239 protein-coding genes, 1 tRNA gene, 1 other RNA gene, 2 pseudogenes, 3 riboswitches and 2 other annotated features (2 of these 248 running past the window's edge) are annotated in these 230,686 nt (G+C 47.9%); of the genes and pseudogenes, 55 read left to right on the forward strand and 188 right to left on the reverse strand.

The window, feature by feature from the left end; genetic code table 11:
* The 3 genes from Q7C19_RS08440 to Q7C19_RS08450 form a co-directional block, all read left to right on the forward strand.
* Positions 1-414, forward strand: partial view of an acetoin utilization AcuB family protein gene (locus Q7C19_RS08440; RefSeq protein ID WP_035406212.1) — the 3' portion only. 219 nt of this gene lie to the left of the window's left edge; only the last 414 of its 633 coding nucleotides appear in the window; its start codon lies beyond the left edge, outside the window; it ends in the stop codon at positions 412-414.
* Positions 411-1,604 (forward strand): acetoin utilization protein AcuC, encoded by a 1,194-nt coding sequence (locus Q7C19_RS08445; protein WP_056062706.1) that lies wholly within the window; start codon positions 411-413, stop codon positions 1,602-1,604. The genes Q7C19_RS08440 and Q7C19_RS08445 overlap by 4 nt, the downstream gene beginning before the upstream one ends.
* Before the next feature lie 102 nt (positions 1,605-1,706).
* Positions 1,707-2,450, forward strand: a complete 744-nt coding sequence (locus tag Q7C19_RS08450) for a FixH family protein (protein ID WP_155960138.1) — start codon at positions 1,707-1,709, stop codon at positions 2,448-2,450.
* Positions 2,451-2,503: 53 nt separating this feature from the next.
* On the opposite strand, the gene ccpA is transcribed toward Q7C19_RS08450, so the two are convergent.
* From ccpA to Q7C19_RS08470, 4 genes are all read right to left on the reverse strand, one after another.
* Positions 2,504-3,514 (reverse strand): catabolite control protein A, encoded by a 1,011-nt coding sequence (gene ccpA / locus Q7C19_RS08455; protein ID WP_035406207.1) that lies wholly within the window; start codon positions 3,512-3,514, stop codon positions 2,504-2,506.
* A 158-nt stretch (positions 3,515-3,672) separates the two neighbouring features.
* Entirely contained in the window at positions 3,673-4,758 is a 1,086-nt protein-coding gene (locus Q7C19_RS08460; protein ID WP_290752076.1) for a bifunctional 3-deoxy-7-phosphoheptulonate synthase/chorismate mutase, read from the reverse strand.
* Positions 4,759-4,958: 200 nt separating this feature from the next.
* On the reverse strand, positions 4,959-5,495 hold the full coding sequence (locus Q7C19_RS08465; protein WP_035406201.1) for a YtxH domain-containing protein: 537 nt from the start codon (positions 5,493-5,495) through the stop codon (positions 4,959-4,961).
* A complete protein-coding gene (locus tag Q7C19_RS08470; protein ID WP_035406198.1) occupies positions 5,492-6,061 on the reverse strand; it encodes a DUF948 domain-containing protein in 570 nt (189 codons plus the stop codon). Before Q7C19_RS08470 ends, Q7C19_RS08465 begins: the two co-directional genes overlap by 4 nt.
* 138 nt (positions 6,062-6,199) lie before the next feature.
* Here Q7C19_RS08470 and Q7C19_RS08475 point away from each other — a divergent pair, with 138 nt between their 5' ends.
* Positions 6,200-7,312, forward strand: a complete 1,113-nt coding sequence (locus Q7C19_RS08475; RefSeq protein WP_035406195.1) for an aminopeptidase — start codon at positions 6,200-6,202, stop codon at positions 7,310-7,312.
* A 53-nt stretch (positions 7,313-7,365) separates the two neighbouring features.
* On the opposite strand, the gene Q7C19_RS08480 is transcribed toward Q7C19_RS08475, so the two are convergent.
* From Q7C19_RS08480 to Q7C19_RS08510, 7 genes are all read right to left on the reverse strand, one after another.
* Positions 7,366-7,806: a Dps family protein gene (locus tag Q7C19_RS08480; protein ID WP_023469073.1), complete on the reverse strand. Its 441-nt coding sequence runs from the start codon at positions 7,804-7,806 to the stop codon at positions 7,366-7,368.
* A gap of 92 nt (positions 7,807-7,898) precedes the next feature.
* Complete coding sequence (locus Q7C19_RS08485) at positions 7,899-8,414, reverse strand: DUF2179 domain-containing protein (RefSeq protein WP_035406192.1); 516 nt, start codon at positions 8,412-8,414, stop codon at positions 7,899-7,901.
* A 170-nt stretch (positions 8,415-8,584) separates the two neighbouring features.
* The gene (murC, locus tag Q7C19_RS08490) at positions 8,585-9,880 is read right to left on the reverse strand and encodes a UDP-N-acetylmuramate--L-alanine ligase (RefSeq protein WP_035406189.1); all 1,296 of its coding nucleotides are present in this window, start codon (positions 9,878-9,880) and stop codon (positions 8,585-8,587) included.
* A gap of 78 nt (positions 9,881-9,958) precedes the next feature.
* Positions 9,959-10,696, reverse strand: a complete 738-nt coding sequence (locus Q7C19_RS08495) for a hypothetical protein (RefSeq protein ID WP_290752088.1) — start codon at positions 10,694-10,696, stop codon at positions 9,959-9,961.
* Positions 10,697-10,733: 37 nt separating this feature from the next.
* Positions 10,734-11,342, reverse strand: coding sequence for a YtpR family tRNA-binding protein (ytpR, locus tag Q7C19_RS08500; protein WP_035406183.1), 609 nt, complete (start codon positions 11,340-11,342; stop codon positions 10,734-10,736).
* Positions 11,343-11,395: 53 nt separating this feature from the next.
* Entirely contained in the window at positions 11,396-12,193 is a 798-nt protein-coding gene (locus Q7C19_RS08505) for a DUF1444 domain-containing protein (RefSeq protein WP_056062718.1), read from the reverse strand.
* 53 nt (positions 12,194-12,246) lie between these two features.
* Positions 12,247-12,555 (reverse strand): thioredoxin family protein, encoded by a 309-nt coding sequence (locus Q7C19_RS08510; RefSeq protein ID WP_035406177.1) that lies wholly within the window; start codon positions 12,553-12,555, stop codon positions 12,247-12,249.
* Positions 12,556-12,681: 126 nt separating this feature from the next.
* Here Q7C19_RS08510 and Q7C19_RS08515 point away from each other — a divergent pair, with 126 nt between their 5' ends.
* Positions 12,682-12,972 (forward strand): hypothetical protein, encoded by a 291-nt coding sequence (locus tag Q7C19_RS08515; RefSeq protein ID WP_056062721.1) that lies wholly within the window; start codon positions 12,682-12,684, stop codon positions 12,970-12,972.
* Between the two features lie 88 nt (positions 12,973-13,060).
* On the opposite strand, the gene Q7C19_RS08520 is transcribed toward Q7C19_RS08515, so the two are convergent.
* Positions 13,061-14,074 carry a PTS sugar transporter subunit IIC gene (locus tag Q7C19_RS08520; RefSeq protein ID WP_214852777.1) on the reverse strand — a complete coding sequence of 338 codons (1,014 nt, stop codon included), beginning with the start codon at positions 14,072-14,074 and terminating at the stop codon, positions 13,061-13,063.
* A 179-nt stretch (positions 14,075-14,253) separates the two neighbouring features.
* Complete coding sequence (locus Q7C19_RS08525) at positions 14,254-15,324, reverse strand: M42 family metallopeptidase (RefSeq protein ID WP_056062727.1); 1,071 nt, start codon at positions 15,322-15,324, stop codon at positions 14,254-14,256.
* Positions 15,325-15,443: 119 nt separating this feature from the next.
* Here Q7C19_RS08525 and Q7C19_RS08530 point away from each other — a divergent pair, with 119 nt between their 5' ends.
* Complete coding sequence (locus Q7C19_RS08530; RefSeq protein ID WP_012371126.1) at positions 15,444-15,746, forward strand: PepSY domain-containing protein; 303 nt, start codon at positions 15,444-15,446, stop codon at positions 15,744-15,746.
* A 69-nt stretch (positions 15,747-15,815) separates the two neighbouring features.
* Positions 15,816-16,172 (forward strand): DUF1304 domain-containing protein, encoded by a 357-nt coding sequence (locus Q7C19_RS08535; protein WP_035406166.1) that lies wholly within the window; start codon positions 15,816-15,818, stop codon positions 16,170-16,172.
* A gap of 38 nt (positions 16,173-16,210) precedes the next feature.
* On the opposite strand, the gene Q7C19_RS08540 is transcribed toward Q7C19_RS08535, so the two are convergent.
* Both Q7C19_RS08540 and trmB read right to left on the reverse strand, forming a co-directional pair.
* On the reverse strand, positions 16,211-16,726 hold the full coding sequence (locus Q7C19_RS08540; protein ID WP_035406163.1) for a hypothetical protein: 516 nt from the start codon (positions 16,724-16,726) through the stop codon (positions 16,211-16,213).
* A 116-nt stretch (positions 16,727-16,842) separates the two neighbouring features.
* The gene (gene trmB / locus Q7C19_RS08545; protein ID WP_035406161.1) at positions 16,843-17,484 is read right to left on the reverse strand and encodes a tRNA (guanosine(46)-N7)-methyltransferase TrmB; all 642 of its coding nucleotides are present in this window, start codon (positions 17,482-17,484) and stop codon (positions 16,843-16,845) included.
* Between the two features lie 176 nt (positions 17,485-17,660).
* Between trmB and Q7C19_RS15655 the strand changes: the two genes are divergently transcribed.
* The 3 genes from Q7C19_RS15655 (at position 17,661) to budA (ending at position 20,342) form a co-directional block, all read left to right on the forward strand.
* The gene (locus Q7C19_RS15655; protein WP_414651135.1) at positions 17,661-17,762 is read left to right on the forward strand and encodes a cytochrome bd oxidase small subunit CydS family protein; all 102 of its coding nucleotides are present in this window, start codon (positions 17,661-17,663) and stop codon (positions 17,760-17,762) included.
* A gap of 163 nt (positions 17,763-17,925) precedes the next feature.
* A complete protein-coding gene (alsS, locus tag Q7C19_RS08550; RefSeq protein ID WP_056062730.1) occupies positions 17,926-19,617 on the forward strand; it encodes an acetolactate synthase AlsS in 1,692 nt (563 codons plus the stop codon).
* Positions 19,618-19,628: 11 nt separating this feature from the next.
* Positions 19,629-20,342: an acetolactate decarboxylase gene (budA, locus tag Q7C19_RS08555; protein WP_214852765.1), complete on the forward strand. Its 714-nt coding sequence runs from the start codon at positions 19,629-19,631 to the stop codon at positions 20,340-20,342.
* A gap of 40 nt (positions 20,343-20,382) precedes the next feature.
* On the opposite strand, the gene Q7C19_RS08560 is transcribed toward budA, so the two are convergent.
* Genes Q7C19_RS08560 through pepV form a run of 6 tightly spaced genes read right to left on the reverse strand, consistent with a single transcriptional unit; the run spans position 20,383 to position 27,420 of the window.
* Entirely contained in the window at positions 20,383-21,183 is an 801-nt protein-coding gene (locus tag Q7C19_RS08560; protein ID WP_056062733.1) for a phosphotransferase family protein, read from the reverse strand.
* A gap of 51 nt (positions 21,184-21,234) precedes the next feature.
* On the reverse strand, positions 21,235-23,376 hold the full coding sequence (pulA, locus tag Q7C19_RS08565) for a type I pullulanase (RefSeq protein WP_375091947.1): 2,142 nt from the start codon (positions 23,374-23,376) through the stop codon (positions 21,235-21,237).
* Between the two features lie 34 nt (positions 23,377-23,410).
* Positions 23,411-24,265 carry a hypothetical protein gene (locus Q7C19_RS08570; protein WP_375091948.1) on the reverse strand — a complete coding sequence of 285 codons (855 nt, stop codon included), beginning with the start codon at positions 24,263-24,265 and terminating at the stop codon, positions 23,411-23,413.
* A gap of 22 nt (positions 24,266-24,287) precedes the next feature.
* Positions 24,288-24,806 (reverse strand): RNA 2',3'-cyclic phosphodiesterase, encoded by a 519-nt coding sequence (gene thpR, locus Q7C19_RS08575; RefSeq protein ID WP_375091949.1) that lies wholly within the window; start codon positions 24,804-24,806, stop codon positions 24,288-24,290.
* 7 nt (positions 24,807-24,813) lie between these two features.
* Positions 24,814-25,962, reverse strand: a complete 1,149-nt coding sequence (locus Q7C19_RS08580) for an MFS transporter (protein WP_056062742.1) — start codon at positions 25,960-25,962, stop codon at positions 24,814-24,816.
* A gap of 60 nt (positions 25,963-26,022) precedes the next feature.
* Positions 26,023-27,420, reverse strand: a complete 1,398-nt coding sequence (gene pepV / locus Q7C19_RS08585) for a dipeptidase PepV (RefSeq protein ID WP_056062745.1) — start codon at positions 27,418-27,420, stop codon at positions 26,023-26,025.
* 319 nt (positions 27,421-27,739) lie between these two features.
* Here pepV and Q7C19_RS08590 point away from each other — a divergent pair, with 319 nt between their 5' ends.
* On the forward strand, positions 27,740-27,958 hold the full coding sequence (locus tag Q7C19_RS08590; RefSeq protein ID WP_023469095.1) for a DeoR family transcriptional regulator: 219 nt from the start codon (positions 27,740-27,742) through the stop codon (positions 27,956-27,958).
* A 108-nt stretch (positions 27,959-28,066) separates the two neighbouring features.
* Entirely contained in the window at positions 28,067-28,699 is a 633-nt protein-coding gene (locus tag Q7C19_RS08595; RefSeq protein WP_035406145.1) for an SDR family oxidoreductase, read from the forward strand.
* A gap of 60 nt (positions 28,700-28,759) precedes the next feature.
* On the opposite strand, the gene Q7C19_RS08600 is transcribed toward Q7C19_RS08595, so the two are convergent.
* On the reverse strand, positions 28,760-29,479 hold the full coding sequence (locus Q7C19_RS08600; RefSeq protein ID WP_375091950.1) for a pseudouridine synthase: 720 nt from the start codon (positions 29,477-29,479) through the stop codon (positions 28,760-28,762).
* Positions 29,466-31,130, reverse strand: a complete 1,665-nt coding sequence (locus Q7C19_RS08605) for a putative polysaccharide biosynthesis protein (RefSeq protein WP_290752128.1) — start codon at positions 31,128-31,130, stop codon at positions 29,466-29,468. Before Q7C19_RS08605 ends, Q7C19_RS08600 begins: the two co-directional genes overlap by 14 nt.
* 191 nt (positions 31,131-31,321) lie before the next feature.
* Here Q7C19_RS08605 and Q7C19_RS08610 point away from each other — a divergent pair, with 191 nt between their 5' ends.
* Positions 31,322-32,593: a BaiN/RdsA family NAD(P)/FAD-dependent oxidoreductase gene (locus Q7C19_RS08610; RefSeq protein ID WP_035406136.1), complete on the forward strand. Its 1,272-nt coding sequence runs from the start codon at positions 31,322-31,324 to the stop codon at positions 32,591-32,593.
* Positions 32,594-32,650: 57 nt separating this feature from the next.
* Here the strand turns inward: Q7C19_RS08610 and Q7C19_RS08615 are convergent, their stop codons facing one another.
* From Q7C19_RS08615 to Q7C19_RS08635, 5 genes are all read right to left on the reverse strand, one after another.
* Positions 32,651-33,628 (reverse strand): hypothetical protein, encoded by a 978-nt coding sequence (locus Q7C19_RS08615; RefSeq protein WP_035406133.1) that lies wholly within the window; start codon positions 33,626-33,628, stop codon positions 32,651-32,653.
* A 131-nt stretch (positions 33,629-33,759) separates the two neighbouring features.
* Entirely contained in the window at positions 33,760-36,165 is a 2,406-nt protein-coding gene (leuS, locus tag Q7C19_RS08620) for a leucine--tRNA ligase (RefSeq protein WP_035406130.1), read from the reverse strand.
* A gap of 47 nt (positions 36,166-36,212) precedes the next feature.
* Positions 36,213-36,435 (reverse strand) — a binding site (T-box leader).
* Between the two features lie 38 nt (positions 36,436-36,473).
* Positions 36,474-37,118, reverse strand: coding sequence for an HAD family hydrolase (locus Q7C19_RS08625; RefSeq protein WP_035406128.1), 645 nt, complete (start codon positions 37,116-37,118; stop codon positions 36,474-36,476).
* Positions 37,119-37,208: 90 nt separating this feature from the next.
* A complete protein-coding gene (locus tag Q7C19_RS08630; RefSeq protein ID WP_375091951.1) occupies positions 37,209-38,243 on the reverse strand; it encodes a peptidoglycan bridge formation glycyltransferase FemA/FemB family protein in 1,035 nt (344 codons plus the stop codon).
* A 183-nt stretch (positions 38,244-38,426) separates the two neighbouring features.
* Positions 38,427-39,605, reverse strand: coding sequence for an MDR family MFS transporter (locus Q7C19_RS08635; protein ID WP_056062761.1), 1,179 nt, complete (start codon positions 39,603-39,605; stop codon positions 38,427-38,429).
* Between the two features lie 156 nt (positions 39,606-39,761).
* Here Q7C19_RS08635 and mnmM point away from each other — a divergent pair, with 156 nt between their 5' ends.
* Complete coding sequence (gene mnmM / locus Q7C19_RS08640) at positions 39,762-40,358, forward strand: tRNA 5-(aminomethyl)-2-thiouridylate-methyltransferase MnmM (protein ID WP_375092151.1); 597 nt, start codon at positions 39,762-39,764, stop codon at positions 40,356-40,358.
* A 50-nt stretch (positions 40,359-40,408) separates the two neighbouring features.
* Here the strand turns inward: mnmM and Q7C19_RS08645 are convergent, their stop codons facing one another.
* From Q7C19_RS08645 to metK, 3 genes are all read right to left on the reverse strand, one after another.
* On the reverse strand, positions 40,409-41,113 hold the full coding sequence (locus tag Q7C19_RS08645; protein ID WP_035406117.1) for a serine aminopeptidase domain-containing protein: 705 nt from the start codon (positions 41,111-41,113) through the stop codon (positions 40,409-40,411).
* A gap of 78 nt (positions 41,114-41,191) precedes the next feature.
* Positions 41,192-41,680: a GNAT family N-acetyltransferase gene (locus Q7C19_RS08650; RefSeq protein WP_035406114.1), complete on the reverse strand. Its 489-nt coding sequence runs from the start codon at positions 41,678-41,680 to the stop codon at positions 41,192-41,194.
* A gap of 137 nt (positions 41,681-41,817) precedes the next feature.
* Positions 41,818-43,026, reverse strand: a complete 1,209-nt coding sequence (gene metK, locus Q7C19_RS08655; protein WP_023469108.1) for a methionine adenosyltransferase — start codon at positions 43,024-43,026, stop codon at positions 41,818-41,820.
* A 128-nt stretch (positions 43,027-43,154) separates the two neighbouring features.
* Positions 43,155-43,281, reverse strand: a riboswitch (SAM riboswitch).
* 234 nt (positions 43,282-43,515) lie between these two features.
* On the opposite strand from metK, the gene pckA reads away from it, so the two are divergent.
* Positions 43,516-45,084 (forward strand): phosphoenolpyruvate carboxykinase (ATP), encoded by a 1,569-nt coding sequence (pckA, locus tag Q7C19_RS08660; protein ID WP_375091952.1) that lies wholly within the window; start codon positions 43,516-43,518, stop codon positions 45,082-45,084.
* A 26-nt stretch (positions 45,085-45,110) separates the two neighbouring features.
* Here the strand turns inward: pckA and Q7C19_RS08665 are convergent, their stop codons facing one another.
* The 9 genes from Q7C19_RS08665 to Q7C19_RS08705 form a co-directional block, all read right to left on the reverse strand.
* Entirely contained in the window at positions 45,111-46,364 is a 1,254-nt protein-coding gene (locus Q7C19_RS08665) for an EAL and HDOD domain-containing protein (RefSeq protein ID WP_290752142.1), read from the reverse strand.
* A 166-nt stretch (positions 46,365-46,530) separates the two neighbouring features.
* On the reverse strand, positions 46,531-47,295 hold the full coding sequence (locus Q7C19_RS08670) for an alpha/beta hydrolase family protein (RefSeq protein WP_368914629.1): 765 nt from the start codon (positions 47,293-47,295) through the stop codon (positions 46,531-46,533).
* A complete protein-coding gene (ytkD, locus tag Q7C19_RS08675) occupies positions 47,267-47,740 on the reverse strand; it encodes an RNA deprotection pyrophosphohydrolase (protein WP_375091953.1) in 474 nt (157 codons plus the stop codon). Before ytkD ends, Q7C19_RS08670 begins: the two co-directional genes overlap by 29 nt.
* A gap of 172 nt (positions 47,741-47,912) precedes the next feature.
* The gene (locus Q7C19_RS08680) at positions 47,913-49,262 is read right to left on the reverse strand and encodes a glucose-6-phosphate isomerase (protein ID WP_035406105.1); all 1,350 of its coding nucleotides are present in this window, start codon (positions 49,260-49,262) and stop codon (positions 47,913-47,915) included.
* Positions 49,263-49,375: 113 nt separating this feature from the next.
* Entirely contained in the window at positions 49,376-50,542 is a 1,167-nt protein-coding gene (locus tag Q7C19_RS08685) for an iron-containing alcohol dehydrogenase (RefSeq protein WP_056062767.1), read from the reverse strand.
* Positions 50,543-50,677: 135 nt separating this feature from the next.
* On the reverse strand, positions 50,678-51,070 hold the full coding sequence (gene yugI, locus Q7C19_RS08690; protein WP_012371159.1) for a S1 domain-containing post-transcriptional regulator GSP13: 393 nt from the start codon (positions 51,068-51,070) through the stop codon (positions 50,678-50,680).
* Between the two features lie 407 nt (positions 51,071-51,477).
* Complete coding sequence (locus tag Q7C19_RS08695) at positions 51,478-52,521, reverse strand: ribonucleotide-diphosphate reductase subunit beta (RefSeq protein WP_035406099.1); 1,044 nt, start codon at positions 52,519-52,521, stop codon at positions 51,478-51,480.
* The gene (locus Q7C19_RS08700; RefSeq protein WP_375091954.1) at positions 52,490-52,978 is read right to left on the reverse strand and encodes a flavodoxin domain-containing protein; all 489 of its coding nucleotides are present in this window, start codon (positions 52,976-52,978) and stop codon (positions 52,490-52,492) included. The genes Q7C19_RS08695 and Q7C19_RS08700 overlap by 32 nt, the downstream gene beginning before the upstream one ends.
* A gap of 18 nt (positions 52,979-52,996) precedes the next feature.
* Complete coding sequence (locus Q7C19_RS08705) at positions 52,997-55,264, reverse strand: ribonucleoside-diphosphate reductase subunit alpha (protein ID WP_056062774.1); 2,268 nt, start codon at positions 55,262-55,264, stop codon at positions 52,997-52,999.
* Positions 55,265-55,725: 461 nt separating this feature from the next.
* Between Q7C19_RS08705 and Q7C19_RS08710 the strand changes: the two genes are divergently transcribed.
* The 4 genes from Q7C19_RS08710 to Q7C19_RS08725 are packed head-to-tail and all read left to right on the forward strand — an operon-like array spanning position 55,726 to position 58,506.
* Positions 55,726-55,965: a NifU N-terminal domain-containing protein gene (locus Q7C19_RS08710; protein WP_035406091.1), complete on the forward strand. Its 240-nt coding sequence runs from the start codon at positions 55,726-55,728 to the stop codon at positions 55,963-55,965.
* Between the two features lie 57 nt (positions 55,966-56,022).
* Positions 56,023-56,817: a glycosyltransferase family 2 protein gene (locus tag Q7C19_RS08715; RefSeq protein ID WP_035406088.1), complete on the forward strand. Its 795-nt coding sequence runs from the start codon at positions 56,023-56,025 to the stop codon at positions 56,815-56,817.
* 4 nt (positions 56,818-56,821) lie between these two features.
* Positions 56,822-57,319, forward strand: coding sequence for an Lrp/AsnC family transcriptional regulator (locus Q7C19_RS08720; protein WP_035406085.1), 498 nt, complete (start codon positions 56,822-56,824; stop codon positions 57,317-57,319).
* Positions 57,316-58,506, forward strand: a complete 1,191-nt coding sequence (locus Q7C19_RS08725) for an aminotransferase (protein WP_290752166.1) — start codon at positions 57,316-57,318, stop codon at positions 58,504-58,506. Before Q7C19_RS08720 ends, Q7C19_RS08725 begins: the two co-directional genes overlap by 4 nt.
* A gap of 39 nt (positions 58,507-58,545) precedes the next feature.
* Here the strand turns inward: Q7C19_RS08725 and Q7C19_RS08730 are convergent, their stop codons facing one another.
* Positions 58,546-59,433 (reverse strand): MazG nucleotide pyrophosphohydrolase domain-containing protein, encoded by an 888-nt coding sequence (locus Q7C19_RS08730; protein WP_375091955.1) that lies wholly within the window; start codon positions 59,431-59,433, stop codon positions 58,546-58,548.
* Entirely contained in the window at positions 59,399-59,584 is a 186-nt protein-coding gene (locus Q7C19_RS08735) for a hypothetical protein (protein WP_056062777.1), read from the reverse strand. The genes Q7C19_RS08730 and Q7C19_RS08735 overlap by 35 nt, the downstream gene beginning before the upstream one ends.
* 89 nt (positions 59,585-59,673) lie before the next feature.
* On the opposite strand from Q7C19_RS08735, the gene ytvI reads away from it, so the two are divergent.
* Complete coding sequence (gene ytvI / locus Q7C19_RS08740; protein ID WP_056062778.1) at positions 59,674-60,798, forward strand: sporulation integral membrane protein YtvI; 1,125 nt, start codon at positions 59,674-59,676, stop codon at positions 60,796-60,798.
* Here the strand turns inward: ytvI and Q7C19_RS08745 are convergent.
* From Q7C19_RS08745 to Q7C19_RS08755, 3 genes are read right to left on the reverse strand one after another with little or no spacing between them, the layout of a single operon-like run.
* Positions 60,778-61,446 carry a DUF429 domain-containing protein gene (locus Q7C19_RS08745; protein ID WP_368914623.1) on the reverse strand — a complete coding sequence of 223 codons (669 nt, stop codon included), beginning with the start codon at positions 61,444-61,446 and terminating at the stop codon, positions 60,778-60,780. The two genes, ytvI and Q7C19_RS08745, sit on opposite strands and share 21 nt — an antisense overlap.
* A complete protein-coding gene (locus Q7C19_RS08750) occupies positions 61,427-61,597 on the reverse strand; it encodes a hypothetical protein (RefSeq protein WP_156358998.1) in 171 nt (56 codons plus the stop codon). Before Q7C19_RS08750 ends, Q7C19_RS08745 begins: the two co-directional genes overlap by 20 nt.
* Positions 61,594-63,006 (reverse strand): leucyl aminopeptidase, encoded by a 1,413-nt coding sequence (locus tag Q7C19_RS08755; protein ID WP_035406065.1) that lies wholly within the window; start codon positions 63,004-63,006, stop codon positions 61,594-61,596. The genes Q7C19_RS08750 and Q7C19_RS08755 overlap by 4 nt, the downstream gene beginning before the upstream one ends.
* Positions 63,007-63,358: 352 nt before the next feature.
* Here Q7C19_RS08755 and ptsP point away from each other — a divergent pair, with 352 nt between their 5' ends.
* The gene (gene ptsP, locus Q7C19_RS08760; protein ID WP_290752179.1) at positions 63,359-65,083 is read left to right on the forward strand and encodes a phosphoenolpyruvate--protein phosphotransferase; all 1,725 of its coding nucleotides are present in this window, start codon (positions 63,359-63,361) and stop codon (positions 65,081-65,083) included.
* Positions 65,084-65,190: 107 nt separating this feature from the next.
* Here the strand turns inward: ptsP and Q7C19_RS08765 are convergent, their stop codons facing one another.
* The 6 genes from Q7C19_RS08765 to Q7C19_RS08790 form a co-directional block, all read right to left on the reverse strand.
* Positions 65,191-66,708 (reverse strand): MDR family MFS transporter, encoded by a 1,518-nt coding sequence (locus Q7C19_RS08765; protein ID WP_290785420.1) that lies wholly within the window; start codon positions 66,706-66,708, stop codon positions 65,191-65,193.
* A 152-nt stretch (positions 66,709-66,860) separates the two neighbouring features.
* Complete coding sequence (gene ptsG, locus Q7C19_RS08770) at positions 66,861-68,972, reverse strand: glucose-specific PTS transporter subunit IIBC (protein ID WP_290774126.1); 2,112 nt, start codon at positions 68,970-68,972, stop codon at positions 66,861-66,863.
* Between the two features lie 129 nt (positions 68,973-69,101).
* A complete protein-coding gene (ptsG, locus tag Q7C19_RS08775; protein ID WP_290752189.1) occupies positions 69,102-70,625 on the reverse strand; it encodes a glucose-specific PTS transporter subunit IIBC in 1,524 nt (507 codons plus the stop codon).
* 217 nt (positions 70,626-70,842) lie between these two features.
* Complete coding sequence (gene glcT, locus Q7C19_RS08780) at positions 70,843-71,700, reverse strand: glucose PTS transporter transcription antiterminator GlcT (RefSeq protein WP_035406051.1); 858 nt, start codon at positions 71,698-71,700, stop codon at positions 70,843-70,845.
* 101 nt (positions 71,701-71,801) lie between these two features.
* Complete coding sequence (locus Q7C19_RS08785; RefSeq protein ID WP_035406048.1) at positions 71,802-72,119, reverse strand: YuiB family protein; 318 nt, start codon at positions 72,117-72,119, stop codon at positions 71,802-71,804.
* 81 nt (positions 72,120-72,200) lie between these two features.
* The gene (locus tag Q7C19_RS08790) at positions 72,201-73,412 is read right to left on the reverse strand and encodes an NAD(P)/FAD-dependent oxidoreductase (RefSeq protein ID WP_023469134.1); all 1,212 of its coding nucleotides are present in this window, start codon (positions 73,410-73,412) and stop codon (positions 72,201-72,203) included.
* Between the two features lie 243 nt (positions 73,413-73,655).
* Here Q7C19_RS08790 and Q7C19_RS08795 point away from each other — a divergent pair, with 243 nt between their 5' ends.
* Positions 73,656-74,654 (forward strand): NAD(P)/FAD-dependent oxidoreductase, encoded by a 999-nt coding sequence (locus tag Q7C19_RS08795; RefSeq protein ID WP_035406045.1) that lies wholly within the window; start codon positions 73,656-73,658, stop codon positions 74,652-74,654.
* Between the two features lie 241 nt (positions 74,655-74,895).
* On the opposite strand, the gene Q7C19_RS08800 is transcribed toward Q7C19_RS08795, so the two are convergent.
* From Q7C19_RS08800 to Q7C19_RS08815, 4 genes are all read right to left on the reverse strand, one after another.
* Entirely contained in the window at positions 74,896-75,387 is a 492-nt protein-coding gene (locus Q7C19_RS08800) for a GNAT family N-acetyltransferase (RefSeq protein ID WP_308101867.1), read from the reverse strand.
* Positions 75,384-75,875, reverse strand: coding sequence for a GNAT family N-acetyltransferase (locus Q7C19_RS08805; RefSeq protein WP_375091956.1), 492 nt, complete (start codon positions 75,873-75,875; stop codon positions 75,384-75,386). Before Q7C19_RS08805 ends, Q7C19_RS08800 begins: the two co-directional genes overlap by 4 nt.
* Before the next feature lie 8 nt (positions 75,876-75,883).
* On the reverse strand, positions 75,884-76,750 hold the full coding sequence (locus Q7C19_RS08810; RefSeq protein ID WP_290774118.1) for an NAD-dependent epimerase/dehydratase family protein: 867 nt from the start codon (positions 76,748-76,750) through the stop codon (positions 75,884-75,886).
* Between the two features lie 118 nt (positions 76,751-76,868).
* Positions 76,869-77,219 carry a HesB/IscA family protein gene (locus tag Q7C19_RS08815; protein WP_375091957.1) on the reverse strand — a complete coding sequence of 117 codons (351 nt, stop codon included), beginning with the start codon at positions 77,217-77,219 and terminating at the stop codon, positions 76,869-76,871.
* Positions 77,220-77,330: 111 nt separating this feature from the next.
* A riboswitch (FMN riboswitch) is annotated at positions 77,331-77,473 on the forward strand.
* Positions 77,474-77,627: 154 nt separating this feature from the next.
* Between Q7C19_RS08815 and Q7C19_RS08820 the strand changes: the two genes are divergently transcribed.
* Complete coding sequence (locus Q7C19_RS08820) at positions 77,628-78,194, forward strand: ECF transporter S component (RefSeq protein ID WP_029342415.1); 567 nt, start codon at positions 77,628-77,630, stop codon at positions 78,192-78,194.
* A gap of 76 nt (positions 78,195-78,270) precedes the next feature.
* Here Q7C19_RS08820 and Q7C19_RS08825 read toward each other — a convergent pair whose 3' ends face one another.
* Positions 78,271-78,504 (reverse strand): YuzB family protein, encoded by a 234-nt coding sequence (locus Q7C19_RS08825; RefSeq protein ID WP_023469141.1) that lies wholly within the window; start codon positions 78,502-78,504, stop codon positions 78,271-78,273.
* Between the two features lie 92 nt (positions 78,505-78,596).
* Between Q7C19_RS08825 and Q7C19_RS08830 the strand changes: the two genes are divergently transcribed.
* Positions 78,597-79,649 carry an NAD(P)/FAD-dependent oxidoreductase gene (locus Q7C19_RS08830; protein ID WP_290752211.1) on the forward strand — a complete coding sequence of 351 codons (1,053 nt, stop codon included), beginning with the start codon at positions 78,597-78,599 and terminating at the stop codon, positions 79,647-79,649.
* A gap of 41 nt (positions 79,650-79,690) precedes the next feature.
* Here Q7C19_RS08830 and Q7C19_RS08835 read toward each other — a convergent pair whose 3' ends face one another.
* The gene (locus tag Q7C19_RS08835; RefSeq protein WP_035406035.1) at positions 79,691-79,987 is read right to left on the reverse strand and encodes a DUF1462 family protein; all 297 of its coding nucleotides are present in this window, start codon (positions 79,985-79,987) and stop codon (positions 79,691-79,693) included.
* Between the two features lie 109 nt (positions 79,988-80,096).
* Between Q7C19_RS08835 and Q7C19_RS08840 the strand changes: the two genes are divergently transcribed.
* The gene (locus tag Q7C19_RS08840; RefSeq protein WP_012371190.1) at positions 80,097-80,324 is read left to right on the forward strand and encodes a NifU family protein; all 228 of its coding nucleotides are present in this window, start codon (positions 80,097-80,099) and stop codon (positions 80,322-80,324) included.
* A 42-nt stretch (positions 80,325-80,366) separates the two neighbouring features.
* Here Q7C19_RS08840 and Q7C19_RS08845 read toward each other — a convergent pair whose 3' ends face one another.
* Positions 80,367-81,131: a TIGR01457 family HAD-type hydrolase gene (locus tag Q7C19_RS08845; RefSeq protein WP_023469144.1), complete on the reverse strand. Its 765-nt coding sequence runs from the start codon at positions 81,129-81,131 to the stop codon at positions 80,367-80,369.
* A 6-nt stretch (positions 81,132-81,137) separates the two neighbouring features.
* Positions 81,138-81,581, reverse strand: a complete 444-nt coding sequence (locus tag Q7C19_RS08850) for a DUF86 domain-containing protein (protein ID WP_290752216.1) — start codon at positions 81,579-81,581, stop codon at positions 81,138-81,140.
* A 151-nt stretch (positions 81,582-81,732) separates the two neighbouring features.
* Here Q7C19_RS08850 and glpX point away from each other — a divergent pair, with 151 nt between their 5' ends.
* Positions 81,733-82,713 carry a class II fructose-bisphosphatase gene (gene glpX, locus Q7C19_RS08855; protein ID WP_035406031.1) on the forward strand — a complete coding sequence of 327 codons (981 nt, stop codon included), beginning with the start codon at positions 81,733-81,735 and terminating at the stop codon, positions 82,711-82,713.
* A gap of 35 nt (positions 82,714-82,748) precedes the next feature.
* Positions 82,749-83,024, forward strand: coding sequence for a DUF3055 domain-containing protein (locus tag Q7C19_RS08860; RefSeq protein WP_023469147.1), 276 nt, complete (start codon positions 82,749-82,751; stop codon positions 83,022-83,024).
* Positions 83,025-83,059: 35 nt separating this feature from the next.
* Here Q7C19_RS08860 and Q7C19_RS08865 read toward each other — a convergent pair whose 3' ends face one another.
* The 27 genes from Q7C19_RS08865 to Q7C19_RS08995 form a co-directional block, all read right to left on the reverse strand.
* Positions 83,060-83,506: a general stress protein gene (locus tag Q7C19_RS08865; protein ID WP_214727844.1), complete on the reverse strand. Its 447-nt coding sequence runs from the start codon at positions 83,504-83,506 to the stop codon at positions 83,060-83,062.
* A gap of 85 nt (positions 83,507-83,591) precedes the next feature.
* On the reverse strand, positions 83,592-83,969 hold the full coding sequence (locus Q7C19_RS08870) for a YutD family protein (RefSeq protein ID WP_375091958.1): 378 nt from the start codon (positions 83,967-83,969) through the stop codon (positions 83,592-83,594).
* Between the two features lie 95 nt (positions 83,970-84,064).
* Complete coding sequence (gene lipA, locus Q7C19_RS08875; protein WP_035406024.1) at positions 84,065-84,964, reverse strand: lipoyl synthase; 900 nt, start codon at positions 84,962-84,964, stop codon at positions 84,065-84,067.
* Positions 84,965-85,026: 62 nt separating this feature from the next.
* A complete protein-coding gene (locus Q7C19_RS08880; RefSeq protein ID WP_375091959.1) occupies positions 85,027-86,328 on the reverse strand; it encodes a bifunctional metallophosphatase/5'-nucleotidase in 1,302 nt (433 codons plus the stop codon).
* Between the two features lie 21 nt (positions 86,329-86,349).
* Positions 86,350-87,192, reverse strand: coding sequence for a DUF72 domain-containing protein (locus Q7C19_RS08885; RefSeq protein WP_035406019.1), 843 nt, complete (start codon positions 87,190-87,192; stop codon positions 86,350-86,352).
* A 167-nt stretch (positions 87,193-87,359) separates the two neighbouring features.
* A complete protein-coding gene (locus Q7C19_RS08890; protein WP_035406017.1) occupies positions 87,360-88,433 on the reverse strand; it encodes an acyltransferase in 1,074 nt (357 codons plus the stop codon).
* A gap of 145 nt (positions 88,434-88,578) precedes the next feature.
* Positions 88,579-89,130, reverse strand: a complete 552-nt coding sequence (locus Q7C19_RS08895; protein ID WP_375091960.1) for a dihydrofolate reductase family protein — start codon at positions 89,128-89,130, stop codon at positions 88,579-88,581.
* Positions 89,131-89,215: 85 nt separating this feature from the next.
* Entirely contained in the window at positions 89,216-90,613 is a 1,398-nt protein-coding gene (sufB, locus tag Q7C19_RS08900; RefSeq protein WP_023469154.1) for a Fe-S cluster assembly protein SufB, read from the reverse strand.
* 36 nt (positions 90,614-90,649) lie between these two features.
* Complete coding sequence (gene sufU, locus Q7C19_RS08905) at positions 90,650-91,084, reverse strand: Fe-S cluster assembly sulfur transfer protein SufU (protein ID WP_023469155.1); 435 nt, start codon at positions 91,082-91,084, stop codon at positions 90,650-90,652.
* On the reverse strand, positions 91,074-92,297 hold the full coding sequence (locus Q7C19_RS08910) for a cysteine desulfurase (RefSeq protein WP_035396382.1): 1,224 nt from the start codon (positions 92,295-92,297) through the stop codon (positions 91,074-91,076). Before Q7C19_RS08910 ends, sufU begins: the two co-directional genes overlap by 11 nt.
* A gap of 1 nt (position 92,298) precedes the next feature.
* Positions 92,299-93,576 carry a Fe-S cluster assembly protein SufD gene (gene sufD / locus Q7C19_RS08915; protein ID WP_023469157.1) on the reverse strand — a complete coding sequence of 426 codons (1,278 nt, stop codon included), beginning with the start codon at positions 93,574-93,576 and terminating at the stop codon, positions 92,299-92,301.
* 18 nt (positions 93,577-93,594) lie between these two features.
* Positions 93,595-94,380: a Fe-S cluster assembly ATPase SufC gene (sufC, locus tag Q7C19_RS08920; RefSeq protein WP_023469158.1), complete on the reverse strand. Its 786-nt coding sequence runs from the start codon at positions 94,378-94,380 to the stop codon at positions 93,595-93,597.
* Positions 94,381-94,513: 133 nt separating this feature from the next.
* A complete protein-coding gene (locus tag Q7C19_RS08925; protein ID WP_375091961.1) occupies positions 94,514-95,764 on the reverse strand; it encodes an MDR family MFS transporter in 1,251 nt (416 codons plus the stop codon).
* Between the two features lie 79 nt (positions 95,765-95,843).
* Positions 95,844-96,671 (reverse strand): MetQ/NlpA family ABC transporter substrate-binding protein, encoded by an 828-nt coding sequence (locus Q7C19_RS08930; RefSeq protein WP_290752247.1) that lies wholly within the window; start codon positions 96,669-96,671, stop codon positions 95,844-95,846.
* Positions 96,672-96,703: 32 nt separating this feature from the next.
* Entirely contained in the window at positions 96,704-97,369 is a 666-nt protein-coding gene (locus Q7C19_RS08935) for a methionine ABC transporter permease (protein WP_035406001.1), read from the reverse strand.
* Positions 97,366-98,388, reverse strand: coding sequence for a methionine ABC transporter ATP-binding protein (locus Q7C19_RS08940; protein ID WP_029342433.1), 1,023 nt, complete (start codon positions 98,386-98,388; stop codon positions 97,366-97,368). Before Q7C19_RS08940 ends, Q7C19_RS08935 begins: the two co-directional genes overlap by 4 nt.
* A 78-nt stretch (positions 98,389-98,466) precedes the next feature.
* A riboswitch (SAM riboswitch) is annotated at positions 98,467-98,571 on the reverse strand.
* A gap of 57 nt (positions 98,572-98,628) precedes the next feature.
* The gene (locus Q7C19_RS08945; protein WP_290752251.1) at positions 98,629-99,795 is read right to left on the reverse strand and encodes a bifunctional cystathionine gamma-lyase/homocysteine desulfhydrase; all 1,167 of its coding nucleotides are present in this window, start codon (positions 99,793-99,795) and stop codon (positions 98,629-98,631) included.
* On the reverse strand, positions 99,788-100,711 hold the full coding sequence (locus Q7C19_RS08950) for a PLP-dependent cysteine synthase family protein (protein WP_035405994.1): 924 nt from the start codon (positions 100,709-100,711) through the stop codon (positions 99,788-99,790). The genes Q7C19_RS08945 and Q7C19_RS08950 overlap by 8 nt, the downstream gene beginning before the upstream one ends.
* On the reverse strand, positions 100,708-101,172 hold the full coding sequence (locus Q7C19_RS08955) for an S-ribosylhomocysteine lyase (RefSeq protein WP_375091962.1): 465 nt from the start codon (positions 101,170-101,172) through the stop codon (positions 100,708-100,710). The genes Q7C19_RS08950 and Q7C19_RS08955 overlap by 4 nt, the downstream gene beginning before the upstream one ends.
* 3 nt (positions 101,173-101,175) lie before the next feature.
* Entirely contained in the window at positions 101,176-101,814 is a 639-nt protein-coding gene (locus Q7C19_RS08960) for a class I SAM-dependent methyltransferase (protein ID WP_290774097.1), read from the reverse strand.
* Positions 101,815-102,353: 539 nt separating this feature from the next.
* Positions 102,354-102,635: a thioredoxin family protein gene (locus Q7C19_RS08965; protein ID WP_375091963.1), complete on the reverse strand. Its 282-nt coding sequence runs from the start codon at positions 102,633-102,635 to the stop codon at positions 102,354-102,356.
* Positions 102,636-102,733: 98 nt separating this feature from the next.
* Positions 102,734-103,117, reverse strand: coding sequence for a glycine cleavage system protein GcvH (gcvH, locus tag Q7C19_RS08970; RefSeq protein WP_029342437.1), 384 nt, complete (start codon positions 103,115-103,117; stop codon positions 102,734-102,736).
* 64 nt (positions 103,118-103,181) lie between these two features.
* Complete coding sequence (locus Q7C19_RS08975; protein ID WP_375091964.1) at positions 103,182-103,544, reverse strand: arsenate reductase family protein; 363 nt, start codon at positions 103,542-103,544, stop codon at positions 103,182-103,184.
* Between the two features lie 34 nt (positions 103,545-103,578).
* On the reverse strand, positions 103,579-104,031 hold the full coding sequence (locus Q7C19_RS08980; protein WP_308101877.1) for a DinB family protein: 453 nt from the start codon (positions 104,029-104,031) through the stop codon (positions 103,579-103,581).
* A gap of 75 nt (positions 104,032-104,106) precedes the next feature.
* Entirely contained in the window at positions 104,107-105,891 is a 1,785-nt protein-coding gene (locus Q7C19_RS08985) for an acyl-CoA dehydrogenase family protein (RefSeq protein ID WP_375091965.1), read from the reverse strand.
* Positions 105,888-107,078, reverse strand: a complete 1,191-nt coding sequence (locus tag Q7C19_RS08990; protein ID WP_047393392.1) for an acetyl-CoA C-acetyltransferase — start codon at positions 107,076-107,078, stop codon at positions 105,888-105,890. Before Q7C19_RS08990 ends, Q7C19_RS08985 begins: the two co-directional genes overlap by 4 nt.
* Positions 107,079-107,095: 17 nt before the next feature.
* Positions 107,096-109,513: a 3-hydroxyacyl-CoA dehydrogenase/enoyl-CoA hydratase family protein gene (locus Q7C19_RS08995; RefSeq protein ID WP_375091966.1), complete on the reverse strand. Its 2,418-nt coding sequence runs from the start codon at positions 109,511-109,513 to the stop codon at positions 107,096-107,098.
* A 183-nt stretch (positions 109,514-109,696) separates the two neighbouring features.
* On the opposite strand from Q7C19_RS08995, the gene Q7C19_RS09000 reads away from it, so the two are divergent.
* Positions 109,697-110,344 carry a class I SAM-dependent methyltransferase gene (locus Q7C19_RS09000; protein WP_375091967.1) on the forward strand — a complete coding sequence of 216 codons (648 nt, stop codon included), beginning with the start codon at positions 109,697-109,699 and terminating at the stop codon, positions 110,342-110,344.
* Positions 110,345-111,079: 735 nt separating this feature from the next.
* On the opposite strand, the gene Q7C19_RS09005 is transcribed toward Q7C19_RS09000, so the two are convergent.
* The 12 genes and pseudogenes from Q7C19_RS09005 to Q7C19_RS09060 all read right to left on the reverse strand — a co-directional run bounded on the left by Q7C19_RS09005 (position 111,080) and on the right by Q7C19_RS09060 (position 120,419).
* The gene (locus Q7C19_RS09005) at positions 111,080-111,997 is read right to left on the reverse strand and encodes a proline dehydrogenase (protein ID WP_290783288.1); all 918 of its coding nucleotides are present in this window, start codon (positions 111,995-111,997) and stop codon (positions 111,080-111,082) included.
* Positions 111,998-112,081: 84 nt separating this feature from the next.
* On the reverse strand, positions 112,082-112,756 hold the full coding sequence (locus tag Q7C19_RS09010; protein WP_290779020.1) for a TVP38/TMEM64 family protein: 675 nt from the start codon (positions 112,754-112,756) through the stop codon (positions 112,082-112,084).
* Entirely contained in the window at positions 112,753-113,412 is a 660-nt protein-coding gene (gene trhA / locus Q7C19_RS09015; protein WP_035396436.1) for a PAQR family membrane homeostasis protein TrhA, read from the reverse strand. Before trhA ends, Q7C19_RS09010 begins: the two co-directional genes overlap by 4 nt.
* Positions 113,413-113,630: 218 nt before the next feature.
* Positions 113,631-114,246: pseudogene (gene hisIE / locus Q7C19_RS09020) on the reverse strand (bifunctional phosphoribosyl-AMP cyclohydrolase/phosphoribosyl-ATP diphosphatase HisIE).
* A complete protein-coding gene (gene hisF / locus Q7C19_RS09025; RefSeq protein WP_023469183.1) occupies positions 114,243-114,992 on the reverse strand; it encodes an imidazole glycerol phosphate synthase subunit HisF in 750 nt (249 codons plus the stop codon). The pseudogene hisIE and the gene hisF overlap by 4 nt, the downstream one beginning before the upstream one ends.
* Complete coding sequence (gene hisA / locus Q7C19_RS09030) at positions 114,986-115,690, reverse strand: 1-(5-phosphoribosyl)-5-[(5-phosphoribosylamino)methylideneamino]imidazole-4-carboxamide isomerase (protein ID WP_035396350.1); 705 nt, start codon at positions 115,688-115,690, stop codon at positions 114,986-114,988. The genes hisF and hisA overlap by 7 nt, the downstream gene beginning before the upstream one ends.
* A complete protein-coding gene (gene hisH, locus Q7C19_RS09035) occupies positions 115,663-116,250 on the reverse strand; it encodes an imidazole glycerol phosphate synthase subunit HisH (protein ID WP_029342451.1) in 588 nt (195 codons plus the stop codon). Before hisH ends, hisA begins: the two co-directional genes overlap by 28 nt.
* Entirely contained in the window at positions 116,247-116,828 is a 582-nt protein-coding gene (hisB, locus tag Q7C19_RS09040) for an imidazoleglycerol-phosphate dehydratase HisB (protein ID WP_035396348.1), read from the reverse strand. The genes hisH and hisB overlap by 4 nt, the downstream gene beginning before the upstream one ends.
* Entirely contained in the window at positions 116,801-117,772 is a 972-nt protein-coding gene (locus Q7C19_RS09045) for a pyridoxal phosphate-dependent aminotransferase (RefSeq protein WP_375091968.1), read from the reverse strand. The genes hisB and Q7C19_RS09045 overlap by 28 nt, the downstream gene beginning before the upstream one ends.
* Positions 117,772-118,989 (reverse strand): histidinol dehydrogenase, encoded by a 1,218-nt coding sequence (gene hisD / locus Q7C19_RS09050; RefSeq protein ID WP_375091969.1) that lies wholly within the window; start codon positions 118,987-118,989, stop codon positions 117,772-117,774. The genes Q7C19_RS09045 and hisD overlap by 1 nt, the downstream gene beginning before the upstream one ends.
* Positions 118,986-119,597 carry an ATP phosphoribosyltransferase gene (gene hisG / locus Q7C19_RS09055; RefSeq protein ID WP_375091970.1) on the reverse strand — a complete coding sequence of 204 codons (612 nt, stop codon included), beginning with the start codon at positions 119,595-119,597 and terminating at the stop codon, positions 118,986-118,988. The genes hisD and hisG overlap by 4 nt, the downstream gene beginning before the upstream one ends.
* Positions 119,598-120,419 (reverse strand): ATP phosphoribosyltransferase regulatory subunit, encoded by an 822-nt coding sequence (locus tag Q7C19_RS09060; protein ID WP_375091971.1) that lies wholly within the window; start codon positions 120,417-120,419, stop codon positions 119,598-119,600.
* Between the two features lie 122 nt (positions 120,420-120,541).
* On the opposite strand from Q7C19_RS09060, the gene hisJ reads away from it, so the two are divergent.
* A complete protein-coding gene (gene hisJ / locus Q7C19_RS09065) occupies positions 120,542-121,336 on the forward strand; it encodes a histidinol-phosphatase HisJ (RefSeq protein ID WP_255997625.1) in 795 nt (264 codons plus the stop codon).
* A 39-nt stretch (positions 121,337-121,375) separates the two neighbouring features.
* Here the strand turns inward: hisJ and Q7C19_RS09070 are convergent, their stop codons facing one another.
* The 3 genes from Q7C19_RS09070 to hxlA all read right to left on the reverse strand — a co-directional run bounded on the left by Q7C19_RS09070 (position 121,376) and on the right by hxlA (position 123,521).
* Complete coding sequence (locus Q7C19_RS09070) at positions 121,376-122,146, reverse strand: hypothetical protein (RefSeq protein WP_375091972.1); 771 nt, start codon at positions 122,144-122,146, stop codon at positions 121,376-121,378.
* 190 nt (positions 122,147-122,336) lie between these two features.
* A complete protein-coding gene (gene hxlB, locus Q7C19_RS09075; protein ID WP_375091973.1) occupies positions 122,337-122,885 on the reverse strand; it encodes a 6-phospho-3-hexuloisomerase in 549 nt (182 codons plus the stop codon).
* Positions 122,886-123,521: a 3-hexulose-6-phosphate synthase gene (hxlA, locus tag Q7C19_RS09080; protein WP_023469194.1), complete on the reverse strand. Its 636-nt coding sequence runs from the start codon at positions 123,519-123,521 to the stop codon at positions 122,886-122,888. It abuts the gene before it with no gap.
* Positions 123,522-123,725: 204 nt separating this feature from the next.
* Between hxlA and hxlR the strand changes: the two genes are divergently transcribed.
* Positions 123,726-124,091, forward strand: coding sequence for a transcriptional activator HxlR (hxlR, locus tag Q7C19_RS09085; protein ID WP_195864548.1), 366 nt, complete (start codon positions 123,726-123,728; stop codon positions 124,089-124,091).
* Positions 124,092-124,147: 56 nt separating this feature from the next.
* On the opposite strand, the gene Q7C19_RS09090 is transcribed toward hxlR, so the two are convergent.
* The 3 genes from Q7C19_RS09090 to Q7C19_RS09100 form a co-directional block, all read right to left on the reverse strand.
* Entirely contained in the window at positions 124,148-124,657 is a 510-nt protein-coding gene (locus Q7C19_RS09090) for a GNAT family N-acetyltransferase (protein WP_375091974.1), read from the reverse strand.
* A gap of 71 nt (positions 124,658-124,728) precedes the next feature.
* Entirely contained in the window at positions 124,729-125,568 is an 840-nt protein-coding gene (locus tag Q7C19_RS09095) for a GIY-YIG nuclease family protein (protein WP_375091975.1), read from the reverse strand.
* A gap of 106 nt (positions 125,569-125,674) precedes the next feature.
* Positions 125,675-126,589 (reverse strand): endonuclease NucS domain-containing protein, encoded by a 915-nt coding sequence (locus tag Q7C19_RS09100; RefSeq protein WP_375091976.1) that lies wholly within the window; start codon positions 126,587-126,589, stop codon positions 125,675-125,677.
* 267 nt (positions 126,590-126,856) lie between these two features.
* On the opposite strand from Q7C19_RS09100, the gene Q7C19_RS09105 reads away from it, so the two are divergent.
* Positions 126,857-128,245: a hypothetical protein gene (locus Q7C19_RS09105; RefSeq protein WP_375091977.1), complete on the forward strand. Its 1,389-nt coding sequence runs from the start codon at positions 126,857-126,859 to the stop codon at positions 128,243-128,245.
* Positions 128,246-128,554: 309 nt separating this feature from the next.
* On the opposite strand, the gene ssrA is transcribed toward Q7C19_RS09105, so the two are convergent.
* From ssrA to Q7C19_RS09170, 13 genes are all read right to left on the reverse strand, one after another.
* Positions 128,555-128,913, reverse strand: a transfer-messenger RNA (tmRNA) gene (gene ssrA / locus Q7C19_RS09110).
* Between the two features lie 58 nt (positions 128,914-128,971).
* Positions 128,972-129,442, reverse strand: coding sequence for an SsrA-binding protein SmpB (gene smpB, locus Q7C19_RS09115; RefSeq protein WP_023469198.1), 471 nt, complete (start codon positions 129,440-129,442; stop codon positions 128,972-128,974).
* Positions 129,443-129,474: 32 nt separating this feature from the next.
* On the reverse strand, positions 129,475-131,829 hold the full coding sequence (gene rnr, locus Q7C19_RS09120; RefSeq protein WP_375091978.1) for a ribonuclease R: 2,355 nt from the start codon (positions 131,827-131,829) through the stop codon (positions 129,475-129,477).
* Between the two features lie 14 nt (positions 131,830-131,843).
* A complete protein-coding gene (locus Q7C19_RS09125; protein ID WP_375091979.1) occupies positions 131,844-132,584 on the reverse strand; it encodes an alpha/beta hydrolase in 741 nt (246 codons plus the stop codon).
* A gap of 101 nt (positions 132,585-132,685) precedes the next feature.
* On the reverse strand, positions 132,686-132,919 hold the full coding sequence (gene secG / locus Q7C19_RS09130) for a preprotein translocase subunit SecG (RefSeq protein WP_023469201.1): 234 nt from the start codon (positions 132,917-132,919) through the stop codon (positions 132,686-132,688).
* Between the two features lie 137 nt (positions 132,920-133,056).
* Positions 133,057-133,974, reverse strand: coding sequence for a ribose ABC transporter substrate-binding protein RbsB (gene rbsB / locus Q7C19_RS09135; protein WP_133207679.1), 918 nt, complete (start codon positions 133,972-133,974; stop codon positions 133,057-133,059).
* A gap of 27 nt (positions 133,975-134,001) precedes the next feature.
* Complete coding sequence (gene rbsC, locus Q7C19_RS09140) at positions 134,002-134,970, reverse strand: ribose ABC transporter permease (protein ID WP_050678685.1); 969 nt, start codon at positions 134,968-134,970, stop codon at positions 134,002-134,004.
* A 1-nt stretch (position 134,971) separates the two neighbouring features.
* Positions 134,972-136,450 (reverse strand): sugar ABC transporter ATP-binding protein, encoded by a 1,479-nt coding sequence (locus Q7C19_RS09145; RefSeq protein ID WP_313586960.1) that lies wholly within the window; start codon positions 136,448-136,450, stop codon positions 134,972-134,974.
* A 12-nt stretch (positions 136,451-136,462) separates the two neighbouring features.
* On the reverse strand, positions 136,463-136,852 hold the full coding sequence (rbsD, locus tag Q7C19_RS09150; protein WP_214805368.1) for a D-ribose pyranase: 390 nt from the start codon (positions 136,850-136,852) through the stop codon (positions 136,463-136,465).
* On the reverse strand, positions 136,849-137,727 hold the full coding sequence (gene rbsK, locus Q7C19_RS09155) for a ribokinase (protein ID WP_214805370.1): 879 nt from the start codon (positions 137,725-137,727) through the stop codon (positions 136,849-136,851). Before rbsK ends, rbsD begins: the two co-directional genes overlap by 4 nt.
* Positions 137,724-138,704, reverse strand: coding sequence for a LacI family DNA-binding transcriptional regulator (locus tag Q7C19_RS09160; RefSeq protein ID WP_375091980.1), 981 nt, complete (start codon positions 138,702-138,704; stop codon positions 137,724-137,726). Before Q7C19_RS09160 ends, rbsK begins: the two co-directional genes overlap by 4 nt.
* Before the next feature lie 198 nt (positions 138,705-138,902).
* Positions 138,903-139,142, reverse strand: coding sequence for a hypothetical protein (locus Q7C19_RS09165; protein ID WP_290772977.1), 240 nt, complete (start codon positions 139,140-139,142; stop codon positions 138,903-138,905).
* Between the two features lie 357 nt (positions 139,143-139,499).
* A complete protein-coding gene (locus Q7C19_RS09170) occupies positions 139,500-139,844 on the reverse strand; it encodes a hypothetical protein (RefSeq protein ID WP_290752343.1) in 345 nt (114 codons plus the stop codon).
* 135 nt (positions 139,845-139,979) lie between these two features.
* Between Q7C19_RS09170 and Q7C19_RS09175 the strand changes: the two genes are divergently transcribed.
* Complete coding sequence (locus Q7C19_RS09175) at positions 139,980-140,300, forward strand: hypothetical protein (RefSeq protein WP_023469210.1); 321 nt, start codon at positions 139,980-139,982, stop codon at positions 140,298-140,300.
* A 138-nt stretch (positions 140,301-140,438) separates the two neighbouring features.
* Here Q7C19_RS09175 and Q7C19_RS09180 read toward each other — a convergent pair whose 3' ends face one another.
* From Q7C19_RS09180 to Q7C19_RS09225, 10 genes are all read right to left on the reverse strand, one after another.
* Entirely contained in the window at positions 140,439-140,687 is a 249-nt protein-coding gene (locus Q7C19_RS09180) for a hypothetical protein (RefSeq protein WP_230088506.1), read from the reverse strand.
* Between the two features lie 12 nt (positions 140,688-140,699).
* A complete protein-coding gene (locus tag Q7C19_RS09185) occupies positions 140,700-141,611 on the reverse strand; it encodes an acyl-ACP desaturase (RefSeq protein WP_375091981.1) in 912 nt (303 codons plus the stop codon).
* A gap of 267 nt (positions 141,612-141,878) precedes the next feature.
* Positions 141,879-143,171 (reverse strand): phosphopyruvate hydratase, encoded by a 1,293-nt coding sequence (gene eno / locus Q7C19_RS09190; RefSeq protein WP_087681330.1) that lies wholly within the window; start codon positions 143,169-143,171, stop codon positions 141,879-141,881.
* Between the two features lie 59 nt (positions 143,172-143,230).
* A complete protein-coding gene (gene gpmI / locus Q7C19_RS09195) occupies positions 143,231-144,778 on the reverse strand; it encodes a 2,3-bisphosphoglycerate-independent phosphoglycerate mutase (RefSeq protein WP_064299425.1) in 1,548 nt (515 codons plus the stop codon).
* A complete protein-coding gene (gene tpiA, locus Q7C19_RS09200) occupies positions 144,779-145,531 on the reverse strand; it encodes a triose-phosphate isomerase (RefSeq protein WP_023469215.1) in 753 nt (250 codons plus the stop codon).
* A 27-nt stretch (positions 145,532-145,558) separates the two neighbouring features.
* Positions 145,559-146,743 carry a phosphoglycerate kinase gene (locus tag Q7C19_RS09205; RefSeq protein ID WP_290772986.1) on the reverse strand — a complete coding sequence of 395 codons (1,185 nt, stop codon included), beginning with the start codon at positions 146,741-146,743 and terminating at the stop codon, positions 145,559-145,561.
* Positions 146,744-146,864: 121 nt separating this feature from the next.
* Positions 146,865-147,872: a type I glyceraldehyde-3-phosphate dehydrogenase gene (gene gap, locus Q7C19_RS09210; RefSeq protein ID WP_035409970.1), complete on the reverse strand. Its 1,008-nt coding sequence runs from the start codon at positions 147,870-147,872 to the stop codon at positions 146,865-146,867.
* A gap of 53 nt (positions 147,873-147,925) precedes the next feature.
* A complete protein-coding gene (locus Q7C19_RS09215; RefSeq protein ID WP_023469218.1) occupies positions 147,926-148,954 on the reverse strand; it encodes a sugar-binding transcriptional regulator in 1,029 nt (342 codons plus the stop codon).
* A 115-nt stretch (positions 148,955-149,069) separates the two neighbouring features.
* Positions 149,070-149,330: a glutaredoxin family protein gene (locus tag Q7C19_RS09220; protein ID WP_035409973.1), complete on the reverse strand. Its 261-nt coding sequence runs from the start codon at positions 149,328-149,330 to the stop codon at positions 149,070-149,072.
* A complete protein-coding gene (locus Q7C19_RS09225; RefSeq protein WP_375091982.1) occupies positions 149,321-150,463 on the reverse strand; it encodes an RNA polymerase factor sigma-54 in 1,143 nt (380 codons plus the stop codon). Before Q7C19_RS09225 ends, Q7C19_RS09220 begins: the two co-directional genes overlap by 10 nt.
* 154 nt (positions 150,464-150,617) lie before the next feature.
* Here Q7C19_RS09225 and Q7C19_RS09230 point away from each other — a divergent pair.
* Positions 150,618-150,693: transfer RNA gene (locus Q7C19_RS09230), tRNA-Arg, on the forward strand.
* Between the two features lie 182 nt (positions 150,694-150,875).
* Positions 150,876-151,460: pseudogene (clpP, locus tag Q7C19_RS09235) on the forward strand (ATP-dependent Clp endopeptidase proteolytic subunit ClpP); the annotation flags it as partial.
* Positions 151,461-151,580: 120 nt separating this feature from the next.
* Here the strand turns inward: clpP and Q7C19_RS09240 are convergent.
* From Q7C19_RS09240 to hprK, 11 genes are all read right to left on the reverse strand, one after another.
* Positions 151,581-151,817, reverse strand: a complete 237-nt coding sequence (locus tag Q7C19_RS09240; protein WP_035409978.1) for a hypothetical protein — start codon at positions 151,815-151,817, stop codon at positions 151,581-151,583.
* An 82-nt stretch (positions 151,818-151,899) separates the two neighbouring features.
* A complete protein-coding gene (gene whiA / locus Q7C19_RS09245; RefSeq protein ID WP_035409981.1) occupies positions 151,900-152,856 on the reverse strand; it encodes a DNA-binding protein WhiA in 957 nt (318 codons plus the stop codon).
* The gene (locus Q7C19_RS09250; RefSeq protein WP_035409984.1) at positions 152,853-153,851 is read right to left on the reverse strand and encodes a gluconeogenesis factor YvcK family protein; all 999 of its coding nucleotides are present in this window, start codon (positions 153,849-153,851) and stop codon (positions 152,853-152,855) included. The genes whiA and Q7C19_RS09250 overlap by 4 nt, the downstream gene beginning before the upstream one ends.
* Positions 153,851-154,720: an RNase adapter RapZ gene (rapZ, locus tag Q7C19_RS09255; RefSeq protein ID WP_035409987.1), complete on the reverse strand. Its 870-nt coding sequence runs from the start codon at positions 154,718-154,720 to the stop codon at positions 153,851-153,853. Before rapZ ends, Q7C19_RS09250 begins: the two co-directional genes overlap by 1 nt.
* Before the next feature lie 112 nt (positions 154,721-154,832).
* The gene (trxB, locus tag Q7C19_RS09260) at positions 154,833-155,795 is read right to left on the reverse strand and encodes a thioredoxin-disulfide reductase (RefSeq protein ID WP_023469225.1); all 963 of its coding nucleotides are present in this window, start codon (positions 155,793-155,795) and stop codon (positions 154,833-154,835) included.
* 61 nt (positions 155,796-155,856) lie between these two features.
* Entirely contained in the window at positions 155,857-157,341 is a 1,485-nt protein-coding gene (locus Q7C19_RS09265) for a tetratricopeptide repeat protein (protein WP_047393317.1), read from the reverse strand.
* Positions 157,342-157,437: 96 nt separating this feature from the next.
* A complete protein-coding gene (kapB, locus tag Q7C19_RS09270; RefSeq protein ID WP_023469227.1) occupies positions 157,438-157,818 on the reverse strand; it encodes a sporulation phosphorelay system protein KapB in 381 nt (126 codons plus the stop codon).
* A gap of 30 nt (positions 157,819-157,848) precedes the next feature.
* Positions 157,849-158,331 (reverse strand): acyltransferase, encoded by a 483-nt coding sequence (locus Q7C19_RS09275; protein WP_056062966.1) that lies wholly within the window; start codon positions 158,329-158,331, stop codon positions 157,849-157,851.
* Entirely contained in the window at positions 158,315-158,971 is a 657-nt protein-coding gene (ppaX, locus tag Q7C19_RS09280; RefSeq protein ID WP_035409995.1) for a pyrophosphatase PpaX, read from the reverse strand. Before ppaX ends, Q7C19_RS09275 begins: the two co-directional genes overlap by 17 nt.
* Positions 158,972-158,974: 3 nt before the next feature.
* Entirely contained in the window at positions 158,975-159,805 is an 831-nt protein-coding gene (gene lgt, locus Q7C19_RS09285) for a prolipoprotein diacylglyceryl transferase (protein WP_035409997.1), read from the reverse strand.
* On the reverse strand, positions 159,805-160,740 hold the full coding sequence (hprK, locus tag Q7C19_RS09290) for an HPr(Ser) kinase/phosphatase (protein WP_035396292.1): 936 nt from the start codon (positions 160,738-160,740) through the stop codon (positions 159,805-159,807). The genes lgt and hprK overlap by 1 nt, the downstream gene beginning before the upstream one ends.
* Positions 160,741-160,863: 123 nt before the next feature.
* Here hprK and Q7C19_RS09295 point away from each other — a divergent pair, with 123 nt between their 5' ends.
* Positions 160,864-161,250, forward strand: a complete 387-nt coding sequence (locus tag Q7C19_RS09295; protein WP_290773001.1) for a hypothetical protein — start codon at positions 160,864-160,866, stop codon at positions 161,248-161,250.
* 246 nt (positions 161,251-161,496) lie between these two features.
* On the opposite strand, the gene Q7C19_RS09300 is transcribed toward Q7C19_RS09295, so the two are convergent.
* The 16 genes from Q7C19_RS09300 to Q7C19_RS09375 all read right to left on the reverse strand — a co-directional run bounded on the left by Q7C19_RS09300 (position 161,497) and on the right by Q7C19_RS09375 (position 180,740).
* Complete coding sequence (locus Q7C19_RS09300; RefSeq protein ID WP_149427770.1) at positions 161,497-162,606, reverse strand: DUF4097 family beta strand repeat-containing protein; 1,110 nt, start codon at positions 162,604-162,606, stop codon at positions 161,497-161,499.
* A gap of 100 nt (positions 162,607-162,706) precedes the next feature.
* Complete coding sequence (uvrA, locus tag Q7C19_RS09305; protein ID WP_375091983.1) at positions 162,707-165,562, reverse strand: excinuclease ABC subunit UvrA; 2,856 nt, start codon at positions 165,560-165,562, stop codon at positions 162,707-162,709.
* A 1-nt stretch (position 165,563) separates the two neighbouring features.
* A complete protein-coding gene (uvrB, locus tag Q7C19_RS09310) occupies positions 165,564-167,531 on the reverse strand; it encodes an excinuclease ABC subunit UvrB (RefSeq protein ID WP_023469235.1) in 1,968 nt (655 codons plus the stop codon).
* Positions 167,532-167,737: 206 nt separating this feature from the next.
* Entirely contained in the window at positions 167,738-168,901 is a 1,164-nt protein-coding gene (locus tag Q7C19_RS09315; RefSeq protein ID WP_375091984.1) for a PDZ domain-containing protein, read from the reverse strand.
* A gap of 22 nt (positions 168,902-168,923) precedes the next feature.
* A complete protein-coding gene (locus Q7C19_RS09320) occupies positions 168,924-170,348 on the reverse strand; it encodes a S41 family peptidase (protein WP_375091985.1) in 1,425 nt (474 codons plus the stop codon).
* 93 nt (positions 170,349-170,441) lie between these two features.
* Positions 170,442-171,818: a murein hydrolase activator EnvC family protein gene (locus tag Q7C19_RS09325; protein WP_375091986.1), complete on the reverse strand. Its 1,377-nt coding sequence runs from the start codon at positions 171,816-171,818 to the stop codon at positions 170,442-170,444.
* A gap of 40 nt (positions 171,819-171,858) precedes the next feature.
* Entirely contained in the window at positions 171,859-172,758 is a 900-nt protein-coding gene (gene ftsX, locus Q7C19_RS09330; protein ID WP_375091987.1) for a permease-like cell division protein FtsX, read from the reverse strand.
* Positions 172,748-173,434, reverse strand: a complete 687-nt coding sequence (ftsE, locus tag Q7C19_RS09335) for a cell division ATP-binding protein FtsE (RefSeq protein WP_029342495.1) — start codon at positions 173,432-173,434, stop codon at positions 172,748-172,750. Before ftsE ends, ftsX begins: the two co-directional genes overlap by 11 nt.
* 194 nt (positions 173,435-173,628) lie before the next feature.
* A complete protein-coding gene (gene cccB, locus Q7C19_RS09340; protein ID WP_056062994.1) occupies positions 173,629-174,003 on the reverse strand; it encodes a cytochrome c551 in 375 nt (124 codons plus the stop codon).
* A gap of 115 nt (positions 174,004-174,118) precedes the next feature.
* Complete coding sequence (locus tag Q7C19_RS09345; RefSeq protein WP_023469242.1) at positions 174,119-174,988, reverse strand: YitT family protein; 870 nt, start codon at positions 174,986-174,988, stop codon at positions 174,119-174,121.
* Between the two features lie 97 nt (positions 174,989-175,085).
* On the reverse strand, positions 175,086-175,589 hold the full coding sequence (locus Q7C19_RS09350; RefSeq protein WP_290752400.1) for a GNAT family N-acetyltransferase: 504 nt from the start codon (positions 175,587-175,589) through the stop codon (positions 175,086-175,088).
* Complete coding sequence (locus tag Q7C19_RS09355; RefSeq protein ID WP_375091988.1) at positions 175,576-175,731, reverse strand: hypothetical protein; 156 nt, start codon at positions 175,729-175,731, stop codon at positions 175,576-175,578. Before Q7C19_RS09355 ends, Q7C19_RS09350 begins: the two co-directional genes overlap by 14 nt.
* A 60-nt stretch (positions 175,732-175,791) precedes the next feature.
* Positions 175,792-176,892 (reverse strand): peptide chain release factor 2, encoded by a 1,101-nt coding sequence (gene prfB / locus Q7C19_RS09360; RefSeq protein WP_023469245.1) that lies wholly within the window; start codon positions 176,890-176,892, stop codon positions 175,792-175,794.
* Positions 176,893-176,960: 68 nt separating this feature from the next.
* A complete protein-coding gene (gene secA, locus Q7C19_RS09365) occupies positions 176,961-179,480 on the reverse strand; it encodes a preprotein translocase subunit SecA (RefSeq protein ID WP_035410032.1) in 2,520 nt (839 codons plus the stop codon).
* A 216-nt stretch (positions 179,481-179,696) separates the two neighbouring features.
* Entirely contained in the window at positions 179,697-180,260 is a 564-nt protein-coding gene (gene hpf / locus Q7C19_RS09370) for a ribosome hibernation-promoting factor, HPF/YfiA family (protein ID WP_035410035.1), read from the reverse strand.
* A 279-nt stretch (positions 180,261-180,539) separates the two neighbouring features.
* Entirely contained in the window at positions 180,540-180,740 is a 201-nt protein-coding gene (locus Q7C19_RS09375; RefSeq protein ID WP_023469248.1) for a cold shock domain-containing protein, read from the reverse strand.
* 251 nt (positions 180,741-180,991) lie between these two features.
* Between Q7C19_RS09375 and Q7C19_RS09380 the strand changes: the two genes are divergently transcribed.
* From Q7C19_RS09380 to Q7C19_RS09410, 7 genes are all read left to right on the forward strand, one after another.
* The gene (locus Q7C19_RS09380; protein ID WP_375091989.1) at positions 180,992-181,498 is read left to right on the forward strand and encodes a competence protein ComK; all 507 of its coding nucleotides are present in this window, start codon (positions 180,992-180,994) and stop codon (positions 181,496-181,498) included.
* Positions 181,499-181,606: 108 nt separating this feature from the next.
* The gene (locus Q7C19_RS09385; protein WP_375091990.1) at positions 181,607-183,460 is read left to right on the forward strand and encodes a hypothetical protein; all 1,854 of its coding nucleotides are present in this window, start codon (positions 181,607-181,609) and stop codon (positions 183,458-183,460) included.
* Between the two features lie 14 nt (positions 183,461-183,474).
* A complete protein-coding gene (locus Q7C19_RS09390; RefSeq protein ID WP_375091991.1) occupies positions 183,475-183,765 on the forward strand; it encodes an EscU/YscU/HrcU family type III secretion system export apparatus switch protein in 291 nt (96 codons plus the stop codon).
* Entirely contained in the window at positions 183,762-184,154 is a 393-nt protein-coding gene (locus tag Q7C19_RS09395; protein ID WP_375091992.1) for a flagellar export chaperone FliS, read from the forward strand. The genes Q7C19_RS09390 and Q7C19_RS09395 overlap by 4 nt, the downstream gene beginning before the upstream one ends.
* Entirely contained in the window at positions 184,151-185,041 is an 891-nt protein-coding gene (locus Q7C19_RS09400; protein ID WP_375091993.1) for a flagellin N-terminal helical domain-containing protein, read from the forward strand. The genes Q7C19_RS09395 and Q7C19_RS09400 overlap by 4 nt, the downstream gene beginning before the upstream one ends.
* 13 nt (positions 185,042-185,054) lie before the next feature.
* A complete protein-coding gene (locus Q7C19_RS09405; protein WP_058705025.1) occupies positions 185,055-185,495 on the forward strand; it encodes a YaaR family protein in 441 nt (146 codons plus the stop codon).
* Positions 185,496-185,520: 25 nt separating this feature from the next.
* On the forward strand, positions 185,521-186,183 hold the full coding sequence (locus Q7C19_RS09410) for a DUF2225 domain-containing protein (protein ID WP_375091994.1): 663 nt from the start codon (positions 185,521-185,523) through the stop codon (positions 186,181-186,183).
* A gap of 78 nt (positions 186,184-186,261) precedes the next feature.
* Here the strand turns inward: Q7C19_RS09410 and Q7C19_RS09415 are convergent, their stop codons facing one another.
* The 11 genes from Q7C19_RS09415 to Q7C19_RS09465 all read right to left on the reverse strand — a co-directional run bounded on the left by Q7C19_RS09415 (position 186,262) and on the right by Q7C19_RS09465 (position 196,350).
* Positions 186,262-186,438, reverse strand: a complete 177-nt coding sequence (locus Q7C19_RS09415) for a hypothetical protein (RefSeq protein ID WP_375091995.1) — start codon at positions 186,436-186,438, stop codon at positions 186,262-186,264.
* A gap of 27 nt (positions 186,439-186,465) precedes the next feature.
* Positions 186,466-186,819: a hypothetical protein gene (locus Q7C19_RS09420; protein ID WP_375091996.1), complete on the reverse strand. Its 354-nt coding sequence runs from the start codon at positions 186,817-186,819 to the stop codon at positions 186,466-186,468.
* Positions 186,816-187,184, reverse strand: a complete 369-nt coding sequence (gene fliS, locus Q7C19_RS09425) for a flagellar export chaperone FliS (RefSeq protein ID WP_035410054.1) — start codon at positions 187,182-187,184, stop codon at positions 186,816-186,818. Before fliS ends, Q7C19_RS09420 begins: the two co-directional genes overlap by 4 nt.
* A 15-nt stretch (positions 187,185-187,199) precedes the next feature.
* Positions 187,200-188,771: a flagellar filament capping protein FliD gene (fliD, locus tag Q7C19_RS09430; RefSeq protein WP_375091997.1), complete on the reverse strand. Its 1,572-nt coding sequence runs from the start codon at positions 188,769-188,771 to the stop codon at positions 187,200-187,202.
* A 17-nt stretch (positions 188,772-188,788) separates the two neighbouring features.
* Positions 188,789-189,145, reverse strand: coding sequence for a flagellar protein FlaG (locus Q7C19_RS09435; protein WP_375091998.1), 357 nt, complete (start codon positions 189,143-189,145; stop codon positions 188,789-188,791).
* A 505-nt stretch (positions 189,146-189,650) separates the two neighbouring features.
* Complete coding sequence (locus Q7C19_RS09440; RefSeq protein ID WP_375091999.1) at positions 189,651-190,733, reverse strand: flagellin N-terminal helical domain-containing protein; 1,083 nt, start codon at positions 190,731-190,733, stop codon at positions 189,651-189,653.
* 215 nt (positions 190,734-190,948) lie between these two features.
* Positions 190,949-192,232: a methyl-accepting chemotaxis protein gene (locus Q7C19_RS09445; protein ID WP_375092000.1), complete on the reverse strand. Its 1,284-nt coding sequence runs from the start codon at positions 192,230-192,232 to the stop codon at positions 190,949-190,951.
* Between the two features lie 164 nt (positions 192,233-192,396).
* Complete coding sequence (locus tag Q7C19_RS09450; protein ID WP_375092001.1) at positions 192,397-193,905, reverse strand: peptide ABC transporter substrate-binding protein; 1,509 nt, start codon at positions 193,903-193,905, stop codon at positions 192,397-192,399.
* 95 nt (positions 193,906-194,000) lie between these two features.
* Positions 194,001-194,238: a binding site (T-box leader), on the reverse strand.
* Between the two features lie 62 nt (positions 194,239-194,300).
* Positions 194,301-194,693, reverse strand: a complete 393-nt coding sequence (locus tag Q7C19_RS09455) for a hypothetical protein (RefSeq protein WP_035410070.1) — start codon at positions 194,691-194,693, stop codon at positions 194,301-194,303.
* Positions 194,694-194,973: 280 nt separating this feature from the next.
* Positions 194,974-195,804, reverse strand: coding sequence for a GNAT family N-acetyltransferase (locus Q7C19_RS09460; RefSeq protein ID WP_375092002.1), 831 nt, complete (start codon positions 195,802-195,804; stop codon positions 194,974-194,976).
* A gap of 63 nt (positions 195,805-195,867) precedes the next feature.
* A complete protein-coding gene (locus Q7C19_RS09465) occupies positions 195,868-196,350 on the reverse strand; it encodes a hypothetical protein (protein ID WP_035410076.1) in 483 nt (160 codons plus the stop codon).
* A 137-nt stretch (positions 196,351-196,487) separates the two neighbouring features.
* On the opposite strand from Q7C19_RS09465, the gene Q7C19_RS09470 reads away from it, so the two are divergent.
* On the forward strand, positions 196,488-196,991 hold the full coding sequence (locus tag Q7C19_RS09470) for a hypothetical protein (protein WP_029342519.1): 504 nt from the start codon (positions 196,488-196,490) through the stop codon (positions 196,989-196,991).
* Between the two features lie 83 nt (positions 196,992-197,074).
* Here the strand turns inward: Q7C19_RS09470 and Q7C19_RS09475 are convergent, their stop codons facing one another.
* Both Q7C19_RS09475 and Q7C19_RS09480 read right to left on the reverse strand, forming a co-directional pair.
* The gene (locus Q7C19_RS09475) at positions 197,075-198,340 is read right to left on the reverse strand and encodes a HAMP domain-containing sensor histidine kinase (RefSeq protein ID WP_375092003.1); all 1,266 of its coding nucleotides are present in this window, start codon (positions 198,338-198,340) and stop codon (positions 197,075-197,077) included.
* Positions 198,337-198,993 carry a response regulator transcription factor gene (locus Q7C19_RS09480; RefSeq protein ID WP_290785608.1) on the reverse strand — a complete coding sequence of 219 codons (657 nt, stop codon included), beginning with the start codon at positions 198,991-198,993 and terminating at the stop codon, positions 198,337-198,339. Before Q7C19_RS09480 ends, Q7C19_RS09475 begins: the two co-directional genes overlap by 4 nt.
* Before the next feature lie 130 nt (positions 198,994-199,123).
* Here Q7C19_RS09480 and Q7C19_RS09485 point away from each other — a divergent pair, with 130 nt between their 5' ends.
* The 5 genes from Q7C19_RS09485 (at position 199,124) to Q7C19_RS09505 (ending at position 205,369) form a co-directional block, all read left to right on the forward strand.
* A complete protein-coding gene (locus Q7C19_RS09485; RefSeq protein WP_375092004.1) occupies positions 199,124-200,275 on the forward strand; it encodes a hypothetical protein in 1,152 nt (383 codons plus the stop codon).
* 197 nt (positions 200,276-200,472) lie between these two features.
* A complete protein-coding gene (locus Q7C19_RS09490) occupies positions 200,473-203,298 on the forward strand; it encodes a sensor domain-containing protein (RefSeq protein WP_375092005.1) in 2,826 nt (941 codons plus the stop codon).
* An 86-nt stretch (positions 203,299-203,384) separates the two neighbouring features.
* Complete coding sequence (locus Q7C19_RS09495; RefSeq protein ID WP_035410093.1) at positions 203,385-204,266, forward strand: YitT family protein; 882 nt, start codon at positions 203,385-203,387, stop codon at positions 204,264-204,266.
* 23 nt (positions 204,267-204,289) lie between these two features.
* Positions 204,290-205,186 carry an alpha/beta hydrolase gene (locus tag Q7C19_RS09500; protein WP_375092006.1) on the forward strand — a complete coding sequence of 299 codons (897 nt, stop codon included), beginning with the start codon at positions 204,290-204,292 and terminating at the stop codon, positions 205,184-205,186.
* Positions 205,187-205,201: 15 nt separating this feature from the next.
* Entirely contained in the window at positions 205,202-205,369 is a 168-nt protein-coding gene (locus Q7C19_RS09505; protein WP_368914556.1) for a hypothetical protein, read from the forward strand.
* Between the two features lie 49 nt (positions 205,370-205,418).
* On the opposite strand, the gene Q7C19_RS09510 is transcribed toward Q7C19_RS09505, so the two are convergent.
* The 14 genes from Q7C19_RS09510 to Q7C19_RS09575 all read right to left on the reverse strand — a co-directional run bounded on the left by Q7C19_RS09510 (position 205,419) and on the right by Q7C19_RS09575 (position 216,333).
* Positions 205,419-206,243 carry a squalene/phytoene synthase family protein gene (locus Q7C19_RS09510; protein WP_035410098.1) on the reverse strand — a complete coding sequence of 275 codons (825 nt, stop codon included), beginning with the start codon at positions 206,241-206,243 and terminating at the stop codon, positions 205,419-205,421.
* Positions 206,244-206,437: 194 nt separating this feature from the next.
* Complete coding sequence (csrA, locus tag Q7C19_RS09515) at positions 206,438-206,662, reverse strand: carbon storage regulator CsrA (protein WP_035410102.1); 225 nt, start codon at positions 206,660-206,662, stop codon at positions 206,438-206,440.
* Positions 206,662-207,132 (reverse strand): flagellar assembly protein FliW, encoded by a 471-nt coding sequence (gene fliW / locus Q7C19_RS09520; RefSeq protein WP_375092007.1) that lies wholly within the window; start codon positions 207,130-207,132, stop codon positions 206,662-206,664. The genes csrA and fliW overlap by 1 nt, the downstream gene beginning before the upstream one ends.
* Positions 207,107-207,685 (reverse strand): DUF6470 family protein, encoded by a 579-nt coding sequence (locus Q7C19_RS09525; protein ID WP_375092008.1) that lies wholly within the window; start codon positions 207,683-207,685, stop codon positions 207,107-207,109. The genes fliW and Q7C19_RS09525 overlap by 26 nt, the downstream gene beginning before the upstream one ends.
* Before the next feature lie 13 nt (positions 207,686-207,698).
* Entirely contained in the window at positions 207,699-208,637 is a 939-nt protein-coding gene (gene flgL, locus Q7C19_RS09530; protein ID WP_214852452.1) for a flagellar hook-associated protein FlgL, read from the reverse strand.
* A 7-nt stretch (positions 208,638-208,644) separates the two neighbouring features.
* On the reverse strand, positions 208,645-210,171 hold the full coding sequence (gene flgK / locus Q7C19_RS09535) for a flagellar hook-associated protein FlgK (RefSeq protein ID WP_375092009.1): 1,527 nt from the start codon (positions 210,169-210,171) through the stop codon (positions 208,645-208,647).
* Positions 210,172-210,183: 12 nt separating this feature from the next.
* On the reverse strand, positions 210,184-210,591 hold the full coding sequence (locus Q7C19_RS09540; RefSeq protein WP_375092010.1) for a flagellar protein FlgN: 408 nt from the start codon (positions 210,589-210,591) through the stop codon (positions 210,184-210,186).
* 96 nt (positions 210,592-210,687) lie between these two features.
* Positions 210,688-210,936, reverse strand: a complete 249-nt coding sequence (flgM, locus tag Q7C19_RS09545; protein ID WP_035410118.1) for a flagellar biosynthesis anti-sigma factor FlgM — start codon at positions 210,934-210,936, stop codon at positions 210,688-210,690.
* 36 nt (positions 210,937-210,972) lie between these two features.
* The gene (locus tag Q7C19_RS09550) at positions 210,973-211,251 is read right to left on the reverse strand and encodes a hypothetical protein (protein WP_155960182.1); all 279 of its coding nucleotides are present in this window, start codon (positions 211,249-211,251) and stop codon (positions 210,973-210,975) included.
* 144 nt (positions 211,252-211,395) lie between these two features.
* Positions 211,396-211,800 carry a ComF family protein gene (locus tag Q7C19_RS09555; protein WP_375092011.1) on the reverse strand — a complete coding sequence of 135 codons (405 nt, stop codon included), beginning with the start codon at positions 211,798-211,800 and terminating at the stop codon, positions 211,396-211,398.
* Positions 211,801-212,033: 233 nt separating this feature from the next.
* The gene (locus tag Q7C19_RS09560) at positions 212,034-213,245 is read right to left on the reverse strand and encodes a helicase-related protein (protein WP_375092012.1); all 1,212 of its coding nucleotides are present in this window, start codon (positions 213,243-213,245) and stop codon (positions 212,034-212,036) included.
* 243 nt (positions 213,246-213,488) lie between these two features.
* Positions 213,489-214,337: a DegV family protein gene (locus Q7C19_RS09565; protein ID WP_290752500.1), complete on the reverse strand. Its 849-nt coding sequence runs from the start codon at positions 214,335-214,337 to the stop codon at positions 213,489-213,491.
* Positions 214,338-214,471: 134 nt separating this feature from the next.
* On the reverse strand, positions 214,472-215,164 hold the full coding sequence (locus tag Q7C19_RS09570; RefSeq protein WP_029342537.1) for a response regulator: 693 nt from the start codon (positions 215,162-215,164) through the stop codon (positions 214,472-214,474).
* A complete protein-coding gene (locus Q7C19_RS09575; protein ID WP_035410131.1) occupies positions 215,161-216,333 on the reverse strand; it encodes a sensor histidine kinase in 1,173 nt (390 codons plus the stop codon). Before Q7C19_RS09575 ends, Q7C19_RS09570 begins: the two co-directional genes overlap by 4 nt.
* Before the next feature lie 99 nt (positions 216,334-216,432).
* Between Q7C19_RS09575 and Q7C19_RS09580 the strand changes: the two genes are divergently transcribed.
* The 3 genes from Q7C19_RS09580 to Q7C19_RS09590 all read left to right on the forward strand — a co-directional run bounded on the left by Q7C19_RS09580 (position 216,433) and on the right by Q7C19_RS09590 (position 218,566).
* Entirely contained in the window at positions 216,433-217,074 is a 642-nt protein-coding gene (locus Q7C19_RS09580; RefSeq protein ID WP_035410134.1) for a YigZ family protein, read from the forward strand.
* A gap of 135 nt (positions 217,075-217,209) precedes the next feature.
* Positions 217,210-218,175 carry an LCP family protein gene (locus Q7C19_RS09585; RefSeq protein ID WP_375092013.1) on the forward strand — a complete coding sequence of 322 codons (966 nt, stop codon included), beginning with the start codon at positions 217,210-217,212 and terminating at the stop codon, positions 218,173-218,175.
* Complete coding sequence (locus Q7C19_RS09590) at positions 218,150-218,566, forward strand: GNAT family N-acetyltransferase (protein ID WP_035410139.1); 417 nt, start codon at positions 218,150-218,152, stop codon at positions 218,564-218,566. The genes Q7C19_RS09585 and Q7C19_RS09590 overlap by 26 nt, the downstream gene beginning before the upstream one ends.
* Before the next feature lie 63 nt (positions 218,567-218,629).
* Here the strand turns inward: Q7C19_RS09590 and chrA are convergent, their stop codons facing one another.
* The 4 genes from chrA to Q7C19_RS09610 all read right to left on the reverse strand — a co-directional run bounded on the left by chrA (position 218,630) and on the right by Q7C19_RS09610 (position 222,500).
* Entirely contained in the window at positions 218,630-219,781 is a 1,152-nt protein-coding gene (gene chrA / locus Q7C19_RS09595) for a chromate efflux transporter (RefSeq protein ID WP_035410141.1), read from the reverse strand.
* A 52-nt stretch (positions 219,782-219,833) separates the two neighbouring features.
* The gene (locus Q7C19_RS09600; RefSeq protein WP_375092014.1) at positions 219,834-220,925 is read right to left on the reverse strand and encodes a DUF418 domain-containing protein; all 1,092 of its coding nucleotides are present in this window, start codon (positions 220,923-220,925) and stop codon (positions 219,834-219,836) included.
* Between the two features lie 70 nt (positions 220,926-220,995).
* Complete coding sequence (locus tag Q7C19_RS09605; protein WP_035410148.1) at positions 220,996-222,039, reverse strand: glycosyltransferase family 4 protein; 1,044 nt, start codon at positions 222,037-222,039, stop codon at positions 220,996-220,998.
* Positions 222,040-222,098: 59 nt separating this feature from the next.
* Positions 222,099-222,500, reverse strand: coding sequence for a Rok-like winged helix domain-containing protein (locus Q7C19_RS09610; protein WP_375092015.1), 402 nt, complete (start codon positions 222,498-222,500; stop codon positions 222,099-222,101).
* Between the two features lie 293 nt (positions 222,501-222,793).
* On the opposite strand from Q7C19_RS09610, the gene Q7C19_RS09615 reads away from it, so the two are divergent.
* Positions 222,794-224,278 (forward strand): N-acetylmuramoyl-L-alanine amidase family protein, encoded by a 1,485-nt coding sequence (locus Q7C19_RS09615; protein ID WP_375092016.1) that lies wholly within the window; start codon positions 222,794-222,796, stop codon positions 224,276-224,278.
* Between the two features lie 91 nt (positions 224,279-224,369).
* On the opposite strand, the gene pgmB is transcribed toward Q7C19_RS09615, so the two are convergent.
* Entirely contained in the window at positions 224,370-225,041 is a 672-nt protein-coding gene (pgmB, locus tag Q7C19_RS09620; RefSeq protein ID WP_035410155.1) for a beta-phosphoglucomutase, read from the reverse strand.
* 278 nt (positions 225,042-225,319) lie between these two features.
* Between pgmB and secA2 the strand changes: the two genes are divergently transcribed.
* Positions 225,320-227,683, forward strand: coding sequence for an accessory Sec system translocase SecA2 (gene secA2 / locus Q7C19_RS09625; protein WP_375092017.1), 2,364 nt, complete (start codon positions 225,320-225,322; stop codon positions 227,681-227,683).
* On the forward strand, positions 227,667-228,428 hold the full coding sequence (locus tag Q7C19_RS09630; RefSeq protein ID WP_375092018.1) for an SLAP domain-containing protein: 762 nt from the start codon (positions 227,667-227,669) through the stop codon (positions 228,426-228,428). The genes secA2 and Q7C19_RS09630 overlap by 17 nt, the downstream gene beginning before the upstream one ends.
* Before the next feature lie 38 nt (positions 228,429-228,466).
* Here Q7C19_RS09630 and Q7C19_RS09635 read toward each other — a convergent pair whose 3' ends face one another.
* Together Q7C19_RS09635 and Q7C19_RS09640 are read right to left on the reverse strand one after the other, a co-directional pair.
* Positions 228,467-228,799, reverse strand: a complete 333-nt coding sequence (locus Q7C19_RS09635; RefSeq protein WP_029342549.1) for an Asp23/Gls24 family envelope stress response protein — start codon at positions 228,797-228,799, stop codon at positions 228,467-228,469.
* Between the two features lie 56 nt (positions 228,800-228,855).
* A complete protein-coding gene (locus tag Q7C19_RS09640; RefSeq protein ID WP_035410164.1) occupies positions 228,856-229,917 on the reverse strand; it encodes an acyltransferase family protein in 1,062 nt (353 codons plus the stop codon).
* Between the two features lie 42 nt (positions 229,918-229,959).
* On the opposite strand from Q7C19_RS09640, the gene Q7C19_RS09645 reads away from it, so the two are divergent.
* Positions 229,960-230,686, forward strand: the 5' portion of a protein-coding gene (locus tag Q7C19_RS09645) for an SGNH/GDSL hydrolase family protein (protein ID WP_035410166.1). 14 nt of this gene lie beyond the right edge of the window; 727 of the gene's 741 nt are visible here — the first part of the coding sequence; its start codon is at positions 229,960-229,962; its stop codon lies off the right edge, out of view.

Consider the following 230,686-nt stretch of genomic DNA (forward strand, 5'->3'; position numbering starts at 1 on the left):
TCAAGCATTATGATCGAAAGCCCTGTCACGGCCCATCCGCTTGATTTTCTAGAAGATGCGGCTGTGCTGTTTTATGAATATCGCTTATCCTGCTTGCCAATCGTCCGCGGTCGACGTCTTGTCGGTATCGTCACGGAAACGGATCTGTTACGGACATTCGTTCAGTTGACGGGTGCACTCGAACCAAGTTCCCAAATCGAGATCCGTGTCGAGAATACAGCAGGTACATTAGCGAAGATTTCCGCACTGCTTGCTAAAACGAATATTAATATTTTAAATGTACTCGTGTATCCAACAGACGATCCGTATGTCCGGATTGTTGCGTTTCGTGTTCAGACGATGAATCCAATTCGGATCATCGAGAAGTTACGCAAAGAAGGATTCGATGTACTTGGACCGGATGTGAGCAGATGAAGGATTTTGCTTATCTGTATAGTCCTGAAGAAGCAACCTATCGATTTTCCGAGACCCACCCATTTAACCCAATCCGTCTCGAATTAACCGTTTCCTTGCTTGAATCGATGCATCAATTAGATGACATCCCTTGTATCGCCCCACGTCATGCGACCGATGAAGAATTGGCACTCGTTCATGATCAGGATTATATTGCTGCTGTCAAAGCAGCCGGAACCGGAGTATTATCACCACTCAAGGCACAGATGTACGGTCTTGGTACGGAAGATACTCCCTTGTTTCAAGACATGCATTCGGGTGCTTCCCTCCTTGTCGGCGGAACGATTGAAGCATGTGACCTCGTCTTATCTGGTCAGTATAAACGCACATTTCATATCGGCGGTGGATTACATCACGGGTTCCGCGGACGTGCTTCAGGGTTTTGTGTCTATAACGATACGGCTGTCGCCATGGCGGCGATGATTGAAAAATATCACTGTAAAATCCTTTATGTCGATACGGATGCTCACCACGGGGATGGTGTGCAATGGGCCTTTTATAATCGAAATGATGTCATGACACTATCTCTCCATGAAACGGGGCGCTACTTATTTCCAGGAACGGGGATGGTAACGGAGAGAGGATCTGAAGAAGGATACGGTTTTAGCTGGAATGTACCACTGGATGCTTTTACGGAAGACGATTCGTTTTTACTTGCTTATGAGACGGCACTCTTTGAGGCATGCGAGTTGTTTCAACCGGATCTCATCATCACACAAAATGGCGCTGATGCGCATGTGCTTGACCCATTGACGCATCTATCCTTAACGATGAAAAGTTATGAAAAGATTCCTCAAATCGCTGTGGCTGCGGCAGAAAAGTATACAGATGGAAAAATCGTTGCTTTAGGCGGCGGTGGTTATGATTGGTATCGTGTCGTTCCTCGCGCGTGGAGTCAGGTTTTTGCTGCCATGACAGGACAAGATCCTTTTCACGGGGAAATTCCAATTGCATGGCAAGAACGATGGGGCGGACAGGAAATAGCGCCACCCACGCACTGGCATGATCCGTCACCACTTTATCCCGCAATTCCAAGACGTCCTGAAATTGAAGAAAAAAATTGGGAGACCGTCAAACGATTGATTTGGCCATTCGTAAACGATGAACGTAAAAAACAACTGACAGCGATTTCCCCCTATTCCGCTGATTAATTGACTTTTTATCTTCACATTTATTTCGTTCGGAGTTCACATCTTGTTGCTATACTAAATATGGAATTTTTACTTAGTAAACGAATAGTTGGGGGAATCATCATGAAAAAGGCATGGCTTTACTCCGGTCTCATTCTGTCGACAGGGATCGTACTTGCAGGGTGTGGGAATGAAAAGCAGGCAATGGATCACGATAACATGCAAGGGGCTGGAAAACCGACCGTCGACGTCACTGTCGATATCCCAGCAAAGACAATGGATGAAGATGCCGTCGTCTTTAAAGCATCCGCGGTCGAAAAGAAAAAGCCCGTCAACCTTGAGGACGTGACGTTTGAAGTTTGGAAAGCTGGAAAACAAGATGGGGCACATCAAAAATTCAAAGCAACCTTGAAAAAGACAGGTTTCTATCAAGCAGAAGCCAAACTTGCTGAAGGTGAATACGAAGGTCTCTATCATATTAATGATAAAAAAGGACTCCATCACATGGATAAGATTTCTTTTGTCGTCATGGATCATTCACATGAAAAAGAGGAAGCATCGCATGAACACGAAGCCGTCGATGGTCTGTCTGTCCATTATATGGGTGCGACGAAAGTAAAGGCTGGTGCTGACCTCCCTGTCTCCTTTCACGTTTTTCTCGATGGAAAACCATTAAAGGCGAACGTTCAAGTCGAAGTCATTGAAACCGGTATTGAAAAACATAATTATGTTCCATTAACTAAAAAAGGTGATGCATACAGCGGAAAAGTCACATTGAACGCCCCCGGTCAGACGACTGTGCGTCTGCACGTCGAAAATGATCAACTCCACCATCACCAAGATGAACTCATCACCGTCACAAAATGAAAAAGCGTCTCTTTTTTCAAGCAGCTTGCTTGAGAGAAGAGACGCTTTTTCGATTAAGGGCGTGTCGAATCCCGTTGTTCGATTCGGTGTGGTAACGTGACATCGTTCGTTTCGATTTCTTCTTTGTTCAAAATCTTCGTCAAAAGACGCATCGAGACTGCTCCAATATCATACATCGGCTGAACGACAGTCGTCAGTTTCGGACGAATCATCGTCGCAAGACGTGTATTATCGTGTCCGATGACTTCGAAGTCTTCTGGAACACGGTGTCCGGCATCTTGTAAGGCATGGATGACACCAAGAGCCATCTCATCTGTTCCAGCAAAAATCGCACGTGGGCAATCTTCTCCAAGTTCAAGCAACTGGTTCATCGCCTTCATTCCTGAATCATACGTATAGTTTCCAAGGACGACGTTTTGTTCGCTGAATGGAAGGTTCGCCTCTTCGAGCGCTCGACGATAACCAGCAAATTTCTTTTCACCATTGATTTGCTGTTCAAGTGGACCAGTGATGAACCCGATCCGTTCATGTCCACGGTCAATCAATGATTTGACGGCGTCATGTGCAGCACTTTCGTAATCGATGTTGACGGCAGGAAGGTCATAATCTTGATTTAGTGTCGCAGCGAGAACGATGGGCACAGGTGATGTCTTGAATTCACGAACGAGATCCTCATGTAGACGCCCACCCATGAAGATGATCCCATCAACCTGTTTTCCAAGTAATGTATTGAGCAAATGGATTTCTTTTTCCCGATTTTGGTCGGAGTTACAAAGAATGATGTTATATTTATACATCGTCGCAACATCTTCAATCCCCCGTGCTAAATCCGCAAAAAAGATGTTCGAGATATCGGGTACGATGACACCGACAGTCGTCGTTTTTTTACTTGCAAGTCCACGAGCAACAGCGTTTGGGCGGTAACCCAGTTGTTCGATTGCATCTTGGACCTTCTTTCGTGTGGATGGTTTAACGTTCGGATTCCCGTTGACGACACGCGATACGGTCGCCATCGAGACAGCCGCCTCTCGTGCGACGTCATAAATCGTAATATTACTATTCAAAACAAATTCCTCCTTTAGTATGATCCATCTCAAGTGTTTTCATTTCGTTTTCATTTTTAGGCAACACGAAAGGAAGACAGGAAAAGATAGTTTTCTTTTCCCATTCTTCCTTCATTGTAAAACGTTTTCATTCGCTTTAGGTCACCCTTTTTCGAAAATCATTGAACGTTTAGTGCCGGAAAGGTAGTCGTCAAGTTTTCGACGAACGTATCGAATTCTTGGAAATCAAGTTGTTGGTTCGCATCAGATAGTGCGAGTGCCGGAAACGGATGGACTTCAACCATGACAGCATCAGCACCGATCGCGTAAGCCGCTTTCGCTGTTGGCAACAGAAGATCCTTCCGTCCTGTCGAATGCGTCACATCGACCATGACAGGAAGATGTGTCTCTTGCTTCAGAATTGGAACTGCTGAGATATCAAGCGTGTTCCGTGTTGCACGTTCATATGTCCGAATGCCGCGCTCACACAAAATGACTTGATCGTTACCACTTGCCATGATGTACTCAGCCGCGTACATGAACTCCTCGAGTGTTGCAGCAAGTCCTCGTTTTAAAAGAACCGGCTTATTTGTACGACCGACTTCTTTTAGTAAATCGAAGTTTTGCATGTTGCGTGCGCCAACCTGGATAATGTCGACATATGGTAAAGCAGATTCAACCGCACTCGGCGTCATGATTTCAGTGATGACATGCAAACCGTGCGCGTCCGCTGCTTTTTTCAACATTTTTAGACCCTCGAGTCCAAGACCTTGGAAGTCGTAAGGTGATGTGCGTGGTTTGTACGCTCCACCTCGCATGAACTTCACGCCGTGTTTCGCGAGTTGTTCCGCGACTTCGAATACTTGTTCCTCGCTCTCGACCGCACATGGTCCAGCAATCAATTGTTGAGAACCATCTCCGATGACAGCATCTCCGATTTGGATGATCGTGTTCGTCGGTTTTTGTTTCCGTGATACGAGTAATTTCCGAGTCCGATCTTCTCCTTGTAATTCAAGAGAAGCTTTGAAAATTTCTTTAAATACATGCTGAAGGCGTCCTGTTTCAAAAGGTCCATGGTTATTAGCAGCAATTGATTCGAGCATTTGACGTTCCCGAACAGGGTCGTAACGGTCAAGCCCTTGTGCTCGTTTGACTTTTCCGATTTCGACAGCAATTTGACCACGTCGGTTCATCAATTCCAATAATTCTGCATTCACTAAATCGAGTTCATCCCGTAATCTTTTTAATTCTGCGTGTTGATCCATGTCCTACCACTCCCTAATCAGCATATAGCTCGTAATAGCAACTAATTATAACGAACTCTTTCCATGTTGTACATAAAGAAGCTGCATGATTTCTTAAAATATGAAAATAAATTACGTTTTTTCATATAATTTTTTCTACGTTTTCTCTATAAAGAAACATAGAAAAAGAGCCCTCATGATGAGAGCTCCGTATTCACTTCTTATTTCTTATGATTCACATCAGATTGTGGGTCATTGTCTTCCTCTTGCTCTTCCGCTAACTGTTCCCGTAGCTCTGAAAGATCAACGACCGTTTCCGTATCGATTTCTTCTGCCACGGATGCGCCATCGACTTCGTCCCCAATTTCACGCTCGATGTCACGTACAAGCTGTTCTGCTTCTGCGAGAGCTGCATCGATACTTGCCTGATCCTTCTCAAAACCAGCGTATTGTGCCGCTTCTTGAACTGTCGAATTATTCTTTGCTTTTTCAATGACAGGTGCTGCTTTGTCTTTTGCCAGTTGAATCCATTCTCCCACGAGTGGTTCTGCTTTTTCGCGAACAACTTGCGTCTGTTCTGTCAAACGTTGACGTGCAGGAGCCGTACGCTCGTCGATTAAGTCGCGCATCTCACGACCTGATTTCGGACTAGAAAGGAGAGCTGCCGCGGCACCAATCAATCCACCAACGATGATTCCCGCAAGGAAACCTCCTCCTTTAGAAGAATCTTGTGCTTGATATGGATGTTGTTTCGTCATGATTTACGATCTCCTTTCAACTCATCTGGAATGCTTTCGACGTCCGGGACGGATACGACTTCCGGTGTAACCGGTGTCTCTGCTTTTTTCCGGAATCGACGACGTGGTTTTTTCTCAACTGTCGTCGTTGCTGTCGTATGATTTGAAACTGTTGTTTCTGCCGGTTTATTTTTTTTGAATAATTCTACAGCGACTGAGCCCCAACGGACTGCTTGTGCAATCTGGTCTTTATTCGTATCTGCCGCACCAGCGACCGTATCGGATACCGTCCGGACAGAATCTGTTACTTTATTCAAGGACGTACCAAGCTCTTCGATCGAGTTTGCAACAGGTGCAAGCAACTCGGTTTTTTCTTCAATCGTATCGACAAGACGATTCGTCTTATGTAACAACGCTGTCGTCTCCATCATGATACCGTCCAATTGACGTTCAAGTCCTGCTGTCGTGTTGGCTACATTGTTCAGCGTCTTACTTGCTGCACTTAGTACACGGGCAAGGAAAATGACGAGTACTACGAATGCGATCGCAGCGACTAATCCGGCGATTCCGCCTAATGTGATTTCCATGGTTCTTGCCTCCAATTTTTTGCGTAGTCTTTTGTTGTTAGTTCGACATGTAGCAAGTCGTTCCTGCTACTCCAAATGGTTTATTTCCGTTACAATGATAATTGAAACCTACATCATCCATTTCGAGGGGGAAATTTCATGCGTGACCCACGTCTTACTCAACTGGCAACGAATCTGATCAACTATTCGGTTGCCCTTGAACCTGGTGAAAAAGTATTGATTGAAAATTTCGGTATCGAACGTGAACTAGTCGAAGCACTCGTAGAAGCTGCCTACGCGGCTGGCGGTCATCCGTTCGTCTTACTTAAGGATAATCGTATCCTACGAAAATTATACCGAAATGCTTCAGAAGAGCAACTCCAATTGATGGCAGACATCGAACGTAAGCAGATGCAGGCGATGGATGCATACATCGGATTACGAGCTGGTGATAATATCAATGAACTATCGGATGTACCAGCTGAACAAATGAAACTGTACGGTCAAACGATTGGTAAGATGCATACACAGGATCGCGTCAAAGGAACGAAATGGGTCGTCCTTCGCTTCCCGACAGCATCGATGGCTCAACTTGCCAATCAATCGACAGAAGCATTCGAAGACTTTTACTTCGATGTCTGTACGCTTGATTACGAAAAAATGGGACAAGCGATGGAACCGCTCGTCGATTTGATGAACCGGACGGATCGTGTTCGTCTCGTCGGACCAGGAACGGACCTTTCGTTCTCGATCAAAGACATCCCAGCAATCAAATGTGCCGGAAATGCCAATATTCCGGACGGTGAAGTCTTTACGGCACCCGTTAAAGATTCCGTCAACGGTGTCATCTCATATAACACACCATCTCCGTATCAAGGATTCACGTTTGAAAACGTCAAACTGACGTTCAAAGACGGTAAAATTGTCGAAGCGACGGCGAACGATACGGATCGTATCAACCAAGTCTTCGATACAGATGCGGGTTCTCGTTTCGTCGGTGAATTTGCGATTGGCGTCAATCCCTTTATCCAGCATCCAATGAAGGATATTCTGTTCGATGAGAAAATCGATGGCAGCTTCCACTTCACGCCGGGTCAAGCTTACGAAGAAGCCTACAACGGTAATGATTCATCCGTTCACTGGGATCTCGTCAATATCCAACGCCCTGATTACGGTGGTGGGGAGATCTGGTTTGACGACGTATTGATCCGTAAAGACGGTCGTTTCGTCCTTCCTGAACTCGAAGTCCTCAATCCTGAAAACCTGAAATAAGAAAAAGCGGATGGCTCGTCCTTCATAGGACAGGGGCATCCGTTTTCTATATCTTATTTTTTCAATGTCGCACGAAGCATCCAAATTTGTTTTTCGATTTCCTTCGCTTGACCAAGCAGATCATCTTCCACTGTTACGTCTTGTGCCTCAAGATGTTCAATCGCATCAAGCATCTCTTTTCGGACTTGTTGGAAGTCTTTAATGACCGAATCGATCATCTCATCTGCTGACAAACCTGATTTTGCTTCTTCGAGTGTCGTTTGTTCTAAATATTCTTTTAGCGTCGCTGAAGGTGTCCCGTTATTCATCAAGAGACGTTCCGCAACGACATCATACTGCTCAGACACCCATGTATAGAGTTCTTCAAGCTTCTCGTGAAGCGTCAAGAAGTCTGGACCTTTAATATACCAATGGTAGTTATGGAGCTTAACGAATAGGACCCCATAGTTTGCGACCTGTTGATTCAAGGCTGATTTTGCATGATTACTGATCATCTGATATTCCCCTTTCCTGATTTCAAATGACGTTCTAATTCATCTTTATCCTTAAATAACAAAGGATAAACATCATTTTCAGGAAGATTGGATTATCGCGGACGTTTTAATCCCTTTAGCATATATCCGCCTTTGAAGTCGACGGAATCGAAGGCAACGAGAAATGCTTTCGGTTCATACTCCTCGACGAGGTTACGGAGCACTTTCATACGTGTTCGTGCCGCAAGGACATCTAATCGGTAACGAACACCGTCTCGACCTTGTCCTTGATAATGCGTCACACCGAAACCATTATCACGGATGACTTGAATGAGTTCTGCCGGAAATTCTTGTGTGTGTACTTGGATCATATTGTAACCGATGGCTAGTTTTCGTTCGACATATCCACCAATGAGTATACCAAGTCCGAATCCGAGTGCATAAACGACCATACCAAGTGTCGTTAAGTCTTGGAACACGATTCCTAATGCAAAAATGTAAATCAATGTTTCGACCGTCCCAAAGAGTCCGGCAATGACGGTCCGCCCTTTGACAAGCATGATCGTCCGTAATGTCAAAACAGGAACGTAAATCAACTGGAGCAATAAGATGAGTAAAATCTGTCCCATGGTGTCTTTCCTCTCTATAATAACTTCAACACATACACACTATTTCAAACTTTATTTCAAGATGCAATCCTATTTTAGATTTTCCCTATCAGTTTTTTGATTTTACTATCACAATTCAAATTTACGACAAAAAAATGCCACTCTAATCGAGTGACACTTTTGGTTCTCACTTATTTTACACTTTGATATTGATGCTGATACGTTTGAATGTCGCCCGCTCCCATGAATAGAAGCACAGCATTTTCATGCTGACGTAGGACAGAAACGTTGTCGCGCGTCAGAATAGAAGCTTGCGGAATTTTCTCCTGCAAATCTTCGACTCGAACTTGCCCTTCCTGCTCACGTGCTGAACCAAAGATTTCACATAGATATGTCGCATCTGCTTCACGTAAAGATGTCGCAAAATCATCCATGAATGATTTCAAGCGTGTGTACGTATGCGGTTGGAAAATCGCGATGACTTCACGATCCGGATATTTCTTCCGTGCCGACTCGATCGTTGCGCTGATCTCTTTTGGATGGTGTGCGTAGTCGTCTACTAGGATTTGTGTGCCAAATTCTGACTCACTGAAGCGGCGTTTCACTCCACCGAATGTTGCTAAACGTTCAGCAACGTCTTCTTTACTCAATCCTTCGTACTGACAGATCGCAATGACCGATAATGCGTTCAAGACATGATGACGACCGAATCCTGGAATCAGGAACGTGCCATAGAAATCATCACGTAAATAGACATCAAACGATGTACCGTCTGGCGTTGATGTCGCATTTTCAGCTCGGAAATCATTGTTTTCTCCGAATCCATAATAAAGAACAGGTACATTCGCTTGAATGTTTTGAAGATGTTCGTCATCTCCACAAGCAACGATTGCTTGCTTGACCTGCATCGCCATCTCTTGAAAAGCCGAAACGACATCATCGATTCCCGTGAAATAATCCGAATGATCGAAGTCGATGTTCGTCATGATAGCGTAATCCGGCTTGTAATATAAGAAGTGACGTTTGTATTCACATGCCTCGAAGACGAATGCCTTCGCATCTTCTACTCCTGCCCCTGTTCCGTCTCCGATCAAGAAGGCCGTCGGTGTAATACCGCTCAAGACGTGTGAAAGCAAACCTGTCGTCGACGTTTTTCCGTGTGAGCCTGTAATGGCGACCGAACGATATTCATTTGCTAAGTGTCCTAAGAAATCGTAATAATGATGGATCGTTAAACCAAGTTCATTTGCCCGTGCGATTTCTGGATGATCATCTCCAAAGGCATTCCCCTGGATGATGACATAATCTTCTTTGATGTTATCCGCATTGAACGGGAAGAATGGAATTCCCTTAGCCCGTAACGCGTCTTCAGTAAAAATGTGCTTTTCGATGTCTGAACCTTGTACCTCATGATTCATCTCATGTAGTACTTGGGCGAGCGCACTCATCCCTGTTCCTTTGATTCCAACAAAATGATACTTTGTCATATAAAAGCCCTCCAATTCACGTTCCGGTCCGTACCATCGGGCTCGGGTACAAAACCTGTACCATTATAGCAAACCGATTTATTTTTTACCATGTAAATTATTTTGCTCTCGACGCGCACGATACATCGCCATCAAGTCTTTTGTCGTCATAACGACATTGACAGGCGGTCCAACCGGCTTTTTCACTTCCGACTGAACGGGTGCTACTGCTTCCGCTTCAGTAACAGATGGATCCAAAATCGAAGTGACTTCTTCCGATTGTTGCTTCTCTGCTTCTTGATCATCAAGAAGTGCCTCGCTCGATGTATCCATCGGAACAGTTTGCTCTTCTACGGTTTCACGTGTAGAAGGCGCTTCACTTACCCGCTCTTTTACAACCGTTTCTTCTGTTTCAGGTACGGTCGGCAATTCGACTTCGCTTACGTGATCTTGATTGGCTTCAGGTTCCGGTACAAGTAATTCAACGTCCGTCACCGGTACAAAGCCAGCATCTGCTTCTGCATTGTCTAAGACAACTTCTTCCGGCGCAACAGCCTCCTGCTCCGTCAAAGTAACCTCATCAGTAATTCCCTGTTCATCTGCATCTGAAACCTGTTCAACGGTTTTTGTTTCTTCCGCAGCTTCTACCGTTTCAGATACAGATTGTTTCGGACGTTGGAATCCATAAATCGGTGAAGGAACATCTGTTAAAACGAAGCGGTCTTCGCGCTCCTCTTTTTTCGGACGCTCTACCGGCTTTGTCTCACGTTCCCCCGCAAGCTCTCGACGAATTCGGGCAGCTTGCTCCTTTAGTGACTGTTCATAACGATTACTCATACGTTCACCCCTCCATCTTGTTAAAAAATCGGTCGAATCATCGACCGATTGAGAATGCTTCCCCTACTGCTGATGTATCATCAAGTACAAGAATCCCTTTTTCTTGTGGCGCATTGGCAAGTCCGAGCTCACGCGCTGAACAGAGCATACCACTTGACGGTACGCCACGTAATGCTGAAGGACGAATGATTAACCCAGACGGCATGACCGCACCCGGTTTAGCGACGACGACCTTTTGACCCGCTGCTACATTCGGCGCTCCACAAACGATTTGTAAAGTTCCGTTATCCACCTCTACCTGACAGACCGATAATTTGTCAGCATCCGGATGCTTCTCACAAGAAGCAACAAACCCGACAACGAATTTCGGAGAATAGTCAACTTGTTCGAGTGACAATTCGATATCTCGGTTTGCAAGTTCCTTTTGGATGCGTGCTGCCAATTCTTCCGTCAATTCAACCGGTCCTTGTGACTCGATCGTAAATGTATTCGACGCCTCAAACAAGTTGTAACCAACAATACGATCACCATGCTTGATTGTTGCTACGTCTCCTTCACGAGTCGCCGTCACTTCCGCACGTGGTGCGTCTTCTAAAATGATCATTAAGACGTCACCGACGCCCTCTTTATTATAAAACACATTCATTCAATCCATGACTCCCTTCCGTCTTTCTCACAATGCCTATTGTATCAGATTCTTTACTCTTTCGGCTGCTTGTTTTTCGCGAGGACGAAGACCGGCTCAAGATTGCCATCTTCATATAAGAATGGCAATGCCGTAACAGGTACACGACCGTTCGAGAAGAAATCAAACATGAGTTGTTGTAAGACATCATATCCAGCGTCATTGCGGATATCGGCAAAAATCAAGACATCCTGGTGTGGAATACCAACAGCGAATTCCCCTTCGATCCGCGCCGCGTAATCAGCTAACAATGTCTTGTTCAAGACACGACTCGCCTCATATCCGTCTCCAAGACTCAAGAAATAAAAGATGTTCCCCGCTACTTCATCTTGTTTAAATGGCGCATCGAGCGATTTCAGGTTAAAACGTGCAGCTTCCGACAGCTGTTCAGCCGTCCATTCTGCAGATGCCAATAACTCCTCGTCAATCAAACGATATGTCGCCCCTAAATCAAGTGCGTACATGATTTTCGTCTCACCAGTATGTGGTGTGCTGACAAGCGTTTTTCCTTCTTTTGTCGTATCAGCAAACGATTTAGCCCGAATGACAGGGAATATTTTCTGTTCTTGTCCAACGAGTGAAATTTGATCCGTTTGTCCGAGCACAGCACGGATGTATTCGATCGTCTCTTCGACTGCGATGACACCTCTTCGTTTTGCTTTTGCGACGAGCGGGTTCAATCCGACATCAACGCCTGATTTATCATGCTTCCGCTCAATTCGTAACACGGACTTTTCACGATCGAAATACGTTGTATAACCTTCTTCTTCGAATGTTTGTGTCATCATTCTTCGGATTTGTTGTAGTTCCACTTGATTTCATCCTTTCTATCATGAAAAAAAGCGAGTCAGCGCTCGCTTTTTTCTTAAACCGTTTCTAAAAATGCTGTCACTTGTTCTGGTGTCTTCCGCTCTTTGCCGACATAACGCCCTGTTTCTTCACCATCTCGGAACGCGACAAAGCTTGGAATTCCGAAGATGTCCATTTCCTGGGCAATTTCAATGTGATCGTCGCGATCGACATAGTAAAATTCGAACGCGTCAAACGTCTGCTCGATTTCCGGCATGAACGGATCTAAAAAGCGACAATCCGGGCACCAGTTTGCTGAGAATAAAAAGACGGCCTTGCCTTGTTTTGCTGTATCGAATTCTTGTTTGGATTGTAATGTTTTCATGATGGTTTCCTCCTTTAATTTCCCTAGAAGTCATTGCCCTCATCATAGCATATTCAAATGTGACTGTGCGTTTTTGTGCTCGGTTTGCTATACTGCAACTAGAAAACACCTTGAAAGGACTTCACTATGGCAGATCAACCAATCAAACATCCGTTCGAACGCTTCGTCGGCTTCATCGGCATGACGAGTTGTTTACGTTACGGCTATTCCTTCATTGATTCCGAACGGAGCTTACCCGAAATCTTTTTATATTTAGTTGTCGGTTTCGCGGTCATCATTCTACTCGAAGCACTCGGAAAACGACTTGCTCGGAAATTACCTGTCGTGCGCATGCGTTACTTGATACCCCTCTATCTCGTTTATCTTTACATCTTCTTCACGAGTTTTTATTCGAGTTCATTCGGATTCTCTTTATGAAATGAAAAAAAGCTGATTCAAAAGGCATGTCCTTGTTTATCCACCATTCGGTCAAACAGACACATTCTTTAGAATCAGCTTTTTGTACTTAATATTCGATTTTCAAGTCACCATCTTGAATCCGACCGAGTCGAAGTAATAACCGATAGATGAGATAACTGATGATGCCAGGCGCAATAAAACATAATACGATGACGGCTACATAGTATTCCATTTCAAATCCCATCGTCTTCAACAACATCAATGGACCAACAAAACCACTCGTCCCCATGCCTGAGCCTTCTGGGTTGCTCTCAAGCATCAACAGAACAGTCGCGAATGGCGCTAGGATAGCACCTGCGATCGTAGGCGGAATGAGAATCCAAGGATTGCGGATGATGTTTCCGACTTGGAGCATCGATGTGCCGATACTTTGTGCGATGACGCCCCCGATTCCGTTATCACGATAACTGATGACACCAAAACCAATCATTTGAGCGGCACAGCCGATCGTCGCAGCACCCGCAGCAAGTCCATCCAATCCAAGCATGATTCCAAGTGCGGCACTTGAAATCGGCGCTGTCAATGCAAGTCCCATGACGGTAGCAATGAAGATACCCATGAACAACGGTTCGCGTTCCGTCCCCCAGCGAATTATTTCACCCAGATCGGTCATGCCTTTTCCAATCCATTTCCCGGCATAACGTCCAGCAACGAATCCAACTAGCAACGTGACGAACGGCGTCAACAGAATATCGAGTCGCGTCGTCTTTGACACGAGTTTTCCGATTTCTGTTGCAAGTAGCGTCGCAATGTAACTACCTGCCGGTCCGCCAGCTTCATATCCAAATGCTCCAACCGCAACTGCTGCAAATAAGATGAGTGGCGGTGCTTCAAGCGCAAACGCTACGGCGACACCGATCGCTGGTCCCGTCAGAGCAATCGCCTGCTCGCCTAATTGAATAAGAAACCTTGCTTCGATACCACGATCTACCAACCCTTCTCCGATTGTTTGAACAATCAAGCCCATGATCAGCGAACTGAATAAACCAAGCGCCATATAACTTAATACAGTGATGAAATATACTTTAGGGCTAAGTGAAATTCCCTTTTGCTTGAACATCTTGTCACGTCCTTTACTCAACATCGCGTATCATTATACCAAATCCACTTTCGATTCGACTAGGCTGTTTTTCCAACTGACAAGACAATCAACATCATTATGTTCTCACTACAATAAAATAGACGACGGATTATAAGTCCGCCGTCTATTTCATGAGGATGGTCCTCCCCGTTCGTTATTTACTTGACTTGCAATGTTGCAAGCGTCGTCGTATCAAGATTCGTGACGAGTTTTCGTAGCAATTCCTTCGCCGCATCATAATCATCTGTATGCATGATCGATGCGTGCGTATGGATATAACGTGCCGGTAAACCAACGACTGTTGTTGGAATACCATTGTTCGAGCGATGGATGACACCGCCGTCCGTTCCACCTGCACCGACGTAGTATTGATACGGAATCTTGTTCGATTCTGCCGTATCAAGGACATAATCCGTCATCTCTTTCGAAAGAATCATGACGCTGTCTTTAATACGGAGTAATGGTCCTTGTCCGAGTTGACCAAATTCCGTTTTGTCTCCTGACGCATCATTGGCAGGAGACGCATCGACGACGAACGCCACATCAGGATCGATAAGCGTCGTCGCTGTTTGGGCACCGCGCAATCCGACTTCTTCTTGAACCGTTGCACCAGAGAACAAAATGTTCGGATGATCCGCTGCTGTCGTCTCCTCCAACAATTCGATTGCCATTCCGACACCATAGCGGTTATCCCATGCTTTCGCCATGATTTTCTTCGGATTCGCCATCGGTGTGAACGGGAAAAATGGTACTGCCGGAATACCCGGACGTACACCAAACGATTCCGCTTCTTCTTTTGAATCCGCACCGATATCGATGAACATGTCTTTGATTGCCATTGGCTTATTGCGTACTTCTTCTGTTAATAAGTGTGGTGGAATCGACGCGATGACACCAGGGATGATACCGTTGTCTGTACAGATCGAGAACCGTTGGGCAAGCAATACTTGACTCCACCAACCACCGAGCGGTTGGATCCGTAACATCCCATTCTTCGTGATTTGCGTCACCATGAATGCCACTTCATCCATGTGTCCGGCAACCATGACTTTCGGTCCTGTCGCATCCCCTGTTCGCTTCCCGAAAATCGAACCCAGTCCATCTGTAACGATCTCATCCGTGACAGGTGTAATGCGTTCGCGAACGAACTGACGAACATCGTGTTCAAACCCTGGTGCCCCATTTAATTCCGTCAGTGTTCGAAATAACTCTCTCGTTTTTTCATTCATATGTATCGCCTCCTGTTACCCATTATACAAAAAATTGCTTCAATCACTTAACCTTTTGTTTCTCTCTGAACGAATTATTTGGTACAGTAGGAATAGAACCTGTAAGGAGGGGAATTTTAATGAAAAAACGCTATTGGATTATCGGATTGGCAGCAGCTGTCGTCGCCGCTTTCGCAGTGAAGAAGGCCGTTGACAATAAACAACTTTCTGCCGAAGAAGCGCTCGAAATCACGAAACGCACATTTTCAGCAAAAGGACGTGTCCAAGGTGCATGGATCTCTGCAACACCGGAGGCTTACGCATATGAGTCACGTGACTACCAAAGCTATAAAGGTGGCATCTCGGTCCTTGAAGGTGATGACGAAAAAACGTATCAATTCACAGTCGATGCCGAAACTGGCGCATTACTCGAATACGCTTAATCAGAAGACCGTGCTTCAATCGATGAAGTACGGTCTTTTTTTCACGTTCCTATAAAGGAGGTATGATTCATGTCCATTCTTGCTACTATCTTCGTTTTACTTGTTTCCTTAGAGCACTTTTATATCATGGCTCTTGAAATGTTCTTTTTATCCTCTAAGGCGGCACGACGTACATTCGGACTGACGGATGAAGCGGTCGCATCTAAGCAAATCCAGACGCTTTTTGCCAATCAAGGTCTCTACAATGGATTTCTAGCCGCTGGTCTTCTGTTTGGTCTGATCCGTGAAGATATTGCTGTCCAACTGTTCTTTTTAGCTTGTGTGATCATCGCCGCACTCTATGGCGCCTTGACGGCTAATCGTTCCATTTTACTTAAACAAGGATTACCCGCCATACTCGCTTTCATCTTTGTGTTGTTAGCATAAAAAAAAGCCTCTACCCAAACGGGTAGAGGTTTTTTTGATTAGCGCGGGTTATCGTTGCGCTCATAAATCGGATTCATGTATTCCGAAGTAGAGTACAAACGTGGTACGACGATGTATAAGACGATCGCTGGTACAGCGATGATCAACAACATCAAGAGTACCGGTAACCAGTAAACGACTTTTTGATGAAGATTATCCGAGTTGCTGTCGATGTATTCTTTTACGCCATCAACTTTTGCAGCGTCGGCATTCGTCAACAATTTACCGCTATCGGCATTGAAGAAGTGAATTTCACGTTTGATTGTGATGAAGATGCCGTCACGAACTGTCTTGATGACAGCGATTCCGCCAATGACTTCTTCTCCTTTTCCGTTCGTGAACGTCTTCGGATCCTCGATTTTGACCGAACCTTTTTTATAATCGTAATGCGTCGTTGGTAATTCCTCATTTAATGCTTTTGTCATTTCTGAGGTATCAACCGCAGCAAGTACCGATTGACCGATACTTAACGCGAGAAAGAGCGCCGTTACGAAGGCTAAGCTTTTCTGCCACATCCCCAAATTCCCCCTTTACCTATAAGTACAAGTTCTTCAGTCAACAACATTGTACCAATTAATAAGAAAAAAGTGTGAAAGAAATACCAGGAAAATAAGAAAACTTTTTGTCTAAATTAATTTTGGTATGTTGCTTCCATCCGATAAATTGGTTGACCCATTGAAGAAAAGCGCTCTTCATACTCTGTCCGGACGTTATCCTCCGGTTCATTCGCATGTAGATCAAGCGACATCCAGTCAAAACGCATACCGTATGCCGACATCGTCATCAGACTCGATTCAAACAACTTTCGATTGTCAGTCTTGAAATGGATTTGTCCTTTCGCAGGTAAGATGTCTTCATACGTTGAGAGGAACGTTTTATACGTCAAACGACGTTTCGCATGGCGTGTCTTCGGCCAAGGATCCGAGAAGTTCAAATAAACGCGCGCTACTTCACCTTTTTCGAAGTAATCACGTAAATCTTTCGCATCGACCGTCAAGACGCGAACATTTGCTTGTGGAGCCTCTACTAATTTTTGAACGATCGTCACTGCTACGCTCTCAAAAAGTTCAATCGCGATGAAGTTGATCTCCGGATGTTGGTTTGCCATCCCTGTAATGAAGGCTCCTTTTCCTGACCCCACTTCGATGTAGATCGGATTATCATTTTTAAACTCTGTCGCCCAGTTTCCTTTCAGGGATGCTGGTTCTGCTATATAGATCGAGGATTGTTCCTTCATATAATCCTGTGCCCATGGTTTATGTCGTAAACGCACTATCGTTCATCCTTTCCAAACTTAAATTATCCGCAGATAAGTTTATCATGATTCGGGTAATTATATAAGAACTTCTTCAATCCCGATTGAAGAATGTTCAGCAGTTCGTCACTTGAGAAACAGTGAGCAATCTACTACACTAAAGGTACGTAAGAACTAAAAAGGAGGGCTATACCATGGAAGACTTCTTGATTGCTTGGGGCTCCCCCATCGTTCTCGTCATGGGCATCTGTGCCTTATTCGTCTGGGCGACTTTCGGAAAAGTCGACGTTGAATAAGCGCAATCTCTGTACCTTGTGTAATCGTACACAAGGTACTTTTTTTATTCTCTAAACGAATTTAGGTTGGATTTACCATGAAACAGATGTATACTTTTTTCGAAACAGATTATTTATTACAGCTATCGAACACCAAAAAACGTTGGTAAAAAGGAGAATTGTAATGAACGAAAATAAAAACAGTGATTCAAAAGAACTAGTACAGAAGAAAACAGGTGCAGACTTAGTCGTCGATTCACTCATCGAACAGGGTGTAGATTACATTTTTGGTATTCCTGGCGCCAAAATTGATTCCGTCTTCAATGTGTTACAGGATCGGGGACCTGAACTCATCGTTGCACGTCACGAACAAAATGCTGCATTCATGGCTCAAGCCATTGGTCGCTTGACAGACAAACCAGGCGTTGTACTTGTAACATCTGGTCCAGGCGCATCAAACTTAGCGACAGGTCTTGTGACAGCAAACTCTGAAGGTGACCCAGTTGTCGCGATCGCCGGAGCCGTTACACGAGCAGATCGCTTAAAACGAACACATCAGTCCATGGACAATCAGGCACTCTTTACACCGATTACGAACTTCAGTGCAGAAGTGCAAGATGCCGATAATATTCCAGAAGTACTGTCCAATGCTTTCCGAACAGCGGAAACGACATCTGGGGCTGCTTTCGTTAGTATCCCGCAAGACGTCGGATTGAGCGAAGCGAACGTCACGGCATTCCGTGCGGTTGAAGCACCGAAGCTCGGTGTTGCACCAGAAGCTTGGGTTGAAGAAACAGCTCGTTTGATCCAAGATGCGAAGCTACCTGTCTTGTTGCTCGGTATGCGTGCGAGTCAGCCGGACGTCGTACATGCGATTCGTTCCCTGCTCAAACACGTCTCGATTCCTGTCGTCCAGACGTTCCAAGCGGCCGGCACATTATCACGTGAGCTTGAATCGAATTTCTATGGACGCGTCGGACTATTCCGTAACCAACCGGGAGATGCACTGCTCGCAGAAGCGGATCTCGTCCTCTCGATCGGCTATGACCCAATTGGCTATGATCCGAAATTCTGGAACCAACCGACGCACGACCGGACGCTTGTCCATATTGATCAAATGCGTGCTGAAATTGACCACTTCTATCGCCCAGACCGCGAGCTTGTCGGTGATATGGCGAAAACGGTCGATGCAATCGCCGAGCGCCTGCAACCACTCACATTACCTGAAAGTTCAGCTCAATTCCTTGAAGGATTACATCAACGTCTTGTCGATCGCGATGTTCCTCCTGTCGCGGATTCTCCGTTGACGCACCCACTCTATTTCATGAAGACGTTACGTGAAAAAATTGCGGATGATGTCACGGTAACAGTCGACGTTGGTTCTCACTATATTTGGATGGCACGTCATTTCCGTTCGTACGAACCACGTCACCTTCTCTTTAGTAATGGGATGCAAACGCTTGGTGTCGCGCTTCCTTGGGCAATCGCAGCAACACTCGTACGTCCTGGTAAGAAGGCCGTCTCGATTTCAGGTGATGGTGGATTCCTCTTCTCGGCAATGGAACTTGAGACAGCTGTTCGTTTGAACTCACCACTCGTCCACTTCGTATGGCGTGATAGCGGATTCGACATGGTCGCGTTCCAACAAGAGATGAAATACAAACGGAAATCCGGTACGTCATTTGGTGACGTCGATCTCGTCAAATATGCTGAGAGTTTCGGAGCAAAAGGATTACGCGTCAATCATCCATCTGAACTAGCCGCAATCATGGATGAAGCACTCGCGACAGAAGGACCAGTCATCGTCGATGTTCCGATTGATTATCGCGACAACATCGCGCTCGGAGAACAAGTTCATCTCGATCAATTGAACTGAGGAGGATTCACATGACACACGATAAAACACTCGTCCAGATTTCAACGATGATGGCACTACTCGACGGAGTATTCGAGAGTGAAGTCACATACGCGTCCGTTATTGATCAACGAAATTTTGGTATCGGAACGTTCGACCACTTGGATGGTGAGATGATTGGTTTTGATGGTCAGTTCTACCAGCTCCGTTCAGACGGTAGCGCTCGACCACTTCAGCCTGAGACGACAACGCCGTTTGCGACTTTGACCCGTTTCGTGCCAGAGCAAACGCTCTCCGTGACAGAAGAGATGTCAAAATCGGAATTCGAACACTGGTTGAATGAACAACTACCGACGATCAATAGTTTTTATGCCGTTCGAATTGATGGAACGTTCACAGAGGTGCAGACACGTACCGTCGCACGTCAAGAGAAACCGTTCGTTCCAATCACGGAAGCTGTCGCCTCTCAAAGCGCGCGTACTTTCGAACAAACGGAAGGAACACTCGCCGGTTACTACACACCACGGTTCGGTCACGGCATCGCCGTCGCTGGATATCATCTTCATTTCATCGATGCTGAACGCGCGGGCGGAGGCCATGTCTTTGACTACACGGTCAAGAACGTCACCGTCACATTCGAAGAAAAACCGCAGCTTGATTTACGTTTACCAACGACTGAAGCGTATCGGTCGGCGGATCTTGAAAGTCATGATATTGAAAAAGAGATTAAAATCGCAGAAGGTTAATCAAAAAAGCGTGTCGTTCCTTTTCGGAATGACACGCTTTTTAGTCGTTCGAGTATTCAAGTAACTGTTCTAGAAAATGATAGCTGTCCTCGACATCCGGATGACGCATATCTTCATACCAATACAAGGATAATACAGCTTGCGCTACGACATACCAATGCATTCGTTGTTTCAGATCATTCGTCAACGGATGACCATAATGCTCAAACCATTCGGGCCAAGCCGCTTCATCGACATAACTGTATAACATCATCCCGAGGTCATACGCACGGTCGGCAATGATCGCATCATCCCAGTCGTTCAGGTAGAGTTGACCGTCCGCTCCCGTCAACCAATTATTATGATTTAGATCTGAATGACAGACGACTTGTTCATCCGTTCTTACTTGCTCCAGATTTCGTTCGAGATAATCCATCGCAAGTTCTACCAGTTCTGGATTCTCTAAGTCTTCTGGTTGAAAATATAAGTGACATTGGCGCAATAACTCATCAGGCTCGATCGGACGTTGGTCAAGCTGTTGTAGCATGAACAGCAATTCCTTCGAATCATGGATTTTCCCAAGCAAACGCGCCACTTCCGGACGTTCCATCATTTCCGGCTCCAACTCGTCGCCTTCAATGAATTGTTGCGCACTGATGACATCCCCGCTATAGATTCGTTTCGTCCATAATAATTTCGGGACGATTCCGTCCGCGGATAAAATCGCCAAGAACGGCGATGAATTTCGTTTTAAGAACAATTTTGATTGTCCGGTTGAAGCGATGTACGCTTCTCCTGTGATTCCACCTGCTGGCGTAAGGGTCCAGCCTTCGCCAAGCGCATCTAAAATATCTATTTCCATTATAATCCGCTCAACTTTTTTAGTAGATTTGCCTAAGGCACAATGCTTATCTTAACACGTCGCAATCGTCGTTGACAACGGAAGGACTTGAATCCTATCGACACCTTTCAGAAGCGGGTCGACCGAGGCATCATCCCCTTGGACATGTACATTCCAGCGCGAGTGATCGAGTGAGACTTCCACGATTTCGTGCGTCGTATTGTAGACAACGAGCGTGCGTTGCCACGCATCGTACGAATGGATCGCTTCGACTTCGTAGGCGATGACACCCGGACGTAAGTTGATGAAACGAAGCAGTTCTCGAACCTGATTCGCCCGGTGTAGACGGAATCCGCCATGCATTCTGCGAATTTGTAAAATCGTCTTGATATACGTAACGAGTGAGAGATGATCATCCCGGCGTTCCCAGTCCATTCGGTTGATTTCGTCCGATGCATTATAACTGTTTTCGACACCTTGTTTCGTACGCAAGAACTCTTGACCCGCATGCAGAAACGGAATGCCTTGCGCAAGCAAAGCGATCGTTTGAGCTAATCGACTCATCCGTAATAACTGAAGTTCGTCCGCTTCCGGACAGGAGATCTTCAATTTGTCGTACAGCGTATGGTTATCGTGCGCCTCGACATAGTTGATCGAATACGTCGGTTCCGGAAAACGTCCATACGTTTGGTTATCGATATGAACACTACCCGCAATCCCGTTTCGGACCTCTCCTTCTTTCCATCCGTCTCCGGCAACGAATCCTCGATCGTATGCACTGAACGTCGATCCTTTCAAGGCATCACGGAACACGTCATTAAAATGAGCGATTCGCGGCATTTGCGCAGCCGAGGCGCTCATCGCTTTGAATCGTTCCGGCAATGCCGTCGCAAGATCCCAGCCCTCTCCATACACAAGAATCGTAGGATCAATCGCATCGAGTGCTGCACGTACTTCATTCATCGTCTCAATGTCATGAATGCCCATTAAATCAAATCGAAACGCATCAATGCGGTAGACACGAGCAAAGTATGTCAAGCAATCAACGATGAGTCGACGCATCATGAATCGCTCGGATGCGGTATCGTTTCCAACACCCGTTCCGTTTGAGAGCGTGCCGTCTACTTCGTAACGGAAATAATAACCCGGAACGAGCTGTTCAAGAGAGGAACGCTCCCGAACAAAAACGTGGTTCATGACGACATCGAACGTAACACGAATCCCTGCTTCATGGAGTCGCTCCACCATATCCGCGTATTCTCGGACGCGAACGAGCGGTGCGACCGAACTCGCGTAGCTCCCAGCTAATCCGAACCAAAGCATCGGATCGTATCCCCAGTTATATGGCGACCTTGTTCGTTCATCGGTCGTTTCGAAGAAGTGGACCGGTAACAGCTGCAGATGCGTAATACCGAGATCAAGAAGATAATCAAGACCTGTCGCATGTCCACGAGAAGAAACTGTTCCACGTTCCGCCACCCCTGCATATTGTCCCGGATGACTTGAACCAGCGGAACGATCAATCGTAAAATCGCGAATATTTGCTTCATAGATGACAGCGTCCGACGGTTTGACGAACAGAGGACGCGCGACTCGCTTGGGAAACCACTCGGAAATCGTCTGTTCAACGTCGGCGATGACACCGTAACGACTGTTCTCCGATATCGCATGAGCGTATGGATCGACGACTTCATGTGTGCCAACGTACGTCGTCACTTCATAGCGGTACCATCGTTCTGCTGATTCTTGCCCAAGTCGAAGGTGATAGGTACCTTGCTCTTGTCGCTCCATCTTGTGTCTTCCGAGTACCTGTTCATCTTGATCGTATACGATACACACGATTTGCTCTGCGACAGGCGACCAGACAGCAAAATGATACGTATCGTCTTCTTCCCAGACACCGAGCTTCTCTTCGTAACGGTACTTTCGCTCGAACGCTTCCGTCCGAACTAATCGATCAGGAACGACACGGATTGACCTGCCTGCTCCGAACACCTCATAGCGGCATTCCAACTCGACTGGTTCAAGAACCGTTAACTCATAAATCACGAACTGTTCCTCTCGATGCGTTTCGGTCTGTTGAATTTCAAGCGGTTTCCCATCACATTCAAGCGACCAGTGGATTGACGGATTGCCTTCGACCTCGACTCGGATGCTTCGAAACGATGAGAACTCTGCCCGGATCACCGGTATTACCACCTCTTGGTTCGTCATGTCTTTCGCAACGACAATGCCGTCGCTTCCTCCCCTACTCTTGAATTCGTGACTGCCCTTCACTTAGAATTGCCATTTGAAACGGGATCGATACGGTCTCATTTAGGATTTTTTCACACACCCGCATCTGAAACGCTTTTGTATGCGACGCACTTGCATTCATTCGTTGCAGCCAGTTTGGAAACTCGACTTTATTGACGTAAGTCGTCGTCGTCTCTTTTGGAATCTGATCAAAATAACCTGAAGGTGCTAAAATGACTCGTTCGATCGGCAAGACATAATCTTGCCCAAGTACGACTCGTAGAATATCTTCCGTCCGCTTTAAACCGATGTTCGGATTCAAAATTTGTTTTGCGGATGCCTTGAACGGTTGTTCCCGCCACAACTTATCTCGCCGGATATGATAGATACTTTCGTCACCGTCAAGCCATTCCATGATATAAATCGCGGATGGACCGACGACGAACGGACTCAATTCGACTTCCCCGACCTGATATTGAATGACGGCGCGATAAAACATTGCATACTGTTCATTCAAGAGGTGTAACATCTGATAAAAGTCTAAATGACGTTTTAACGGAATCCGCCAAATGTCCTCTTCGCCCGCTCCACCAGTGACGTTTAATAATTTTTGTAACTCGAGACGTTTTTTGTACCATTTATCAAACGCTCTTCGAGATAATTGTTTACCCGGAAGTTGAATGACTTCGCTCTTTTTCATCACTTGCCACCACTTCTTCGGACGGATGAGCGTTTCCCCGGGAAATAATTCTCCAGCCTCCCATCTACGATAGACATGAGCGTAATCAAGCGCCTGATGTTCACCGAACCGTTTTGTCATCTCAAGCGGATTTTTTTCAAATCGACTATCTAAGTCATATAGTTTCATCAAGATTGCGATGGGGATCACCTCATTCCTCTTTACCTAGATGAATCCGGTAAACCGGTTCATATCGCGGCGAAACGCCTGGTCGTACTTCAAACAGAATAAGTTCACGAACAGTCCATTCCACCGGTTGTATCGGATTCGTCGTCCATTCTTCCGCCTCCGTGCGCCACTTCTTCGCGATCGTGACATGCGGAACGAATGGTTTAGTCGCACTTGGATCAATCAGACGCACTAATCGAAACAATTCCTCTTCTTCTGTTCCGAATCCGACGACACGTGGTCGCTCGCTTTGTCCAAAGGTAATTAGACGATCTAATCGAAGTACGAAAGGTTCGATCGTGCGCGCAATCTCCTGCAGTTGCTGTTTCCACGATCGTTGTTCTTCTTCCTCCAGCGGGCCAAAAAAACGAAGCGTCAAATGGTACTCTTCTAACGTATAGACATTTCGAAAGTAATCAGATAGAGATAAACGATTAGCGATATTTGCTAAATCTTCAGAAGGAATCGGTAAGGCAACGAAAAAGTGTCGTTCCTGTCTCATCGTATCTTCACTCCTTCATTCGACCACTGACACTGTACAGGACGGCACCAAGAATACTGCTAATTGTATATACCCAAAAGACGGTATAGATTGTACTTTGGTCTAGCACAAACCCACTCATCAAGTTAAACAGCGCTGTCGCTAGCCCTGTCGTCGTTGCCATATATGTACTGACAGCTGTTGCGACCATCGTCTCTGGAACGAGTGACCGAACATAGTCTAATGCAACAGGGATCAACAATCCGACGATCATTCCTTGCATCGCAGACAATACCCAAAGCATGACGATCGGAAGCTCTAATGCGATCATCGCCGTACGAGCAGCTGACAGCAAGGAAATGAAGACAAGAACTGGAATCGCTCCGAATCGTAACAATAGACGCGAAGCGATGCGCATGAACGGGATTTCGCACAGAACGGCGACGAAGAACAAGGTCCCGACGAGCGCGGTTGTCTCTCCACGAATCGTGACGTAGCTGCCAAAGTAATAGTTATTGGCGAAGATCGGTCCGAAGATCAAACTCCCTCCCGCTAAGAATAACAAGAAGCGTCGATTCGAAAAAAGTTGTTTCAACGGTACCTGTTGTTGATGTGAAATGTGTACGCTCCCCGTTTCTTCAATACCGATCAACACAAGAAAACCAAGAACCCACGCTGCACCGGTCGCATAAAAAATCAGACCAAGTCCACCCTCCTCAGTGATTTGTCCAAGGATGAAGACGGCTAAAGCAAAACCAGCTGATCCAAAAAGACGCAAGGCGCCATAATCTACCTTACGTTTTCGTGTATATTCGATCGCTAGTGTATCAACGAGTGGAATATGCGCACACTGGAATAATGCCCAGACACATGAAATCAATAGTAAAAGTAGATAAGCGGACGTCAGTAAGTAACTTAATGTAAATACTCCAGCGGCGAGCATGGCAACGAGTAAGAGACGTTTCGGCTTTCCGAGTCGATCTGCCGCGATGCCCCAAACGGGCTGTAAGAAAATAGAGAGAATCGGTCCGATCGCAACGATTGTACCAATCTCTGAAGCGGACAGACCGAACGCATCGCTTGAAAAATAAAGCGCAAGATACGGAATGAGTGCACCTTGTCCAAAGAAAATAAAGAAATATAACGCTTGGAAATGATAAGTTTGACGATTTTTCACACGGAACTTCCTTTCAAGAAGCAATCCCCCCATCTTCACGATGCGGGGGATCATCAGTCATTATTTTGCGAGTTCATAAATTGCTTCTGCATAAATCGCGACAGCAAGCAAGAGTTCTTCAAAATCAACATATTCATCGACTTGGTGGGCGACTTCAGGACCACCTGGGAAGACTGGTCCAAATGCAACCCCTGCCGTTAACGAACGTGCATATGTACCACCACCGATAGCAATCAGATCAGCTGGTTGGTTCGTATGACGTTCATACACGGCACTCAGTGTCTGAATCAATTCATGATCCGGATCGACATGGTGTGGTGTCATATGTGTTCGAGTCTGTAACTCGAAGCCATATCCCGCTGCCGCTTCCTTGATGATTTGCAAGCGTTCCGTGAAGTCTGCTGAATAAGGATAACGGATGTTGATCGACGCTGTTCCTTGCTCTTCTGCATACCGGAATACACCACCGTTGATCGTTAAGTCACCTGTCTCGTCTGAAGCAGCGACACCAATCGCTACACCGCGAGAATCACGGAACATGTGCGTGACAAGCTGAATATAACGACGACCGTTATAATCCAAGTGAAGCGTATTGAGAAAACGTGCTAAATGTAAGGCAGCATTTTTACCGTTATCCGGCTCCATCGCATGGGCTGCGACACCGTTCACATCAAGAACAAGACCTTCCGTTTCTTGCTTGACCGTCCCAGACAAGCCTTGTTCTTCAAGATACGTATGGAAATCCGTTTCAAGCGTCCCCAATTCGACGACACGAAGAAGTGCTTGGGCATGACCCGGAACCATGTTCGGACGTTCGCCGCCTTCAAAACGAACGAGATGGTAGCCTGTATCAGATGCTTGCGCTGGTTTCCCTTGCATCAATAACCCATCATACAGTCCTTTTTCCGCATTGATGATCGGGAAGTCGGCATCTGGTGCAAAGCCGAGAGTCGGCATTTCTTCATGTTTGAAGTAATGATTCACACAACGCCAGTCACTCTCTTCATCTCCTCCAGCAATCAAACGAATACGTTTTGAGAGCGGTAATCCGAGTTCTTTGACGATCTTCAAGGCATAATAAGCTGCCATCGTCGGTCCTTTATCATCGATTGCACCGCGCGCATACAGTTTCCCATCGACAAGCGTTGGGTTAAATGGACCGTATGTCCAGTGATCGCCACCAGCTGGTACGACGTCTAAGTGACAAAGAATACCGAGTAACTCTTCCCCTTGACCATATTCCAAATGTCCGGCGTATCCATCAACATTTTTTGTCTTGAATCCGTCTCGTTCCCCTGTCGCGAGCATCCAATCAAGGGCTCGTTTGACTTCTTGACCAAACGGTGCACCTTCTTCGATTGTTGATTCATCAAGTATACTCGGAATCCGCAGTAGTTCTTTTAAATCCTCTAATAAGTCCTCGCGACGCGCGAGTACTTCTTCTTTCCAATTCACCATCTGATTTCGCTCCTTCATTCTGGGTTGAATTCGTTTCCTATACACCTTTCTAGTATAGCGAATATTCGTTCAGATACGAACATCCAAATTCTGTTTTCTTTTTTATTTGTTGAAATAACGAACATTAAACGATATTAAAACTCCAATTATCGACTTTACAATCTGTTTGAATATGTTTTTTATGCAAACGTTCGGTTAAATCACTTGCAATTTAACATCAAAACGTTATACTAAAGGCGAAACAACTGGATATTGCATTGTCTTTTGTCACCCGAAGCTTTAGAACACTATTCTATCCATTGGGGGAGTGGTTATACCAATGAAAGATTCTACAGACCGTATGTTGACCCGGATTAAATCGATTTATCTCTACATCCAAGAGAACGGAGCTACTACGACAGCAGAGTTGGTTGAAGAGTTTGGCATCACTTCAAGGACCGTTCAGCGGGATTTGAACGTGCTCGAATACAACAATCTCATTGTGAGCCCTCGACGCGGTACATGGACGTCGAGCAAGAAACAAAAGCAAGCGGGTTGATCCACTGTTTCACTATGTATATCTTTCGATGACGCGATTCTTCGCGTCTTTTTTTGTTATCTTTTTTAAAACGTGGGGTATAGCTATTGGGAGAAGGAGTTGAGAAGAATGAATATTTTAATCATTGGAGCAAACGGAACGACCGGACGCAAGATGGTCGAATTGATCGCTAAACAAGGTGATCATCAAGCAATCGCGGTCGTACGAGAAGAAAATCAAATCAACGATTTGATTGCACTCGGTGCATCTGAAGTCAGACTTGGGGATTTGACGAAGGATGTCAGTGGTGTCATCAGTAATGCGGACGTCGTCATCTTTGCAGCGGGTGCTGGTGGCGCATCAGACGAATTGACGCGCGCCGTCGATCAAGAAGGCGCAATTAAAGTCATCGATGCAGCAAAAGCCAACGGTATCGATCGTTTCCTGATGCTCAGTTCAGTAGGTACCGAAGAACCAAAAGGTGAATTGAAAGTATATCTCGAATCTAAAGCAACAGCAGACGCACACCTCCAGGAAAGCGGACTCAATTATACGATCGTACGTCCTGGTCCACTCAGCTACGACGACCCGGCAGGCACTGTCGAAACGAAAGAGCATTTCGATTCATACGAAGATCGTAAGGTGTCGCGTGACGATATCGCAGCATTATTCGTTCACTTGATCGATCATCCGACACAATCTCGTGTATTCGAAGTACTCAGTGGTCCTTATCCAATCGCAGAAGCATTGCGTAATCAATAATCGAAACCCATAACAAAAGGCGATGGAATGTACGCTCATTCCACCGCCTTTTCGTTTTGCTTATTCAGGTTGCCACTCAAACAAAGACAGTTCCGCTGGCGTCAGTTCACGATAATCTCCGAGCGCAAGTGCCGGATCGAGTTCCAAGCGGCCAATCGAGCGCCGTTTCAAGAACGTGACCTCTTTCCCGAGCGCAAGCATCATCCGTTTGACTTGATGGAACTTCCCTTCCGTGATCGTCAATTCAAGCGTCGAGCCCGTTTCCGTCGTCGATAAGATGACAAGTTTTCCTGGTTTTGCCTGATAACCGTCTTCTAACGTAATGCCTGCCGCAACCGCTTCGATGTCTTCTTGCGTCAACACTCCTGTCACTTCTGCGTAATACGTTTTTTCGACGTGTTTCTTTGGAGACATTAAAGCGTGATTAAACGACCCATCATTCGTCAACAGCAATAGACCCTCTGTATCTTTATCGAGTCGTCCGACCGGGAACGGTTTGAAATACGTCACGTCTTCAAACAACAGATCAATGACGGTCTCATCTCGTTTATCTTCTGTTGCACTAATGACACCCGGTGGTTTATTCATCATCAAGTAGATGTATTTTTGATACGTAACCGGTTCCCCATACATCAGAACCTGTTGCGTCTCGACATCGACATGTTGTTTCGGATCACGCACGATCTCTCCATCGACTTGAATCGCCCCTGCTTTCAGCAGCAGCTTCACTTCTTTTCGGGAGCCTGCTCCCATGTTGGATAACAATTTATCTAGACGCATGACCTCGTCCTCGTTTCAATGAAATTTTACGTCCTAATACGACTTCTGCTAAGCCACTCCAAATCGAGAGTCCTGCAAAAATCACGATTCCGACTGCTGCACCTACGATCAGAATCAATAGAGACGCCCATGTCGTCTCTGGCAAGATGGATACCATTCCCCACTTGACGAGCGCGACACCCGCTCCCATCAAGGCACTGATGATCAAGATCAACGACGTCCGGCGTAAGACCGTACTGAATGGGAACTTCACCGTTTGTGTGATCCGGAAGAACATCAAACCGGTCGCAACGAGATAGCCGATGATCGTCGCATATCCAGCACCTGTTCCATCACCCGTCAAATGAATCAACGGTGCATTCAAAAGATACTTCGCAAGTAATCCAGCAAGTGTTGCGATGATCGTAAAGTATTGACGGTTAATTCCTTGAAGGACGGCTGCCGTAACAGAATACAAGGCAAGGAACAACGCACTCGGCGCATAACTTAATAGATAAACCCAGGCCGCTTGATCTTTCGGGAAGAGTACATGGAACGTTTCTTCACTAAGGAGAATCATCCCGACGACTGCCGGAATCGTCACGAAAAAGACGAGTTGATAAATCTGTGAGATTTGAGCCCGTACTTTCCGCATATCCCCTTGCGTAAAGGAGGCGGTCAACAGTGGAGTCGCAGACAAAGATAAGCCCGTTGCGACAGAGACCGGAATCAAGACGATCTTATGACTATCCGCAATCAGATAGGCCGTCGCATTTCCGGCAGCTTCGAGCGTATAGCCAATACTTTGTAACGCGGCATTCATCGTGTTCTGATCGATGACTTGGTAAAGCGGCGTCGAAAGACCGACCATGACGATTGGAATCGCGTACGTCAATAATTCCTTATACAAATCCGTTAACGGGCGATCCGGCGAACGGACGATTTGTGTAGCGCGTAGTTCTTGTAAACCACTGGATCGTTTGCGGAAGTAATAGATGAGAACCGCGACACTACCGATTGCACCAATGAATGCGCTGAACGTTGCAATCGTCGCTGCAAAGGCTACACCTGAATCAAATAAATAGATGGCGATGCTGACTCCTACGAGTAAGAAGATGATGCGGACGATTTGTTCCAAGATTTGCGAAATCGCAGTCGGTCCCATCGATTGATACCCTTGGAAATATCCACGCGTCATACTCATCGGTGGAATCAAGAGTAACGCAAAACTAACCCCTCGAATCGTCATCGTGACGGCATCGACGTACGAGGCTGAATCGACGTCACCGCCTGGAATCGCCCGGTGTGCTAAATACGGTGCAAGGAAGAATAAGGCGAGAAAAGAGACAACCCCGGTCAAGGACATGATTTTTAGACCAGACCGATACAAACGTTCACTCGTATCATATTCTCCTAACGCATTGTATTTGGCGACGAATTTCGAGACGGCAACAGGAATCCCCGCTGTCGCAAGACCAATCATGATCGCATAGTAGTTGTAGGCATAGGTATAGAACATGATACCTGTCGCACCGACCATGAACTGAAACGGAAAGAGATAAATCAAACCCAGTGCGCGGGAAATCAGTGACGCACCGGACAGGAGCATCGTTCCACGAACGAATCCTGCATTGCCGGAAGAAGTAGACTGCTTATTACTGACTGTGGACATGGTAACATCCCTCACGCTTTCTAATTTTTAAATCGACACTCTAATCGTGACTGTCTCATTATACAAGTTCTCTCGTACACAATTGCAAATCATTATACCGCTGTCTATCTTGAATTGAAAGAGACGGTTTGTTTACAGTCGCAACTTCTGCTAAAGTGAAACAAGCAGAATTCTATGAATGAGGTGACCTTATGTACGATGTAATCGTAATCGGAGGCGGACCGAGCGGTTTGATGGCGACGCTCGCCTCTTTACAAGCCGGAGCCCGGACGCTCCTGCTCGATAAAGGAAATAAATTAGGACGAAAGCTCGCAATCTCTGGCGGCGGACGGTGTAACGTCACGAACCGAAAGCCACTCGATGAGCTCGTCCAGTCGATTCCAGGAAACGGACGTTTCCTTTATAGCGCCTTTTCTCAATTTAATAATGAATCGATCATCGATTTGTTCGAAGGATTTGGTGTCGCACTCAAAGAAGAGGATAACGGTCGGATGTTCCCGGTCTCGGATAAGGCGGCAGACGTCGTTCGTGTATTGATCGATCAAATCCGTGCACATGGCGCCGAGATTCAAACAGACGCGCAAGTCGCTACGCTCGACTTCCATCCAGATGGTTCTTTTGCAGCTGTCATCTTAGAAAACGGCATGCGTCTTGAAGCAAAAAGTTGTATCGTAGCGGTCGGCGGACAATCTGTTCCGCACACGGGTTCGACGGGTGACGGCTATCCGTGGGCTGAAAAAGCTGGTCATACGATCACGGAACTTTTCCCAACGGAAGTCCCGATTTTGTTAGGTGATACGTTCATTCATGAAAAAACATTACAAGGACTGTCGTTGCGTGACGTTGCCTTAACGGTTCACGGTAAAAAGGACAAAGCAATCAAGACACATACGGGTGATCTACTGTTCACACACTTCGGTTTAAGTGGTCCGATCGCTTTACGGTGTAGCCAATATACGATCAAAGAGCGCAAACGATCGAAAGAGACGATCGTTCATCTATCGATCGATCTCTTCCCGGATGAGTCACTTGGTGCATTAACAGAACGCTTCCAGGCAGCACTTGCGGCAAATCCGAAGAAATCGGTTCGGAATGCCCTTCGTGGTTTTGTACCAGAACGATTGCTTGAACTCCTGTTCGCTCGAATCGGCTTTGGCGATGAAGTTTGTACACAAGTAAAGAAACAGGACTGGACGGACTTCCTGCAACAATTGAAACGATTCCCACTCAAAGCAACAGGAACGCTCGATTTCGATAAAGCCTTCGTCACTGGTGGCGGTGTCTCGATCAAAGAGATTGATCCCAAAACGATGATGTCGAAAAAGGCGGAGCGATTATTCTTCGCTGGCGAAATTCTTGATATCCATGGCTATACAGGTGGATACAATATCACAGCTGCGTTCGTGACGGGTCATTGTGCCGGTAGTCACGCTGCAGAGATGGCACGTGACACTGTCTCTTAATACAAAAAAGACCCGATTTGTCTCTGTTAATCAGAGAAATCGGGTCTTTTTTCTACATCAGTCAATCGGTGTGAATGATCGACTTGAGAATTTATCCGTGACAACTAAGGCGAACAATTCATTATCTTGTACAAAGATTCCTTTTGATCCATACACTTTCGGACTCGCTGTCTCCCCCGTAATCGTTTTCTCTTTCTGATCAATCGAATAAAGATAAAGTGCTTCTGAGTCTAACGTATAGATCCGACCTTGCCGTTCTGCAAGACCAATCGGACGGAATCTGGATTCAAATGCTTTTTTCGCATCACTTCGCATTCCGCTCGCCGCTTCGATTTTCTCTCGTTTGATGATTGACAAGTACGGTGGTTTTTGCTTTTTCTTTAAGGCACGCTTCTTCTTTTCCGAAGCATCTGGATCAATCTTGATTTTGTCCTCTTTCATTGCAAAGTAAGTCAATTCAACACGACCAATCGAGCGAATTTGATTGATTGTATAGAATTCTTTTTTCTTCGCATCATATCCAAGACCATGGAAACTGTCTCGAATCGTCGTCCCTTGTACTTTTTCGCGTTTTTCTTCACTCCAGACGCCATCTTTTCGTTTAATCGTGACTAGAATTTGATTCGACGTCAATAAAGCGACTGTCTCTCCGTCAACGAGTGTCATCCCGTCAAGACCAGACAATAAGAGTTTCCCTTCTTCCAACTGAAACGTCGCATTGATACGTTCTCCAGTTCCACTGATTTCAAAGAAACGGTAGTCCTCTGTTACGACGAGGTACGAACCTATGGAATCATCATATAACATCTGTTGAACATTTTTAATTAACGGTTCTTCTGGATTCGGAATGGCTGAAGGCGTTTTCGGTGGCACCTGTTTGACAGCTGCCTGATGCTTCGATTGCGTCTCGATTTTCGCGAACGTTTCCTGAATACGTGACAACGTCTCTGGCTTCGAGAAGACGAGCAGTATACAAAGGATCAACCCCGAAACGACAGCAAAAATCGTTGTATAGACTATATAAGATCGTTTCATTGATGATAATCGCCTTTCTTTCTCGGTTTCTGATTCAGTGTAGCAGAAGGACGTTCAAAAAAAAAGCGGACTTGCGACGGAAATGAAGAAACCCCTTCCATTCGCATCAAGTGAATGAAAGGGGTTATGGCTTAGTTCGCCACGATATTGATCAATTTTTTCGGTACGACGATGACTTTCCGAACCGTCTTGTCGCCAATCCATTCTTGTGTCTTTTCATCAGCAAAGGCAAGTGCTTCGATTTCTTCTTTTGTCGCATCGATGTTGATTTCGATTTTCGAGCGAACTTTACCGTTCACTTGAATGACGAATTCCATCGTATCGCTGACAAGTTTTGATTCATCGAATGTTGGCCATGCCGCATACGTCAATGTCTCTTCAAAGCCAAGTTGTTCCCACAGTTCTTCACCAAGGTGCGGTGCGACTGGTGTTAACAATTGAATGAATCCACGAAGGAAGTGACGCGGAAGAACCGGCTGTTTATTCGCTTCGTTGACGAAGACCATGAGTTGCGAAATCCCGGTGTTGAACTGAATGTTCGCGAAGTCTTCCGTGACCTTCTTGACGGTCTGGTGGTATGTCCGTTCGAAGTCAGCATCGACTTCCGTGACGTCTTGAATGTCTGCTGTCCGTTCGAACAAGCGCCAAACGCGATCGAGGAAACGACGCGCTCCGTCAAGACCGTTCTCAGACCAGGCAACCGATGCATCGAGTGGTCCCATGAACATTTCGTATAAACGTAACGTATCAGCACCATGCGACTTGACGATTTCATCTGGGTTGATGACGTTACCGCGAGATTTTGACATTTTCTCGTTGTTCTCTCCAAGGATCATTCCTTGGTTGTATAACTTCTGGAATGGTTCTTTTGTTGGTACGACGCCTGCATCATACAAGACTTTATGCCAGAACCGTGCATACAACAAATGGAGAACAGCATGCTCTGCCCCACCGATATAAATATCGACAGGAAGCCAGTATTTTAATTTTTCTGGATCCGCAATCGCTTCTTCATTGTGTGGATCGATGAAACGAAGGTAGTACCAGCAGCTTCCGCCCCATTGTGGCATCGTATTCGTCTCGCGACGGCCTTTCATTCCTGTTTCAGGATCTGTGTAATCCAACCAGTCTTCAGCAAGCGCAAGTGGTGATTCGCCCGTACCAGACGGTTTGATTTCTGGAATGATTGGAAGTTCAAGCGGTAATTCCTCTTGATTGAGTGTTTTCATTGAACCATCTTCCATATGAACGACTGGAATCGGCTCGCCCCAATACCGTTGACGACTGAACAACCAGTCTCGGAGTCGATACGTGATTTTTTTACGACCGACTTGGTTCGTTTCGAGTTCAGCGATCATCGTCTCGATTGCTTCTTGTTTCCCAAGTCCATCAAGCATATGCGAGTTGACGTGTTCGCCCTCTCCTGTGTAGGCTGCTTCGTCGACATTTCCACCCGCGACGACTTCAACGATCGGTAAGTCGAATTGTTTCGCGAATTCGTGGTCGCGCTCATCGTGTCCTGGAACAGCCATGATCGCACCTGTTCCGTAAGAAGCAAGGACGTAATCAGCGATCCAGATTGGAAGACGATCGCCTGAGATCGGATTGACCGCAAAAGCACCCGTGAAGACACCCGTTTTTTCCTTCGCTAAATCCGTTCGCTCGAGATCTGACTTCGTTTGGACTTGCGAAATGTACGCATCGACGGCTTCCTTGTGATCCGCTGTCGTGATGTCAGCTACGAATGGATGCTCCGGTGCAAGTACTAGATACGTCGCACCGAAGATCGTGTCCGGACGTGTCGTAAAGACCGTGACTTGTTTTTTATGTCCATCAATCGTGAAATCAATCTCAGCACCCTCAGATTTCCCGATCCAGTTGCGTTGCATCTCTTTGACAGAATCCGGCCAATCGAGATCATCCAGATCTTCAAGAAGGCGATCCGCATATTCCGTGATTTTCAAGACCCATTGACGCATCGGAACACGCACAACCGGATGATTTCCGCGTTCGGATAATCCGTCGATGACCTCTTCATTCGCAAGGACAGTTCCAAGTGCCGGGCACCAGTTGACTGCGACTTCGTCTACGAAGGCAAGTCCTTTTTCATACAACTTCGTAAAAATCCACTGCGTCCATTTGTAGTATTTTGGATCCGTTGTGTTGATTTCACGATCCCAGTCATACGAGAATCCAAGTTCTTTAAGCTGACGCTTGAACGTCTCGATGTTTTTCGCTGTGAATTCGCGTGGATCGTTTCCTGTATCGAGTGCGTATTGTTCTGCTGGTAATCCGAACGCATCCCATCCCATTGGGTGAAGGACATTGTATCCTTGCATCCGCTTCATCCGTGCGAGGATATCCGTTGCTGTGTAACCTTCCGGATGACCAACATGGAGTCCAGCACCTGACGGATACGGGAACATATCAAGGGCATAGAACCCTTCTTTTTCTGGATCTTCTGTCGTGACGAAGGCGTTGTCTTGATCCCAACGCGCCTGCCATTTCGGTTCAATTTCGCGATGATTGTACGGCATGTCTTTTCCTCCTCTAATCTAAAAAAAACCGGTCTTCCGCCCCTAAGAAAAGGGACGAAAGACCGGTTTGGCTTCCGCGGTACCACCCACGTTGTCTGTCTATGACAGACCGCTTGATTCACGGATAACGGTGTGAAAGACCGGATTCGCTACTACGACTTCACGAATCGTGCTCCCTGACGAGTTCACGGTTGTTACCGACTGGTTCGCACCTTCCACCAGCTCTCTTGACGGCACCTTTCCCCTACTACTTCAGTTCCATGCATTTGACTATCTTTTTCTAGTGTAATCTGTTTCTTCCTCAAGCGTCAACGCTTCCGTAAAATTTCCTCGATTTCTGCGTGTGATTGCGCGACATGATCCGCTTGCTCTAAGCGTTGCGTTGGCATCCGGTCATCAAGAAGCGCAATCACTTCCATGCCTGCTGCTTTCGCACCAATCATCCCGTTCGCAGCGTCTTCAATGACGAGACAGTTCTCGGGTGCGTGTCCAATCCGCTCTGCCGCAAGTCGAAAAATCGCGGGATCCGGTTTCGAACGGATGACTTCTTCTCCACTGACGTAGTGCGTGATCGGAAGCCCATAATGACGGATGACACGTTCGATTTTCTGAAGTGAACTCGAAGAAGCAATGCCGATATCGTAACCAAGAGTCGCCGCTTGTTCGATGACTTGTGTGACGCCTTTTTTTAATCCACACTCCTCCGGCTTTGCATGAATTTGAAACAAGCGATGTTCTTCCTCAAGCAACGCACTAGCTGTTTCTTTCAGCTGATGCTGGGCGACGAGTTCTTCCCACATTTCATCTCCTGTTTTTCCCATGAACGTCGCATACTGAACCGGATCAAGCGGAATCGATAACCTTTTGAACATCTGTTGATGCACTTCAAAGTAGCGAATCTCACTATCTAAGATAACCCCGTCCATATCAAAAATCAGACCGCGTTTTTTCACGATAACTCCCCCTTTATTGATCGATCCTGACTTCAGCATATCAAAAAAACGACTACACGATGTAGTCGTTTTCATACTCTCATTATCTATTTAACTAGTTGCCACCTGAATACCAGCTTGTCGATACGCCGGAAAATAATCGGAATCAGCATTTGATCCGTATCGTACGCAGAGCAAATCATATAGTGATGGCTGCAGGATGGATTTTCCTTGATGATACTCAAATAGTCGATATCCAGTGTAACGGCATTTACTCTCAAAAAGACTATCCCGTTCTTGATACCCGCCCCCAAGATGTTGTTCGACGAGTCCCCGTGCTTTTGCCTGAAGAATTGCTTCGTACTCAAGTCGCTGATTCGGGAACATCTTCGCTTCATCCCGCTTACAGCCGATCAAATGACCGTGGGCGTATTCTTTTCCAAGCAATACGAAGTATCCCCCAACCGCTTTTCCGTCGATTTCCGCCATCAGTAATAAGGGCTCACAAAGTGGGTTCGTCTCCATCAATTGCTCAAAATACGTCGCGGTAAAATAATAATGAGCCGAGGCATTCTTCCGGTCCATCGTTTCATGATACAACGCTAAAAAAACAGGTAGATCGTCCCGTGTTCCTGTTCTGACGGTTAAGGGTGAAGCAAGCGATTTACGAATCATGCTTCTCGTCTTCTTATGAAATGTCTGCATGATATCTTCAAGTGAAGGACGCAAATCAATACTCGTCGTATGACGGATGAAGGAAACTTTTGTCCAGTCCTGCATAAGCCGTTCATTACCTGTTAATGGATTAAAGCGGATCATTTCCGAGACGATCGATTCTTGCTCCGCCCACCTCTCAAAGGATAAACGAGCCTGCTGGATCTCGGACGCAGTCAGTCGACCGATGATTTCCGGTCCGCCATAGCCGTACGGGGTAATGAGATCTGAATAAGGCGTATCAAAAATACGACGCTTCAAAAAAGGATAAAACAGTGTTCCTGCATGACCTTCATAAAGAAATAATACCGCTTGCTCAGACGGTCTAGCGTTGAGCGTGACGTATTGGTGACTATAGAAGATATCAAGAGGCTGTTTCTGTACGTGTGTCGTCCAAGTTGCGGCATCTGTGATGAATTGACACCTTTCCATCCGTGCACCTCCAGTCAAAAAGAAGCAACGTTCATATGACCTTTCTTTTCAAGTTCTTGATTAGAAAGTACCCGTTTCTTTGCCGAAATATTCCATATTATTAAATGTTTGTTTTATAATTTTCGAACGAATGATGTAACAAAAGACAGCTGATCTATTGTCCGCTGTCTCACAAGATAAAGCTCATGATGTGGTTTTAGGAATAGCACGAAGGAAGACAACTCCTGCTAACAGGATCAATCCAATTAAGGTCAAGAAAACTGCTGACATACCTGATAAATCGTAGATCAAACCTCCAACTGTCGGACTGATCATCCGTCCTGCTGAAGCAGCGATATTAACGTATCCTTGGAATTCTCCTTCTTTTCCGATTGGCGCAAGTCGCGCCGCCATTGCAGGAACCGCTGGCCAGATGAACATCTCACCGATTGTCAGAATGATCATCGCCACGAGGAACATCTTGAAGCCGCCTGCAAACGGAACAATCAGATAAGAGAGAAGAAAGATCCCTGTCCCGGTCATCAGTTGGCGTTTCAAATCATCTCCAAACCAACGAAGAATTGGTGTTAATAAAGGTTGTGCGAACACGATAAGCGCTCCATTGATTGTCCAAAGAATCGAGTACTCGGAAATCGTGACACCGAGCGATTTCGTATGGACAGCAAAGGTCCCTTGCCATTGCACATAAACGAACCAAAGTAAGGCATAACCGATCGAAACGAGCAACATCGTCCGTGCGGATCCGCGCGAAAGTGGTGTGCGTGTCGTTTCGATCTCGTCATGTGCCGCATGCATCCGCGCTGGCGCCTGAATCCAGGACAAACCGACAAACAAAATGATGGCAAAGACGATATAGAGAACGAGATTGGCGATGAAGATGTACTGAATCGAAAAAGCAGCAATTTGACCACTAACAGCTGTCCCGAGGGCTACACCGACGTTTTGCGCGACATAGATCGCATTAAAGGCGCGGCGTCCGCCTTCCGGCCAGATGACGCCCGTCATTGCGTAGATCGTTGGGAAAACCATCCCACCGACGAATCCAATCAATCCAAGCATCGCGACGTATCCAATATACGTCTGATGAAATAGCAACAAGCCGACGGAAGACAGGACAAGTCCGATGACACTGATGACAAGCGTCTTCTTTCCGCCGAGTCGGTCAAACGCTTTTCCGCCTAAGTAGTTCCCAACGATTGCTAAGGCTGAGTTGACGAATAACGCCATTCCGGCTTTTGTCATCGACTCCCCTAAATATTCATGAATATATAATGTATTGAACGGCCATAAAAAAGAGGATCCCGTCGTATTGATGGCCATCGCAAGGACGAGGATCCAGACCGCTTTTGGTAATTTTGGCATACCTTTGGTCCTCCTATTTCATTCTCAACCTTGCCACTTTACGCAATCCCTCCCCCGCCTGTCAAGCCACTTCACTTTTCGTCAATGACTCAAAAGATGGTATAATGCAGGAGGAATCATACATACGATGATCATGTATAAAGAGAAAAACAGCCCATAGGAACAGGAGTCTATGCCATGTCACTTGCCCGTGTACTACCTTATACGAAACAATTACTGGAGTCCGTCATCGAACCTGGTGACTGCGTCGTCGATATGACTGCCGGAAATGGACATGATACGCAGTTCTTAGCAGAATGCGTCGGTCCAGAAGGTAGAGTCCTTGCGTTCGACGTCCAAGCTCAAGCCATCGAGGAATCGACACGACGTCTCGACGAAGCCGGAATGTTAGAACGTGTCGATCTTTATCACGAAAGTCACATCCATGTTGGTGCGCGTCTTTCGGACGAACGACGGCCTGTTCGTACCGGCGTCTTCAATCTCGGATACTTGCCTGGAAGTGATAAATCGATCACGACGACAGGTGAAGAGACGCTTGAAGCACTCGACGCTCTCCTCCCGGTACTTGCACCTGGTGGTCTTGTCGTCCTTGTCGTCTATCACGGTCATCTTGAAGGAAAACGGGAACGCGATGCTGTCCTAGATTACGTCACAGCCCTTGATCAGCAAGGTTATGCCGTTCTTCAGTACCGCTTCTTGAATCAACAGAATCATCCACCGTTCATCATCGCGATCGAGAAAAAAGTGCGCTGACAGTAGAAATAAAGAAGTGATGGCTTCCGCTATGGAAACCATCACTTTTTTCATTCTTCAACTAATTTAAAAAACAACAATAATTTTTCCGCAAACCGTGTATTCAACCGTTCAAAGCTGAAATGCGGGAAACCGTGTAGACGTTGTAAGTAAATCTGATCGCCACCCATTTTCCGACATACTTCGAGTGTCAGTTTAACGTCTGCGAACTGATCGTCTGGTGCATAAAAACAAGCCAAGTTTACACGAGGCAGTTTTTTTCGTTCCTCGTCATGTACGACGATCTCTTCTTCGATTTCCCGGTACTGCGCATACGTCAGTTCACCGATGCGAACGGTATCTTCCGTACTTTGACCAAACGGCAACGTACCGAGTGGCGCATCGGGACGGAAACGATCAAACGCACTCGCGAAGACTTGTTTGACACCTCCGAGTTGTTTCGACGGATGCCAATCAAACAATGGTGAAACGAACGCAAGACTTGCGACTGGTAGTTCATATTCTTGCAACAGACGATTGACGACGAGTGCCCCCATGCTACAGGCGATGATATGAATCGGTAGCTTTCGTTTTCCTGCTTCGCGTAATGCTTCTTTTAACAGTTGACCGTGCTCTTCAAACGAAATGCGACGTGGTGCGTCGACGAGTAGCACTTCATACTCTCTTTCGAGTACTCGAATCAAAGCTTCACTCGGACGGGCACGCAGTTGTAACGGATAGACTAATACGATGATTCCTGTTGGTTGTTCAACCACAAACTCACCTCTTCACTTCATACTTCCTTTTCACGATACCTTATTTCAAACGCAAACGAAACCGTCCCGAGACGGATTTCACGAGGCAACATGGCGAAGACGAACGACTGATTCCGCTTGCCCAAACACTTCTTCCGTCATCTCACTAAGTTCTTCAAAACCAAATGAGGTCAGGAATTGACGCGCTTTATAGTTACGTGCTTCCACGTAGACTTCGAGTGGGACGGCTCCTTGTCGTTCGAGTTCACGAATCAGACGTCTTCCGATTCCGTTTTGCTGATATTCCGGCAAGACGTAAAGCCGAATGATCTCCCATGTTCCTTCGACATCAACAGCATGAATGAAACCGACGATTTCCTCGTCGATGATTCCGACATAAAAATACTCTCCCCGTGCTTCTTCCGCCGTCCGGATCGCACGAACGACTTCTTCTTGCGGATACGCCTCCTGCACGAAATGCGCTTTCGAACGTTCGGAATAGATTTCTTCATAAGTATCCAACCAAGATGTGATAGCAATGTCATGAATACGTCCTGCATCAGCTGGAATAGCTTCGCGTATTTCCATAATCGGAACCCCCCTTTATACTCATACAAATCGACTCATGTACTTTTACCCTTTTCTAGAAAAAACATTCGTTTCCTGCAAAGTTCCGCGGAAACAAAAAAGCCCGAAAACCCACGTAGGATTTCCGGACTTTTTGATTATGCGAAACGTTTTGCTTGTTCTTCAAGAACTGCTGCTTTATCTGTTTGCTCCCATGGAAGCTCAACATCTGTACGACCGAAGTGACCGTATGCAGCTGTTTGACGATAGATCGGACGACGGAGATCAAGCATGTTGATGATTCCAGCCGGACGAAGATCGAAGTTTTCAGCAACCAATTCGACGAGTTGTGCTTCAGGAAGTTTTCCTGTGCCGAATGTATCAACTGCGATTGATACAGGGTGCGCGACACCGATTGCGTACGCAAGTTGAACTTCTGCTTTGTCTGCAAGACCTGCAGCAACGAGGTTCTTCGCGACGTAACGTGCTGCGTATGCAGCTGAACGGTCGACTTTTGTTGGATCTTTACCTGAGAATGCTCCACCGCCGTGGCGTGCGTATCCACCATACGTATCAACGATGATCTTACGACCAGTCAATCCAGCATCTCCTTGTGGTCCGCCAATGACGAAACGACCAGTTGGGTTGATGAAGAATTTCGTTGCTGCGTCGATGTATTCAGCCGGGATGACCGGTGTGATGACGTGTTCTTTCAAATCAGCTTGGATTTGCTCAAGCGTAACTTCTTCCGCATGTTGTGTCGAGATGACGATCGTATCGACACGAACCGGCTCGTTGTTCTCGTTGTATTCGACCGTGACTTGTGTTTTTCCGTCCGGACGAAGGTAGTCGAGTTGACCGTTTTTACGCACTTCTGCCAAACGGCGTGCGAGACGGTGCGAAAGCGAAATTGGAAGTGGCATGAGTTCTGGTGTTTCTTTCGTTGCGTAACCGAACATAAGACCTTGGTCTCCTGCACCGATTGCATCGATTTCTGCATCAGACATGCTACCTTCACGTGCTTCAAGCGCTTGGTCGACACCAAGAGCGATATCTGCTGATTGCTCATCGATCGATGTCAATACAGCACATGTATCCGCATCGAAACCGTATTTCGCGCGTGTGTAGCCGATTTCACGAATCGTTTCACGAACGACTTTTGGAATGTCGACGTAAGTGGATGTCGTGATCTCACCTGCAACGAGAACGAGACCTGTTGTAACAGAAGTTTCTGCCGCAACACGTGCATTTGGATCCGCTGCAAGAATCGCATCGAGGATTGAATCCGAAATTTGGTCACAGATTTTATCTGGATGACCTTCAGTGACTGACTCCGACGTGAATAGTCGGCGATTAAGGTTTGTCATGTATGACCCTCCCAAAAAAGAATTTGACGGTGTACTCATTTCCCCTAGTTGAGTGGGACGGTAAAATGAAAAAAACCTTTCCAAGTCCAAAAAATGGTCAGGGAAAGGTTGTGCGTTCTTCCTTTACCCTCTTATCGTTCGAAGTGTTTACTTCGCTTCAGGAGAGCACCTTTTCCCTCATTAATATATGAATTAATGTAGGACGGTTGCCGGGTTTCTTCGGGCCTTGTTCCCTCCACCTGCTCAGAATAAGAGTATCCGTTACGAATTACATGATATAAAGTTGTACCTACTCTGTCAAGCAAGGTTTCAAATTCTAGTCGAAACTTTTTAAAAGAGATGTTAAACTATTAATGCTGAAAGCGTTTCCAGATAAATAGAAATCAGCACTAGAAAATGATTGCGCTCCCTTTAGTATGTCATATATAATGAATGTGTCATACTAAATGCAGTGAGCCAAAACCAACGTAGGGGAAAGGTGGGGTCAGGATGCCGATGACGGTCCTGAATATCGAAGAACTACTCAAGAAAGAGCATGTGTTCAAACAACTATCTGTTGCTGAACTTGTCGAACATGCGATTCGAAACGAAGAAGGTGTCCTTGCTGAGAACGGCGCACTATCTGTAGAAACGGGGAAATTTACAGGTCGTTCACCAAAAGATAAGTTCATCGTCCGTGATTCTTCCTGCGAGTCTCACATTGATTGGGGTCATGTTAACCAACCGATGGATGGAGACAAATTTGAACAATTGTTACAAAAGGTTCTTCGTTACATGAACGAAGCCGATCAGCTCTACTACACAGAAGCTGCTGCTGGGGCAGATACGCACTTCACCCTTCCGGTTCGTGTGCTCACACAATACGCTTGGCATAACCTGTTTGCCAAACAACTCTTTTTACGCGAGTATCCTGAAGTGGCTGCCTTCGAACCGTTCACGGTCGTCTACGCGCCACATTTCAAAGCAGATCCTACCGTTGACGGAACGAATTCCGAGACATTCATCGCCATGTCGTTTGAACACCGGATCGTCTTGATCGGTGGAACCGAATATGCGGGCGAAATCAAAAAATCGATTTTTTCCGTCATGAACTACCTCTTACCACAAGAAAATGTCCTTTCGATGCACTGTTCAGCAAACGTCGGACACGAAGGCGACGTCGCCTTGTTCTTCGGTCTATCCGGTACTGGTAAGACCACCCTGTCAGCAGACGATAGCCGTCAATTGATCGGTGACGATGAGCATGGTTGGTCGCATGACGGCGTCTTCAACATTGAAGGTGGATGTTATGCGAAGACGGTCAATCTGTCACGCGAAAAAGAACCGCAAATTTTTGATGCGATCCGTTTCGGAACTGTCCTTGAAAACGTCATGCTCGATGAATCTCGTCATCCTGATTACGATGACACATCGTTGACAGAAAATACACGTGCTGCTTATCCGATCACAGCGATCGATAACATCGCTGTTCCATCACGGGCTGGTCATCCGAAGACGATTGTCTTCTTGACGGCTGATGCGTATGGCGTCTTGCCTCCGATCAGTAAATTGACGAAAGAACAAGCAATGTATCATTTCCTATCAGGTTATACATCAAAACTTGCTGGAACAGAGCGTGGTATCACGGAACCGGAAGCAACGTTCTCGACATGCTTCGGTTCACCATTTCTTCCACTGATACCTGAAAAGTATGCGACGATGCTCGGAGAACTGATTGATCGTCACGGTGTGACCGTTTATCTCGTCAACACAGGCTGGACAGGCGGTGCTTACGGGACAGGTAGTCGAATGAAGCTATCGTATACACGGACGATGGTCAACGCTGCCGTCAACGGAACACTTGCAGCGATTCCAACAGAAGAGCACCCAATCTTCGGACTTCATATGCCACTTGAAGTTCCTGGTGTTCCAAGTGAATTACTCAATCCGGTACGCGTCTGGTCAAATCCTGACGAATACAACACACAAGCGCGTTCGCTTGCTGAGAAATTCCAACATAATTTCCTTCGTTTCGAAAGTGCGACGGATGCGATCAAGTCAGCAGGTCCATGTCTATAAAAAAAAGAGCCTCAGGGCTCTTTTTTTTATAGAATGGCATCTGTCTCTTCTTGAAGATGCATCTCTTTTTGCATAAGCCACTCCTGACTTTCCGTAAGTAACGCATATGCTCGCGGAAGTGATACACCTAACCGTTGACTGAGCAATTCGAACTGTTCGAAATCACCGCGATCTGCGCTGATCGCAAGCACTAGACAATCCCGGAACGGATGGTCTTTTCCTTGGAGGACAATCTTCAAGGAATCCTCGATTGGCAATTGATCGATGATGTCGTCAATATCAACGGACAATAACGCATCGATATGCGATAACAAGCCGATCATATAGGCACTCTCTTGTTGCAGCGTCCTTGTTTCTGTTGCAAACAACTCACAGAGCTTTGCGCAATGTAAGGAAGAACGCAGCAACTCATTCGACCATTCATAAGGACTTGCGAGCTTCATTTCACGTAATACAATCAACGAAATCCAGCTTTTAAGTTGAGCGAAGCCAAGTAGTGAGATCGCTTGACGAACGGAACTAACTGTATTGCGTAATCCCACTCCCGGAGAATTGATTAGTTGTAATACCTGGATGCTGATATACGGATTGGCTTCGATTTCATCAATGACTTCATCGTACTTCTCATCCGTATCAAGCCACTTCAGCATCTTTAACAACACCGGCAATTGTGGTGGAACAGCTTTCCCTTTCATCAGCATCGGTTTAGCATAAAAATAGCCTTGGAACCAGTCATACCCCATATCAAGACAACGTGTATGATCCTCGTGTGTCTCGACACGTTCAGCAAGCATCTTAATATGAGGATAATTACGTCGAACGATATGCAAAATGGCACTTTGCTCGCGAGGGGAAATTGCCTCGATGTCGATTTTAATTAAATCGATCAACGCAAACAATTCCGCTCCGTGCTGTCGAAGTAAATCTGTCACAAAATCATCAAGTGCTAATGTGAAGCCTGCTTCTTTCCAACTATGCAGAACAGACAACATTTCAGTATCAATATCAACTGTCTCTAAAATTTCAATGACGAATCGGTTAGGATCTAAATAATGAATCAGATCACTTTTCAACAAATCTGACGTAAAGTTGACGAAAAGTTTTTTTCCTTCCGCGACATGTTCCACCCCCATATGGACGAGTGTATTCGTCAATACATCCATCGTCGCTAAATCCCCATCAAAAATAGTCATTTGTTCAATCGAACGATACAATAATTCAAATGCATCAATTGATCCAACTCGATTAACGATGGGTTGACGTGCTAATAAGATATCCATCGTTCTCCTGCCCCCTCCATTGTCCTCAGATGGTTTCTATTATATCAAAGTTTACTTTTTAGGAGATTATTGTTTTTTACAATGTATCAATGGTCTGTTTTTTCAATCTCTATGCTTCATCTTCCAAAATACAAAAAGCAATACGACAAACGTCGTATTGCTTGAATCATGTATCATATCGGTTCCAAATGCCTGTCTCGAACCAAGTCAAAATATCACGCGTCACACGTAATTTTTCATGGATCGGGAACTGATGTGCATACGCATAAGTCTGAAGCAGGGTTTGGTCGGGATGACGTGCAGCATAAGCCGTCGCATGTCGTAAACGAACGTTCTCATCATACGCACCATGAATCAATAATACTTCACCTTGAGGAGCGACATGAAGCGGCGAGCGCACCTTATACGCCTCAGGTACGGTGTCTGGTGTCCCCCCCGTATAGCGACGCAACATCTTTTGCATCGTCTTCTGCTCCTCGTAGGTCCATGTCAACTCGGTCACGCCTGCCCACGACACCGTCCGCGCAACTGGACGATGATGAGCCAGGAGTAATGCCATTTGCCCCCCACGAGAAAATCCGAATGCATGAACATGCGAGACACGTTGTTGCAACCAATCGAAAGCACTGCATGCGTCTTCGACATCCCGATGTCCGAAATCTTCTTTTCCTGTTCCGCCTAAGTTTCCCCGATAGAAAGGTGCCATGACGAAAAAACCAGCCTGCGCAAACGCGAGCAGCCGTGTCGGTCGAACCATTCCGATAGATCGTGTGCCACCTCGCAAGTAGAGAATCCCCTGTCCGTTCGCGACTTGCGGAAGTACGATATAGGCACCGACGCGCTCCCCGTCTGTCGTCGTATAGAACATCCGAAACGTCCGAAACGGACCTTGCCGCGGAAGTTCAAACCAATCGGCGTTCGCTAAGTACACGGAGTGTCTCTGGAAGGACGCGGTCCTTCATCATGAAACTGTATTGTCGGTTCGTATCGAGACGATCAGGGAGTTTCTCGAACAGAAAAGCACCATCTGTTTCATCTACAGCCAAATGGGATGACAGCGATTCGATTTGCGCGAAGTAGATATTTTTAATGATCGTATCCCCTTTTCCGGCAACACGATATTGCCCGATGTACTTCAAGGAATCGATTTTTCCGCCTGTCTCTTCCATCACTTCACGACGTGCGGCTTCTTCTGCCGTTTCACCCGGTTCAACCTTCCCACCCGGAAATTCATATCCGCGTTGCTTATGATGGGTCAGCAACCATTTCCCTTCGTACACGGCAATGACCCACACATGTAGAGGGCGATCCGAGAACGGATGGTCCTCAAAACTTAACTCCACTTGATTTTGATAATAATCCAAGAATGTAATCACGTACGTGCACCTCATTTCTTCTTCTAACTTCACTTTACCTGTTTCACGGGTATTCTAAAAGTGAAAACGCTAGGATTGCCTATAAATCTGGAAAATGATTACTCGTCCTCATCTCGTGAACGTAAAAAAACAGCCGATGTTCCACTAAGGAACAATCGACTGTCGTTTTGTATTACTTCAAACGTGCTTCGAGTTCTGCTTTTTCTGCTTCGAATCCTGGTTTTCCAAGAAGAGCGAACATATTTTTCTTGTACGCTTCGACGCCTGGCTGATCGAATGGATTTACTCCAAGGAGGTAACCACTCATCGCACATGCTTTTTCGAAGAAGTAGAACAGGAATCCGAGGTGATACGGTGTCATCTCTGGAAGTTCGACTGTCAGGTTCGGAACTTGTCCGTCCGTGTGCGCAAGCAATGTGCCTTCTGCTGCCTTATCGTTGACGAACTGAATCGACTGTCCTGCGAGGAAGTTCAATCCATCAAGGTCCTGGGCGTCTTCTTCAATCGTCAACGCGTGACGCGCTTGTCCGACTTTAATGACTGTCTCAAACAGATCACGACGACCTTCTTGGACATATTGTCCCATTGAATGAAGATCGGTCGAGAAATCAACTGCTGCTGGGAAAATCCCTTTGAAGTCTTTTCCTTCAGATTCGCCGTACAATTGCTTCCACCACTCTGATACGTAATGAAGTGCTGGTTCGTAGTTGACGAGTAGCTCGATCGTTTTCCCTTTCGCATACAATGCATTTCGGACGACTGCGTATTGGTACGCTTCGTTGTCAGCTAGGTTTTCGCTCGCGTAGCGCTCTTGTGCGTCACGTGCCCCTTGCATTAACTCTTCGATCGAAATTCCTGCTGCTGCGATCGGTAATAGACCAACTGGCGTTAACACAGAGAAACGTCCGCCGACATCATCTGGAATAACGAATGTTTCGTATCCTTCAGAATCTGCGAGTGTTTTTAATGCACCGCGGGCTTTGTCCGTTGTTGCGTAAATCCGGTGTTTCGCTTCTGCTTTACCGTACTTTTCTTCCATGAATGCTTTCAAGAGACGGAACGAAATTGCTGGTTCTGTCGTCGTACCCGATTTCGAGATGATGTTGACCGATACATCTTTTCCTTCAAGTACTTCAAATAAATCATGCAGATACGTTGATGAGATATTATGCCCTGCATAGATGATTTGTGGTGCTTTACGCTCGTCTTTTGATAACAAGTTATGGAATGAGTGTCCAAGCATCTCGATTGCCGCACGTGCACCGAGATACGAACCGCCGATTCCGACGACTAGCAACACATCAGAATCCGACTTGATTTTTTCTGCAGACGCTTGGATACGCGCAAACTCCGCTTGATCGTAGTTCGTCGGAAGATCTACCCATCCTAAGAAATCACTTCCTGCACCTGTTCCTGCATGAATCGCATGGTGGAGCGTCTTTACGGTCTCCGTCATGTGTTCTACTTCATGTTGACCTACGAATTGTAGGGCTTTCGAATAATCAAAACGTACTGTTGACATGCCATCGTCCTCCTTATTCATTCGCAACGAAATGCGACCTTCCTTTTCATTAAAACGCAAGAAGGAAGGTCGTTCAAGTCTTTTGTGAAAAGATTAGCAAATGTTACGAGTTGTTATAGGGCAGCTGTCACGATTTGACGAACATCCTCGTTTCCGAGTGATTTGAAGTTTCCGAAGTCGCCGCGAGTCATTGCTGACTTGACGATTGAATCGACTGTATCTTCTTTGATGTCGTAATCCGCAAGACGGTTTGGTGCGCCGAGTGATGTCCAGAAAGCACTAATCGCGTCGATTGTCGCATGTGCTGCTTCCATCTCTGATTTACCTTCCGTGTCGACGTTAAAGACGTTCTCACCGAGTGTGACGAAACGATGTGCGTTTGATTCATCGAGTACGTGGCGCATCCAGTTCGGGAAGAGAATGGCGAGTCCACCTGCATGCGGGATGTCATGAACAGCCGAGACAGCGTGTTCGATGTTATGTGATGCCCAGTCGCCGCGTGCTCCCATTTGAAGAACACCGTTGAGCGCCATCGTACCAGCGAAGAGAATTGTTCCACGAAGTTCCACGTTTTCGAGATCGTTAACGAGTTTTGGTGCTGCTTCGACGACTGCTTTCATGACACCTTCTGTCATACGTTCTTGAACCGGTGCATGTGCAGGATGGAAGTATTGTTCGAGACAGTGACTCATCATATCGACGATACCGTAGATCGTTTGATCTTTCGGTACGCTGACTGTGTATTTTGGATCAAGAATTGAGAATGTTGGGTACGTAAGCGGACTACCCCAACCATATTTCTCTTGTGTTTTCCAGTTCGTGATGACCGATCCTGAGTTCATCTCAGAACCTGTCGCTGCAAGCGTCAAGACTGTTCCGAATGGAATGACTGTTTTTGGTGTCGCTTTACCGATGACGAGATCCCATGCTTCGCCTTCATACGGGATACCTGCTGCGATCAATTTCGTGCAGTCGATGACAGAACCGCCACCAAGTGCAAGTAGTGCGTCAACGCCTGCTTCACGTGCAATTTTAATTCCGCGTTCTGCAGTTTCGATGCGAGGGTTCGGTTCGACACCGTCGCATTCGACGTACTCGATTCCTGCCGCATTGAGTTCACGTGTGACATCATCATAGACGCCGTTACGTTTAATACTTCCGCCGCCAAAGACGAGCATGACTTTCTTCGCACCGAGTGCTTCGAGTTGTGGTTTCAGTTGGCTGACTTGACCGTCACCAAAAATAAGTCTTGTTGGATTGCGATATTCAAAGTTTTCCATCTGTGTTGCCTCCTCAATAAGTAATGAACACCTTACATTATCCACACATTCCCCTTTCGCATCTAATTTAATGCTTATTGTATGTAACAATCGCAAAAAAAAGAGAACCGACCGATGTCGATTCTCTCATGTGGCTTATTTTTGGAAGTTTGATTTTTCAATCCATTCTTCCAATTTACCTTTAAGAACGTTGAATCCAGGTGCTTCTTCTTGTTTGAAAGCAGGACCTGCATCGCGACGTCCAGCGTTTTTGCGTGGACCTTTCGCGCGTGCTTCACGTTTTGGAGCTTCCTGAGTTGCTTTGATCGAAAGCTTCATTTTTTTGTTAGCTTCGTCGATGTCGAGAACTTTAACAGTTACTTCATCGCCAACTTTTACGTAATCGTTGATGTCTTTTACGTAATCGTGTGAGATTTCTGAAATGTGGACGAGACCTTGTGTTTGCTCGTCAAGTGCTACGAAAGCACCGAAGTTTTGAATACCAGTTACTTTACCAGTAACGACTTGGTCTTTTTCAAAGTTTGCCATAATGTATACACTCCCTAACTAAATTCATCAACTTATAATAACACACTTTTCTTGTATCGTAAAAAATATTTTTGGAATTTGTTTATTTTTTATTTCACAAGGGAACATTTTAGTAGCAAGACTTCAAGTATTCCCCCTGATTCTGCCGAACTTTCCGAGTTCGGCCCTTTTTTTGTTCTTTTACTCAATTGACCTAAAAAACAGATACTGAAAAGTGATGTGAGCGACTTTCAAAACGCTCTAATAAAAACGGACAGTCGCGGTCTGCTCGCTTTCCGCGGACAAGCCCTCATGCCGCTTCAGATGCGTCGCATCTTCCAGGGTCATGAGGACTTGTTTTTCTGCGAGTCGAGCAGAACCTCACCTGTCCTAGCGTAAAGGAAATATAGAGTAGAAGCAATCATCAATTATAGGTCATCGAATCCATTCGCATCCGTTACCTTCGCATATGAACGTGATTTTTGTTCGAAGAAGTCCGATTTCGTCGCGTTCATCGAATCATCTGAATATGCCCGAATCCATGGCATGACGTCTTCGTCGTGTCCTTCGTAGAGGTCCGACAAACCGATGACGCGAAGGCGTTTGTTCGCAAGATATTTGACATAGTCACGCATTTCACTAACATCAAGACCATCTAGATCACGCAAGACATATTCGCTCCACTCGATTTCAAGATCCACGGCACGCTTGAACGTGTCATATACGAATTGTGTGAATGAGCCATCTGCATCGATTTCTGGATGCTCTGACAAGACAGCACGTAATAACTGGCTGATGAAGTACGAGTGTTGCAATTCATCACGTTGAATATAGCTGATCATCGTCGATGTTCCGACCATCTTCTGATGGCGCGCTAGGTTATAGAAGAAAGCAAAGCCAGAATAGAAGTTGATCCCTTCAAGAACGATTGAAGCAACGAGTGATTTCGCGAAGTTCTCTGGAGTCCGGTCATTTTGGAAATCTTCGTATAAATCAAGAATGAATGCATTACGCTTCATGACCATGTCATCGTCTTTCGCGATATCGAAAATCCGGTTTTGTTCAGCCAATGGAACTAAGCTGGATAAGACGTAGCTATACGATTGATTATGAACGACTTCCTGTTGCGCGATGATGGCGAGAATCGCATGAACGGATGAATCCGATGTGAACATCGCTGATTCCAAGATGTAGCGTGTCTGAACCGAGTCAAGGATCGAGAGTAGTCCAATGATTCGTTTGAATGCATCTTGTTCTCGTTCGCTCAATTGATTCCATTGTTGCATGTCTTTTGACATTGAAATCTCATCTGGAATCCAAAAGTTCGATAACAGTTGTTTGTAGATCGAATAAAACTGTGGATAGGCAATATCATTCCAATTGACGATGGCACTTGTTTCGCCACCGATGATTGCTGTCGCGCGGTTTGGATGACGTGCATCAAGCAGTTTGATTTTTTGTAGCTGTTCCATGTGCTTCGACTCCCTCTTGCTGTAATTGAAGAATGGTCCGTCTTGTCCATTCCTTGACGAGATGCGGGCGATTGCGTGGTGACTGTTCGATTTTCAACAGTTCTCCGGCAAGCGGGACCCCGAATTTCGAGAGGTGATACGCCATCTCATCGACGGCGCGACAATATTTGACGAACATCTTATCCCCTGTTCCAAAAACAGCTGCCTGCGGAATCGCATGCGTGCTCTCCTTCAAAACCGTTCTAAGACAGTCGCGCATATCCTCGGGTAATTGCCCATCTCCCCACGTATACGAACCAAAATAGACGATATCATAAGGCATTAACTGATACGTCGTCACTTCGTCCGCAAACAACATCGTCGGCTCGATTCCCATCTCAGAACACGTCTTCGCGACGAGTTCTGCCACCTCCTCCGTGTTTCCACTCAATGACGCATATACGATTGCTGCCTTCATGATATCGTCCTCCTTATCTTATGATGAACACGATTCACATTCGTCGATCTCAACCGTCGTCGAACGCGTGTAGTAGATCGTCTTCATCCCAAGTTGCCATGCTTCCATGTGCATCTCGAGTAATTCTTTTGCTTTGACGTTATTTTTCACGTACAGGTTAAAGCTGATCGCTTGGTCGATGTGACGCTGACGCGAAGCATTTTGACGAATGCTCCATAACTGGTCAATCTCAAACGCTGATTTATAGAACCAGTTCGTTTCCGGTGTTAAATCCGGAACGGTAACTGGGATCTTATAGTTTTTCTTCTCTTCTGAGTAGACTTTTTTATAGATTGGATCAATCGATGCCGTACTTCCCGCAATGATCGCCGTCGATGAGTTCGGTGCGACTGCCATCAAGTAAGCGTTACGCATCCCGTGCGCCGTGATGTCGGCTTGGAGACGATCCCAATCGAGTTCATCCGTCGTTTTGTAGTGGCGACGTTTGATGTACTCTCCTGTTTGCCATTCTGAACCTTCAAAGAGACGGTACGCGCCTTTCTCTTTCGCAAGTTGCATCGACGCATCGATCGTCAAGTAAGCGATTTTCTCGTAGAGACGGTCTGCGTATTGTACCGCTTCGACCGATTCCCAACGGATACCTTCGAGCGCGAGCAGATGGTGCCAACCGAATGTTCCAAGACCAACGGCACGGTATTTTTGATTCGTCAATTGTGCTTGCGGAACATCGATCGTATTCAAGTCGATGACGTTATCAAGCATCCGCATTTGAATCGGAATCAATCGTTCGAGAACATCTGAACGAACCGCACGTGCAAGCGCAATCGATGATAAGTTACAGACGACGAAGTCACCTGGTGTCTTCGTGACGATGATTTTACCGTCTTCTGTATATTCTTCTGTCACGGTCGTCGGACTCATGTTTTGCATGATTTCCGAGCACAGGTTTGACGAGTAGATCATGCCTGCATGTTTATTCGGATTCGCACGGTTAACGGCGTCACGGAAGAACATGTATGGCGTCCCTGTCTCAAGTTGCGAACGCATGTAGCGTTTGACGAGATCAATCGCTGGGACTGTTTTTTTGCTGAGACGCGGTTCGTTGACACATGCTTCGTATCGTTCCGTGAAGCTACCGCCTTGTTCTGTCTCATCGAAATAATCTTCAAGGCTGAAGCCCATAATCGTCCGAATTTCGTGTGGGTCAAACAGGTGCCAGTCTTCTCGTGCTTCTACAGCACGCATGAAGCGGTCTGGTAAGTTAACGCCCGTGAACAAGTCATGTGTCCGAAGTCGCTCGTCCCCATTGTTGAGCTTCGCATCTAAAAACTCGAGGATGTCCTTATGCCAGATGTCAAGATACACGGCGATTGATCCTTGGCGCATACCGAGCTGATCGACGCTGACTGCCGTATTGTTCAATTGTTTCATCCATGGGATGACACCACTTGAAACACCTTTAAAGCCTTTGATGTCTGATCCACGTGAGCGAATTTTCCCCATGTAGACACCGATTCCGCCGCCACCCTTAGAAAGTGTCGCTACATCCGTGTTCGAGTCATAGATGCCGCGTAGCGAATCATCGACTGTATCGATGAAGCATGATGAGAGTTGACCATATGATTTACCGGCGTTCGAAAGCGTCGGTGTCGCGACCGTCATGTAGAGGTTCGACAATGCCCAGTAGGCTTCTTTGACGAGTTCTAAACGACGTTCCTTCGGTTCGTTCTGCATCAGCGTCATCGCGATGACCATGAATCGTTCTTGCGGTAGCTCGTACAAATTTTTGACGTGATCACGTGCAAGATACCGGTCTGCCAGTGTCCGAAGGCCAATGTATGTGAACAGGTGGTCGCGGGAAGGATCAATCGTTGCCGACAGTTCGTTGATGTCTTCTTTCGAATACGCATCCAGTAAATGTTTCGTGAAGATACCGATTTCTGTCAGCTTTTCAATCAATGTATACAGCGAACCATATCGTTCTTCCGCTGCATATCCGCGGTTTTCACCCGCTTCTAGATATAACCGATTTAAGTAAGTCGCTGTCGCTACGAATGTCCAGTTCGGCTCTTCTGCCTTCAACATATCGAGTGCATGCATCGTTAACAGTTCATAGACTTGATCTGCTTGTAAGGACTTCCCTTCAAGCGCTCGGATGGCACGTTCTGTATAGCGGTCGATATCAAGTTCCGGATACGTTTCCGTCGCTTGTCGAATCACGACATATACGTCTTCTATTGTCATTGCACCCTTAAAGATGCGTGCTGTATTCAGTGGAGATGCCACTATGAACCACTCCCATTCTCTATCGTTAAACAGGTTCGCATTACACGATGAAATACGCTAAACTAAAAAAAGACGTCCTACATATAGAAAGAACTCTACAAGTATCACTCTATATATAGACGTTTTAGACGTTTTTAAACCTGTTAATGTACAAGATATAGGTTATCACTGAAATCTAAAAAAATAACCCCTTGCTTTGAAATTCAGGTCAAACAATTTGAAAAAGGCATCATGACGCCTTTTGAGATATATTGAGATAGCGAGTAAAACATATTATAAGTTCACGCGAACCCTTAAAATAAAGATGAGTCATTTCTCCTATCAGAAGAAAAATAATCTCTTCGAATTTTCTGATATACTGAACGTACCGATCTTCCGTTTGGAGGAAGAAGGATTGAATCCAACTATCACGAAAAGATGACATATGGCATATACGTATGTACGTTGAAAGGAGCTTACCTATGCAAGTCGATTACACACCAAACCCGAATTCCGTCAAAATCACGCTCGAGGAACAGCGCTTCGGTGCGAAAAGTACGAGTGTCAAAAAAGAAGATACACCGGAAGATACGTTGCTCGCATCTTTGATCGCGATCGACGGCATCGATAATCTATTCGCTTACGGCGACTTCGTGACGGTCACGAAAGAACCAGAAGCAGAATGGAATGAGCTGCTACCACGTATCGAAGCAAACATGTAAAAAAACAAGAAGACACCTGTTCCTGAACAGGTGTCTTTGTTCAAGGAGCGATCGCTGATGCCAACCGTATCCATCATCATCCCGACATACAATCGTCCTCGCGAACTAGCAGAAGCGCTAGAAGCGTTGACACGTCAACACTATCAGGACTTCGATGTCATCGTCCTAAACAATAATGGCGACGATGTCTCAGCAGTGACCTCTGCCTATCAGGATCGTCTGCAGATCACATATGTCGAGTTACCTGAAAATCATCACGTCCGTGCTCGAAATCACGGTGTCATGCTCGCTTCCGGTCGGTATATCTTACTTCATGATGACGATGACCTCTTATTACCGAGTCATCTCGAAGAGGCAGTCGGTGATCTCGAAGCCGGCGCGGATCTAACGTATACGGACGCGGAGCTCTTTACGTATCGCTGGGAAGACGGTCACCGGATTGCACTCCATTCCGAACCGTTCGCGTACCCGTATGATCCGGAGACGATCCGAGAAGACTCGACGTACATTCCGTCCGGATCGCTCTACCGTAAATCGCTCCACGATCAACTCGGTCTGTTTGATGAAGACGTCTTCAACTACTGGGACTGGGACTGGATTTTACGCGTCGGTAAGGATCATTTAGTGTTACATCCGGCACGAGCAACCGTCCTGTACGCCTTCAACCCGTCTGGCAATCATGAATCAGCACGACAAGACGCAACGCGACGCGTCTATTTTGACCGCCTGGTCGAAAAACATCAACTTCCGACACGTGAAATGAAGAACTTCCATATCGTTCAGGAAGAACGACGCGCACGATTGCGACAGACACGCCGTACCTTCAATGGTCAATTGACAGAAAGTGAGTGATTCCATGTACACCGAAAAACAACTCGAATTATTAGCACTATTAACACAAAATGGTCCGATGGACGTAAACTTACTTGCGCAGATGCTCGATTGGGAAGCGTCAGAAGTAGCAGCTTCGATCGAAACATTCAAACGTGACGGTGTCCTACTCGGCTATACCGCCGTCATTGACTGGCAAAAGATTCATGCCCATCACGGCGTGACAGCTTTCATCGATGTCAAAGTCACACCAAAACGGGGACGCGGCTTTGATGAAGTCGCAGAGCGAATCCATCGTTTCCCGGAAGTGACATCTCTGTATCTGATGTCAGGCGCATATGACTTACAAGTCGTACTTGATGGCAAATCGCTACAAGAAGTGTCTCAATTCGTTTCTGAAAAATTATCGACACTCGACTCCGTCATCTCGACGACGACCCATTTCCGCTTAAAGACGTATAAGCACGATGGCGTTCTCTTCAGTCAGGATGATGACGACAAACGATTGAAGGTGTCTCCATGAAATCTTTATCAACACGTGTCGAACAGCTAGCCCCATCCGGCATTCGTCGTTTCTTTGATTTAGCCGGATCGATGGAAGATGTCATCTCACTTGGTGTCGGTGAACCCGATTTCGTCACGCCATGGAACGTCCGAGAAGCAAGCTTTGCAGCACTTGAACAGGGCTACACAGCATACAGTGCTAACGCCGGTTTACTCGAGTTACGTCAGGAAATCGCGCTTTACATGCAAGAAAAGTTCGCCATCTCCTATTCGACGACGGAAGAGATCATCGTCACGACCGGAGCTTCGGAAGGACTTGACCTTGCGTTTCGTAGTTTGATCAATCCGGGAGATGAAGTCATCGTCGTTGAACCGGCGTTCGTTTCATATGCCCCCTTGATCGAACTTGCTGGAGGAATTCCTGTCGCCGCTGCATGTCACGCAGAAGACGGTTTTGCGATTCAACCGGAAACGATCGAACAGTTGCTGACGGACAAAACGAAAGCAATCATTTTCTGTTTCCCATCGAATCCGACAGGCTCGACGATGACACGCGATCAATTAGCGGACCTCGCGTTACTTGTTCAAAAGCATGATTTATATGTCATCAGTGATGAAATCTATGCGGAGCTATCCTACGAAACGGAAGCGATTTGTTTTGCGTCCCTTCCTGGTATGCGGGAGCGGACAATCATCATCAATGGTTTCTCGAAAGCCTTCGCGATGACGGGCTGGCGGCTCGGCTTTACTTGCGCACCACCTGCAATCACGCAATCGATGCTGAAGGTCCACCAATATGGAATGATGTGTGCACCAACACTCGTCCAATTCGCGGGTATTGAAGCGCTACGTTCTCGTCATAAGACGGTCCCTGATATGGTGACAAGTTATCGCCAACGCCGGAATTACTTCGTCAAGGCGTTAAACGATGCGGGTCTCCCGACGCACCTACCAGGCGGTGCCTTTTATGCTTTTCCGTACATTGGTCATACCGGGCTGACGAGTGAGCAGTTCGCCGAGCAATTGTTACTCGCTGAGCGCGTCGCCGTCGTTCCAGGATCCGTCTTCGGAGCAAGCGGTGAAGGCTATGTCCGGGCAAGTTACGCGAGTTCAATCGAACAACTGCAAGAAGCCATCGCGCGCATTCAGCGCTTCATGAAAAAATGGCAGACTCAGGATGAGACAACATCGTCTCATTCACACTAAAAATAAGCCGCTTGCTCAAACGAGCAGGCGGCTTATTTTTTAATCGACATAGAAAACAAGAAACATCCGATAGTCGTCTTCCGCATGATACGGTGAGACTGGACCGAGCTGTGGCGCAAAGACTTCCAACCGATACGGTGAGTCCTTAAAGTCAAGCGGTGTCCGTTCCTTGATCAAACGTCCCATTTCATCCGCCAGCTCTTTGACTTCAACTAGACTACGCGAGCGTTCCATCGGTGCTTCGAAGACGAACGCCTCGATTCCTTCAATCATTGCACAACGTAGGAAACGCCGGAGCGACGGGAGTGCCGTCTCCATATTCTCCTTTAGCGTTTGATCCTCTTCGTACACAGGGGCTCCCCAAAGACGTGCTTCACTTCCTGTCGCACTCCGGAAGTGATCAATCGTTTCTTCCGTAATAGGATCACGCGTCAAGGCAAAGCGTGTTTTATCCCGCTTGAGATTCTTTTCATTCGTCCGATCGATTTCTGACAGTAAATCGAGTTGAAGTGGTCGCGCTAAACGAAATAATTCCCGTTGCAGACGTGCTATCGAATGACCGATTGGAACAATTGTATCCTTCGCTTTAGGCGGTTTATCCCCTTCGTATCCATTCATGACGCGTGCGACTTGACCGGCTTCATGCACAAGTCGATAAAAGGAACCATCCTGATCGTCGTTTACCGTTCCGATTGTCTCATGTTGCACCGCAAGATCCGTCACGTATTGATTGGCAAGACACGTCGAGATCATCAAAACGTCCACAAGTTCTGAACGAAGAGCTTCTTGATCTCTTTGTTCGAGTGCTTCGCCGACTTCACCGATTTCTTCTGTCAAGCGTGCGAGACCAGATAGCGGTCGAAAATAACCTCCGAGTGAACGAATCGTCGCATCAACCTTTTGTTGCAGTGTCTTCATCTGTTCCATCTGTCTGATCCTCCACGATTGCTTGACGTACTTGCGCCTCCGTCTCTTGTTTGACACGTTTGGCAAATGCCTGATTTTTCTTCCATTCTCGGATTCCAACGGATGTCGCAGCAATCAATGCAGCAAATAATCCGATTTCTCTTTTACGCATCGCTTTCTCCTCCTTTTGAATGACTCGTTCCCTACCTAAACATGATATGATGATATCAATTCTACATAATCCAGTAAGAGGTGTTGCTTGTGTCGACTGAACGTCTTTGGCAAATGGCCCGGTTCTTGACGGTGATCTTCGCCTTCGTAGCTGTTGGATGGTTACTCATCCGCCTCTCGTCCATTTTGTACCCGTTTGTCTTTGCGTTTCTGCTTGCTCTTTTCAGCCGTCCGCTCGTCGATTTCTTTCAAAAGCGGTTACGGATCAATCGTGGATGGGGTGCGTTGTTGTCCATCATTTTGATCAGTGGTTTATTGATCGGTTCGCTTGCCTTGATCATCATGCAGTTGATTCGCGGTCTCGTATTTGTCGCCAATCAATTACCGGCACAAATCCAGGAGTTGAGTCTGTATTTCCAAAAGCTATATAACGAAAAACTGGCACCGATTTGGAACGATGCGTCTGAAGCATTACGTTCATTAGAACCATCCCAACAAAATACGGTCCAAAACAGTATTCAATCGCTGGGTAGTTCGCTTGCGAGTGCGATTGGAGAAGGCTCAAAAAGTGTTGCGATGATGCTTCAATCTGTTCTTGCGACTTTACCATCGATTGCGTTGATTTTCGTCATCGTCTTACTCGCTTGGTTCTTCATCGCAAAGGATTGGCATCAGTACGAAATGCGATTGAAGCGCTACGAGATGCTTCCTTGGTTCGCTCGTGTCGAGTCGGTCTTCTTGAGCTTACGATCTGCATTATTTGGTTATCTTAAAGCGCAGCTCACGTTGATCACGATCACGTTTTTCATCGTCTTGATTGGTTTGTTCATCATTGGTGTCGATCATCCATTCGCGGTTGCTTTCATCGCTGCCTTCTTCGACATCTTACCGTATCTCGGTACCGGTTCCGTCTTCCTGCCTTGGATCGCCTACTCGGTGATCACCGGAGATACGACGCTTGCGATTGGACTTGGCATTTTGTACGCCATCGTCATTCTCCAGCGCAACATCATGGAACCGAAGATCGTCGGCGATAACATCGGCATTCAACCGATTACGGCATTGATTGCGTTGTTCGTCGGTATCAAATTCTTCGGCGTCTTCGGGTTAATCCTTGGACCATTGATTGCCGTCATCTTAAAAGCACTCTACAATGCACAGATTTTCCATTACATCTGGGACTTCGTGAAAGGATCACCCACACCATTTCGGTGAGGGTGATTTTTTGGGTACAGCGGCATATAAAGGATACCCTTTCGTGTCCACTGGTTGACTTGCTGGAAAGTAATCGCATGGAAAACGTGCACCGGTCGCAAGCAGACAAGCATCAAGCCAATCATCAATCGCGACGTTCGGCTGACGCTGTTCCCATAACGGGGGACAATCGTATTGTTCAAGTAATTCGATTCGTTCCGCGATGCCTTCCTTTGTTTTCTTGGAAAAACGTGCCGGATGACCGGCGAGGCGTGCAAAGCAGACTTCCGGATGTGATTCGATCATTTCAGATCGATACGCATGACGGACTTCTCGGATTTTCGGCAATAGATACCACGCTTGTTTCGAAAGTCCGATACCAGCATGTTGTTTCGCTAAATCATTTGCTTCCATATAACTTGATGTTGTCAACGCACTGAGAAATGGTGCATTAAAGACACTACTCGTTCGTCCGGGGCGCAGTTCCTGTCGCAACAGCTGATCTGTTTCGCGTCGTCCTTCCATCAAACCGATCGGCATATCGATCCAAATTCGGTCGGCTGGCGGGATCTGTCCAAGCGTCGGTTCGATTGATCCTGAGTACGTCTCATTTTCGTACCTGACGACGACCCATCCTGCCTTTGCCGCATCAATCCCGATGACGTGCATTCGTCTTCTCCCGGAAAGAACGCAGTAGTGATAAGACCGTGAAGATACCGATAAATGTCGCAAGACCGAGCGATAGACGATCTCGTGCATCCAAGTACCAGACGACGGTAAGAATCGTCAACAAGACGCCGAGTAGATTCCAACGTCTCATTTTTCTTGCTCGACGAATCGATACAGACTACGAACCATGACGCCCGTTGCTCCTTTTGGACCAATCTCAGACGCTTGATTCTGTTCCGATGTTCCCGCGATATCGAGGTGCAACCACGGTGTGTCGCCGACGAATTCCCCGACGAACGCACCACCGAAGATCATGTGTCCCATGCGTCCCGGTGAGTTATTCAAATCTGCGACATCTGAGCGGCGGACTTGTTTGATGAACGCATCGACATATGGCATTTGCCAAACCATCTCGTTCGTCTCTTTCGTCACCTGTTCAAAGCGTTCGTAAAGTGACGCATCATTCGTCAACGCACCTGTGATTTCTGTTCCAAGGGCGACAAGGACACCACCTGTCAATGTTGCGAGGTCGATGATGGCTTTCGGCTGGTACTCTTTCACGTACGTGACTGCATCTGCGAGGACAAGCCGTCCTTCTGCATCCGTGTTCAAGACTTCAATCGTTTTTCCTGCCATCGATGTGATGACATCATCCGGTTTGAAGGCATCCCCAGAAATCATGTTATCCGTTGCTGGAATGACGCCAATGACGTGAACATCAGGTTTGAGTTGACCAAGTGCTTCAAACAGACCAAGAACTGCTGCTGCGCCTCCCATATCTCCTTTCATCCCGACGATCCCGTCTTTTGGTTTGATCGAATAACCACCTGTATCGAACGTGACACCTTTTCCGACGACAGCAATCGGTGCTTCTACTGAGCCTTTGTATTCAAGGACGATCAACTTCGGCGGAATGACCGATCCTTGATTGACGGCAAGCAAGGCACCCATGCCAAGTGCTTCCATCTCTTCCTTATCGATGATTCGGAGATCATGTCCATGACGCTCTGCGATGAAGCGTGCTTCGTCCGCAAGCGCTGGCGCCGTCAAAAGATTTCCCGGCATCGTTACGAGACGTCGCGCCAAGTTCGTTGCTTCCCCTAAGGCTTTTCCGCGACGCACTGCCTCGTCTTCAGAAGGTAAGACCGTCAGATGAAGCGTGTACGCTTTAGAAGGAGATGTTTTATAATGTTTGACCTCATATGTAGCGAGGGTGAATGTCTCAGCAATCAGTTCGACCGGTTGACCTGGAAACGTCGTCGCGTCGACTGTCACCTGTTCTAAGCGGCGTGCTTTAACGTGTTGTGCGGCTTTTCCGAGCAAACGGCGCAAGTTGTCTTGCGAGAGTTGATCGACTTTCCCAAGTCCGACAAACAGCACACGTGCGACATCTCCCGATAACGTCGGCAACAGACGAAGTTCTCCCCGTTTCGTTGAGATATCACCTTGACGGACCCACTCTTCTAGTTTGTCACCATACAGTGCTTGTAATCGTTCATCAAGCGGTTGATTCCCTGATATCCCGACGATCAGTACGTCTACGGGTTGATTCGTTTGCATAAAAATTCCCCCTTTATCTAATACCTATTAGTATGAAGTGTTTTCAGTCATTTTCCAACTGATAGCCTCTCAGCGAACCGCAAGCGCTTACATGATTCTTGTTTGCCAATTTGTCGAATTGCTTGGTTTCAAACAATTGTTGCCCGTTTCACAATATGATAGGATTAAACAGGTGAAATATTGAGACACTTCAAGAAACGATGCGTTTGCTGTTCCGGGAAATGTCTACGTTTTCATTCAAGGGAGAGTGCGCAGAAGGCTCGTTAAGAGAGAGGCGTTTATGGGTATCTATAGATAGCTAAGAAACGAAGTCGTCGCGTTAAAAAAACTTACTGAAAAGAGGGTAATGCACATGGCACAACACATCAAAGGAATTGGCGCTTCTGCAGGGATCGCGATTGCAAAGGCATTCGTGATGGAAACACCGGTCTTTGAGATTCCATCGCACAAAATCGAGGATGCGGCTGCGGAAAAAGAACGTTTCCAAGCAGCGATCGCAAAATCGAAGACGGAACTCGAAGTCATTCGTGAAAATACCTTAAAAGAATTAGGTCCAGATAAAGCGGAGATCTTCTCGGCTCACCTTCTAATCCTAGAAGATCCGGAAATCGTTAGTCAGGTGAACGCAAAAATCGAGGACGAGCAAGCAAATGCTGCGAAAGCACTCGATGAAGTCGCGAACATGATGGTCATGATTTTCGAATCAATGGATAACGAATACATGCGTGAACGTGCAGCGGACGTCCGCGACGTCACGAAACGTACGATGGCTCACCTTCTCGGTATCACGTTCGTCACTCCAGCTCAAATTAACGAAGAAGTCATCATCATCGCGGAAGACTTGACTCCTTCAGATACGGCACAATTGAATCGTAAGTATGCTAAAGGTTTCGCAACGAACATTGGTGGCCGGACATCGCACTCTGCCATTATGTCACGTTCACTCGAAATCCCAGCAGTCGTCGGAACAAAAGTTGTCTTGACGGACGTTAAACACGGCGATCTTCTCATCCTTGACGGTGCGGAAGGTGATGTCATCGTCAACCCAAGTGAAGAGCAAGTCGCTGAGTATGAAGCAAAACGTGCAGCATACATCGCACAAAAAGAAGAGTGGAAAAAACTCAAGAACGAAAAAACAATGACGGCTGACGGTCAGCACGTCGAGCTCGCTGCAAACATCGGTACACCAAACGATGTCAAAGGCGTGCTTGAAAACGGAGCAGAAGCTGTCGGTCTCTACCGTACAGAATTCCTCTACATGGATGCAGAGACATTCCCAACGGAAGACGAGCAGTTCACAGCATATAAAACAGTTCTCGAGTCAATGGGCGATAAAAAAGTCGTCATTCGGACGCTCGATATCGGTGGCGACAAAGAATTGTCGTACCTTGATCTCCCACACGAGATGAACCCGTTCCTCGGTTACCGTGCGATCCGTCTCTGTCTCGATCAAACAGACTTGTTCCGTACACAATTGCGCGCACTTCTTCGTGCAAGTGCATACGGTAAACTCGCTGTCATGTTCCCAATGATCGCAACAATCGAAGAGTTCCGTGCTGCAAAAGCACTTCTCCTTGAAGAGAAAGCAAATCTCCAAGGTCAAGGTGTCACTGTATCAGAAGACATCGAAGTCGGTATGATGGTCGAGATCCCAGCAACTGCGGTCATGGCTCGTCAGTTCGCAAAAGAAGTCGACTTCTTCTCTGTCGGAACGAACGATTTGATTCAATACACGATGGCGGCAGACCGGATGAACGAAAAAGTATCGTACCTGTACCAACCGTTCAATCCTGCAATCTTGAACCTCTTGAACAACGTCATCACAGAAGCACACAAAGCAGGCAAATGGGTCGGCATGTGTGGTGAGATGGCAGGAGAAGAATTGGCACTCCCAATCCTTCTTGGGCTTGGTCTTGATGAGTTCTCGATGTCTGCTTCATCTGTCCTTCGCGCACGTAGCTTGATGACACGCCTCAACAAGTCAGAATGTGAAGCAATCGTCGAGCAAGTGCTTGATATGGATACAGCAGAAGAAGTCGTCGACTTCCTCAGCACGACATTCGATATCAAAAAATAATTTCTGTTAGACGAATCTGGAGTAATCCAGGTTCGTCTTTTTTTATGCCGATTAACAAAAAAACAACGCCCTCTTTTAATAAGAAAGAAGGCGTTGTTGAAACCTGATTATTGAGCTTGTTTTTTCTTCGCTGGGGTCGCTTGTTCCGATAAAATCGGACGCTCGTTCCCCATTAAGAAGATAAAGATGACACCGAGTACTGCTGGAATCAAGGCCCAGAAATAGACGGTAGAGATGGATTCTGCAAGCGACGTCTTGATTGCTGTCGCGACTTCTGGTGGCATCTTCGCAAAGGCAGCTGCCGTCGGGAACTGTCCACCGGACGGCGCTCCACCTTGCGGCAATCGATCAGCTACAGCCGATGTGAACGTCCGTGATTGAATGATGCCGAGGACTGTGACACCAAGCGTCATCCCGATCGTCCGGAATGTCGATCCCATCGACGTCGCAGCACCACGACGTTGCATCTCGATCCCATTGATGCTTGCTAGGTTCAACAACGAGAAGCTGAAGCCAACACCGAACCCAAGAATGATCATATAGATCGTTACCGCTGTACGCGATGTCTCAAGCGTCATTGTACTGAGGAGATAGACACCGAGTAGGAAAAAGACAGCTGAGACGATCATGACATTTCGGAAACCAAACTTATTCGGCAACTGGCCACCGAGCTGCGCCGAGATGACTGAGGCAATCAACATCGGCATCAGAATCAGACCTGAGTTCGTCGCACTGCCACCAAAGACACCTTGAACGAAGATCGGAATGAACACACTGGCCGAGATGAAGACGAATCCATAAAAGAACGCAACGCCTTGTGTTGCTGCAAATAAACGACGACGGAATAGACTGAACGTAATGACGGGATCCGCGGCACGGCGTTCTGCAAACGCAAAAGCAATGAACGCAACGAGTGCTGCTCCGAACAGACCAAGAATTTGTGGTGAAGACCATGCATACTCTTTCCCACCCATTTCGAGCGCGAGTAAGAATAAAACCAATCCTGCAACAAGCGTAAAGGCACCGACGTAGTCGATTTTCTGTGTCCGGTGAACTGGTGATTCCTGATAGAAGACCGTCACGAGACCAAGGGCAATCAATCCGAGTGGGATGTTGATATAAAATACCCAGCGCCAGTCGAGGGAATCCGTCAATACGGCACCAAGCAACGGTCCGAAGATACTCGAAATCCCGAAGACCGCTCCGAACAATCCACTGACTTTCCCACGTTTCTCCGGTGGGAAGATATCAAAAATAATCGTAAAGGCGATCGGCATCAACGCACCGCCACCAAGCCCTTGCAAGGCACGATACGCAGACAATTCAATGATTGAGTCTGCCATTCCACACAAGATACTACCAATCATGAAGATGAGCATCCCAAAGAGGAAGAAGCGTTTTCTTCCATACATGTCACTCAATTTACCGAAGATCGGCATCCCGGCAACGGTTGCGATCATGTAAGCCGACGTGACCCAAGCGTACTGATCAAACCCATTCAGTTCGCTGACGATCGTCGGCATCGCCGTCGCAACGATCGTGTTATCCATCGCTGCGACTAAAATACCAATCAATAATCCGATGACGACAGGTGTCGTATTCGTTTTTGTTGTAGTCGAAGACATCGACGCACCTCATTTCTAAAAAATTAGCTAACTCTTATAATAGCTAACTCATTGTATCATCATATGTGCAAAATCTCACTATCAAATATGCTTTATGATATTTTCACATAAAAAAGACGGATCGTTCGTGACGATCCGTCGCTTTTCTTCCTTTACTCTACACGATACGAAATCGCTTCTCCGGCTTCGACCGTCTGTCCGACATCGACGTCGACTTTTCGATCGCCAATGTTCGTGACGATGATCGGTGTCAGTAACGATGGCACGAGTGGTCGTACTTGCTCGAGATCGACATTGAGAAGTGGTGTCCCCGGTTCGACACGATCTCCAGCTTTCGCTAATGCCTCAAATCCTTTTCCTTCAAGTGACACTGTATCAATACCAATGTGAATTAAGATCTCATCTCCGTTATCTGCAAGAATACCGATTGCGTGTTTCGTCGGGAAGAAGGTTGTGATCTCACCAGAGACGGGAGAGACGACATATCCTTCCGTCGGTTCGATCGCATATCCGTCACCCATCATACGACCGGAGAATACTTGATCCGGTACATCATCCAGAGAACGAATGATACCGCTCAGTGGTGCGACGTATCCATCTTCAGGCACATAAGCACCCCCACGATCTCCAGCGAGTGGTCCCGTATCGGTTGTACCCGATCCAGAAGTTCGCGCTTCATCTCCTGTTGGAACTTGTGGAATCGGATCAGCTTCCGGTGTCTCTTTCGGTTTGTAATTTGGATCTTTCATGATATCTGCCATTTCTGACTTGATCCCATCAGATTTCGGTCCAAAGATTGCCTGGACGTTATCTCCGACTTCAAGGACACCGGCAGCACCGAGCTCTTTCAAGCGATCCTTGTTGACACCTGATTTATCATTGACGGTAATCCGAAGACGCGTGATACAGGCATCGAGGTGCTTGATGTTCGATGGACCACCAAACGCCTGCAGGATTTCATACGGAAGATCACCTGCTTGTGCCGTCGATGTCGCAGCACCTTCTTTAATCGCTTCACGTCCTGGAATCTTCAGATCGAATTTCGTGATGACGAAACGGAAACCGAAGTAATAAATGACGGCGAAAACGAGACCGACTGGAATGACAAGCCACCACGAAGTGCGATTCGGTAAAATCCCGAACAACGTGTAGTCAATTAATCCGCCGGAGAACGTCATCCCAATCTTAACGTTTAGCAAGTCCATAATCATGAACGATAGACCTGCAAAAACAGCGTGCACAGCGAACAAAAGCGGTGCAACGAATACGAATGAGAACTCGACTGGCTCCGTGATCCCAGTTAGGAAAGACGTCAATGCAGCTGAGAAGTAAAGACCTTCAACAGCTTTTCGACGATCTTTTGCGACAGTATGGTACATTGCAAGACAGGCTGCTGGCAAACCGAACATCATGAATGGATATTTCCCAGTCATATATGTCCCTGCTGTAAATGGTACACCGTCCTTTAATTGTGCAAAGAAGATTCGCTGGTCCCCATTGATGATCGTTCCTGCTTTATCCGTATATTCACCGAATTGGAACCAAAAGCTTGAGTACCAAATATGGTGAAGACCGAACGGAATCAATGAACGTTCGACGAGTCCAAAGATGAAGGCAGACAACGGTTCGTTCGCTTCGATGATTGTTTTGGAGAACGTATTGATGCCTGTTCCGATCGGTGGCCAAATATACGACAAGGCAAACCCTGCGACAAGACTGAACAAGGCGGTCGCAATCGGAACGAAACGTTTACCTGCAAAGAATCCAAGGAAATCAGGCAGTTTGATTTTAAAGAATTTATTATAACTGTACGCTGCTATCAAACCGGCAATGATCCCCCCGAATACCCCCATTTGCAAGGTCGGTATCCCAAGGACCGTCGCATACGACAAATCACTCGCCTTTTGTGCTTCTGTGATTTTTTCTGGTGTAATCTGCAAGAATGAACTGATGACCTTGTTCATGATCAGGAAACCGACGATGGCTGCTAAGCCGGCGACCCCTTCTCCGTTCGCAAGGCCAATCGCGACCCCTACAGCGAACAATAATCCGAGGTTCGCAAAGATGATGTCACCCGCATCCTGCATGACTCGCCAGATGACGACAAGCGAATCGTTCTCCAGAAACGGTAAATATTGTGTTAAGTTCGGGTTTTGAAACGCTGTCCCGAACGCAAGCAATAATCCCGCTGCCGGCAAAATCGCTACCGGTAACATCAGGGCCTTACCGATCCGCTGTAAGACACCAAACACGTTTTTCCACATGCGCATATTCCCTCCTTTTTTTAAACAAACTACTTAATTCATACCCTAAAATATTCTAGTGCAAAACGATTCTAAACGATTTCGAAAAAAAAATGAGCCCTTCCGCAGAAGGACTCATCTTAAAAAACATTAGACTGTTTTTTCTTGTTTACGTGACGTGATGACAGCTTGAATCTCAGACTTGATGTTGTCTGATTTCGGTCCATAGATCGCTTGGACGTTGTTACCAACTTCAAGGACACCAGCAGCACCTAATTTTTTCAACTCATCTTTGTTGACTTTCGATTTGTCGAGAACCTCAACACGAAGACGTGTGATACATGCATCCAAGTGTTTGATGTTCGACTCTGAACCGAGTGCATCGAGGATACCTTCAGCAAGTTCAGAACCTTGAGCAGATGAAGTCTCTTGAACTGCATCTTCACGACCTGGAGTTTTCAGGTTGAATTTGCGGATTGCGAAACGGAATCCAACATAGTAGATGACAGAAAGTGCAAGACCGACGACGATGACAAGCCACCACTGCGTGCGTCCTGGAAGAACACCGAAGAGAAGGAAGTCGATCAAACCACCAGAGAATGTCATACCGATCTTAACGTTCAACAATTGCATTGTCATGAACGAAAGACCTGCGAAAACTGCGTGAACTGCGAACAAGATTGGAGCTACGAATAAGAACGCGAATTCGATTGGCTCTGTGATACCTGTCAAGAATGCTGTAAGTGCTGCTGATCCAAGAAGACCACCAACGACTGCACGACGCTCTGGGCGAGCTTCGTGGTACATTGCAAGTGCTGCTGCTGGAAGACCGAACATCATGAACGGGAATTTACCAGTCATGAACGTACCAGCTGTTAATTTTGCGTTGTCTTTCAATTGTGCGAAGAAGATCGCTTGGTCACCATGAACGACTGTTCCTGCTGCATTCTTATACGAACCGAATTCGAACCAGAATGGTGCATAGAAGATATGGTGAAGACCGAATGGAATCAACGAACGTTCGATGAGACCGAAGACGAATGCTGCGAGTGTAGGGTTTTTCTCCATCATGAAGTGAGAGAACGTGTTCAATCCATCTTGCGCGAACGGCCAGACGAATACGAGAACGAGACCTGCAACCAATGAAACAACTGCTGTGACGATTGGAACGAAACGTTTACCAGCAAAGAATCCAAGGAACTGTGGCAATTCGAGATTATGATACTTCCCGTACGCCCAAGCTGCGATTAGACCGATGATGATACCACCGAATACCCCAGTTTGAAGTGTTGGGATACCGAGTACGTTTGCATATCCTTGACCGTTAGCAACCATTTCAGGTGTAACGCCGAGCCATACGCTCATTGTTTTGTTCATGATCAAGAATCCGACGATTGCCGCAAGTCCGGCTGCGCCGTCCCCTGCAAGACCAATCGCGACACCGACCGCGAATAAGAGTGCTAAGTTACCGAAGATGATATCCCCAGCTGCTTCCATCAATTTTGCAACCTTGATGATTGCATCATTTTTTAAGAACTCGAGTTTTGACGTCAAGTTCGGATTTTGCATCGCGTTACCGAATCCGAGTAGGATACCGGCAGCTGGCAAAATCGCTACAGGAAGCATCAACGCTTTACCGACACGTTGAAGAACAGCAAAAATCTGTTTAAACATGTGTGTTTCCTCCTTTTCCTGTTAAGAGCGAAGTATGATGAATAATGCCAATGATTGAGACGAAAAAAGTCAGACATCTGACCGTTTTTTTACAGAAAAAAATCAGGCACGAGCGGATTGTAGACAATAGACTTATCCCGTTGCATAACGGAAATAAAGCTTCTTGCCCGACATCCCACTCATGCCTGATCGTATCAGTAACACGTAGTCCGTGCGGTCATTTACCTGAATCGTACTGCACTAAGCGTTGCAGATGCATCGTAAGATACGTCGCCTCACCGCGCGGTACCGCTTTCTTCAACTGACGTTCCATGATGGACATCAGCTCCCAAGCAGTATCATAGCATAGCGGATATTCTTCACGCAATAGCTTTTCTACTTTTTCTGGAGCCTCTAGATACTCCCCATTGGAAACCCTTTCAATCGCTGAACGAAGATGCCGAATCAGACGCTTGTAATCAAGCGATTTTCGGTCGATTTTAATCTCCAGTCGCTGTTCGATATGACTAGCAATTAAACCGACGAGCTGATGATGGCGGTTAACTTCAAGTACGTCTTTGAAGTTCGTCGCAGAATGAATATGAAGTGCAATGAATCCTATCTCGGCTGGAGGCAGGTAAAAATTCATCTCGGCACTGATGAACTCGACGATTTCTTCTGCAAGTGCGTACTCTTCCGGATACAAGGCTTCCGTTTCGGCAAGAAACGGATTGGTGACTTCCATTCCTTGTTCCAGTCGTTTGAACGTAAACGTCAAATGATCCGTTAATCCGATATGGATATGTTCATCGACTTTTTTTCCAAACCGTGTCTCGATCATTGAAACGATTTCATTCATCAACGCGATGAAATTTTCATCGAGGTGACCGACGAGCGCCTTATATTGATCCTGTTCTTCTTTATCCTTCAACGTGTAGACTTTTTCCAACTTGTCGAGATCTGTCAGTTGATCGCCTGGCTTCCGACCGAAGCCAATCCCTTTCGCGAGGATAATGACTTCCTGATTCGCACCAGTTGAACAAATGACGACATTATTATTCAATACCTTGATAACGTGGTACATTTGTTTATCCATTCGCTCTCAACCCAATCTGCTCTTACACATTTATTTAAAGACATTGTTTTTATTATAACGGTTTTTCAAGCACGAAAAAAGCCTACTTACTCAAGTAGACTTTAAAACATTTGGTAACCGCTCTTACGCAAGAAGCGAATCGATAGACCGGCGATGATGATTCCAGCAAACCCAGCTGCGAACATCGTGATATCCGCTGCCTGCAGTCCAGCAATCCGGTCCCCAAGATTCGGAATCGCTTCACGAGCATTCGTGAAGTATTCGAGCGTAGATTGGTTATCGATCATCATGATGAGGATGATCGGATAGAGTACGAGCATCACCCATGTACTCCGTAACAACATGTTTAAAATGAATCCGATACTAAAGAACATGACGAGATAAAGCACACTCCCGATCACGGCTTGAATGATATGCATACTGTTCCCCCTTTGAATCTCTTCTAGTATAACCGACAAAAAAGGCAAATGCACGAGTGTACATTTGCCTAAAACGTGAACTTAGAACTTCCCTTTTTTGATCGCAAGACCAAGTTTTTTTAGTTCAAAGAAGTGTTTGTTGTCGATGACTTTTTTCATGAACGATGCGTTACGACCGTAAATCTTCTTGCCGAAGACCATGCCGATACCATCTTTATGACCAAGTGAAGCGACCGTTCCTTTGTTCTCGTACGTGAACGTCGATGTTTGACGACCCGCGATGAGTGCTGCGATGTTCTCAGCGACTTTGTGTGCTTGTTGTGTCGCGATTTGTGCAGTTGGTGGGTACGGACGGTTCGAACTTGGATCCATGACTGCTGAACAGTCACCGATCATGAAGACGTTATCGTGTCCTGGAACACGAAGATCTTCTTCGACGACGACACGGTTACGCATCGCTTCGAAACCAGATGCTGCAACGACAGGGTTACCGCTGACGCCACCTGTCCAGATGATCGTACTTGCTTCGATCGTTTCAGTCGTGTCGCCTTGAAGCGGACCGAACGTGACGCTTCCTGGTCCACATTCCTTGATGCCGTTACCGAGTTTGAACTCGACGCCTTGGCGCTCAAGCCATTTGTGTGCGTAGTTGACGAGATCAGCATCGAATCCTGGAAGGACTGTTGGCGCTGCCTCGATGTTAACGACACGAACGAGTTCGCGTGGGATATCATATTGTTTGCACAGTTCTGGAATACGGTTGACGAGCTCACCCATGAACTCGATTCCTGTGAATCCAGCACCACCGACGACGATCGTCAAGAGTGAACGATCTTGTGATCCTGTTGTTTTGTACTGTGCGAATGAGTAATCGATATGTTCCTTGATTTTACGGACGCTGTTCAACGAGCTGATCGTTAATGCGTGTTCCTTCAATCCTTTGATACCGAATGTTTCAGGAACGCCACCGAGAGCAACGACGACGTAATCGTAAGGAACTGTTCCGCCATCTTGTAAAAGAACCGTTTTAGCAGCCGTGTCGACTTTCTCAACGATACCTTTGACAAGTTTGACGCGTGATGGGTTGATGACATCATTGATGTAGATGCGTGCTTGCTCCGCAGACATCGTACCTGCAGCTGGTTCATGCAACCAAGTTGTTTGGTAATGATAGTCGTGTTTATTAATCAACGTGATGTTCGCTTGATCGACGCCGAGTTTCTTTTGAAGGTTGACTGCTGTGATCAATCCACCGTAGCCCGCTCCAAGAATAACAATGTTAGGTGTGTTCATGTTCTGATACTCCTTACGAATCGTAGTTTTGTTGTGATTTTCTTCACATTCAATTACAGACGAATGTTCAAAAACTTTGTTCAAATAATGTTCACATGTCTATAAGCCTATTGAAACACTTTTTAAGAATGATTGCAAAAGAAAAATGTAATTTCCTTTAAAAAAATGTGAGATGTTCCGTACTTGCACCTGAACCCCCTACTTCCTATATAATAGACCTATCCAATGCTAGGAGGGAATCAGATGTACCAACCATATGATGTCACGATCATCGGCGGCGGTCCGGTAGGACTGTTCACCGCGTTTTATTCAGGAATGCGCCAGATGAAGACGAAGGTCATCGAGAGTCTACCTCAATTAGGTGGTCAACTCGCTACGCTTTATCCTGAAAAATATATATACGATATCGCCGGTTTTCCAAAAGTAAAAGCGCAGGAACTAGTCGATCGGCTACTTGAACAAGCAAATGAATTTGATCCGACGTATGTGCTCGGTGAGACAGTCATCGCTTATGAACGGATGGATGATGGGATCATCCGCCTCGTCACGAACAAAGGCGAGCATTATACGAAGACCGTCATCTTGACAGCAGGGAACGGTTCGTTCGCTGCGCGCCCACTCGGTGTCGCGGACGCGGAACGCTTCGAAGAAACAAACTTGCACTATTTCGTCAACGACATGGAACGTTTCAAGGATCGTCAAGTCGTCCTGCTTGGTGGTGGCGATTCAGCAGTCGACTGGTCATTGATGCTTGAACCGATTGCCAAATCTGTCACGCTCGTCCACCGTCGCGATAAGTTCCGTGCCCATGAACATTCGGTCGAACTATTACATGACTCATCCGTTAACGTCATGACGCCGTATACGCTCGAATCGGTCACAGGTGAGACGCACATCGAGACGATGACGTTCAAACATGCTGAAAGTGGCGAAGTCGTCGTCGTTGCTGCTGACGATGTCGTCTGCAACTTTGGTTTCGTCTCGTCACTCGGGCCGCTCAAAGAATGGGAAGTCGAGTTCGAACGCAATTCGATTCGCGTCAACTCGAAGATGGAGACTGCGATTCCAGGCGTCTTCGCTTGTGGAGATATTGCGACTTACGAAGGACGCGTCAAATTGATCGCAACAGGCTTCGGTGAAGCACCGATTGCCGTCAACCAGGCGAAACTTCTTGTCGATCCATCGGCTCGTCACCCGCAACACTCGACGAGTCTGTTCGAAAAAGTAACGAATCATTCTTGAGATAAATGAATGGCTGCAAACAAATAAGAGGTCGAATTCTGGATAACATACCGGAGTCCGACCTCTTATTTTGATGGAATCACACCTAGGACGTGACCAAACATCTTTGACTCCTATAGGAAAAGGAAGCACGATGTGTGCTTCCGTCAGGGATAAGGAAGACCCGACAGATCACATGGAATGGGAACTGGCGCGGCTTACATCCCGCCTGAGGAAAGCGAAGATGTTGAAACGTCCGATTTCATACGAATGATCTTTTAACAGGCATCCGGTAAACCCGCTGCACGAGTTCCACCCCACCACGCTCAATCATCGATTCTTCGAAGAGCTGACCGCCGAATCGCTCGTAAAACTGGCACGCCGGATTATCCCGCAAGACAGAAACCTGCATTGACTCGTATTCCGCCAAGTCCTCGATGATACGTTGAAACAATGCCTTCCCGAGCCCCTGCCCTTGAGAAGCTCGCAAAACATAAATCGCGTAGAGTTCTCCTTCACGCGCATCCCTTCGATTTGGTCCACCTTGCGCGAAGCCAACGACTTCGTCTTCTAACTCCACAACATACACGCGCTGATCGACTAACGTCTGCTCCCATTGTTTCGTCCGTTTCTCGTAAGACAACTGTGCTAAATAAGGATCAGGGATGATCCCTTGATATGTCTCCCGCCAGGCATCGATATGAACGCGCGCAATGGTCGACGCATCTTCAAGACGTGCTTCACGAATTCTCATAACGGGATAATGAAACGACGTGTCTCGCGTCCATTACGAACAGTTGGTTCGATTTCCTGTCCGCCGTTCGCTAAGATGACACGGCGAGATGCTAGATTATCAACGCCACACGTCAACAGCACTTGATCAAGTCCACGCTGACGTGCTTCTTCAAGCGCAAGCTGAAGACCTGTCGTCGCATACCCTTTCTGACGCTCGGATGGTCGGATCCCGTATCCGATATGTCCGCCATACAACTTCAAGTTCTCCGTTAAATCATGCCGGAAGTTCAGTGCGCCGACAATTCGTTGTCCATCAACCATCCAGTACGTCGAATGCGTGACGAGACCCGGTCTGACCGTTGTCTCCATTTCCTTCAGTTCCGCAAAATAAGCGCCGAGCGGCTCATATGTGACTCCGACTGCTTCCGGCACGATCGTTTCGCCTGACTCTCGCCAGTCTTCTAAAAAGGCGCGGTACTCCGTTTCCCACGCAAGAGTTGGTTTCATCAACTGCATCATTGGTGATTGCGCACCTCCTCTTCAATCAAACGATCGAGCCAGTCATCGATATGTTGGAACAGATAGCCCGCTTCTTTCGCAGCTGTCGTATCCATATAGAAATCGCGTTCTGGCGCAAGTGGCGATTCATCCTCTCCTTTTGCGACGATTTGGCTCGTCGTTCCCGCAATACGGTCGATTTTATCCATCAGGTCTTGAATCGATAGGACGCCGTCACTCGCAGCGTTGATCGGTCCTGTCAATTCCGAACGACCACACCATTCCAGAAAGGCAGCGGCTTCGTAACTTGAGATGTAGCCCATCTTCGCATAGTTGTTTTCAGCGATAATCGGACGACCGTCAAGCGCGCGTTTGATATGGAAGACAAGTCGTTCCGTATAATCGTCTGGTCCGAGGACAACAGGAAAACGAACGGCAACGACAGGGAAGGTCGCCCGTTGGAAGAAATAACTCTCCGCTTGGCGCTTTCCTTCGCCATACCCATGTTCCTTCTCAAGATCATATTTCCCGGGAAACGGATTGTAGGCACGTTCCGTGATATTCGCACCACCGTCTTCATAAACAGACATCGTCGACGTCAACACATAGCGTCCGACTTTTCCTTCAAACGCGTCGATCGCGAGCTTTGCTTGATACGGCGTGAAGCAAATGTTGTCATAGATGACATCCCAGTGCTGTTGGCTTAAATCCTTCATCGTACTACTTGACGTCCGGTCTCCTTTGAAAAATGTCAAGCCCTTCGCGACGGGTGGAGTATGCTCACCGCGTGTGACGATCGTCACATCATCCCCCGAATCGGCTAAACGAATTGCTAAGCGTCGTCCGAAATAGCGTGTTCCCCCGAAGATCAATACTTTTCTCATCCTGAAGCCCTCCCTATTCGTAGTAGCATTCACTCTCTGTAATATTTCGAGTAAACTCAACAAGTCTCCTGTATGAGAGCAACAAAAAAATCGTGGACGATGTCCACGATTGGATTCATTAACAGCCACCTGGTGTCCCGGCATTCGTTGCTGTCCGGAATGATGTTCCGCAACCACACGTTGCGATGGCATTCGGATTCGTGATCGTGAATCCGCCACCAAGCATTGACTGTTTATAATCGATTTCCAGTCCTTTGACGACCGGATAATCCTTTTCGTCCACGATGACGGTCACGCCGTGCTGTTCAAAAACGAGATCCGTTTCTTTTTGTTGATCGAATCCCATTCCGTACGACAGACCACTACATCCACCACCTTGGACGAGCATCCGAAGATTTCGTTCATCTGCTGGTGCCTGCGCCATCATGTCCTGGACTTGTAGCGCTGCTACCTCCGTTAAATGGATCATGTCATCACCTTCCTTTTCTTTAGTATACGCAACTTCTGAGCGAATCGAAACCTAGTTGCTTGAAACTATCTTGAATTCGTTGTATAAATGGTATGTACAATAAAATAATCGTTCCATCTTCAGGGCAGGGTGAAATTCCCGACCGGCGGTAAACAACTCTCTTTAAGTTGAAGCCCGCGAGCGAATAGGGCGCTATTTGCTGATTCTGTGTAATTCAGGAGCCGACAGTACAGTCTGGATGGGAGAAGATGGCGGCATGAGTTTGAATTTGATCGATTTTGCAATAATCGATTAGGTTTATTTAATGCGGACTTCTCCCCTGTTGATCTGATCAATAGGGGTTTCTTTATGGTCGCAGTCATGCCAATACTTCATCGAGAGGAACGAGCAAAAGGAGACAATACTCGTATGAAACGCACACAAAAAATGGTCACTCTGTCAATGTTAGGTTCAATCTCATTTGTTCTTATGCTTATCAATTTTCCACTACCGTTCTTACCAAACTATCTGAAGATCGACTTCAGTGATGTTCCTGCTCTTGTCGCAGCGATCATGTTCTCACCGGTCGCAGGTGTCATCGTCGAAGCATTGAAGAACGTGTTATACTACATCTTCCGCGGAAGTGGTGTTCCGGTCGGAGAATTCGCGAACTTCGCTGCAGGCGTCGCATTCGTACTACCTGTCAGCTGGTTCTACCACAAAAAGAAATCAACACAAGGTCTCGCAACTGGTCTCGTCGCTGGTACGATCACGATGGCACTCGGTCTTGCGATCCTCAACTATATCTTGATCCTTCCAGCGTATGCATGGTTCCTCGGTATGGATTACATGGCGGATCCAGCTGTCAAATGGACAGCGATCACTGCCGGTATCTTACCGTTTAACGTCATCAAGGCTTTGTTCATCTCGGCACTCTTCATTCCGTTGTTCTTGAAACTACGCCCATGGATGATGCGCCGTCAACAATCTGCCTGATCCGAAAAGCTGCGCCCGCTGACGGACACGAATCCCCTCGTTCAGACGAACGAGGGGATTTTTTGGCTGTCCATGCTCACAGCTCATTCTCTTCGATTTTCAGGTAAATCTTTTCAAGCAACTCTTCCGGCGTTTCACCTACGACGGTCTCACCATCTACGAGACAAAAATGGTCAAGCGAACAAATCCCGCAATAACCGAGGCAACCGTATTCGACGACGTCAACATTCGGGTCACGTTCAAGTTGCTCCATGACGACCTGTGTACCAGCCGCTAAGTTACTAATACAAAATTCAATAATCGGATTCACTTTTTTTCCTCCTTCAAGCAGGAAACGACCTGCCTCATGTCGTATTATACAAGGTCAGACTGATTTAGGGGAACTAAGGGGGATTTTACGTTATGAAGCAATTGGTCGTACTCGGCGGAGGTTATGGTGGAATGCGGATTTGTGAGCGATTCAAGGACGAGGAAGTTGCCGTCACGCTCGTCGACCGTCTACCGTACCACGCACTCAAAACGGAATACTACGCACTCGCAGCAGGTACATTATCAGATCGGGATGTCCGGATTGAATTTCCGGAGGGGAAACATCTTACCTATAAATATGGACATGTCATCAAAATCTCACCAGAGACGAATACAGTCCATCTGCAGGACGGATCAGAATTATTCTATGATGACTTAATCATCGCCCTCGGTTGCGAGGATAAATACCACAACATTCCGGGTGCTCAAGAATTTACATACAGCATCCAGACACTAGAAGAATCACGGAAGACACAACAAGCGATTTATGGTCTGTCACCGGAATCCGTTGTCTCGATCGTCGGTGCTGGTCTATCTGGTGTCGAACTCGCCAGTGAACTACATGAGAGCCGGAAGGATTTGACGATTCGTCTATTCGACCGCGGTCCATCCGTCTTGTCGTTCTTATCCGATAAAGTCTCGTCTTACGTTCAGGAATGGTTCGAGGAACATGACGTTGAAGTCATCAACAACTCGAATGTCACGCTCGTCACAGCGGACGATGTGCGAAACGGCGACGATACGTATCCATCCGACTTAACGATTTGGACAGCTGGTACGCAGCCGGTCAAAGTTGTACGCGATCTCGGCTTTGCTGCGGATAGTGGCGGTCGGATCAAATTGACGGAACATCATCACGTACCGGAATACGATAACGTCTTCGTCATCGGTGATTGTGCAAGTCTACCGTATGCACCAAGTGGTCAACTCGCAGAACATCAGGCAGAACAAGTCGTCGATGTCTTACAAGCCAAGTGGCAAGGAAAGAAATTACCGAAGCTGCCAGAAATTAAACTGCGCGGGATGCTCGGTTCACTCGGAAAATCAGATGGTTTCGGAATCGTCATGGGCAAACAAGCACTGACGGGGAAAGTCCCACGTCTCTTGAAGTCCGGTGTCTTATGGAAACACAAAAAGATTAAATGAGCAAAAGAGGTGTCCCAAGCTTTGGGATACCTCTTTTTCGTTCATCCCGCCTGATTCAGCTTCGCATCGATTGCCGCTGTGATCGTCTTGAGTTTGACGTACCCCTCATCAATCATCTCATCATCGAGCACGATCAGTGGATAAAAATAGACATCCTCTTTCAGCGCTTCCGTCCATTGATCTGATGTTGCTGTCTCGAAATCAACATAGCGAAGCGTCATCGCTTGCTCATATTTCCGCCCGAGGACGGCTTGTAGCCAACTGAATGTCTCTTCCGAGCTAGGTGCCCCGACACAACTCGGACAGGTGACCGCTGTTCCGTAAACCGTGATTTCCATCTTGAAGTCCCCCTTTTCAATTCACTCCTCTTTAGTATACAAGTTTTCCAGATTGAGAACATTTTTCAACCCTGTTACAATGAAACTATACGAAAGGATGTGTTTACGCATGGAAATGTTTGATCAAGTGAATGAAGTTCTTGAAAAATTGCGTCCGTTCCTTCTTCGTGATGGAGGAGACGTTGAACTCGTAGATGTAGAAGACGGAATCGTAAAACTCCGTTTGATGGGAGCTTGTGGTAGCTGCCCAAGTTCAACAATCACATTGAAGGCCGGTATCGAACGTGCCCTTCTTGAAGAAGTCGCTGGCGTCGTCGAAGTCGAACAAGTCTTCTAATACATGAAATCCCGAACGAATTCTCGTTCGGGATTTTTTGATTCATAGAATCCATTCAGCTAACGTATCAACCATGTATGTCGGTTGACGATCCTGCCCTTGAATGAAGACTGGTGTATGGACGCCAGAATTGACGTGCATCGTCCGGATACCTCCATTGATCCCGAAAAGAATGTCCGTATGGTAGTTGTCTCCGACCATGATGACGTCTTCTTTTGACAGACCAATCATTTCTGTCGCGATATCGACCATGACTGGTTCTGGTTTACCGATGAAGAACGGTTCCTTCTCCGTCGTCACGCGCAGGACGGACGTCAAAGCACCATTACCTGGCAGGAAACCACGTTCGGTCGGAATCGCGATATCACCGTTCGTTGAAATAAACCGGGCACCGGCACGAATCGCAAGTGCACCAACAGCGAGTTTTTCGTACGTGATTTGACGATCGAGACCGATGACGACGTAATCTGCCGCTTCGGTTGCGACGACGTCTAACCCTTCTCGTTCAAGCGCGTCGATCAGTCCTGTTTCTCCGATCGCATAGACGCGCGCTTTTGGTGACAGGTCAGCAATATAACGACCAGTCGCCATCGCACTCGTCAAAACGTGTTTCGCATCGGAATGAACACCCATCCCGCGTAGTTTCTCTGCCACGGCTTCTGCCGTCATCGACGCGTTATTCGTCACGAACAAGTACGGAATGCCCTCTGCTTGCAGACGATTGACGAAATCGACCGCTTCTTTTACCGGTTCCGTTCCGTTATACATCGTTCCATCTAAATCAAATAAATAGCCTTTTGCCTTCATCCTGACTCACTCCTCGTTTGGTAAAAATGCAGACACCGGTCCGAGTTCTGTCTCGATATACCGGCGAATCGCTTCCGGAAAACGACGTAGTTCTGCTTCCTCTGTCTCAAGTATCGCCCGAATCTCCGCCATACTCGACTGTGTGAATGACCGGACGATCAACGTACGTAACGCAACGAGCTTTTTCAGACTCGTCGCAAGCGGTCCATCAATCACCTTCTCATCTTCTAGGATGAGGATGATATCTTCATAACTTCCCGGATCCCGCATGATGAATCCATCAATCATACTGTTTCCGATATCGATGACACTCTCGATGACTAAAAAACCGATCCGCTCCATAGCCAGTGCCGTCGTCACCGGATCCCCCGTAATTTCCTTACTTTGTCGAAGTGCTGTCTCATAACAGACGACCGTCTCTTCGATTTTTTGACGATTGACGAAATACATCTTCATTCCCCCTCACATTCTCCATTTTATCGTTATCCAGCAATCCTGAAAAGCAGAAAGGTCATTTGCATCACATTCACCAATGTGTTATCCTCAATTTAGATTTTTGCTGAAAATAGTATGTCACATTGGTGACGTGGAGGTTATATACATGGAACGGGAACTCGCATTGGAAATCGTACGCGCTACGGAAGCAGCAGCACTAGCTTCTGCTCAATGGATTGGTCGCGGTAAGAAAAATGAAGCGGATGACGCAGCAACGACTGCGATGCGCGAAGTCTTGAATACGGTCAACATGAACGGAACGGTCGTCATCGGTGAAGGCGAGCTCGACGAAGCACCGATGCTCTTCATCGGCGAACGTGTCGGAACAGCGAACGGTCCAATCGTTGATATCGCCGTCGATCCGCTCGAAGGAACGAATATCGTCGCTAAAGGACTTGGCAATGCGATGGTCGTCATCGCCGTCGCCGATCAAGGCGCCCTGCTCCACGCACCCGATATGTATATGGATAAATTAACAGTCGGACCGAACTTGAAAGGGCACGTCTCACTCGACGACCCGCTTGAAGTCATCATCGAAAAGGCAGCACAATATAACAATAAACGGATCGAGGACGTCACGGTCATCATGCAAGACCGTCCACGTCATGATCATTTCCGCGAAGCAGCGATGCGGATGGGCGCACGCGTCCGTCTGTTTGAAGACGGTGATGTCTCAGCTGGAATCGCACCACTTTCTCCTGCGACAGGAATCGATATCTTCATCGGAACAGGCGGTGCGCCTGAAGGTGTCATCACGGCTGCTGCCGTCAAAGCGATGGGTGGCGATATGCAAGCACGCTTACATCCATTGAACGAAGAAGAAACAGCTCGCGTCATCCGAATGGGTCTAGCGGATCCACTTCAACTCTTAACGCTCGACGACCTGATCAAAAGCGACGACTGCATCTTCGCAGCAACAGGCGTCACGACAGGCGAAATGCTCGATGGCGTGAAGTTCTTGACGGATGATATCGTTGAAACGACATCTCTCGTCATGCGTTCGAAAACACGGACAATCCGAAAAGTGATCGCCGAGCATAGCTTATCGCGTAAACCATACTTGCAAAAAGTCCCCCAAACCCTTTAATCTGAAACAGACGTTAGGGAAATGAGGGAAGCTGAATGATGGAAGAACGTGATTTTTTATACGATGATGTCGAACAAACGAAGACACGCTTCGTCAGTTGGATTGGAGAAGCCAGTCGGTTTGATCTCGCCATCACGCATTCGGAACATTTTTACGGTAAGATTCTCGTCTTGAATCTCTTATCGAATCGCTATGCAATCATCGGCGCGGATGATTTCGATGAACCCGGCTACATCGCAACGGCGTTTGACGTCGAAGACGATGCGGCAACGGAACTCGAAATGTATCTTCGCGCTTATATCGGTCTATGAAAAAAGCCTTCGTCGCGGACGAAGGCTTTTTTGTCTTATAAGAGACGATCGTTTCGTTCATTTAGTGTGTTCGGTCCGCTGAAGACGTTCGTATTATCTGACTCGTCATGAGCACGGCGCTCTGAATGCTGATCCGCTTCATCACCGACGAGTAACACGAATTGACCGCTTTCGACTGCATGATTCGCACGATCGACGTCTTCCTTCGTCAAGCCACTTCCGTGGATGGCATCTCCATGAGAGACCGATTCATCTTTTTTGAAGATACTCTTGATTTCCTGCCATAGATTACGATGATCTTCCTGCGACAGACGCGTGGATGTCTGTTGGTTGTTTAGATCCGCCAATTCCTCGATTTGTTCGAGATCGTATTTGTCGTGTGCTAAGACTTTTAAATCAGTCGAGACGACACCCGCAACACGGAGATCGTGCACGGCACTGACGACTTCTGGTACGGATGAGTAAATTCCAACGATTCGCATGGATGATTCCTCCTATAGGTACGTGATACTTATAGTAATAGCCGAATTCCTTCCACTAAAAACGCTTTTCTGTATGACAGTTTGATTACTCGCCTTCAATCTTGTCTGGTGCAGGTGCGAACTTCCGTTTCAACTTCAACGTATTGGATGAAGAACCGTCGAAGCGAGGTGGTGCTTCTTCTCCTTCTACCAATCCGACCTTCTTGACGATGAAATAGGCACATCCGAAGTTACAGTATTCGTAGAGATAATCAGCCACATGCGAAATCTTCGTATCGAATGTCGCTTTCTCGTGTTGATCCTCATAGAAGCCACGTAGTCGTAATTGACCGTGCCCCCAGTCGCCCACGATATAATCATATTTTTCAAGGACATCGCTGAAACGACCGATGAAGGCTTCTTCATTAAAGCCTTCCCGTTTCTCTTCGACGACTTCATAACGTTCCCGATTGACTTGTATCATTATTCCCACCTCCTGCTGTTCTTATCATAGCATATTCCATTTCTCCTGACAGACGAAAAACCGTCCGAGTCAGCTGCTCGAACGGTCGTTGATCGTTAGTCGATCGGGAGTGCTGTTTTATTCTTTTTCGCTGCGTTGACTTGCTCATCTGCATGATACGATGAACGAACGAGTGGACCAGCTTCACAGTGTGAGAAGCCTTTACCAAGCGCAATCTGTTTCAGTTCAGCGAATTCTTGCGGTGTATAGTACTTGATGACGTCGAGGTGCTTTTTCGTCGGTTGGAGATACTGACCGATCGTCATAATGTCGACGTTGTTTGCGCGAAGATCATCCATCGTTTCGAGAATCTCTTCCCATGTCTCACCAAGACCAAGCATCAAGCTCGACTTCGTTGGAATTTCAGGTGCGAGCTCCTTCGAACGACGAAGGAATTCAAGCGTCCGGTCGTATGTGGCTTTTGCACGAACAGTTGGTGTCAGACGGCGGACCGTCTCGATGTTATGGTTCATAATGTCTGGTTGTGCGTCAATCAATGTTTTCAGAGCTTCGAAATTCCCACCCATGTCTGAAGGTAAGACTTCGATTGATGTCTCCGGGTTCATCCGACGAACTTCACGAACCGTCTCAGCGTAAACGCCTGCTCCGAAATCATTCAGATCATCGCGTGCGACCGCTGTGATGACCGCGTGCTTCAAGTTCATCAAACGGACCGATTCCGCGACACGTTTTGGTTCTTCGAGATCGAGTTCGTTCGGACGTCCTGTCGTCACGGCGCAAAAACGGCACGCACGTGTACAGATACTTCCAAGGATCATGAACGTCGCCGTCCGGCGTACCGCCCAACACTCGTGGATATTCGGACACTTTGCTTCCTCACAGACAGTATGTAGCTTTTTCTCGCGCATCATACTCTTTAATTCTGTGTAGGTCTCATTCGTATTCAGCTTGATTTTCAACCATTCCGGTTTACGTTGGATTTCTCCGCGTCCCATGGTTTCGCTTCCCCCTTCATCCCCAAAAAGTCAATTAATGTCTGCTTTAGTATAACAAACAATCAGGGTTTGCGAACATGCAATTCATTATATTCCGACTTCTCCGATAAGCGTTCAAATAACAAATCACGCAACAATTCAGGCATGAAATATTCTTTTGGCATCTCTTTGATGGCCGGGAATAATGGACCGAACGTAAACATATCCGGCAAGACGACAGAATAATCGCGTGTTAGCTCAAGCGGTTGATGATCCGCCAAACCAGCATAATGCATCCGTCCCATCAACTTTCCTCGGAATCCAAGACCACGAACCTTTAAGTGTTCGAACTGTTCTTTGTTGACTTCATCGAGGAATGTTTGTAATTCCATTCCTGTCATCGTGACTTTACAAGGATTGATCGGATGTGGACAGAGTCGATGTAAATCAAAGGCAGAGACGGGACCTGGTGGAAGCGACCCGAGCAGAATACCGGCTGGTACACAAGCGATATCTGCCTCACACCAGTCGTGCATCGTCTCGACGAGCAACTGTGAAAACGGCGACTCACTGAACCAATCATTGGCTAGACCCGCTGTCTCGCCAATCGGTTCCTTCATCTGTTGTTCCGCCAGATATTGTTCTCGATCGAGTAATTTCGCTGTTGCCTCATCCTCAACGTAATCGTGTAGGGAATGAAGTACTGCTTCTTTCTCACCCGTATCCGTATTCATATAAATCTCACCCGCATACTGACCGTGTTTTCCGGCTTGCGTGATTAAGACACCGTTCTTGACGACACCATCATCGAGGACATGATGCGTATGCGCACCGATGATTAAATCAAGTTCTGGAAAGCGCATCGCAAGTTCTTCATCCTGATAAAATCCGAGGTGACTTAAACAAATCAGGACGTCGACTTCCTGGCGCAAACGTTCGATCTCGCGCGCCGCGACGTCAAATGGTTCTTCGATCGTCCAACCGAGTAATCCGTATAGTTCAATATAAGGTGCCGTCAGACCAAAAACACCGACTTTTCCCGTCGGTAACTCATGAATGACACCTTGCTTGGCGAATGGTGCTTCTAAATTCGAGACAAGGACTGGAAAGTCTGCTTCCGTATAGAGGTCTGCTAACCAGTCGTGCGGAAACGTAATCCCTTCATTGTTTCCGATCGTCACAGCAGTCGGCATCAACGCGTTCAATAAATGCGTATTAATTTTTCCTTTTGTCGCTTCCGTCGCTGGATCGACACGGTCAGCATGATCGCCTAAATCAAAAACAAGCGAATCATACGTCCGGTGTTCCTTGACGAATGACATGTAGCGAGGCCACATGTCGAAGTGTGAGTGCAAATCATTATAGTGAATGATGTGTAACTTCATGCAGAAGCCCCCCTTGATGATTTAAAACAAAGAGATTTGTCGCGGCGCGAGTTCATAGTCGAGATCAAGAATTTCGATTAATCGTTTCGCATTCGGGGCAGCATCTCCTGCTGAGTTGTTATTGAAAAAGACATAGACATCCTTTGCTTCCGCTGCAACGTCGCGGACGTGACTTGCAAGTTCCTGTAGCTCATCTTCTGAGTAACGATAGAGACAGCGGACTTTTCGCCAATCGTCACTACTTTGACCCGGTTTCTTTAACCAACCGGCCTTGTTTCGTCCATGTAATCGAATGAATGCCGTCTCCTGCGTCACGACAGGTACGAATGGTACGGAACCGTCTTCCGTCTGCGGTTCATCACAAATCGTATGGATGAACTGATGTTCCTTCAAAAAACGGAGCGTCCGCTCACGATAGGCTTCCGAGTACCACGATGGATTTCGGAATTCGATCGCAACAGGCAGTCCAGCAAGCGATTTTCGGATCGTTTGCAAGTATTCCAAGTGCAATTTACTGACATCGAACCATGGTGGAAGTTGGACAAGGATTGCCGCAATTTTTCCACTCTTACGCATCGGTTCAATCGACGTGATATATTGTTCAAAAATTGGTCCGAGCGGATCTTTATTTTCCCGGTCGTGCCCACTCATCGCGCGGTGGACCTTAACGATGAAGCGGAAACCGTCCGGTGTCTCAGATACCCATTTCTCATAGTTTCGTTCTGGTTGAATCGCATAGAACGTCGAGTCGACCTCAACTGCTGGAAAATGCCCAGCATAGGCAGCTAGTTTTTCTTTTCGATCTTGCGGGGTCAAGTAGAGACTATCATGATCTCCCCAGCCCGTGACACCGATATATATCATGCTCTCTTCCCCCTCGCGTGTTCTATTCTACCTATTTATCATAGCATAGCAGAATCCAGGATTTCTTCTTCAATGCTTCCTGAGCAAACACTCTTTTTCAGAAAAAAGACATCCCTCTCCTCCCTACTCATGCAGGAAGGAAAAGGATGTCTAGTTAACGATTTTCATTATGAAGCAGAAGTCTGTGCCTCAACGATTTTTGGAGCAGGCGCTCTTCGTTTCGGTACCGGAACGATATAGTTACCGTAGGGCAATAGACTGATGACATACGATACAGAAATCGAAGCTGCAAGCGTGACGATCATCGCACAAACAAACATACTCGCAGAGTCGAAGTAAGCAAAGAGATCCGTTCGACCGATTCCGCGGATGACGAGCGGATGAATCAGATAGATCCCCATCGAATGTGTTCCAATCGTTTGAAAGAGTCGCATTGCTGTCGCATCTCTCTGCACATATTGAAAAGCATAATTCAAAACGACAAGAACGAACGGGATATACACGAGGTTCGCAAGATTCGTCGAAGTATAAATTCGGTTCAAATCAATACTGACCCAAATATCAACCAAAATCAATCCACTGATGAGCAACAAGATCGTCCGGTGACGTTTTAGAATCTGTTGTATTTCTTCATAATAAACAGCGTATGTAATTCCCATCATGAAATACGCGATCCAGTTGAGTAAGAAAGAGCGACTGTTGACGACTTGATTGAGGAAGTCATTATTCGTCGTTAAGCTTCCTGACGTCAGCCAGAAATAGTTGACGCCCATCGCAACCACAGTTGCAACAAGTAGCATGGTTCCTTTCTTGAATCTTACGAGAAATGGAAAGACGACATAAAACTGAAGCACAGTCAAAATGAAGTACAAATGGAAGTTCGCCGTTCCATAAAGGAAGTACTCCGATAACGGCACACCCGGCTTCAAACTATCTTCTACATGAAAACGATACACGAGATAGACGGTACTCCAAATCAGATAAGGAATGAAAATTTTAGAAAAACGCGATTTAACGAATGTTCCAAGATTAAATCCTTTGCGCTGGACCATCGACATCAATAGAAAAGCACTGATGATGGCAAAAATCGGCGTACCGATTCGAGCAAACTGGTTGATATAACCGATTGCCTCGTTTGTAAATTCTCCTTGAGAATAATAGAGACCAGCGATGACATGGACAGCGACGACCAAAATTGCCGCAATCGATCGAATGACTGGAATTTCCTGATAAAATTTCATTTTTTCACACCTTAATCAGTTTTATAGATTTTTTACAAAAGTTATTATAATCTATTTTCGCCCATATTAAATGAAAATATCCAAATTTTATTGAATGTCACAAAAAAAGAATCTCTTTTGAAATAAGAGACTCTTTTTATAAAGACTAGATTTTTTCATAAGATAACACGATACATCCCGATTTAAAGACGTGTGTCTCGACTAACCGTAGCGCTTGTGATTGATCAAACACTGGAAACATTCGTTTCCCATCTCCGAGTAGAACAGGATAGATCACAACATGATAGCGATCGACGAGTCCAAGCTCAATCGCTTCAGCAGCAAGTGTCGCCCCCCCGATCGCAATCTGCTTCCCAGGTAGGGCTTTTAGTGCTTGAAGTTCCTCGGCAAGCGACGTGGTCGCTAGACGCGCCATTCCTTCGACAGCGTCGAGCGTTCGCGAGAAGACGATCTTCTCAAGCGCCTGCCACGTTTTCGCATACTCAACGATGATCGGCTCGTCTTCTTGATCCGCTGTCTCCCAGTACTGCATCATTTCATACAAACGACGTCCATAGACATGGGTATCGAACGCTCTCTCATAATCGTTGAAGTACTGATGCAGTTCCGCATCCGGTGAAGCGAAATCGATGCTGCCTGACGCATCCTCGATATAACCGTCAAGCGAGACTTGAAAGGAATAAACGATATCACGCATAGTAACCCCTCCTTTTTCACTCTATACCCGTTTTCCTCAAGTCATGAAAAAACTCCCTCATCCGCAGATGAGAGAGTAAGACGAATTATCCGATTGAACCTTCCATCTCGAACTTGATGAGACGGTTCATTTCGACCGCATATTCCATTGGAAGTTCTTTTGTGAATGGCTCGATGAAGCCCATAACGATCATTTCCGTTGCTTCCTCTTGTGAGATCCCGCGGCTCATGAGGTAGAACAATTGCTCTTCCGAGACCTTCGAGACTTTCGCTTCGTGCTCGAGCGAAATGTTATCGTTGAGGATTTCGTTGTACGGAATCGTATCCGACGTCGATTGGTTATCCATGATGAGCGTATCACATTCGATGTTCGAACGTGCACCTGTCGCTTTACGTCCGAAGTGAACGATACCGCGGTACGTGACTTTACCACCGTGTTTTGAGATCGACTTCGAGACGATCGTCGACGATGTGTTCGGTGCTAAGTGAATCATCTTCGCACCCGCATCTTGGTGTTGACCTTTACCTGCGATTGCGATTGACAATGTCATACCACGTGAACCTTCACCTTTGAGGATGACGGCTGGGTATTTCATCGTCAGTTTCGAACCGATGTTACCATCGACCCATTCCATCGTTGCGCCAGCTTCACAGATCGCACGCTTCGTAACGAGGTTGTAGACGTTGTTCGCCCAGTTTTGGATCGTTGTATAACGGCAGTAAGCGTTCTTGTTGATGAAGATCTCAACGACCGCTGAGTGAAGCGAGTTCGTCGTGTAGACCGGTGCTGTACATCCTTCGACGTAGTGAACCGATGCTTCGTCATCAACGATGATCAACGTCCGCTCGAATTGACCCATGTTTTCCGAGTTGATCCGGAAGTAGGCTTGAAGCGGCGTGTCGACTTTAACGCCTTTTGGTACGTAGATGAACGATCCACCTGACCAGACCGCTGTGTTCAAGGCTGCGAACTTGTTGTCTGTTGGCGGAATTAATTTTCCGAAGTACTCACGGAAGATATCTTCGTTCTCTTTTAAGGCTGTATCTGTATCTTTGAAGACGACACCGATTTCTTCGAGGTCTTCCTTCATGTTGTGATAGACAACCTCTGACTCGTACTGAGCCGAGACACCTGCCAAGTATTTTTGCTCTGCTTCAGGGATACCGAGCTTATCAAACGTACGTTTGATTTCTTCCGGTACTTCATCCCACGATTTCTCTGCACGTTCAGACGGCTTAACGTAGTAAGTGATATCGTCGAAGTTCAATTCTGAGAGATCGCCACCCCACGCTGGCATTGCTTGTTCGTTGAAGATCTTGAGTGATTTCAAACGGAAATCAAGCATCCATTGTGGTTCTTCCTTCATTTTCGAGATCGTTTCGACGACTTCAGTCGTCAAGCCGCGTCCAGAACGGAAGATCGAGATATCGCGATCGTGGAAACCATATTTATAATCGCCAATTTCCGGCATGTTCTTTGCCATGTTCATTTCCTCCTCTTACTTGCTTGTGACCGAAGTTTACTTCCCTTCTTCTACGCCGCGTTCGAGCGCCTTCCAGGCAAGTGTCGCACATTTGATGCGTGCCGGGAATTTCGTGACACCCGAGAGTGCCTCGACGTCCCCGAGGTCGAACGATTCGTCGTCATAGTCTTTTCCTTGGACCATGTCCGAAAAGATATCCGCGAGTCGTAAGGCTTCTTCGATAGTCTTACCTTTGACGAGTTGCGTCATCATTGAAGCAGACGCCATGCTGATCGAGCAGCCCTCCCCGTCAAATTTCGCATCACGGACGACATCGTCTTCAATCGCGAGCTGGAGACGAATCGTATCGCCGCACGTCGGATTGTTCATGTCGATCGTGACGCCCCCCTCGATCGCACCGCGATTTCGGGGAGTTTTATAATGATCCATGATCACTTGACGATACAAGTGATCGAGATTGTTAAAATCCATGACTGAAATACTCCTTCGTTTGGCGAAGTCCTGTCACGAGTGCGTCAACCTCTTCTTTCGTGTTGTAAAGATAGAAGCTAGCGCGAGCCGTCGAGCTCGCTCCGAGCCAACGCATCAAGGGCTGTGCACAGTGGTGACCGGCGCGAACCGCGATTCCCTGCATATCAAGGACGGTTGCGACGTCATGTGCATGGACATCACCGAGATTGAACGTGACGAGTCCAACGCGTTCTTCCGGACCGTAAATCGTGAGTCCGTCGATGTCACGCATTTGTGCCATCGCATACTGCGCGAGTTCACGTTCGTGTGCTTCGACGTTCTCTAGACCAATCTCTTCTAAGAAATCAATCGCTGCCGATAAACCAACGGCACCTGCAATGATCGGTGTACCCGCTTCGAAACGATATGGAGACGGTTTGAACGTCGACTCTTCAAGACCGACGTAATCAATCATCTCACCACCGAATTCGACCGGTTCCATCGCATTGAGTAATGCCTTTTTCCCGTAAAGAACACCAACGCCTGTCGGACCACACATCTTGTGTGCGGAGAAAGCGAGGAAGTCACAGTCGAGATCCGTGACATTAATCCGTTGATGTGGTGCACTTTGCGCAGCATCGACGACCATGACGGCTCCTCGAGCGTGCGCAAGACGCGCGACTTCTTTGATCGGATTGATCGTACCGAGGACGTTCGAGACATGTGCCATCGCGACGATCTTCGTCCGGTCGGACAGTTGTGCTTCGACCGCTTCGACCGTTACGCGACCATCCGCTGTCAAATCAACGTATTTCAACTTCGCTTTTTTGCGTTTAGCGACTTGTTGCCATGGAATGAGATTCGCATGGTGTTCGAGGTACGTGACGACGATTTCGTCGCCTTCTTCGACATGCTCCATGCCATAGCTTGACGCGACGATGTTGATCGCCGTCGTCGTGCCGCGGGTAAAGATAATTTCTTCATGGTGTTGCGCCTGGATGAAACGACGAACGTTCTCACGCGCACCTTCGTACGCATCCGTCGCTCGTGTTCCGAGCGTATGGACGCCACGGTGCACATTCGAATGAATCGTCTTATAGTAGTCGTCAATCGCATTGATGACGACGAGCGGCTTCTGCGAAGAGGCCGCACTATCGAGATAGACGAGTTTCCGGTCGTTGACCTGTTGGTCGAGGATCGGAAACTGATTGCGGATGGATGCATCGATTCCCATATTAGTTTACTTTCCCTTCGATGACTTGAACGAGACGTTCTTTCACCGAGTCAATCGCAAGTTCCGAGACGACTGGCTGGAGGAATCCGTGAACGACGAGGCGTTCTGCTTCCTTCCGTGAAAGACCACGGCTCATCAAGTAGTAGAGTTGTAGTTCATCGACACGACCGACAGATGCCGCGTGTCCTGCCATGACGTCATCCTCATCGATTAAGAGGATTGGGTTTGCATCACCACGTGCCTTTTCCGACAACATGAGGACACGTTCCGTTTGAACGCCGTTTGATTTCGAAGCGCCGTGATGGATCATCGACGTTCCGTTGAAGATGGATGTTGCTGCGTCTTTTTGGACACCGTGGATCAAGATGAAACCTTCTGATCCTTTACCGAAATGGTCCGTACGGACGTTGAAGTTTTGTTTTTGCTCTCCACGACCGACCGTAACGGCTTTCGTATCTGAGAACGAATCGTTTCCGACGAGGTGTGTTTTTGTTTCTGTGACCGTGTGACCGTCATTCATGTGACCGAGTGCCCATTCGAGCTTCGCGCCTTGTTTGACGACACCGCGACGGTTCATATACGTGATGGCACCCTTAGATAGTGTATCTACACCACCAAAGAGAACTTTTGCGTTGTCTTCGACGAATACTTCTGTGACGACGTTGACGTTATGCGCTTCGTCACCGTAAGAGACGAAGTTTTCGATATACGTCAATTCGCTGTCAGCATCTGCAACGATGATTGCGTGATGGTAAAGGGCAGCGCCTGATTGCTCAAGCGTGTAGATTGCTTGCATCGGTACAGACAGCTTGACGCCTTTTGGTACATAAAGGAACGTACCGCCGTTACGAAGTGCTGCGTTTAATGCCGCAAGACGATCTTCGTTGACTTGAACACCTTCAGTCATGAAGTACTTCTCGACGAGTTCCGGGTGTTGTTTTAATGCGTCTTCGAGCGTCGTGAAGATGACGCCGTTCGCCGCTTCACTGTTTTGCGCGTGGACGAGTTGTCCGTTACGCGTGACGAGCATGTGATCACGGTTTTCGCCGATCAATGCTTCGATATCTGAAGAAAGACCAGTGACGGTTTCAAGTTCCGTCGTACCTTCTGTGAAGTTCCAGCCTTCGATCTTGATTTTTTCTACTTTTGGCAATGCGAGCGTTGGGGCAAGATCAAGCGCGTCTTGACGCTTTGCGACCATCCAAGATGGTTCCCCTAAGCGAGTCGCACGTTCTGCCACTGCCTCGCGATTTACTGCAAGATTCAGTTCTACAGTCATCATGCTTCCTCCCTCGTCTTACGCTTTTGTTTCGATTTCGACGTCTTCGATGCCGAGTTCTTTTTTAACCCAGTCATAACCTTCTGCTTCGAGACGGTGTGCGAGTTCTTTACCGCCAGACATGACGATTTTTCCGCCCATCATGATGTGGATGAAGTCTGGCTCGATATAGTTCAAGAGACGTTGATAGTGCGTGATGATCAAGCAGCCGAATTCAGGTGAACGCATTTCGTTGACACCTTTTGCAACGACTTTAAGTGCATCGATATCAAGACCTGAATCGATTTCATCGAGAATCGCGATTGCTGGTTTAAGCATCATCATCTGAAGAATTTCGTTACGTTTCTTTTCTCCACCAGAGAAACCTTCGTTGAGGTAACGGTGTGCCATTTCTGAAGGCATCTCGAGAAGACCCATTTGTGAATCAAGTTCACGGATGAATTTCATGAGTGAGATTTCATCGCCTTCTTCACGACGCGAGTTGATTGCTGAACGAAGGAAGTCTGAGTTCGTAACACCACTGATTTCGCTTGGGTACTGCATTGCGAGGAACATACCTGCTTGTGCGCGTTCATCGACTTCCATGTCGAGGACGTCTTCGCCGTCGAGTGTGACTGAACCAGATGTCACTTCGTACGATGGGTGACCCATCAATGCTGATGCGAGTGTTGATTTACCTGTCCCGTTTGGTCCCATGACCGCGTGGATTTCCCCGCCTTTGATTTCCAAGTTGACGCCTTTCAAGATTTCCTTGCCGTCGATCGCGACGTGTAGATCTTCAATCTTCAAGTGTGAAGCCTTCATGTTAGAATCCCTCCATCTATTCATTTCGTGACTGACGATTCAGAACACGAGCGTTACTAATTTAGTATCATTCTAATCTTAAAGAAACATGGCGTATTATTCAAGCGTCATCGCTCGTTGTTTTTTCTCAAAATCATGCGTTTTGTTGAGAATCATTCGAAAGTTTCATCGGTTCCTCCAGTTCCTCGATCGTCGAAGTCCGATGAATCCGTTGTGACAGTAGGAGCAGTGGTATTCCGAATAATGTCAAGCCCGCTAAAATCCCGAAAATCGGTAACGGACGGTCCGCTCCATATAAACTTAATAAATGTCCGCCGGCAATTGGACCGATTGATTGTCCGATCGACGTCAAGCCCATTGCCCCGAAATAACTGCCCCTTAATTCCGGCTTCGCAAAGCGATCAGTCAAGATGTCGGTCATCGTGAACATCATCACTTCCCCGCACGTGAAGATGAACATCGCGACGATCATCCACCAGATCGCGTTTGCATTCCCCATGACGAACAGTCCGATCGCAACAGTCGCAATCCCGGTCGTGATCGAAACGAGCGGTGACGTCTTGACGCCAAACTTCATGATCGGATACTGCACGATCAAGACGGTGATCGCATTGATCGTGATTAAGATCGCATAGAGTGTCTTCCCGCCTTCAAGGAGTGACGTCTCCGTCAAGAATTGCGGCAAGGTCGAATTGAACTGGCTGTAGCCGAAGACCCCGAAGATGATGCCGGCGAGTGCCAGCGTAAAGGCGATATCCGTCCGCAACAGACGAACCGTCGCTCCGAACGAGACCTTCTTGCCACCATGTGTCTCAGTGATTGGATGACGTTTAAATAAGAATCCAATCATCACCCCGTATGCCATATAGACGAACGCCGTGATGTAAAACGTTGCGGACGTATTCCCCGCACTCAGCAGTAAGGCAATTCCTGGTCCGATCGCAGCTGCGATGTTGATCATCGCGTAACGGATATTGAAGACGAACAATCGGTTCGCTTCGTCCGTCGTATCACTGATCAAGGCACGAGCGGATGGCTCAAAAATCGAACGACAGACTCCGTTCAAGGCACTGAGGATGAAGAATGCCCAGAACGTCTCGACTTGCGCGAGTGCGATGAAGACGATCGCGAACCCGATCGTTCCGGCGAGCATCATCGCCCGGCGACCATACCGGTCCGACAATGTACCGCCGATGAAACTCATAACGAGACTGGCGATCGCCGAAATACTGAGAACCCAGCCGACATCGACCGGATCAAACTTCAGAACGGTCGTCATGTAGATAGCGAAAAATGGCATCGTAATGAACGTTCCGAGACGTGAGAAAAACGTCCCGAACAAGACCCCGATTGTCAACGGATGCAGTTGACGTATGCGTTGCATATGATTCCCCCTAACCCCTGTTTCAGACAAATGAAAAGCATCCTTCCATTATATAGGAAGGATGCCGGCTTCGGTGAACTTATTTGCTGACTGGAACGACCGCACCTTTGTACTTGTCGAGAATCCAATCTTGGTTTTTCTTCTCGTGCAGCACGTCAAGAAGTGCTGTGACACGTTTGTCTTTCTCATCGCCGTCACGTGTGACGATGATGTTGACGTATGGTGAAGACTCATCTTCTGACGCGATCGCGTCTTTCAACGGGTTCAAACCGTTATCGATCGCATAGTTCGTGTTGATGAGGACGGCGTCGCCTTCATTGTTCTTGTAAGCTTGCGGAAGAAGCGATGCTTCGATGTTCGTCTTGAACTTGAGTTTCTTCGGGTTCTCCGCGATGTCACCGAGTTGCGCGTCTGTCGTTTTACCGTCTTTGAGTTTGATTAATCCTTCGTTTTGAAGGAACGTCAAGACACGACCGCGTTCCGCGACGTTTGAGCTCGTTAAGATCGTTGCACCGTTTGGTAACTTATCAAGTGACTTGTATTTCTTCGAATAGATACCGAGTGGCTCAACGTGGACGCCACCTGCGTTCGCAAACTTATACGATTTGTTTTCTTTCTCTTGTTGCTCGAGATACGGTACGTGCTGGAAGTAGTTCGCGTCGAGTTCTTTTTCAGCGAGCGCTTTGTTCGGAAGCACGTAATCTTGGAACTTCTTGATTTCAAGCTTGTAGCCTTTTGCTTCATATTCCTTTTTGACGTGTTCGAGGATCTGAGCGTGCGGTACGTTCGAAGCACCGATGACGAGTGTCTTGTCGTCGCTTCCTGATGATTTTTCGCCACAAGCAGCAAGACTGATTGCTAAAACGGATACAGCGGCAGTACCTACGAATTTTTTCCAAACTTTCATGAATGATTCCTCCAATATGAATAAAATTTGAATTAACGTTTATCGATTGCTCGGATCAGTAAGTCCCCAATGATTTGGATGACGAAGACGATTGCTAAGATTAAGAGGGTCGCAATGACGATGACATCGTTTTGAGAACGCTGGAATCCTTCGATGAAGGCCATGTCCCCGAGTCCACCTCCGCCGACTACTCCGGCCATTGCCGTGTAACCGACAAGTGCAACGAGTGTAACCGTGATACCAGAAACGATAGCAGGCAATGCTTCTGGGATTAAGACTTTGTAGATGATTTGGAACTTCGTCGCGCCCATCGATTCAGCTGCCTCGATGACACCTTTATCGACTTCGCGAAGTGCGAGTTCAACCATCCGACCGTAGAACGGTGCGGCTCCTAAAATCAGTGCCGGTAATGCTGCTGTTGGTCCGAGGAACGAACCGACGACTGCTTTCGTAAATGGAATCAATAAGATCAGTAAGATGATGAACGGAATCGAACGGAAGACGTTAACGATCAAGCTCAAGATCGAATAAAACGCCCGATTTTTGAACAACAATTCTTCATTTGTCGCAAACAATAATAAACCAATGATCAAACCGAGAACGAATGTCGAAAGACCAGCGACTGCCGTCATATAGATCGTACTGCCTGTCGCTTCCCACACCATGTCCCAGTCTAGGTTGTCAAAGAATGAAATCATCGGTGATCCACCTCCACTTCAACATCACTGGCTTGAAGCTTCGTGATGACCGCTTGTGTTGCTTCTGTTTCCCCGATTAACTGAATGAACAGTGTACCGAGCGCCCCTTCCTGTGATTGACCGACGTTTCCGCCGATGATATTGAACAGGACGGGTGAATCCTTCATGACTTCCGCGAGGATCGGACTTTCCGCCGTCGATCCGACGAACGTCAACTGAACGATTTTTCCGGTTGGGTAGCGTTCGCGGAGTTTCGCGAACGTCAACTCGTTTTCCGATGGCGACGTCAATTGTTTGACGAATTCCTTCGTCATCGCTTGCTTCGGATGACGGAAGACTTCTGCGACCGGTCCTTGTTCGACGATTTTACCGGCCTCCATGACGGCGACCCGGTGACAGATTTTTTGAATGACGTGCATCTCGTGTGTGATCAAGACAATCGTCAGTTTCAATTTTTCATTGATGTCGACGAGTAACTCAAGAATCGAGTCCGTCGTCTTCGGATCGAGTGCACTCGTTGCCTCGTCACATAAGAGAACGTCCGGGTTCGATGCGAGTGCCCGAGCGATACCGACACGTTGCTTTTGACCACCCGATAATTGCGACGGATAGGCTTTTTCACGTCCATCCAAACCAACGAGTTGAATCAGTTCCGCAACTCGTTCCTTACGGCGAGCCTTCGGGAAGCCACCGAGTTCGAGTGGGAACATGATGTTTTCTTCAACAGTCCGTGACCAGAGTAAGTTGAAGTGCTGGAAGACCATCGAGACATTCTTGCGGACGCCTCGTAATTCTTTTGGTTTCAGTGATGTCATTTCGACACCATCGATTTGAATCGAACCACTCGTTGGTGCTTCGAGCATATTCAACAATCGGATCAAGGTCGATTTCCCTGCTCCGGAATAACCGATTATTCCAAAAATTTCACCGCGCTCGATTGTCAGATCGACATTCGCGACGGCTTCGACCGCTCCGCGCTTTGAGCGATAAATCTTTCCTACGTCTTGTAAACGAATCACAACTGTCCCTCCTAAAATAAAAAAAGTGCGCGCGTTTTAGAGCAAACGCGCGCACTTTTCAGTACACAAAACCATTTGCTCTCATCTCCCAGACTTTTGTCTGCTGGAATTAGCACCACTTCGGATTAGATCCGCGGTTGCCGGGTTTCATCGGGCCAGTCCCTCCACCACTCTCGATAAGAGTTTCGGTATTAAGTTTGTAGAATATATTCTGAATATTAGCAGGGGTTATTTTTGTTGTCAAACAGTTTTTTCAGAAACTTTTTCGAGGAACGTGAAAGCACGTGTTAAGTCTTCTTTCAAATCTTCCGCATCCTCAAGTCCAACTGAAATCCGAACGAGACCGTCCGTGATGCCGAGTTCTGCCCGACGTTCTGCTGGGATCGACGCGTGCGTCATCCGTGCCGGAACGGAAATCAGGCTCTCGACGGCACCAAGACTCTCAGCAAGTGTGAAGAAATGTGTCGCCTCGACGAGTTTTTCTGCGTTCGCTGCTGAACCGACATCAAAGCTGATCATCCCACCAAATCCAGTCGCTTGTTTCGCTTGGATGTCGTGACCAGGATGCGATGCAAGTCCTGGGTAGAAGATGTTCGAGACGATGTCTTGCGCTTGCAAGAACGCAACGAGATCATGTGCTGTCTCTTCGATCGCATCCATCCGGATACCGAGTGTACGAAGACCACGGACGAGCAAGAAGCTGTCTTGCGGTCCAAGCACGCCGCCTGTCGAGTTTTGGATGAAGTGCATCTCTTCGCCGAGCGCATCATCTTTGACGACGACAAGTCCAGCGACGACGTCCGAGTGTCCGCCGATGTATTTCGTCGCACTGTGCAAGACGATGTCTGCACCGAGCGCGAGTGGTTGTTGATGATATGGTGTCGCGAACGTGTTGTCGACGACGAGTTTAAGATCGTGACGTTTGGCGATCGTTGCGATCGCTGCGATGTCCGTTACTTTCAACAACGGGTTCGTCGGTGTTTCGACGTAGACGATCTTCGTGTTGTCTTGGATCGCTGCTTCCGTTGCTGCAAGGTCCGTCGTATCGACGAATGTCACTTGAATGTTGAACTTCGGTAAGACGCGTTGCATCAAGCGGAACGTACCACCGTAGACATCATCTGTCATGACGATGTGGTCGCCAGACTCAAGCAAGTGGAAGACGGCATGAATCGCTGCCATCCCAGAACCGAAGGCAAAACCACGTGCGCCACCTTCAAGATCCGCAATCAATCGTTCGATGCTCGTCCGTGTTGGATTCGCTGTCCGTGAATATTCGTATCCGTCTTTGAGTTGACCGATTTTATCTTGCTTGTATGTGCTTGTTTGATAGATCGGAGGTGTGACGGCTCCTGTTGCCCGGTCGACACCTGTTCCTCCATGAATCAATGCTGTCTTCTTACGCATGAGTTTCGTCCACCTTTTCAAAGATTTGTTGGCTTAAATAGCGTTCGGCACTGTCTGCGAAGACGGTGACGATCGTACTGCCGGGGTGACGCTTCGCGATATCAAGCGCAGCAACGAGCGCTGCCCCTGCTGAGCTACCGACGAGTAATCCTTCGCGAGCAGCGAGTGTATGAACCGCGTCAAATGCATCACGGTCAGAAATCGTATGAATCTCATCAACGAGTTCACGTGGCACGAGGCTTGGCCATTTCGCTGTACCGATACCTTCTGTCTTATGCGGACCGGCTGGACCACCGTTCAAGACGGAGCCTTCCGGTTCAACGATTGCTGCTTTTGTACCGAGACGTTGTTTTAAGAAGTCCGCTGTTCCGGCGAACGTACCACCTGAACCACAACCGGCAACGAACCAGTCGATATGCGGCAAGTCCGCCATCAGCTCAGGACCGAGTGTCCGCTGATACGTGACTGGGTTCTCTTCGTTTTCGAATTGTAACGGAACGTAACTATTCGGAATTTCCTGACCGAGTTCTTTTGCCCGGTCGATGGCCCCTTGCATATCGAGTTCAGTCGGCGTGTTGACGACGGTTGCGCCGAGTGCCCGCATCAACGTCTGTTTTTCCTGACTGAATTTTTCCGGAACGACACAGATGACTTGAAGATCATATTTTTTAGCGGCGAGCGCCAAGCCGATGCCGGTATTCCCGGCTGTCGGCTCGATGATCGTACCGCCTGGTGTCACATGTCCGTTTTCGATTGCTGCATCAACGAGTTGAATGCCAAGGCGGTCTTTGACGCTGCCCCCAGGGTTCATCCATTCGAGCTTCGCCAAAATGCGCGTACCAGCAGGCAAATCGAATGAAGTGATCTCGTAGAGTGGTGTGTTTCCGACGAGGTCGCGGACGTTGTTCGCGATCATCCGAAGACGATGTCCCATTCATCACGACCGGCAAGCATTTTCTCGGCATAGTGCTTCGCTCCTTTGAGGTCATGTGCGCTCGCAAATCCACATTGGACTTCGTTTTGCGCTGGAATCTCTTCTGCTGTGAGGACGTCTTTCAACGTCTTCTCAACGAGTTCGCTCATTTTTTCGACCGAGTCGAAGTTCATCATCGCCATGTAGAAACCTGTTTGGCATCCCATCGGCGAGACATCGATGACATCATCCGAGTAGTTACGGATGTTTTCAGCAAGTAAGTGCTCGAGTGTGTGCATCGCACGCATCGGCATTTGCTCAACGTTTGGTTGCGTGAAACGGATATCGTATTTGACGACTTGGTCGACTTTACCTTCTTTATAACCCGCGACGCGGATATAAGGTGCTTTGACTTTCGTATGATCCAGGTTAAAGCTTTCGACGTTCATTTTTTGAAGTGCCATGATTTATTCCCCCATTTTCTCGGCTTCTACGAGCCAGACGAAGTGATTGTATTGTATAAATTTAACAGTGAATCCCCGTGATGTAAACAATTCTTCCATGACTGGAATCAACGGGTAGAACTCGCGTTCGAGATCTTCCGCTAACGCATCAAACCCTTGAGCACGTGCTTCACGGATCGTTTGCAGGCGTGCCTCTTCTGAGACGAACATCGTATCCGCGTAGACGATTTTTCCGTCTGCCGGTAAATGTGATGCCATCAGTTCGATTGCTTCTCCCTTTTCCTCATCTGTTAGATGATGAAACGCATACGTCGAAACAAAACTGCGTGCTTCCTTCGCCTCGAACGAGAGGAAGTGACCGTCTTGTACATCAAGTGACGGAATCTTTTCCGTCAGGATTGCCCGCATCTCCGGACTTGGTTCGACGGCGAGTACGGCGTCGTGACGTGCCAGAAGACGTTGTGTCAGGTTCCCTGTGCCTGCTCCGAATTCAATGACCGGCGACTGCGCTTTATCCGCTACTGTATCCAAAATCTCATCGTATCGACGAAAAACCTCTTTATACTCCGGATCATGTCCGGTTACTGTCTCGTCATACGTTGATGCCCATTCTGTGAAAACATCCATAAAACGTACTGTCATGCCTTGTCGTCCTCCATCTCACCAGTTAATTCCGAGTAATCGGATATGAATTAAAGTAATTTTCCTTATTCGCATTGTAGCAAGGAGATTCCATCCTGGCAAGCGACCGGCTCGAAAAACTTCCAGAAAACAAAAAAAAGGCGTTGCCGGCGAACCGACAACACGAATAATGTGGTTAGAAATGCTACGAAGGAAAACCCAGCTCCATTCGGAATTGTTCGCTCTTCCGCGTGGAGGACGGCGCCTGTTCGACATGATCGCCAGCTTACGTTCACTTCTTGATCAGTCCTTTCGATCCACCACCTATCTATTGCACCGCTTCGTCTTTGGGGGACGACTTAAGGGGAAACAATACACGGGCTTAGGATGGGAGAAAGGGTTCAAGACTTGAAGCGTATTGAACGATCACCTCTGCTAGACTTCCTATAATGCATTTCTAGAAGTTGTTATGAATATACCATTCATATTTCGGCGTTGTCAACGGATTATTGTAAATATTCCGACAATTTAACAAAAAGAAAAATCCAGTTGGACTTTTCTTACCGTTCTTGACAGAAAGCAAAGACGTTTTGGACGGACTGGAAGGCATAAAGTCGCTCTACGACTTGATTTCCTTCAATTCGCAACAACGCAGGAACACTCATGACACGGGCTTCTTCTAAGAAATCTGGAATGAAATTCCCGTTCGCCTTTTGAATCGATTGACCTGATTCCGTCGCTTCGACGATATCGAGCATGCGTTCCGCAATGGCGCATGTCCCGCACATCGGTGCATAGACATACAATAGCCCGTTTTCTGGGACGGTCGTGACCTCTTGCATGACGGTCGCTCCTTTCTTCGTGGTATCTGTCGTCAGTATACAAAAAAAAGAGAGCGGACGAAACGCAAGCGCCTCGTTCACTCTCTTTTCGTTAAGTATTACTCGTTGATCATCGATTTGTACGCTGCAGCGTCCATCAATGCTTCGACTTGTGAAGCATCTTCGATTTCGATGTCGACCATCCAAGCACCTTCGAATGGTGACTCGTTAACGAGTTCTGGGGAATCCGAAAGGTTTTCGTTGATGGCAACGACTTTACCAGAAATCGGTGCATATAATTCCGAGACTGTCTTGACCGACTCGACTGAACCGAATGGCTCGTTTGCTGAGATCGTATCCCCGACTTCAGGCAATTCGACGAAGACGATATCCCCGAGTTCGTGTTGCGCGAAATCCGTGATTCCGATGCGCGCTTTGTTTCCTGATACTTCGACCCATTCATGTTCTTCCGAATAGCGTAAGTTGTCTTTTACTTGACTCATTTCCGATTCCCCCTGTGGACTAATTTGGACTAACGTGTTCAGTATACCAAAATCGACTCTGAACTTAATACCATTTTCCTTGATACATTTCTTCCTTGAAGCCGATCGTGACGTCTTTCCCGTCTGTGACGATCGGACGCTTCAACAACATGCCGTCACTTGCGAGTAACTTGTATTGCTCGTCTTCTGATAGCTCTGGAAGTTTGTCCTTGATGCCTTGCGAACGATACGATTGACCGCTCGTATTGAAGAATTTCTTCAGTGGCTCTCCACTCTTTTGATGAAGTTCCTGAATCGTCGCAGCAGATGGTGTCTCCTCAACGATATGTTTGTAATCCACTTCGACACCGTGCTGTTCGAGTGCTTTTTTTGCTTTGACGCACGTACTACATTTCGGATAGCCGTACATCGTGACTGTTTTTGTCATGTTCCTCACCTCACCTTCAAGAGTAGCAGATGGATCACTTCTGCTTCAAGCGTGCGAGCGCCCCGTCAATCTGATCTTGGTGATGCGCGTCATGGGCAACGAACGACTCGACGAATTCTTGCGGTCGGAAATTCTCATAGGTCGCCGCAAATTGCTCATCAGACAGACGATTGAGGTGATCGACGATATCACGCCGGACACTGATCGCTTTCTTCAGTAAGGCAAGCGGATCGATATGATGCGCATACTCGACCGCCAATCGATTGAACTGATCGAAATCCGTCTCGACGAGTGTCAGCGGTTCGTCCGGTAACTTCGAGATGGCATGATCATAATAAAACCGGTCCCATAAATAGAGGTGGCTGACGCACTCAAGGACAGTCCACTTGTTCAGGGCAAGCGGCAGATTCCATTCTTCTGGCGACAAACGTTCAAGGGATTGATAGTAGGCAATCGCAAATTGCAGTTCAACCAATTCTTGGCGCATCTCGTTTTCCCTCCTCAACCAAAAACTTCGCCTTTACAGAGATTTTCCCTGCAAAGGCGAAGCGGTAAACCTGACTTAGACCGTATATTTGTTTGATTCGATGAGGCGTTTTGCGATGACGCGTTTCGTACCGATGACGTTGATCGGCTGATAACGGCTGAATTTTTTGAGTGCCGAGAGCAACATCCGGAGTTCGTCGCCGCTTGCTGCCGCGTAGAGAGTCTCTTTCGCGTCACGCTCGACAGCTTCGAATGCTTGTTGCGCGAAGACTTCCGTATAACGGACTTTCAGTTCGCTCTTCTCGATGCCTTTATCGGCAATCGCTTTGTCCGTCCGGACGATCGCTGACTCAAGCGCATAGATTGCACTCATGATGTCGGCTGTGTTCGCTAAGATCTCTTGCTCGCCTTGGAGTTTGTCCTGGTATTTCTGGACCGCTGTTCCGGCAGTCAATAAGAAGATTTTCTTCATCATCGCGAGTAAGTGACGTTCGCGATCGAGTGGCGCTGTTCCGATGTCAGTCGGCATGAAGCTCATCACTTCTTGTTGCAGACGCTGTGCTTCCACAAGCAATGGTAACTCGCCTTTCATCGCTTTCTTCAGCAATGTTCCTGGTACGAGGAGACGGTTGATCTCGTTCGTTCCTTCAAAGATCCGGTTGATCCGTGAATCGCGGTACATGTTCTCGACTTCGTATTCTGCCATGAAGCCGTAACCACCGTGAATCTGAACCGCTTCATCGATGACATAATCAAATGTTTCCGAAGCAAAGACTTTGTTCATCGAGCATTCAATCGCATACTCCGCGATGGCATCGGCGATTTTCTTACCGTCTTTGCTCTCTTCTTCCGACAGCTGATCAAGACTATCTTGGAACAAACCACCTGTCCGGTAGACTGAGCTTTCCATCGCATACGTCTGTGCTGCCATCGTCGCGAGTTTTTCTTGAATCAATGGGAACGAGCTGATTGGTGTTTTGAACTGCTTACGTTCATTTGAGTACTGGACTGCGAGATCAATCGCCCGTTTCGATGAACCGACAGCACCAACAGCTAATTTATAACGACCGACGTTCAAGATGTTGAAGGCGATGACGTGGCCGCGTCCAATTTCACCAAGGACGTTATCGACTGGTACTTCTGCATCTTGTAAGATCAATGTCCGTGTCGATGACCCTTTGATCCCCATCTTCTGCTCCTCGACACCTGTCGAGACACCTGGATACGATCCTTCGACGAGGAAGGCTGTGAACTTGTCACCGTCGATTTTTGCGTAGACGACGAACAAGCTTGCGAAACCAGCGTTCGTGATCCATTGTTTTTCACCGTTCAAGATGTAGTGCGTGCCGGCTTCATTCAAGACAGCTGTCGTTTTGGCACCGAGGGCATCCGAACCAGAGCCCGGCTCCGTCAATGCGTACGAAGCAATCCACTCCCCTGAAGCGAGTTTCGGCAGGTATTTCTGCTTTTGCTCTTCGTTTCCGAAGAAGACGATCGGCAACGAACCGATTCCGACGTGTGCGCCATAGCTGAGGGCGAATGAACGGCCACGTGCGAACTTTTCCGTAATGATTGAAGACGAAATCTTATCCATCTGATAGCCGCCGTATGCTTCCGGAACGTCTGCACCGAGTAGACCAAGCTCGCCTGCTTCACGGAGGAGACCGACTGATAATTCGAACTCGTGTTTTTCGATTCGATCAAGGACAGGAACGACACGATCTTCGACGAACTTCGCTGTCATGTCACCGACCATTTTGTGTTCTTCCGAGAAATCCTCTGGTGTGAAGAGACGTTCTGGCGCTAACTCATCTAATACGAAACTGCCACCTTTGATTAATTCGTTTGTCGTTTGGCTCATTGTCCTGTTCCTCCTTCAACTAGTTCGAATACGCCTGCTGCGCCCATTCCGCCACCGATACACATCGAGACGACACCATACTGGACATTCCGACGTTTCATTTCATGCAAGAGCGTCAATGTGAGTTTTGTTCCTGTACAACCGAGTGGGTGACCGAGGGCGATCGCTCCACCGTTGACGTTGACGATGTCTTCGTTTAATCCAAGCTCGCGGATGACACCGAGTGACTGCGATGCGAACGCTTCGTTCAACTCGATCAATCCGACGTCTTCAAGCGTGATGCCTGCGAGTTCAAGTGCTTTCGGAATCGCGACGACTGGTCCGATTCCCATCACTTCCGGACGGACACCACCGACAGCAAACGACTTGAACTTGCCGAGAATCGGTAAGCCTTGGCGTTCTGCTTCTTCCCGTTCCATGACGAGGACAGCAGCGGCACCGTCTGACGTCTGCGAAGAGTTCCCTGCTGTGACGCTACCGCCGAGGCGGAACGCTGGGCGAAGTTTTGCAAGACCTTCAGGTGACGAATCCGGACGAACGCCTTCATCGTGCTCGACGACGAATGTCTTCTCTTCGATTTTCAGTTCATCATTGACGAATTGTTCCGTCACCGTTACCGGGACGATTTCGTCAGCAAACTTACCAGCTGCGATTGCTGCCGCTGCCTTTTGGTGACTCTTCAAGGCAAAGGCATCTTGATCTTCCCGTGAGACATTGTAGGTCGCAGCGACTTGCTCCGCTGTATGCCCCATGCTCATATAGTATTCCGGTGCCGTGTCGACGATCGACGGATTAGGTCGGACGACGTGACCTGGCATCGGAACTTGACTCATCGATTCGAGTCCACCGGCGACGACGGCTGTTGCTTGCCCCGTCATGATCTTCATTGCCGCGTCAGCGATCGATTGTAATCCACTTGAGCAATACCGGTTGATCGTGATCGCCGGTACCTCATGTGATAATCCACCGAGGACTGAAGCATAGCGGGCGATGTTCATCCCCTGCTCTGCTTCCGGTAAGGCACATCCGAGAATGACGTCATCGACCGCTCCCGTGTAGCCGGACCGTTTCAACGTTTCCTGGATGGCGATGCCTGCTAATTCATCCGAGCGCATCGATTTGAATGCGCCCTTTTTTGCTTTTCCGACCGGTGTCCGTGCACCGGCGACGATTACTGCTTCCTTCATCCGAATCCCCCCAGTCCTCAGTTACGAAGCGGCTTGCCTTTGACGAGCATGTGCTGCATCCGTTGTTGTGTCTTCATCTCACCGATCAGGCTCAAGAATGCTTCCCGTTCGATGTCGAGCATATATTGTTCATCGACGAGGCTACCGAAGGCGACGTTTCCGCCGGCGATGACGTGTGCGAGTTTACTTGCGATTTTCAAATCGTGTTCCGAGATATAGCCGCCGTAGAACATTTCACGTGTCGCGAGTTCAAGCGTCGCTTTCCCAGCACGACCGACGACTGGAATCTTCGCTTTCGCTGGTGCCGTGTAGCCGGTCCGGTCCAGTTCAAGGACGAGTTGTTTCGCATCATACGTCAAGTGATCCCGGTTCATCGAGATCTGATCAACGGAGCGGACATATCCGAGTTCGCGTGCTTCAAAGGCTGATTTTGAGACTTTTGCCATCGCGACGTTTTCGAACGTCTTTTGCGCTGCTTTTTCGATATTAACGAGTCCGTCCGGTGTGTTTTCTAACAGTCGACGGTACGTGTTGACGTTTCCGCCACCTCCCGGAATCAGACCGACACCGACTTCGACCAGACCCATGTACGTTTCAAGTCCCGCTTGCAGACGAGCTGCCGGTAGCGAGATCTCCGTACCGCCACCAAGCGTCATCCCTTGTGGTGCAGCGACGATCGGACGCGATGCATAGCGAATCTTTTGAATCGATTGTTGGAATTTGTTGATGATCCAGTCGAGTTCGAACCAGTTCTCATCTTCTGCTTCCATCAGCATCATCGCTAGGTTCGCCCCGACACAGAAGTTCTTGCCATCGTTCGCGATGACGAGACCTCGGTGGTTTTTCTCAACGAGATCGACTGACTGTTCGATCATCTGCATGATGTCGACGCCGATCGCGTTGCTCTTCGATGTAAACTCGAGAACTGCGACATCGTCGCCGATATCAAGCAGGCGTGCCCCGTTGTTCTCTAGTAAAACACCGTTTGACTTCCGAACATCGCGGAGACGGACTTCCTTCGGATTGACCGTCGCTCCGACGTAGTCCTTCGTTGCAACGTCGTAATGACGACCCGATGCATCATAGAAGCTCGTCTTCCCTGCTGCGAGCATCTCATCGACCCATGCCGGTACCGCGTAACCGTCTTGTTTCATCTTCGCGACCGTTTTCTCGACACCAAGTGCATCCCATGTCTCGAACGGTCCCATCTTCCAACCGAAGCCCCATTTCATTGCTTCGTCGATCGCTTTGATGTCGTCTGCGATCTCACCTGTCAATTGTGCCGAATAGAGCAATGTTTTCGCGTGGATCGGCCAGAGTAACGCGCCGACACGATCTTGCGCGAAAACGACGGTTTTCAGTTTATTTTTTGCGCCCGGAAGTGCTTTTGCTTGTCCGATCGACGGTTCGGTAAGCGCTTTCTTTTCAACGTACTCAAATGTCTCAAGATCGAGTTCAAGGATCTGTTTTCCGACTTTCTTATAGAATCCTTGCCCCGTCTTTGCACCGAGCGACCCTTGTTCGACAAGACGACGCATCTCAGCAGGAACTGCGAACGTCTCCTTCTCTTCGCCTTCTGGCAACAAGTCATAGACGTTGTTCGCGACGTGGACGAACGTGTCGATGCCGACGACGTCGAGTGTCCGGAATGTTGCTGACCCTGGGCGACCAAGTAGTGGACCTGTGACCGAATCGACCTCCCCGATCGAATAGCCACCTTTTTTCATCTCATCCATCGTCACGAGGAGACCGTATGTCCCGATTCGGTTGCCGATGAAGTTCGGTGTATCCTTCGCGATGACGACACCTTTCCCGAGTCGTTCTTCTGCGAATTGTTTCATGAAGTCAACGACACGTGGATCCGTGTCTGACGTCGGAATCAACTCGAGCAACTTCAGATAACGTGGTGGGTTAAAGAAGTGTGTCCCGAGAAAACGACGGTTGAACGATTCCGAGCGCCCTTTGCGCATCGCTTCAATCGAGATGCCGGATGTGTTCGAACTGACGATTGCGTCTTCCCGAATGAACGGTTCGATCGTTGCGAACAATTGCTGTTTGACGTCGAGTCGTTCGACGACGACTTCAACGATCCAGTCCGCTTCCTTCAGACGCTCTAAGTCGTCTTCTAAGTTTCCGACCTCGATGAAATCGATCAATTTTTTCGACGCGAGTGGTGCTGGATTTTGTTTCAAGAGTTTTTCGCGGTTATCGCGCGCGATGCGGGAACGGACGCGCGGATCACTCAGCGTCAAGCCCTGCTTCTCTTCTTGTGCCGTAAGTTCTTTTGGTACGATATCAAGCATCAATGTCCGTATGCCAGCATTCGCAAGATGTGCCGCGATGCCTGCACCCATCACCCCTGAACCGATGATGACGGCGAATTGGATGTGTTTCGTCAACTGGATTGTGGTCGGCTGACCGATTTGACTCGCCATGATATACCCCCTGAGTTTAAATTGAATGAACAACCATTCATTATACTGACAAAAAAAGAAGTCAATCGGTTTTCGTTTGCTTCTTCTACATCTTCATCATAAATGAATAATGATTCAGTAGCAATAAAAAATCAGTCAATGGACAAATTTTCCTGTTAGACTGTTAAAAAGGAGTGGATGCAAATGAGTCAAACCGAGAACGTATGGAATCAAAAAGCCGCTGACTGGGCGGAGCGCGCTGATGATATGTGGACGAACGGCAGCCGCAAAACCATTTTACCGTTCTTACGAAAAATGATCACCGGTGGTCGGTTGCTTGATCTCGGTTGTGGTGATGGTGCCGCCTGTCGACTACTGACACCGGACTTTCAGACAGTCGGACTCGATGTCTCAGACGAAATGATTCGAATCGCGCGTCAGAAATCACCCGAGCAGACGTTTATCGTCGGGACGGGCGAAGCGTTACCGTTCGCTGATCATGCATTTGACGTCGTTCTTGCCGTCAACTCACTCGAATGGTCGACACGTCCCGTTCAAGTACTGCAAGAAATCGAACGGGTTGCCCCACTTGTCGTCATCAGTCTACTTGGTCCGACAGCCGCTCCGCGTCAACTTGCTTACCGTCGTCTGTACGGTGAAGAAGTCGCGATGGGAAATACGATGATGCCGTGGGAATTGCTGCAGCTAGCAAAAGAGCGTGGCTGGACGTTGCTCGATGAAGCAGTCATCCAAAAGGAAGGAGCCGTCATGACGGGGCATCGGTTACTTGACCAAGCACATGCTTTCTCCTGTTTATTTGCTTTTCAGACGACGGCTGTAAGGGAGAGATAAATATGTCACACAGTACCTTTTATACGTCTATATTAATAGCTTTATGTATTGTTTTTTTATTTTACATTGATGCTCTCGATGTTCTAGAAAGATGGCAATTCTTCCTACTCTTTATTGGTCTCTTATTCTGTATACAGGCATTGGGGGACCGTTTATTTCGACGTTATCGGGAGAAACGTTTCCAACCACAAACTACTGTCTTCTTAATGATTGGTTTATTTGCTGGGATGGTGTTTCTAGGTAATATCATTTGGCCATGATGCGAAATGAACGATGTAACGCACTATTCACCTCACTGTCTTCTCACCCGCTTTCCTCAGGCGAGACACAAGCCAGTCTTCCTCATCCTTCGGATGACGAATCCGGGTCTTGTTTGTCTCTGACAGCGCGAGGTGAAACATCGCGCTTTTTCCTGTAGGAGTCGGGTGAAGACATGTGAGGAGAATGCACTCATTTGTTATCCAAAGAACTCAAAAGCGATCGATTTCCGTCAATAGAATCGATCGCTTTTTGATATAAGTTCATCTAAGACGAACCGGGCATCTTCGACTCCTACAGGAAAAGGAAGCATGAGCCATGCTTCCGTCAGGGAAGAGGAAGACCCGGCAAATCGCATGAAATGCGAGATGCCGCGGCTTACTTCCCGCCTGAGGAAAGCGAAGATGCTGAGGACGTCCGGTGTACTATGCATTTTTCATACAAAAAGACGATGCAGCGTTGCATCGCCTTCTCTTCTTATCCTTTGACCATTCCTTTGAGAACGAAGGCAACGTTTGCCGGTCGTTCTGCTAAACGGCGCATAAAGTAACCATACCAGTCACGTCCATAAGGGACATAGACACGGACTTTATAGCCTTGTTTGACGAGTTCGAGTTGACGCTCAACCCGGATGCCGAATAACATCTGGAATTCGAACTGGTCTTTTTCAATCCCGTTTTCTTTGGCGTAACGGATGATTTGCTCGATCATCGCATCGTCATGTGTTGCGACGGCAGCATAGTTTCCGAGTGATAATTGTAACTTTACGAGCTTGATGTAGTTGTGATCGACGTCTTCTTTTTCTGGGAACGCCACCGTTGCCGGCTCTTTATATGCCCCTTTGACGATCCGGAGATTCGTCTCGAAGCGACCGACGCGTTTGATATCATCTTCCGACCGGTAGAGGTATGACTGAATGACCGTACCGATGTTATCGAAAGATTGGCGCAATTCTTCAAACAGTTGAATCGTTTTTTCACAACGTGGCTCATCTTCCATGTCGATCGTGACGAAGACACCGAGTTCTTTTGCCCGTGTTAAAATCCGTTCCATGTTCGAACGAATCAAGTCGCCTGAGATATCAAGTCCGAGTGATGTCAGTTTCAACGAGAGTTGCGAGTCTAATTTTTCTTCCGCAATCATCTCAACCGCACGAATACATTCTTGTGTCATCATCTCTGCTTCCGCTACCGTCGAGATGAACTCCCCTAAATGGTCCATCGTGACGCATAATCCTTTTGCGTTCAATTCCTGGATCGCCCGTTTTGATGCTTCCAATGAATCCCCTGCCACGAAGCGACTTGCTCCGAACTTAAGCCCGTATCGCTTGGCGAGACCGTTCAATGTCTTGTTTTGCGATAAGAAGATAAAACCATCCCGTAGTACTTTTTCCATCACTCATGATTCCCCCTAAATAAATGCTAGGCTGTTTTACCGTATCGGTTCACATCTCTGCCTTTATATTATGACATAAAGCGCTTACATACGCTCTTTCTTTTGTTTATTTTTGAGAATCTGTTGTGCGACAAGTCCCACGGCAAAGAATAAGACATACAGACCGATCGCGAGGAAGAACTGCCACGAGAACGGATCACGAAGGCTTGAGCCGATATTGTTGTAAACGAACGCACCGGGAATGATCCCGATATAGTTCGCGATGGCGAACTGTTTAAAGCGGATTTTTGATAATCCGGACGCGTAGCTGATCGCGTCAAACGGAAATAGCGGAATCAACCGGACGATCAAGACGACGAGAAAGCCGTTCGTTGCAATCCGTTCGTCGAGTACGTTCAGCTTCCCTTTCCCGATCAACTTCTCAACTCCACGGCGACCGAGCAACCGGGCGATCCAAAAGCTGAGTAATCCACCCGTACCGGCACCAATGACGTCGAGTAGCGTTCCGAGCCATGGACCGTACGTGTAACCGCCAAAGACGGTCAAAAGACTCGCCGGAAAAAAGACGAGTGGTCGGACGGTATAAGCGAGCACATAGAGCAACATCCCTGTCAGACCTTGATTCCGTACCCAATCCGATAATGCTTGAATGTCGAATTGCTCCAACATTCCCGACATCCGGAAATACAGGAGCAATCCAAGTCCAAACATAAAATACAGCGTGATCGGGAGCCAGTCCCGGAGCCGTAGTTTCTTCATGACATCGTCGCTGGAGCAACGTAATAGAAAATCGACAGGAAGATCAACACACTACCAGCAAGGACGAACAGATGCCAAATCGCGTGGTTATACGGCAAGCGTGCCCAGACGTAAAAGATGACGCCGAGGGAGTACGCAAGTCCACCACCGAGGAGCAGTAAGAATCCTTGTAATCCAAGTGCTTCATAGATCGGCTTGATCGCAAACAGACAACACCAGCCGAGGATCAGATAAGACGCATTCGAGATCCAGACATATTTACCGGTCGAATAAAGCTTCCAGATGATGCCGAGCGTTCCGACACCCCAGACGATTCCGAGCAATGTCCAGCCGAGCGGACCACGGAGTGTGATTAAAGCGAACGGTGTATAACTACCGGCAATCAACAGATAGATGCCAGCATGATCTAAAATTTGTAGAACCTTGTTTGCTTTCGTATGCATCAGCGAATGCATCAAGGTCGAGAACAGATAAAGGAGAATCATCGTTGCCCCGAAGATACTGACAGCAGTGACGTTCCAAGCGCTGCCGGATTTCGTCGCCTGCAGGATCAACATCACGAGCGCGACGATACTGAAAATGACACCCAATCCGTGTGTAATGGCACTGGCGATCTCCTCTTTCAAGGAGTCACCTTTTGCGAGTAGCTCTTCGATCGTTTCTTTCGATTGTTGCTTGATCGTTTGCTTAAGTTCTTTTTTTGTAACCAACCGAACACCTACTTTCTAATGACACAAGACTAACACTTTGATTATACGCTCTGAAGCGACAGCGTGCCTATCGAAAGATTCTGTCGATTTGATGACAACCGTCATCTGTTTGTCTTTTCCCGCTTATACAAAAATCCACACCGCCTTTGCGATGTGGATGTCGTTTACCATTGTTCAATATCCGGGCGATCCTTGAACGTCGATTTTGTACCGTGACGTTCGTTAAGGACGACTTCGACTTCTTTGAATGAGACACCGCGCTCAGCGAGCAAGACCGTTAAGTGATACAACAAGTCTGCTGTCTCTTCTGCTAACGTATCGTTACCAGCGAGAACGACTTCAAATGCCTCTTCGCCGAACTTCTTCGCGATCTTCTCATATCCAGAAGCAATCAAATAGTTCGTATAGGATTCTGCTTCTTTCGCGTCAATCTTCGCTTTGACCGTCTGTTCCAGTTCGTATAACATCGGGCACCTCCACTTCCGTATAGAAACAACTACGATTTCCTGTATGGCATGTCGGACCATTCGCTTTGACCGTGATCAAGAGACTATCTTGATCACAGTCAATCCACATCCGTTTGAGTTCAAGCGTGTTCCCGCTCGTCTCCCCTTTCGTCCAGAGACGATTCTTCGTCCGCGATAAGAAGGTGACAAGACCGGTCGCAAGCGTCTTATCATAAGCGGCTTGGTCCATGAAGCCGACCATCAAGACATCGTTCGTCTGCTCGTCGACGACGACGGCAGCGACGAGTCCTTTTGAAAAATTCAATGTCGTCATCGGACTTCGACTCCCCGTTCTTTGAGGTAGGCTTTCGTTTCCGGCATCGTGTATGTCGCTTCATGGAAGATTGAAGCAGCAAGAGCCGCGTCAGCGCCTGCCTCTAGTCCTTCCGCTAAGTGATCGAGCGTTCCGACCCCACCGGAAGCAATGATCGGCACGTTGACGACTTCACGCAGACGACGGATCAAGGCGAGATCATAGCCGTCTTTTGTTCCGTCAGCGTCCATTGACGTGACGAGTAACTCCCCGGCACCGAGCGCAACAGCTTCCTGTGCCCACTCGATTGCGTCACGTCCGACGGGTTGTGTTCCACCGTGTGAGAAGACACCCCATGAGTCACCGGTCTGTTTCGCATCGATTGCGACGACCGTCGCTTGGACACCGAACAGGCGGCTGACTTCTTGAATCAGTTGTGGATTTTGAAGCGCTGATGAGTTGAGTGAGACTTTGTCAGCACCGGCACGAATCAAGCGTTTCGCGTCTTCGATCGTCTTGATTCCGCCACCGACCGTAAACGGCATGTAGATGACTTCTGCGACGCGTTCGACGATATCAAGCATCGTCTCGCGCCCTTCTTGCGTTGCTGAGATATCGAGCAGGACGAGTTCGTCCGCCCCTTGCTCGTAATAGTATTTCGCGACGGCGACCGGGTCACCAAGATCACGTAAGTTTTGGAATTTGACCCCTTTGACGACACGTCCTTCCTTGACGTCAAGACAGGGAATGATTCGTTTCATCAACATACGCGTAACACCTCTTTTAAGGCGAGTGATCCGTCGAGCAATGCCCGACCAACGACCGCTCCGTCCATCCCGATCTCTTTGAGGCGCGCGACGTCATCAACGGTCGTCACACCACCAGAAGCGATCAATTCGACCCCTTCCCGCTTCAAACGATCGAGTCCATCAACGTCCGGTCCCATCATCATTCCGTCACGCGAAATGTCTGTATACAGGAACGTCTTGATGCCTTTGCCGATCAAGTGCGTCATCGCCTCTTCGAGCGTCCAACCGCTCGCTTCGAGCCAGCCGCGTGTCTGGACGATGCCTTCTTTTGCATCTAACGCAACAGCCAGTTTATCACCAGCGAGGGCAATCATCTGCTCGAGTAACGCTTCATCCTCGAGAGCGACCGTGCCGACCAGAATCCGATCGATTCCGGCACCGACGTATGCTTCGACGGTTTCGATGTTACGGACACCACCACCCGCTTCGACGAACAAACCGGTCTCCTTTTTGATGTCGGCAATCAAGCTCAAGTGCAACGGTTCACCGGCTTTCGCGCCATCAAGATCGATCAAGTGGATCGCTGTCGCCCCATCTTCCTTGAAGCGCTTCGCAATCGTCAACGCATCACCGAAGAATGTCTGTTGGTCAAAATCTCCTTGCTTCAGGCGTACGGCCTGTCCGCTCATTAAATCGATTGCTGGGTAGAGTTGCATGTCGTCTCTCTCCATTCCTTCAGTAGTTTCAGTCCGACTTCGCCACTCTTCTCTGGGTGGAACTGCATCCCGGTGACTTGTCCTTTTTGAACGATCGCTGGAACAAGACGTCCGTATTCAACCGCGTCGACGATCCATTCTGGGTCACAAACAGCGCCGTACGAGTGGACGAAATAGACCGCTTCGCCGTGGTTCGTCAGCTGGTGCCAACCCATGTGCGGCAAGCGGACGTCGCTCGGTAGTTTTTCGATCGTTCCCGGTAAGATCCCGAGACCTTCCGTCAGTCCATCTTCGTCACTCGATTCAAAGAGCAGTTGCATCCCGAGGCAAATCCCAAGAAACGGTTTCTTTTCCGCTTGTTCTTTTAAGAAGTCGACGAGTCCCGTTTCCTTCAAGCGCTCCATTGCCGGTGCATAAGCACCGACACCCGGTAAGACGAGTGCTTCCGCTTGGTCGAGCAACTCCGTGTCACTCGTGACGATGACTGCTTCGCCGAGCTCCTTTAACGCCCGCTCGACATTCGCGATATTCCCGACGCCATAATCGACGATTGCTATCATTGATCAATCAACCCTTTCGTAGACGGTACCCCTTCGCTCGTCACGGCGACTGCCTGACGGACGGCTCGACCGAGTGCTTTGAACAACCCTTCGATCATGTGGTGTGTGTTCGAGCCATATAAGACTTCGGCATGAATCGTCATCCGGGCACTCCGTGATAAGCCTTGGAAGAACTCTTCTGCGAGTTCCGTATCAAAGTCACCGAGCTTCGGATTCTTGAAACTAGCACGGAAGACCGTGAACGGACGACCGCTGAAATCGAGCACGACCGACGCGAGTGTCTCATCCATCGGTACACGCGATTCACCGTAGCGTTCAATCCCGGCTTTATCGCCGAGCGCTTCCGTCAACGCTGCCCCAAGAACGATCGCTGTATCTTCGACCGTGTGGTGGGCATCGATCCACGTATCACCTTTTGCGGTTACCTTCAGACCAATTCGGGCCTGAAAGGCAAATAACGTCAACATATGATCAAAGAACCCGACACCGGTCTTGATTTCAACGGGACCTCCTGCGAGGTCGACCTCAACCTTAATGTCTGATTCTGCACTTACTCGTTCGCTTGCGCCACGCCGCATCGTAATTCCTCCTCTACACACGTTTCTAATACTTGCATCGCTTCTGGTGATCCACAACTGACACGGAATGCCTGGTCAAACAAACGAATCCATAATCCGGCGTCAGCACAACGCTGCGTAAAGCGTTCGGCTTCCGGATACTCGACATAGACGAAGTTCGCTGCACTCGGATACGTCTTGCCGATTGGCGCGAGAATCCGCTCGATCGCTTCGCGACTCGCATACGTTTCTTCTAAGACCCGATCGAGTTCCGGTTCTGCCATGATGGCGATGCCAACAGCTGCTGATAGACCAGAAACATTATATGGTGATTTGATTTGTTCGATTTCTTCGATGATTTGTTCGCTCGCGATGACAAAACCAAGTCGAAGCGATGCGAGTCCGAACGCTTTTGAGAGCGTCCGTAAGATAATCGCTTTCGGATATTCTTCGAGTAAGTGAAGCATTGACTGTTCGAGCGCGAAGTCGATGTACGCCTCATCGATAACGACGTATTTGCCACTATCGAGCAAACGACGGATGTCCGCTTCCTTACGGAGGACACCGGACGGATTGTGCGGGTGACTCAAGAAGATGATCTCACCAGGAGCTGCGATCAATCCGTCGACGTCAAGCGCCATCTCGTCGAGTAACGGTACGCGTTCAAACGGTGCCCGTGCCCGGTCAGCGTAGAACTGGTACATGACGAAGTCCGGTTCCGAGGCGATGACCGGCATCCCGGGTCCGCCGTAGCGGGCACATAAGTAGCCGATCAGCTCATCCGAGCCGTTCCCGGCGACGAGTTGCGTCGGACGGACACCAGCGTATGTTGCGTACGATGCCTTAACTTGATCGATGATCTCGACAGGATATTCATTTAAAGGAAACGTTGCGATCAATTCCTGGATCGCTTCGATCCCGACTGGACTGTGGGTCGTGAATCGTTCGTTTTGGTGTAATCGCATTAGTCTTCCCTCACTTCGATGGCTTGTGCGTGTGCTTCGAGTCCTTCGACCCGGGCAACGGTCTTCGCTGCGTTCGCGAGACGTTGTACGCCTGCGCGTGTGGCTTCGAGCATCGTCTGGTGACGAAGGAACGTCCGCGCTGATAATCCAGACGCAAAACGAGCTGTGCCGGATGTCGGTAAGACGTGATTCGTTCCAGCGACGTAATCGCCGAGCGTTTCCGGTGTCTCGTGACCGAGGAAGATCATCCCGGCGTGACGGATCGACTTGACGACCTCTTGCGGATTGGCAACGGCAAGTTCCAAGTGTTCCGCTGCAAGACGGTTCGCTTCTTCGATTGCTGTTTCGAGTGGAGCAACGAAGACACCACCATTTTCCATCGCACGACGGGCAATCTCTTTACGCGGCAATTGCTGTAAGCGCCGCTCGATTTCTGCATCCACCGCTTGTTTCATCTCTTCCGTTGGCACGAAAGCGATCGCGACAGCGTCACGGTCGTGTTCGGCTTGCGCAAGGAGGTCGGCTGCGATCCGGTCCGGATGCGCTGTTTCGTCCGCGATGACGACAACTTCCGATGGACCGGCAACCGAGTCGATGCCAACAATCCCGTAGACTTGGCGTTTTGCTTCAGCAACGAAGCGGTTTCCGGGTCCGACGATCAAGTCAATGGCTTGGATGCTTTCTGTTCCAAATGTCAGCGCGGCGACCGCTTGTGCTCCACCAATCGTATAGATTTCTGTCACACCAGCGATGCGTGCCGCAACGAGAACCTCATCACTTAAGTTCGTCATCGGTGTCACCATGACGACGCGTTCGACTCCGGCAACTTTCGCTGGAATCGCGTTCATCAAGACCGTCGATGGATAACTGGCTGCACCACCCGGTACGTAGATCCCGACCGAATCAACGGGAACGAACCGTTGGCGTCGTGTCACGTCTGCTTCGACGAGTTCGATGTCAGACGGTAGTTCTTGTTCGTGCCACTCGACGAGTCGTGTCGCCATCAACTTCAACGAGTCAATCAAGTTGGCGTCTGCCTGTTCGAATGCTTGTGTGATCCGTGTTTCACTGAGACGGAAATCTTCGAGATCGACCTGATCGAATTGGTTCGTGTAATCGCGGACAGCAGCGTCACCGTCTGTTGCGACGCGTTCGAGAATCGCGCGGACCGCGAGCTCCGTGTCGCGATCGATACTGAAAGGTTTTGTCGGTGTCATGATCGTGTCACTCCTTCTGTCAATTGCTCGAGCAAGCGGATGACTTCAACCCGCTTCCGTTTTAACGTCCATTCGCTCGTAAAGAACCGAGCACTGATATCGATGATTTTCTCGTATTCATTTAGTCCGTTCGCCCGTAACGTCTCACCTGTCTCGACGATATCGACGATTGCGTCAGCAAGTCCGAGTAACGGTGCTAGTTCAACGGATCCGTTCAACGGTACAATGTCGACGTCGACACCGAGTTCGCTGAAGTAGCGTTTTGCGATGACCGGATATTTCGTCGCAATCCGGACGCGGCGTCCACCTTCAAATTGCAAAGGTTCCTTCGCACAGACGGACATCCGGCAGACGCCGAACGGTAATTCCGCCAGTTCCGATAGTTCTTGATTCGATTCGAGTAAGATGTCGCTCCCCGTGATCGCGACATCGAGAACACCTTGAGCGACGTACGGAATCAAATCCGATCCTTTCATGAAGACGAATTCGTGCTCGCCCCGTTTGACGATCAGTTCGCGTTCAACGGCTCCCCATGTCTCGACGCCAGCTTCTTTCAGATAACGTTCTGTCGCTTTCGACAGCCGTCCTTTCGTAATTCCTATTCGCATTTAGAGCACCTCCGCCAACCGTTCGACCGAGAATCCGATGCCGAACGCCTGTTGTTCTTGTCCGAATTGTTCATAAAGCCGGTCGTAGCGTCCACCGACGAGGACCGGTTCCGTCAAGCCTTCGATGAAACCGTGAATCGTGATCCCGTCATAGTACGTCTGTAAGCCCATTTGTCCGAAGTCGAGATCAGCATTGACGGCTTCCGAAAGATCAAGCACGGCATTGAGTCGTGTTTCGTCAACGTACGGTAAGATCGTCTCTGCTCCTTCGCGTCCGAATAATAAAGGAAGTTTCGCGAGTAAAGCATCATCCAGTTGACCCGCGATCCGCTTCAGTTCGATGACGTTACGTAAACGGAGCATCTGCGTCACTTGGTCGCGTAAGTGGTGATCACCGACACGTGTCTCGATCAAATGCTCGATTAGACCAGCATCACCAATTGAGAGGGTGACTTCTTTTCCTGTCAGTTCCTCGACGAGTCGGACCGCGAGTTGGATTGCTTCGACTTCCGCGATTTGTCCCCGTTCCTCGAATCCGACCTGGAACTTCTCTTCCGGTTGAAAGACGGAGCCACTGTAGAAGACACGTTTATATTGTTCGCGACCGCGTTCGCTGAGTGCACGTGCGACACTAGTCGTAAAATCCATCCGAATCTGTTCCCGTCCACCGATTTCCTCAATTAAGGGGGTGATTAATCGGGTATAGTTAGATTGTTCGAGTCCATCTTCGAGCTGACGGATGACCTGCTGGATCCGCGTTGCCGAGGCACCGACATAGTCCGTCGCTCCATCCTTGAGTCGAATCGTAGAAAATGATTGCATACTCCCACTCCTTTATCTTATTATCACTGTACCACGCTAAATTATTTAACGATAAGATACCGCGTTTGGGGCACATTGTCAATCGCTTTGCTTGCCAATTCTAAAAAATCGGAGGGTTACTCATGCAATTATTGAAATGGGACGGTCACGTCCACAGTCCATATTGTCCACACGGTACGAAGGATCCACTTGAAGCCTACATCGAGCGTGCCTTAGAGCAAGGCCTAGAACGGATCAGCTTCATGGAACATGCCCCTTTACCTGAAGGTGTGACGGATCCTGCGCCAGATAACGATTCCGGAATGTCGTTCGCGACAGCCGATGCCTACCTGAAGGAATTGACGCAACTCCGCGAGACATACAAGAATCAGATTGATATCCGGATCGGGATGGAGTTCGACTACTGGGAAGGGCATGTCGACGGTACGCGTGACATCATCGCTCGCTACGCCGACGTCTTGACCGACGGCATTCTCTCATTGCATTACTTATACATCGATGAGCAATATTACGGCGTCGACTTCAGCAAGGAAAGCTTCGGTGAGATCGTCACGAAACTCGGAAGCGTCACGGCGGTACACGAACGCTATTATGAAGGCATCCAAGCCCTCGTCATGACGGACCTCGGTGCACACCAGCCGAAGCGCCTCGGTCACTTAACGTTACCGACGAAGTTCATCCAAGCCTATCCGCTTGAGTCGAACCCAACGAACCTCGACGACACGTTACGGAAGATCCGTCAGGCGAACTTCACACTCGACGTCAACACAGCAGGACTCCGGAAACCATTATGTGGTCTTTCCTATCCTTACCCGGAACTCCTGCAAGTCACGCAGTCGTTATCGATTCCGCTCGTCTATGGATCAGATGCCCATCTCGCAAAAGATGTCGGTGCTGATTTCGATTTCAAATGGTAAAACAAAAATCCGGATGCCGCAGCGTCCGGATTTTTTTGTTTAGGAATATGGAAAATCAGCAGCTTCGACAGGAGCAATCGATCGTGCTAATTTTTTTAATTGTGCTAGCGACACGTTACCGGACAGGAGGACGATTTGATTATCCTCGACGTAATAGAGGTTCGCTCTCCCTTGTTTCTGCTGGAAATAAGCTGTCTGTCCGTTCGCAAGTGTCGTTTCCTTCCAGTCCTCGCCTTGAACGTCTTGCTTCGGAACAACGGTTAGAAGAATCGTTTGGGACTTCGTGTGGAAGAACCAAACACTATCGTCCCCATTAGGAGTCGAACTACTCATAATCGCCTGGAATGTCGAGAACGGTAAATTCAAGCCGCGAGCAGAACTACTCTTCTTAATGTTTTGAACGTTGTCATATGAGACGCCTCCTAACATCCAGTTCGTCTTTTGCTTGGTATACTCTAGTACAGCAAGACGATCTGCTCCTTTTGGATAATGCAGCGTCACGTAAGCATGATTTCCGACAACGATACTGCTCCAGATATCACCTTCAGTCGGGTGCGCTTTTGTTCCATCTTTAAAGTAAAACGTCACGTGACGACGGAAATCCGCTTCAAACGAATCCTGTTCTGAAAAGTCCATCGCTTTAATGCGTTGCACGATGGCATCGGGATTATTTACATCTTCAGCAGTATTATCCTCGATCCAGTGTGACCTAAGCTGATTCAAAGGCGGAATTTGGTCCGGTTCTGCACAACCGGTCAAGATACTTGCAGCGAGTAAAGCACTGATTACACCAATCCGTTGAAATCGCATGACAATCTCCTTTTCCTCTTTTTTCCTTTCTTTGAGTATCTCACGTTGCGGGACTAAGTCTTTAAGAAAATTATGAAAAGAAGGAAAGGAGAATTTCTGATTAATACGCATTCATACGCGAAAAATCTACAGACAAAAACAGACTAGCCCCCTTCTATTTGAAGAAAAGAACTAATCTGTTTCGCATGTTTTATTCTAAGTTGGCATGTTTCCCGTACATCGTTTGCGAATCGAGCTGTTTGTCTTCCATGATCTGCAGAATCAAGCCATCATAGAACAACAACATCGTCTGTTCGAACAACGAGCCCATCGGTTGCACCGTCTCGTCCGCTGATGCCGTATGTTCTTTTGGAACTCCGGGCAGTCGGACGACCAAGTCGGCTAATCGTGCTAACGTTGACGTCGGACTGATCGTGACAACCGCTACCGTTCCACCGAGTTGCTGTGCTTTCTCGACGATTGGAATCAAAGTTTTCGTCTCACCTGATCCAGAACCGACGATCAACAAGTCACCCTCGCGTAAATTCGCCGTGACCGTCTCGCCGACGACATACGCGTCGAGCCCCATGTGCATCAACCGCATGACGAACGCTTTCCCCATCAAGCCGGAGCGACCGGCTCCTGCGAGAAAGATTCGGTTCGCTTGCAGCACAGCGTCTGCCAGTTCTTTTGTCTCCGTCGCATCGATCGCTTTGACCGTCGAAGTCAGCTCTTCGATAATCGTTTGAATGTGTGTCATTTACGCCTCTTGTAGCATCCGGTGCATCGTTGACGCTGTCTCTTGTTTATCATCTTGTCCCGTGATGCCACCACCGACAATGATCAGATCAGGACGTGCTGCGATGACTTCTGGTAACGTCTCCATCTTGATGCCACCCGCAACAGCTGTTTTTGCGTTTGTCACAACCGATTTGATTGTCGCAAGATCCTCGAACGAGTTTTGACCGACTGCTTGGAGATCGTAACCTGTGTGGACACAGATGTAGTCGACGCCTAATGCATCAAGTTCTTTCGCCCGTGTTGCGATATCTTTCACAGCAATCATGTCGACGAGAATCTGTTTGCCTGATTTTTTCGCTTCTTCGACTGCCCCTTTGATCGACATGTCTTCGGCTGCACCAAGAATCGTTACGATATCAGCGCCGTGTGCGACAGCTTGACTGACTTCGTAGCCGGCAGCGTCCATGATTTTCAAGTCAGCGAGGACTGTTAAGTTCGGGAACGCGGCTTTCATTTCTTTGACGGCGCGGAGTCCTTCGTTGATGACGACCGGTGTCCCGATCTCAACGATATCTAGATTGTCTTCCCCGATTTCTTTGACTAAAGCGATCGCACCTGCTGTATCGACTAAATCAATTGCGAGTTGTAATTTCATTTTGTATCTCTCCCATTCTTCTCTATATTGTCGTGCCTGACACTTCCTTCAGACATTCAAGAAGGAACAGGACTAAATATAATCCGCAGGAGCATTCTTGAGAAGTACGCACTTTTAATTTACATAGTGCGGTTTTTCATACATAGTGCGGAAAAGTATACTGTCGACCGGAAGAAAGACTATACTGGAGCAGGAGGTGGAACGATGCCACATTTTGAAGACCGTCAGTTTAACTGTGAGAAGGAATTGACCCTCTCGATCATCGGAGGAAAATGGAAGATGCTCATTCTTTGGCACTTAGGCAAGGAAGGGACGAAACGCTTCGGGGAACTGAAAAGTCTGATGCCTGGGATCACGCAACGGATGCTCGTCAATCAACTGCGGGAACTCGAAGATCACCACATCATTCACCGGGAAGTTTACCCGGTCGTACCACCGAAGGTCGAATATTCGTTGACGCCACACGGTCATAGCTTAATGCCGATTTTAGATGCGATGTATGATTGGGGTAAGGATTATGCGAAAAACGTCCTAAAGATTGATTTTGAACAACAAAAGGTATCGCCATAAAAAAGATGCTCGCGGTCTCGTCTCTTTTTAGAGATAAGTCCATGGAGCATCTTTTTTTAGGATTCTTCTGTCGTATAGATCTTCGACATCGCCAGTTCATCAACGTATTCGCCATCGATGAAGAGCGACGCAATCCGTGTTCCTTCAATGTTAAAGCCAAACTTATGATAGAGCTCGATTGCCCGCAAGTTATCCTTGCGAACTGTCAACTCGAGTCGGATGAGTCCTGCTTCAATCGCAAAGGCATCCACCGCTTCAAGTAGACCCGCACCAAGCCCACGACCTGTATAAGAATCAAGTAAGCCAATGACGAGGTTTGCCCGGTGACGAATCCGACTCGGTTCACCACCAATGACGAGCACGTACCCGACGAGTTGCCCATCGACGTCCACGACAAAGATATCCGAGTTAGCAGCCTGACCGAACTTCTCGATGAACGCCTCGGCCTGTTCCGTTGACAGGACACGTTCCTCCGGCTCATACAACATATATTTCGTTTCGCGATCAATGCGTCGCATCAAATCCGATATGGCTTTCCCATCCATCAACGTGGCGCGTCGTATCATAGGTGTCAGCTCCTTCCCTTACAATATTACAGCCTATTTTCACTCTACACCAACATTATAAAAAGTAAAAATTAAGATAAATTTTTTAGGATAACTCCATGTTTATTCTTCCATTCAATCAATCCATTGGCACTTCTGCCCGTAACAATATCAGCTGCTAACGACGGACTTGAAAACAATAAGTCTTCGATTACTATGTATTCTCCATCAATTATTTGAATTTTATTAGAGTCAATTAATTCTTTTCTTTTGACTTTCAATCGTTCCGAGAATGAATTGACAACTTCTGACGCAATTTTAGAGTTTTTAAAAACAACGAACCCTTCTGATGTTTGAGCTCCCATACTATCGGCACCTCTTGGGCCTTTTAAGTATAGAACGTTCTCATTCTCAGTATCGATATTCTTTTGAACTTCTGAGAATAATTTATGTCCTAGCATATTTACCAACATTTCAACATTCTCACCAAAAGTATTCATCTCAGCACGATCTGCCTCTGATATAGAAGGCATCGGGGGAATATTACCGTTTACGATTTTATAACGGTTTGCTTTTTTTGCTCTATGATACAGTTTGTTCTCCAAATATTTAATATGTGCTTTATTCAAGTTCTCATCTTTACTAATAAACACAATCACTTCATTCCAAAAATCTTTTTCTCGTAAATGATCTTGAAGACGATTATACACTTCTTCAGCCTCACCAATATAAACTGCTTCTTCATCTTCTTCGTTTCGACCGAACAACATATAAATTCCAGTTGAATTTAAATTAGGTCGATCATTACATTTTTTAACTTCAGTACGTGGAATTCTATAAGCGAGACCAGTCCAATTTGACAACTCACACGTTAATCTGCCATCAGAATTACCATCAATTAAAAATATTTTAATAGTTTGACCAAATTTCATTTCCATAAGCTCCTTAAATTTCTTTATTAATACTAAATATTTTTTATAATTGATTTTCAAAAAATATTTAAAAGATATACAAAAAACTCAATGTCGCTGAGTATATTTAAGAATTTATATGAAATTTCCAACCAAAAGTTTGTATAGATATATTTTCTTTTTTAGCTTCTAGTAATTCTTTTTCATATAATGGAAGAATTCCAGCACAAATAATTATACCTTTAACATTTTTATAATTTAGTTCATCAATACAAAGATTCATATAATGTTTTATCTGTCTCTTAGCTTCTCTACCTATTTTTCCTTTTTTTATTTCGACAACAATCCTACTATCACTAAGCTTATCGTATAACAGAAGATCCAATCTAGATTCATCAGAAAATACATGTTGTTTCTTTTCTATAGTAACCCCATCGCCAAAGATTTTTGGATCAAGAACAATAAATTTTTCTATATCTCGTTCAAGAACTTGAGTTACTTCTTGAGTTGAAATAACAGTTTTTGTTAATCGTCCTGCAATTTCATTAGTTTGTATTTCATTCAATAATAATTCAATATCGCTTTTATTTAATAACTTCCATTTTCTTAGAGCAGAAGAAATTGCTGATAGTTTAGTTTGTTTCGAGTTAAGATTTGCTTTTTTTGATAAATTAGATAATAACTTCTCTGTAATTTCTAGGGGAACATCCAATTTTCTCGAACGTATAGGATTACCAAATACAATTGCTTCATTTATCGAAAGATTAGTAATGGGCTTTTTTAAATGACTATTATTGAACGTATTAGTTATTAATGAATCACTAACAATATTTTTTACTAGGTGTACTTCTTCAACCACATAATAAGCAGTGATGTACCTTTTATCAAAAATCGTTTTATGGAAAAATAAAAAATCACCTTTCTTTAATGATAAAAGTTTTTCTCCATTTTTTATGTCTCCATATGTAAATTCATTTAACACCGGATCTTCATGTCCTCTATTTTTTTCTGGATCTACATACCCTATTAAGTAATTTGGCATTTATCTTTCTCCTTAATTTAATTTATAAAAAGGTTTAAATTCGGGTGATTTCTTATGAAAGTAATGTATATATCAAAATAAATATAGTCTTTCTTGCTTGATAGTAACTTCATTATATATCAAATAATTATTTTTACTTAAAATTACAATTGAAACAAAAAAAGTATTATTATTAATTAGAGAACACCATTTTGAAATTGTTAAAGGTTAAGGTATTAAGACACTAGTCGACGAACCCGCTGCTTCAGAACTTTGTTGCATCATTACTTGCAAGAACAAATTAATTTTAAGGGTGTGATAAATATTTTAAATTTAGAAGAAAGAGATAAATTATGCAAAATATTAGTTTGTAATTATGGTATAGATGAAGAATATATGGAAAGTTTATCAATCGCCATAAAAAATTACTCAAATAAAAATTTAAAAGAAACAGTTATTAAGAATTATTTAACAAATGATTTTTCAATTTATAAAGATTTAAATAAAATGGTTACTCATCTGAATATTTTCATGGGACATGTATATGAGATTTTAGCTTGTTATGAGTATAATACTTTAAAAAACAAGGAGAGCATTCTTACTATAGTTAATCCAGATCCTACATCTAAAACTGATTTACTTCACATGATTGAGACTAAAAGTGGATTTAAAGTTGTTGCTGGTGGAGACGTAAAATCAGGTGGTCCTAGTTATGTATTAGACCAATACGAAAAATTATTGAAATCAAAGTACCATATACCATTTATAGATTATTCAGGATATCTAACAGAAAATAAACATTTGTTGAGCAAGAAACAAAATGAAAGGTTAGATAGATTATTTAAAGAATTTCCTAATAAAAGACCGATTCAATCTATGTATAGTACTCAAGATATTATAAAAATAAAGTATGATTTAATAATTTATTTCGCTACGGGTTCATTTCCTAAAAATTTTGATAACAAAAACTATGATTTTAGTTTAAACAAGTATTCTAGTAAAGACAGTCGACGTATTTTAGTTAAAAATATTAATGAAAACAGGCAAATACCGATTCTATTAACCTGGAAGGACATGAAAAGTAAAGAGTTTGATACATTATTAGATATGAAATTTGAAAATAATTATAGTAATAATAATCAAGAAATCGAATCAAAATTTATGGATTTTAATAGTCAACCGCAAGAGTTTAACACCGAAGAATATCATAACGAAACTTCATTAAAAGATACTCTCAATTGGATAAACGAAAGGGATAATGAATTTAAAAATTTCAAACCAGATAAACAACTAGGTTTTCTCAAAAAAAAATTTGCTTATTTCAAAAATTTAATAAAATATAATTCTTTTAAATTAAATAATTCTCGTCTTAAAAAAGAGATCGAGATGAGGATACAATCAGAAGATTATTCGATGAATACCCAAGAAATACTAGATTACTTTGAGCAAATAGATGAAGCAAAGGCTACAGCCAACAGTTATGAGAGGTATGATGATGATGAATACGATGATGAATACGATGATGAATACGATGATGATCAAAAGGATTACTATTATGAGGATATCGAAGAGCAAGACCCAAGAAAAACGCCTCGTGAACATCACGTAAAAGAGCATATTAGGACTTTAAGAGATGGTAGAGAGATAACTGTTAAATCACATACAAGGGGTAGATAATATTTAGACAAAAATGCTAGATCAAACAATTTTAACTAGTATTTTTTGTATATCGTTCTCAATTTCCTAATTTTGGAAATCTGATTTAAATACTACGTTAGATATTTATAAATATATGATCAAAAAGATTAAAGAGTACTCTATATACAAAAGCTTTTAGATTATTTAAAAAAACTAATTTCCTAACTTTTTAACTACAAATCGATTATTTGTCGATGAGATCAGGTAAAACTTAATGAAACAAAAAAGTGTCAAACTCCTTTATAGTAAAGAGGTTTAACACTTTTTTGAATTCTTTAAGATTTCAGGGTATGGAGACGGTGGGAGTCGAACCCACGTCCGAAGGCATCGTATACTTAAGCTTCTACGTGTGTAGTCAATTTATTGGGATCTCGTCGTCAGGCTGCCAATTGACAGGCGTCCGTCCGACCAGTCTGATTCCATCTCTTCTCTTTCCCTCCAGACGGAAGGGTCCAAGCGTAGCCTGTTTAAAGTGAGACCCTAGAAATCAGCCGACCAGGCGACAGCTGCTAGGATCCGCAGTTGCTATTACGCTGCTGCGAGTTGTGTGTTAGTTTTGCCAGTTATGGCTGGTGCGTTTTAACGAGGCCGACCCCTCGACACGCCACAGAAGACCGAACTACCCCCGTCGAATCCGTAACGTCCCCAAGATAATAAATTGGGGCTTTCCGAATACTAATATTCTAGCAGAAAAGTGTTACGGGTTCAATACTTTTGCTTATCGCGCAGTGCTCGTTCGATATCACGCTTCGCATCCTTCTTCTTCAAATCGTCACGTTTATCGAATTTCTTCTTCCCACGTCCGAGTCCAATCAAGCATTTCGCGTATCCGTTCTTGATGTAGACCTTAAGCGGTACGATCGTGTAGCCGTCCCGTGAGACCGCTCCAATCAAGTTCGCGATCTGTTTCTTGTGCAGCAACAGCTTTCGTGGGCGGAGCTGCTCATGGTTGTACCGGTTTCCTTGTTCGAAGTGAGCGATGTTCGAGTTCCAGAGAATCGCTTCTCCCCCGTCGAACCGGACGAACGCGTCCCCGATACTGATTTTTCCTTTACGGACCGACTTAATTTCCGTTCCCGTCAAGACGAGACCGGCTTCAATCGTATCCTCGATCGCATAATCGAACGAGGCCCGTTTGTTGTTCGCTAAGACTTTCGAATCTGTTCCCTTTGGCATATTCGTTCACCACATTTCCGATGCGGAAGCGCTTATTTGCGCTTCCGTTTCTTATTCGAGACCGCCTTATGGAACGGCGGTTTATCTTTCTTATTCTTTAACGAGAATCCTTTTCCTTTGCTTTGGTCGCTCTTACCTGACCGTTTCTTGCCGCGGCGATCATCTTTCTTCTTGTCGTCGCGTTTTTGTCCCGGACGTCCGCCACTTGAGCGGATCGTCTTCGACTCGAATCGTTTCTTCGGTTGCCGTTCTGGCATCCCAACGACGCTGAAGTCAATCGTCCGTTCATCGATGTTGACGTTCGTGACCTTGATCTCAACGACATCACCAATCCGGAACTGTTGCTTCGTCCGCTCACCGATCAGCTGATAGTTCGCTTCATCGTAACGGTAGAAGTCATCCGTCATCGCTTGGATGTGAACGAGTCCCTCGATCGTGTTCGGCAATTCGACGAACATCCCGAAGTTCGTGACACCACTGACGACGCCTTCAAACGTCTCGCCGATGTGTTGCTCCATATACTCGGCTTTCTTCAAGGCGTTCGTTTCCCGCTCCGCATCAACCGCGCGACGCTCGCGTTTCGACGAGTGATCAGCGATTTCCGGGAGGATCTCCGAGTAACGGTCTTGCGTCTTTTGCGATTTGTCATTGTAGATGACATATTCACGCAACAGACGGTGGACCATTAAGTCCGGATAACGACGAATCGGTGACGTGAAGTGCGTGTAGTAGTCCGTCGACAGACCAAAGTGACCGATCGGTTCGATGTCGTATTTCGCTTGTTGGAGCGATCGGAGCATGACCGTACTGACGACTGCTTCTTCCGGCTCGCCTTCAACAGCATTGAGAATCGATTGCAACGTCTTCGGTGCAACTGACTCGCCCTTGCGTTCGACGTTGATGCCGAAGTTACCGATGAACTTGAAGAACGTATCGAGACGTTCAGCTTTTGGCTCATCGTGGATCCGGTACATAAACGGCAGTTTTTGACGCTGGATATGCTCGGCGACCGTTTCGTTCGCTGCGAGCATGAACTCTTCGATCAGCTTCTCGGCGACTGACCGTTCCCGGAGGATGATCTCGCTCGTCTTGCCTTCTTCGTTGACGAGAACTTTCGCTTCTGGGAAGTCAAAGTTGATCGCCCCACGACGCGAGCGACGTTCGCGCAAGATCGCTGCGAGTTCTGCCATCTTGTCGAAGTACTCGACGAGATCTTGATACTTCGCGATCACTTCTTCGTCTTCGCGTTCGATGATTTTCCGGACGTCCGTATACGTCATCCGTTCCGTCGTCTTGATGACACTCTGGAAGATCTCATGGTTGACGACAGCACCGTTCGCATCGATTTCCATGATACAACTGAGCGTCAGGCGATCAACGTGTGGGTTGAGTGAGCAGATTCCGTTCGATAGACGGTGCGGAATCATCGGGATGACGCGGTCGACGAGATAGACACTCGTTCCGCGCTCGCGCGCTTCTTCGTCGAGTGCTGAATCCTCTTTGACGTAATGCGAGACGTCGGCGATGTGGACACCAAGCTCGAAGTTGCCGTTCGCTAACTTCTTGACGTGAACCGCATCATCAAGGTCTTTTGCGTCCGCCCCGTCAATCGTCACCGTCAATTCGTTCCGTAGATCAACACGTCCAACTAAATCCTTCTCATCAATCTGATCCGGTACGGCATTCGCCTCAGCGATCGCTTCCGGTGAGAAATCGACGTTGATGCCGTGCTTGTGGACAATCGACAAGATGTCGACGCCTGGATCATTTTTGTGACCGATGATTTTTAAGACTTTCGCTGTTCCGGCGTAGCGACCGTCCGGATACTTCGTGATCTGGGCGAGGACTTTATGGCCATCGACGGCACCAAGTGTATCGTCGTTCGCGACGACCGGTAAGAACGTCAGCTTCGTATCATCCGGTTCAATGTAGGCAATCGATTCAATTCGTCCTTTTGGACTGACGAACGTTCCGACGAAATCAGCTGGTCCGCGTGAGAGAATCTTGAGCAGTTTCCCTTCACGACGGTCGCCACCGTTTGACTCAGCAAACACTTTGACGAGGACACGGTCACCGTTATAGACGTTTTTCAGTTCCGGTGCCGGCAAGAAGATATCGCCTTCTGAGCCGTCTTCCGGTGAGACGAAACCGAACCCGCGTTGGTGGACGGAAATCTTCCCTGCGACTTGACCGATCTGCGCAAGCGTGCCGTACTTGTTCGAGCGTGTCCGGGCGATCAACGCTTCGTCTTCCATTGCGTTTAGCGTCCGGATCAATTCCTTGAATGCTTCCGTATCCGCTAGTTCTAGTTTTTTCGTTAGTTGATCAATCGACAACGGACGTTCTTCCGTCGTGATGACCGTTAGTATTCGTTCACGTAATTCCAACGTGACACCTCCAGTTACTTGCTCCAGTTCAATGACTCCAGGAAGTCCAAGATGTCAGAGTGGAGCTGGTCTTTTTCTTTGTCGAGCGTAATGACGTGACCTGAGTTCTCATACCAGATCAGCTCTTTTTGGAAGGCACTGACTCCATCATGGATGATGTTCGCAGAGTCGGTGTTGATCATGTGATCGTTGCGCGCTTGGACGACGAGCGTCGGTGCGTAGACGTCTTCAAGCGAATCACGTGTCTCGCGCAGCAGTTCCTGCAAGTCCTTCAAGGTTGGCATCGGTTCGAAGGAAGCCATCTCGTGTTCGATCTCTTCTTGTGATTTGCCTTCTCGCTTCTTGAATTCTCGTGCGTACTCGGTGACTCCTGCATACATGACTTCTTCACTTTTGATGTAGGCGGGTGCACACATCGGGATGACCGCTTTGACCGGACGGTTCATCGATAACTTCAACGACATGACGCCACCGAGCGACAGTCCGCAAACGGCGATTTCGTCATAGCCTTTGTCGACGAGTTCCTGATATCCGGCAAGGACATCCTGCCACCAGTCGGCTGGCCCGGTCTTCGTCAGCTCTTCGGGTGGGGCAGCGTGCCCTTTATATTGTGGTGCGAGGGATGTATAGCCCTGCTTTTGCAAATAGCGACCGAGGATGCGGACATCCGCGCTCGATCCTGTGAATCCATGTAATAGTAAAACGGCACGTGGGCCGGCTTCGAAAAAGAATGGTTTTGGTAAAGTGATTTTCATAAAATGATTCCCCCTCTAACTCTATACCCCATATCCGGAAAAAATGAATATCGAGAAATACAAAAAACGACAGCGCGATCATACGGCTGTCGTTTCAATGCTCACTTATAAAAAGCGACGAGTAACGCCAAAATGAAGAGTAATGCTCCTAAGATAGACGCCACACGATTTAGGACCGCATCCAAGCCACGAGCTTTTTGGCGACCAAATAATTGTTCTGCTCCACCCGTCAATGCTCCGAGTCCGGTCGTACGACCCGACATCAATAGAACGACGATGATGAGAAGAACGGAAACGACGATGAGGCCGACAAGAGCCACGTTATGAATGATCATCGATGATCCTCCTTCAGTAATATACGCTTCTTTCATTATAGAGAAAAACAAGTACGGGAACAAGGAATAGATTTAGGAACTTTTTCCTGCCTGACGAAAAGAGACACCTGAATCATTGACTCAGGTGTCTTATCTCCTTATTGTTTGATCAATTCGAGATCAACTGGGATGTTCTTCTCGACTTTGTCGCCTTTTAGGTGCTTGATTGCTGTCTCGACACCCATTTTTCCGATCTCAGTCGGTTTTTGAGCGATCGTTCCTGCCATTTTTCCGTCTTTGACGGCTTTGACGGCATCATCCGTTGCATCGAAGCCGATGACTTTGACATCGTTCAGACCCGCTGCTTTTAACGCTTCGACCGCACCGAGAGCCATTTCATCATTGTGAGCGAAGACGGCTTTGATGTCTTTGTTGTTTTGAAGGATGTTCTCCATGACCGACAATCCTTTTGCCCGGTCGAAGTTTGCTGCTTGTTTTGCGACGACGTCAAGTTTACCATCGACTGCTTCATGGAATCCTTTACCACGGTCACGAGTTGCGGATGCTCCTGGAATTCCTTCGAGTTCAACGACTTTCGCTTTATCGCCGACGAGTTCGATCATGAACTCACCTGCTTGTTTCCCACCCGCGACGTTATCTGACGCGATGTGTGCGACGACGTCGCCTGCTTCTGCGTTCCGGTCAACCGTGATGACTGGGATGTTCGCATCGTTAGCTGTTTGGACGGCTGCACCAACTGCTGCTGAATCCGTTGGGTTGATCAAAATGAGATCGACTTTCTTTTGAACCATGTCTTCGATATCGCTTGCTTGTTTTGCCGCATCATCTTGTGCATCGGCGACTTGAAGCGTTGCGCCTTGTGCTTTGGCTTCTTGTTCTGCCCCTTCTTTTAACGAGACGAAGAATGGGTTGTTGAGGGTTGAAATCGAAAGACCAATCTTGAAGTCCTTCGTCTTTTTCTTCGTATCACCGTTGCTGCTGCCCGGTTGTTCCGTCGAACAGGCGGCTGCGAAGACCATTAATGCCATCATGACGACTGCAAGTAGTTTTTTCATCTGTAAATCCTCCTTTTTGAGTGTGGGTTATGCTGCTTGTTTCCGGTCCGCGAGTACCGCGAACAAAATGACTAAACCTTTGACGACGAGTTGGAAGAACGAGGAGACACCAAGCAAGTTAAGTCCGTTGTTCAGTGTTCCGATGATCAAGGCACCGATCAAGGTACCGACAATCCAGCCACGACCACCTGAGAGGCTCGTCCCACCAAGGACGACCGCTGCGATGGCGTCGAGTTCGTACGATGTCCCCGCCGTCGGCTGTGCCGAGTTCAGACGAGACGTCAGGATGATTCCGGCAAGTGCCGCCATCAACCCTGAGAGGGAGTAAATCATGATTTTGACTTTATTGACTTGAATCCCCATCAACTTTGCTGCTTCTTCGTTACCACCAATCGCATACGTATAGCGACCGAACGTCGTCTTCTTCAAGATGAAGTAGAGAACCGCGAAGGCGATCAACATCGTTAGAACCGGTACTGGGAAGATCCAGAAGTAGCCGCGTCCGAACAGTTCGAACCAGCCACCTTGGCTCAGACCAGTGATTGGTTTCCCGTCCGTATAGACGAGCGTCAATCCGCGGAAGATCGTCATCGTCGCAAGTGTTGCGATGAATGGTGCGACTTTCCCGAGCGAGATGACCATCCCGTTTAACGCACCCATGACAGCTCCGACGATTAGACCAGCCAGAACAGCGATCAACGCTGATGTTCCGTCCGTCATCAGACCCGCGACGAAGGCGGACGAGAGGGCGAGAATCGAGCCAACTGATAAATCAATCCCACCTGTCAGAATGACGAACGTCATCCCGAAGGCAATCAAGGCATTGATCGAGACTTGCCGTAAGATGTTAAATAGATTATTCAGTGTTAAAAAGTCCGGTTCCATGATCGAGACGACGAGGACGATCGCGAACAATCCTGCGAGTGGTCCAAGCTTTTGTCCGATCCCAAGACGTCTCGGTTTTGCTTCCGTTACCTTGCCTTGCATCAATTCCATATCATTGTCCTCCTGTCGCAAGTGTCATGATGCTTTCTTGCGTCGCTTCCTGTCGTGTCAACATGCCGCTCATCTTGCCTTCGCGCATGACGTAGACCCGGTCGCTCATCCCGAGAATCTCCGGGAGGTCCGAGCTGACCATGATGATCGCGACACCCGCCGCAGCGAGTTCGTTCATGATGAGATAAATCTCTTTCTTCGCCCCGACGTCGACACCACGTGTCGGTTCGTCGAGGATCAAGACTTCCGGTTGTGTCCCGAGCCATTTCGCGAGGACGACCTTTTGTTGGTTCCCACCGGACAATGACTTCGCCGGCTGGTCCATCGAGCTGTGCCGGACCGAAAGTGACTTCAAATATCCTTCCGCGAAATCGCGTTCTGCCTGATCCTTGATGACACCAGACCGGGATAACGAACGAATCGTTGGCAGTGAGATGTTCTCGCGCAGTGAAAAGTCGAGGAACAAGCCTTCGCCTTTGCGGTCTTCGGTCAAAAAGCCGATTCCTTGGCGAATCGCATCGTATGGTGTCTTGATTTTCAGCAACTGTCCGTTCAGTTCAATCGTTCCCTCTTTCAGGCGATCGACCCCGAACAGCCCGCGCATGACTTCCGTCCGCCCAGCGCCCATCAAACCTGAGAAGCCGATGATTTCACCCGCCTTGACGGAGAACGAGACATCGTCAAACCGTTTCCCGCTCGCCTGTTTGACCTCAAGGACGGTCTCACCGATCGACACATCACGGTCCGGATACCTTTCGCCCATCTCACGACCGACCATCTCTCGGACGATCTGTTCGAACGATGTCTCGGGAATCGCGTGCGTCGAGACGGAGATCCCGTCCCGTAAAACGGTGATCCGGTCACAAAGCTCAAAGATTTCCTCCATCCGGTGCGAGATATAAACGATCGAAACACCTTGATTGCGCAGTGCCGTCGCGACGCTGAACAAGGCGCGAATTTCCCGCTCTGTCAGTGCGGCTGTCGGTTCATCCATGATGATGACCTTCGCGTCCGTCATCAAAGCTTTTGCGATCTCGATCATCTGTTGCTGACCGACCGATAACGTCCGAGCGAGTTGATCGACGTCCATGAAGACGTTCAATTCGGCGAGTTCACGTTCTGCCTGCCGCTTCATCTCCCCTTGCTTGAGAATCCCGAAGCGTGACTTCAACTCTCGTCCGAGGAACAAGTTCTCCGTCACCGTCAAATCCGGGAGGATGTTCAGTTCCTGGTGGATGAAGGCAATCCCCGCCTCTTCGGCAAGTTTCGGATTCTTATACTCGACGTCCTGTCCATCGACGCGGATCGTCCCTGCGTCCGCTTTATGAACACCGGTCAAAATCTTCATCAGCGTCGATTTCCCGGCACCGTTCTCTCCCATCAAGGCATGGATCTCACCCGCAGCGAGTTCGAAGTCGACACCTTTCAGGACGGGAACAGGCCCGAATGCTTTTTTGATACCTGTCATCTCGATACGCATCGCATGACCCCCTTAAAAGATTACGCCGGAATGGAAGATGACATTTGCGTACGGTGTCGCTTCCCCAGTCCGGATGATGACCTTCGCTTGCTGCGTCAATTTCTTGAACTCTTCATGCGAGACGAACGCCGTCTCGATCTGCATGGCTTCGAGTTGCTCGAGTACATCCGGATTCGCTTCTTTGATTTCTGTCGCCAGTGTCAGTTGTTCGATCGCCATGTCACCGGCGACGACACGGACGACGTCGAGGAATGACGGTGTGCCGAGTTCCAGTGCTAAATCGATTCGGGCGACCCCGTCTGGAATCGGTAAGCCGCAATCGGCGATGACGATCGTATCGGTATGACCGAGATCGGTCAGGACCTTGCTGATATGACTGTTTAAGATACCGTGTTTCTTCATGCGTCTCCCTCCATCTGTTCCCGTGTTGGCATGCCACCTTGAGCGCCAAGCGCGCGGATCGATAAGCCGGCTGCCCGGTTCGCGAAACGAATCGCTTCGACGAGCGATTGTCCTTCCGTTAAGGCAACGGCTAAGGCGCCGTTGAACGTATCCCCTGCTCCAGTCGTATCAACGACGGTCGTCTCGATCGCTGGAATCGTCACGATCGACTCACCGTCGTAGAAGCGTGCCCCGCGACTGCCTTCGGTCACGATCAATTTATTCGGATATTCCATCAACCAATGTTCGATTGGCTGGTCTTGTCCGAAGATCAAGCCACATTCATGTTCGTTTGGCGTTAAGTATGTGACGTGTTCAATCAATTCCGGACTGAGTGACATCGCCGGTGCTGGATTCAAGACGACTGGAATGCCGGCTGCATGTGCTTCGCGAGCAACGGTCTCGACCGTTTCGATTGGAATCTCGAGCTGTAGTAAGATGATTTCACTGTCTGCGAGAATCGGCGCGAGTGTATCATCCGCAAATTTCACATGTTGATTAGCAGACTGAACGACGACGATCGAGTTATCGCCTTCAGCGAGCGTGATATGTGCCGTTCCCGTCCGTTCGCCTTCAATCGTTTGCAAGTGTGTCGTCTGTACTCCTTGCGTTTTGAAGTTTTCGCGAATCGCTTCACCGTTTGCGTCACTGCCGACGCAACCGATCATTTCGACGGTACTGCCGAGACGCGCGACCGCCACTGCTTGGTTCGCCCCTTTTCCGCCCGGTACGGTATGAAAGGCATCCCCGATGACCGTTTCGCCTGCGCCTGGGCGGCGTTTACTTTCGACGACGAGATCCATCGAGATACTGCCGATGACACTGATTTGTTTCATGCTTCCTCATCCTTCCGTTTCGTCGTTTCCCGTTCGATGATCTCAACTGTCAACTCATGATGAACGGCGGCAATCGGTGTGCCTTCAATCCGCTGAATCAAAAGTTTCGCCGCCAGTTCTCCCATTTGATAGATCGGCTGCGCAATCGTCGTCAACGGTGGTGAAATCATTTGTCCGAGTTCGATGCCGTCATAGCCGATCACTTGTAGCTCGTCCGGAATCGTGATCCCGCGTTCCGCAGCGACTTGCACCGTTGCTGCAGCGATGACATCGCTCGCGGCAAAAATGCCGTTGCAGTGATAGTGATCAAAGAGATAGTTCGCGGCATCGAGCGCTCCTTGAAAGTGGAACGGTGACTCGATGCTTGCGACGAGATGGGTTCCGGCGACTTCCTCAAAGCCGTCCCGGCGTTTCTTGATCGTCGGGAGTTTCGAGGGACCGCTGATGACTGCTAGCTCCGTCGCACCAGAAGCAAGTAAGAACGAAGCTGCCTTTTTCCCGCCTTCGTATCCGTTTGACGTCACCGTTGGAATCGCTCCTTGTAACACACGGTCTAACGCTACGACCGGCACTTCGAGTTCTTCATAGTTCGGATTGTTTGAGTAGTTCGTTGTGATGATCAATCCGTCGACATGCATCGCCTCGAGTGACTTGATATATTCGCGTTCTTTCTGAAACTGTTCGTCTGTGTTACACAAAATGACCTGAAAACTATGTTGATGTGCCATATCTTCCACAGCCCGTGCGAGTTGTGGGAAGAACGGGTTCGTGATGTCTGGAACGATCAATCCGATCAGTCCGGACCGTTTTTGGAACAACGATCGCGCGACTCGGTTCGGTCGATAGTCCAATTGTTTGATTGCCTGAAGCACCGCCTTACGCGATTTCTCACTGACATAACCCTTTTCGTTCATGACGCGTGAGACCGTCGCGACGGAGACATGTGCCGCTTTCGCTACTTCCCGGATGGTCGACATGTTTCGCCACCTCTTTCTTTTGATAACGCTTACAAGAATCATCATATTGTGTAACCGGTTACACATCAATCTTTTTTCTTTAAAATATATTTTATTTTTTTCGAGTTTTTGGATTGAACCACAAAAAAGAAGCCTGACACGGCGTCAGACTTACGATCATTTCGTATGATCATGCACTTGAACACTCTGAATCATGTCTTAAATAAAGACGATCAGCGAGAGACCAATCAGAATATTAATGAATCCTAATCCATCCGTCGCTTTCGTATACAACGACGGTTTATCTTTTTTAACGCTGTCGTTTAGAAACATCAATGCCACAGCAATAACGGTCGTGATGCCGAGTGGCGCATTAAGAAAACTATCGGAATACGTAAAAAAGTTATTCGTAATGTAGAGACTATTTAAGACGGACAATCCGAACAGTATTTTATGCATGCAAGTCACTCCTATAATCACCAGGATCTTACGAAACCGACTACTATCTAATTTCGCTCTCCCTCTATTATAGAATATTCTTCCAGTTACTCTTCCTTACACTATTGAAAGAAAGTATTTGGGTGCATACGCAAATACACCGCAAGACAGCGTCACGCCATCTTACGGTGTATTTCTTGTCCTCTCAGTAGCACGTTAGATTGTTGATTTTCGGAAAAGACGGAGACTCCTGCGGGAAGAGCGGAATAGGCAAGACCCCGCAGGAGCACACGCGACGAGGAGGCTTGCCTTCCGCCCGCGGAAAGCGACGTCTTGGACGGAAATCAATGAACAATCGGAGTCTAACTGACAAGTCTTTCATCTTTTTGCTTTCCCGGCTCTTTTTCGCTTCACGAACAAACGCCGAATCAAAGCAACAACGAACGCAACGATTGCCAGCGGCTCAAACAAATAAATCAATAGGAACGTGACATCGATGACGGCATCCTCCGGATTATAACGGATGATATAGAGCGCACCGGGTAAGATGGCAATCAGTCCACCAATTCCGAGTGCCGTTCCAAAAATCAGACTCTGACGCGAAAACCGGCTCGTGATTTGATACAAACCGATGAATAGTATGAGTTCCGTAAAATAGATGAGGCGCAACGGGATGTCACCAATCGACGTATCAAGCCCTAAAACCAAAAACCGAAATAGCATGTCGATTCCCCCTTCCCTCTAGTTCTACCCCGAACAGCGTCCTCGTAATACTTGATTTCCAGTTTCCATGCATATCCTCACTTCAATTAGGGAATAGCTAGAGAGTTACAGTCACATACAGAGAGTTGGGATCGGATGAAAGAAGAACACTCGATGAGGGTCGTCAGTTGTCTGAATGATTATTTCGAACGTCATCAGCAGCCCCTTCAGGTCGATCTCTTACGAGGTCTACCACCTATCGTGCTATTGTTGCGCGATGACGCGAAACGTGCCTTTCCGAAGGAAGCGAACTTGCACGATGAACTGTTACAAGACATCAAACGTTTGATTCAGGAATGTTTGGATCCCGATACACTGCGCGAATTGGGAATCGATGTCGATCTCCCGGACTTTTTCGTGACCCGTGCACCGCTTCATTCTGCCCATCATTATCTCGTTACATTTATTGAAGACTGACTTCATGTTAAAAGCAGCTATTTCTTCTCTCACAAAACATGTGAAGCAAGAGATAACTGCTTTTTTTAGTGATAATAAAAAACCGATAGCGCCAAAGCACTACCGGTTTTGCTTCCCTTCACGTATGGTAAAGACAACTTAATTCTCAACCTCAAGAATCGCTTCGATTTCAGCTTCTACTTCTTTGTTGACCATTTGCGAACGTTTTTTACGTAATTCGAGATCCATCTCTTGATCGATGAACTGATTCGTATGCTTGTCGAAGCAATCAAAACAGATCGGATAAAAATCTTTTGCTTCTTTGTTCAATGAGTTGAATTCCCACGTGTCGAGTTCCAAGTAACTGACTTGGTTGTTCGTTTCAGTTCCACAGATTTCACACTTCATCTTCATTCCTCCTTACGCGTCAATCTTCGCTTTTTCGAGTTGGCGCTCTTGACGTTCCTTGATACGTTTTAAACGTCCATGATATTTCATGATGTTCGCTTGAGATTGTTTCGCTTCTTCGTTTGTCGGTTCTAAATCAGCGATGCCCCAGAATTTGACGACGACGTCTAATACTTGGTCGAAGTATTGGAGTGGTCCATAGTTCGTATCAACAGCAATCGTCTTCATCCGTTCCGTGAAGTCCGGCATGACAGCACCTGGCATCGAGAAGTTGATGATGACGTCTTCGAAGAAGACGATGAAGTTCGGGTCAAGCTCTAGGTGTGCTTTGACCGTGTCACGGTAGAACGCATAATGGAGCGCTTCGTCCTTCGCTAGACGACGGAGTAGCGTTGCTAAGTCTTTGTCGTGTGCCCCCGCGATTTTCGCAACGTTGTTATAGAAGACGAGTGTCGCTAACTCTTGCAGTGACGTATACGCCATTGTTGCTAGCGGGTTCGTGAAGTCCGGGAACCAGCCGTTTTCAACGACGCGTCTTCTTAATTGATGAAGTCGCGTTGGATTGACGTTTCGCGTGACGAGTAAATATGTCTCGAGTAAGTTCGAGTGCTGATCTTCTTCTGCTGTCCATGTCCGGACGAAGTCATTGATGACTTCCATCGAGTTCTTGAACGTATAGTCTAAGTGCGACGTATACCACGGTAAGTTGACCTCTGTCAGCAATGCCGTCTCGATTGCGACGATGACACCTTCTGGAAGCGTGACTTGGCTTTCGTCCCAAGGGACGCGTTTGAACGACATCGCCTTATCCCACGGAATGAATTCGTGGTAGCTCCAGTCGATGTTGGCTGAACGCTCCTTGTGTAGTCGATATAACTCTTGAATGCGTGGTTCTAAACGGATATCTAAATCTGAATTTAGCATGATCGTATCTCCTTTAGACGTATTTGTCATCTGTATCGAGCAAGATGTAATTAATGCCTATAACTATTTGATTTGCACTTATTTATGAGTATAACATTTTAGTCATCTACTCAGATGAATCAATTTTTTGACAGTTCATCATAGTTTTGATGACTAAAGCGATTTTCATGTTTGACATTGCTTGATATAAAAACCTCCTATCCGGTGTGTACGTATCACACGAATAGGAGGTTTTCCTTATAGCTTATTCAAACGATCAACCTGAAATTACTTCTTGAGGTTGTAGAATGATTTGATTCCGTCGTAGACAGCAACGTCTGAAAGCATGTCTTCGATGCGGAGAAGTTGGTTGTATTTCGCGATACGGTCTGTACGTGAAAGTGAACCAGTTTTGATTTGACCAGCGTTTGTCGCAACAGCGATGTCAGCGATCGTTGAATCTTCAGTTTCACCAGAACGGTGAGAAACGACAGCTGTGTAACCAGCTTTTTTAGCCATTTCGATTGCGTCGAATGTTTCAGTCAACGTACCGATTTGGTTAACTTTGATGAGGATCGAGTTAGCGATGCCTTTTTCGATACCTTCAGCAAGTTTCTCAGTGTTCGTTACGAACAAGTCATCCCCAACGAGTTGGACTTTGTGTCCGATACGATCTGTAAGGAGTTTGTGACCATCCCAGTCGTTTTCGTCACAGCCATCTTCGATTGAGATGATTGGGTATTTGTCAACGAGTTGTGCATAGAATTCAACAAGCTCTTCTGTTGAAAGGACTTTGCCTTCGCCAGCGAGGTTGTATTTTCCAGCTGCTTTATCGTAGAACTCAGAAGAAGCGACGTCCATTGCAAGGTAAACATCTTCGCCTGCTTTGTAGCCAGCTTTTTCGATTGCTTCAAGAATAACTGTGATTGCTTCTTCGTTTGATTTCAAGTTTGGAGCGAATCCACCCTCGTCACCAACTGCTGTGTTAAGACCCATTCCGCTAAGAACTGATTTCAACGCGTGGAAGATTTCAGCACCCATACGAAGTGCTTCTTTGAATGTTGGAGCACCGACAGGCATGATCATGAACTCTTGGAAGTCCACGTTGTTGTCTGCGTGTGATCCACCGTTGATGATGTTCATCATTGGTGTTGGTAATGTTTTCGCGTTGAATCCACCGAGGTATGTGTAAAGTGGAAGACCAAGCTCATCTGCAGCAGCACGTGCAGCAGCCATAGAAACACCAAGGATTGCGTTAGCGCCGAAGTTACCTTTGTTTTTCGTACCGTCGAGATCGATCATCTTTTTATCGATTCCAGCTTGGTCGAAGACATCGTAACCGATGATTTCTGGTGCGATTTTTTCGTTGACGTTGTCAACAGCTTTCAAAACACCTTTTCCGAGGTAACGTGCTTTATCGCCATCACGGAGTTCGACTGCTTCGTGCTCACCAGTTGATGCACCTGATGGTACGAGTGCGCGACCGAAACCGCCATCTTCTGTATAAACTTCTACTTCTACTGTTGGGTTACCGCGTGAATCAAGAATCTCGCGTGCGTAAATCTCTGTAATCATTGACATTTAAATTCGCTCCTTTTGTGTGTAAGAAATATGTGCTGTAATTCTTTCGATCGACGGGATTATTTCTTCAATACGATCGATTTACCAGTCATCTCTGCTGGTTGGTCCGCTCCGAGGAGATCAAGGACCGTTGGTGCGAGGTCAGCGAGTGCACCTGTGAGTGGTTCAAGGAGTTCGACGTCCTCGACCGTCACGATACATGGAACGGGTTCTGTCGTATGCGCCGTCATCTTACTGCCGTCCGCATTGAGGACTTTATCCGCGTTCCCGTGGTCAGCCGTGATGACTGCCGCGCCGCCTTTGCTGAGAATCAAGTCAACGACTTTCCCAAGACACTCATCGACAGCTTCGATCGCCTTTTTCGTCGGCTCGAGCATACCCGAGTGACCGACCATATCCGGGTTAGCGAAGTTGAGGATGATCGCGTCGTGTTTGTCCGAGTTGATTGCGTCGACGAGGGCATCTGTAACTTCATAGACGCTCATCTCCGGTTTCAAGTCGTATGTCGCGACTTTTGGTGAAGGGATCAAGATCCGATCTTCCCCTTCATATGGTTCTTCACGTTGTCCGTTGAAGAAGAACGTGACGTGCGGATACTTTTCCGTTTCCGCGATGCGTAGCTGTTTGAGACCTTGTTTTGACAATGTCTCACCCAGCGTATTCTTGATGTCTTCAGGCGGGAATACGATGTCCGTATCAATCGCATCCGAGTACTTCGTCATTGAGACGAGTAGCAGGTTCTTCGGTGCGTTGTCCGGAATTTCGAAACCGTCGAAGCCACCTTTTTCTTTGTAGACTTTCGAAAGCTGAATCGCACGGTCAGGACGATAGTTGAAGAACACGATCGCATCGTTATCGTGGATCGGTGCGACTGGCGTACCGTCTTCCTGCACGACAACAGTTGGTTCGATGAACTCATCCGTTACGTCTTGTTTGTACGAAGCTTCAACCATGCCGATTGGATCCTTCGTCGTTGGACCTTCACCGAACGTGATGACGTCATAGACTTTCTTGACGCGCTCCCAACGGTTATCGCGATCCATCGCATAGTAGCGACCAGAGATACTCGCGAATTGTCCAACATTCAATTCATCCATCTTCGCTTGCGCGTCACGGAGGAAACCAGCGCCCGATTGTGGGTCGCAGTCACGACCGTCCGTGAAAGCATGGAGGTAGACTTTTTCGATTTCGTGAAGTTTCGCGAATTCGAGCACCGCATATAAGTGGTTGATGTGACTGTGGATTCCACCGTCAGAGACCAAACCGAAGATATGAAGCGCTGAACCGTATTTCTTCACGTGACCTGCCGCATCGTTCATCGCTTGACGCGAGAAGAACGAGCGATCCTTGACCGCGTTGTTGATTCGGGATAGCGATTGATAGACGACGCGACCTGCACCGATGTTGAGGTGACCCACTTCTGAGTTCCCCATTTGACCTTCAGGCAAACCGACGTATTCGCCTTTCGCATTCAACAACGTATGCGGGTATTGACCCCAGTAACGGTCGAAGTTCGGTTTGTTTGCCGCCGTAACGGCATTTCCGAACTCCTCGTCACGCATACCAAAACCATCAAGGATGATCAGTGCGACTGGACGTTTTTTCATTTAAATCGCCTCCAACAGTTTGAGGAACGATCCTGTCTCAAGACTTGCACCGCCGACGAGCGCGCCGTCGATGTCTGGTTGAGCCATATATTCTTTGATGTTTTCCGGTTTGACGCTACCACCGTATTGGATGCGGACAGCTTCTGCTGCTTCAGCACCGAATTCAGCTGCAACGACGTCACGGACGAATTTACAAGAATCTTGTGCATCTTGTTCTGTCGCTGATTTACCTGTTCCGATTGCCCAGACAGGCTCGTAAGCAACGACGAGATTTTTCACTTGGTCGACAGTAAGACCTTTAAGGCTGTTTGCTGTCTGTTCGCGGATGACGTCTTCGAACTTGCCGCCTTCACGCTCTTCCAGTGTTTCACCTACACAAACGATTGGAACGAGACCGTGCTCGAACGCTTTTTTCGCTTTGCTGTTGATGAACGCATCTGTTTCGCCGAAGTACTCACGACGCTCAGAGTGACCGAGGATGACGTATGTCACGTCGAGTTCTTTGAGCATGAGCGGGCTGATTTCACCAGTGAACGCACCGCTCTCTTTGTCGTACATGTTTTGAGCACCAATCTTAAGATCCGTACCAGCTGCTGCTTCTGTCAAGTGTGCCAAGAATACTGCTGGCGCACAGACGGCTGCGTCGACTGTCGTCGAAGCAGGTACAGCTCCTTTGACTTCCTCAACGAATGCGACTGCATCCTTGAGCGTCAGATTCATCTTCCAGTTACCTGCGATAATTGGTTTACGCATTGAGAAACACTCCCTTGTGAACTTAGATTACTTGTCGTTTAGCGCTTCGACACCAGGAAGAGCTTTCCCTTCCATGAATTCGAGACTTGCTCCACCACCTGTAGAGATGTGGCTCATTTTGTCAGCAAGACCGAATTTCTCTGCCGCAGCAGCTGAGTCGCCACCGCCGATGATTGAGTACGCATCACTGTCCGCAAGAGCTTGCGCGACACCTTTTGTACCGTTTGCGTATTTATCGAGTTCGAATACGCCCATCGGTCCGTTCCAGACGACGAGTTTCGAGTTCTTGATTGCCTCTGCATAGAGTTCAACCGTTTTTGGACCGATATCAAGTGACATGTGATCTGCTGGGATCTCTGTGATGTCACGTGGTCCGACATATGTTTCTTCTCCGAATTCCTTCGTGATGACACAGTCGATTGGCATGAGGAACTTAACGCCTTTTTCTTCTGCTTTCTTCATGAATTCCTTCGCTTGGTCGATTTTATCGACCTCAAGAAGTGAAGTACCGACTTCGATACCACGAGCTGTGAGGAACGTGTACGATAAGCCGCCACCGATGATCAACGTATCGACGATGTCGAGTAAGTGATCGATGACACCGATTTTATCTGCTACTTTCGAACCACCGATGATTGCCGTGAACGGACGATCTGGGTTAGAAAGAGCTTTACCGAGAACTTGAAGTTCTTTTTCGATGAGAAGACCGGCAACTGCAGTGTCGACATGGTGTGCGATACCTTCTGTCGATGCGTGTGCACGGTGTGCTGCGCCGAACGCGTCGTTGACGAAGACGTCAGCGAGTTTCGCGAATCCTTTAGCGAGCTCTTCGTCATTTTTCGTTTCACCAGGGTAGAAGCGAACGTTCTCTAAGACGACGACATCGCCGTTTTCGAGTTTGTTGACTGCTTCTTCTGCAACTGGACCGTATGCTTCTTCAACGAGCTTGATGTCTTTACCAAGCAATTCGCTGAGGCGTGCTACGACAGGTGCAAGTGAGAACTCAGGGTTCTTTTCGCCTTTTGGACGACCCATGTGGCTAGCGAGAATGACTTTTGCTCCGCCGTCGATCAAGTGTTTGATCGTTGGGAGTGCAGCACGGATCCGTGTGTCATCCGTGATTTTACCGTCTTCCAACGGTACGTTGAAATCCACGCGTGTAAATACGCGTTTTCCTTGTACATCGATGTCGCGAATCGATTTCTTATTCATACATTCGTCCTCCGTCTCTTACGTATAGTGAGGGGCGAATGCCCCTCCCGCTTTTTTCCGCAATAAGAGCGGAGACTGATATCGTTTCCGCTCTTATTCAATTGCTATTTAATTGCTCGAATTACTTAGCGATTTCTGCGAAGTGTTTGAGTGTACGAACGAGTTGGCTAGTGTAAGACATTTCGTTGTCATACCAAGCAACTGTTTTAACGAGTTGTTTGTCGCCGACTGTCATGACTTTAGTTTGAGTTGCATCGAAGAGTGATCCGTAAGAGATACCAACGATGTCAGAAGAAACGATTTCGTCTTCAGTGTAACCGTAAGACTCGTTAGCAGCTGCTTTCATTGCTGCGTTGATTTCTTCTACAGAAACTTTTTTGTCAAGTACAGTTACGAGCTCAGTGAGTGAACCTGTAGCGACTGGTACACGTTGTGCAGATCCGTCAAGTTTACCTTGAAGTTCTGGAAGAACGAGACCGATTGCTTTTGCAGCACCAGTTGAGTTTGGAACGATGTTTGCTGCTGCCGCACGTGCACGACGGAAGTCACCTTTAGGGTGTGGAGCGTCGAGTGTGTTTTGGTCACCAGTGTAAGCGTGGATCGTAGTCATGAGACCTTCAACGATTCCGAACTGATCTTGGAGAACTTTAGCCATTGGCGCGAGACAGTTTGTAGTACAAGAAGCACCAGAGATAACTGTTTCAGTTCCGTCAAGGATTTCGTGGTTCGTGTTGAAGACGACTGTTTTCATGTCGCCAGTTGCAGGTGCAGAGATAACGACTTTTTTAGCGCCAGCTTTTAAGTGAAGCTCAGCTTTTTCTTTGTCTGTGAAGAAACCAGTACATTCGAGAACGATGTCAACACCGAGCTCGCCCCATGGGAGTTCTTCTGGGTTGCGGTTAGCAAGTGTTTTGATTTCTTTACCGTTGACGAGGAAGTAACCGTCGTGTACTTCAACTTCGCCGTCGAAACGACCTTGAGTCGTATCATATTTGAGAAGGTGTGCAAGCATTTTAGTGTCTGTAAGGTCGTTGATCGCGACTACTTCGATTCCATCGAATTGAAGAATTTGACGAAGTGCCAAACGTCCGATACGTCCAAATCCGTTAATACCAACTTTTACTGCCATGATAATTTTCCTCCTTTTAATGTAAAGCGAGTTATCTATTATTCAAAAGGGGGTTACCCTTTCAAAATCGAAGCTGCTGCGCCTTCATCCGTGATCAGGATGATGTCCGGCGACTGTTTCACATAGGCGTTGATCGCTTCTGCCTTCGAATGACCACCTGCGACGACGATGACGTGTTCGACTTGCTTCAAGTCAGCCAGTTGGAGACCAACCGTCTTGACCCGGTGCACGATGTTCCCGTCTCGGTCGAAGTAATATCCGAATGCTTCCGCTACTGCCTGTTCATGTTCCAGTCGGGTCAGGAGATCCTCAGACGCGCGACGACGTTTTGCCATCGTTTTCGCCTCACCAATTCCATGTACCACGATTGAAGCACCTTTAATCATTTGAAGCACATTTTTTATGCTCGGCTCTTCGATCATCTTGACGAACGTCTCCGTGCTGACCATGTCGGGGATGTGAAGCAGATGATAATCACTTTGAGCGCGTGACGCCATCCGTGAGCATACTGTGTTCGCTTGTAGTTCGAGCGTTTCTCCCAGTCCTCCGCGTGCCGGAACGAACGTCATTGGACGGTGTTCCTTGTCTGGCGACATCATCGCCGCGACGGAAGCCATCGTCGTACCGCCTGTGACAGCGATCGTATTGTGATGGTCTGAAGAAAGCTCTCGTTTGAGTCGTGCGACGGTCGCCCGCCCCATGTCTCGTTGTACCCAGAAGGTCTCATCGGAATCACCCGGTACGATGACGACGTCCCGTACTCCAAGTCTCTCTTTCAAGGCTTTCGCCATGTCTGAGATCCCTGCGAGTTCTCCCATGATGCTGTGCATGCTGCGAAGAACATTTCGTCCTTCATCCGTTAAGGACATCCCTTGCGTCGCGACCTCTAGGAGGTCTTGCTGCTTCAAGAAGTCGACTTCCCGACGTAAGACGCGTTCCGTCAAGCCAAGGCTTGTCGCAAGCGTACGTCGTCCGATCGGTTGCATCAGTCGTACGTAATGAAGGATGTCGTAGCGTGTCTGCATTTCTTCGATCAGATCAGGCACGATTCGTTTTTGGATCTGGACTAACTGCCGAATCATGTATTTCCCTCTCCTCTCAAGTAGCTGGACGCTTTCTGTCCCGCATGTCATAACGTGTCCCACTTGGTACACCGTTATCATAACAGTCCATTTCTCGCCTTGCAAGTCTCGTTTCTCAAGTTTTTTGAAGTAAGCGGTTTCTTATCGTTTCCGTATCAAATTTGCCATAACTCCAGATTTCCTCGTCATGCATGACGACCGGAATTTCATATAAGAACCGTAGACTGAGCGCTTCATCCTGATCGATGTTGACTTCCTCGAATGTCCATTCCGGAAACTCATCGAGTACGAAGTCGAGTAAGATGGCGGCTTCTTCACATAGCGTACATCCCGGACGTGAATAGAGTGTTAAGTGTCTGTGTCGTTTTAATCCCATTCTGATTGCGCCTTCCTTTGCTGCATCGTTTTTTTCGTTAAACCAAGTGCTGCCCGATATTTCGCAACCGTCCGTCGCGCGACTGTCAGACCGTCTGCTTGCAGACGATCCGTCAATTGCTGATCACTTAACGGACGATCGCTATGTTGAATGTATTCGGCGATCCGCCGTTTAATTAAAAAACTCGAATCTCCGGTTGTCGTCCGTGAGACGAACAAGTCTTCTAAAGCAACGAGACCATGAACCGTCTCGACATACTTCGCAGCAATCGCTCGACCAATCGTTGACGGATGATGCCCCGTCGCCTCAGCGACTTGTTTTTTCGTCAGTGGCTCAAGATGCAGTTCTCCCTTGAACCAGCGTTCTTGTCGCTCAAGCAAGACCGAGAGGATGGCATGCATCGTAACGCGACGTCGTTCGTACGCGCGCAAAAAAGGCGTTGCCTCTTTTAATCCGAGCCACTTCTGATCCATGTCGAGTGTCATCCAGTCGATCTGAAGTTTTCCATCTAACAGGTGAATCCGTGCTTCTGCCATGACCAATCGTTCTTCTTTAGGAAGATCCGGTGTCCGGCTCAGTCGTGTCAGTCGTTTTCGCAACCGCGTTCGGTCCGGCTCACTGAACTGCGCGAATACTTGACTCGCCGGTTCATGTCGCAACCGATTCGTCAGTCCGATCAATTCTGCGTCGTCTAGCTCGACCGCCTGTAACCACTGGCACTCGCGTTCCGAGCGGGCAGCAATGCCGACTGGTTCACATTGTTGTAAGAGTGTCCGTGCTTCTGTAATCGTTGCGACATCGGTCGAGAAGGATGCAGCGAGTTCCTCGTCCGATGTCCGCAATAAACCGTCCGCTTCTAAATACACGATGAGTTGTTCCGCCATATATCCTATTTCCTGTCTGACTGATTCTAAACGTATTTGTGCAAGAAGCTCGTCTTCATAGGATGCCAAATGTCCTGCCATCTGCTCGGCCTCTAACGAAACCTGATTCGGGTAATGACGATGCAACCGTCGTTTCAACCGTCGCCATTCCTCCTCTAGTTCTGCCGCTGGTTGCTCAAGTACATGTAACTGATACTGTTGTGACGCCGATAACGTCATCTGTTGCGTTTGTTCCTGGCGTTGATCCATCGATTTCCCTCCCTCACTTCTTATTATAGAAGAAACGTTTTAAAAAACATGCTCTGAACCCCTTTTTGAGTCGCTTGAGAAAAGAAAAGTCATGCTTCCCTATTGCTTTTCTGAAAAAATGTCGCTATACTATTAATTGTTCAGTACATCAGATGCACCCGTAGCTCAGGGGATAGAGCACTGGTTTCCGGTACCAGGTGTCGGGAGTTCGAATCTCTCCGGGTGTACCATTTATTCAACTACAAGGCAATGCCAGCAATGGCATTGCCTTTTTTCTATACTGATATGTTTCGTTTGCCCTTGTAATGGAAAAATACCTAAAAGTCGCATCGTATCTTTTGACCAATATTGACCAAAGGATTATGATAAGGATAAGTCGAATAGGAAGCTACATACCAACTATAAGGAGGCAAAGACTATGTTAATTCCAACAGTCATCGAACAAACAAACCGCGGGGAACGTGCTTACGATATCTACTCACGTTTGCTAAAAGACCGCATTATTCTTCTCGGGAGCGCGATTGACGACAACGTCGCCAACTCAGTCGTTGCCCAACTTCTGTTCTTAGCAGCAGAAGATCCAGATAAAGAAATCTCGCTTTACATCAACAGCCCAGGTGGTTCGATCACTGCCGGTATGGCGATTTACGATACAATGAACTTCATCAAGCCACAAGTTTCAACAATTTGTATCGGTATGGCAGCATCGATGGGTGCGTTCTTGCTACAAGCAGGCGCAAAAGGAAAACGTTTCGCGTTACCAAACGCTGAAATCATGATTCACCAACCACTCGGTGGTACACAAGGTCAAGCATCGGATATCAAAATCCATGCGGAGCGTATCATCAAAATGCGTGAGCACCTCAACAAAATCATGGCTGAAAACACAGGACAACCACTTGAAGTCATCGAACGCGATACAGAGCGTGACAACTTCATGTCAGCACAAGCTGCTGCTGATTACGGTCTCATCGACCGCGTCATGGAACGTGCATAAGTCATCCAGAGTGTCTCCTTCGGGAGGCACTTTTTTTGTATCCATAGAAAATCGAAGCCTTGTCGGTTATCGTTACATACAAAAAAACCTCCCGTTCCTTATAGAACGAGAGGGCGATGATCAGTCGATCAAGTCTGTGATGTCTGAAACGATATCGTGGTTTTCACGAATCAGCGAGTAGATCGCGTTCGCATGTGGCGAAAGCTCTTCTTCTGCTTGTAATTGTTTCAGGAATAAAGATGTTGCGAACGCAACGAGTGTGCTTTTCGGTACACCGATTGCTTTTGCTTTTTTTGTTAACACTTCATCAAACTTCGCATCGACTGTCAGCGAAATACGTTTCTTTTCGTTAGCCATTTCAAAAACTCCTTAATTCGAACATTTAGTTGCATCGACTATATATTATAGTAGACTATGGTTCATCCCGCAAGCGACCCTCTTATATGGCCCCTGTCATCGACTCGCCATTTCGTACTTTTTCAGCGATTTGATCAATCTTCCGCAACCGGTGATTGATCCCTGATTTTGAGATGGAGCCGCTTTCGACCATCTCCCCGAGCTCTTGCAACGTGACGTCTTGATGTGTCACACGCAAAATCGCAATCTCCTTCAACTTATCCGGTAAGACATCGAGCCCGACCGTCCGCTCGAGGAACTTGATGTTCTCAACTTGGCGTAATGCCGCACCAACCGTTTTGTTGAGGTTCGCCGTCTCACAGTTGACGAGACGGTTGACCGAGTTACGCATATCTTTTAAGATCCGGACGTCCTCGAACCGTAGCATCGATTGTGTCGCATCAACGAGCTTGAGGAAATCAGAAATCTTCTCGCTCTCCTTGATATAAAGGATATGTCCCTTTTTCCGTTCGATTGCCTTTGCGTTCAAATCAAAAACGTTTGATAGACCGCGGAGCGCCGCATTGTGTTCTTCATATAAGCTGAAGATCTCCAAGTGATACGACGACGTCGCCGGATTGTTGAGCGAACCCCCGGCGAGGAACGCCCCTCGTAAATACGCGCGTGCTTTTCGTTCATCGTTTAAGATCGTGTCACTTATGGAACGAATCATCGTGAATCCTTCTCCTAAAATCCCGAGGTCTTGCAAAATCTTATCCGCCTGTTGTTTGACGCGGACGATGTAGACATTATTCTTTTTCAGACGCATTTTCTTCCGAACGAGCAGATCGAGATGAACCCCGTATGCTTTTTTCAAAAGCGAATAGATCCGACGGGCAATCGAGGCATTCTCGGTCGAGATATCGAGTGTCAGACCACGTCCGAGACCGAACGAGATCGCACCGTTCATCCGGGCAAGCGCCGCGAGTTCCGCCTTCATCTCGTGATCGGTGATCGGAATCTGCGTTAATTCTTTTTTGACTTCTGAGGCAAAGCTCATGTCAGCTCCTCCTTTCCTTCGAGTTGACGCATACGTCGAATCGACAACACTTTTCGCATGACGAGGCTTGCGACAGCATCTGAGTCATGACGGATGAAGTGATGATTGTAATCGACGATATCGTCCGCAAGCACTTCAACGCCTGCTAACTCGAATTGTTTTTCATTATAGGTGACGATGTCAGCGTGATCCTTTTGGTATTTCTTCAGGTAACTCGCATCGATCGATTCATTATTAACGATGATCGTATCGACGACTCCTTGTCCGAGGAAGCGTTCGAGTGCCGCTAAATGTTCATTGGCTGTGAACGCCGTCGTCTCACCGGGCTGCGTCATGACGTTACAGATGTAGACGACTGGAGCTAGCGATTGCTGGATTGCTTCCCGGATTTCGTCGATCAGAACGTTCGGGATGATACTCGTATAGAGACTGCCCGGACCAAGGACGATAACATCGGCATCAAGAATCGCCTGAATCGCTTCCGGTACTGGACGGACATCTTGTTCTTCAAGGAAAATCCGTTCAATCTTCTTACCGACCTTCGGAATCAACGACTCGCCTTTAACGATCGTTCCGTCCTCGAACTCGGCACAGAGCGTGATCGTCCGTTCCGTCGCCGGATAGACTTTTCCTTCCGCGTTCAACAGTTGCCCCATGACACCGATCGCTTCAACGAACGAACCGTTACAAAGTTGGGTTGCTGCCGTCAACATCAGATTTCCGAGTGAATGACCATGCAGTCCTTCCCCGGTCTCGAACCGGTACTGCATGATCCGGTCCATCAATGTCTCTGACTTCGATAAGGAGACGATGACGTTTCGGATATCGCCCGGCGGCAACATATTGAATTCCGTCCGCAAACGACCAGAACTGCCCCCGTCATCAGCAACGGTGACGATGGCTGTGATGTCAAGCGGGTAATGTTTCAGTCCACGAAGAAGCGTCGAGAGTCCTGTTCCACCACCGACAGCGACGACTTTACGTTCCCATTTCATCACTTCTCCCCCTTCGCATACACATAATCCCGGTGATTCGTCTCAATATGATACTGCGTCGCAAATTCTTTACTGATCGCTTCTGCAAACGTGATTGAGCGATGTTTCCCACCTGTACAACCGAGGGCGATGACGAGTTGCGACTTCCCTTCCCGCTCGTATTGCGGAATCAGGAATTCGAGCAGGTCGACGAGTTTTTTATAGAACAGCTTTGCTTCCGGCCATTGCATGACGTACGATGCCACTTCCTCGTCAAGTCCAGTTTTTGGACGCAACTCTGGAATGTAGAACGGGTTCGGTAAGAAGCGCAGGTCAAAGACAAGATCCGCATCAAGCGGTAAGCCATGTTTAAAGCCGAACGACATGACGTTGACCGTGAACGGAATCCGTGTGCCTTCCGTGAACTCCTTTAAGAGACGTTCTTTCAGTGCAAGCGGCTTGATGTCACTCGTATCAATCAGCATCTGTGCTTTATCGCGGAATCCTTCGAGCAACGTCCGTTCACGTTCGATTCCAATCAATGGTGAATCCGTCGGTGCAAGTGGATGCGAACGACGCGATTCCTTGTAACGGCGGACAAGGACATCGTTTCGTGCATCAAGGTACAGCATCCGGATTTGTAAGTCCGTTTTCTTTAAATCCTCATAGACGACAAAAAAGCTGTCGATGAAATCACGCGCGCGGGTATCGATGGCAACGGCGATTTTAGGACGCACTTGTCCAATGACTTCGATGAGATGCGGCAGTAACGTCGGGGGTAGATTGTCGACACAAAAATAGCCTAAGTCCTCAAAGCTGTTCATTGCGACAGTCTTCCCAGCCCCACTCATACCCGTGATGATGACAAGTTGCGGTTGATTCTGTTCCATCTTTTCGCCCTCCAGACAACAGTTCCGTGTGTATTTTTTCGCTTCTTTTTCAGTATATCATAAAAAAAGAGCCAGCTTCACTGAAGTCTCCTTCAATGAAACTGGTTCGATATTATGCGTGTGAGGATTCTTGTAATTCTTCAAGCAACGCTTCAATGAAATGCTGTGCATTTTGCGCTGCGATCGAACCATCGTTCGTTGCTGTAACGACTTGGCGCAATGTTTTTTCACGAACGTCACCAGCAGCAAAGATACCTTTGATGTTCGTTTCCATCGCTTCGTTCGTCACGACGTAACCTTGGTCGTTCAAAATACCGAGATCTTGGACGTAACCTGTGATTGGGTTCATTCCGATGTAGATGAAGACCCCATCGATCGGATGCGTCGTCACGTCAGCTGTTTTTGTATTGATCAGCTCGATACCGCCGACTTTCCCGTCTTGTTCGTTGATCTGTTTAACCGTATGGTTCCAGATGAAGTCGATTTTCGGGTTGTCGAACGCACGTTTTTGAAGGATTTTTTGAGCGCGGAGCTCATCACGACGGTGAACGATCGTGACTTTTTTCGCGAAACGTGTCAAGTAGACACCTTCTTCTACCGCAGAGTCCCCGCCACCGATGACGAAGAGTTCTTTTTCTTTGAAGAACGCCCCATCACAGACCGCACAATACGAGACACCGCGACCGCCGAGCTCTTCTTCTCCCGGTACACCGATTTTTTTATATTGTGCACCAGACGCGATGATGATTGCCCGTGCGTAGTAATCTTTGTTGTGTGCATGAATCGTTTTGTATGCTTTACCGTCTTCGATGCTTCGAACATCTCCGTACGCATATTCTGCGCCGAATGCTTTCGAGTGGTCGAACATTTTTTGTGAGAGATCTGGTCCGAGGATGCTATCGTATCCTGGGTAGTTCTCGATATCTTCTGTGTTCGCCATCTGACCGCCCGGAATCCCGCGTTCGATCATCAATGTCGAAAGGTTCGCACGTGATGCATAAAGTGCGGCTGTCATCCCAGCAGGACCTGCCCCGATGATGATGACGTCATAAATTTTTTGTTCTGTTTCCGCCATGATTCCACCCCATTTATCGTAATCGTTGTAGTTTGAGTATAGGTGAGAATCCCCTAAACGTCTAACACTTTGCTTGCAGCGGTGCCAGCATCCGTTCATGTGTCCGGATCATTGACGCGACATGATCGAACGAACAATCGACGAGCGATGCGCATTCCTCGATCAACATTCCGTCTCGTAAATCATGGAACAGGTAAAGCAGTGATGCCGCGGATGCTTCAATTGAATCGAACGATTCTCCACTTAAAACGAGCTGTGCGAAGCGCTCATAAAAGTCCCCTTCAAGACTCATCCGTTCTTCATCTGAAACGAATCGTTCTGCAAGACGGATCGTCTGCAATGCCCGGTGAATGCGTTCATCCACGACATCGGTCCGTCCTTCCATCTCGATGACAATCTGTTCCGTCAGTAACAGGACGTCCTCTCGGTCCGTTACTTCTGGCATCATCGACAATGCAAGCCGTGCTTCGGCATCGTTCAGCTTGCCAAGAAGAAGTGCCGTGAAGATTCGCGAGACGTCATCTTCCGTCTTCAACGCTTGGATGAGTGCCGAGCGAAACTGCAGGTTGTGGCGGATGTCATACGTATCCGTTTCTTCCTTTAACGCTTGTGCTTCGTCTGACTTTAAGAAAGCGGCTGCCTCTTCGACATGTCCTGTCTTATAAGCAGAAATCGATAACCAGTGCCCAAAGAGGGGATCTCCTCGGTACCCGCGACGCTCGAGTAATTTCAACTCTTCATAGGCGATATCGTACCGTCCGATGATCGCAAGTGTTGATGCGACCTTATAACGTGTCTCAAGATGCACGGAACGGACGTGTTCGAGCTGACGAGAGAGACGATGCGCCTCTTCGTCCTGTCCCATCTCGTGTAGCAAGACGAGCGTGTTACAGAGGGCATGCAAATTCCCCGGGTTTCCTTCAAGGACCCGTTCGAGGGAAGCGAATGCCTGATCATTCTCTCCTAAATAAAACTCGACGATCGCGAGGTTGTTGTAGGCAGGCCAGAACGTCGGGTACTGGGCAATCAGTCCAGTCAACGTCTCCTGTGCCGCGAACAGCATCCCTTTATCGATTTGGCGTTGTGCTTGACCGTGCAGACGAATCAATTCATCCTCTTCGTCGTCTTCCATCTCTTGTTCGAGATCAATCAGTTCCACGAGTGCGGCCGATGCCTCCGCGTGTTTACCGTTTGGTGCTTGCTCTAAATATTCCATCGCATGCTGTCGCGCTTCTTCATAAAGTGAGACGTGTGCGTAGTTATTCGCTAAATAAAAGAGTGCTTCCGTATTTGATGCGTCGAGTGCGCGTACTTGTTTCAAGACATCATTCGCATGATTGATTTCTCCTGTCTCGAATAAGACACGGGCATAACGGAGCAAATAACGGATGTCCGCTGGCTGAAGTGTCGTCGCCTCATCTAAATGATAGACGGCTTCATCCAGTCGCCCTTCCCGGTGCGCCTTCCGTCCGCGGAAATAAAAAAGTTCCGCTTGGCGCGCTGTTATCGCAAAGGGGTCTGCTTTGTATTTGGTTAATTCCATCATGATTCAAGCCCCCATAAATAGTAAACTGGTTTCGTAGTTGCAGACACAAGAATACCCTATCTCTAGAAGGCATGCAACAGAAAAAAACGCCGGAGTTCATCCCCAGCGTTTTGCATAAATCGATTCCAGTTCTTTGTAATTCTCTAAGCATTTTCGTACAAAAGCATCCGTCTCTGGATTCAGTCCTTCAAGACGTGCCACGTCCTTGTCATATGCCTGCCGTAAGCTCGTCGCATAATCGGGAATCTCTCCGTCATATGCATAAACGACTGCGGGCGAAACCGTGATCTTTTCGTGCTTATGCAAGGCGGTCCGGATATGAAACAGCGGGACATCGACTTGGTTCGGTTGATGAAGATCTCCTTGAACCGGATGCTTTTCGACAGCCAGCACCTCCACGACGAGACCTTGTGGACGTTCGGCGAATAATCTTCCGAAATACTTTCCTGTCTTATACGTAAAGCGGATGTGCGTCATCTTTTTTCCTTCTTCCTTCTCACAGTTTTGTCACATTTCGTGCCGGCGAAGCGGCTGACTCGAGACGCGTTCGTTCGGAGCGATGTCCCGGTGAACAACCGATCCGGCACCGACAACGGCACCATCTCCGATCGTCACACCCGGAAGGATCGTCACGTTCGCACCAATCAAGACGTTATTTCCAATGACGACGTCACCTAAACGATACTCCGTCGTCAAATATTCATGACAGAGGATCGTCGTATTGAAGCCGATGATCGTATTGTCACCAATCGTAATTCGCTCCGGGAACATCGTGTCTGGCATCACCATCAAGGCAAGTGCCGTCTTCTCCCCGATCTTCATTCGGAGGCACGTCCGGTAGAGCGCGTTCTTAAAGCGTAACGACGGGGCAAACCGACCAATCGTGACGATCGTAAAGCACCACATCACTTTAAAGAACGACACCGTCCGGTACATATGCCAAAGTGGATTCGTCGTTCCGACCTGAAACCGATCAGTTCGCCGTGCCATTTTGTTCCTCCAGCCAAGCAGCGAGATGATCCATCGAATCAATGATGACATCCGGTTCGAGAGCTTCTAAGTACGCACGTCCTTTGATCGCCCAACCGACCGCGACTGTCTTCACTCCTGCGTTCTTGCCCCCAAGGATGTCCGTATCGTTGTCACCGACCATGATCGTCTCGTCTGGTGTTGATCCAAGTAACTGCATCGCTTTCTCAAACGGCTCGACGGCTGGTTTTTCTTCCGTTACGTCGTCCGCTGCGATGACAGCGTCAAAGAGTGACGTCAATCCGAATAACTCGATCCCGCGTAAGGCAACGCGACGACTCTTCGACGTCACGACCGCCATCTTATAGCCTGCTTCATGCAAACGACGTAATCCGTCAAGCACACCTGGATACTCGAGTACAAGCGCGTCATGCATAGCGATGTTGTAGCTCCGGTAAAAAGCAACCATCTCTTTCCACTGTTCCGTATTCATCGCTGAGAATGACTTTTCAAGCGTCGGACCGATGAACGGAAGCAGTTCCGCTTCCGTGAACGTCCGGTCGGGGTAATAGTAACTGAGCGTATGCTCAAAGCTTTTTAAGATCAATGGATTCGTATCAATCAACGTTCCATCTAAGTCAAACAAAAGTGTGCGAATCATCGATTACTTCGCCTCCTTTTTTGAACCGTCCAAGTAACGAACGGCATTGCGACGAATGACGAGCATGATCACACCGAAGATGACTAAACAGATCGAGACGACTTGCGCCGTCCGCAGTCCGTCAGCCATCAGACTATCCGTCCGGAGTCCTTCGATAAAGTAGCGTCCGATCGAATACCAAATCAAATAACCGAGGAAGACATATCCACGACGTGGGTTGAACTTCATCCGCCAGACGATTAATAGAATGACACCAATGATGTTCCAGATGCTTTCATAGAGGAATGTCGGTAAGTAGTACGTCCCGTCGATGTACATCTGATTGACGATCCAGTTTGGTAAGTGCAACGTATCTTGTAAGTACGACCACGTCGTCTCGCCGCCGTGTGCTTCTTGGTTGAAGAAGTTGCCCCAGCGTCCGACGGCTTGACCGAACAAGAGCGACGGTGCCAGAATATCAGCGATCTGCCAGAACGAGATCTTTTTCTTACGTGTATAGATGATGACCGTCAAAATCGCGCCGATGATCGCGCCATGGATCGCGATTCCACCTTGGCGGATGTTGATGATCTGATCGAGATGCTGACTGTAGTAGTCCCACTCGAACGCGACGTAGTAAATCCGGGCACAGATGATACTGATCGGAATCGACCAGATGACGACATCGACCGCATACTCTTCATTGAAGCCGATCCGCTTCGATTCGAAGATCGCGATCAACAGACCGACGACCGCACCGAGTGCGATGACGATCCCGTACCAGTAAATCGGTACCGGTCCGAGATTGATTGCGACGCGATCAAACGTTGGTTGTACAGAGGCTAGAGTTCCCATCAAAGACCACCATTCCCATCTTCAATTGCTTGTGCGAGACGTCCCGCGAATTCTTCTGCTGTATTAATGCCCATGTTTTTCAGGCGATAGTTCATCGCTGCCACCTCAATAATGACGGCGAGGTTTCGTCCGGGACGAACCGGAATCGTCAAGAACGGGATTTCCGTATCGATGATTTGAAGCGTCTCTTGATCCAGACCAACGCGGTCATAGACTTTCGATTGATCCCAAATCTCGAGGTTACAGACGAGGCTGATCTTCTTGTGCGAGCGAACAGCACCTGCACCAAACAACGTCATCACGTCGATGATCCCGATTCCACGAATCTCAAGCAGATGTTGAATCAACTTCGGTGCCGTTCCGACTAGAATCCCGTCACCCGTTTGACGAATCTCGACCGAGTCATCTGCGACCAGACGATGACCCCGCTTGACGAGTTCGAGTGCTGTTTCCGATTTACCGACGCCACTTGCTCCTTTAATAAAGACGCCGACACCATAGATATCAACAAGGACACCATGCATTGCCGTCGTTGGCGCGAGTTCCGCTTCGAGGAAGTTCGTGATCTGTGACTCGACCGATGTCGTATGCCCTTTTGTCGTCAACAGTGGCACGTTCGTCTCGTCCGCAGCTTGGATGATCGCTTCCGGCACTTCAAATCCACGTGTGATCAAAATACCAGGTGTTTCATCTGTACAGAGGACGTTCGCTCGTTCACGTTGTTCCTCGTACGTTAAATTATTGAAGAACGTCAATTCTGTTTTTCCGAGAATTTGAAGACGTTCTGCCGGGTAATAGGCATAATAACCGGCAAGCACAAGGCCAGGTCGGCACAAATCAGCCGTTAGAATCGGGCGATGTAAGCCTTCTTCTCCCGTGACGATGTGGAGATTGAATTGTTTTACGATTTCAGCTGTTCGCACTTTTGGTTGCACGCTTCGTCAGCCCCTTTCACTTGAAGTATTGTACCATATTTTTATTCGGTTCATGGAATTGGATTAGAAGCATGATTTCTTGGGAATGGAATAAAGAGTTAATATTTTGAAGGAGGTTTTGCCATGATGTCAGGTGGCGGCATTTGGTTCGTTTTAGTACTTATTTTATTTGGGGTCCTCGCAATCGCTGGTTTCGTATATCTCGTGATTTCGCTGATCGATATGTGGAAAGCCTACTCCCGGAATCAAGATCAAACAGCCCTTTTATTCTTCATTATTTCCATTATCGGGATCTTCATCAGTGGGTCTTTCATCTCTTACGTCCTCGCGATCATCTTCTATTGGAATCGGGCACGCGGAAAGAGTTGGCTCGGCATCGGTCTGATCCTCGTGTCGATTTTCCTCGCGATTATCGGTGTCATCGCCTTACTCTCGTTCGGTTACGATATGAATAATATCGAGAACATGAACTTCGATGAACCGATGATGGATCAGGATTACGATTATTGATGTAGCTACACCCATCTTCTTATGAGGATGGGTGTTTTTACATGTGCAGACGAAGTCGTTCCGCATCTGTGACTCCTACAGGAAAAAGCGCGGTCATCCGCGCTGTCAGAGACAAACGAGACCCAGCTACTCGTTCCTAGAACGACGTAGCCGCGGCTCGTGTCTCACCTGAGGAAAGCACGCACAGCGGATACGATGTCATAAGAAAAGCGCAGCCTCTTTTTCAAGAAGTTGCGCCGAGTATGCTTATAACGCTTGTGGACTGAGGTGAACACCGTGCGTGACTGAAATCGTACCAGTCTTCGTATCCGCTTCGACCTCAATTTTAGGTGAACGACCGCGCCCTGAGACGAAATGGAGTTTCCGGTTGACGATCTCTTTTTGATCCCGAATCAATTCCATATCGTCAAGATTGCAGTTGAGACCACCGAAGTTCGTCTCAAGTTCTCCGTAGACTTCAGCGCCATGCGGCAACATCAAGGCGATGCTTCCGGCTAGTGACGACGCTTTGACCTTCGCATTTTGCGCCGTCTTCAGCTCGCACCGGACGTTTCCGTTCGCCGTTTTCAGTTCCGATCGTTCGAAGACACCTGTCGTGATGATTTGACCGTTAGCTGTCTTCGCTTTCAAGACTTTCAACTCCGACTCTTCGATTTCGATCGAGCCGTTCGCAGTTGATACTTTGACATCTTCACTGAAGAGGTCACGGACGTTGACTCGACCGTTCGCTGTCATCAGTTGAGCGGATGTCGTATCGAGTGACGTCAACGAAATTTCCCCGTTCAACGTCTGTAAGACGAATGATTCGTAATGGCGGCGTGGTACTTTCAGATGGACTGTCGCACGGACACTCTTATCCTTCAAACGGATCGAGAGTGTGTTCGCCGATACCGCGTGTTGCACAGCGGCTTGAAGTTGCTCAAGCGCCTGTTCTTCCGTCACCTGTTGGCGGCGGAGCGGACGTCCTGTCACCGTCAATTCGCATTCTTCAAGATCACTCGGTTCGACGACCAAGTTCGCATTGAACAGATCGACGTGAACCGTCTCACCGCTGAACGGGAATTGTTTGACGTAGGTGACGTTCGGACCGGACGCCTGATTAAGCGAAAGATCACTGTCCTTGATCCGGCTGACGAGATTATCGAACGCTGACATGACTTTCGTCGTCAGTGAATCGACAGAATACTGGTCGACCCGATCATATTGTTCTGGTTCATCGACGTACTTATGTTCACTGGCAGAAGTTGCACGTTCGTCGATCGCTTCGAGCCGCTCGAGTTTATCGAGTGCCTCATCAATCGTTAACTTTCCTTCTTTGACTTGCTCCAATATCAATTGACGCATATCTTGCTTCATGAACCGTTCCCTCCTATTCTTGAACCTCAAACGTGTGTTACATGATACTTTCGTTTAAGTTCCCTTAGTTCCTTCCTACGAATCCTCATCCACAAAAGTTTCACGATTCAATTCGTGCCGCATCGCGTTCAAGGACAGGTGCGAGGTATCGTCCCGTGTAGGATGCTTCAACTTCAGCGATCTGTTCCGGTGTACCGGCAGCAACGATCGTTCCGCCACCGTCGCCACCTTCAGGTCCGAGATCAATCAAATAGTCTGCTGTCTTAATGACGTCTAGATTGTGTTCGATGACGAGTACTGTATCACCATTGTCGACGAGTCGTTGTAAGACTTTCAGGAGGCGCGCGATATCGTGGACATGCAGTCCTGTCGTCGGTTCATCGAGGATATAGATCGTCTTCCCGGTCGAACGTTTATGCAGCTCGGATGCCAGTTTAACGCGCTGCGCTTCCCCACCAGACAGTTCCGTCGCGGGTTGACCGAGACGCATGTACGTCAGACCGACGTCAGCGATCGTCTGCAGTTTCCGCGTGATTTTCGGAATGTTCTCGAAGAAGGCAAGTGCATCTTCAACCGTCATCTCAAGCACGTCGGCAATCGTTTTGCCTTTATATTTCACTTCGAGTGTTTCGCGGTTATAACGTTTACCGTGACAGACTTCACACGGGACATAGACGTCCGGTAAGAAGTGCATCTCGATCTTGATGATCCCGTCGCCACGACACGCTTCACAGCGTCCACCCTTGATGTTGAAACTGAAACGTCCTTTTTTGTAACCACGGAGTTTCGCTTCGTTCGTCGAAGCAAAGACGTCCCGAATATCATCGAAGACACCCGTATACGTTGCCGGGTTCGAACGCGGTGTCCGACCGATTGGTGACTGATCGATATCGATGACCTTATCGATTTGATCCAGACCAGTGATTCCTTTATGGGCACCCGGTTTTTCTTTCGCCCGGTTCATCTCGTGGGCGATCGTCTTATAAAGAATTTCATTGATCAACGTCGATTTCCCGGATCCCGAGACACCAGTGACAGCGACGAACAGACCAAGCGGAATGTCGACATCGACATTTTTCAGATTGTTTTCCGATGCTTTGTGGATATGGAGCATCCGACCGTCTGGCTCTTTACGTGTCGACGGAACAGGAATGAACTTCTTCCCGGACAAGTATTGACCAGTCAACGAGTTCGCATCCTGCATCAACTCTTCCGGTTTTCCGGCTGCTGTGACGAATCCACCATGATCCCCGGCACCTGGTCCGATATCGATCAAGTAGTCGGCTGCCATCATCGTATCTTCATCGTGTTCGACGACGATCAGCGTATTGCCGAGATCACGCATCGCCTTCAGCGTATTGATCAGACGATCATTATCGCGTTGGTGTAAGCCGATCGATGGTTCATCCAGAACGTAGAGGACGCCCGTCAGACGCGAACCGATTTGTGTCGCAAGACGAATCCGTTGCGCTTCCCCACCGGATAATGTCCCCGCTGCGCGTGAGATCGTCAGGTAATCGAGACCGACGTTCTCAAGGAACGACGCCCGTTCATGAATCTCACGGACGATCATCCGCGAAATCGTCTGATCCTTCTCACTTAATTTCTCCGGTAGTTCGTCGAAGAACATGACCGCTTGTTTAACAGACATCTTCGTCACTTCACCGATATGGTGATCGGATACTTTGACGGCGAGCGATTCCCGTTTCAAGCGATGTCCTTTACACGTCGGACACGCCTTCTTCGCCATGTAGCCTTCCATCTGTTCCCGGATATAATCAGACGACGTCTCCTTGAAGCGACGTTGTAAGTTATTGAGAACTCCTTCGAAGTAGAGGTTCGTATTTCGGACCATCCCGAAGTCATTCTCATAACGGAAGTGAATCTCTTCCTTCGTGTTTCCGTTCAAGATCGTTTCGCGATGTTCTTCTGACAATTGTTCGAACGGTGTATCCATATCGATTTTGAAGTGGTCACAGACCGCTTTGAGCAATTGTGGATAATACTGCGAGCTCGTTGGTTCCCACGCCACGATTGCCCCTTCGTTCAATGACTTATCGGGATGCGGCACGACGAGATCAACATCGACCTCAAGCTTCGTTCCGAGACCATCACATGACGTACAAGCACCGAACGGTGAGTTGAACGAGAACATCCGTGGTTCGAGTTCGCCGATTGAGAAGCCACAAATTGGACAAGCATGATGTTCACTGAACAACAATTCGTTGCCGTCCATTGTATCGACGATGACCCGACCATCCGCGAGGCGAAGTGCAGTCTCAAGTGAGTCCGCAAGACGGGCTTCGACGTCTGGTCGCACGACGACACGGTCGACGACGACTTCGATCGAGTGTTTCTTGTTTTTCTCAAGCGTGATCTCTTCGGCGAGATCCATCGTCTCTCCGTTGACACGGACGCGGACGAAACCTTCCTTCTTCAAATCGTCGAGCACCTTGACGTGCGTTCCTTTGCGTCCGGAAACGATTGGCGCGAGAATTTGCAGACGCGTCCGCTCTGGTTGTTCCATCACTTGGTCAACCATCTGACTGATCGTCTGGCTCGAAATCTCGATTCCGTGATTCGGACAGATCGGCTTCCCGATCCGTGCGTATAACAGACGCAAGTAGTCATAAATCTCTGTGACCGTTCCGACCGTCGAACGTGGGTTTTTACTCGTCGTCTTTTGATCGATCGAAATTGCCGGACTCAGTCCTTCAATCGTATCGACATCTGGTTTATCCATTTGTCCGAGGAATTGACGAGCATAGGCAGACAAACTTTCGACATAACGACGTTGTCCTTCAGCATAAATCGTATCGAAGGCAAGCGACGATTTCCCTGAACCGGACAAGCCCGTCAAGACGACGAGCTGATCGCGGGGGATTTCGACATCGATGTTTTGTAGATTATTGACGCGAGCGCCTTTGATGATAATCTGATTCTTCTTTTCTCCCAACTTAGGCACCTGCTTTCAATTCTAATATGAGATCGCGGAGCTCGGCAGCTCGTTCGAACTGCATGTCCTTCGCCGCTTGACGCATCTCTTGGTCGAGCTGTTCAAGCAACGTTTCGCGCTCCGGTTTTTTAAGTTTGTTGAACTTCTCGAGTTTTTCGACGGTATCGTCGCTCTCGATCGTCGTACTGATAACACCACGCACGTCTTTTTTGATCGTCTGCGGCGTGATGCCATGTTCTTCGTTGAACGCCATCTGGATCGCGCGACGACGTTCCGTCTCATCGATCGCCCGTTGCATCGAATCGGTGACTTTATCAGCAAACAAGATGACGTGTCCTTCCGAGTTCCGAGCCGCCCGACCAATCGTTTGAATCAGCGAACGGTCCGACCGGAGGAACCCTTCCTTATCAGCATCAAGAATCGTCACGAGTGAGACTTCCGGAATATCGAGTCCTTCTCGTAACAAGTTGATCCCGACGAGGACATCGTATTTCCCGAGCCTCAAGTCACGTATGATTTCAATCCGTTCCAGCGTCTTGATCTCCGAGTGCATGTAGTTGACCTTGACGCCATTCTCTTTCAAGTAATCGGTCAAATCTTCTGCCATCTTCTTCGTCAGTGTCGTGACGAGAACACGTTCGTTCTTCGCGACCCGGTCACGGATGTTATCCATCAAGTAATCGATTTGTCCTGTGATCGGATGAATCTCAATCGTTGGATCAACGAGACCCGTCGGACGGATGATTTGCTCGACCATCTCTTTCGAATGTTCGAGTTCATACGGTCCTGGTGTCGCCGAGATATAGATCGCCTGACTGACTTTTTCCTCGAACTCCTCGAACCGTAACGGACGGTTGTCTTTTGCCGACGGAAGACGGAAACCGTGATCGACGAGGACTTGTTTCCGTGCCTGGTCCCCGTTATACATCCCGCGAATTTGTGGCAATGTGACGTGTGACTCATCGGCAACAAGTAAAAAGTCCTTCGGGAAGTAATCGAGCAATGTATACGGTGTTGCCCCTTCCGGCATCAAGTTCAAGTGACGCGAGTAGTTCTCGATTCCGGAACAATAACCCATCTCACGCATCATCTCGAGGTCGTAGTTCGTCCGTTGTTCAAGCCGTTGCGCTTCGAGCAATTGATTGTCTTCGCGTAATTTAGCAAGTTGGACTTCCAGTTCCTTCTCGATGTTCGCGATCGCTTTCTGAAGACGGGTATCCCCCGTCACGAAGTGGGACGCCGGGAAGATCGAGATATGTTCACGGTCCGCGACGATCTCACCTGTCAGCGGATCCATGTCACGGATCCGTTCAATCTCGTCACCGAAGAACTCGACCCGGACACACTGTTCGTCGCGTGACGCCGGGAAGATTTCGACGACGTCTCCGCGGACGCGGAACCGTCCGCGCTGGAAGTCGATGTCGTTACGCTCATACTGAATGTCGATTAGACGACGGAGCATCTCGTTTCGCCCCATCTCATTGCCGACACGCAGTGACAAGACGTGGTTGTTGTACTCTTCCGGGTTACCGAGACCATAGATACACGAGACAGACGCAACGATCAAGACGTCTTCTCGTTCAAACAAGGCGGACGTTGCCGAGTGACGCAACTTATCGATCTCATCGTTGATCGAAGAGTCCTTCTCAATGAACGTATCCGTCGACGGAACGTACGCTTCCGGTTGGTAATAATCATAAAAACTAACGAAGTATTCGACCGCGTTGTTTGGGAAAAATTCCTTGAACTCCGAGTAGAGTTGTCCCGCTAGTGTTTTGTTATGGGCAAGGACGAGCGTCGGTTTCTTGATTTCCTTGATGACGTTCGAGACCGTGAACGTCTTCCCGGTACCGGTCGCCCCAAGCAACGTCTGATGTCGTTCGCCTTGTTTTAGCCCAGTCACCAATTTTTCGATTGCCGTCGGCTGATCACCGCCTGGTTCAAATGGTGAAACGAGTTCAAAATCCATCGTTTGCTTCCCCCTCATCACGTTAAAAAATCTATTTCTATTGTATCACTTTACGAACAAACATTCGATTATGAAGTGCTCCTTTTAGGAAGTTACCCTTTTTTTCGAAAATGCAAAAGTTTCTTTTTGCTTCGAGTGTTGAGCATCAATTTTTTTGCTCACAAAAAAATCCCCATCACGAATGTTGCGTGACAGGGAGTAGCTTCTTAATGGAGGGATCGCACCTTCGTCCGACCGTGGACCGGTTCGTTGACGAACAGGATACCGAGCTCATGATGATCTTGTTCATAAAAGGCACGTTGCGCAAAACGGATGTCGCCGTTATGGTTCATGACTTCAAGACGCAGATACGGTTTGTGTTTTTGGATGGCTTCATAGAACGATGCTTCCGAATCGACCTTCTCACCGTTGACCTTATAGATCGCTTCACCTGGAATCAAGCCCATCTCAGCAGCCGGTTTATCGGGAAGTGTTCCAAGGATGACGGCACCACGTGTTCCATTGAGGAACAACGGCGTTTGCGCCCGGTTCAAGCGTTTGACCCGCTGGTGCAACAAAATGTGCAGGACGAGCAAAAAGACGATTCCGTAGAGCCATTCAGCTTGACCAGTCACGTACGCAAGAACCGTCAATAAAACTGCAACAAGACTCGTGATCAAACGTCCTTGAACGAGCGGACGCATCAATTCTTTCGGCAGCTTACCTGTAAAGAGGAAACTGAAACCGATCGGTAACCAGAGAACGACCGGAACGAGTTCCGGGAAGCTGTAGCGTGGCCACCACGTCTCGAGCACGTCGCCCGGAACGAAAACAAGTAGAGGTAACAGCCAAAGCTTATTTGCCGACAGCCCACCGATGAAGCGACCGCGCTTTGAGACGACGAGTGACGGTGACAGACGCCGCTGCCCGCGCCACCAGACGAGGAGACATTCCGCGACGAGCGTCAACGTTGCAAGTAATAAAACCATCTTCGGCTCGACCGCTCGGATCGAGTCAAGACGTGAATCCATCACGAACCAGCCGGTCAGTCCAAGCAAGACGATCGGCCAGAGTGGCAGGTTCAAACGAACGACACCAATCAACAGCAGGACGCTCGAAAGTCCAATCAACAGTAGAGCGTACTGCGGTGTCACTGTCAATCCGAGCCATCCGCTGACGACGGACAAGACGAGACCGACGAGTAGGCCTGGTAAAAGTGTTTCGAGGACATCGCTTCGTTTACCGTGTGTCCGGGAGCGAAACAGTCCGCGTTCCCGTTTGACACGCCGGATGCCGATGACCCAACTGACAAGGAGTGCTAACCACAAGGTCGGACTGGCGATGAGACTAATCGCGGTCCAACCAATTTCATCGAGTAATTCCACGCGCATTCAGACCTCTTTCCATTCCTTATTATTGAGCAGCGACCTCGAGTGCTTTTTTCCGCTGGACGTCATTCTTATCGTCCTGGAGTTTCTTCAGGAGACGCGTCTCCATCTCACCCGCTGTCTGCTGATCGATTTTTCCAGTGACGTCGAGTTTCGCGTCCTTTTGCAAAGCCTCGACAGCTTGTTTCATCGTGTCACCAAAATAGCCGTCCTGTCCTTTTGGCTCGTACCCGATCGCTTCGAGGACGAGGTGGGCATTCTCGACTGATTTTCCGTAATCGCCGACAGCGAGTGACTTTTGATCAGTCAAAATTTTCGTGACGTTGAAGTACGCCGGTTGTTTGACTTCGACCGTCGGCTTGACCCCTTTTTTGTGGATCCAGTTCCCGTCTGGTGTCAGCCATTTGTTCGTCGTTAACTTCAGGTCGCTACCGTCCTTCAAATCATACGCACTTTGGACGATCCCTTTCCCGAACGACTTCGTACCGACGACTTCGGCGCCAGCTCCTTCCTTCAGTCCGGCTGCAAGGATCTCGGACGCTGAGGCCGATCCGCCGTCTTCTAAGACGACGATGTTATATGGTTTCTTCTCGTCTGCCTTCCCGAATTCCTGCTGGCGCTCGCCTTTATTGTTCTCGACTTGATAAATCGGCACGTCTTTCGGAATGAACGGAGCGATCATTTTCGAGACAGCCGTCAAAAGACCACCCGGATTTCCGCGTACATCGATGACGAGTCCATCAATGTTCTGACTCTCGAGTTTCGTCAACCCCTTCTCGAACTCTTCTGCTGTCGGTTCCGAGAACTGTGTTACTTGTAAGACACCGATCTTCTTGCCGTTGACATTCTCCGTTGACGTATAGACCGTCTCGATTGGAATCGTATCGCGTTTAATCGTGACCTCCATCGCGTCTTGTCCGCTACGCTGAATCGTCAGGACGACATTCGTTCCTTTTTCACCACGAATTTTTTTAACGGCTTGATCCGTCTTTTGACCTTTTGTCGACTTACCATCGATTTCTAGGATGACGTCGCCTGGTTTGATACCAGCTTTTTCAGCAGGTGATCCTTTGATCGGCGAGACGATGACGATCGACTCACCTTTTTGTTCAAGCGTCGCACCGATCCCTTCGAACGAAGACGACAGATTCGTGTTGAATGAGGTCGTTTCCGACTCATCCATATAAACGGAATATGGATCGTTAAGCACTTCTGTCATGCCAGATAACGCACCATCGAGTAACTCTTTATCTGTCACGTCTTTTAGATAATTTTGTTCGATCATCTGCCGGACCTGGTCGATTTTTTTCCAATCACCCGTCGCATTCGCCGACGACGATGACGTCGAGACAGAATCCGTTCCGCCAGCCGCTAGCATCCCGACGGCGCCTGCCCCTAAACCAAGCCCGAAGGTACTGACCGCAATCACTGCTGTTGTAGATTTTTTCACGCTTGATTCCCCACTTCCATTAAAAACGCATTATTTTTTTCAGTATAGCAAAAAAAGATAGGTTACCCTATCTTTTCAGTATTCTGTGGGATGTCAAAAGATGTACGGTGCTGGGTCAACTGCATTCGGTTGTCCGACTGCCCACTCTCCTTTATGCAATTCGAAATGCAAATGCGGACCTGTCGACCAGCCCGTTGTACCTAATGTGCCGACCGTCTTACCCGGCATGACTGTTTGACCGGCGGAGACGCTGATCGAATCGAGATGTGCATAGACGGTCGTGTAGACCTGTCCATCGATCAAATGCGTCACCATGACGACGTTCCCGTAACCTGTTGCACTACCGGCACGTAGAACGATACCACCTGCCGCTGCATGAATCGGTGTTCCTTTTGCATTTACGAGATCAATGCCTTTATGAATCTCCGGCTTCCCTGTCAACGGATTGTTTCGGGGACCGAACGGCGACGAGACATATCCTTGAACCGGTAAATGGAACGGACGACTCGTCACGGCATCTGCCGGTTGCTCCGGCGTTGCAGTCGGTGACTCGACTTCAGGAATGGTCGGTTCCGCACTTGGAGCATCGGATTTTTTCTTTTTTGCCTCTGCTGCACGTGCCGCTTCTGCCGCTTCCGCTTGACGTTTTGCTTCTGCTGCCCGCGCCGCTTCTTCCGCTTTCCGTTTCGCTTCTTCTTTTGCTTTCCGTTCGGCTTCTTGCAGGGCAATCAATTCGTTTTGAATCAGACGGCGCTGATCCGCGAGAATTTCTGCTTCCTCGGCTTTAGAGAACTGCTCTTGTTGCAGTTCCTTGACCTTCGTGTTCAACTGGACGACAAGCTTTCGCTTGAGCTCAGATTCCGCAATGATTCGTGTCTGGAGCACGAGCAACTTCCGTTGTTCCCGTTTCATGCTTTCAAGCAATAGTGCTTGTTCCGACCGTTGTTCGCTCAGTTGTTTGACATTCCCCTTGTAAGCTTGTAAGACATGATCATCTTGTTTGATGATCTCACTGACCGTACTGAAGCGCGAAATCAAATCACCAAAGTCTTTTGCGTCGAGCAAGACCTCGATGTATTTGACGTCTCCTTTTTGTTGGACGGCACGCAATCGGCTTCCAAGCAACTCTTCTTGTTGATGCAGTTCCTTGAGCGTCTCGGAAATCGCTGCTTCCGTCAGACGCAATTGTTCTTTAGATGCAGCAACAGCCGCTTGTTGATCGGCTATCTTAAGCGCTAAATCATCCAAACGGCTGTTGACTTCATTCAGTTGCGCACGGGCTTCCTTACGCTCCTGTTTCGTCAAGATCAACTTCTCTGATGTCTGATTCTGTGATCGTTCCGTCTCTTTCAGACGGCTTTCGACCTCCTGTTGTTCCTTCAGCAAATCTTCTTTCGACGTGGCATCAACAGATACACTAGTTCCAATCAAAGCTAAGCTCAGGACGGCGGAATAGAATCGGACTTTCATGAGAAGCATCTCTCCTCTATTTTATTTTTGAGTGAATCAATTAAATCTTCAAGAAACGACCGAGTGATGTCGTTGATCCCCACACACCGATGAATGCACCGAGTCCGAGCAGGATCAAGACAACTTGTGCCGATAGTTGCCCTGGCGGAATAAGCGAGAAGATTCCCGCATTCACGGTGGTCAGTTGCGGTTGGATCGCATTGTAGGAGACTTCGTAACCGAAGTAGACGACGACGATCGGGATGATGGCACCTAATATGCCCATCAATAATCCTTCGACGAAGAACGGTGCACGGATGAATCCGTTTTTCGCTCCGACGAGGCGCATGATCTCGATTTCCCGGCGACGGGAGAAGATCGTGACTTTAATCGTGTTCGAAATGAGGAACATCGCCATGAACGTCAATCCGACGATCAGGATGATTCCACCGATCCGAACTCCTTCAAGGAAGCTAAACATCTTTTTAACATAGTCCTTACCGTATTCGACACTATCTACATTTTCCATTTTTTTGACGGAATTTGCAAGTGTTTCTGTCTCTTTTGGTGAGGTAGCTTTGACGATGTACCGGTCATGAAGCGGATTATCCTTTTCAACCGACTGGTAGGCTTGGGAACCTTCGCCAAGTTGCTCCTTGAAGCGGTCCAGTTCTTCTTCTTTCGAACTGTAACGAACGGAGTCGACACCCGGCATCTGCTTGAGTGCTTCACCGACTGCATCGATCTTCGACTGGTCAGCTTCTCGTTCGACGAACACTTGGATTTCGACGTCTTTTTCGACGTTATCGGAAATCTTGTTGACGTTGAACATGAGCATCGCAAATATTCCTACGAGAAGTAACGTGACGGTAACGGCACTGACAGAAGCGAATGTCATCCAGCCGTTCCGGACGAGACCTTTTGCCCCTTCCCGTAAATGACGGAATCCATTAAACTTCATAGCCGTACATTCCTTTCTCTTCGTCTCGGACGATTTTTCCTCCGTCGATCGCTAAGACACGATGACGCATCTTGTTAACGATGTCTCGGTTGTGTGTCGCCATTACGACCGTTGTCCCACGGCGATAGATTTCTTCGAATACTTCCATGATCTCCCATGCCGTATCCGGGTCCAGGTTTCCAGTCGGCTCATCGGCGATGACGAGTGACGGACGATTGACGATGGCTCTCGCGATCGAGATCCGTTGTTGTTCGCCCCCAGATAATTCGTCCGGATAGTTGCGCTCTTTATGCTTGAGCTTCACGAGATCGAGGACCTCGAGGACCTTCTTCCGGATTTGCGATTTGTCTTCTCCTACGACTTCTAGTGCAAAGGCGACATTTTCATAAACCGTCAATGACGGGAGTAGTTTGAAATCTTGGAAGATGACGCCGATTTGGCGACGAAGTTCGGGGATTTGACGGTTCTTCAGTTTACCGACTTCGATTCCTTTAAATAAAAATGAACCGCTCGTGGGTTTCTCTTCGCGGTACATCATTTTCATGAATGTTGATTTACCCGCACCCGACGGACCGACGATATAGACGAATTCGCCTTGATTGATCGTCAAATCGACCTCACGGAGTGCCGTGACGCCGTTCGGATAAATCTTACTGATTCGTTGCATCTTGATCACGTACTTCACATCCTTACTTGTTTACTGATGCTGAATGGATAGGTCTAAAAACCTACCGACCACCATTATAACAGGGACAAAATTGAACGCACATTACAATCAAATGTCATTTCAGGCGATTATACCATAAAAAAGAGGCACGAATGACGAACACATGTCGTGTGTGTCATCTCGTACCCCATCATATCCCATAATCATTTTTTAGCAGCGAGCCAGTCGGCAACAGCCATGATTTCTTTATCATCTTTCAGGATACCAGCAGGCATTTGCCCTTTCCCGTTCTTGATGATTTTTTGAATCTCTTCTGAAGAATATTTCGAGCCAACCTTCGTCAAGTTCGGTCCGACGTTTCCTTCAAGGTTTTTACCATGACACGTTGCACAGTTGTTGGCGAAGATTTTCTCAGCATCTACACCGGATTGTGTCTTCGACGAATCATCGTTCATCGTTGACTCATCCTTCGTGCCTGACGATGAGTCATCAGAACTCGAATCGTCACTACCACCACATGCCGCGAGCGCAAGTGTCGTTCCTAAGCCTAACGCGAGTAACAAGTTTTTCAGCTTCATCCGGATATCCCCCTCTTGTAAGTATCTACATAAACGCTACTGACCTAGTTAGAGTATAACCGTTATCCGGATGAGTTAAGCGTGATTTCACAAAAACTTCACGTTTCAAGAACGATTATGGCACATTACGGTAGCGTTTATCGTCTGTAAACCCGAGTCCGAGCACCTCATGGGCTTCACTGACGACGAGGAATGCCGATGGATCGATGTGTTTGACGATTTCTTTGAGCGTCGTGATTTCCCCTTGACGAACGACGACCATTAGCATCGGTTTGCGTGTCCGCGTGAACGCTCCCGCTGCCTCGATCTCCGTCGCCCCGCGATCGAGCGTCTCGAAGATTTCCTTCACTAACGCTTCCCGTTGATCGGAGATGATATAGGCGAGCTTGTCGTTCGTGATTCCGAGCTGGACGACGTCGATCATCTTGATCGTGATGAACAAAGCGACGAGTGCATACAGCCCAATCTCCAGCGAGAAGATTGTCGCCGCACTGATGACGATCGTGCCGTCAAGCAAGGCGATACACAGATGAAGTGGCAATTTCGTGAAACGATGCAGGATTTGCGCAATCAAATCCATTCCTCCGGTCGACGCTCGCCCCCGGAAGATCAGACCGAGTCCAATCCCGACCCCGGCACCACCGAAGATTGCAGCAAGCATCGGATTCATTGTCGCAGCCGGAACATCGAACCGCTCATATACGAGGATGACAACCGGTAAGAAGATCGACCCGACGAGTGATTTGACCCCAAAGCCCATCCCGAGGATCATCCAACCGATCGCAAGCAAGACGACGTTCGCGACGAGTTGGAACAATCCTGGCGAAATTCCGAACAAATCGTTCAAGACGATCGATAAGCCACTGACCCCTCCCGAGGCGAGTTGGTTCGGTGCTAAAAATAAACTAAAGGCACTTGCGACGAACAAGGACCCGATTAACAAATACGCATAATCGCGCACGACTTCCTGACGTGTCGATGTCATGACATTCCATTTCCCCTTATCAATTGATTCTCGTGTTTCATTTTAGCGGAAAAGTCAGACAACGACTAGACAGGCGGAACAACTCACAGTGTTCCCTTTATACCGCACTAAAGGGTGGACTGTAACGGACGATGCCGCTAACGCCACGTAATCCATTCCGCTCGAGTGCAAGAACGAGAAAGACCTCCGGCGGAACGGGGAACGGCGGCTTGATACCGTAGTCAATCGCCCGTTCAAAGCCGAACTGCGGATAATAGCTGTCGTGACCGAGGACGACGATGTGTGATTCCCCGGCGTCCCGCGCATCCTCGATCACTTGACGGATCAATTCAGAGCCGATACCCTTTCGTTGCCAAGCGGGCAGGACACCGACCGGCGCTAAGGCAAGCGACGGGATGTCATCGATATGGATCCGGCTCAAGAGGACATGACCAACGATTTCTCCTTTATCAGTCACGGCGACGCGACCGAAGACCGGTTGCGCCGCTTCCTCCTCGCGTAACGCATCAACGAGGTTCGCTTCGTTTGGTTGTTCGAATGCCGCTTCATGAACGAGCCGGATTCCCGTTGCGTCCTTGAAGCCTTCTTTACGGATGATCATTAGTTATTGCTCCCTTCAAGTGGTTTGGTTGCGAGAAGCGTGAACTCGGTCGGGATGTTCTCACCGTTCCATCGCGTTTCTCCCAAAATTCATATGCTCGGTAATCCCACGCCTGTTTGTTGACCCGACTTTGCTTCTTCATCACGTTTCCCCCTTTGACGGTCAAAAAACCAGTCGAACATCGTCCGACTGGTTGGTTATCTTACATATTCATGAGACGGAGGTACGCATCGATGAAGCCCATGATGTCACCATCCATTGCCCCTTGCGTGTTCCCGACTTCATAGTTCGTCCGGTGATCCTTGACCATGCTGTATGGGTGGAAGACGTACGAACGGATTTGGCTACCCCAAGCGATATCCGATTTTTCACCACGGATCTCGTCGAGTTTCTTTTGTTGCTCTTCGATTTCGCGTTGATAGAGTTTCGCTTTCAACATCTTCATCGCCGCTTCACGGTTTTTGATCTGCGACCGTTCTTGTTGACAAGAGACGACGACGCCTGTCGGAACGTGGGTGATCCGGACAGCCGAGTCCGTCGTATTGATGTGCTGACCACCAGCACCAGAAGCACGGTACGTATCGATCCGCAAGTCTTCCGTGCGGACTTCGATATCGATGTCATCGTTGAATTCCGGCATGACGTCACACGAGACGAACGATGTATGACGACGACCTGACGAGTCAAACGGTGAGATCCGGACAAGACGGTGGATCCCTTTTTCGGCTTTCAAGTATCCATAGGCATTGTGCCCTTGAATACGAAGCGTGACCGATTTGACACCGGCTTCATCACCTGGTTGGTAATCCATCGTTTCGACTTTCCAGCCCTGCTTATCGCAGAAACGTTGGTACATCCGGAGAAGCATTGATGCCCAGTCTTGTGACTCAGTACCACCCGCACCTGGGTGTAACTCGAGAATCGCGTTGTTCGCGTCATACTCGCCGTTTAAGAGGATTTGTAATTCGAAGTCTTCGAACTTTTTCTTGAGATCGCCGAGTTCTGACTCGAGCTCTTCTTGAAGATCTGCATCCGGCTCTTCCTTGATCAATTCATACGTCAAGGCGACGTTCTCGTGACCTGCTTCGAGTTCTTTATACTTGTCGACCATCGCTTTTAAGCCGTTCGACTCATCGATGACTTTTTGTGCCGATTCCTGGTTGTTCCAGAAGTCCGGGTACGTCATCTCGTTTTCGAGTTCTTCAATCCGAGCAATCTTCGACTCAAGGTCGAGTGATGCCTTATATTCGTCGAGTTTTTTTTCCATCCACTCGGCGGTGTTGCGAATTTCTGCTAATTCCATGTAATCCACCTTCTCTTTCCGTGAAAAGAGGCAGGAATCTCCTGCCTCTCTTTCAGTCGATTCATCACTTATGCCTGACGGCCGTGACAGTTCTTATATTTCTTACCGGATCCACACCAGCACGGATCGTTGCGTCCGATTTGGTCGTTTGGATTTTTCCGGACCGGTTTTTTCTTGACCGCTTTATCTTCCTTACCAGAAACCGCGACTTCGTCTTGGACGACTTTTTCGCGTTTGAGGTTCGGGTCGAGATCCGCACGAAGGACGAATTGTGTCACTTCTTCTGCGATCGCAGCGTTCATCGCATCAAACATCATCGAACCTTCTGATTGGTATTCGCGGAGCGGGTCGTTTTGACCGTATGCCCGGAGGTGAATCCCTTCACGGAGTTGATCCATCTGATCGATGTGGTTCATCCAGTGTTGGTCGACGGCACGCAGGACGATGACTTTTTCGAACTCATCGAATGCTTCCGCTGGGACTTCTGACCGTTTGTGTTCGTAGTGCGCGAACGTGCGCTCTTTGAGCAACTCGATGATCTCTTCGCGTTCTTTTCCGAAGAGGTCGCTTTCCGTGACTTTCTCTTCGATTGCAAGCGTCTGGTTCGCCCACTCCGCAAGCGCACCGATGCTCCATTCTTCCGGTACGAACTCGACCGGCGTGTACTGATGGACGCCTGCTTCGATCGTTTGCTCGATCATAGGACGGACGATATCTGACACGGAACCAGCGTCGAGAATCGCTGCCCGGTCCGCGTACATGACTTTCCGTTGATCCGCCATGACGTTATCGTAGCCGAGGACTTGTTTCCGCGCATCAAAGTTATTTCCTTCGACGCGTTTTTGAGCCGATTCAACGGCACGAGACACCATCCGACTCTCGATCGGTTGCGAATCATCCATTCCGAGACGGTCCATCATCGACTGCAGCGAATCAGAACCAAAGCGACGCATCAATTCATCTTCAAGTGAGAGATAGAATTGTGATGCACCTGGATCCCCTTGACGACCGGCACGACCACGGAGCTGGTTATCGATACGGCGTGATTCGTGACGTTCTGTCCCAAGGATGTAGAGACCACCTTTTTCTAAGACACCTTGACCGAGCTTGATGTCGGTACCACGACCGGCCATGTTCGTTGCGATCGTGACCGAGTTCGCTTGACCCGCGTTCTCGATGATTTCCGCTTCACGTGCATGGTTCTTCGCGTTCAAGACTTCGTGACGGATGCCACGCTTTTTGAGGATGTTACTGAGCAACTCCGACGTCTCGACGGCAACCGTACCGACGAGGACTGGTTGTCCTTCACGGTGGGCACGTTCGATTTCGTCTGCGACAGCAGCAAACTTCCCGTTCATCGTTTTAAAGATCAAGTCCGGCATATCGTTTCGGACGACCGGTTTGTTCGTCGGCACCGGTACGACGTGCATGTTGTAGATGTTACGGAACTCTTCTTCCTCCGTCTTTGCTGTACCGGTCATTCCGGCAAGCTTCGTATACATCCGGAAGAAGTTTTGGTACGTGATCGTCGCAAGGGTCATAGATTCGCGTTGAATCTCGACGCCTTCCTTCGCTTCGATCGCTTGGTGCAGACCTTCCGAATAACGACGACCTTCCATGACACGACCCGTGAATTGGTCGATGATCATGACTTCGTCTTCTCGAACCATATAGTCGACGTCGCGATGCATGACGGCGTTCGCCCGCAGTGCGAGGCTTAAGTGATGGTTGAGCGCGACGTGTTCGAGACCAAACAAGTTATCAATACCGAAGTATTTTTCAGCACGGTCGATTCCTTGCTCCGTCAACAGGACACTCTTCGTCTTGATGTCGACCGTGTAGTCTTCATCTGCCTTCATGATTTTCGCGAACGCATCGGCTTGCGAATAGAGCGCTGTCGATTTTTCGGCCGATCCTGAGATGATGAGCGGAGTCCGCGCTTCATCGACGAGAATCGAGTCGACTTCATCGACGACGGCATAACTGAGTGGACGTTGAACGCGGTCTTCTTTATAGAGGACCATGTTGTCACGCAAGTAATCAAAACCGAACTCGTTGTTCGTTCCGTACGTGATGTCACAGCTGTATGCTGCTTGTTTTTCTTGACGCGACATGCTAGAGAGGTTCAAGCCGACCGAGAGACCAAGTGCTGCATAAAGCGGCTCCATGATGTCACGGTCACGTTTTGCGAGATATTCGTTGACGGTAACGACGTGTACGCCGTTGCCTGCGAGAGCATTCAAATAGACAGGGAGTGTTGCGACGAGCGTCTTACCTTCCCCGGTCTTCATTTCGGCGATATCCCCATTGTGCAGGACATATCCACCAATCAACTGAACGCGGTAGTGGCGCATGCCGAGAACGCGTGTTGACACTTCGCGACAGACCGCGAAGGCTTCCGGTAAAATATCATCTAAGTCTTCTCCGTTAGCGAGACGCTCACGGAATTCAACGACTTTCCCTTCCAGTTCTTGATCCGATAACGCACCGATTTGTGTCTCGAGCGCTTCTACAGCGTCTGCTGCTTTTTCGGCTTTCTTCAGGACACGTTTCGTTGGTGCAAATAATTCTTTTAGAAAATTAGCCATGCCTTACAGTCCCCTTACTTCGAACGATTCTTTGAACGAACAGAATTCCGAGATTTTTCCTTTATTCAGTGTACCGAATACGACGTCAAATTTCAACAAGCGGACCGAGCAGCGGTCTCGGTCTTTTGTCGTAAAGCAAACGTACCTTGTTTAGAAATAGTTTTCCATCATATCAAAAAGGGACTCGCCCGTAAGAGCGAGTCCCTGTTGCATTCATTATTCTGGTTCAATCAAACCGTAACGACCATCCTTACGACGGTAGACGACGTTCGTGTTGCCCGTTTCTGCGTCTGAGAAGACGAAGAATGCGTGTCCGAGCATGTCCATCTGAAGAATCGCTTCTTCCGTGTCCATTGGTTTGAGTGTGAAACGCTTCGTCCGAACGAGTTCGAGTTCTGCCTCGTCCTCTTCATAGACTGGCGCTTCCGCTTCCGGTCCTTCGAGCGTTTTGAAGTACTCTCCGATGCCACCTTCTTTAGCGCGCCCTCTCCGGTTCAATTTCGTTTTGTGTTTCCGGATCTGACGTTCGAGCTTATCGACGACGAGGTCGATTGCTGCATACATATCGCCATTGACATCCTCAGCACGGAGCAAGAGGTTTGGCATTGGAATCGTCACTTCGACTTTTTGTTTCTCATTATTGACTTTGAGATTGACATAAGCCGTTTGCGCTTCCGTAGGAGTTGTAAAATAACGAGTTAACTTTTCAAGCTTTTTCTCGACGTAATCCTTGAGAGCATCTGTGACGTCCAAGTTTTCACCGCGAATGTTGTAGATCATGTAAACTCCTCCTTAAGTAACCGGTTGAACCTATGAATTCGAGATGCTCCAGTCGTTTCCTTCTGAATATTCGAAATTCTTTGGTTCGTTTTTATTATAGCACGATAAGTGAAGGAAGACCATGAGAACGATGACATTCTCATGAACGTTCACTACTGTTCTTAGCGTACGATAATATTGAAGCATGTTGATGTTAACGTATATACCCGTTTTATTCGAACTCAAAACAAAAACCGCTTTTAGGCGAATAGCCTAAAAACGGTGGCGGCTGCTATTGGATTAGATCTTTGAAACGTTCGCAGCTTGTGGACCACGATCGCCTTCAACGATTTCAAATTCCACTTCTTCGCCTTCTTCAAGTGATTTGTAACCATCGACTTGAATCGCTGAGAAGTGTACGAATACGTCTTTCGCGTCAGACGTTTCGATGAATCCATAACCCTTTTCAGCATTGAACCATTTTACTTTACCTTGTTCCATTCGAATTCACGTTCCCTTCGCAAACCAGAGTTCGAGAGCTAGCTCTCTACGGCTTAGTCTATCAAAAGAAGGAATTATTGACAATTAAAAATTCTGATTACTTTGAATTCAATCTAAAAAATGAATAATATTCCCTACTTATTGCTCTATATTTTAAAAAATTACATTGTCATTACAGTTGTATTATTGTATTATATCGTTAGTAATTACCTATTTTATCCATTGTCCTATCTTAAGGAGGATGTAGTCGAATGCGACCATTCCATAATGACGAAAAGTATCGAATCACGAAACGGACGGTGGCGATTCTCCCGTGCTACGATATGATGAAGCAATCCATCATCGTACTCGAGGATGGCTCGACCATCATGACCCCGCTTCGACCGTATCAACTACTGCAGCTTTCCTGCAGGCAATACAACAGTTCCATTGAGGAACGCATCGTGACAGCAAAACGTGTCGCATCTGTAAAAGGAAAAGTCCCAGTCGTCATTGAACCGACACTTGGCCTCGTGTTTTTCCCAACGAAATCACCGAAACGTGATGATTGCGAGTGGTATGCTTGGAGCCACATGTCTGAAGTCCTCGAGGAAGACGGACAGACGAAGCTCAAGACTCGTAATGGCATGATCCTTCCCGTAAACGCCTCTCCTTACATCGTCCGCAACCAAATGAAAGCAACTGGCGAGCTGATGGCTCGTTATCAACAATTGAACGCGATGACATTAGAGGAACGCTTTAATGCAATCAAATCTTAAAGAGTAACCGTAAAAAAATCAGGGTTGGGCGATGAATTCGCTCAATCCTTTTTGGTTTCTGCCGATATATAATGAGATGACAGTTTTAAAAAACAAGGAGGCTTCTCGATGAACATCCAATTGAATCCGGCACGTCCGGCGCAATCCCCTGGTCAGACGCCGCTTTTGGACACAAAGACCTATAAAGGAACGGTCCTTGAGCAGACTGGTCCGCATACGGCTCTCGTCCAGGTCGGTCGGGATAAGATCGAGATGACCTTCACAGGCGACGTTCCGACAGGTGATTTCCAGTTCAAGGTCAAAGGACAGACAGCAGAAGGTTACCTGATTGAACAACTGACACCAGCGACACCGGATGCGGAAACGCCACCTGTCCTGTCTGTTCCATCAAATGTCAATCCCGCTTTGCTTGAAGGTGTGCCTGCAGAACTGAAGCAAGCCGTTGCGAAGTTACTCGCGAGCGGTCAACTGCCACAGACACCGGAAATCGTCGCCCAGCTCGTGACGGCACTGCAAGGAACGTACAAGGACTTAGCACTCGAACTCGTATCGCGACCGGGTACTACACTGCCCGTTGACGCCGACGTCTTAATCGCAAGTCTCCTTGCGACGACGGAAGACTATCCGGACGTCCTACCGGAACGAGACGCCTTAAAGGAGCAGCCGACGTTCGAAAAAGCCGTCGCGCTTGACGTCGCTCGCGTCACACTACCGACGCAACGCGAGATCGAGACAGCGTCGCCCTTGCATATCCGACAATACATTGAACACATACCAGCAGAGAAACGCCCGGCACTCGTCGCAACGCTCGAACAAGGCGAGATCGAGACTGTCCGTAAACAACTGGCGCCCTATTTCCCGCAAACACCGCTTGAACCAAAGACGAGTGTCCGTGAGCAATTGATCGGTCTGACGGCACGGGCAAGTCAATCGGAACCAGTAACGGGGCAACCGGCACCGGTCCGCTCTGCCTTGACGCTCGTCCGCGAAGTGACGCCACGGCTTGCTGAGATCACGAATGATTTCAAGAGCCAACAGCGAACGATCGTCTCCCAACTTCGCCAGATCGAACCGCTCGTCGAGACACGTCCGGCCCAGATGGTCGCTGTCATCGAGAGTACGGCGCAACGCTTAAAACAAGTCTTCCAGCAAACGGATGCTTTGTTACATACCTCGATGAAGGATGAAAAACAGCTAGTCCACTTTTTATCGAAACTCGAACGGGGTGCGGAACTGGCGTTACTCGGGCGTGGAACAGAGGCAAAAGCCGTCTTACAAGAAGTCCGGGTTGCGTTTGAAGCCTTCCGCTATGCGCCAGCAAATGTCCGTCCGACTTACTTACCGGAGATGCAGGGACTGCCGCCACAAGCGCCGTCTTTACAAGCGCAGCCCGCAACAAAAACCGTTCCATATGAGCCGCAACAGAACAGTCCACGTCTTTTGCAGGAGACCGTCCAAAAGACGCTTCAGCTCCAGACGGCGGAACTGAAACTGAGTACGCCGGCAGCAAATCCGGAAGCTGCCAAATTGCAGACGTTCCTTGCAGCACAACAGCAAGTTAATAAACCGGACAGTCAGCAACAGTTGAACCAGATTTTACTCGCCTTACCGGTCCAACTTATTGAAGCGACGGCAGGACTCCACGTCCATTTGCAAAACAAACGGCCGGACGAAGTGATCGACTGGGAAAACAACACGTTGTACGTCCAGCTCAATACGCCACGCCTCGGGGAGATCGGTGTCCGGGTCGAGACCGTTAATCGCAAGATGCAGATCACAATCGAAAACGATCATCCGGTCCTTGAGCAACTGGCAACACCGTTCCTCGATCGGACGACGGACGCTCTGCAAGCAACCGGTTACCAAGACGTCCGAATCCAGTTCCGTCCATTCACGCGCGAACAAGTCACAGAAACCGTCAAACAAGACGAGACACCACGTGGCTACGACTACCGTATCTAAAAGGAGAGACCGATATGTATCAGAAAATCGACTTAACCGGACGCAAGACTGCTGCTGTCCTCCGCTACGATGAAGCATCCGGTCAAGCACCGATCGTCGTCGCTCGAGCTAGCGGTCAAGCCGCCGATCGAATCCTGCAAGAAGCACGGGCGAACGGGGTCGCGATTGAACACGATACGTCACTGCTCGGTCATTTGCTCGATCTCGACCTCGGGACGGCGATTCCACCGCAACTTTACGACGTGATGGCAGAACTGCTCTTACTAATCGAAGAACTCGACAACGCGAAAGGACGGCAGACATGACAGAACAAGAACTCTACGCGATGACCCCACAACAGCTGACGGAAGTGATGTTGACGGGACTCGTCCTTCAATACGATCGCGCCATTCTCGCACGTGATACGAACCGTTTTGATGAGGTGAACGAACGCTTACAAAAAGCCTATCAGTTACTCGACAAATTGCAGGCGGGGTTACATGACGACGGTGGCATCATCACGGCACAACTGGACGCGCTCTACCACTATCTTGCTGAGCAAACGTTACAGGTCTATAAGACGTCGCGTGTCTTAGACGAACTACTCGAACTGGCGGAAGACTTACGCGTCACTTGGCAAGCGGCACAGACCGTCGATCGACCACTCGTGCGCGCCACACATCATCAACGATACGAAGGGATGGAATACGAATGAGAATTACGAACAACGTTCAAGCCTTGAAGGCTTATCGCAATCTCAGCATCAACCAGACGAACGTCAAGACGACGATGGATAAACTATCGAGCGGTCAAAAAATCAACCGGGGTGCGGATGATGCAGCTGGTCTCGCGATCTCGGAGAAGATGCGCAATCGCTTGAAGGCGCTCGATAAAGCGGAACAGAACGTTCTTGACGGAGTCTCGATGATTCAAACGGCTGAAGGTGGTTTGAGTGAGACACATAACCTGTTGCAACGGATGCGTGAACTCGCCGTCCAAGCTGGGAACGGAACACTCGCAACCGAAGACCGGTCAGCGATTCAAGAAGAGATCAACCAGCTGACGAACGAAGTCTCGCGGATCGCGAAGACGACCCAGTTCAACGGCAAAGAATTGTTGAGCGGCAAGTTCAACGATGCCGACAGTGCGCTGTTCATCCAAACGAATGCTGGGGCAAACGAAGGGATTTCGATCACGATTAACGACATGCAAGCTCTTGCGATCGGCGTCAGTTCAACGACACAAACTGATCCCTCGATTCGTCCGCTTGATTTCTCGAGCGGTGACGCACCCGAATACGCCCTCAGCGTCATGACGGCAACGGATGCGAATGATGCGATCAGCCATTATACGAAAGCAATTGATACGATCTCTCAGCAACGTTCACAACTCGGGGCAATTCAGAACCGGTTTGAAGCGACGTCATCCGTCCTCAGCGTCAGCGTCGAGAACTTGACGGCGTCGGAATCACGGATTCGCGACACCGATATGGCGCGTGAGATGATGGAATATGCGAAGTACAACATCCTTAACCAATCGGGGATGGCGATGATCGCTCAAGCGAACGCCTTGCCGCAAGGCGTCTTACAATTACTCAACTAAGGAGGCAGATCCGATGGATATCCGCCGCATCCAAGAAACGCAACGACTCCAGTCTTTAAAAGGCGGTCCCCGTGAAGTCGAAGCGTCGACGACCTTCTCTGCCTTGATGCAGGAGAAACGCGACCACAAAGGTTATGAACGCTTGCAACAAAAGCTCGCGCTCGTCGAAGAACATGGTCAATTGCTCGCTGAGAGCCAGACGATCGAGCACCTCGAAAGCTATAAAGAAAAAATCAAGGACTTCTTAAAAGATGCCCTCGACCAATCGCAACAACTCGAAGAGAAGCGCGGCTTCAATCGCCGCGGTCGGACGAAAATCTATAAAGTCGTCGAGCAAGTCGATGCGAAGCTCCTTCAGTTGACGGATACGGTCATCTCTGGCGAATCGCGCCGGCTCGATATCCTCGACCAAGTTGGCGAGATCAAGGGAATGCTCGTCAACGTCTTCGTGTAATCTAGAATTAGAGGAGTTCCCCTACATGCCAGACTTATATCTTAAAAAATGCACCTGCCCCTACTGCTTGAAAACGACGGAGACGAAACGCGTCCTGTCGCGACATATCCGTGTCGCCTCGACCGACTTTGATGGCTTCATCCGCCATCAAGGCGTCAACGTCTATCTCTATGAACCGGTCCAGTGTAGCCATTGTCGGTTTTTCTTCCACGAGTCGTTCGGAAAGTTGTCGCCGGACGTTCGAGCGACCTTACAAGATCACATCCTACCGACGCTTCCTGTCTTACCGTTTGCCGGCACAGAGCGGACGATCGAGCAGGCAATTCAGCTTTATAAGCTTTGTCTCTACACGGCTCAAGTGACGGAGCAGAAGCCAGCGATTCAAGCAATGCTCGGCGTTCGCCTGTCCTGGTTGCATCGCTTGACCGGTCAACAAGCGGAAGAACAACTTTGGGCGAGCCGAGCGATCGAGAAGTATGTCTCGCTTTACGACAACTACACGTCCGTTAAAGAGAGCGGGCTTCCGGAAGACGTCCTGTTATTGCGGATCGCTGACCTGCATGCTGTGATGAAAGATAAAGAGCAGGCTCGCCTCTGGTACAGTCGTTTGTTCCAAAGTAAGACAGCGACCGATAAAATCAAAAAAGACGCACGAACCCACTGGGAATGGGTCCAGGAACAAGAGTGATGTTTTTTATAAAAACAACAAAAATACCGATCAGACGAGAAATTGCTCCAAGGTCTGACCGGTATTTTTGTCGTACGCTTATGACTCACGACGATATTTTTCTTCTTCATAGACATCCGGTGTATCAGAGATAGGGCGTTCGAATTCTTCCCATGATTCCGATTCGACGTCCGGTTCAATAAACTGATCGTACGAGCCGTCCGATTGAAAATACGGCTGTTGTACAGGACGTTTTTTGTCTTCCCGCTTGGTCACGAAAGATCCCTCCCTCACATAAGAAAGTTACTGACGAGAATCAAAATACGGTGAAAAACTATGATCGACTTCTTCGTACGGATCAACGTACGATTTACGACTCGTTTGCGTCTGACGCAACTGACTGATTTGTACCCCTAATTTAGCCGTTTCTGCTGATAATTTCAAGTCGATTTTCCGACTATCAGCAACGAGTTCCTGGATGATGGCTTGATTGGCTCCAGCAAGCAGATTCGAGTGGGCAGCGATGAACGCTTCGCGTTCGTTCAGAAGACTTTGAATCTTCTCGATCCATTCGTCATATGTCTCTTCATTTGGCGTTTGATCAAGCAGCTCAATCAGTCGTTTTGTCTTCAGGCGAAACGGATCGAGCGGACTCATCGTTGCCGTGCGAGTTTCATCGCTTCTTTCCACGTCTCACGAAATTCTTCCGCAAAACCAATCACTTCGTCGATTGCAACCAAATCATTTTTGACGTTGGCATCAATTAAGCGTGTTTGCATATAATCATACAGGCTGTTCAAGTCCTTTGATAAGGCAATCGATTGATTGAGCGTCAATTGCAACTCACTAATAATCGCTTGGGCTTTTTGGATGTTGGTATTTTTTTGTTCAATCATCTTCTGTTCGATCGCTCGTTTTGCAAGCATCGAGAATTTGATCAATCCTTCGTATAACATCAACGTTAAATCCTGAGGTAACGCCGTCGTTACCGAGTTCGTTTGATACGTCGCATAAGGGTTCATCGCGTTTCCTCCTTTTTATTGTCCTTGTCCGAGATAGCCAGCAAGCGTTGATGACTGACTGTTTGCTTGATTCATCGCTTGTTCCATCGCCGCGAATCGGCGATAGTAGCTGTCTTCTTTTCGTTTTAGCTTGTCTTCCCACGACAGCATGCTTTTATCAAGATCCGCAAGCGATTTCCCGAGTCGATACGTCGTTGCAAGCGCTCCGTCACGACCGGCGACTCCAGAAATCTTGTCACGGAGTGTCGTTGCGAAGCCTTGAATTTGACGAACAAAACCGTCAAGTCCATTCGGATTCGGAATCGTATTCCCTTGCACATCCTTCGTCGGTTCCGGTGCATCAGCTGTGAATAGTTTATAGACGCCTTCTGGCTGTTCTTCAAGCATCTTCTTTAGTTTTGTCTCATCGATTTTTAGCTTCCCACCGTCACGGAAGTCACTCGTTGAAGTGATCCCGATTTGCGACATGTACTGAAGTTGAATCGTATCCGTACCTGATGTGTAGGAATAACCGGTATCGATTTTCGACGAGATGGCACTGCGGAACTGATTTAGCCCGTCCTGTAAGTAGCTGTCGTTCTTCAAGACACCACTGATTGCTTTTTCTTCCCATTTCTTGACTTCATCCTCGCTCAGTTCCTTACGCTGGGCATCTGTCAATGGTTGATAGTCACGGTATTTCTCTTCACGAACCTTCTTGTTCATCTTATCGATGACGTCATTGTATTTATCAACGAAGTTTTTGATTGAATCAAAGTTTTTCTGTGTATCGAGCGTCGTATTAATCATCGTCGCTGTTTCCGAGACATTGTTCAAAGTGATCGTCAGCCCATTTTGAGTGAACGTATTCGTTGTCTGTTCGAGTTGTTGTCCACCAATCGTGTACTTTGCGTTCTGCCCTTCACGACCGAATATTGCATCCTGTGAATTAACCTTCGCAGTATTATCCGATGCATCGACGATCGAGATATCGGCTCCTCCTGGATTTAAGTTTCCGGTACTCGTTTTCGTTAAGACGAGTTTTCCTGTTAAATCGTTGAACACGGCGTTCATACCAAGACTAGTTTTACCGTTGATTGCCGCTGTCAAATCCGAGATTTTTTGTGTTGCATCCAACTGCAAAGTTTCTGTCACTGCAACACCTGTTGCATCGAATGTATTGATTTGGACGTTAATTTTGCCATTCGCATCCTTCGTGAACAATCCACTCTCTTCAAGTGTGGCATCACTCTTCTTTCCGCTTGCTGCGACCATGGTTACCGAAGCGGCACTCGCGAGCTGATCAATGCTGTCAATCGTCACACTGCCAGCTGACGCTGCTGGACTCGCCGTTACCGCCAAAGCCGTCGGATTGGAGCTCGTGACAGTCTTTGATTGATAGTTCTTCGATAACAGCATATCGCTTGCCGCTGTCCGGAAGTCAAGCAATGCCCGGTTCATCTCCCGATATGCATCACGTTGCCATGTCAGTGTTTGCTTTTTTTGTGATAACCGATCGACCGGCGCTCGTTCTGCCTGCATCAATTGTTTGATCATCGTTTCTGTGTCAATTCCACTTGCTAAACCGCTCAGTCGAATACCTGCCATCCAATCAGTCCTTTCCGTTAAATCCGTTTATCGATTAATTGATTAAATTCCATGAATGCTGCAAAAAAATCAAGTTCTTTCTTACTTGGAATCTCTTGCACAACGTTATTATTCGTATCGACGACTTGAATATAATATTCGTTCAGCTGTTCATGTTTAACGAATTTCAATCCTGTTCGTTGCAGTTCAAGTTTGATGTTTGCTTGTTCCATCGCTGTTTCAAGCTTTGTAATGTGTTGGGGTGTCGGTAGGACAACGACTCCTTCTCCTGCTAACGCTTCTTGATTCGCTTCCACAAACACATTCCGTGTCGCTTCGTACGGTAGGACGTTCGAAGGTAGATGAAGGCGAATTTCCGTATTGATGGAATTCATAGTCGGTCACTCCTTATTTATTCTCTATGTAGTATATCGGTCAGTTCATCTGATTTGTTAGAGCTCTAACAGAACAATACAAAAAAGGTCACGGAACGAGTCCGTGACCTGAACAATCGATATGTGCCAGTTACGATTAACGGAGTAATTGGAGAACGCCTTGCGGCTGTTGGTTCGCTTGCTACGCGCATTAGCTTTCGCTAATGATAAGACTATATCTTCATCCTAGATTTACTAGGAGCTGGGCACTTCCCCCGCCGTCTTCGGAGTACGGATTTCATAACCATCGGACAAGTCCATTAGGTCGTCTATCCTAGTCGTTGAACCTTCACCAAGGTTTCCCTACAGGTGCTTGGCTGCTGATTGTCCAATCCTTGATGTTTTTCAGAACGGTCACGCTCGCCGTTTCCAGCCACGTTGTCGTACATTAAGGCTCTCAGGAGTTCCAGCAATTCACCCAGTCATGATCTAATCCGTTACCAGATTAGACGCCCGGTAGAATCATTCATCGAAGGAGTTGGAGAACGCCCTGCGGTGTTTGATTCGCTTGAGCCAACATTGCTTGTGCAGCTTGTGCAAGAATTGAGTTCTTCGTTTGAGACATCATTTCTTTCGCCATGTCAACGTCACGAACACGTGATTCAGCCGCTGTTAGGTTTTCAGAAGATGTTTTCAAGTTATTGATTGTGTGATCAAGACGGTTTTGATAAGCTCCTAATTTAGAGCGCTCAGATGAAACTGTATCAATAGCAGTTTGCACAGTAGTGATCGCAGCGTCTGCTCCAGCTTTAGTAGAAACGTCTACAGCATCAATTCCTAATGCTGCCGAACGCATATCTGAGATACTTAAGTTAATATTCTGGCCTTGGTTAGCTCCAATTTGGAAACTTGCCGATCCAGATGTGACAACTACATTACCAATAGCAGCGCCTGCAGCATAACTTGAATTTGTTTTAATTTCAATTCCGAAATCCGAGAAATTTAAAGTTTGCGCTCCACCTGCGTTGCTAATTGTTTGTGTTTTTGTACCACCATCACTCATTGTTAATTTACCAGCTGCTGCAGTAATTGTGTAAGTACCGGCTACAGCACCATTAGTACTAGCAGAAGCGACACCAGCTTTAGCAAGCACTGTTGTATTTGCTGGAGTTTGATCTACTGCTCCGCCTAAACCACCGTTCAAAAGTTTTTTAGTGTTAAACTCTGTATTATTACCGATACGATCTACTTCAGTCAATAATTGACCTACTTCTTTTTGAATTTCTGCACGGTCATTATTGTTGTTAGTGTCATTGGCAGATTGAACAGCTAATTCGCGAACACGTTGCAAGATGTCATGTGTTTCGTTCAAAGCACCTTCAGCTGTTTGAATCATTGAAATTGCATCTTGTGAGTTCTTAGAAGCCATATCCAAACCACGAACCTGCGCACGCATTTTTTCAGAGATTGCAAGACCAGCTGCATCGTCGCCCGCACGGTTAATGCGAAGACCTGAAGCTAATTTTTCCATTGATTTGCTTTGTGCAGCTGAAGCTGAAGATAGCTTGTTGTGCGTGTTAAGCGCTGTAATGTTGTGATTGATAATCATTGTAATTTCCCTCCATAGGATTAATTTTTTGTCTCTTTGAAGATCCGTCTTCTCCGAGATGTGTCCCCTGGCCGGCCCAAGGGTGACACGGTAGAATTAGTCGATGACTGCTTCCACCTTATATATCGTCGTCCACTCGAAATGTTTAACAACTTTCTTCAAAAAAAATACAAAAAAATCGCACATCTGCTTTGGATGTACGATTTCCCTATAGTTTAGAGACGCGTCGCACCCGTCTCCTCTTGTAATTGTTCCGCCACTGCAACAAGCTCTTCCATCGCACCATTCACTTCACCAAGCGATGCCGCTTGATGACTTGACGCTTGCAAGACTTGTTCTGCGTGTTTCGATGCTTCCTCGACCATTGCAAGGATATTCGCTGTCGTTAAGCCGACTTGGTCGATCTCTTGATCCGATTTGACGACAAGCTGGTCAACCGATTTCACACGTGAGTAGACATTTTCTGTCGAATGATGAATCTCTTCGAATGACGATCCAGCCTGCTCAACAAGTCCGACACCTGTAGCGACTTCACTTTGAACATCGGTCATTGCGTTCGCCGTATCATTAACAAGACGCTTGACGCCAGAAATCAAATCCGTGATTTCTTTTGCGGAGGTGGCTGTCTGTTCCGCGAGCTTCTTGACTTCTGCTGCAACGACCGCAAAACCACGTCCTGCTTCACCTGCGCGTGCCGCTTCAATCGATGCATTTAAACTGAGTAAGTTCGTTTGTGCCGAAATGTCACTAATGACATCCGTGATTCGCGAGATTTCGCCTGTCATATCCGTCAGGCGACCGTTGAGTGTCGCAGATTGTTCCATCTTCTTCGAAATCATATGCATCGCTTCAACAGAATCCGTCGCCAGTGTCTTGCCGTTCTGCGCTTCCGTCTGCATGACCGTCGCTGATTTCAAGGCTTCGTTCATCTCTTTTGCGACTTCATCCATCGTCCGTTTGACGGCACCGAGCGCATCCATCGACAAGTAGGCTTGATCGACGTTTTCGTTCATCTTCGCTGATAACTCTGCCATCGCTGAACGGATGCTTTCACCCGACGCATTGCCTTCTTGAACTGCTGCTGCGATTTCTTGCGCGGACGCTGTCAGCTTATCGCTTGAGCTGCCCATCTGTGTCGCCTGTTTGCGGATATGTAAGACCATCACTTCGAGTTCGTGCATCAATTGGTCGACTTCATCGCCGCGCTTCGCTTCCTCGAAATCGACGTTGAAGTTGCCGTTCGCGACTTCACGTGCCGTTTCCGTCGCCTTTTCGATTGCTTTGATCGGTTGACGCAAGATCAATTGAATCAATGACGTTCCAATCAACGATAACAGTAAACCGATCCCTGCTCCGATCCAGATCGCATTCGTATCTGCGATGTCAAGCCCCCGGTGGAGATAAAGTACAAGCTGAGCTGAGATGCCGCTCGTAATGACCGAGATAGCTAAGACCCAAAAGAATAACCGTACCTTCAAGTTGCTTCGTAATTTACGCATAACCGAAACTTCCTTTCCTGTATCTTCTTTCACCGTCCTATCTATCGGTTTCTTTTGTAACCGTTTTAAGTCAGTTGACCTAATTTAAAAAAGTGATTTCCAGTGATATGACAAAAGCACATCAAAAAGAGTGATGGATCAAATCATCCATCACTCTCTTTTTCTTATTTCCGCTCAATCTCAACATATTTATATGAGATATCCGTTCCGACATTGTGTCGGGCAAGATTCTTCACTTCCGTGTTTTGCAAGAAGGCATTCTTCCGTTGGTAGACAGGTGAGATCGCTTGATCGTCGAGCAACAAGCTTTCCGCTTTACTGAGTAAGGCAAGACGCTTGTCTTGATCGAGTTCACTTTCAGCCTGTTTCAAAAGACGGTCATACTGTTTGTTCGAGTAATCCATCATGTTGAATGGGTTACCAGTCGTGAACAAGTTCAGGTATGTCGTCGCATCCTGATAGTCTGGTGCCCAGCTTGCAAGTGACAGATCGTAGCCCCCTCTTCCTTCACGTGCGAGACGTTCTTTCTTCGGTAGTGACAACAGTTTGACGTCGACGTTCTGTTTCTTCAACGCTCCTTGGATGTACTCACCGATTTTTTTCGAGACGTCATCGTCTTCGATCAACATCGTCAATTCAAGATTTTGCTTCGCCAGCACTTTGTTCGCCGCTGCTACATCATATGATGATTCGATTTGACGCGCACTATCGTATTTCGGATCAAGTTCTTTCGGTACGATGTAGTCAGCTGGGAGTGATCCGTTTCCAAGCAACGTTTCCGTCATCGCTTTTTTATCATATGCTGCGTCGATCGCTTGGCGTGTCTGTTTATCTTTCAACGCGTCCGTCTTTTCGTTCATCCGGATGAAGAACATCCGCGAATCGCTGAACGTGTTGTACTCTTTTTGATCCTTGTACGTCACGACGTTCTCCGAGTTGAGTGGTGCAACATCGAGATCGCCTGACTCGAACAAGTTGATCGCAAGCATCGGATCCTTGATGATTTTAACGTCGACTTCGTCGATTTTGACGTTCTTCCGGTCTGCGTATTCGGCGTTCTTCGCAAGCGTATAGCCTTGCTCGGCTTGATATTTCTTGAAAGTAAATGGTCCGTTGTAGACGTTCGTCTTTGGATCCGTCCCGAACTGGTCGCCTTCTGCTTTGACGATATCTTCCCGGACCGGCATATAGGTGCCGAACGTCGTCATGCTGAGGAAGTACGGCGTCGGACGTTTTAATTCGATCTGGAGTGTCTCGTCGTCGACTGCTGTCGTTTTTTCGACCGGTTCAAGCAAATAAGCGAACGGTGAGTTCGTTTTGACGACACGCTCGAACGCATAACGGAAGTTCTCCGCTGTGACGGGCTTTCCGTCTGACCATTTTGCATTCGGGTCAAGCTTGAACGTGTAGACTTTTCCGTCCTCTGATACGCTATGCGATTTTGCTGCTGCCGGAACAAGTTTGTTCTTCTCATCAAAACGATAGAGTCCTTCGTAGATTTGATTGAAGATGTTTGACGTGATGGCATCTGCCGGGTCAACCGACAGGAGATCGTAGCTCTCCATCGTATGCAAGACCTTCTTATCTGCTTTTTTATCCTCTGCTGGTTCTGTCGTTGCACATCCTGCGAGTAAAACTGCCGTGCTCGCCGCTGCGATCAATGTCTTTTTCATGTGTAGTGCCTCCTGAGAAATGTGATGAGCGTTGGATGATTCGGCATTTGACGTACAACAAAAGGCGCCCTCTACGCATAGCTAACAGCTAATGCATAGAGGACGCCTGTATCCGCGCGGTGCCACCTCTGATTGAGACGAAAAATCGTCTCCACTTGTCGCTGGTCCAACAACCAGCTAGCCTGGTAACGGGGGCAACCGTCCTGTCTACTCGAAGGTTCAACAGGCTCTCAGCGGTCCATTCTCGTTCAGCTTACCGTGTCAGGCTCTCACCATTCCTGACTCGCTTGGTCGGCAGTGTTGACGATACTTACTCCGCGTCGTCGATGTAATTGATATGGCTTAACTTGTTGTTTACTTTACACGGCTTGTTTTTCGCTGTCAACGAAAAAAACTCAGAACGGGTGGTCTTCTTGTTTTTCTTGTTCCCGACGGACCGGTCGTGGTTGAATCGGTTCGACGTGTTTGACATGTGTTCGTGTAACGATGCGGTTACTGAGTGCTGCATCGACCAAAATCGTGATCGCTGCTGCCATGTGCAAGAACATCCCAACGACTGGAATGACACCGACTGTTGATGCGACGATTCCGACGATGTTCCCTTTTGAGACATTTCCCGCGCGTGCCGTCAATACGACGACGACGATGTGAAACGCGAGCATCAACCACAGAGCATTGTAACCTGAGAAAATGACGATCGAACCACCTAAGAGCGGAATCCCGAGCACCGCTTCCATTCCACCTGATACCCACTTCAACGTCCGCAATGAATCCTGTCGACTCTCCATGACGTCGCCTCCTCTTTTTTTCCATATGTCTAGTATACGACGGATTGCAGAAAAGGTTCCAACGTTTTTGTTTAGTTTGTAAAATAACAAAAAAACGATCGACGACTATACTCAAGTCTTGCTCCCTTTCCTCAGGCGAGACACAAGCCGCGACTCTTTCGATTCAAGCGAAGAGCCGGGTCTTGTTTGTCTCTAACAGCGCAACCGCGCTTTTTCCTGTAGGAGTGGAGCGCCTTGAGCATCCAGCATGCACTGGAAGATCCGTCAATCGCTCATGATTTTAAACTGCCAACACGTGGAACTGATAACCACGATGGACGACGAATCCTGCCTCTTTATAAAGATCAAGCGCCCGATCATTATCCGTCTCGACGTCGAGCTCGAGTTGTGTCCGACCTGACCGGAACAACGCTTGAACCATCAATTTCAGCATCTTTTTGCCGTAACCATTACCTTGCGCTTCTGGACGAACCGCGAACGCATGGATGCTCGCTTGCGTATCGGAAGCAAGGTAGGCACGGATGACGCCGACCGGTTTGCCGCTTGCGACACCGATGAACGTGATGCGGTCATCAGATTCGATTGCTTGATAGATCGACTCTGCTTCTTCATCCGTGTTCCCGAACGATTTACCAAGCGTCTCGACGATGAACGGACGGTCGTCTGCTGTCGCTTCGCGTAATTCGAAATCCGGATCGGCTTTTAAGAACAACTGCGCCTTCTTCAAAATCATATTGTACTCGGTCATCCGGTACTCAGCACCTAACCCTTCAAGGACGGCTTGACCTGACTCACTTGCATCGTCAATAACGAACGTGAAGGCTTCAACGCCTGCTTCCGTTGCGCGCGCCCGTGCCGCTTCAACGAGTGCCGTGAAGATTCCTTGTTTCCGGTAATTCGGATCAACGAAGACATTCAATTCCCACTCCGTCGGTAAGTACGCGAATGCTTGTAAATATCCAATCAATTGTTCGCCATCATAGATTGCGAAATCGTTCTCGCCGACCCAATCGGCTGCGACTTTTAATTCAATGCCATCGTGATCGTTGACACATTTTTCGAGTTGTAATACATCTGTTGTTTGTTTGACGTCTGTGACGTTCCATTCCATATTCATTCACCTCATTTTCAACTATACCGAACGAACAAAAGAAGCACTAGCAAAAGCTAGTGCTCATTGCAGTTTGAATGTCTTCATCATCTGCGGGACGTCCTTAACGATCAAGTTCTCGATCGCTTTCTTGCCGACAGCACCTTTAACGGCTTCCGTCGGTAAGACGTAGTAGTAGGTTTTACTACCTTTCGTCCCGAGATATGTACCATATCCGATTTCACGGTCGAACTGTTTTTTCGAGAGCTTCTTCGGCTCGTAGTTCAAATTGACGAGCAGCTGATCCGCTCCTTTGACTTTATAATACAACGCGAACGTACCACTCCGCGTGACGACACCGTATTTTGATTTAACGGTCTTATTCTTGACGAATTCGACCTTGTCTTGCTGGATTGCCTTTTTCAACGCATCCGTCGTCTTGACCGTATAGCCGAACGTCTTGTTCGCGACGACTCCTTTGCTATACGTTACGTTGCTTGCAGCAAAGCCCGTCACTGGAGTCAGACATGCTCCGAGTAAGACTCCTGTCATTGCGATTCGTTTCATTCTGACTCCCCCTTAAAATGATCGATAGTTATGGATTCCCTTTTGTGAAATAGGTAAACTCTATTCTCGAAAAAGATTTGACGGAATTGTCTAAATTTCTTACGATAGGGATAACGAAACGAAATGGGGTTAAAGCGATGACTGAACAAGAACAATTAACGCAAGAACAGCTCGATAACTTGCTCAAGAATGCGTTTGCAATGCAGGTTCCGATCCTCGAGAAGTTCATGAAGGATACACACGATCGTTATGCACTCGCAACGACGTCGTTCAAGCGTGACATGGAAGCAATGAAAGAGACGGAATGGCATCAGTTCTTCGCTAGTAAACTGTTACCACACTTCTTCCTCGAGCACCTCGGATTCGGGGCATCGTTCCGCTTCAATGGACACGATAAGGAAGTCGATCTTCCGGAAAACGTCGTGCCCGTCCGTAATGATGCCGATGAGCAAATCGAAAAAGTCGTCCTCGGGGTCAAAAAGGCGATGCAAGATGAGCACATCAAGAATCACGATCTCGTCGCGAACTTCTATAAAGAAACACTCGAACTCGCTTGCCAAATGGGGAGCCGTGTCGGGATGAGCGATGAGTTCTATACTCTCGTCAAACCAAGTCTTGTTCATGCGAACGACGGTCAATAATCGTTACATTAATTCAAGAGAGGTCAGTTCCGGAATGTTTTCCGAAAACTGACCTCTCTTTTTGTATGCCTGATAGAATCCGTTTAAAACTGAACGTAGAACACCGCTCCCCCACCACTTCGGTCGCGAACACCATAGTCGAATTGATGACTATCGAGAATCATCCGACTGATCGCAAGACCAAGTCCATGTCCGGCACTGCCTTCTTGTTTGACGTAGACGTCCCAGATCGTTGCCCGGTCTTCTGCTCGGACACCCGCTCCTTCATCCTCGACCGTCAATTCGTCATGTGTTAGGCGAACGGTGACCGTTCCGCCGACTGGTGAAGCAAACCGGGCGTTCATCAAGAAGTTGATCAGGACACGTTCGAACATCCGTGGATCAAGTGATTGCCTAACCGGTTGCAGCTCCGTCGCCAGCGTCAGTCCTGCCTGCGTGAACGTCCCGCGGAGGCGTTCAACTGTCGCAAGCACGAGTTCATCAAGTGCCACCTCCGTCTTTTCAAGTGGCATCCGTCCACCGGCAAGCTTCGAATAAAGCAACGTTTCATCAATCAAATGACCGAGTCGATCCGTCTCCTCGATGATACTCGTCGTCACGTCGGGTAGTTCGGCAACGGGAATGACACCTGCTGCGAGCGCCTCAGTCTCGTTTCGAATGATTGCGAGTGGCGTCCGCAAGTCATGGGTGATACCGGCGATGAACGTCTTTTGCAGATGATCCTTTTGTTTGAGCTGTGTCTGCATCTCATCGACGGCGTCAATCAACTCCCCGACTTCATCCTTCGGTCGTGCTGGCAGGACGACGTCCGTTTCACCAGCACCAATCTTTTGAGCGACAGATCGAAGCGTCACGATCGGTCGTGTCAGGTGCCGTCCCATATAGTACGCGAGTAAGGATGCCAGCAACAGGGTCACAAGTAACGCGAGTCCGATCGCGAGATAAACACCACTCAGCGCACTACTCGCTAGTGGTGCCTGTCGGACCGTCGTGATGCGCGTTCCATCAACCGTCAACTGATACGTCAGCAATCGTTCGTCTTGCACTTCAATAACATCTTCCTTCTTGAGATTATCAAGAAGTGGCAACCGCCCCGCCGGTCCGCGCGCTCCAATCCGTTGCGTCAATCCATCGGTCGTTAAAAACCCTTGGATGTCACGCGGAATCGGCGTGTCGGCTTCAAGCGCTTGTTTAATGATGTTCGCTTCCCGCGCGAGTTGATCGTACCGTTCACCTTCTGCAAATCGATTGACGAGGAACGCCGTCAAGACGAAACTAAGAACCCCCATCACGAGCAACGGACCGACGACAGCGTATAAGAATTTCCGCATCAAAGGACGTCGTTTCATTCGATCGCCTCCAATCGATAGCCAACCCGGTGCACCGTCTTCAATTGTTGTTTAATGACAGGCAACTTATCTCGCAATTGTTTGACGTGCGTGTCGACGGTCCGAGTATCGCCTCCGAATGCGTAACCCCAGACGTCATCAAGAATCTGATCCCGGCTCAGTGCCTCCCCGAGATGTTCGATGAAGTAAAGCAACAGTTCAAATTCCATCTTTGCGAGACTGACTGCCTGTTCTCCCGCTTTGACTTGGCGTCCCTTCTCATCGATCGTCAAGTCACCGAGCACATGGCGGGCGACCGGACGGACTTTTAATGCCCGTTCGAGCCGGATCGTCAATTCCTTCAGGACGACCGGTTTGACGAGATAATCATCGGCACCGAGTTCGAGTCCGAAGACACGATCATCTGCCTCCCCACGCGAGGTCATCATGAAGACGACCGGCGGCTGAACTTGTGATTTGATACTTGGCACGAGCGACCAACCGTCACCGTCCGGCAAGCGGACGTCGATTAAGACAGCGTCAAACGTTGTCGTTAAGCACTGTTTCGCCTCTGCTAACGAACCGGCAATCGTCACCTCATACGCATGGTGACGCAGGAAGCGTGCCGTCACCTGCGCTAATTTTTGTTCATCTTCAATCAATAGTACATTCATGGTCATCCCTCCACTCCTAGTGTAGCGCCTTTTTGTCCAGATTTTCCTTTCTTCGCAGTTTCTTTGCAACTTCCTCACAACTTCTCTTTCGTGACCCTCTACCATAAAAGGTGAAAGGAGTGATCATCCCATGACATTCAAAAAACAATGGATCACTGCATTGACAATTAGCGCATTAACCGTCGGAGGCGCATCCGCATATGCTGCGACGAACGACGACTCGAGCACGACAAAACAAGCGAAACACGGGCACCACTTCGAAGGTATGAAAAAACACGACATGACGTTACTCTTGAAAAAATTGAATCTGACACAAACTGAGGCAGACGCTGCCCGGGAGAAAGGGCAATCAATCGCCGATCTCGCAAAAGCAAAAGGCATCTCGTTCGCTGATTATAAAAAGGCAGAACTCGCAGCAGCGAAAGAACAACTCGCAAGTCTCGTTAAATCAGGTGACTTAACACAAACGCAAGCAGACGACATGTTGAAGCGTCAAACGGAACGCTTCAGTGGCGTCAAAAGCTACGATGAACTCAAAGACAAGATGCCGATTGGTCGTCATGGTGGACCTGGTTTCTTCAACGAATCGTTGATTGCTGACGTCCTGAAAGCACTCGGACTGAGTCAGTCAAAATTCGATGCAGCGAATCAATCGCTCGCTGCTTATGCGAAGGCACAATCGATTAAGTTCGCTGACTACAAAAAAGCGTTGCTTGCAGCTCAGACGAGTGAACTCAATCAACTCGTCAAAGACGGGAAGATGACGAAAAAACAAGCAACAGAAATCAAGTCTCGTCTGACAGAGGAATACAAGGACGCGAAGAGCTATGATGATCTTCCGGATCGCGGTGATCACGGTAAGCGTGGTGACCATGGACCGGGTGGTGTCTTCGGTGACTCGACGTCAGCAATTTTAAAAGCACTCGGACTCGATGAAGCGAAATTCAAAGCAGCGGATCAATCATTGCCTGAATTCGCGGAAGCGAACAAGATTGCTTACGCCGATTTCGAGAAAGCCGTCCTAACAGCGCAAAACGCTGCGATTGATCAACAAGTCAAAGATGGCAAGCTGACAAAAAAACAAGCAAAGCAGATCAAGGAACACACCCAGTCACGAGCGGATGCGGTCTCAAGCTACGCTGATTTGAAAAAAGGACCAGAGCGCGATGGTCATGGTCGAGGACACGGACCTGGTCCGGGTGGTGACATGCCGGGCGCACCGGATCAAGGACCGGATGCGGATCCGAATGCGAGTGCTACATCCGTCGATTTAGCGATTTAAGATTTAGACCGAAGCTCCTTCACCGGAGCTTCGGCTTTTTTTGTTCACGTTAGGACAATTGTCTTTTAATCATGAATTTCATATACTGGTTCACTTTTTTGAAAAATAAGTCTATTTCTTGAACGAAGGTTGCAATTTTCATTTCCTACACCCGATACTAGTAAAGAGAACGTTAGTATCGTAAGGAGGTGACGTGGATGACTTTTCATGAAGCGATGAATCGGATTCGTCAATCCGACACAGCCCCACTCTATATCGGTGGACTTGAAGTATCCCGTCCGGAAACGGCGGAAGCCTTCTTTCAACAACAGACAGATGCAATTTTTTTATTTGATGCCTCTGGAACGATCATCTATTTCAACGAACAGTTACAGGACATGCTCGGCTATTCCGCTGAGACGCTCTATGAACACTTTTCTGTCTTCAATCCACCTGATCAAGTCGAAGCGGTGACATCCTTTTTCAATCGTGCGTTACATGGTGAGACCGTTCATTATACGGCACAAGGACTTCATGCCGATCAACACCGGGTTACGTTAAAAATTACGAACATGCCGATCGAACAAGAGGAACAAGTCATCGGCGTTTACGGGATCGCACGTGATATCACACGTGAGAAACAACTCGAAGAAGATGTCTCGTCCATTCGCTCTCAACTTGAACTGACGGAACAGATTCCTGAACTCGTCATCTTCCACTTTGATATCCACACACAAATGATCGAGTTCTCCCCCGCACTCCTCCATTTTTTAGGGTTGTCGGAAACCGATGCAACGACGCTAGATCAAGCACAATTATTTAGTCGGATTCATCCACGTGACTTCGATCCGCTCCGGTTCGAGATGGAACGTTTGATTGCGGGTGAAAAGGAACGTTTTGAAATGGAAGTCTCCCTGTTGACCGCTGACGATACCTATCAGCTGTTGCGCTTGAAAGCCTTCCATCGTCCGCATCATCCGGATCATCTATCGGTCGTCCTCTATGATTTATCGGAAGTCGACGAGGCGCGACGTCAACTCGTCACGGAACGGGCACAGGCACGTGAAATCTACGAAGCCGTCAATGCCGCGATCTCACAAATCGACTTGTTCTCGGGACGAATCCTCTTTCACTCACAAGGGTTCCTGCACATCTTTGAAGAATTGCCGCAGGATTTAATTCTTAGCCATGAGTGGTTGTTCGAGCGGTTGGACGTCCGCGATCACGCGGCGATGAAACAGTTCATTAGACGGTTGGTCGACGGTCAGGCTGGTACGATCCAGTATCGTCTTCACTTCCCGGATGGTCGCGTCAAATGGATTGAGGATCAACAGATCCCGGTCTTCCAACTGGACGGTACGATTGCCTATACGAATAGTATCATGCATGATATCACGCTTCAAAAAGCGTACGAGGAACGATTGCGGCAGCTCGCTTTGCGTGACGCTGTGACGCATCTGCCGAACCGGCAAGCACTGATTGAGACGATCGATGTGTGGCAACAGAAGGACCACCCCTTCTTCGTCCTCACCGTCTCCTTCAACCGGATTGCTGAGATCAATAATGCCTTCGGACATGGCTCCGGTGATCAGTGGCTAAAAGGAACGGCTGCCTTATTACAACAAACAAAGTCAGATGGAATGTTTCTCGGACATCTTGGTGGTGATGAGTATGCCTTGCTCGTACCGACAAGCTTTAAACAGGATGTGACGGCATGCGCTGAGGCACTACTCGATCTATCGGAAACACCGATCTCGATCGAACCATACGCCTTGTTCGCACGTATTTCCGTCGGGGTCAGTCGTTATCCGGAAGACAGTACAGACGCCGTCGAATTATTGAAGCATTCCTATACCGCCTTACGACGATCGCGTCGTGAAAATCACAGTACGATACACCACTACGCATCGAATCTCGATATCGATTATTACCGGCGCTACCGGCTCGAGCAGGACTTACATTACGCGATCGAACGTAATCAACTGTTTCTCGAATATCAACCGAAGGTCGACAGCTGGACGGGAAAGATTGTCGGTCTCGAAGCACTGATTCGCTGGCAACACCCGGAATGGGGACGAATTCCACCGAACGACTTCATTCCGCTTGCCGAAGAGAGTGCTTTACATATCGCGATCGGAGACTGGGTCGTCGAGACGGCGTGTCGTTCGATGCAAGACTGGAAGGCGACCGGAGCAGAGCTTGTTCCAATTTCCGTCAACGTTTCACCGAAACGATTCTTGATCCCCGGCTTCGAACACCATATCGAGCGGATGCTGTCGACGTACGATCTTGCGCCTGAGTTACTTGAACTTGAAATCACGGAAGCGGCTTTAATCATGGATGATCCGATGACGAGTCGGACGCTCGAATATGTCAGCCGGATCGGTGTTCGGATCGCACTCGACGACTTCGGGAAAGGTTATTCCTCAATGGTCTACCTACAACGGTATCCGATCGACGTCATCAAGATCGATCGGCAGTTCGCGACCCACATCACGGACGACGCTAAAGCCCAAGCGATCGTCAAAAGCATTCTCTACATGGCAGGTGAGTTCAATCTGACCGTCGTCGCAGAGGGCATCGAGACGCTCCGTCAGCTCGATACGTTCCGTACACTCAATTGTCCGAGTATCCAAGGCTATCTATTCAGTCGCCCGGTTCCAGCGGACGTCATGGAATCGTTCCTCCTGCGGGAGATTTTGTATCCGATCGAAGCCTGTTCCTTGTCGAGCGATACCATCCCCCGTTTTTCCGTCTCTGGGAAAGTTCGCATGCTGACACATCATACCCAGTCGTTCGAACTGCCCTTCTCAGACATTGAAGCGCATCAAACGAGTACGCGGGCACTCTATTTTTCGTCGAAGACGTTGTTACCGTTGTCGGACGCAACGTTTGAGATTCGCTTGAGTGAAGGAGTTCAACTCGTCTCCTGTACGGTGACGATCACCGGACAACAAGATCATCAATACATCGGTGAATATACAAATCCGATCGAAGCAGAACAGATCATGCGTTTCTTCCAGTCGTTACGTTATCGCCCTTGACCTCTCCACGAAGACGTTCACACACGTCTTCGTGCTTTTTTGTTATAGTAATCCTAAAGCGTTTTACTATAGAAGGGAGGAATGGCATGCAGTCACCACTACCTACGAAACATCATCGTCGCTCTACGAAAGGTCAGCTTTTTCGACGATTACTGATGCTAACAATCGGTGCCATCATCTTCGCACTTGGACTGAAAGGATTCCTTGTTCCCAATAACATCATCGATGGCGGGATCGTCGGAATCTCGATCATCGGCTCAAAGGTGACAGATACGACGCTCGCTTTGTGGCTATTCTTCTTGAACATCCCGTTCATCTTTTTCGGCTATAAGCAGATCGGAAAGACGTTTGCCCTGTCAACGTTATATGCGATCTTCGTCATGGCAATCGCAACGAAACTCCTCGAACACATCGGTCCCTTGACGAGCGTTGATCTGCTCGCGACCGTTTTCGGTGGCTTAATTCTCGGAATCGGCGTCGGGATCGTCATCCGTTCGAGTGGATCACTCGACGGAACTGAGATTCTTGCTGTCTCTTTCAGCCGCTCGACACCGTTTTCAGTCGGTGAGATCGTCATGTTCTTCAACGTCTTCATTCTCGGTGCTGCTGGATTTGTTTTCGGTTGGGACCGAGCGATGTACTCGTTGATCACCTATTTCGTCGCCTTCAAGACAATTGACGTCGTCATCGACGGACTCGATCAATCGAAGAGTGTCTGGATCATTTCGGAGAATTACGAAGAGATCGGTCTTGCGATCATGGACCGACTTGGTCGAAGCATGACGTACTTAAACGGGGAAGGTGCCTTTACCGGTGACGGCAAAAAAGTCATTTTTTGTGTCATCAGCCGGCTCGAAGAATCGAAACTGAAGGACATCGTTCGTGACTTCGATGAACAAGCCTTTATCGCGATCGGCAACATCCATGATGTCCATGGCGGTCGCTTCAAGAAAAAAGATATCCATTAACCGAACGAAGGGAAGGAACGCGGGTGTGGAAAAAACATCGTAAGAAAATCATCGGCGGCGTGATCGTCATCGTGACGCTCGCTGTCATCGTTGTCATCGGGATTTCCGGTTATGTCGGATCATCGTTGACGCAACCGGAACGCGAAGCCTTGACGACGACACCCAAAAAAGCAGAAGGACTTGACTATGAAGATGTCACCTTCCGTTCTTATAAAGACCGGACACATTTGTCTGGCTGGTGGATGCCAAGCGAAGATGCGAAGTTGACGATCGTTTTCGCTCACGGCTATGGCAAGAACCGGGAACAAGATGATGTTCCTGTCTTCCCGCTATTTAAGAAGTTTCACGATGCCGGATACAACGTCTTGACGTTCGATTTCCGAGGATCGGGTGAATCGGACGGGAAACGCGTTACGGTGGGTGCCAAGGAACAAGATGATCTACTGACAGCTGTTCGTTACGCGAAGTCACGTTCTTCAAAACCGGTCGTCCTCTATGGTATCTCGATGGGCGCAGCGACATCACTCGTAACGGCACCGAAAGCGGATGTCGTCGGTGTTATCGCCGACAGTCCGTTCAGCGATCTCGAGAATTATCTCGCAACGAACCTGCCCGTCTGGAGCGGGTTACCGAACTTCCCGTTCACACCGATCATCCTTGAAATCACGCCACCGTTGACAGGTCTTAATCCAGAACGAGTCAAACCGGTCGAAGCGGTCCGGCGCATCGAGTACCCGATTCTGTTGATTCACGGGAAGGATGATGATGCGATTCCCGTCACGGAAAGCATGAAAATCCAAAAAGCTGCACCGCGCTCGGAACTCTACGTGACGGAAAACGGCGGACACGTCCAGTCATACGCGCATGACCGGAAGGCGTATGAAGATAAAGTGTTGACCTATCTGTCTGACTTGCATTGATGGAAGGAGAGACACATGCAACAGCTATCTGTGTTCTTGACCTGGTTTATCGCGTTGACGGTGATGACGATCGGACTACTCGTCTCCCGTCGCGCCGGCTATCGTTTGCCCCATGGACGGACGATCGCTTTGATTTGGACGGGTTCTGCCTTGATTGGACTCGCTTTTTATCTATTACGTTAAAAACAGCCGCCCACTTCCTTGACGGAAACGGGCGGCTGTTCGTTTGTACTTATCGTTTTAGTACGGCGGCGCCGACGATCTTCAAGACTTCCGGACGACTCAGTTTTTCTTTCCCTTTTGCAAGGGCATCCAGCGTTCCATGTGCGAGTGCAAGTGGAATGTGACAGAATTCATAAATCGTCGTCTCCTTCGGAATGGACGCAAGGTACGCATCGGCTTCTGCAAGGTTCTCACGCGCATAGGCGAACATCGTATCCGTCGTCCAACCAGGTGGGAAGTAGCCGACACCACGCTCCGCATCTTCCTGTTGGTTACGAAGGATGTTGACGGCTTGCAAACCACGACCGAATCCGATCGCTTGCTGTTTATCGGTGACGATACCAGCCTTCCAGTACCAGATGTCGGATAACATAACACCGACAAGTCCGGCGACATAGTATGTGTACTCATCAAGATCCGCTTCCGTCTCGACCGTCCAGTCACGCTCAGCCCAGACCGCCATGCCTTCTGCCATCTCCGCCGTCGAATCGAGGACCTTCGGACGAATTGCGGCCGGACAATAGGCGATCCACTCCGGTAAACGGAGCGTCACTTCTGGTAGATGTGCAGTATACGGAGCAATCAATTCAAGATAGGCGGTAGCGGAAAATGTGCCCCGCATCAACAATGCCGTCTCTCGGAGCAACATCGTCTTGACGTCCGTCGCCAAGTCTTCATGATCTTCAATCTCATCGATGGCGCGCATGCATAGATAAGCAGCACCGACCGCTTCCTGTAAGTCTTGCGATAGTCGACTAATCGGGATATAGAAGGTGCGACTCGTCGCTTTCAATACTCGGTTCGCGTCTTTTTTCAGCTGCTTCGTCTCATTCATTCCTGACAACTCCCTCTTTGGCTCAAAAGGTTTCTTTTCTCTCCATTACTATACACGATTCAACGCGTTTCAGCATTCGTTTCATGATAAGAAAGACTCCCTTTGCGCTAGATTCAGGCAAAGGGAGTCTTTTCATCCTCGTTTGAAGCGTATCGTTCACAAGAAAAATACGTTCCAATGACATTCAAATGGAATCATTTTTCCTGTTGTTTCAAGAGTTGTCCGATCAACCCTGTGCTACGGGAGGCTTCCGTGTTCTCTTCTTGGATCGACAAGTAGACTTCCTTCCGGTGGATGTCGACCTGTCGCGGTGCCTTGATACCGAGCTTGATTTGATCGCCTTCAATCGCAAGAATTGTCAGTTCAATGTCGTCACCAATTTGAATCGCTTCTCCCGTCTTTCGTTTCAGTACGAGCATCAGCGACCACCTACTTCCGTCAGGCTACCGATCAGATGACGATTCGTATATGTATCGTCTAAGATGATTTGTTTCGCGAGTCGTTGTTTCGTCTCCATGACGAAGGGTGCCCGTAAGTTCGTCGTCGACGTCGTGAACGGATCTCGCAACGTGACCGTCGTATAGACAGCGACTTGCGCTGTATCCTCAATCCCGAGCTGTTCTTTTGCTGCGTCCGGTAACTCGAAGACGTATTCCGGATCAATCCAGAACGGGTTCGTCACGACGAACGCACACTCCGGCTGATCAATCGATTGAAACGACCAGAACGGTACGCCCTCTCCGAACGGGAGCAGGATGAAGCGCTTCGCGTCCGGAAAACCCGGTAATTCGGACGCGAAAGTAATGATTTCCGTCTCGTTAATCGTGATAGTTCCAAAAAAATCGGTTTCGATTTGCATGTCGTTATCCTTCCCCGTCGAATATGCCACCAACCGGCCACATATTCAATTGATTTTGTTCTTGTAAGAAAATCTCGACCTGTCCGTCTTTTACGGTCAGCTCCGGTTGATGCGTTTCGACATCGATCTTCGGACGATTCGCGGTGTAGCTCAATCGGACTTCCGCTGGTGTAAAAGTCGTCTTGACCCGATCAAGACTCCGCGGGATGAATCCGAGTGTCGTCACTTCGGCAGGCGGTGCGTCGTTAATTTTTGCAATCCGCGCGACCGTTCCCCCACCTTGCTCGATCCGCATCAGTTGATCCCCTTCCGATGCTCTCTGCGCGACCGCTTCCTGTCCCTTTTGTCGACCGTAGGCAGCGTACTGCCGAACGGACTCGAGCGCAGGAACACGCCCAATCTCAATCCAGGCTTGTGTCGAATCGATCTCAAGACGTGCCGCGACGGTTTCAATCGACAGTTCCCCGCGAGGCTGTTCGATCGAAAGGGAGGCAGGTGTCTGCTTCTGCTCGATTTGCGGACGCGTGATGTTCATCCCGATTCGTGCTACCGTCTGACGCATTTCAAGATGTGGAAGATTCATCTGCCTTCACCCCTTATCGTAGGAAATCGAGTAACGTCGGTTGAATGATTCGTGCTCCGGCGCTGAGCGCCGCTCGGTGTAACGTTTCGTACGACTTCAGTTCCATGATGACTTTTTCCGCCTCGATGTCTTCGTTATCCGACATGACCGTCTTCGCGATGATTTCCTGATCCTCGAGCCGTGACGTGTTCAAATCCATCCGGTTAACCCGTGCCCCGAGATCCGCACGCGTCTCGACCGTGCCGTTCACCATCTCATCGATATCCTTCAACATACCGGATAAAGCAGCTCCATTATTGTCAGCATTCGTCCCTAGGGCATCGTAGACTTTTTTCAATGTCTGGAACGTTCCCGGTCCGAAGACGCTAAGTGGCGAGATGTTGACTTGGACTTCGATACCGGAAGAGACTTCATATTGAATTGATTCCGTCTCCTTACCTGTTGGATCTCCATCCGTGAAGACACCGTCAACAGGACCTGAAGCACTTGCTAAGTAATCACGCAATCCGTCCATCGAGACGAATTCCGTATCCGTCTTCGTCCCGTTGAAGATCCCTTTTTCATTGTATTTCGTATTCGCGAGCGTCCCGATGTGTTCGATCAATTGACCGACCTCGCTCTGGATCGCTTTACGCTGTGTCGCATCATACGTATCCGTCGCCGCTTGTGTCGTCAACTCACGAATCCGACTCATCGCTGATGTGACTTCGTTAAGGGCCGAATCCGTCAAGTCCATCCAGCCCGTTGCTTCGCTGGCATTTTTCTTAAACTGTTCGACTTCTCGTACTTCCGTCCGGTAACGCACGCCTTGCATCGCAACGACCGGATCATCGGATGGACGCTGAATTTTCTTCCCGCTGATCAATTGTTCCTGAAGCGTGCTCAAGCGCTGATAGCTTGAGGATAAGTGCCCGATATTCGTTTTCGTCAACATCGTTTGTGTTACTCTCATCTATTCATCACCGTCCTACGAGTCCCATACCGTTGATGATTTTATCAAGCATCTCATCGACGGTCGTAATATTTCGTGCTGCTGCATTATAAGCGTGTTGATACTGAATCATCATCGTCATCTCTTCATCGATCGAGACGGCAGACATCGACATGCGGCGCTGATCCGCACTTTCCATCAAGACAGCAGCACTCTTACCAAGGCGTCCGACCTGATCGGTCGAGACCGCCATATCGCCGATGACGTTTTGATAGAACGAGCCGATCGTCGTCGTCGTGTTCGACTCCGTAAATTCGATGCTCGCTGTCTTCATCTTCGCCAGTTTCAATGCCCCTTGACTATCCCCGATGTTGCCGTCCGTCGACGTCGCAATGTTATCGAGACTCGCTTTGATCTCCTTACCGACAGAAATCGTTGCTGCCGTGATGTCGCCACTTGTCGAAGCAAAGAACGCGTTCGATCCCGCTGTCCCGTCTTTTTTCAAGTTCGTCGCGTGCGCGGCGTTGAACGCATCGGCGAAGGTCTTCGCCATCTCATCAAGTTGACTCTCCATCTTGACGTATTCACCGACAGCTTGACCGTTTCGTTCTTGCCCGTACATCTCGATCAATCCTGTCAAACGACCTGTTGAGAAACCGCCTAGCTGATCGAACGTGTAGGTTTGTGTCTCCGATTTGAAGCCTGTGTATAGTCCTTGATCGTTCGTCGTGAAGGTTAGTGTCCCTGCTTTCGGTAAGTCGGAGTCGACCGCAAGCAGCTTGTCCCCGTTCGGAAACTTGATGTTGACGTCAATACGTCCTTCTGCATTGCGTAACGCATTCCCCATCTTCCCTGTTTCAATCGCCTGAGCGTCTACCGTCACTTTTTCGAAATCGACATATTGAGCAAGTTCATCGAAGTAGCGATCACGTTCATCATAGAGCGCGTTCGGCAAGGTACCGAGCGGTTCGACGACGTGGATTTCCGTATTAATGTTATGGATTTTTTGCAAGAGATCATTGACTTTTTTCGTCGAGACATCGATTTCACTTTTTAAGTCTGATTTGACCTGATTGATTGCCTTCGACATGTAATTGAAGGTCTGTGCGAGCGTCTCTGCTTTTTGCCGGACGACACTGCGTGCACCCGAGTCCTGCGGATTCGTCGACAAAGTCTGAAGTGATTCCCAGAATCCGTCGAATGCCTTCGCAAGACCCGTATCCGACGGTTCATTGATGATATCTTCCATCCGTCCGAAAGCCGCTTCCTTCGTGCCGTAATAGGAAACTTTCGTCACTTCATCCCGGTATTGCTTATCGAGCATGATGTCACGAATCCGCTCGATCATTTCTCCGCGGACACCCGTTCCGACTTGTCCATTTCGGCCAGATCCAAGCGATATCGAAAGCTGTTCTGTCGTTCCCATGACGAGACGCTGACGAGAGAATCCTTCCGTACCGGCGTTCGCAATGTTATTTCCAGTCGATTGCAGGGCCCACTGGTTCGTCGTTAATGCCCGACGTCCTGTCTCAAGCCCCATGAAAGTCGATCCCATCCGTATTCCTCCTTACGCGTTTCGGTTAAAGTGTGTCTGGTTCAGTGCGGACTGACCATATGTGAAGTCGTCTGCTTCTGGAATCAAAAGTTGGAGATGCCAATCCAAATAGTGCAACGATTGCTCGAGCAGCTCTGCGTTCTGTGCATTCAGCTGCCGCAACTGACCGATCGTCTGCAACAATGTCCGGAGTGAGTCGATATCTTCCGGGTGCGTCTCGATCCATTCGGTCATCGTAACGCTACCCATGAGTGCAAGTCGCTCTTGCTCTAATGCTTCAATCCGCTTGATATGTACCGGTTCTTCCTTGACGATTTCAGACAAGCGACGCATGTCGTTTGCAATCAAGACGTGCTTCTTTTCTTCTGCGAGCGCGAGCAATTGAGCGTGCGCCTCGTTGAGTTGATTGATGAGTTGCATTCGGTTTCTCCTTCCGAATTAAAAAGGTTCCATTCATATAAAAAACGACCCGCGCATCCGTGCCCCGAGTCGCCTCCATTTTCTACGATGTCCCGCTTACAGGTTCAAGAAACGTTCCGCGATTTTTTTCGCGTCCGGTTTATAGGTTCCATCCTGGATCGCCTGCTTGAGGGATTCAATCTTTTCAGTCCGTGAGGTCTGTGTCTCATTAAAACGCGCGCGCGCTTCTGTTGAGATACTGACTTCGTCCGGACGGTTCGTGCGTTGGTTTTTTGTTCCTTCTACTGATTGAGTTCTTTCGTACGTTTTGGGCATGTTCACCCATTTCGTAGAATCAATTCGCATGTGAACACCTGCTTTCTAGACTACAAGATTCTTAGTTCAAGTCCGATACGTCCTTGGTTTCGAAGAGTCAGAAGAGTCAAGCATCGCCTGGGCGAGGTCACGTCGTAAACGATCACGACATGCGGCACAAATCGTGCCTTCACGGGAGGGCTTCCCGCAATTCTCACACATGATTTCCATTTGGGAAATCTCGGAGATCAATAAGCGCCCTTCCTTGATGTAACGGAAGACGGTATCTCGACTGACACCCGTTCCGATCTCGACATCTTTAGGTGAAGTCCGGATTTTTCGTCGTTCTCGCAGAAATTCGCGCACCTTCTCAAAATCCGTATGATCCTTTCGTATGCAATCAATACACAGTTCTGAAGATTGACGCACGACTAACTTTCCGCAAGATTTACAATTGATGACATCCATTTCTTTCACCTCATACAGAGTATCGGCAGGATTGTCGCTTTCTTAAACACTTCGAAATAAAGTTACAGCAGAAATTTCTTTTGCGCCTGCTTCCTTCAGTCGAAACATTGCCTGCCGAAGAGTCACACCTGTCGTGTAGACGTCATCGACGAGCACGATGTTCTTCCCTTTGACGTCATTCGTCACGCAAAACGGATTACTTCGCGCAAGCCGAGCCTGTCGTCCTGCCTTACTTTGGGCAGGACCTTCCAAACGACTCAAATACAGCGCGATTTTCCCACGCATCTGGCGTGCGATCAACTCCGCTTGATTGAAACGACGGTCTGCGAGACGCTCGGTGCTTAACGGTATCGGAACAAGAACAGCTTGTTTGATTTTTACCTTCTTCAAGTCATCGGTAAACATCTCAAGCAACGCAGTATCTCCGAGAAACTTGAACCGACGCATGAATTCCTTAGCTGCATCATTGTACAGATAAAGAGGTGTCGTCTGGAGCGTCAGCCCTTGTTGCCGCCACGCCGTACAATCTGAACAGCATGGCGAACCTGGCTTTCCACAATCGACGCATTCCCCTCTTTTTACAAACTTTATTTTACAGGTCGGACAGGTTACTTGCCTAGTCCATAGATTTCCGAGTTCCCAACTAGGTAGATAGACCTCTTGACAGAATAAACATCGATTCATGATTGCACGGCATTCGCTTTTTTAATGTGATGGATCGCTTCATACATCGCATCACTTCGGTCATTGGCGCAAAATAAAATGTCACCATCTGGATACGCCGACGATCGTCCGACACGTCCGCTGATTTGAATCAAGGCTGCCGTACTGAATCCTTGATCGGCATCAAGAATCGCAACCTGGACGTTTTCGATCGTCACACCCCGCTCTAGAATCGTCGTTGTCAGTAAGATTCCTGTCGATTGTCGAAAGCGTCGGACCTTCTCGACTCGTTCTAAATCCGCGGCATGGACCGTCTCGACGGTATAGCCTGCATCTGCGAATCGGTTCTGCCATCGCTCAAGCTCCGCAATACGCGAGACGAACACGAGCCGTGGTACAGCAGCATGACGCGCCAACCAATCGAATACGATCTGTTCGGTATAAGGTACGACGAGCTTTGGTACCGGTAACGGATACCCGTGATAGCGCCGCATCAGTCGGACTATCGGAAAGCGTCGATGCCAAAACGAAGGGGTGGCGCTTAATAAAATCAAGGCAGCGTCTTTCGTCATTGCTCGTTTGACGTACCGGTGCAACGTCCGGTCCATCCGGTAAGGGAAGGCATCGACCTCATCCAAGAAGACGACATCGAAACAATGCTGGTAATGAATCAATTGGTGTGTCGTACTGACCGTGATGTCACCTAACTCGAGACGCTCCGACGAACCACCGTATAAAGAGACAATGGACGTATTTGCGAATGCTCGCTTCAAATGTCCTGTCAATTCCCGGACGACATCTGCCCGAGGTGCTGCGACAAGAACACGTCGTCCGTTTGTAAGGGCGTCGGCGATTCCTGGAAAGAGCATCGGCGTTTTTCCGGCACCACACACGGCATGGACAAGAAGTCGTTTCGGACGCAAGACGGTCTGCTGGATTGCTTGTGCGATGCGCAGTTGCGCCGGCGTCAACAACAATGGTCCGTGTTGCGACGGGATCACTGGATCAAGCGCCTCCAAATCCGTCACGAGCCTCCCGCAGCTTCGCAATTTGCCATAAGCGAGACATTTTCGACAATAATGACAGGCTTTTCCACATGTACAGGCACCTCGTACTGGTAGTGCGCCACACCGTTGACAACGCCATGTTACGGCTGGCATGTATCGATATGTTTCGTTTGGTGTATCTATCCATTCAGCAGGTACGAGTCGTCCTCGAAGATCCATCATCATGACCTCTCCTTTCTGTGACGTTCCTTTCTCGCATATGCCTGGTATCTCCTTGTCCGCATTCGTTCCTGCTCCATCGCTTTTTTCCTCAGTCAATTTAAAAAAATAGTGTATGTTATGTCTCTAAAAGTTGTCGTAAGTAGAATCATTCATGAAAATCGAGGATTTTGACAAAACAAAAGCAACAGGTATTCTCAACGTAAGAGAATTCCTGCTGCTCATCTGTTTTATCGGTTATGTTGTTCATTCCGCTGCATGATACCACGTGATCCCAATTGCACCAGGTCCGAGGTGTGTCCCGATGACGGGTCCGAAGAAGCTCATCTCGATGCGCGCCTGCGGGAAAAGTGCCGTTAGTTCGGCAATTTCTGCTTCTGCTTTCATAGAATCCTCCGCATGGATGACACCGATGACATATCCTGCTCCGTCCCCTTTGATGTCTTCCTTCATCATTTCCTCGATTCGATTGACCGCTCGCTTGAACGTTCGGATTTTTTCGAACGGAACGATTTTCCCGTCGATGAAGTGAAGGACCGGTTTTATCTTCAGAAACGAGCCGACGAATGCCTGTGTGACACTCAAACGTCCACCACGCTGAAGGTGGGCTAGATCGTCGACGACGAAGTAGGCTCGAATCTGTTTTTTTAATGTCTCCAGACGATTAACGATCGTCTCTGCCGTCGCTCCTGCATCTCGCAAACGAACGGCTTCTTGGACGAGAAACGCTTGCGGCATACAGGAAATACGTGAATCGATTGGATGAACGTTAACATGCTCCACCATCATGTTGATCGTATGTAACGCTTGATACGTTCCACTGATTCCACTCGATAGTGTGATACCGATGATATCCGTTCCTTCCGGCAATTGCTCGAACGACGCAACGAGATCACCGATGTTCGGTTGTGATGTCGTCGGGAGGCTGCCCGTCTGGATGCGTTTATAAAATTCAGCTACTGAGATGTCAAACCCTTCTCGATAGGCGTCACCATCGAAGATGACACTAAGTGGTGCGACGTGCACTTGATGTTCTTCACAATAGGTAGTTGGCAGATAGGCTGTGCTATCCGTTAAGATCACAATCTGGCTCATCCGTGAATTTCCTCGCTTTTATAGTTCCGTCGTGACGCTGCCGAATGTGACACGCCACAATCGTTTTTAAGTGTAGCATTTTTCCTTGGATAAAAAAAGAAAGACGGGAGCCCCGGCTCCTGTCTTTCGAGATATTAGACGACGACCCATCCACGGCGGATTGATTCGACGACGGCACCAGTACGGTCCGGTACATTCATCTTCCGAAGGATCGATGAGACGTGGTTCTTAACCGTCTTTTCACTGATGTATAACGTATCGCTGATCGCGCGGTTTGAGAAGCCGTCCGCCAGTAACTGTAAGACTTCGCATTCGCGACGTGTTAGAACGTGGAGCGGTGCTTCCGCGACTCGTTTTTCAACAGGCTGTGATGCCATCGTTTGTTTCATCTTCATCAAACGACGATATTCCTGTAACAAGTTCGGTGTGACCTTCGGATGGACGTAGCCACCTTCGCGGTATACGGAACGAATCGCATTGACGAGCTCATCGGTTGCCATTTCTTTTAAGAGATAACCGACCGCGCCTGCACCGAGTGCATGCATGACATATGTCTCATCATCATGAATCGATAAGATGATGACACGGACGTCCGGATAGACTTCCATCAGACGTTTTGTTGCTTCGACACCATTGACTTGCGGCATGTTGATATCCATTAAGACGATATCCGGTTGGTGGGTTTCGACGAGCGAGATGACTTCCGCTCCACTTTCCCCCTCCGCTACGACGACGAACTCTTCTTCGAAATCAAGAATTCGTTTAACGCCTTCGCGGAATAACTGATGATCGTCGACGATGACTACTTTCACTTGCTCGTTGTTCACAGTGTTTCCCCTCTCGCTTCGGATTCCTCGATTGGAATCTTTACCTTGATGACCGTACCTTTTCCGGGTTGCGTCTCGATTTCGAATTCACCATCGATCAATTCGATCCGTTCACGCATACCGACGAGTCCGAATGACTCGTCACACGACGCGACGATGGAATCAAAATCAAATCCAACGCCATTATCCTTTACATGGATTCGTACGGAATGTTGATATTGTTCTATGATAATACGAATGTCACTCGCTTTGGAATGCTTAACTGCATTTTGAACGGCTTCTTGCACGATTCGGAAAACGGCGACTTCATACGTCGAATCGATTCGTTCACCGCCTCCAAGATAGTTGAAGTGAACCGGAATATTCGAAATTTCTTGAATATGACGAAGATAACGTTCGAGCGTCGGAACGAATCCGAGATCGTCAAGCGTCATCGGACGTAAATCGTATATGATACGACGGATATCAGCAAGCCCATCCCGAATCAACGTCCGTAAACGGTGAATCTCTTCAAAAGCTGCCTCTGCCCCATTGTGCTGGTGAATCTTTTCAATCAAATCTGCCCGGATCAAGACATGGGCAAGCGTCTGTGCCGGACCATCATGCATATCGCGCGACAGCCGGCGGCGTTCATTTTCGGCGGACTGGAAGACTTTTAGACCCATCTCCTGCTTTTGCATCGCCTTTTCATATTTTTCATTCATCATCTGCATATCGTCCGTCAAGAAGTTCAAGACGACCGAGACACGTCCAATCAATTGATCTGCTCGTTCTATCGTCTCATCGAGCTGAATCAGTCGGCGCTCGAGCTCATCACGTCGTTTTCGGCAATTCATCTCGTCTCGTTGATTGATGAACGATTCGAGCTGCAACGCGTTTGCAGTCTCATAGGCCGACCGGACATCCTGTTCCGAGTAGCTGTCGAAGTTCTTACTGACGACGACGAGTCGCGCCTTCGCATCCTTGATGTGCCGTTCAAGTCGTTCTGCTTCTTTTATATAGTCGTGCACCCGAATCTTCAGGTCGCGTAGTTCTTGCTGAATTTCGGCATACTGTTCGCGAGAACTTTCCGTAATCCGGACGATTTCTTCCCGACTCTCTTCTACGACGCCGATGATGTTCTGTACGATATCATTCAAGGATAGCCGCTCCCTCATCTCATTCGTCATGGTACTCCCTCCATTCCTTGCCAGTCGTCTACGGTTGTCTCTCTCTTGGAACGTCGTTATGCTAGAAAGAACTAGTTAACGAGGAGGACATTTTTGATTATGACATTATCTAATTATTATACAGTAAAAGAAAACGGTTTCCACGAAATCATTATCCAAAAGTCACGATTCATTACCTATTTAGCGCGTGCAACGACGGAAGAACAAGCCCAGGCGTTCATTTCCGAGCTGAAAAAAAAACACCACGATGCGAACCATAATTGTTCCGCCTACGTCATCGGTGAACGCAATGAGATCCAAAAAGCGAATGATGACGGTGAACCGAGCGGAACGGCCGGTGTTCCAATGCTTGAAGTATTGAAAAAGCGAGACTTACGCGATACGGTCGTTGTCGTGACACGATATTTCGGCGGTATCAAGCTGGGTGGCGGTGGATTGATCCGCGCTTATGGTTCGAGCGTTTCTGAAGCACTGAACGCAGTCGGCGTCGTCGAACGGATCGAACATACTGTCGTCTCCGTCACCGTCGATTATACATGGCTTGGAAAACTCGAGAACGAACTGCGGGCAAGCGTCCATCCAATTGATCAGATCCATTACCTCGATCAAGTCCAGATCGACGTCCTCGTCAAGACAGCCGATGTTCCGGATTTTCTCGACTGGATGACGAATATGACGAATGGTCAAGCTGAGTTGTCAAGCGGCTCTACACGCTACCTCGAACGTGACATTATTTCCTGAACTGCTATACTGATTGTAAAGAATTTTAAAGTTTTTCAAAAATTCAGATAAAGTTAGGAGTTAATGAACGTGGAAGAGCGAACCCGAAGCAATAAAAAAAAGATAAAGAAAAAACGTTCTTGGTTCAAAGTGTTCGTGATCAGTTTTCTTATCGTGCTTATTGGCGGAGGGGCGACCTTCGCGTATGTCGCGTACAAGACATTTCAGACCGCAAACGACTCAAAAGTCGATTTAGCTCGTGGGGACAAGTCTGAGAAACGAAAAGCTGCGATTGATTTGACGAAAGACCACTTTTCTGTCTTGCTTGTCGGAACGGATGAACGACCTGGCGATACCTCCTCACGTGCTGACACGATGATCGTCGCGACATTCAACAAGAATGATCAGACGGTCGATATGGTCAGTATTCCTCGTGATTCACTTGTCCAGATTCCTTCGGTTGGTTATGAAGATAAGATCAACCATTCCTATGCCTTCGGTGGCATCGATTCAACGATTGAAACCGTCGAGACATTACTTGATATCCCCATCGACTATTATGCCTCGATCAACTTCAACGGTGTCGTCGCGATCGTTGACGCCTTAGGTGGCATCGATGTCGACGTCAAATTACCAATCGATACGCTCGACTCATCCGATAAGCGCAATGGCGTCAAATTGGAGCCGGGGAAACAAACGTTGAACGGGGAGGAAGCACTCGCTTATGCCCGAATGCGTTATCAAGATCCTGAAGGTGATATCGGTCGAACAAAACGCCAACAACAAATCGTCGAAGCGATCGTCGATCAATCCACCTCATTCGGTTCCATCACGAAATTGAACAGTCTGATGGATGCGACCGGTGATAACTTCAAAACGAACATGTCGTTGACGGAAGCATTCCAATTGCAACCATTCATCAAAAAAATCGGTTCGATCAACCGGATTGATTTAAAAGGAACAGATACGAAAATCAACGGTGTCTACTACTACCAAATTGATCCGACTTCACTTGCGGATGCAAAAACGACGTTGAAGGAACAGCTCAATCTACCGACTGATGAGACAACGGACGGCACGACGACGGAGGCTGCAGATGATTCGGTCACTTCAACCAACTGATCATACGTCACTATTAGACGTTCAGCGCCGCGCTTACAAGATTGAAGCACGATTACTCGAAACTGCTGATTTCCCGCCATTACGCGAAACGATTGATGACATCAACATAGAGGCACCGACTGGTTTTGTTTATGTTATCGACGATAACATCACTGGTGCTGTCACGGTTGACGCTCTGACAATCACCCGTCTCGTCGTTGATCCGGCATACTTCCGGCAAGGGATTGCACAATCTTTGTTGCAACATCTATTCGAACACAGTCACGTAAAACATGTCATGACCGGTGCGCGTAATCTTCCCGCGCTCGCTCTTTATGCTCGCTTCGGCTTCACGGAAGTTCGACGCGTATTCCGCGATGAGATTGAACTCGTCTTCTTGACGCGCATGTGACGTCTAATAACAAAGCAGCAGTGGACATTTGTCCGCTGCTGCTTTGTTATTATGCTTTGTTATTTAGAAGAAAAGAAACCCAAGCACTGCACCGATCAGAACGATGCGAAGCGGTGACTGCTTGTAAAAACGTAACAGACAAAATAATCCGAAAGCCATCAAGAAGTCGAGTCCACTTTTAATACTCGATGTAAAAATCGGATCGTACAATGCCGCGAGTAAGATACCGACGACGGCAGCGTTGACCCCGATCAACATCCGACCAACCGACTGATTTTTTCGGATGCGATCCCAGTACGGCAAAACACCGATAACGAGTAAGAAACCGGGAAAGAAAATCGCAAGCGTCGCAAGGATGCCTCCAGAAATACCAAAGATGATCGTACCGAGATACGTCGCGAACGTGAACAGTGGACCCGGTACCGCTTGTGCCGCTGCATATCCGGCAAGAAACGTATCCGTATTCATGAGTCCAGGTACGAGCGATTGCTCAAGAAACGGCAAGACGACGTGCCCGCCACCAAAGACGAGAGCTCCGGCACTGTACATGATACTCGTCAGCTGGATGGTTCCAGTTGTCGCTTGAGCGAGAAACGGTGTGATGGTGAGTAAGACGAAAAACAAGGCGAGTGCGATGACGCTAAACATTCGTGGTACGCGAATTGACAACGAACCACCTGTCTTCGTTCCTTCTTTGAACCAGAAGAAGGCAATAAGACCTGCGAGTAGTAAAACTCCGACTTGCACCAATGGATGGGCAATCAAGAGCACGCCTGCGAGCGCCAGTAACATCAAGGTCAGGCGTTTGGCACCTGTCGCAAGCTTCATTCCCATACCCAGAACGGCGTCAGCGACAATCGCGACCGCAACCAGTTTTAATCCGTGAATGAATCCAGCTTCTGCAACGTCGAACCGTGTCGCAAGAAGCGCGAACAGAATCAAGGCGATACTCGACGGCAACGTGAAGCCGATGAAGGAAATAATTGCTCCTGCTACCCCACCACGGATCAGTCCGATGCCCATTCCAACCTGACTCGAGGCTGGACCGGGTAAGAATTGACAGAGCGCGACTAAGTCAGCATAGGCTTTCTCGTCGATCCATTTTTTCCGTTTGACATATTCTTCATAAAAATACCCGAGATGGGCGACCGGGCCACCGAACGACGTACATCCGAGCTTAAACGACACTAGAAAGATTTCGATTAAACGATGCATGTTTCACCTCCATCTTTCATTTTACATAAAATTTATTAAGTTCTCGTGAACTTCAATGATTTTTATTCCCGTATGTTCCCTTTCGCCACAATTTCTCCATGGGACCTTGTGCATGATGCTTTAGATATCTGTTTGATGCGATACCTTGCGTAATCAAAAGCAGGAATACAAGTAACAGACCTTGCCATAAAGGCGTCGTTTCAAACTGACCGCTCAGGAAGATGAAACATGTAAAGACGAGTGTGTGCATTAAATAGTTCGTCAATGCCATCCGTCCCAGTCCAGCAAACCACCGCATTCGTCCAGCACGGACGAGTAATGCGACAGCACAAGCATAGGTGATAGCAAGCGTCCGACCTGATAACCAGACATAAAAGAGATTAGATGAACCGTCTGGTACGTCCATATGTGAATGAATGATTCCTACGAATGATGGCACCGTCAGCAACAGGCTGATTCCGAGCGTCCACCAGAGAAAACGATTCGTCGGCGGTCGTGTGCTGAAACGTTCCATCAACAATGCCCCGATTAAGAACAGCGACAGAATTTGCGGCCATATGATACCGGTGTTCAAAAAGGATTGCGGTAGTTGAACGGTTATCTCATCGTGAATGAAGCCGACAATATCCCGGGAAGCGACCAACGATTGCAGGAAATCATTCTCTTCGATACTCGATTCATCTCCGAATTCGTTAGCATATTGGTAAATCGATATGTAAATCAGGAAAGTATACACTTGACCGACGACTGCAACTAACATTTTCGTAATCGGCTTTGCTTTCGTAAATAATAACAAGATGAAACCAGTCAACGCATACGTATGTAAAATATCGCCCTGCCACAAGCATAAATGTACTAGTCCAATGAGAAAAAGAATCCCTAGACGACGCGCAAAAATCATCTTCGATAATCCTTTTTGTCGCAAACGCTGGATGAACAAATAGAATCCTGCTCCGAACAAGACACTAAACAGCGTATAGAATTTCGTCTGGATGAAAAGGTCAAAAAACAGACGAATCCATTGGTCCGCTTCTCCCATCATCGCATGTGATCGATCCCCAAGAAAACTTGGCATATTGACAAATAGGATTCCGCATAATGCAAAACCCCGTAACACATCTAAATAAACGATGCGTTGATTCAACTGTTGTTCCAACCTAACACTTCCTTCCTAAAAAAAGACCGCTCATTTTCTGAGCGGTCTTTATCATACGCTATCTCGATGTAAAACGTTCCAACAAATTCAATAATGGACGATAGCGTTCACCGAGCAAACCAAGCGACTCGACTAAAATATCGAGGACAAGCAGTAACATGACGAGGGAGACAAGTGCCCCAAGTGAGTTCGTCTGAGAAAAGAGAACTGCCGTCATCCCAAAAATTGCACAGAGTCCATAGATGACAAGGACCGCTTGTCGCATTGTAAAGCCAAGATCAAGTAACCGGTGATGCAAATGAGCTTTGTCCGGTGCGAATGGCGGTTTTCCTTGCAACACCCGGCGGACGATCGCAAATAACGTATCGGAAATCGGGATACCAAGCAAAATGACCGGGACGGCAAGTGAGAACAGCGTCACGTTCTTGAATCCAAGTAACGACAACACACCGAGCATATACCCGAGGAACAAAGCACCCGTATCGCCCATGAAAATCTTCGCTGGGTAAAAGTTATGGAACAAGAAGCCGAACGTACTCATCAATAAGAGAATCGCGACGATCGTCACGTAGACGTTTCCTTGGATGACGGCAAGACTGATCAATGTCAACAAGACGATACTTGAGACACCGGCTGCTAAACCATCTAATCCATCAATCAAGTTGACGGCGTTCGTGATCCCGATGACCCAAAGGAACGTCAACGGAACACTCCACCACCCGAGATATAATTGTTGGTCGAACGGTAGATTGATGAACTCGATCCGAATCCCACCGTTGAGGACAATGACGGCGGCAACGATTTGCCCCATCAGCTTTAAACGGGCATTGAGCTGGAATCGATCATCAAAGGCACCTGTCAAAATAATAACGAATCCGCCGACTAGAATATGCGTCGCATACGGACTCGAAGGTTGTAAGATAAAATAACCGATCATGAACGCGATATAGATCGCAAGTCCGCCAAGTCGCGGCATGATTCGGACATGTACTTTTCGCGCGTCTGGACTGTCAACGGCACCGACTGCAATCGCAAAGCGTTTCACGACGGGTGTGATCAGTAAGGCGGCGATAAAACAGACGATGGACGCAGTCCATAACATAGTAACATCACGCTCCTGCGCGAATTATATCATAAAAAAAAAGAGCCGACGAGCGGCTCTTACATGAAGATCGGTACTTCAGCAGCTGGATCATATGTATAGATACCGCGTCCGACTTTCTTAATGGCAGGGTTTGCCTGTTCGACTTTCGCCATCAATTGATAGATATTGCTGATTTGGTGGCGATAACGTAACTCGAGTTCCATTTGGATATCACGTGCTGTCATCGATTCACGCTCGCGCATTAAATCACTGATTTGGTGCACGTAGACTTCTAGTGGATACCGTTGATTGACGCGACGTTGCTTTAACGGACGCTCATGCGTGACGGCGATTTCTTGCGAATGTTCTCCCATTCCACGGCTTAATTCCGAGATCAAATACTCGGCGCGTCGTTGCAGACGACGGTATTCCTCTTCGATTTCCATTAGTTCGCGGTAGATGTGTTCACTGTTCCCCATTCCTTGCCCCTCTTTCCTATTTTATACATTAATGTTTCAGTTGTGTTTCAATTGTATGTATTTTGAAATATATTAAACTATAATTTGCCTCGATAATATATAATTTCTTTAATTATTTAATTATCCTGTAATATTTTCATATCCTTACCGATAAATTGGCTACACTTCATATTAACAGAAAGGAATGAAAACGGAACATATAATTTCGAGATTTAACTATTTTAATAATACTTAAGTTCTATTAATACAAGATATATCTTTCTTATTTTAACGAAAAGGAGACTGGAAATTTAATGGGCAAATTACCTAAAACATTTCAGACCGCTTTAGTACTTTCGTTGGTATCCGGTTGCTTCGCTTCTACTTCTACTGTATCGGCTGCGACCGGCACAACCTTTACGAAAACTTCGTATCAGACGACGGATGCTTTGAATTTACGTAGTTCGAATTCGACCTCTTCGAAGAAACTACTGACGATCCCGAAGACGACGAACGTCACGTCAAACTACCGTAAAGGCTCTTGGTATAAGTTGTCATATAAAGGAAAGACGGGTTATGTGACGGGATCTTACCTGAAAAAGATTGAGAGTGGTACGTCCTTTACGAAGACGTCCTATAAGACGACCGATGCGTTGTCCTTACGTAGTGCGGCAACGACGTCTTCTAATCGCTTGTTGACGATTCCTAAAGGGACAGGCGTACAATCGAGTTTTAAAAGCGGAAATTGGTATAAAGTGACCTATGCGAACAAGATTGGTTATGTTTCGGGTTCTTATTTGAAGAAAGTAGCTGCACCAGCTAAGACCACGGTCTATACGACGACCGATCGCTTGAACTTCCGTTCGTCCCCTTCGACGTCCGGGAAAGTACTTACAACGATTCCGAGTGGAACAGCAGTCAGCTCCCTCGCCGTTAAATCGAACTGGCATACGGTGCAGTACCAAGGGAAGACAGGTTATGTCATGGGGACATACTTGAAGAAAGGGGCTTCCGTCCCTGCCTCGACGACTGGAAACGTTGACTACAGTGGTTCGAAGATGTATGTCTTGATCTCGTCCGGTAACAGTGTCGCTCTTCGTGCGAATACTTCAACGCTCAGTGGTCAAATCGCCCGTCTCGGTCGGGGGACCCCTGTCGTCGTCACGAATCCGCGGCATCAAACGAAAGGCTTCGTCTCCGTCCGGACAGCAAGTGGTCAAAGCGGTTATGTCGATGCGACGTATCTGACACTGTTCCAACCGGCACCATCAAACCGTCCATTGCTTGTCCTTGACCCAGGTCATGGTGGACATGACGCAGGCGCGGTTCGTTACGGCGTTACGGAACGTGACATCGTTCTTGCAGTCACGAAACAAGTCGCTGAACGTCTTGCCGGAAAAGTCGATGTGACGATGTCACGTTATACAAACGATTACTACCCGTCACTTGGAGAACGGAGCGCCCTTGCGAATAGTCATGCGACGACTGCTTTCGTCAGTGTTCATATCAATGCTTCAACGAGTGAACAGGCATATGGAGCAGAGACCTTCTACTATAAAGGTGCTTCTTCGATCAACCTCGCTCAGAACGTTCAGCAACGTCTCGTCTCGTATGCTGGCATGCGTAACCGAAGCGTTCATTATGCGAACTATGCTGTCATTCGCGGCACACAAGCGCCATCGATTCTAGCGGAACTCGGTTTCCTCTCGAACAGTTCGGATCGTGCGAAACTTACGAATCCAACATATCAATCCCGCTACGCGCAAGCAATCGCGGACGGGATTCTCGCTTCGCTTTAAATCAACCGCATATTAAAAAGGATCGCTCAGGGAAGCGATCCTTTTTAAATACATAACTTTCAAGGAATGTCCTTCACCATCAGGGAATGGTTCAGACAAGGGAGCGACTAGCGAGGATTTGCTCAAGGGAAAGCAAATCTGTCGAATCGACACGATAGTCTGCCTCATGGAGTGCCGACTCCGGTCCGACTCCGACGGCATACATGCCGGCAGCGTGGATGGCAGTAATGCCAGCCGTCGCATCTTCTACACCGATGCAACGACTCGGTTCGACGTCGAGTGCTTCTGCAGCACGGAGAAACACTTCAGGGTGTGGTTTCGATTGTGCAACAGTCGCAGCGTCTACGATGTCATCGAAATAGTGTCGAACCTTTAATGCCTCAACGACCATCAGCGCATTTTTAGAGGCGGACGCCATTCCGATTTTCAGCCCAGCGTTTCGGATTTCATCGAGGAATGCAGTGATTCCAGGAAGAAGATCCTGTTCAGAGATGTGCTGGATCAATGTGACGTAGTGTTCATTTTTCTTAGCGGCGAGTGCTAGCTTCTCGTCCTCTGAAAAAGCGTTTTGTTTTCCGCCGAGCGCAAGGATACGCTCGAGTGAATCCATCCGGCTGACACCCTTTAATGTCTCATTAAATTCCCGGTCGAACGGGATATCCAAATCCTCTCCTAATTGTTTCCACGCTAAGTAGTGATACTCTGCTGTATCGGTAATTACGCCGTCTAAATCAAAAATGACCGCTTCGATCGTTGGTGCCATCCGACATCCATCCTTTCTTCCATCGTCCATGCAAGGCAAGAAATCGAATGACTTTGCGCAAACGATTGCACTTGCCTCATGAATAATTTTACTGGTTCTCTCGACTCTTTGCAAGCGTTATCAAATATTTCTGATTCTTTGTTTTTAAAGCTGAGATACCTTCTTTTTGATAACGCTTTCAATTTTAAGGGAATGTTTTACTTATTTCGTTTTTTACTATTCGTTTTACAATTTTTAACTGCTATAATGACTTCATAGCATATGAGGGAGTGACGAAGATGTTTCAACGTGTTAAACAGTTGTTGAATGATCAAAGTCGAAGAGTTCATCGTTATGAAAAAATCGTAACGACGATCAATAGCTTAGAACGAGAAATGGAGCAAACATCTGATGAAGCGTTACGGGAGTTGACGATTTCGTTGCGGGAACGGCTACGAAACGGAGAACGGATTGATGCAATCTCACCAATGGCATTTGCGCTTGTTCGAGAAGCGAGTAAACGGACGCTCGGCTTACGACACTACGATGTGCAGCTCATGGGCGGACTCGCACTACTGGAAGGACAAATCGCCGAAATGGCGACAGGTGAAGGAAAGACGCTCGTCGCTTCACTCGCGAGCTTCACCCAAGCGTTATATGGAAAAGGCGTTCACGTCATTACCGTCAATAAGTATCTAGCACGACGCGATGCTGAACAAATCGGTCAGATCCACCGTTTTTTAGGATTGCAGGTCGGAATCAATTCCGCTGAAGCAACGTTTGAGGAAAAACGGATTGCCTACGCAGCAGATATTACATACGGTGTCGGGACTGAATTCGGATTCGATTACCTGCGGGATCATCTGATCATGGAGCCGACGGAACGTCTGCAACGTCCCCTGCACTTCGCCTTAATCGACGAAGTCGATAGCATTTTAATCGATGAAGCGAAAACGCCACTCATCATGGCGGAACGAGACAGTGTCCACGAAGGATTACAACAACTCGTCCGTCATGTCGTCCAGACGTTTGAAGACGAGCGGGATTATACGTTTGATGAAGAAATCAAAGCCGTCGCCTTGACCGATCATGGCATCGAAACAATCGAAGAGGCGTTTGCGATTGATCATCTGTTTGCCGCCGAGCATTCCGTCCTCTTCCATTACGTCATTCAAGCCTTACGTGCCCATGTCGTTCTCAAACGAGATGTCGATTATATCATCAAGGATCAAAAAATCGCGCTCGTCGACCTCTTCACAGGTCGTCTGATGGAAGGACGCAGTCTATCCGATGGTTTACACCAAGCCCTTGAAGCAAAAGAAGGGGTTCCGGTCACGGAAGAGAACCGGACGACCGCCCAAATCACGATCCAACATTACTTCCGTCTCTATCATCAGGTAGCTGGAATGACCGGTACGGCGGCGACGTCACGGGAAGAATTTCAAAAGACGTACGGTATGGACGTCGTGACGATTCCATCGAACCGCCCGAAAATTCGGATCGATGCAGAGGACGTCGTCTTTGCAACACGCGACGAAAAGCTAGAAGCCATCGCGCTGGCAACAAAATCGGCACACGTCACGGAACGACCGGTTTTGATCGGGACTTCATCGATTGAACAGTCCTTGCGCGTCGCGAAGACACTTGATGCGCACGGACTCACCTACGAGATCCTGAACGCTAAAACCGTCGATCAGGAAGTCCGGATCATTGCGGCTGCCGGACAAGCTGGTCGAATCACGATCGCGACCAATATGGCAGGTCGCGGAACGGATATTTTACTCGATGAAGCGGCACGACAACAAGGCGGCTTGTTCGTCATCGGTACCGAACGCCATGAATCGATCCGGATCGACAACCAGTTGCGTGGTCGGGCAGGTCGCCAGGGTGATCCTGGATTGACGCAGTTTTATCTTTCGCTCGAAGATGAACTGCCACGCCGTTTCGCGCGTGATCGCCTCGAACGTGTGCAACAAAAAGTACGAAATACTTCCGGTCCGCTCACTTCGCGTGACGTCCGGGATCTATTGCAGTTCGCTCAGTCGACATGTGAATCTGTCAACCGAAGTGTTCGGGATGAACTCGTTCAGCTCGAAGAAGTCATCAGTGAACAACGGCAAGCGATCTATCATCTCCGGAACAGAATCGTTGATGCGACGTCACTCGAGGATATCGTTCAGCCATTTGCAGGACGTGTCTTGCCGTCGATCCTCGACCAAACACTCTCTGACGATCTCGTTCCAGAAGAATGGCCACTGGCTCTCGTCATGACAGAACTCGAGCAACTGTTACATCAACCAGTCACTTTAGAACGACTGGAGACGATCGACGAGATGAAACGACAACTCGAGCCGCTGATTGCTGAAACCGAAGTTCTACTCGTTGCCCATGTCACAGCTGAAAAAGAGACCGTTAAACGTTTCATCCTCCTTGCACTGGACGAGCAATGGACGCGCCACCTGACGGCGATGAACACTTTAAAAGAAGGGATTCATCTCCGCAGTTACGGACAAGAACAACCGGTCCGCATCTTCGAACGGGAAGGCATGGATTATTTTGAATATGCCATTGCAAGTTTCGAGAAACAGGTCCTTTCAGGCATCTGCCGCGCCGAACAGACACACGATAGCGAAGGAGAACTGCACCATGCACACGTCGAATGAAGTGTTCCGTCCCCCGCTCTACTTCACGGAGGACATGCCGATCGTCAAGGAAGATGAATACGTCTTTCGTCACGTCGTGAAACAACTGCCTGATCTAGAAGCCAATCAGATGGCAATCCATCTGTTTCAAGTCTTATCACACCGTCCGCTTCATGTCATCGCCTTGTTCCAAAACACGTTGTCTCGGTCGTTCCACCTGAATGACCTCGTCGTCCTTGCTTTATCCGGTGATGAACTTGTTGCTCGTAAAGTTCTCAGTATCGAGGAGGTCCCGGTCATCCTTCCGATGGCGACGTTACCGCTCTGGTTGACGTTTGAAGAAGACGAATGTTTCGTCGACCTCGAACAGTTGACGGAGCCGCTACAACTCGTCTTCTCAAGCGAGACTCTGACGGAGCTCTTCATCGAAGACGACTCCACGGAACTCGAGCAACGGATGATCCGCCAAGTCGCTTATTCGCATCCGACACCACCCGCAGACGGTTGGTCCCTCTTACCAGTTTCAATCACGCGCGAGCTAGACACTGTGACAGCAATCGTTCTCGTCCGTAATGCGAGCGATCAGACGCTGACACTCGAGGCGCTAACGTTTGAACTGATGGATGACGAAACGCCAATCGCAGATGTCACCCATCCCGGACTCTCCTTACCCGCTTATAGTCAACAAGCGATCCGTCTCCGTTTTTCCTGCACTGCCCCGCACGTCGATGCTCTCGGACTTCGCTATCTCCCACCTTCTTCATAAAAAAACGTCTCGGCACACAAGATGCCGAGACGTTTTCCTTATCCTTTTAAGAGTCCGATGACACGGACGTTGATTGCTTTGGGTTGGAACGCGAGCATGTTTTCCATGTCTTGCGCGATTCGTTCTTGGACTTTTCCAGCTGTCTTGATGATCGACATGCCGTATTTGATATGCACAGATAAACTGACCGTGATGTCGCCGCCGACATCTTCGACTTTTACAAGTTTGACCATCTGTTTTTCCTGTAATTTCGAATCGTCTGCTGTAAAGGCAATGCCTTCTGTTTCTTGAACGGCTACACCTGCGATGACCTCGATGACTTGTTGCGAGACGTTCACGACACCATCCGCATTATTTAAATTATATGACATACCTTCCACGCCCTTCGTCTAGTAATCCATCTATCTAAAGTGTAATGCATTCCGCGTTATTTTGAAAGGTCTTCCCGCTTCTCGACGATTGGACGAATGTCGATCTCAATCAAAGGACGGAGGACACGGACGACGAGCGGGTGTATGATGATGCCAACGATTAGTAAGGCGACGCCAATCATGATCAGTAAGGCAAGCCATGCTTGCGGAACGAACGCATCCGTTACGTATTGGCGCCACGCCATGACGAAGAAGACGTGAAGCAAGTAGACATAGAGACTGAGTTCCCCTGCTCGCGTGATGAGCGGCAAACGACGCATTGGAATTAACATCATGAAACCGAGCGAAGCCGCAATCGATAAGAGGTAGATGACGCTATGCTTGAGTACACCAACCCACGCGTCACTATCATATTGTTCGACATATGGGAAACGATGCTTGAACGCATTTGCAAAGTCGACAATCTCTTTCGGCGTATCACGCCATGCTTCGAATAACAGGAAGCCCATGACGGCTGCGAACGTGATACCACCAATCAAACGGACGTTCATCCGCCGCTTGAAATTCTTCGGCATCTCGAAAATCCGGATGAACTCGTGCTCCGATAGATAGTTCCCGAGTAAGAAATACGGATAGAACATGATCAACTTGCGAAGTGCTAAGAAGCCCGTGTTCTCAAGCTCGAACCCATATAACAAAGCGAACGCGAGACCAAACCAGACATATCCTCGCAAGCGGACAACATACGGCGTTACGATATACCAGACGACCATAACGAACAGATACCAAAGTGCCCAATACGGACGTAGTAGATGTGTTCCGATATTTTCCCCGGACAACAGTGGTAGTCCTTCTCCAAGTGTCGCCCAAGAACCAATTAAAATTTGCCAGACACAATAGACGGCAAATAATTGGATGACGCGTAAGTATTTATTTTCGCGGAAGAAATAACCGCTTAAGATAATGAATAATGGCATATGAAACGAGTAAATTAATAGATAGACCGTCTCGAGCAACTTTCCGTCATAATCAAACCGTAAATCCGTCAGCATGTGACCGATGACGACGAAAATGACAAGAAAACCTTTGATATTATCAAACCAAGGATTCCGATTCATGTTACACTACCCCTTATACTCCCTCGAAAGGAACGAATGTTTATGAAAAAGACACTCCTGATTCTATCCATCGTCTTGAACGTCGTTCTCCTTGCATTGTTACTGGGACGTAAACCGCTCGAAACCTTCGGAAGCGTCTTACCTGCAAAGAGTACGACTCCAGTCACGACATTCCAATACGATAAGAACCCGAACTATGTCCGTTTGAATAGTCTATTCCATACTTATCAATACCCAAAATCAGCGAACGCTGTCATGTTAGGTGACTCGATGACGAATTTTGCCGATTGGCGCATCTTGATGGAGGATCCGACAATCATTAATTTCGGGATTCCTGGCGATACGACAGAAGGCTTTTTGACTCGCCTCGACTTGATTCTCGAGATGAAACCAAAACGCGTCTTCTTGATGGGTGGCATTAATGACATCCGTCACTATACGCCGATTCCACAAATTACTGAGAACATGACGACGATCGTGACGACACTTCGAAAAAATAACATCGACGTCGTCCTCCAGTCAACCGTTCCTGTGGCTCCAAAATATTCAGACTCTGTCCGAATCAATCGTGATGTCGAAGCGTTGAACCGAAATTTACAAAATCTCGCTCAATCGCTTAAAATCCCATTCGTCGACTTGAGACCTGTCTTGACGAACAAACAAGGGTATCTTCAGAATCGCTTGACGTATGATGGATTACACCTCGTCGGTGGGGGTTACCTGCGCTGGAGTGATGCCTTAAAACCTTATGCGTTGCAAGCAAACATAA

Origin of the sequence: Exiguobacterium sp. PHA03, assembly GCF_041945985.1 — a bacterium.
Lineage (GTDB): Bacteria > Bacillota > Bacilli > Exiguobacteriales > Exiguobacteriaceae > Exiguobacterium_A.

Excerpts from the sequence above, each read along its gene's own strand:
- Q7C19_RS08830 (WP_290752211.1), top strand. The coding sequence starts at position 78,597 with ATGAAGCAATTGGTCGTACTCGGCGGAGGTTATGGTGGAATGCGGATT.
- ptsG (WP_290774126.1), bottom strand. The coding sequence starts at position 68,972 with ATGTGGAAAAACGTGTTTGGTGTCTTACAGCGGATCGGTAAGGCCCTG.
- Q7C19_RS08860 (WP_023469147.1), top strand. The coding sequence starts at position 82,749 with ATGATGGAAGAACGTGATTTTTTATACGATGATGTCGAACAAACGAAG.
- Q7C19_RS08590 (WP_023469095.1), top strand. The coding sequence starts at position 27,740 with ATGAAAGATTCTACAGACCGTATGTTGACCCGGATTAAATCGATTTAT.
- Q7C19_RS09185 (WP_375091981.1), bottom strand. The coding sequence starts at position 141,611 with ATGCTAAATTCAGATTTAGATATCCGTTTAGAACCACGCATTCAAGAG.
- Q7C19_RS09070 (WP_375091972.1), bottom strand. The coding sequence starts at position 122,146 with ATGCGATTTCAACGGATTGGTGTAATCAGTGCTTTACTCGCTGCAAGT.
- Q7C19_RS09480 (WP_290785608.1), bottom strand. The coding sequence starts at position 198,993 with ATGAATGTACTATTGATTGAAGATGAACAAAAATTAGCGCAGGTGACG.
- Q7C19_RS08720 (WP_035406085.1), top strand. The coding sequence starts at position 56,822 with ATGTACACCGAAAAACAACTCGAATTATTAGCACTATTAACACAAAAT.
- flgM (WP_035410118.1), bottom strand. The coding sequence starts at position 210,936 with ATGCGAATTGATTCTACGAAATGGGTGAACATGCCCAAAACGTACGAA.
- Q7C19_RS08890 (WP_035406017.1), bottom strand. The coding sequence starts at position 88,433 with ATGAAATTTTATCAGGAAATTCCAGTCATTCGATCGATTGCGGCAATT.
- Q7C19_RS08990 (WP_047393392.1), bottom strand. The coding sequence starts at position 107,078 with ATGAAGGAAGCAGTAATCGTCGCCGGTGCACGGACACCGGTCGGAAAA.
- Q7C19_RS08540 (WP_035406163.1), bottom strand. The coding sequence starts at position 16,726 with ATGTGGCAGAAAAGCTTAGCCTTCGTAACGGCGCTCTTTCTCGCGTTA.
- Q7C19_RS08520 (WP_214852777.1), bottom strand. The coding sequence starts at position 14,074 with ATGTTCAAGCAAAAGGGAATTTCACTTAGCCCTAAAGTATATTTCATC.
- Q7C19_RS08730 (WP_375091955.1), bottom strand. The coding sequence starts at position 59,433 with ATGGAACAGATGAAGACACTGCAACAAAAGGTTGATGCGACGATTCGT.
- Q7C19_RS09420 (WP_375091996.1), bottom strand. The coding sequence starts at position 186,819 with ATGAGTCCGCTCGATCCGTTTCGCCTGAAGACAAAACGACTGATTGAG.
- csrA (WP_035410102.1), bottom strand. The coding sequence starts at position 206,662 with ATGCTCGTACTGAAACGAAAGACGGGAGAAGCGATTCAAATTGGTGAC.
- Q7C19_RS08485 (WP_035406192.1), bottom strand. The coding sequence starts at position 8,414 with ATGGGACAGATTTTACTCATCTTATTGCTCCAGTTGATTTACGTTCCT.
- Q7C19_RS09510 (WP_035410098.1), bottom strand. The coding sequence starts at position 206,243 with ATGAATGAGACGAAGCAGCTGAAAAAAGACGCGAACCGAGTATTGAAA.
- metK (WP_023469108.1), bottom strand. The coding sequence starts at position 43,026 with ATGACAAACCTTAATCGCCGACTATTCACGTCGGAGTCAGTCACTGAA.
- sufU (WP_023469155.1), bottom strand. The coding sequence starts at position 91,084 with ATGGATTTTAACAATCTCGATCACTTGTATCGTCAAGTGATCATGGAT.
- flgK (WP_375092009.1), bottom strand. The coding sequence starts at position 210,171 with ATGGGATCGACTTTCATGGGGCTTGAGACAGGACGTCGGGCATTAACG.
- Q7C19_RS08595 (WP_035406145.1), top strand. The coding sequence starts at position 28,067 with ATGAATATTTTAATCATTGGAGCAAACGGAACGACCGGACGCAAGATG.
- Q7C19_RS08450 (WP_155960138.1), top strand. The coding sequence starts at position 1,707 with ATGAAAAAGGCATGGCTTTACTCCGGTCTCATTCTGTCGACAGGGATC.
- Q7C19_RS09435 (WP_375091998.1), bottom strand. The coding sequence starts at position 189,145 with ATGAATTCCATCAATACGGAAATTCGCCTTCATCTACCTTCGAACGTC.
- hisB (WP_035396348.1), bottom strand. The coding sequence starts at position 116,828 with ATGCGGCGTGGCGCAAGCGAACGAGTAAGTGCAGAATCAGACATTAAG.
- Q7C19_RS08785 (WP_035406048.1), bottom strand. The coding sequence starts at position 72,119 with ATGCATATCATTCAAGCCGTGATCGGGAGTGTGCTTTATCTCGTCATG.
- Q7C19_RS09345 (WP_023469242.1), bottom strand. The coding sequence starts at position 174,988 with ATGACATCGACACGTCAGGAAGTCGTGCGCGATTATGCGTATTTGTTA.
- Q7C19_RS08865 (WP_214727844.1), bottom strand. The coding sequence starts at position 83,506 with ATGCGAATCGTTGGAATTTACTCATCCGTACCAGAAGTCGTCAGTGCC.
- Q7C19_RS08700 (WP_375091954.1), bottom strand. The coding sequence starts at position 52,978 with ATGAAGGCAGCAATCGTATATGCGTCATTGAGTGGAAACACGGAGGAG.
- Q7C19_RS08980 (WP_308101877.1), bottom strand. The coding sequence starts at position 104,031 with ATGCGCCAAGAATTGGTTGAACTGCAATTTGCGATTGCCTACTATCAA.
- Q7C19_RS09100 (WP_375091976.1), bottom strand. The coding sequence starts at position 126,589 with ATGCCAAATTACTTAATAGGGTATGTAGATCCAGAAAAAAATAGAGGA.
- Q7C19_RS09250 (WP_035409984.1), bottom strand. The coding sequence starts at position 153,851 with ATGAAATGGGAACGTAAAGTCGTCGCTGTCGGTGGTGGAACAGGACTC.
- Q7C19_RS09275 (WP_056062966.1), bottom strand. The coding sequence starts at position 158,331 with ATGGCACGGCGAACTGATCGGTTTCAGGTCGGAACGACGAATCCACTT.
- pckA (WP_375091952.1), top strand. The coding sequence starts at position 43,516 with ATGCCGATGACGGTCCTGAATATCGAAGAACTACTCAAGAAAGAGCAT.
- Q7C19_RS08525 (WP_056062727.1), bottom strand. The coding sequence starts at position 15,324 with ATGAATGAAAAAACGAGAGAGTTATTTCGAACACTGACGGAATTAAAT.
- Q7C19_RS08470 (WP_035406198.1), bottom strand. The coding sequence starts at position 6,061 with ATGGAAATCACATTAGGCGGAATCGCCGGATTAGTCGCTGCGATCGCA.
- Q7C19_RS09610 (WP_375092015.1), bottom strand. The coding sequence starts at position 222,500 with ATGGGGAACAGTGAACACATCTACCGCGAACTAATGGAAATCGAAGAG.
- hisH (WP_029342451.1), bottom strand. The coding sequence starts at position 116,250 with ATGATAGCAATCGTCGATTATGGCGTCGGGAATATCGCGAATGTCGAG.
- Q7C19_RS09580 (WP_035410134.1), top strand. The coding sequence starts at position 216,433 with ATGACATTATCTAATTATTATACAGTAAAAGAAAACGGTTTCCACGAA.
- secA2 (WP_375092017.1), top strand. The coding sequence starts at position 225,320 with ATGTTTCAACGTGTTAAACAGTTGTTGAATGATCAAAGTCGAAGAGTT.
- prfB (WP_023469245.1), bottom strand. The coding sequence starts at position 176,892 with ATGGAATTAGCAGAAATTCGCAACACCGCCGAGTGGATGGAAAAAAAA.
- glcT (WP_035406051.1), bottom strand. The coding sequence starts at position 71,700 with ATGGATAAACAAATGTACCACGTTATCAAGGTATTGAATAATAATGTC.
- Q7C19_RS08635 (WP_056062761.1), bottom strand. The coding sequence starts at position 39,605 with ATGCCAAAATTACCAAAAGCGGTCTGGATCCTCGTCCTTGCGATGGCC.
- Q7C19_RS08895 (WP_375091960.1), bottom strand. The coding sequence starts at position 89,130 with ATGCGTGATATCGTTTATTCCTTTCAAGTCTCGCTTGACGGTTATATC.
- Q7C19_RS09240 (WP_035409978.1), bottom strand. The coding sequence starts at position 151,817 with ATGGCTAACGAAAAGAAACGTATTTCGCTGACAGTCGATGCGAAGTTT.
- Q7C19_RS09355 (WP_375091988.1), bottom strand. The coding sequence starts at position 175,731 with ATGAAGAAGCAAAGTCGGGTCAACAAACAGGCGTGGGATTACCGAGCA.
- rbsD (WP_214805368.1), bottom strand. The coding sequence starts at position 136,852 with ATGAAGAAACACGGTATCTTAAACAGTCATATCAGCAAGGTCCTGACC.
- Q7C19_RS09175 (WP_023469210.1), top strand. The coding sequence starts at position 139,980 with ATGAAAGAAGAACACTCGATGAGGGTCGTCAGTTGTCTGAATGATTAT.
- Q7C19_RS08530 (WP_012371126.1), top strand. The coding sequence starts at position 15,444 with ATGAAAAAACGCTATTGGATTATCGGATTGGCAGCAGCTGTCGTCGCC.
- sufC (WP_023469158.1), bottom strand. The coding sequence starts at position 94,380 with ATGAAGGCTTCACACTTGAAGATTGAAGATCTACACGTCGCGATCGAC.
- murC (WP_035406189.1), bottom strand. The coding sequence starts at position 9,880 with ATGACAAAGTATCATTTTGTTGGAATCAAAGGAACAGGGATGAGTGCG.
- fliS (WP_035410054.1), bottom strand. The coding sequence starts at position 187,184 with ATGAACCCTTATGCGACGTATCAAACGAACTCGGTAACGACGGCGTTA.
- Q7C19_RS09605 (WP_035410148.1), bottom strand. The coding sequence starts at position 222,039 with ATGTTATGGACTGCGTCCATCGTCTGTTTTATCGCCGCCTTACTGATC.
- Q7C19_RS09145 (WP_313586960.1), bottom strand. The coding sequence starts at position 136,450 with ATGCGTATCGAGATGACAGGTATCAAAAAAGCATTCGGGCCTGTTCCC.
- Q7C19_RS08615 (WP_035406133.1), bottom strand. The coding sequence starts at position 33,628 with ATGAAACGATCTTATATAGTCTATACAACGATTTTTGCTGTCGTTTCG.
- rapZ (WP_035409987.1), bottom strand. The coding sequence starts at position 154,720 with ATGGAACAGAATCAACCGCAACTTGTCATCATCACGGGTATGAGTGGG.
- Q7C19_RS09390 (WP_375091991.1), top strand. The coding sequence starts at position 183,475 with ATGTATCAGAAAATCGACTTAACCGGACGCAAGACTGCTGCTGTCCTC.
- Q7C19_RS09590 (WP_035410139.1), top strand. The coding sequence starts at position 218,150 with ATGATTCGGTCACTTCAACCAACTGATCATACGTCACTATTAGACGTT.
- Q7C19_RS09095 (WP_375091975.1), bottom strand. The coding sequence starts at position 125,568 with ATGAAATTTGGTCAAACTATTAAAATATTTTTAATTGATGGTAATTCT.
- Q7C19_RS08790 (WP_023469134.1), bottom strand. The coding sequence starts at position 73,412 with ATGAACACACCTAACATTGTTATTCTTGGAGCGGGCTACGGTGGATTG.
- Q7C19_RS09465 (WP_035410076.1), bottom strand. The coding sequence starts at position 196,350 with ATGAAACGAATCGCAATGACAGGAGTCTTACTCGGAGCATGTCTGACT.
- Q7C19_RS08995 (WP_375091966.1), bottom strand. The coding sequence starts at position 109,513 with ATGGCGAGTCAAATCGGTCAGCCGACCACAATCCAGTTGACGAAACAC.
- Q7C19_RS08810 (WP_290774118.1), bottom strand. The coding sequence starts at position 76,750 with ATGAGAAAAGTATTGATCTTCGGGGGAACACGCTATTTCGGACGACGC.
- Q7C19_RS08985 (WP_375091965.1), bottom strand. The coding sequence starts at position 105,891 with ATGAGCCAAACGACAAACGAATTAATCAAAGGTGGCAGTTTCGTATTA.
- gcvH (WP_029342437.1), bottom strand. The coding sequence starts at position 103,117 with ATGAGTCAAGTAAAAGACAACTTACGCTATTCGGAAGAACATGAATGG.
- hxlB (WP_375091973.1), bottom strand. The coding sequence starts at position 122,885 with ATGACACACATTCAAACGATTATCGAAGAGCTGACTTCGACGGTCAAA.
- alsS (WP_056062730.1), top strand. The coding sequence starts at position 17,926 with ATGAACGAAAATAAAAACAGTGATTCAAAAGAACTAGTACAGAAGAAA.
- Q7C19_RS08710 (WP_035406091.1), top strand. The coding sequence starts at position 55,726 with ATGCAAGTCGATTACACACCAAACCCGAATTCCGTCAAAATCACGCTC.
- Q7C19_RS09170 (WP_290752343.1), bottom strand. The coding sequence starts at position 139,844 with ATGCTATTTCGGTTTTTGGTTTTAGGGCTTGATACGTCGATTGGTGAC.
- Q7C19_RS09125 (WP_375091979.1), bottom strand. The coding sequence starts at position 132,584 with ATGAAAATCACTTTACCAAAACCATTCTTTTTCGAAGCCGGCCCACGT.
- Q7C19_RS09350 (WP_290752400.1), bottom strand. The coding sequence starts at position 175,589 with ATGATCATCCGTAAAGAAGGCTTCAAGGACGCAACGGGAATCCGGCTC.
- Q7C19_RS09505 (WP_368914556.1), top strand. The coding sequence starts at position 205,202 with ATGCAACAGCTATCTGTGTTCTTGACCTGGTTTATCGCGTTGACGGTG.
- Q7C19_RS09450 (WP_375092001.1), bottom strand. The coding sequence starts at position 193,905 with ATGAAAAAGACATTGATCGCAGCGGCGAGCACGGCAGTTTTACTCGCA.
- Q7C19_RS09555 (WP_375092011.1), bottom strand. The coding sequence starts at position 211,800 with ATGCGTCGGTTCAAGTTTCTCGGAGATACTGCGTTGCTTGAGATGTTT.
- Q7C19_RS08845 (WP_023469144.1), bottom strand. The coding sequence starts at position 81,131 with ATGAAGGCAAAAGGCTATTTATTTGATTTAGATGGAACGATGTATAAC.
- Q7C19_RS08950 (WP_035405994.1), bottom strand. The coding sequence starts at position 100,711 with ATGATCGCGAACAACGTCCGCGACCTCGTCGGAAACACACCACTCTAC.
- trxB (WP_023469225.1), bottom strand. The coding sequence starts at position 155,795 with ATGGCGGAAACAGAACAAAAAATTTATGACGTCATCATCATCGGGGCA.
- Q7C19_RS08800 (WP_308101867.1), bottom strand. The coding sequence starts at position 75,387 with ATGAGAATTCGTGAAGCACGTCTTGAAGATGCGTCGACCATTGCGCGC.
- Q7C19_RS09495 (WP_035410093.1), top strand. The coding sequence starts at position 203,385 with ATGCAGTCACCACTACCTACGAAACATCATCGTCGCTCTACGAAAGGT.
- chrA (WP_035410141.1), bottom strand. The coding sequence starts at position 219,781 with ATGCATCGTTTAATCGAAATCTTTCTAGTGTCGTTTAAGCTCGGATGT.
- Q7C19_RS08570 (WP_375091948.1), bottom strand. The coding sequence starts at position 24,265 with ATGAAACTATATGACTTAGATAGTCGATTTGAAAAAAATCCGCTTGAG.
- Q7C19_RS08630 (WP_375091951.1), bottom strand. The coding sequence starts at position 38,243 with ATGGAAAGGTGTCAATTCATCACAGATGCCGCAACTTGGACGACACAC.
- ptsP (WP_290752179.1), top strand. The coding sequence starts at position 63,359 with ATGGCACAACACATCAAAGGAATTGGCGCTTCTGCAGGGATCGCGATT.
- rbsB (WP_133207679.1), bottom strand. The coding sequence starts at position 133,974 with ATGAAAAAACTACTTGCAGTCGTCATGATGGCATTAATGGTCTTCGCA.
- Q7C19_RS08755 (WP_035406065.1), bottom strand. The coding sequence starts at position 63,006 with ATGCAAACGAATCAACCCGTAGACGTACTGATCGTCGGGATATCAGGG.
- Q7C19_RS09090 (WP_375091974.1), bottom strand. The coding sequence starts at position 124,657 with ATGATACGACGCGCCACGTTGATGGATGGGAAAGCCATATCGGATTTG.
- Q7C19_RS09060 (WP_375091971.1), bottom strand. The coding sequence starts at position 120,419 with ATGCAATCATTTTCTACGATTCGACTCAAGGATGGAGCGACGGACTAT.
- Q7C19_RS08815 (WP_375091957.1), bottom strand. The coding sequence starts at position 77,219 with ATGATCCATTTAACGGAGGTAGCAGCGCTACAAGTCCAGGACATGATG.
- Q7C19_RS09000 (WP_375091967.1), top strand. The coding sequence starts at position 109,697 with ATGAGTCAAACCGAGAACGTATGGAATCAAAAAGCCGCTGACTGGGCG.
- Q7C19_RS08805 (WP_375091956.1), bottom strand. The coding sequence starts at position 75,875 with ATGAAACCAACTCTTGCGTGGGAAACGGAGTACCGCGCCTTTTTAGAA.
- Q7C19_RS08930 (WP_290752247.1), bottom strand. The coding sequence starts at position 96,671 with ATGAAAGTTTGGAAAAAATTCGTAGGTACTGCCGCTGTATCCGTTTTA.
- Q7C19_RS09400 (WP_375091993.1), top strand. The coding sequence starts at position 184,151 with ATGAGAATTACGAACAACGTTCAAGCCTTGAAGGCTTATCGCAATCTC.
- Q7C19_RS08480 (WP_023469073.1), bottom strand. The coding sequence starts at position 7,806 with ATGATCAGTAATCATGCAAAATCAGCCTTGAATCAACAGGTCGCAAAC.
- Q7C19_RS09475 (WP_375092003.1), bottom strand. The coding sequence starts at position 198,340 with ATGAAACGACGTCCTTTGATGCGGAAATTCTTATACGCTGTCGTCGGT.
- Q7C19_RS09640 (WP_035410164.1), bottom strand. The coding sequence starts at position 229,917 with ATGAATCGGAATCCTTGGTTTGATAATATCAAAGGTTTTCTTGTCATT.
- Q7C19_RS08665 (WP_290752142.1), bottom strand. The coding sequence starts at position 46,364 with ATGGATATCTTATTAGCACGTCAACCCATCGTTAATCGAGTTGGATCA.
- Q7C19_RS08945 (WP_290752251.1), bottom strand. The coding sequence starts at position 99,795 with ATGCGTAAGAAGACAGCATTGATTCATGGAGGAACAGGTGTCGACCGG.
- hisJ (WP_255997625.1), top strand. The coding sequence starts at position 120,542 with ATGCAATTATTGAAATGGGACGGTCACGTCCACAGTCCATATTGTCCA.
- Q7C19_RS08610 (WP_035406136.1), top strand. The coding sequence starts at position 31,322 with ATGTACGATGTAATCGTAATCGGAGGCGGACCGAGCGGTTTGATGGCG.
- Q7C19_RS09445 (WP_375092000.1), bottom strand. The coding sequence starts at position 192,232 with ATGCGTAAATTACGAAGCAACTTGAAGGTACGGTTATTCTTTTGGGTC.
- pgmB (WP_035410155.1), bottom strand. The coding sequence starts at position 225,041 with ATGGCACCAACGATCGAAGCGGTCATTTTTGATTTAGACGGCGTAATT.
- flgL (WP_214852452.1), bottom strand. The coding sequence starts at position 208,637 with ATGAGAGTAACACAAACGATGTTGACGAAAACGAATATCGGGCACTTA.
- Q7C19_RS08715 (WP_035406088.1), top strand. The coding sequence starts at position 56,023 with ATGCCAACCGTATCCATCATCATCCCGACATACAATCGTCCTCGCGAA.
- hpf (WP_035410035.1), bottom strand. The coding sequence starts at position 180,260 with ATGATCTACAACATTCGCGGTGAAAACTTGGACGTCACAGATGCTCTC.
- Q7C19_RS08475 (WP_035406195.1), top strand. The coding sequence starts at position 6,200 with ATGCGTGACCCACGTCTTACTCAACTGGCAACGAATCTGATCAACTAT.
- Q7C19_RS08975 (WP_375091964.1), bottom strand. The coding sequence starts at position 103,544 with ATGACAAAAACAGTCACGATGTACGGCTATCCGAAATGTAGTACGTGC.
- Q7C19_RS08750 (WP_156358998.1), bottom strand. The coding sequence starts at position 61,597 with ATGAGACGTTGGAATCTACTCGGCGTCTTGTTGACGATTCTTACCGTC.
- rbsK (WP_214805370.1), bottom strand. The coding sequence starts at position 137,727 with ATGAAACAAATCAGTGTCATCGGCAGTATCTCGATGGATCTCGTCGTC.
- Q7C19_RS08510 (WP_035406177.1), bottom strand. The coding sequence starts at position 12,555 with ATGAAAACATTACAATCCAAACAAGAATTCGATACAGCAAAACAAGGC.
- Q7C19_RS09265 (WP_047393317.1), bottom strand. The coding sequence starts at position 157,341 with ATGATGGAATTAACCAAATACAAAGCAGACCCCTTTGCGATAACAGCG.
- Q7C19_RS08885 (WP_035406019.1), bottom strand. The coding sequence starts at position 87,192 with ATGATATATATCGGTGTCACGGGCTGGGGAGATCATGATAGTCTCTAC.
- Q7C19_RS09045 (WP_375091968.1), bottom strand. The coding sequence starts at position 117,772 with ATGCGATTACACCAAAACGAACGATTCACGACCCACAGTCCAGTCGGG.
- Q7C19_RS09405 (WP_058705025.1), top strand. The coding sequence starts at position 185,055 with ATGGATATCCGCCGCATCCAAGAAACGCAACGACTCCAGTCTTTAAAA.
- Q7C19_RS08685 (WP_056062767.1), bottom strand. The coding sequence starts at position 50,542 with ATGGAAAACTTTGAATATCGCAATCCAACAAGACTTATTTTTGGTGAC.
- Q7C19_RS09635 (WP_029342549.1), bottom strand. The coding sequence starts at position 228,799 with ATGTCATATAATTTAAATAATGCGGATGGTGTCGTGAACGTCTCGCAA.
- Q7C19_RS09010 (WP_290779020.1), bottom strand. The coding sequence starts at position 112,756 with ATGAAGAAACTACGGCTCCGGGACTGGCTCCCGATCACGCTGTATTTT.
- Q7C19_RS08650 (WP_035406114.1), bottom strand. The coding sequence starts at position 41,680 with ATGGAAATACGCGAAGCTATTCCAGCTGATGCAGGACGTATTCATGAC.
- lgt (WP_035409997.1), bottom strand. The coding sequence starts at position 159,805 with ATGGGAACTCTAGCCTCTGTACAACCAACGTTTGATCGCGTCGCAATC.
- Q7C19_RS09460 (WP_375092002.1), bottom strand. The coding sequence starts at position 195,804 with ATGGAATGGAACGTCACAGACGTCAAACAAACAACAGATGTATTACAA.
- hxlR (WP_195864548.1), top strand. The coding sequence starts at position 123,726 with ATGCCACATTTTGAAGACCGTCAGTTTAACTGTGAGAAGGAATTGACC.
- Q7C19_RS09455 (WP_035410070.1), bottom strand. The coding sequence starts at position 194,693 with ATGGAGAGTCGACAGGATTCATTGCGGACGTTGAAGTGGGTATCAGGT.
- Q7C19_RS08870 (WP_375091958.1), bottom strand. The coding sequence starts at position 83,969 with ATGATACAAGTCAATCGGGAACGTTATGAAGTCGTCGAAGAGAAACGG.
- Q7C19_RS08935 (WP_035406001.1), bottom strand. The coding sequence starts at position 97,369 with ATGATTTCATTCTTTGACAACCTAGACTGGGACATGGTGTGGGAAGCG.
- budA (WP_214852765.1), top strand. The coding sequence starts at position 19,629 with ATGACACACGATAAAACACTCGTCCAGATTTCAACGATGATGGCACTA.
- hisD (WP_375091969.1), bottom strand. The coding sequence starts at position 118,989 with ATGACACCGACAAAACCTTTCAGTATCGATCGCGACACGGAGCTCGCG.
- Q7C19_RS08535 (WP_035406166.1), top strand. The coding sequence starts at position 15,816 with ATGTCCATTCTTGCTACTATCTTCGTTTTACTTGTTTCCTTAGAGCAC.
- smpB (WP_023469198.1), bottom strand. The coding sequence starts at position 129,442 with ATGCCAAAGGGAACAGATTCGAAAGTCTTAGCGAACAACAAACGGGCC.
- Q7C19_RS09575 (WP_035410131.1), bottom strand. The coding sequence starts at position 216,333 with ATGACGAATGAGATGAGGGAGCGGCTATCCTTGAATGATATCGTACAG.
- Q7C19_RS09410 (WP_375091994.1), top strand. The coding sequence starts at position 185,521 with ATGCCAGACTTATATCTTAAAAAATGCACCTGCCCCTACTGCTTGAAA.
- Q7C19_RS08820 (WP_029342415.1), top strand. The coding sequence starts at position 77,628 with ATGAAACGCACACAAAAAATGGTCACTCTGTCAATGTTAGGTTCAATC.
- ftsX (WP_375091987.1), bottom strand. The coding sequence starts at position 172,758 with ATGAAGTTTAATGGATTCCGTCATTTACGGGAAGGGGCAAAAGGTCTC.
- Q7C19_RS08910 (WP_035396382.1), bottom strand. The coding sequence starts at position 92,297 with ATGGGAATCGATGCATCCATCCGCAATCAGTTTCCGATCCTCGACCAA.
- kapB (WP_023469227.1), bottom strand. The coding sequence starts at position 157,818 with ATGACGCACATCCGCTTTACGTATAAGACAGGAAAGTATTTCGGAAGA.
- Q7C19_RS09205 (WP_290772986.1), bottom strand. The coding sequence starts at position 146,743 with ATGAATAAGAAATCGATTCGCGACATCGATGTACAAGGAAAACGCGTA.
- Q7C19_RS08960 (WP_290774097.1), bottom strand. The coding sequence starts at position 101,814 with ATGACAGTACGTTTTATGGATGTTTTCACAGAATGGGCATCAACGTAT.
- sufD (WP_023469157.1), bottom strand. The coding sequence starts at position 93,576 with ATGACTGTAGAACTGAATCTTGCAGTAAATCGCGAGGCAGTGGCAGAA.
- Q7C19_RS09165 (WP_290772977.1), bottom strand. The coding sequence starts at position 139,142 with ATGCATAAAATACTGTTCGGATTGTCCGTCTTAAATAGTCTCTACATT.
- cccB (WP_056062994.1), bottom strand. The coding sequence starts at position 174,003 with ATGAAGCTGAAAAACTTGTTACTCGCGTTAGGCTTAGGAACGACACTT.
- gpmI (WP_064299425.1), bottom strand. The coding sequence starts at position 144,778 with ATGAAAAAACGTCCAGTCGCACTGATCATCCTTGATGGTTTTGGTATG.
- fliD (WP_375091997.1), bottom strand. The coding sequence starts at position 188,771 with ATGGCAGGTATTCGACTGAGCGGTTTAGCAAGTGGAATTGACACAGAA.
- tpiA (WP_023469215.1), bottom strand. The coding sequence starts at position 145,531 with ATGCGTAAACCAATTATCGCAGGTAACTGGAAGATGAATCTGACGCTC.
- Q7C19_RS08465 (WP_035406201.1), bottom strand. The coding sequence starts at position 5,495 with ATGACGAAACAACATCCATATCAAGCACAAGATTCTTCTAAAGGAGGA.
- Q7C19_RS09325 (WP_375091986.1), bottom strand. The coding sequence starts at position 171,818 with ATGAAAGTCCGATTCTATTCCGCCGTCCTGAGCTTAGCTTTGATTGGA.
- Q7C19_RS09615 (WP_375092016.1), top strand. The coding sequence starts at position 222,794 with ATGGGCAAATTACCTAAAACATTTCAGACCGCTTTAGTACTTTCGTTG.
- Q7C19_RS09315 (WP_375091984.1), bottom strand. The coding sequence starts at position 168,901 with ATGCGCGTGGAATTACTCGATGAAATTGGTTGGACCGCGATTAGTCTC.
- Q7C19_RS09525 (WP_375092008.1), bottom strand. The coding sequence starts at position 207,685 with ATGAATCTTCCACATCTTGAAATGCGTCAGACGGTAGCACGAATCGGG.
- Q7C19_RS08835 (WP_035406035.1), bottom strand. The coding sequence starts at position 79,987 with ATGGAAATCACGGTTTACGGAACAGCGGTCACCTGTCCGAGTTGTGTC.
- Q7C19_RS09560 (WP_375092012.1), bottom strand. The coding sequence starts at position 213,245 with ATGATGGATCTTCGAGGACGACTCGTACCTGCTGAATGGATAGATACA.
- pulA (WP_375091947.1), bottom strand. The coding sequence starts at position 23,376 with ATGACGAACCAAGAGGTGGTAATACCGGTGATCCGGGCAGAGTTCTCA.
- Q7C19_RS08955 (WP_375091962.1), bottom strand. The coding sequence starts at position 101,172 with ATGGCACTTCAAAAAATGAACGTCGAAAGCTTTAACCTGGATCATACG.
- ppaX (WP_035409995.1), bottom strand. The coding sequence starts at position 158,971 with ATGATTCGCACACTTTTGTTTGACTTAGATGGAACGTTGATTGATACG.
- Q7C19_RS08765 (WP_290785420.1), bottom strand. The coding sequence starts at position 66,708 with ATGTCTTCGACTACAACAAAAACGAATACGACACCTGTCGTCATCGGA.
- yugI (WP_012371159.1), bottom strand. The coding sequence starts at position 51,070 with ATGGCAAACTTTGAAAAAGACCAAGTCGTTACTGGTAAAGTAACTGGT.
- Q7C19_RS09440 (WP_375091999.1), bottom strand. The coding sequence starts at position 190,733 with ATGATTATCAATCACAACATTACAGCGCTTAACACGCACAACAAGCTA.
- Q7C19_RS09295 (WP_290773001.1), top strand. The coding sequence starts at position 160,864 with ATGATGTCAGGTGGCGGCATTTGGTTCGTTTTAGTACTTATTTTATTT.
- Q7C19_RS09180 (WP_230088506.1), bottom strand. The coding sequence starts at position 140,687 with ATGAAGTGTGAAATCTGTGGAACTGAAACGAACAACCAAGTCAGTTAC.
- Q7C19_RS08965 (WP_375091963.1), bottom strand. The coding sequence starts at position 102,635 with ATGCAAGAGGTCACGACCGTCCCAGAAAACGGGCTATTGTATGTCTAT.
- Q7C19_RS08840 (WP_012371190.1), top strand. The coding sequence starts at position 80,097 with ATGGAAATGTTTGATCAAGTGAATGAAGTTCTTGAAAAATTGCGTCCG.
- secG (WP_023469201.1), bottom strand. The coding sequence starts at position 132,919 with ATGATCATTCATAACGTGGCTCTTGTCGGCCTCATCGTCGTTTCCGTT.
- sufB (WP_023469154.1), bottom strand. The coding sequence starts at position 90,613 with ATGGCAAAGAACATGCCGGAAATTGGCGATTATAAATATGGTTTCCAC.
- rbsC (WP_050678685.1), bottom strand. The coding sequence starts at position 134,970 with ATGGAATTGATGCAAGGCAAGGTAACGGAAGCAAAACCGAGACGTCTT.
- whiA (WP_035409981.1), bottom strand. The coding sequence starts at position 152,856 with ATGAGCTTTGCCTCAGAAGTCAAAAAAGAATTAACGCAGATTCCGATC.
- Q7C19_RS08445 (WP_056062706.1), top strand. The coding sequence starts at position 411 with ATGAAGGATTTTGCTTATCTGTATAGTCCTGAAGAAGCAACCTATCGA.
- Q7C19_RS08725 (WP_290752166.1), top strand. The coding sequence starts at position 57,316 with ATGAAATCTTTATCAACACGTGTCGAACAGCTAGCCCCATCCGGCATT.
- Q7C19_RS09300 (WP_149427770.1), bottom strand. The coding sequence starts at position 162,606 with ATGAAGCAAGATATGCGTCAATTGATATTGGAGCAAGTCAAAGAAGGA.
- Q7C19_RS09385 (WP_375091990.1), top strand. The coding sequence starts at position 181,607 with ATGAACATCCAATTGAATCCGGCACGTCCGGCGCAATCCCCTGGTCAG.
- Q7C19_RS08925 (WP_375091961.1), bottom strand. The coding sequence starts at position 95,764 with ATGCAACGCATACGTCAACTGCATCCGTTGACAATCGGGGTCTTGTTC.
- Q7C19_RS08495 (WP_290752088.1), bottom strand. The coding sequence starts at position 10,696 with ATGAGTAATCGTTATGAACAGTCACTAAAGGAGCAAGCTGCCCGAATT.
- hisF (WP_023469183.1), bottom strand. The coding sequence starts at position 114,992 with ATGTTGATGAAACGAATCATTCCCTGTCTTGACGTCAAGGAAGGACGT.
- Q7C19_RS09540 (WP_375092010.1), bottom strand. The coding sequence starts at position 210,591 with ATGCAACTCATCAATCAACTCAACGAGGCGCACGCTCAATTGCTCGCG.
- Q7C19_RS08605 (WP_290752128.1), bottom strand. The coding sequence starts at position 31,130 with ATGTCCACAGTCAGTAATAAGCAGTCTACTTCTTCCGGCAATGCAGGA.
- Q7C19_RS08695 (WP_035406099.1), bottom strand. The coding sequence starts at position 52,521 with ATGGAACAGCTACAAAAAATCAAACTGCTTGATGCACGTCATCCAAAC.
- pepV (WP_056062745.1), bottom strand. The coding sequence starts at position 27,420 with ATGGTGAATTGGAAAGAAGAAGTACTCGCGCGTCGCGAGGACTTATTA.
- thpR (WP_375091949.1), bottom strand. The coding sequence starts at position 24,806 with ATGAGACAGGAACGACACTTTTTCGTTGCCTTACCGATTCCTTCTGAA.
- lipA (WP_035406024.1), bottom strand. The coding sequence starts at position 84,964 with ATGGGACGCGGAGAAATCCAACGTAAACCGGAATGGTTGAAAATCAAG.
- ytpR (WP_035406183.1), bottom strand. The coding sequence starts at position 11,342 with ATGAATGTGTTTTATAATAAAGAGGGCGTCGGTGACGTCTTAATGATC.
- Q7C19_RS09490 (WP_375092005.1), top strand. The coding sequence starts at position 200,473 with ATGACTTTTCATGAAGCGATGAATCGGATTCGTCAATCCGACACAGCC.
- glpX (WP_035406031.1), top strand. The coding sequence starts at position 81,733 with ATGGAACGGGAACTCGCATTGGAAATCGTACGCGCTACGGAAGCAGCA.
- eno (WP_087681330.1), bottom strand. The coding sequence starts at position 143,171 with ATGTCAATGATTACAGAGATTTACGCACGCGAGATTCTTGATTCACGC.
- Q7C19_RS08680 (WP_035406105.1), bottom strand. The coding sequence starts at position 49,262 with ATGTCAACAGTACGTTTTGATTATTCGAAAGCCCTACAATTCGTAGGT.
- gap (WP_035409970.1), bottom strand. The coding sequence starts at position 147,872 with ATGGCAGTAAAAGTTGGTATTAACGGATTTGGACGTATCGGACGTTTG.
- hxlA (WP_023469194.1), bottom strand. The coding sequence starts at position 123,521 with ATGAAATTACAACTCGCAATTGATTTAGTCGATACAGCAGGTGCGATC.
- Q7C19_RS08460 (WP_290752076.1), bottom strand. The coding sequence starts at position 4,758 with ATGGATCAACACGCAGAATTAAAAAGATTACGGGATGAACTCGATTTA.
- Q7C19_RS08735 (WP_056062777.1), bottom strand. The coding sequence starts at position 59,584 with ATGCGTAAAAGAGAAATCGGATTATTTGCTGCATTGATTGCTGCGACA.
- Q7C19_RS08560 (WP_056062733.1), bottom strand. The coding sequence starts at position 21,183 with ATGGAAATAGATATTTTAGATGCGCTTGGCGAAGGCTGGACCCTTACG.
- Q7C19_RS09220 (WP_035409973.1), bottom strand. The coding sequence starts at position 149,330 with ATGGGATTAAAACGACACAGACACTTAACACTCTATTCACGTCCGGGA.
- uvrB (WP_023469235.1), bottom strand. The coding sequence starts at position 167,531 with ATGGATTTTGAACTCGTTTCACCATTTGAACCAGGCGGTGATCAGCCG.
- Q7C19_RS08600 (WP_375091950.1), bottom strand. The coding sequence starts at position 29,479 with ATGCGTCTAGATAAATTGTTATCCAACATGGGAGCAGGCTCCCGAAAA.
- Q7C19_RS09225 (WP_375091982.1), bottom strand. The coding sequence starts at position 150,463 with ATGGATCAACGCCAGGAACAAACGCAACAGATGACGTTATCGGCGTCA.
- ptsG (WP_290752189.1), bottom strand. The coding sequence starts at position 70,625 with ATGTTTAAACAGATTTTTGCTGTTCTTCAACGTGTCGGTAAAGCGTTG.
- Q7C19_RS09470 (WP_029342519.1), top strand. The coding sequence starts at position 196,488 with ATGACTGAACAAGAACAATTAACGCAAGAACAGCTCGATAACTTGCTC.
- Q7C19_RS09380 (WP_375091989.1), top strand. The coding sequence starts at position 180,992 with ATGCGACCATTCCATAATGACGAAAAGTATCGAATCACGAAACGGACG.
- Q7C19_RS15655 (WP_414651135.1), top strand. The coding sequence starts at position 17,661 with ATGGAAGACTTCTTGATTGCTTGGGGCTCCCCCATCGTTCTCGTCATG.
- Q7C19_RS09215 (WP_023469218.1), bottom strand. The coding sequence starts at position 148,954 with ATGATTCGGCAGTTAGTCCAGATCCAAAAACGAATCGTGCCTGATCTG.
- Q7C19_RS09630 (WP_375092018.1), top strand. The coding sequence starts at position 227,667 with ATGCACACGTCGAATGAAGTGTTCCGTCCCCCGCTCTACTTCACGGAG.
- leuS (WP_035406130.1), bottom strand. The coding sequence starts at position 36,165 with ATGCCGTACAATCATCGCGAAATTGAACCGAAATGGCAGGCGCGTTGG.
- Q7C19_RS08745 (WP_368914623.1), bottom strand. The coding sequence starts at position 61,446 with ATGCACGTCATCGGGATTGATGCGGCAAAGGCAGGATGGGTCGTCGTC.
- Q7C19_RS09395 (WP_375091992.1), top strand. The coding sequence starts at position 183,762 with ATGACAGAACAAGAACTCTACGCGATGACCCCACAACAGCTGACGGAA.
- hisG (WP_375091970.1), bottom strand. The coding sequence starts at position 119,597 with ATGCGAATAGGAATTACGAAAGGACGGCTGTCGAAAGCGACAGAACGT.
- Q7C19_RS08515 (WP_056062721.1), top strand. The coding sequence starts at position 12,682 with ATGGCAGATCAACCAATCAAACATCCGTTCGAACGCTTCGTCGGCTTC.
- Q7C19_RS09005 (WP_290783288.1), bottom strand. The coding sequence starts at position 111,997 with ATGGAAAAAGTACTACGGGATGGTTTTATCTTCTTATCGCAAAACAAG.
- Q7C19_RS08795 (WP_035406045.1), top strand. The coding sequence starts at position 73,656 with ATGTACCAACCATATGATGTCACGATCATCGGCGGCGGTCCGGTAGGA.
- Q7C19_RS08850 (WP_290752216.1), bottom strand. The coding sequence starts at position 81,581 with ATGTATTTCGTCAATCGTCAAAAAATCGAAGAGACGGTCGTCTGTTAT.
- Q7C19_RS08880 (WP_375091959.1), bottom strand. The coding sequence starts at position 86,328 with ATGAAGTTACACATCATTCACTATAATGATTTGCACTCACACTTCGAC.
- hisA (WP_035396350.1), bottom strand. The coding sequence starts at position 115,690 with ATGCAACTCTACCCAGCAATCGATTTAATGAGCGGACAGGCCGTACGC.
- Q7C19_RS09485 (WP_375092004.1), top strand. The coding sequence starts at position 199,124 with ATGACATTCAAAAAACAATGGATCACTGCATTGACAATTAGCGCATTA.
- Q7C19_RS09565 (WP_290752500.1), bottom strand. The coding sequence starts at position 214,337 with ATGAGCCAGATTGTGATCTTAACGGATAGCACAGCCTATCTGCCAACT.
- Q7C19_RS09160 (WP_375091980.1), bottom strand. The coding sequence starts at position 138,704 with ATGTCGACCATCCGGGAAGTAGCGAAAGCGGCACATGTCTCCGTCGCG.
- secA (WP_035410032.1), bottom strand. The coding sequence starts at position 179,480 with ATGGCTAATTTTCTAAAAGAATTATTTGCACCAACGAAACGTGTCCTG.
- Q7C19_RS09375 (WP_023469248.1), bottom strand. The coding sequence starts at position 180,740 with ATGGAACAAGGTAAAGTAAAATGGTTCAATGCTGAAAAGGGTTATGGA.